This is a genomic window from Candidatus Peribacteria bacterium (assembly GCA_023038255.1).
Classification (GTDB): Bacteria; Patescibacteriota; Gracilibacteria; order Peribacterales; family Peribacteraceae; genus CALREJ01.
The window spans coordinates 288,358-519,043 of sequence record CP082927.1 but is presented as its reverse complement, the minus strand read 5'-3'; the positions used below and the strand labels follow the sequence as shown (position 1 = coordinate 519,043).

Below are 230,686 nucleotides of genomic sequence, written 5' to 3'. Positions count from 1 at the left end.
CTGATGAAGCGCTGTCCGATCTTGCCGCACTTGTTGGCGCAATCAAACGCTGCAAGCTGCTCTGTCGTGAGGTGTGGTGCGCCTTCGACGGTCATATGACCGCAGATGACAACGTTCGCCTCTTCGATCTGTTCTTTTGTGAATCCGAGCGCTCTGAGCAGATTGAAGGACGGATCGTTCAGCTGCTCATCCGTGAATCCGAGTTTCTTCATCAGTTCATCTCCAAGCACAAAGCGGTTGAAGGCGAAGCTGAGTTCGAACACAGCCGGAAGCTGCTTCTCGATTTTTGCGATATCTTCATCGGTGAATCCTTTCTCACGCAGGCTCGCACGGTTGATGTGCGGAGCGCCTTCCAGGCTGAGCGTGCCCATCACGTAGCGCATGATGTCTTTCACCTGTGTCTGATCGTAGCCAAGCGCCACGAGAGCGGGCTCGACAGACTGGTTTGCAATCTTCATGTATCCGCCTCCGGCAAGCTTCTTGAATTTCACAAGCGCAAAGTCCGGCTCGACACCAGTGGTGTCACAGTCCATCAGGAGTCCGATGGTGCCTGTCGGCGCAATAACGGTGGTCTGTGCATTGCGGTAACCATGTTCCTCACCCATTGCGAGTGCGCGGTCCCATACTTCCTTGGCAGGACGCAGGAGATACTCCGGCACTTCATTCTGATCGAGTCCGACCGGTGTCACATGCAGACCTTCGTATTCTTTCTGCGGAGCGTCATACGCGGCACGACGGTGGTTGCGCATGACTTTCAGCATGCTGTCGCGGTTCTTCATGTAGCCCGGGAAAGCACCGAGGCTGCGGGACATTTCTGCAGAGGTGGCGTAGGACTCACCCGTGAGGATAGCGGTGATAGCACCACAGATGGCGCGGCCCTTTACGGAGTCGTACGGAATACCCATGCGCATCAGCATTGCGCCGAGGTTGGCGTAGCCGAGTCCGAGCGTACGGTACTTGTAGCTGAGTTCTGCAATTTCCTTGCTCGGGAACTGCGCCATAAGCACAGAGATTTCGAGGACAATGGTCCAGAGACGGACAGCGTGCTGGAAGTTTTCAACTTCGAATGTCCCATGCTCGTTGTCGTAGAATTTGAGCAGGTTGAGGGATGCGAGATTACAGGCCGTGTTATCGAGGAACATGTATTCGCTGCACGGGTTTGATGCATTGATGCGTCCGTCTGCAGGACAGGTGTGCCAGTCATTGATGGTCGTGTCGTACTGGAGTCCCGGATCCGCACAGGCCCACGCTGCGTAGCCGATCTGATCCCAGAGTGCCGCCGCCTTGAGCGTCTTGCAGGGCTTCGGTTCGCGGTTTTCTGCCTTTGCCTTGCGGAGTTCGGTGCGCCAGTAGAGGTTCCAGTCGCCATCGCGCTCAACGTTTTCGAAGAAGTCATGAGCGACGCGGACGGAGTTATTGGAATTCTGACCCGACACGGTTGTGTATGCCTCGCCGTTGAAGTCGTTGTCGTAGCCGGCCTTTACGAGAGCGGCGACCTTCTTCTCTTCGTTCACCTTCCAGTTGATGAAGTCTTCAATATCCGGATGATCCAGATCAAGACACACCATTTTGGCTGCACGACGTGTCGTGCCTCCGGACTTGATGGCGCCCGCTGCGCGGTCACCGATTTTGAGGAAGCTCATCAATCCTCCGCTTGTTCCACCTCCACTGAGAGGCTCGCCTGCTCCGCGGAGATTACTGAAGTTTGTTCCCGTTCCGGAACCGAATTTGAAGAGACGCGCCTCACGGACCCAGAGGTCCATGATTCCTCCTTCATTCACCATGTCGTCATCCACAGACTGGATGAAACACGCATGCGGCTGCGGGTGGGTGTAGGCATCGGTGCTGCGCTTCACTTCTCCGGTGACCGGATCGCAGTAGTAGTGACCCTGTGCCGGTCCGGTGATGCCGTACGCATAGTGCAGACCCGTGTTGAACCACTGCGGGCTGTTGGGCGCAGACATCTGGCGAACGAGCATGTAGCTGAGTTCATCTTCAAACGCCTGTGCATCCTGTGTCGTTGCAAAGTAGCCATGTGTCTCTCCCCAGAACCTCCAGCAACCAGCGAGACGGCGGACAACCTGCTTCACAGACCGCTCCGGACCTGTCACCACATTCCCCTTTTCATCGCGGATCAGATTGCCATCAGCGTCGCGCTGCGGGACACCGGCCTTACGGAAGTACTTGCTGACCACAATGTCTGTTGCAACCTGGCTCCACGTTGCCGGAATTTCCGCGTTCTCCATTTCAAACACCACGCTGCCATCCGTATTCTTGATACGGCTGGTGCGCTTTTCATACGCAATCTCTTCCAGAGGATCACTGCCCGGCGTCGTGAAGACGCGCTCAATGGAGAGACCCACCTTCGTTCCTTTGGCAGGAGCGGCAGCAGGAACAGATGCCTGCGTCAGGTCATCGGTCTGGGTAGATGCAGACGTTGCAGTGGGGTTCATAAAGCAAGGGAGGAATGACAAGTAAAATACACGATGTAGTGCCTGTAGACGACTGAAACCCCAAGATATTGTAGGTCCCCACATCCGGCAAGAATTAATGAGCAGCGTTGTGGACACCTGTCAAAGCTCGCTCTGTACAGACCCAAACCCGACGAAATCGTCTCCGCAAAATGCATGTTGCAGCATGTCTCGGAATTCCTGAAAAGGGGAAGTTCCGGACCTAGGGGTTGTGTGTCCCGGGCACAAAACATACGAAAGATAGATTTGATGCAAAGGCAACAATGATCCATACTTCACTGTATGACAAAACCCTGTATGATCGCCGTCGTCGTTGCCGGCATGAACGATCCTAGCAACGCCAACGTCCTTGCCGACTCTTTTATCGAGGGAACAAAACAGGTTCCCGGCGTGACGTTTGAAAAAATCAGACTGAAAGATCTGTCGCTCCATCACTTCACGCTCGCAGACTACGAGCCGGACAATGCAACAGAGCCCGATTATCAGCGCATCAAAACCATTCTGAGTGATGCGAGCGGCATTGTGTTTGCCAGTCCCATCTGGAATTTCTCCGTCCCCGCGCATCTCAAAAATCTCATCGACCGCATGGGCGCGTTTGGACTGGATCACGAGACGCATTCCAAAGGACAGTTTAAGGGCAAACCAATCGGACTCATCTTCACTGGTGGCGCTCCGATGATCGCGTGGAAAGCACTCATGTACCTCACCACACTGCACGTCGCGGAAGCAATGAAGTACTACGGCGGCACGGTGATCATGCGACACTTCGAAGCACGCTGTACTCCTGCAAAAGGAAAGTTCGGCCTGGTTGTCGACCAGCGTCCGGCCAGCCTGGCACTGATGAAAAAGTACGGCGGAAAATTTGCGGCGTCCGCACAGTATCATGCGGAAAACGGCAGACTGCCTGTTACCCAGGAGCTCCTGCATAAGTGGTTTGAATTCCTCTACAGAGTGGGAAACCGCATTATGTATCCGATTAGTAAAGTGCAGTAAAAGAGCGCAATTGAGGGATAGGAATGAGGAAATTTTGCTATACTGTATTGCCATGTTTACCGGAATTATTGAAGCAACGGCAGGAGTGCTGAAAAGCACTGACGGAAGCCTCATTCTTGAACGCCCGGCAATGTTTGACGATATCAAACTCGGTGCGAGCATCTGCGTCTCCGGCGTGTGTCTGAGCATTGTGGCATTTGATGATCAGTCGATGCGGTTTGATGTGATTGATGAAACGTTGAGCAAAACAACACTTGGTGATCTCAAAAGTGGTGATGTTGTGAATCTGGAAAGAGCACTCAAAGTCAGCGATCGTTTTGAAGGACATATTGTGCAGGGGCATGTGGAGGGGACGACGGACATTGGACATTGGACATTGGACATTGGGGTCTTGGAAATTGTTCTTCCTGATGCGCTGGTTCCGTTTGTGATTGAGAAGGGTTCGATTGCGATTGATGGTGTGTCGCTGACAGTTGCATCTATGGTCGATGCAGTGTGTACGGTCGCTCTTATTCCGCATACACTTTCCAACACGACACTCGGATCACTCAAGACCGGTGATCGTGTGAATATTGAAACAGATATTCTCGGTCGTTACATTCTTTCCTCCCGTCTATGAAAAAAGATCACACCATTTCCTTTCCGGCTGCCGTCGATTCCAATTGGAAAATCGGCATCGTCGCGTCGTCGTATTATGAGGAAGAAATCAATGGATTGATTGAGGGTGCGAAGAAAACATTTGTTGCTGCAGGACTCAGTGATGCGAACATTATTGTGTATCCGGCTCCCGGTTCTTTTGAAATCCCATTGATCGGCGCAGCGCTTGCAGAAGAGGAAAAGGTCGATGCGCTGATTGGCTTCGGCATTATTGTTGAAGGCGAAACACATCACGCAAGACTCCTCGCAGAAGCAGCAACAAACGGCATAATGGAAACGCAGCTCACGTACCATATTCCGTTTGCGTTCGAAGTGCTCTACGTCAACACTATCGAAGACGCACGCAGGCGCTGTTTCGGCAATGAAAGCAAAGGAATTGAAGCCGCCCTTGCAGTGCTTCACAGTCTTTCTAGTTTGAGCTCAATCAAAGAATCCCGATAACCCATAACCTATCACCTGTAACCAAAAAGATAATGTCCGACTTTGCAACCATCAACACTGCGCTGGACGATCTCCGCAACGGAAAAATGATCATTGTGGTTGATGATGAAGACCGCGAGAATGAAGGTGATCTTGTCATGCCGGCAGAGATGATCAGCGAAGATGCCATGACGTTTATCATCCGCCACACGAGCGGCATTGTCTTTCTCGCAGTGAGCGAGGGGATCGCCCATCATCTCGAGCTGCCGCCGATGGTCGAAGACAACACATCCAAGTTCGGCACACCATTTACGGTCTCGATTGAAGCGGCTGAAGGAGTGACAACAGGCGTATCCGCCAAAGACCGCACTGCGACGATTCTGGCTGCCATTAAAGAAAATGCCCAGCCAGGCGATCTCCGCAGGCCGGGTCATATTTTCCCCCTCCGTGCCAAAAACGGCGGTGTGCTTGTGCGCTCCGGCCACACGGAAGCATCGGTCGATCTCGCCAGGCTCGCCGGATTCAAACCGGCCGCGGTTGGTTGTGAACTGATGAATGACGATGGCACCATGATGCGTCGCGATGCGATTGAGGCGTTTGCAAAAGCACACAATCTTCTCGTCATTACGATTGCAGATTTAATCGCGTATCGCCGTCAGCATGAGGAACTGGTGTTTTTAGAATCCGAAGCAAAGCTGGATACAAAAACCGGACCGTGGCAGCTGAAAGTGTTTAAAGATACAGTGCACGGTGCGGAGCATGTTGCACTTGTGAAAGGCATCATCAACGAACATAAATCCACACTCGTTCGCGTGCATTCAGAATGTCTGACTGGTGATGTGTTCGGATCTGTCCACTGCGATTGCGGCGAGCAGCTCGACGCTGCGATGAAACGCATTCATGACGAAGGCAATGGCGTGATTATTTACATGCGCCAGGAAGGACGTGGTATTGGCCTCGCAAACAAAATCCGCGCGTACGATCTGCAGGAGAAAGAAGGACTGGATACGGTCGACGCCAACATCAAACTCGGTTTCCCGATGGATCTGCGGGAATACGGTATTGGTGCGCAGATTCTCTCAATGCTCGGCGTGCGGTCCATGCGGCTTCTTACGAATAACCCGAAAAAGATTTCCGGACTGGAGGGCTTTGGACTGGAAGTCACAGAGCAACTGCCGATTCAGATTGAGCCATCGTCGGACAGGCAGAAGAAATATCTGCACACGAAAAAAACGCGGATGGGGCATTTGCTGGATATGTAAGTGTCATGCTGAGGACACTCGAAGTATGCACACGTCTATGATCACCCTTCGAGCGACCTCAGGGTGACACTATCCGATCAGACTGATATCCATATCCACCATCGATGCATCTTTGAAGATGGCCGATGTTTTACTTCCTCCCTCTACCAGTATCGACGTGACACCACGAAAATCCCCTTCTGATCCCAATAACTTCTCCCACAATTCTTGCCACACAAACATGCCATTCTGTGATGGTACTTCAAAAATATGCACCCCGTTTTTCCGCAGTGCTTCAACGTTTTTCTGATGCAATGGATCGACAACAATGATTGTTGATGATGCGTGATCATCACTCACTACTTTCGCATCATGAGGAATTCTTCCGTGTGGATCAAGCACAATGCGCCACGGATGATAATCAGAATGATCAGTGAGTCTTGCATCCAGAACAGGACCGTCGTTAATAACTGTCTGCACCCCAACAAGAATCACATCATGTCGTGCTCGCAAAAATTCGTGCGACCATTTGTTCTGCTGCGGTGATGTAATTGCAAGCGGTGATCCATCGTCATTCGCGATTTTTCCATCACCCGTCTTCGCCATTTTCACAGTAATCCACGGACGCTGCTTTGTGCGTACAGAGATAAATCCCCTGTTGAACCACTCGCACTCTGCGTGCAGCACAGGACCTTCGACGGTGATGCCGTTTTTCCGAAGAATCGCAATCCCCTCCCCGCTCACACGTGTATCCGGATCAGACATTCCGTAGACAACATGCTTGATACCGCGTTCGATGATGATGTCCGTGCATGGCGGCGTCTTTCCGTGATGGCAGCACGGCTCCAGATTCACATACAGACTATCATCAGACCTGATGTCATCCGTGAATAATTCCAAAAGAGCTCGTTCCGCATGCGCCTCACCGAACGCACGATGATATCCTTCGGCAATAATTTTTCCGTCACGCACCAAGACACTCCCGACGAGCGCGCCATTGCCAATATCCTTGCGGCCAAGCGCGGCAAGTTCCAGACACCGGTGCATAAACAGGTGATGCATGGCTTCAGTATACAGAAAAAACCCCGATCTTCTGTCGAAAATCGGGGGCGTTGCATCTGGGCTTTTTGGGCACAGACACGGGTTGATCAACGCATCAGCAGATTAAGAGATGTAACCCTGCACCGGGCTCACGACGATACTCTTTCCTCCTGCGTTTGAAATCTTGGCAAGAATCGTCCCCTGCAAGGCAATGGGAACGCAGATGGTGCATGCATTCCACTCGTTATTAGTTGTTTTTGCCATGGTTGGAGCAACGGCTGCCGGAAGTTCCAATTCCATCACATCCTTCGCCGCCGGGAAGTCAAAGGTGATCATGATGTGGCTTTTGGCGCCGACAACTGATCTCAGAGCGATGGACAACGCCGCGAGTGCTTCATTTTCAGCATCTCCGATATCGGGACGCGCCACAATCACTGGCATGCTCTCAAACAAATTCTCACACCCCGGGACAATCTCCAGCCCATTCGCCTTGATGGACGATCCGCTCTCCGTCACCACCAGCACCATGTCGATGATGCCAGCACTCACACATTGTTCTTCGCTGCCGGAGATGGGAACAATGGTGTACCGGCGAATCCGCTCACCGACAATCCGTCTCGCAAACTCAGGCAATTCACATCCGATTTTCACAATCCGGTCTGTGGAAAAGGTGGCACCGGCTTTTTGAGCCAACACCCATTTCGTCGGCCGCTCGCTAGCGCGGGAGAAGTTAAACCTGGCAATTGGCCGCAAGTGTGTAACACCGCTCGCCAAAACCAGATCCTCTCCCGTGAGGCCGGCATCATACTCACCGCTGTGCAAAAAGAGGGGAATCATTCGCCGGTCAAGCTGGTAAAACTCGACCTCATTTACAACCCCGCACAAACCAGTGCGTTCTGGCTGAGGAACAAGGTAGCCAGCCGTCGCGAGATACTTCCTGACTGCATCTGCCAACGATCCAGTGGGTAAAACAAAACGCAGCATTTCCTACATCCTTATTCATGCTTTCAATGATCGATCACATTTTCCCATGAATCCAACGCGGTTCATGGTTTTTACGTCTGCAACAAGCAAACAACCTTCTTAAAAAGGAGGCGCATTCTAAGTCCCGCCTCTTAGTGTGTCAACGAGATGTCACAGTTTATCTAGCCTTATGACCCCAAATACTTCTGCAACGCAGTCTTTTTGATGGGTAAAACGTCTTTCTTTTGCTCTGAAGGCGTTGGATCGGAATCCGGCTTTTCTGCAGTGTCGATCCTTTTCATCCCCACTTTCATTCTATGGTGCCGATGCGTGTTTAAGACCTTTCTATAGCCCCCTTCGCCGTTTTCCAGGAAATTGGCTACGCGGGTGACGGTTGTGGTGCTGGCACCGGTTTTTGCCGCTACCTGGCGGTAACTGAGGCCCTGGCTGAGAAGTTTTGCCACTTCCAGACGTTCCCCCATTGCCTGCAATTCGCTCAATGTCGCAATATCCCGGAAGAGATTCGCGATTTCTTCCTCATTTTTGCAGGAATTCATGGCTGCACAGAGGCTGAGAAACCAGGGTTCTTTGCGCCAGCTGTCTTCAGTGAAACGACGCTTCATACCCCTACTCTAGGCACAGATGCCCTACACAGCAACTGGCTACAGAATATTGGTCTTTTGATGCTCTTTTCACCATTTTAGTACTATTCCACTTATTGCTAAATATGTCTAAATAATGTATAATAACAAGAAATGGTCACAAACATACACACACTCACAGACAAGACCAGATTCTATGCCCGCATCTTCCTGTGGGGAGTGGGTATCGGTATATTTTTGCAGGTTTCACTCCAGTCCACACAGTTCCATGCGCGATTACTGCAGCAACCGATTTTTGTTGCCAGCAGGAACGCCGTGTCCGTGACACCAAAGCCGTCTCTCCGTCAGCAGAGACTCGCACAGAGAATTTTGCGGAGAACATTACGCGCAGCCAAGAGACAAACCGTCCGTTCGACTGTTGTTGCAGATACCTCCCTGCGTCCTGCCGCCCCTCTGGAAGAAGCCTCAAGCAGTTCACAGGCATCTCAAGACATCACGCTGATTATTGAACCTACATCGTCGTCATTGTCTTCTTCGTACTCCTCGTCCTCTTCGTCTTCCTCATCTTCCCCCCGTTCATCCTCATTATCTTCAAAGGCAAGCACATCGTCCGTCTCAACCGACTTCCCGCCTTTCATCCGCGCCGTCTTCCCGGTCTCGCAAACACCGGACTGGGGGAAAATGCGCACACCGAAGGAATGGGATCGGACATACAGCGAAATGAATGCGTCTGATTTTGTCGCAATCCCCGCGTACAATCTGCACACATTGACCATCCCGATGCGGACACTCAGCTCGGATCTGACACCGGACAATATGGCGAAAATTACAGCGAAGTTGTTCTACTCCACCCGCTACTTTGGTTCCTACGATGTCGATAGTCCGGAATTCAGAGCCGTTCACCCGGGACTGGATCTCAAAGTTGCAGAAGGGACGCCTGTTGGTGCCATTGGCGGGGGAAAGGTGGCTGCCATCCGGAACGATGATTCGTCGTTTGGCGTCCATGTCCTCATAGAACACATCATGCCGGACGGGGAGCGCTGGCTGTCGCTATACGGTCACTTGCAGACTGCCACTGTGCACGTCGGCGATACGGTCCTGCCGGGGCAATTGATCGGGCGTTCGGGCTCAACCGGCAATTCGACTGCACCACACCTGCACCTGCAGATTGAGCATCTGAACGATGACGCGGCAACACATCAAATATACTGGCCGTCATCACTGCCGACTGCTGCGGAAGCCGCACGATACGTCATCAGCCCCATGGTCTTCCTGGAAAAGTACAAACGGACCACTGAATAATACTCCTACAAAAAGCCCCGCATCGTGCGGGGCTTTTTTTGAAGATATGTGAAGCGGGTTAGAGCGTGACTTCCTGCTTCTCAATAGCGAATCCTTCCGGAAGCGTGATTTTCTTCGTCTTGCTGTTCCAAGTGAAGAAGATCTTCAGATCCGGGTGTGTCCACATGTTTCCCGTGTGGTACGTGGCACAACTGAGGCCGCGTCCGTGCTTGTCTTTGTCGGGGTTATTGCGGATGTCCTGGAGTGTCACCTTACCCGTGACACACGCGTTCCATGTCGGGTTGTCGGAAAGCGGGAATCCTGCAGCGCTCACGAGGAATGGCAGCGGCTTTGCAGCGGCTGCAACCTTCGTCTTGGCGGTTGCCTGGTAGTCACAGAAGGTGGAATCCTTCAGGCTTTCCAGAATATCGTCTGCAGAATGATTGATCTGCTCGGAGAGAGTGGACGCGACCCATTCCCAGATAGCGAGTTTCGCATCTGTCGGGATAGCACGCTTCATGGTACAGATCAGGTTTTTCTCTTCGATTGTATACGGAAGATCCGATGCACCTCCGAATCCACCCGGTGCGACACCACCAAAGCTACCCGGAGCAGTGATATTGATCTTACCCTTGATGAAGTTGATCACACCCGCGAGGATGTTTGTTCTGCTACCGCGGAAAGCACCGTTACCCGGTTCAACCTCCGGTGTGGAGAGACCGAATGACTGGAATGACTCAACAGACTCACTGCTGCTTTCCCCTTCTGATGCAGAGCTTGAAGAGCTGGAGCTGGAGGATGCGATGACAGGATTGCTGCATCCGCCGGCAATAGCCGCGACCTCACCGGCGCTCAACGCGCGGCCGTAAATACGGACGTCATCCAGTCCGCCATCCAATGACGGCTGTGGCAGATACTGTCCGAAGTAGAGAGTGCTGTTTGCAGAGATATCTCCGACAGCAGCGGTGTTGGAACCAACCAGGACACCATCGACGTAGGTATCAATGGTCAGATCGTTTCCGGAACGGCGGTACACACCTGTCAGGTTGTGCCAGTTACCGTCGAGAACAATGGCCGGCTTTGCGGCATCGTTGTTACCCATGGAACCGTATCCGAAGAAGTTCACCTGGTTCGTGTTGTAGACGTAGAGTCCCCAACCCTTGAATCCGGCGCTGAAGTTTCCGAGGATGGAACGGTTACCCGTTGTGGTGCGGACAAAGGTGCTGACGGTGAATTCCTGTGTTCCGTAGTTGAAGTCGTTGCTGCTCGTAATGTTCACAATGTCATCAGAGCCATCGAAGTCGAGACCGAACGGATTTGGCGTGATAGCGTTTGCACCGGATGCCCAGGCGGTTCCGCCCTGGAGCGTTCCGTCGTGGCCGAGACCGGTCATATCAAATGCTGTTGTGCCTTCGCCTTCGTTCATCGGCCAGTACCCTGCCAAAGCGGTTGTGGTACAAGCGACGATTTCAGGAGTGCTGGACTGTGCACTGCTGCCCTGCCCTTCAGATGATGCAGCTTCAGAGGAAGCTGCCACGGAGGAAGATGACGAGGAAGAAGCTGGTGTCGGTGTTCCGCCCTGGCACTGTCCGGCAGCAAGAGCTGCGATTTCACTCTCGCTCAGGACATCACCGTAGACGCGGACGTCGTCGATCATACCGTCAAAGTAGTGTGCAGAACCGATCTGTCCGGTCTGTCCGATAAACGTATGTGCGGATGTGGTGATGGTTGAGACTGTCCCGTTTGCAATGGAGGTCATGGATGCATCCACTCCATCAACGTACACTTTCACGTTCGCACCGTCCCAGACACCGGTCACATGGTGCCATCCCGGAGTGAGCACACCGGAATCCATGCCTTCGTAGACGCTGCCGTTCTCCGCAAGAATAAATCGGATCTTATTCTGATCCGTCACGCGCAGCAGGTATCCCGGGCTGCTCCAGGTATTTCCGTAAATGGCATGATTCTGGAAGTCGAGAGCGGGGTTAATCCAGGCGGAAATGGAGAAGGAGTCAGCCACGGTGAAGTTGCCGACGTTGCTTCCCATATCGATACTGTCGTTCACACCATCGAAGTCGTAGGACCCTGTATTGATAAACACCGGTGTTGTTGCAGGAGTTGCAGCGGACGTCGCACTCATCACTGCACCATCATTGTTATTGGCAGTTGCATCTTCTGCGACGGTTGCACTGGCAGCTTCGTCGAGCTTCCAGTGTGCAATCAGATCAATATCAGACACATTACAGGCAACAGGGGCCACATAGTCTGCATCATAGGTCATGGTGCAGGTAACAGGTGTTCCGACATTCGATGCTGCATCGGTCGGGGTGATCTGGATGGTATACGTTCCTTCTGCAGGAATACCGCCGTTGTGGTGTGTGCCAGAGTGTACCTGTGTGTATCCAACACCGGCTGGACCGCTGAGAATCTTGTATTCGTAGCTCAACGGCTGAGACACATCGGTGCCAACCTCCTGCCACTCAAAGGCGATGAAGGAAGAGGCGGTAGTGGTGCCACAGGCCTGGATAGCAGGACCGCTATCATAGGTTCCACTTGTCTGATTGCGGTACCCGAGAATCTCGACGACCGGCGGCGTGGTATCCACTGCGGCGTTGCTGACTGTCACCGTCCAAGGTGCCGACCATGCACTGCTGTTTCCTGCAGCGTCAACGGCGCGGACATGCCAGTGGTAGGTTCCATCTCCTGTACCTGCTGTCACAATTTCGGAGTCGGACAGTGCTGCAGATTCATACACCGGGTTCACGAAGGACCCATCAGGATTGGTGCTCGTATCTGTCGTTGCCACTTCGTAGAAATACGTCATCGGCAATGCAGGCGTTGCCACATCGCTCCAGTCGATCTTGTCGAGCTGTGCGGTTGTCAGCGTGCTGCCGTCTGCCGGTGTCAGATGCGTCGGGACCGGAGGACAGGTTTCATTCCAGACAATCACAAACTTATCAGATGTCAGCCCCGTGAAAGCGGGCACTGTCATGCTGACAGGCGCTGCCTCGGCAGCTGCCAAAGAATCTCCTGTGGAATATCCAACCAATTCAAACGGTGTTGCATCGGTACATGGCGCACTGATGGTTTCGTAAGTGCTGTAGTCCGCACCGGATGCGAGTGCAATCGTCTGTGCTTCGTATGCCTCAGGCGTACCGTTTCCGGTTGCACTGATGACATAAGGATCGGAACCCGATCCGATGTTGGATGCGTTGTACACAGCGGTCATATTGAACGATGCATTGTCTGTGTTACCAGCGGTTGCATGAACGCCGTTCATATATTTAGCGATTGTCACTCTGACTGTCGTAACAGGAGCAGGAGTGTTCACGAATGTACAAGTGATATGATCTCCTTTATTCAAAAGAACTGTTGCTGTCTGAGAACCGACATTTCCTGATGTTCCGGCATCCGGAGTACAGGTAATGCTCTGGAGTTGCCAACCTGTAGCCACAGATTCCGTGATTGAGCGGACCGTGCCGCCCACTGTGGCAGCCATCGTGACAGTTGTGCTGTTCGGGAGTGTTCCGTCGGCGTCGTCATCGAGTGCAAATGCACCGATATCGCCTGTAAAGAGGAAGTCATCCGCAGTATCCGGCTGTGCATCTTTGACAATAGTGACGAGTGCCTGATCGCCCACGGCTTCACAGTTGATTGTTGTATTATTTCCCCCTGTTCCGACAGGATCACAATAGTCCATACCATCTCCGCCATCGAAGTGATCATTACCGGACCCACCTGTGATCGAGTCATTTCCTGCACCTGATTGAATACGATCACCAGCTGTGCCGTTCGTCCCATTCCCAAGAACGATAGTATCGTTTCCGTTTCCAGTGGTGACATCGTCGTTTCCGTTTCCAGTGGTCACGGTATTTTCACCCGATCCCGCGTCAATCACATTACTTCCATCTCCTGCAATGATAGTGTCGTCATTGTTTCCAGTCGTAATATCGTCATTGCCATTACCGGTTGTAACAGAGTTCACACCGGCACCTGCGACGATTGTATTACTACCGGCACCTGCGACGATTGTGTCATCGTTGTTTCCAGTCGTAATGCTGTCATTACCGTTGCCGGTTGTGACAGAGTTTGTGCCAGAGCCCGCATTAATCACATTGCTTCCGTCTCCGGCAACAATGGTGTCGTTATCATTTCCAGTAGTGATGGTATCGTTACCGTTTCCTGAGTCGATCATATTCACACCCGCACCTGCCACAATTACATTGCTTCCATCTCCCGCATCAATAGTGTCATTACCGTTTCCAGTTGTAATGTTATCGTTACCGCTTCCGCCAAATACTGTGTTATTCCCTCCGTTGGCAACAACAGTGTTTGTGCCGTCACCTGTATCAATCCAGTCATTACCGTTTCCTGTTGTGACAGAATCGTTCCCCCCCAGCGCACAGATCGTGTCATTTCCCCCGTTTCCTGTGATGGTATCCACACCGCTGGAACCAACAATCACATCATCACCGGCAGTACCGTTGATAATTCCCGAACCCGAAATGGTAGCACTCAGTGCATTACAGGTTGGAACTGTGTAATTCACGACCAGTTCCATGTAGGTCACATTGGCAACATCCGCATTGGCCGAACTTTTTTCGACACCAAAGTTCACTGTCCATGTATTCACCTCCGCTGCAGTCCAGTCATTGTTCGTAAAGGGATTTTCATTCCAGGTTTTCGTGTAGTTTACATAGCTGCTTGTCAGATTGTTCGTACTTCCGACATCGCGATCTCCGGCTGTAAGCCCGTCTTCTGCAAATAATTTCATAGACGCACTGCTTCCTCCTGTTTCCTTTGCAAGAACATTCAAGACGACGGAGCTAACAAGGGCGCCAGTGGGAATGCCTGCAGATGCAAATGTGAAGCTCTGCCTCTCTGTATTTGTCGCCTCACTGATAAAAACAGCATCATTCGTGCCCACAGCAGCAACCTTGCTTCCCGCACTCGCACTCCATTGATCGTAATTTCCGACTGCAGTGGCCAGCAGGGTTGTGCCTACGGCATTTGCCTGTGGCGAAAAAACCGGCAAAGCTGCTACCGCAGATCCGAGTAAAATATTTAGCGAAAGAGCCGCCAGCGAGAATGTTGAGATGCTCCGCTTGGCGTGCTTGATAAATCTTTCCATAAGGAGAAAGGTGGGAAGGATAGCAATACAATTCGGCATGCTACGCAAATAAAACCCTAAAAGCAAATAAAACCGCACTATTTATTGTTTTGAAGCAGTGTCTGTATAGTTTTCTATGCAAAATATGAAGGGAGGGTACAATGATATTTGCCGGAGAAAAATGAGTAAAAGGGCTTTCCTGTACAGAAAAAACATCTCTCTATTTGAGCATTTACGTACAACTTCCCCAGACAGAAGAGGGAAAATGAGAAACATTTTTTATATCTGTCAATAAAAAGCGCCCTGTTACGGGCGCTCTTCTTCGTTCACATTCGACCGTATTAACCGTTTGAGCGTGATACTGCCACTCCGGAGCGGGAAGCAGCAATTTCGTCTGCTTTGTTCTTCGGCACCTTGAAGTAGTGGCTCGGTTCCATCGCGTAGCTCGCGCGGCCCTGGGTCATGGAGCGGAGTTCTGTGGCATATCCGAACATTTCGGAGAGCGGCACTTCGGCAGCAATCACCTTGGCCATTCCGCGATCGGACTGGCTGAGGATCATACCGCGGCGGGAGTTCAGGTCGCCCATCACGTCTCCGAGGTAGTTTTCGCTGCAGGTGACTTCCACCTTCATGATCGGTTCGAGAATGACCGGATCTGCTTTCTTGGCCTGTTCCTGGAATCCGATGGAGGCTGCAAATTTGTACGCCATTTCGGAGGAGTCCACGTCGTGGTAGGAACCGTCGAGTAGTTCAACCTTCACGTCCACAACCGGGTAACCAGCCTGGATACCGCGGGTCATACCTTCCTGGAATCCCTTGTCACACGGAGCAATGAATTCGCGCGGGATGCGGCCTCCGACCACAGAGTTTACGAACTCGTAGCCCTTGCCCGGTTCCTGCGGAATCAGTTTGAAGACAACGTGTCCGTACTGACCGCGACCACCGGTCTGCTTGATGTACTTGCTCTCGCCCTCCACTTCCTTCGTGATGGTTTCGCGGTACGCAACCTGCGGTGTACCGACGTTGGTTTCCACCTTGAATTCGCGACGCATACGGTCGACAAGGATATCGAGGTGGAGTTCTCCCATTCCCGCGATGATTGTCTGGTTCGTTTCGTCGTCGGTGCGGACGCGGAATGTCGGATCCTCTTCTGCAAGCTTCTGCAGCGCGATACCCATTTTTTCCTGATCCTGCTTGGTCTTCGGTTCAATAGCGATGGAGATAACCGGCTCGGCGAAGGTGATGGATTCCAGCTGGATTGGCTTTGCTTCGTCACAGAGTGTGTCTCCTGTGCGTGTCTCCTTCAGTCCGATCACGGCACCGATATCACCGGCGCGGATTTCCTGGATTTCTTCGCGGGAGTTTGCGTGCAGGCGGACGAGGCGGCCGATACGTTCCTTGGCGTTTGAGCGCGGGTTATACACGGCTGTTCCTGTCTTCATGACACCGGAGTAGACGCGGACGAACGTCAGACGACCGACGAACGGGTCTGTGGCGATTTTGAATGCGAGTGCGGAGAACGGTTCATCATCAGAGGGCTTGCGCTCCATCGGCTCTTCCGTATCCGGGTTTGTTCCACGGATGGACGGCACATCGAGCGGAGACGGGAGGTATGCAACCACACCGTTGAGCACGAACTGCACACCGACGTTCTGGAGGCTGCTGCCGCAGAAGACCGGGTAAATCTTTCCGACGACAGTTGCCTGGCGGATACCGCGGAAGAGCTGTTCGTCCGTGAGAGCTCCGTTCTCCAGGAAGTGGTCGATCATATCGTCATTGTTCTCTGCCACCTTTTCCATCAGAAGGGTGCGGTACTCAATCACCTGCTCGTGCATGTCTTCCGGAATAGGAATCTCGATAATGTTCTGTCCGTGCTCTCCTTCGAATTTGAATGCTTTCTTCTGCACGAGGTCGACGATACCGGAGAAATCGCTCTCCGCTCCAATCGGGAGCTGGACTGCAACGGCAGTCTTGCTCAGACGATCGTGGATGGACGCGAGGGACATGTAGAAGTCTCCTCCTGTCTTATCCATTTTGTTCACGAATGCAATACGCGGGACATGATACTTATCCGCCTGGCGCCACACGGTCTCGGACTGCGGTTCCACACCCTGGGAACCATCAAACACCACCACTCCTCCGTCGAGCACGCGCAGGGAACGTTCCACCTCAGCGGTGAAGTCCACGTGACCCGGGGTATCAATCAGGTTGATGGTAATGTCGACTTCCCCCTCTCCCGGAGCCTGCGCCTTCCAGTGACACTGCGTTGCCGCAGCGGTAATGGTAATTCCACGCTCACGCTCCTGTTCCATCCAGTCCATGGTTGCCTCACCTTCGTGCACTTCGCCGATTTTATAGTTGCGGCCCGTGTAGAAGAGAATGCGCTCGGACGTCGTTGTCTTTCCTGCGTCGATGTGCGCGATAATACCGATGTTACGAACGTGCTTGAGGTCCATGGGATTGGGAGTGAGGAATTAGGAGTTAGGAATTAGGAATGAGAGTAATTCCTAAAAGCTAACATCTATAAGCTAAAAGCTCATAAAAGCTGGGGTACTCTACAGAAGTGCCTGCGCTGATGCAATCGTTTTACCGCCTCGTTTGCCCTAGGAAGGCAGCTTTTTCCGGAAGAAGCGGAGGACAGACATCTGGAAACGCCTCCAGCTAGTCACCTGTTCACGGCATACCGGCTTTTTTTTGATGAGATCCACGTCCGTATCTATCAGCACCTGCAGCAGATTCCTCAATGCTTTTTCAATGTCCTCTGGCAGCATGCAGTGATTTCCGTGCTCCTCAAGCATCATATGTGTGAGCATATCTCTGAGCGAATGCTGCCAATTGCGGGCGATGCTGTTATCAATAAAGCGTCCGGCCGTCTGCAGCTGTCTGATGGCATTGTCGACTTCCACTTCTATGATCTGACTGAGCAGATCCGTATCAAAATGAGGAATGTGGCCAGAAACGGCAGTGAGAGGGGTGGTAGGCATTATTTGTGTATTTATGTGTAAAATAAGTGTGGAACCATTATACTTATTTTACATTTCCTGTCAATGGTCAAGAGACACTTTTTTGGCTAGGAGGAGCCGAATTGTGAAGTATTTTTTACAAAATGCAGATAAAATTAGCTTCTCTTGAGATTCAGAGGGAAGTTTCTATACTTCTACATCAGCCGACCTTTCACATAGTCGCCACTCGCCTCCTGCTTCTTCTATGGGTGAAGAAGCAATATTTTCGATGAACTGCGGAAGCAGGAATTCGAGTGGTTTTGGAAATGAAGGGGTCAAATCTTGGTCGGCGACATCAATGAAAAATGTGCTGATGCTTTGAGGCGGTATTTTGCCGCTGCAAAGACTGTCCGAGGTCACCTTGTGAAAGGAGCAGTGAAAGAGGGGCAGCCGTTTACGCTTGGAATCCCAGAGGATGACGCACGCCTCTTTGGATTCACAACGGGAATCACTTTGGAGGATGCAATAAAGCAAATTGCCCCACTGACGAGAGAATTCAAGAAAGTGCTGCTCACAAATATTGAAGGAACTATCGAGGCCCTTGCCCTGTTCGCACCAGCCGCCGCGTAGGAGTATTCAAAGCACAATCGTATTGATTTGATCCATTTTCCAACAACCCTCACTCCCCCATCTTATTATTGATAAGACTGGGGGACATTTTGTAGTAGCAAAATTCGAAATACTAAATCCTAATGAAAAGAGAGCCTCGTGGCCCTCTTTTGGAATTCGTTGTGGATGGCGATTATTTCGCGAGGTGTGCGAAGGCCTTGTTCGCCTGGGCCATTTTCATGACGTCCAGCTTCTTCTTGATGGCGCCTCCCTGCTCTGCAGATGCATCGAGGAGTTCCATAGCGAGCTTCTGTGCCATCGGCATTCCTTTGCGCTCGCGGGCAGCTGTGAGCAACCAGCGGGTGGAGAGGGCGACCTGACGCTTCGGGGTGACTTCCACAGGAACCTGGTACACAGAACCGGCTACGCGCTTCGGACGGACTTCAATGAGCGGTGTTGCGTTCAGAATGGCCTTCGAAAATACCTCCATCGGATCTTCCTTTGTGCGGGTTTTGATGACAGCCAGCGCGTCTGCAAAGATGTGACGAGCGGTCGACTTTTTTCCACGCTTCATGATGCAGTTGATAAACTTCTCAATGGAAGGGTTGGAACCTTGGACGATGTAGGGCTTAACGGGCTTGGCCATGATGGGTTACGGGTGATGAGTTATGGGTTATGGGGATTACTTGGCGGCTGGTGCTCCTGGCTTCGGACGGCGTGCACCGTAGCGGGAACGTCCCTGCTTGCGGTTTCTGACTCCTTCGGTGTCGAGCACACCACGGATGATGTGGTAACGGACTCCCGGAAGATCTTTCACGCGGCCACCGCGGACGAGCACAACGGAGTGTTCCTGGAGGTTGTGGCCTTCTCCCATGATATAGGCCTTCACTTCGTGACCGTTTGTCAGGCGAACGCGGGCGATCTTACGCAAAGCGGAGTTCGGCTTCTTCGGGGTCATGGTTGTGACTTTCAGACAGACACCACGCTTGAAGGGAGCGCCTTTAGGCAGCGGCGAGGGACGCATTTTGAGGGCGTTCCAGGTGTACTGCAGGGCGGGAGCCTTGCTTTTCACGCGCTTATTCTTGCGCGGGTTGCGGATGAGCTGATTGATAGTTGGCATTGAATAGTGAGAAAGGGGGTGGTTTACCCACCGTAGCTCGGGTGAGCGAAGGTGGGGGGATAGTAATGACTTGAATAGACGAAGTAAAGGCTTTTATATCTCATCTGCAGGCTCTTCCAGACCCTGCTCGAGAGCAAAACGCTTGCGGTAGACCTCACCCGTCGGGATCAAACGACCGATAATGACGTTTTCCTTGAGTCCTGCGAGCATATCGATCTTACGGGTGGTGGCAGCGTCCACAAGCACGCGGATGGTTTCCTGGAAGGAAGCACCGGAGAGCCAGGAATCAGTTGCGAGAGCCACGCGGGTGATACCGAGGAGCAGCTGCTCGTAGGTAGCGGCTTTTGCCTTTCCCTTCGTATCGGCAGCCAAACGCTCGTTTTCGTAGTCCACTTCACCCTTGTCGGCCACTTCGCCCGGCAGGAAGTTCGTGTCACCGGCATCGGAACAGCGGATTTTGGAGAACATCTTGCGGACAATGATTTCCAGGTGTTTGTCGTTGATAGTCTGACCCTGGGATGCGTAGATGTGCTGCACTTCCTGCACGACGTAGTTCTGCACAGCGTAGACACCCTTCTTTTCGAGGAGATCCTGGAGGTTAAAGTGTCCAACGTTGAGCGGATCACCCACAGAAACCTTGGAACCGGTCTTCACAATGAGCGATTCACGGCCACCGAACTGGTAGGCCTTTTCCTGGAGTTCGTAGTGCTTCACCTTGATCTCACCGTCGCCGATAGCAGTCACTTCTCCGGCTGCAACAGCGCGGATGACGGACTTGTCGTAGCGGGATTTTGCGAGAATGGTGCGTTCTGCAACCTTTTCACCCTTCTCCACGACCACTTCGAATCCTGCCTGGAGGTGGTAGTTATCCTCACCCGGCACTTCTTCGTGGATGGTGACCGTGGTCTTTCCGCCCTGGTGGCTGACTTTCACGTTTCCGGAAATATCAGCGAGCTGGGCTGCGGAGCGCGGGTTGCGTGCTTCAAACAGTTCTTCCACGCGGGTGAGACCCTGCGTGATGTCGGCTCCTTCGGCGACTCCTCCCATGTGGAAGGTTCTCATGGTGAGCTGCGTTCCCGGTTCTCCGATGGACTGGGCAGCGATGATACCGACCGGTGTTCCGATTTTGACAGTCTTGTTGTTACCGAGATCGCGGCCGTAGCAGCGGACACAGATTCCCTGCTTGGTCTTACACGTCATCACGGAGCGCACGAGTACATCTTCAATCTTATGTTCGTGCAAAAGATCGATGAGATCGGCGTCGATTTCCTGGTTGCGGGTCGCAATCGTCTTGCCGCCGCTAACGATGTCTTCTCCGAGGGTGCGTCCGAAGATGCGGCTCTCGAATTTTTCACCGATGCGCTCGGAATCTGCTGTCGTGATCTTATGGCTGGTGAGACATCCACAATCTTCTTCGCGGATAATGATGTCCTGCACTGCATCGACCAAACGGCGTGTGAGGTAACCGGCTTCCGCAGTCTTGAGAGCGGTGTCGGACTTTCCTTTGCGTCCTCCGTGTGTCGCGATGAAGTATTCAAGAACGGAGAATCCGTGCTTGAGGTTGCTCTGGATCGGGAGTTCGATGGTGCGTCCGGACGGGTTGGCAACGAGTCCTTTCATACCTCCGAGCTGGGTGACCTGTCCCCAGTTACCACGAGCGCCGGAGTCGATCACGTAGGTGATGTCGTTTTCCGGTTCCTTGAGGAAGTCGCGGATCATCGCGCTGGACACTTCGTTCTTTGTCTGGGACCAGATGCGGATAGCGTGGTTGTATTTTTCATCAGCGGTGATGAATCCCTTCGAGTAGAAGTTCGTCATATCGTTGATCTTCACGTTTGCTTCCGCCACAAGCGTTTCTGCTTCAACCGGCACCAAAATGTCGGATGCCGCAATGGACACACCGGACATGGTTGCGAACTTGAAGCCAACGTCCTTAATACGGTCTGCAAACTGTGTCGTCTGCTCTTCGCCGACGAGTTCGAGTGCTTTTGCGATGAGGTTACTCAGATATTTCTTCGTCATCGGCTTGGTCGTGCGGCCCATTCCTTCCGGCATGATTTCATCAAATTTGAGGCGTCCGACGGATGTGTCGATAATCTGGGTCTTTCCATCTTCAGCAGGAACACGGACCTTGATCTTTGCCTGCAGATCGACCACGCCGGAGTCAAATGCGAGGAATGCTTCGTCCTGGGTGGAGAAAATCATCCCTTCGCCCTTCTTGCCATCGTGCACCTGTGTGAGGAAGTAACAACCGAGCACCATGTCCTGCACCGGGTTGATGATCGGCTCACCAGCGGACGGCTTCAGCACGTTTGTGGATGCGGACATCAGTCTGCGTGCTTCCTGCTGCGCATTGTCGGACAGCGGCACGTGAACAGCCATCTGGTCTCCGTCGAAGTCGGCGTTGAAGGCCGTACAGGCGAGCGGATGCAGCTGGATCGCGAGACCTTCGATCAGAGTCGGCTTGAAGGCCTGGATACCAAGGCGGTGCAGTGTCGGCGCGCGGTTGAGGAGGACGTACTTGTCCTTAATGACTTCTTCGAGGATATCCCACACCTCTTTGCCACCGTCCTGAATGAGACGCTCGGCAGCCTTCACGTTGTGTGCGAGTTCGCGGCGGATGATGGTTCCGATCACAAACGGCTTGAAGAGTTTCATCGCCATTTCTTTCGGCAGACCACACTGGTTGAGCTTGAGGTGCGGACCGGCGACGATCACAGAACGTCCGGAGTAGTCCACGCGCTTTCCAAGGAGGTTCTGGCGGAAGCGTCCCTGCTTTCCCTTCAACATATCGGAGAGAGAGCGGAGTTTGCGGCGATCTCCTGCGGTAAACAGTGTCTTGCCTCCGCGAGCGGAGTTGTTCAGCAATGTATCGACCGCTTCCTGCAACATACGCTTTTCGTTGCGGCAGATGACTTCCGGCGCACCAATGCTCATCAGCTTTTTGAGACGGGAGTTACGGTTGATGACGCGGCGGTACAAATCGTTGAGGTCAGATGCAGCGAAGCGTCCTCCGTCGAGCTGCACCATCGGGCGCAGATCAGGAGGGAGCACAGGGAGGCGTGTCGGGATCATCCAGGACGGGTCGATGCCTGCCTGGAGAATGCTGTTCACGAACTTCATGCGCTTCATGACTTTCTTGAGTTTCTGACCCGACGACTTCTCACGCTCGGCCTGAAGATCGGTTGCGAGCTGCTGGAGTTCAATATTAAGGATGACTTCGCGGAGCGATTCGGCACCGGTACCGGCGCGGAACACGTGACCGAACTTCATGTTCATTTCACGGAATTTGAGCTCGGAGAGCACACCTCCGGTGTGGAGGTTTTTCAGATCATCGAGCGCTTCTTTGTGGTTCAGCTTCAGAGATTCGAGACGTTCTGCATACTCTTTATCAAGCGCATCAAGCTGGGCGCGGGTGGCATTGCTTTCTGTGAGCTGCTTCTTTGCCTCTTCATACTCGCGTACGACCTGCTTGCGGCGGTTTTCCATGCTGGCGCTGAGTTCCTTCTCCGCTTCTGTCTTCATATCTTCGTTCACGCTGATCACGACGTATGCTGCGAAATAGACGATCTGTTCGAGGGTCTTGATCGGGAGATCGAGCAGAAGTCCGATGCGGGACGGGCTGGAGCGCAAAAACCAGATGTGCGCGATGGGAACAGCCAGGTTGATGTGGCCCATACGTTCACGGCGAACGATAGAGCGCGTGACTTCGACACCACACTTTTCACAGATAACACCCTTATAACGGATTCCTTTGTACTTTCCACAGAAACACTGGAAGTTCTTGGTCGGACCGAAAATACGCTCACAGAAGAGGCCATCCGGCTCGGCACGCTGTGTGCGGTAGTTCACGGTTTCGGCTTTGGTCACCTCACCGCGGGACCAGGTCAGGATATCATCCGGACTGGCAACGCTGAGGGCGACGGCGTCGAAGGAATCGGTTGCGGACGTAGCAGTTGTCGGCATGTGAGAAAGTGGGAAAAATGGCTTATTTCTGCGGAAAAATTCACGCACGAAACTCCGTTGCCCCCGTTTCTTATTCGTCTCAAATAAGCGGGAAACACCGGAAATGTGGACGCATTATACGAATGCGGGCATTTCAATGCAAGGCTTTTCTCTTTATTTGATTACATCCCCATATTCGTCTTCAAGTCTGCATCAAGTGTATTTCCTGTAAACAAAGGATGCTTCTCTATTGCATCCTTCAAACCCGGAACATCAGTTACCTTTACCATGGGTGTGGACACACTGACATTTTGCTTCAGGAGAGGAATATCTTTTATCAGTTGCTTATATTGCCGTATGGCAACAGTGTTTGGATTGATACTATTTTCATATTCCAGAGCCTTATCCAAAAAAGACACGCTCAAAGGAGAAAGAGGGTCGCTCTGTATTTTCTGGTCCATGTAGTTTTTTAAGACCGCTGTAACATTGTCCTCGCCGGATTTTAAATAGGCATCGTACGCATTTGCGCCCGGGTCAGTGGCAAATGACCACTGTGCGTTTTTATACTCAAACTGGATACCGGGTACATTCATTTCAATTTTTGCCACATCTGCTGCTTCGTCATTTGATGCACCGACAGCGGTCAATGCTCCGATGCGGCTATCTATTTTCTTTTCATGATCCGCCAATCTCTGTTTGATGACTTTGAGTGCAGCAAGACATTTTTCCGGATCTTTCATGATATCCGGCTGCGTGAGATCCATGTCAGTTTTTACAATGCCGAATTTCTGCGCAGCAAGATCCTGCATCGCCTGCCATGCTGACAGATTTACATTCAGGCAGCGAATGCTGAGATCATTGCCCGGACCATCTATCTGTATGCCCGACAATGCATCGCCTACAATTTTTGAGTCTGCATTTTTGTACGTGCGTTTCGTATTGAGCGTCGTGATGTATGTCTGCACTTCTGTCATGGCAGTCACAGAATCTGTCGCGGCTTTCTGCAAGTCATCAATGTATTTCATTTTTACGTCCTCTTTTTTCACAATCTCTTCCTGCACTTTTATCTCCGCTTCCTTCGCGGTGATTTCAGACATCTTTACATTCAGCTTTCCAGTTTCTGTGGTAATTGCATTCTGATCGGGAGGGTTTGCAGCCTTGAGAGCGGCGATATCTGTTTCGAGCTTTGTCTTCTCTGCGGTCAGAGCAGTGAGCTGTCCTTTCAAGCTGCCCGGCGCCGGCACGGGAGGAGGCGTATTGGGAGCGAGAGCCATACCGTAGAGTGCCTTTTCAGCAGTCGCTTTTGCGGTCTTTGCTTTTCCCTTTTCAGTGGCCATGCCGAAGGCTGGATCTTTGATGTTCTTTTTAATGGCATCCTGTTCTGCCTGATTCAGCGTCGTCTGCGGACCGTTGGATGGAGTGGATGGATTCGTCTCTGCACCCTTCACCGGCGTCTTCACAAATCCAAGCAGTCTGAAAATACCGTTGATCTGATTCAGAAATTTTGCAAACGGGCTCAGCGGGGCAACTGCAATGTACTGGCCACTGGCATCTTTCTCGATTGTCACGCCATGGTCACACATCACTTTACCGATCAGTTTGCTGCGCTCGTCTTCGGACAGGGATGAATCATTAATGCTGGTCATGGTAGGGCTTGCATTCGCCGCATCAGTGATTTTTGCAGCTTCTTCCGGTTGCATTGTTCCAAAAAGGGACCCGATACCTTTCGGCGCACCGGTTTTTACATCGGGCGTGAGGAGATCGGCCAGAATAAGTTTTGCATTATTTTCCAGCAGTATTGCCATGTCCGTAATCTGCTTCTGTTTCACCGCATCAGGCTCGTTCGTAAGAGCAGCCTGCAACTGTGTCATGGCGTCTTGAATTTTATCGCACACTTCCCCTGCTTCCGGACCGAGTGTGCGTGCGCTCTGCATCATGTCGGTCAGCGCATCTGCAGGAAGGGTATTGATATTGGATGCGGTTTTGATGGCATCGACGGATGTTACTGCTGCGGTCAGTGCGTCCGGGGCGCCTGCAACTGGGGCTGCAGGAGGCTTTCCGATATTCGCGATCTGTGCCAGCGCAGCATCCATGCTCTGCTTCATGGACCGGATTTTGTTACCCGTCGCTTCCGCTTTCACAATTTTATCTTTCGCGATATTTTTTGCAGCGTTCGGATTATTCGGCGGAACATTCGGCGCAGCCTGCGGCGTGGCAGCCGGCGCATTTTGCGGTGCATTCTGGGGAACATTGGGCAACTGAAAAATTTCGCGGCGCTCGCGCTGTGTCACCTGCCAATGGGAACGACAGACATGCATCATGCTGAGAGAGAAGATTCGATAGAATCGAGCGCGGCCTTGTCTTCCGTTTCACGGTTTTCTTTTTCGAGTGAGGAGACCGCCGTGCGTTTGTACGAGCGCAGACTGTCTATCCACTGATCGCTGTATGCCTGGAACTGTTTGTCGTATTCCAGAAATGCAGTGTCATACCGTGTGGCGCGGGCTGCCTTGTCTTGCTCTAATTCATTCGCATACACCTGCTCCAGCGTCTCCAGTCCTGCAGTAGTCAGCTCTGGTTCAATACCTGCCATAATGGCGTCATAGATCTCCTGGCCGCTGGGGATTTGTGTGTCATCCATAGTTTTTTGTTTTCTCTCTATTATACCAAATTTTGTATTTTTACGCAATTATAAGACATTTTCTAAAAGGTAATTGAGGTGCTTTTGCAGGCGTTTTAGGCCTCACCACGCAGGTCGATCAGCGGAGCGAAGACGAATTTGTCTTCTTTCTCCCACAGCTTTGTGAGAGCCTGCATATCGGCAAATGTCCAGTCGCGGATTTCATCCATGTGATAATGGAAGAGTTCGCGGAACTGATCGGCACGTTTTTCGTCGATCTTGTCATCATCGGTAATAATTCCGAGCACACGAAGCGGGTGCGCTGCACGGATTGTGTCTGCGGCACCACGGAACAGGAGATGCATTCCGTCGCTGATGTACTGGATCTGCTTATCGTGCACGACGGATGTCGCGGTATCGATTTCAAAAATGCGGCTCAGAATGTCGTTCTGTTTTTTGTCGTACGGATCTTCGATCTGCTGTTTTTCCAGATTATAAAACACCGTCGTCTGATTGCCGCGATCAATCACGACAGTATTGAGTCCGCTTACATCCGGTGTCGGTAGTTCGAGCATTTCATTTTTCATCTGCAGGAACGCGCGGGTGGAAAAGTCGGATTCCGCGATCACCACATCGTATCCATCAACCGTTCCACGGGAATACTGAATGCCGTCATTCACGACAGTTATTGTATTTTCCAGCAGCGGCTTTAAGGCGGGTGATATTTTTTCCACTTCTTTCTCAGAAGATTCTTTGGGGGCAACGCTCGCCTCTTCAAGCGGTTTGGCTGATCCGGTTATTTTTGCCGCAACGACGGTGGCCGCAACGGGAGCAGCTGCAGCAGCTACCGGAAGAACCGATCCACCGGCATATATCCCCTGATGCGCGGTATTCTGTGCGAAGAGCAGTTTGGATTTCAGTGCAAAGTTTTTTCCGAACACATTGGCAAATTGTTTTTCCCCTTGTCCTTTCTCAAAATTCTGCAGCAGGTGATCGACCAGTTTTTCCTCAAGAAGCTTATTTCCATTGGCAATTTCTGACACCATTCTTGCCTGCATCACCGTGTGCACTGCAGCCTGATTCTTCTTGTCCGAGACAATCAGGTCGACCCATTTTTCACACATTGTATCGTCGATTCCCAGTTTTTTCATGCGTCCGTTTTCAAATATTTTTTTCAAACGCGGTGCCAGTTGCTCCCGCAGAAGATTTTCTTCATATACTCCCGGCGCGTTCATCACAATCGGTTCAAACATCGTGTCATCCCATGCAATGCTCTTGAAGGCATCCTGAATGGCGTTTTCTGCATCGGTGACAACATCGTTTGGAATGGGCAGCAGATTCGGTGCATCGGGCTTCTGCAATCTGTGAATCAGCTCTGCAGCATCTTTTGCAATATCATTTGCCACCTGATCCACTTCCACATCAGCCTGGTTTTTCAGGATGAGCAATTGCTGGTTTCCGGGAAGCGGCGCCTGCGCCTTCATCATCTGCATTCGCTGATCAGCAGGTATGTTTTTCAATGCAGCAATGCGCGCATCAAGCTCTTCATTGGCCTGAAGAAGCATTTGCATTCTTAGTATCATCTCGTGATTATCGCCGATACCAGCGACTTCAAGTGCAGCTCCAGGCTTATTCAGAACGGTAAACATTTTGAGAAAAAGCGGATGCAAAACAGTATCCGATCCCATCAAATCATCACAGAGTTTTATGATTTTCTGCTTCTCTGCATCCGGCAATGTCAGAACATAGCGCGTGGCGTCCAGCATCACTCTCGTGAAATGCACAAGATCCGCTTCAAAATGCGTGCCGCTCTTCATGATTTTTTCCAGAAGTTCGACCGTACGCGGATCTTTGCGCTTGATGAAAACAGGAAGGACAGCGGTGCATACGGATTCATTCACCATGGCTGCATTCCAGAGGTCATCAGACGAAACCGTCTGTTCAAATACAAGATCACTCTCGCAGAGCATCAGCAGAAGCTGCGCACGCATGAACGGATTCTTTGCCGATTCAAAGCGCCTTTTCAGATCCATCAGCATGTCTTTGTCAGTCGGATTATTCGCCGCAAGCAGCGCATCCCCCATCAGTGATGTGCCGAGTTCTTTTGCTGTAAGCGGATCTGTCTGCACCTTCTTTTCATAGACATCGAGCGCCCAACCGAACGGAATGTTTCCCAGCAGCGACAAACGCTTGATGGTATCGATGTTTCTCCGCACGTCCGCAGGATCATCGAGACGCTCCTTCCAGACGCGCATGATTTCTCCGCTGATGGCTGCGTTCTTCTCGAGAATGACCGACAACAGTTCTTTCTGGAAATCGAGCGCATTTCCGCCATCCATCGGCATTTCCTGCGTTGCCCACTCCTGCAATTCCTGTGCATTCTTCGGGTCTTTCACTAACGCTAGCATTCCCTGCCGCCATTCTTCACGCGGCTTGTTCAGAATATCCAAGACTCCAAGCGCCTTTTCCTGCTCCACAGCAATCGGCCTGCCATCTGCGGTCTGTGTTTCGGCCTCGCGCACCTGACCCGGTGCATAGACTCTGAAATACGCATCTGATCCGTCTTCTGCCAGACATGTATAAATATACTCCCCTTCTTTGCCGTCCACTTTTTCGCGGAGAATGGTTCCGGCTCCGGGTACTGGCGATGAGGATTCTACTGCCTTCCCTCTGCTCATGGTCGGATGCCAGATGATATGCTTGAGATCCGATGCACTGATATCGGTTCTGCCTTTCGGCATTTTTTCATAGATGAATGAAATATGCCCTTTTATAATCCCCTGCTGATTTTTCAGTGTGTCGAGTTTGGTACGGACACCTGCGAGCTCTTGTTCGAGTGTCTGCACAATGGCATCTTTCTTTGCATAAATCACTGCATCCTGCGTCCACCCCTGTCGCTGTGTGATCGCTTTTTGTAGTGCATCATTTTTTACGCGAATTTCCTCTTCCATCGTGACAATCTGCGTCGTGACGTTCTGCAGAATATCCATGGAAAGCATGTCCCGCTTTTCATCCAGTTCACGCTGCACCTTTTCTTCTTCACGCTGCTTGGCCTGAGCAATGTCCTCAGGTGACTGCGGTGAGGCGGAGGGGATATTCGGGCACATACGTTGTATGTTGGTATCTCCCTATAATACCAAATTTACGCCATTTTTTCAATGTAAAACGCCAAAACGACCTGATGGAATGAGGGGGATGTGTCTTAGATTTCCTTCTGTTCGACGTCCTTGGATTCTACAAACAGCTGCTCAAACGAGCCGGATGCCTTTTCAAGTGCGTTTCTCAGCATATCAACCTCTCCTTCACGCATGCAAAGTGAGGAAGACGCGTTCAAAATGCGGTCTTTATCCTCTTTCTCGAGTTTCACGCCCTTGATTCCTGCCAAAGAGGCATGCAGGACGATATACGCATCACAAATGTCACAACGAAGCTGCATCAACACAAAATCATCACCGGTCAAGCGAACGCAGGTGAAATCCACAGGCACCTTCTCGCCGCACTGCGGGCAACGCATCTGCTGCTGGATGCGCTGGATGATCTGATGAAGTGTGTGCGGGTCGAACTCCATATATGTGTGTATTTTAGCATCGAAAGACGGGTTTATCCAATGAATTCAAGCAAAAAGAGTATGAAAATGTGAAATGTAAAGATTAGCAGACATCCCCTTCCGGGCACCTCCAAACTATGCCCGTTCATACTCGTCTTCCCCCATTTCTTCCGTCATACTGTCCCCCTGTATGTCCCCCCTCAGCAAGACACTCATCGGCGCGTTTATCCCGTTTGTGCTGATCGTCTTTTTTGTCATGAGCACGCAGAAGGGCATACCGGACGTTATCCCCTCGCTGGATATTGGCGTGGAACATACGCAGCCCATGACCCTTGAGATGACGGTCACAAAAAATGATCTGCTGCGGATGATCGATATGAAAAACGATACGCTGGAATCGATTGCCATCAGTGTCCCTGCAGGATGGAAACGCGGTGAGGTGCGGAACGTGCCGCTCAAAGCGGTGGTCGCAGACGAGCCAAGCTTCGGCTATGTCCGCTGGACTCTGCCTCCACATGCAGACGTGAGTTTTACAAGCAGGCAACCATTCACGCAGCTCAACATGCATAACCCGTCCGGCGTCCCGCTCAAAATCCGCCTGACACTTGTCGACCTCCTGAAAAACACCGGTGAGCACCAGGTGTATCTTGTGCAGGAAGGCTCGGTAAAAATTCCCTGATTGCAGTATGCACATTCTTCCCATCCACACACCCCTCATCAAAGCCGGTGATGACGTGGCATCGATTCTGAAGCAATCGATGATGATGCAGGATGGCGACATTGTCATCGTGTCTTCCAAGGCGGTTGCCACTGCGGAAGGTGCCGCCATTGATTTATCGACAGTGACACCCACGAGTGATGCGGAGATATGGGCGCAGAAAACCGGCAAGAGTGCCGCGTTTTGTCAGGCAGTGCTACAGGAAACGGTACGCATGCACGGCAAGGTGATTGGTGGGGTGACAGGAGCGATGCTCACAGAAGTGCAGACGGATGCGGTGAGTACAGTACTTGTCCCCAACGCAGGACTTGATGAATCAAATGTCAGTGATGGCTATGCGATCGGGTGGCCGGTTGATCCGGTGCGGTCTGTAAAAAGAATAAGCGATGCACTCGGCATGCCGGTGATCATCAGTGATTCATTTATAATTCCGCGACGATCCGGTGTGTCCGCATTTGCGCTCGTGGCCTGCGGGATAGATCCGGTGCGCAGTGAGATCGGGACCAAAGATCTGTTTGGTCATTCGCTCACCATGACAAAAGAAGCAGTTGCGGATCAACTGTCCGTGATGGGAAATGCGGTGATGGGGAATGCCGCTCAAAGCAATCCTGCCGCGATCATCCGTGATCATCAGATCCCCTCTTCCGATTTCTGCGGATGGGTACCGGGGATGCGGCCGGAAAGAGATTTATTCGGGGAATATTAGACGATTCCCTGAAAAGAAGACGAAGAGTACGAGGAAGACGAGGATGACGAAGAAATCTGCTACACTGGTGTTCCTCGTATTCTTTGCCCTCTTCGTCATCCTCGTCTTCCTCAAAGAAAATGCCCGTTCCCAGTTATCAACTATTATGCACCGGCAACAAGAAAATCGCGCATGACGTCTACGCATTCACGTTCAAACGTCCCGGTGAACTCACATTCCGCGCCGGACAGTTCGTCCTGTTTGATGTCGCCCTGCCGGATGATCCGACAAACATCCAGACGCGCGCATTCTCGATTGCATCGACACCGATGGAAGATGCATTGCTCTTTGTCGCCAAGCTGAAAGAAGGCGGCCGTGCGAGTATGTGGATTGAGTCCAGACTGAAAGAAGGTGACACCGTACGCACACAGGGGCCGTTCGGAAACTTTGTCATCAATAAAGAAAACCCGAAAGACCTGCTCTTCATTGCAACGTCCACCGGCGTCGCCCCCTTCCGCTCACAGATTATGGATGCACTGGAATCCGGATTCACGAAGCAGATTGATCTCGTCTTCGGCGTGCGCCATACGGAAGACTTGTTCTGGAAAGCAGAATTTGAAAAACTGGCACAGCAGTACGAAAACTTTTACCTGCACATTGCCCTGAGTGGAGACAACGACGACTGGGCCGGACACAAAGGACGGGTGCAGTCGTTAGTACAGTTGATCTGCAAAGATTTCTCCCAAAAAAATATCTATGTCTGTGGCAGTCCGGAGATGACAAAGGAAATGAAGCAGCTCGCTCTGGAAGAATGGAAAGTGGAGAAAGCGGATTTGCATGTGGAGGGGTATATTTAAGGATGACGAGGAAGACGAAGAGTACGAAGAAACAAAGTACTAATGAAACTTCTTCGTCTTCTTTGTCATCCTTGTCTTCCTCGTCATCCTTTTTTCTCCGTCATCACCCGCACAAACTCATCAAACAAATAATTCGCATCCTCCGGACCCGGCGTTGCTTCGGGGTGGAATTGGACTGAGAAGAATTTCCCCGAATCGTGGCGGATGCCTTCGACCGTGTCATCATTTGCGTTCTTCCACCAGACACGCCATCCGGACGGAAGCTCATCACTCACAGCAAATCCGTGGTTCTGCGATGTCATAATACAATGACGCGGCTCACTGCCGTCTGACGGAATTTCCACACACGGCTGGTTTGCACCGCGGTGACCGTACGGAAGTTTGTAGGTATCACCGCCGATCGCGAGTGCGAGGAGCTGGTTTCCCAGACAGATACCGAAGGTCGGAATATTTGCGGCAATGGATTTCTTGATGGCGTCGATGGTGGGGATACATGTCTTAGGATCGCCCGGGCCATTGCTGATGAAGAGTCCGTCGATCTGTCCGTCGTAGTTGATCATGTCAAAGTTCCACGGCACGCGGACCACTTTCACACCGCGGTTCAGGAAACTCCGGATAATGTTTCGTTTCATGCCGCAGTCATACGCAAGAATCGTGAGTCCAGTCTTCGGTGCATCGGCCGGCGGATCGTAGGTGATCATTTCCGTGCAGCTGACATCCGCCACGAGGTTTCGGAGATTCGGATCATCAAAGCCTGCGATGTCTGTCTGCGTTGTCGCTTCGTCGTCGGCAACAATCCGTCCGAGCATCACCCCTTTTTCGCGCAGATGTTTTGTAAGAGCGCGTGTATCGATGCCGGTGATTCCCGGAATATTGTGGTGCTCCATCCAGTTCTGCAGTGAACTCACGGCATCGAAGTGGCTGTATGTCTCGCTCACCTGGGTAACAATCAATCCCTTCACATGAATAGCTTCGCTTTCAAAGTTTTTGGAAAATCCCCACTCATTCAGTTCCTCACTCGGCACACCGTAGTTTCCGACGAGCGGGAAGGTGGTCACCAGAATCTGTCCGCGATAACTGGGGTCCGTCATACTTTCCGGATAGCCCATCATGGCTGTATTGAACACCACTTCTCCGTCAGAGTCCGTTTTTGCACCAAAAGAAACGCCTTTCCAGACAGTTCCATCGGAGAGGAGAAGAGAAGCCATAGCTGATGAGGATGAGAAGATGAAAATCTTTTAAATTGACGTTTGCGGCAATATACCATAGTTTTAGGACTTTCCTAGTCTACTTGACAAAATTATGATATTTGTGTAGGATTTAAGTTGCTTTTCGTGGTCCTTTTACAACATTACGGTGTGTAAAGAGGCTTAAAACAGCCATTTTCATACCCTCCACTATCGTCTTCAGCAATCCCCCGTATGGATTGTTGAAAACCGGTAATGGGTTAGTGATAAAAAATTAAGGACACAGGATTGGTTCCTGTAGGCCTTTTAGAATATAGCGTGACAGGAGAGGAAGACATGTTGTCCGCCTCTGAGAAAAACTTTGTTCAAGAAGGATGTTAGTCATGAAGAACTTGTTCCCCACGTTCGTCGCAGTTTTGTTCGCATTCGCTTCGTTGTCGTTGGTTCAGGCACAGGACCCCAAAGGTGGGGTAGTACCGGCGCCACAGCCGACGGTAGAACAGACAGAACTGGTAGCAGCAGAGGCCGCTCTTGCGGAAGCACGAGCTACGCTCACTGCGGTGCAAACTACCAACCAGGAAGCCATCGCGGCCTACAAGTCGCAGGAGAAAACTGTCTTGTCCGCCACAGCGGACCGCGTGAAAGCGCACAAGCCTCACAGCTTATTTGCAGACACGCAAATTCCGAGGACATATACCACTCCAGCGGCAGATGTTCCGGCAAGACTCGCAGATGCCAAGAGGAAGCTCGACGAGGCAACCGCGGCAATGGCTGCTGCTGTTCCGCCGGTAACGCCGACAGACTTGAATCCGACCCCAGCAGCAGCAGCACTGATCGCCGCCTATAACAAGGCGGATGCCAGATGGACCAATGTCCGAGTGGAAGCACAAAAACTCCGAATGCTCGTTGCAAAAGGTCCTACTGACAAGACAGAGAAAGACGAGTATGCGGGATGGCGCTTTAAGATGGAGGCACCGGAAAATTGGACGGTCGAAATGATCGTCGAAGCCATCTACACCCGCGACCTTGAATACGAAGAAAGGATGATCGCGAAGCTCAATGAGCTGAAGCCGGCTTACGATATCGCCGTCCAAGCGATTTCGGAAGCAGAAGCTAACGTGAAGGCTAAGCAGGAAACCCGGGATCGAATCTCTGGGAACGTGAAGATCGAGAAAATCGGTGAAGGCCTCGAGGAACTGAAAGGAGTCAAGAAAGAACTTGGCGGTATCAAAACCGCAATCGACAATCTTGCTCTGAAGTTCGACAGCCTCACGGAGGCGATTGCCGCACGGCAAATCGCTTCTCAGGCCGAGGCTACGGCCATTGCGAATCTCTTGAATAGAGTCGAAGAATTGAGAGTTGCAAACAACCTCAACGCCAAGATCATCCTCGACTTGCAACGCGCGCAGACCTTTGTCACCTACGCCCAACCGGGCCAAGGAGGATACAACGTCGTCTGCAATCGAAACGGTCGGCGCTGCTGGAGCGTCGCCAATTAAGTAAGAGAAAATCACTAACCCACACCAAGAACCCCTGCTAGTAATGGCAGGGGCTCTTTTTTATATTGTTTTCCTTTTATTTTTTCTACTCAGTTTTCACTGCATTCTTTTTCTCTTCTTCATCTGCGAGACGCTTTTCTATTCTGTCCTTTTTTTCTTCCATCGGTTTTTTGTACCTCTCAAGTGATGTTCTGATACTAACGAGAGTCTGTTTGTCTGCGTCATTTGCGTCGCCTGACTCCAGAGCATCGTCGACATTTTTCTGAATTGATTCTAAATTTTTCAGGAATTTGACACATCGATCCCGCACTTCAACAGTCAGTTCCGGATTCGGAAGCAGCTCTGCGTTATCTGCTACCAGAAGATTCTTTTGCAGATCCAGATTTACAACTTTTTCGTGCAATCTGACCTGAGACGGCGTCTCGCCCTTTATTGCTGCTTCCAGTATCTTCTGCAGATCATTTTGCCAGTTCGGATTCTTTCCGGGTGTAATACTTCCATAGATCTCCTGCACCCCTTCTTTTCTGACATGCAGCTCTCCAATTCCTGGCTCCAGATAAATACCCTTCTCTTTTGCTGCGGCAGCAGTTTTCCAGTTTTTTCTTGAAATACGCTGGTCCAGGAAAGCCTGAGGCGCATTGCCACGCACATCGAATGAAACACCCAGCAGTGTTATGTTTTTTGCCGGGTTGTTGCTTCCAGCTTCTGCAGGCATTCCCTTTTGTTTTCCAGGTGCAGAAGCACGCATCGGTGGGATGGCAGGATTCATAACCACCTCATCATTGCTCCTTACACCATTCACTGCGACCGGTGTCTGCTTGTTTGTGTTTGCTGCAGCCGGCGCTTTCTTTGGGGCTGTGACAATTTTCGGAATAAGTGGCTCAGGATTTTTTGTCGGTTGTACTTTCTGCTTTTTGGGAGCGGATTTTTGTGCCTCCGGCTCGGGCGCAAATGTCGGATTGATTGGCTCATGATCCTCCTTCAGTTTTTTGTAGTACGCATATCCCGTTCTGTCCGCAACATCCAGATAGAACTGATGCGCCTGCTCGGGATTGCACTTGAATTCGTGCGTCGCATAGAACTCCACATCCGCCTGCGTGAGTGTGCCGCTTTGGAGCAATGTCCGGATGAATCCGTTTGTATGGGTTGCGCGCTCATTATCTTTCGTAAAGTTCCACTGCATTTTTGTGCGATCCCATGCCATCGGCCTCTCGTTTTTTGACCATTCATTCAGTGCCACAAATTTGCGGAGCCTGTCTTCCAGCTTCGCAATTCTTGCAGTAAAGGGCGCAGTTGACCGTACCGTGCCCGTCTTTTTATCCATTTCAGTAAGACCATTCACGTAATTATTTGCAGCTTCATGCATGCTCCAGGATTCTTCCTTTGTGAAATACGGCGTATCGCTATGCAGGTTCCAGATATAGCTGGGAACATGACTGGTGAGCGTATTAAAAATATGCTGCTGCATGGAATCACTCGGCGCCTTTGGTTCTGATTTCTTTGCTTCGAGCGCAGTGGCACGGCGCTTGGCTTTAAAGGCTTCGAATTCTTTCGTCATTTTCGCGAGCACAGGCAGACGGGCTTTTTCACTGTTGTTGTATTCCGGGCTTTCCTTCATGCGGACCGCTTCATTTTTCTCGATAATTTCTTTTTCATCCTTCAGGCTTTCTGCATAATCCGCTTCCACTGTCCCGTCCGCTTTTCCGGCAAGAACCTGCGGACCATATTCATCCATCCACTTTCTCAGATTTGTAACAGCAAACTTGTATTTTTCGAGCGCTGTCTTTGGCTTTTCAGGGGTGACTTCTTTTTGCGGTGCAGGCTTGGACTTTTCCAGAGTGGAATAGACTGTCTGAAGCTCTGCCAAACGGCTGGCTTCTGACTTAGCAAGCTCTGGATCACTTTCCCAGATTGTCTGATGCTCTTGAATGACCAGCAATTCTTCGAGTACAGCATCTCTGTAATCCCCTGTCGTCCGATCGTATGTGTCTTTAGAGGTTTTGTATTGTTCGTGTACAGCTTCAGTGTGTGCGCGAATTTTTTTCATGCCTTCGGCATACTGTTTCAACCGCGGAAAACTCACACCGGATTTATCGATAATCGCATCAAGACGTGTGTTCCACTCTTTCATTTTTTCAGGAAGAGTCTTTTCGGTCTCCGCATTCTTGCTTTCTGTGGATGTATCTTTTTCTGTTTCCGTCTCTTTTTTCTTTCCAATGTTCTTCAGGCGGTCTTTGTATTTTTGTGTATTACTCTCAAAATCCCCCTGTGAGTCACTCCCCTTTTCACCATACTCGCTCAGCAGCGATTCAATCTCTGCTTTGCGTTCTGTTTCTGTTGCTTTTTCTTTGTTCAGAATAGCGGTAAAGCTGCTTTGCAATGTCTCTATTTTCTTTTTGAGTTCCGTCTTTTCTTCATCCGGTGTGGATGATTTTTCGCTCATTTCTCTGAGTTTCTGCGTCAGGGTATTCACACGCTCTTTCATCTTTTCCATGTCGACACTTTCCGTCTTTTTGGCCTCCGTCTTTTCGCTGCTCTCCGTGTTCTGAGGAACATCGTTTTGCATCTGCTTTGCAAGTAAGCGTTTTTCAGTAGTGCTGTAACCGGCAGAAAAATGTGCGTGCTTCATTTTTATAAATCGAAAGAAAGAGATTCAGCTGCATTAATTTCCTGCTGACGGATTTTTTCTTCCTCTTCTTTTTTCTCATTCCGATTCAGTGTGCGCAACGTCTGCTCAGCATCTGTCATCAGGGTTTCCATCTTCTGAATTGATTCATCGCGAACACTGTCTTCTTCGGCCCATTTCTCACTCAGGGTCTGTACATCATTTTCAAATGCACTGCGCTCTTCTGGAGGCAGAGAATTTGCTGTTTTTTCAATCCGATCATGGTAATCAGACGGGATATTTGCCGGCATGTGGCTGGGAGTGAGATTCATACAGAAATCTCATTATTATACAGCAAAAACACTGAAAAAGCCATGTAATAGGGCAATTGGCTCCTTTTAAGGGTTATTTTGCGTCACCTTTTTCTTTTTTCATGTCATTCAGAGCATCGTTAAGCACGCCGATGATGCCTGTCATATCATCAACGGTGGCCGCATTGTTTTTGGCATCTTTCAGAGTCTGCATTAATGCTTCAACCTCTTTAATATTTGCATATTTTATTGTCGTCAGACGCTCTACTTCTGTTGTCGCCTTTACAAGAAGATCATCGAATTCGTTCTTCAGTTTTTCCATCGCCTTTGCATCGTTCGCTTCTGTTGCTTCTGGCTTTGCTTCCAAAGGTTTCGGAAGATTATTGGTAATCTCATCGATGGCCCCTGCACCATTGGGGGCAGTAGACGGAGCAGCTTCTGGAGCCTGAGGCACTTTTGGGAGATCGTCTGCAATTCTATTGATGGCATCTGCATTAGATTTAGGTGCCGGAGTGGCTGACGGTGTCTGGGTAACTGCCGGAAGACTGTCTGTAATTTCATTGATTTTTTCCACATTTGTCTTAGGTCGTGTACCTGCAGCAGGACTTGCTGCCGGTGCCGGACGCTCAACAGCTGTCTCGGGGAAATCAGGCGGCAGACTCTTCGCTGCATTCTGTTCATCCCATTCATTCATCCGTGCTTCTGCAGACGGTGCATACACATCAAACGTTTTTTTCAGTTGCTCCAGATTCCATTCATTCGTGCGTCTGCCATTATTCAGCAGGCGGTTCTGCGGATCATAATTAAATATACGCAGCTGGATATTGTTCCGGAATCTGTTGGTATACTCCATCCATTCTTTCCCTTTATACGTGTTCATGCGACGCACAAGGACATTTGTTTTTGCAATAATCTCATCTCTCTGTGCAGTAAATTCCTGCTGCGTGGGACCATTTTGTACTGTTTCCGGTGCGCGCTGAACGGGTGGAGGGCTCAATGGTGCCTCGGGCGTTGTAGCAGGTGGACCCTCAAATGGAGCTTGCTGCTGGGGCAACGGATCAAGCTGCGGGAGCGGGGCGGGGCGGGTTGCCGGCGTCGTTCTTGGCTGGATAGTTGGCACCTGATTCGTCGGCGCAGGCGTTGGTGATGTTTGCGTCTGTGTAGCTGCAGGATCGGGAATACCATTGTTCAAGCCAGGAATATAACGCGAGATATCATCCCTGTTTGTGCCATTTGGACTATTGACTCTGATAATTTCAAAATGGTTCCCTTTCTTAAGCGACACGCGATATTGGCCATTCACTTTCTGAATCGTCACACCAATATCCGGATTGGTTAAAATGGCACCGGTATCCAAAGTCTTCAGTTCATCATTAAAAAATGTTGTAGCTTTTTTTGTCGTGTTGTTGCTGATATTCAGTCCAAACGGAAGGCCACTTGTGAAAGTTACATTAAACGAACGCATGGTAGGATCTACAATTTCCTGCTGCTCCATGGACGGCATTGCTGCTGAGCGTGCCGGAGCCGGCCTTGGCATGCTGCGCTGCAACGGAGCGCCCGGGTTCAGGCCCGGAATGGTATTCGAAATATCTTTGTAATCTGTGCCTACTCCTGCTCCCAATTCCCTCACAGAATACTGCGATGCATTGTCCAGAGACATTGTATATGCATCTCCTTCTTTCCGGATTGTCACACCTGCCACTCCTCCTCTGAGTGATGCACCGTCTGCCAAGCCTTCCAGCTGACTTCCGGTGAAAGAATCTGCATTCCCGTCTTTGCTTTGCTTTGTTTTATTGATGATGGAAATGCTTCTCGGAATTCCTTTGGAAAAATCCAATGTGACTTTGCGGGTGTTTCCGACAGGCTCATTTTCCGGTGCACCAGTATCGTACGGAGCGGGCTTCAATGCAGGATTACCGAGTTCGAGTGCATTATTATTGTTACGCGAGTTGGTGGTGACAGTAAAATATTTACTATCCGGATTGGTAAGATCAATCGCCATACTGCTTACTTTTTTCTGATTGGATTCCGTTATTCTGTCACCCATGCGATCAAAACGGATGGCGACACCTTCTGATGCGTACAGTGACTGCACAGTTGCAGCATCATTTGATGCCTCATTCGTACTCAGGACCAATTGGGGCTTGAATGAATACGTCTTCCCGGTCAGCATGTTTTTGACGTTCACCGTAAAGTACGGTGAGTCTTCCACATCAAGTGATTGCGCCTGCATATTGACCTTATCCCCAATAGTAGTGAGCGAGTTCATCTGCTTCAGCTCACGTCTGAGAATACCGATCTGATCGATAGCCTTCTGATATTCACCACGACGGATGAAATCCTGCAACACGGTAAACGATTGTGATTCATCTGCATTCGGATATTCTTTGTCCAAGTTAATAATATCCTTACGAAGTTGCTGATATGCACGGCTGCCCGCCTCCGCACGCAGCTTATTCTGCACATCCGTATCCAGATGAGACGTCGACTGGCGAACCAGATCATCATGCCCCTGACTGCTCACTGTTCCCGGACCGAACATAGCCGGGCGGGATGTTACTTTTGCCGGACGCTTTCTGGAACCCAGTGGCTCACCGTTGGGATTCTGTGAATAATCCATTTCCTTTCCCTTCATAAACTCATTGCGTTCTGCGGTCCGGTCTCTGTAGGTCCCTGTTTTCGAATCGAAACTTTTCACACGCAGCTTCGGATTGAATTTTACTTCGTAGGTTGGAATCTGCCCGTTATCGACGAAGTCATTCTCGCGCAATTTTGCAGCCGCTCTTCCGTATTTGGAATGAGGATTGTCATTGCGACGCTGTGAATTTCTGAGGCCGCGCTGGATTTCTGCATCCCATGGCTCAACCGTATTCTGACCACCGCGCTTGATCCCGCGCGCTTCATCTTCCTGTCTGCCAATCTCTTCTTTCTTCAGAATCTGCGCACGTCTGTCGAGCGTCTTTCTGGATTTATATTCCGCGATTCTGACAGACCAGTCCGCTCCCAGTTTTTCTGCTAGTTCAGCCTGCATCGCCTGCTGCGCTGCTGTAGCCACTGCTCTTGCCTCCAAAACATCCGGAGGTGTGTTCTTGTTAGTGTTATAACCACGGAATGTTTTTGCGAGATCCATCTTCACTTTCTCCCATCTCTGCACCAATTCTTCAAACGTGCTCATCTCCATTCCATCCGGAAGATATGTTACTTTTGTAACGGTATCTGCATATGTATGCACATGAGACGGACGCTGTTCCCACAATTCTTTCAGCTCGAGTGATGCTTCGGCTGCCAGGAAATTATTATCGACAGCAAATTCCATGAAGTCGATTTTTCTCTTTGGGAAAGCTTCGAGAATTTTTCTTTTTTCGCGTTCATCAAGAGTTTTCCAGTATGGATCATTTTTAATCAGGTTCAGAACTTCTGTTCTGCACGCCTTCACAATCTTCGCATCCTCATCCGCACTCTTGAGAAGATTCAAGATCTTCTGCTCGAATTCCGGGGTCTTCAAATCTTTAATTGTTTCCGGTACCTCCCCCATTGCTGCAGAATTGAAGGGCGGTACATCTTGTGCAAGCGCAAGAAGTCTCCGCTCGCCTGTGCGGAATGTTGCAGCCTGTGTGCGGAAACGTGTGTGCATAAGAGTTACGAATTCTGAATGGATTCTTCAATGGACGTTGTACTGACTTTTTCTGCATCTTCCTTTACTGCACGAACCATCGAGAGTGCTTTCTTGCGGATGTTTGTGTAGTAATTTTTCATACCATTCGCGAAGCGTGCGTATTCGATTTCAAACTGTGCAAACACTTTTGTGTACCACTCCTCACGCGCTGCACGCTGCTCCGGTGTTTCGTAACTATACAAAGCATCGAGTTGCGGGAGCATTTTTGTTGTGAGATCGGGTTCAATGCGTTCCATAATCATGTCGTACATCTCTTCCCCTGTGAGTGCCGGCGGGTTTTTTGTTGTGGATGTCATATGTCAGGTTTTCTCATTATTATAGCAAATTTCCCGAAATTGAGCAATATTGCAGGTTCAAATGCCCTATTTTGGGGTTATAAAGCTTATTGACTATTTATAGAGTATATTTTATAATATTAGTTAGATTGATTTTTCACATCAACGTTGGACGCGTGTTTCAATGTGATGTGGATAGCCGAATTAGAATGAAGGACGAGAAGTATGAGCGCACCACAAAACAATGGCGGAGTGCAATGGGGTTGGTTGGATTGGTTCCTGCTGGCAGTAGCAATGATCCTTTTTGGATTTCTAGTGTTGCCCGTCTGGCGAGCGAAATCGGAGTCGGTGGACTTTGGAAAGTTCATCATGACCATGCTGGCTTGCTATGGATTGGTCATCGCTGGCTGGGTTCTCATCCGTAAGGGTGAGTCTCATGCGGGAAATGTGTCAATCGAGGAATTGATCGGCGCGGTCATGATTGCAGCAGGAACATTGTTTTTTGCCTGTGCAATCTGCCCAGGTGCCGTTCACTCAATCCTGAAGGTGACAAGCATTGTGCAGCAACCGGACATTGACCCGCCGGAACTCCTGGTAACACCTGTTATGACTGGCACACCACCAGCGGTCACTGGAAAAGAACTGAATTTTGCACTTCCGGCTCCAGAACCGGACAAAATCATCATTCAGATCGAAGTTCCCGGCGACACTGACAAATTGGTGATACCGGCGAGAAGAGGCAAGGCCTGGTATCACTACAACGCCGATGCAACCAAAGGCCTGAAAGCCCGAGACAGTCTCTATACGGCCTTTTAGGCTGAAGCAGGGGCGAAATGCGTTCAATTTTGATCGATCAACAATCTAACGGACGGAATGCTTATGAAGCATTCCGTCCAATTTTACATATTCATTATTTAGCAGGAGGTGCTTTTGCAGGACCAGGATTTCCGGGTGCCTGGTTTTTTGCTGGATCAGGATTTCCCTGAGGCTGGTTGCCTGGACCCGGGCCAACAGAGGCCTGGTTCCCCGGGTTCGGATTTCCCTGAGGCTGGTTGCCTGGATTTGGATTTCCGGGTGCCTGGTTCTTTGCTGGATTTGGATTTCCCTGAGGCTGGTTGCCTGGATTTGGATTTCCCGGGACCTGGTTCTTTGCTGGATTTGGATTTCCCGGGGCCTGATTACCGGCACCAGGAGTATTGGATGGAGCATTGTTTCCTGCCTGAGGAATTCCCGGTGCCTGGTTTCCAGCGTTTGGAGTTGTTGGTGCAGCACCTCCCGCACGATTCGTCTGATACGGCGTCTTGTAGCGATTTCTCATTTCCTGATCTTTCTGATGTGTCAGCATGTTGTGATACACGTAGTGACCCAGCGTTTCGTTGCCCATCGTTCCTGCAATTCCGCGACCCTGTGCAACAAGGCGCATGTAAATCTGCTGAGCGGTCAGCATTTCCAGATGCAGATCCGGATCCTCATTCATCATGTTGTACGGCTTGTAGTTCACAGTCGTAAACGGACTCGGGAGATACGGAAGTCCTGCACCGGCGGGCATTTTGTTCCAGACATTTTCGACGGCGGCGACGTCTTTGTCTGTTCCGTCGTGACTATCCTTCGCAATTTTGTAGAACACGAGACCCATTGCCTGCGTCAGGTACTTCACATTTTTCGGATCTTTGAAATACGTGCGATAGTCCTTGCTCCAGCCGCGCTTCGCCATTACTTCTGCAAGCTGAAGATCGAGCGGACTGCCGGGCTTGATGTTCATCTCCCACTTATGACCCTCCTGTCCGTTCATCACAAAGGCCTCAGCAAGAAGTGGTAATTCAATTTCATGCATGAGAGCCAACGCGACAGATTCCTTGTCCATATGATCACGATCGTGCGGACTCAATAAGTTCACGTAGATCTCCGCACGATGACGGAGTTCTGATGTTCCTTTCAACGATGCGGGGTCGCCGATTGCAGACTTTCCAAGCTCTGAACCTGCATCGACAGAAGAATTCAAAAAACTGCTCCAGACTGCAATGGGATCATCCTGGCGGAAGCCAAATTTCTGCACAAAGTATGCTCCTGCCAGGCCCAAACCGACTGTTTTTGCCGTATCACTCTTGTACAAAAGATACGCAAGACCTGCACACAGAAGCACAGTCTCGACACCATTCAGATTATTCCACGTATCCATTAGTGTGTTCGCTTCTTTTTTGAGCGACTGCTTGGTGGCCTTGGTCAGAACGCTGAGATTCTGCTCAGTCTTTCCAATGGCAAGACGTTCGAGATACTCAATTTCCTGGATTCCACCGGCAAGTTTTCTGAAGTTTTCTTTACTCAGAACATTCTGCGTCAGCATTCCCTTCAGGCGGCTGGGGGCCATATAGCGCGCAATCTCTTTGGGATTGTCGAGATCGAATGTATGTCCGCCAAACTTTGCAAATTGCTTCGCATCGTTGAGGTCGTTCACCAGTCCGTTATTGGACATGCGTGCAAAGTCAGACTTATTTGTACGGTAATGCTGCGTCAGACTTTTTTCTGCGAGAGTTTTTGATTCATTCGCATTCACGTTTCCTTTTAAATTCTGCCATTTATCAATACCGAGAATCGCACCGAGCGCACCGTTAAATGTATCTTTTTGCTCATTCTTCAGTCTGATAAAACGACGGGATGCATCTTCGTCTTTTACAATCGGCTTCGCATCTCCCTGTAAATTGGTCGGAATGAATGTATCAACATATTCAAAGTACACTTTCTTACGCTCTTCAGGATCAAGACTTAAAAGAAAGTCTGCAGGTTTTACACCGGTGTTAGCCGGATCAACAGGAGTCTGGGGTTCATCGAAAATATTCTCAGTTGCAAATGCGTCGACCCAGAGTTCATGGCTCACCATATTGAACATCTGCTGCTTATCGAGTGCTTTCAATTCAATAAAGCGTCCGAGATCATCACCCAGAGTGGGCACATCGCGGAAAAAGGCCGCAGTCTGCCCAATGAGCGAGAGCATTTCTTCATTATTTGTTTCCTGTTCCCACACAGCTTTAATGCCGCGCAGAAGACCTGCAGGAATTTGGATGATTTCTTTTGCGAGCCATGCAGCAACACTGCCGGTCATCCATGTCACACCTTCCACCATTCTGCCAGGCCTGTCCTGTACCCATGTCAGGAAATCCTGGTGATCAGGATAATCCAGAAGCCGAGCCGCAACAGTGCTATAGGTAGGGCCTTCATTCGGGGTGCCGCCAATAGCATTATACATCAACCGCTTCTCGCGAAGAGGATTGTTGAAGCCTGTCTGGAAGAGTGTGTAGATCATATGTATTAATGGCCGTGGCCGTGATCGTCACCATGATCATCATGACCGCCATGAGCATCGTGTCCGCGTGCTGCACCGTGTCCGCCATTTCCTAATCCCTTAAAGAAACCATAGGCAGCACCAAGAGCGGTACCGACAAACGGAATCGGAACAGCGGCAGTGCCAATAAGAGCGGCAACGGCGATACCCTTCTTGTTTTTCCATGCACTATCCGCTCCGATTCCTGCCGCATTCAGAAGAGGCCGACCGGTCCAGTTCCACATACCTCTGATGTATCTCATAGGATTGCGGCGGTTGTGTCTGTCGATAATTTCCTGAATCGGATGATAAGCATCCTGGACCATGCGATCAAAGTTCTTTTTATTATTTGGAACGTTCATGTATGCATTCGTGTCGTTCATAAACTCACGAATATAACCCATGCGTTCCTGAATGGTCATTGCGGGAAGTTGTGCGACATCGATATTCATTCCCTTGGCACGGAACGCATTGAGTTCTTCGTTCGTCATACCCGTTGCACGATTGAAGCTGCGCTGTGCACGGTCCACAATATGCATGTAGAGCTGGCGCTGGAAACGAACGACTGTTTCTGAAGACGGCAGATAGTGCGGATCATGCGGATCCAGCTCCGTCATTGCCTTTGTTCTGAAGTACACATCAATAAGATGCGGCAAGAGATGATTGCCAAAGTTATGCACTGCATTCGGCGTTGCAATATCAAAGCCAAATCTGTGTACATCATGTTGAAGATTGTGCGCGTAGTCGTGGAAAAAATGTCTCTCACGTAAACCAAGTGATGAGAATGTTCTGAAGGATTTTCCATGATCCCAACGATGCCCCGCATCAGCATCACGTTCGCCATCAGCAAACTGACGTTCTGCATACATCTGCAAATCCGCTTCAGATTCGCGTGTTCTCTGAATACTGTTGAACATGTACTGCGCCGTATCTTTCAATTCCTCGCCACGCAGACCTTCATGTGAAAGTCCGCGCTCAACAACTGCACGACAGGCTTCAGAGCCAGTTAGCGAAGAGCTCGATGTATTCGCTTCTGCAGCAGCTAATTCTGCAGTAATGGTTTCCTGCAATTTTTCATAGTGCGAGAGATCACGCAACACAATGCGATTTGTAGGATTTGCTGCCTCACGTAATGCTGTAGTAAATTGTCGAACCAGTTCAGAAGTATTCATATCCGGTCCTACCTCTGCCATCTGTATAGCAAGTACCGGGGGGACAGCTGTTGAATCAACCAAGTAACGACGCAACGTAGCGTATGTTGGATCCGGAATCTGCGCTTCTCCAATACCACTTGCATTTAATTGAGCAAGCATTTCATTGAGCAATCGCGTTACAGCATTAATTTGCTGCTGTGCCTCTTTATACTCGGCAATTTTCTTTTGTGCTTGTTCAGCGATTTTCTCAAAACGTTCACCGTTATTCTTTTCATCTGTCATTGCACCTCCACCGCCGGGAATAAGGCGAGGAGCTTGCACTCTATACCATAAGGTCGGTGGAATCCCTGATCTATTTGCTTCATCAATTTCATCCGGAGTTAATGGAGGCGTGCGATCTCGCAGGTTTACATTTATGTCGGTAGAACCGGATACTCCGCTAGCATTTGTAATAATCGTATTCATCGCATTTGTTCCTGCAGTAATGGATGCAGAATTGAAACGCGGAATTGTCAAACTACGTAAATCCTTTAAAGATTGAGCTAATCTCATTATATTTTCATTCTGGGATAATCTATTCCGTATTCCAGCGGTGTTAACTGTTTGATTTTCCAGAACCGCTACTGCAGAAGGATCACGCTGGATCATGGAGAGAGCCAAAAGCAATTCACGATTACTCGCAGATCCTGAAACTAAACGATCGATAGGCTCTCTGTTCTGAATAGCTGTTGTAAGACTTACCTCGCGCGTTCCAAATGCATGATTCGGATCGCGGGAATTTTGCTCAAATAATGCATCAACAATATTTTCAAAATCGGCATGTGCAGTAATGCGAGGCAGCCGAGCGCCTGTCCACATATTTACACGACGTGAAAATCTATTGAATCTGTTTGGAAAAATGTTTTCAAATCCGTTGACCATTTCGTCTCTATCCCATCCTGCAATAACAGGGTTGAGGCGAATCATGGGCGCTAAATCAATAATCATTCTCTGTCCTCTTGCAGGCTGATTGTCCAACTGCATTTGGCCCAGTGAAAGTTGCGGATCCACAACTTCACACGTCGAACCAAGAAAAAGTTCTACATCAGCTGGTGTTAACACATAACCCGGAACCGGGATTCCACTGATCACAGTAATACCTGCTTGTGGAAGAGTTCTTCCTTCAAGAGCGCGTGCAATTGTATCGCGATTACCTGTTTTCCAAATAGGGTGTGTGAGATCGATAGAATAATCTACTCCGTTCACATGTGTGAGCCAGCGTCTGTCGCGGTTAGCAGGCAAGATGGATGCAGGGAGATTGCGAACAATATTTCTCAATTCCTCTTCACTGAAGTGTGCATAGATAGTCTGCAGCCATGCTTCTGCATTGGAAACATTCAGACTCGTTGTCGCTGCACGAACAGGTTCATTCGCAGCATCCACTGTTCCAATATTTTGAAGACGCTCTTGATATGCCTCATGCAATTGATCACGAAGATTTGCCCTGTCTGCAATGCCCCCACGAATGTCTGCCATGAAATCTGCAATGCGTTCGGCGACCATTTGCTGATTTTCATTCGCCAATGTATCGACCGGCGGCAGATGCAACAGATGTCCAATCAAAGACCACTGACGGCGTGTGCTTTGTTCCAGTGTGGCCGGATCTTCTCTGTCGAGATTGGGAGAATCTGATGTTTGTGTGTTAGACATAAATCTTAATAGTATACCAAAAAACGCCTTCTTGCGGAAGAGCTTCTTTGGACATCTGTTTTAGTGCCCTTTTCCTTTTTCCCCGGCAGCAGGCGCTTTTGCGTCTTTTGCGTCGGGTTTTGCGTCTTTTCCATTGGCCGCTGCCTTGGTTTCAGCAGGTTTTGCGGGCTCTGGCGCCTTTGCAGGGGCAGCAGGATTTTCCTTGGCGGCCGGCGCCTGGGCTGGTTTTGTCAGATCTTTTACACCACCTGCCATCTTCGACAGCGCAAATCCCCACATGCTACTACTTCCATGGATTCTTTCATGAATCTGCATTTTCGCAGTGGCAGTGTGCGGATCGGACTTCGGCGCTTTATACGGATTGGCAAATGTTGTTGGCTTTGTGGCAGTTTTTTTATCTTCTTTTGGCTTCTGATCTTTTTGAGTCTTTCCTGTACCAGCACCTTCAGAACCTCCTTTTCCATCTTTCTCCACATCGACTTTCTGCTTCTCATCTGCAGACTTTTCTTCCAGCTTATTCTGATCAGTTTTGTCTTCTGTTTTTTCTGACTTATCCGCTCCAGCCTTCTCTTCACTCAGTCTCTGGCTCACAATTCTGCTGGATGCCAGCGATTTTCTCATGTCACTCGTTTTTTTCACAAAACCTGCAACAGCGCCCTTCGCTGTTGCATCAAAACCATCAATATGTTCATACCGTCCCTGTACATACTGTTCGAGGTCCTCACGATCGTCCAGGGAAATGTTGTATGCAAGAAGATTGGATGCTCCCCACGCATCGTCCACTTGTTTTTCCAGTGACTGCTTTTCAATAGATGCAATCCATTCCGGGCCCGTATATTTTTCAATCAATGCATCCCAGTCGTCAGGTTTTTCGGTGGTGCCGAAATCCTCAACTGCTTCTGTCTCTTCGGTATTTTCTTCAATTCCAAAAGATTTTCTATTTTCTTGAATAAGTTCCTCAATAGAACGCATCACCTCTTCCTCCTCTTCAGACACTGCATCACCAACGACTGGGATTCTCTCTTTCAACCTGGTTAAAAACCCCTTGATAAATTCTGCTTTCTTAGATGCGATTTCAGTATTAATCCTCTTCCTGATGGCTGCGGCTTTTTCCGGCGTCATCTTTCCCGAATACAATCCGTCTGCCAACTCATCTCCAGCCTCTCTTCCCAATTTCTCCAAAACACCTAGAGATTTTTCATTTGTCATGATTGAAATTATAACACTTTTTAAGTTATTTTTCAACACAATAATTAAAAAATGACAAGTTTTGCGCTAGGACTTGGCTTACTGATTTCCTTTGGCACTGAAGACAATGTCATGACTCAAATACTTCATGGGAGCTTTCAAGAACTCTTTTTTAAGAAGAGTATTGATTTCATCTTCAGATTCATTTGTCACGACAATGGCAGTGCGGAGTTTTTGAAGCAGACTTTCAGGCGCCTTGAGAATATCAAAATCAGGACTATCAGTCCGACCTTCAATTTCCACACATTCCCCATCATCACATGTCTTTCCAGTCAGGAATTCATCTTTGCTCATATCCGCAAAGAGCGTGACCATGTCGGAATCGGTTCTGTAATGGACATGGACAATACGTGCATTAGGATCTTCATTGAGCATTTCCAACACTTCTTTCGGAAGCGGCACTCCTTGTTCATGATAAAAATCTACGCTTGTATCAGGCAGAACAATGCGAATATTTCCTGCGGGAATTTTAGCAATTGCCTTATAGTTCTTTTCAAAAATCTGAGCCATTTCCTCTTCAGAAAGAACACGTCCGAACATGGCATGCAATGACGCGATCGACAGATGTGAGTTACCCTTCATATTTTCAAAAAGCTCCAGAGTATCAATCAGGCTTTCAATACTATGATCGGCCATTTTTCTATCTGCTGGATTAATATCATCATCACTATGAAAATGCTCAAGTACCTTTTGCTTGAAGGCTTCCTGCATTGTTGCATTAAATGGCTCATTAAGAAGCGTATGCACATCGTCTTTAAAGTGCTTCATGAGATACGGACCGAATTTAGAAGCAGTAATATAATCAATAATAATTTTTCTTGTTTCAAAGTCAGTTCGTTCATGTGTTTCTAATGCTGTCTGCTTTAGACGTTCAGGAGTTGTACGAGCAAAAGAACGTACGGAGCTAAAATCTTCAAATAGCCTCTTATAACCACGCAGTCGAAGTTCATTGCGCCTTTCATTCGTCTGTTTCGCCCCCATATTTTTCAGAACATCCCATGCGGCATCTAACTGAAGACGCATATCAATCATTGTCTCGCTAATAGCCATTCTCATGTCCTCCAAAGTATCCACTTCACGCATAGCCTGGTGATACTGGCTATTAAAAGAACCAGTCAGTGCTTCAATACGCTGTATTGCGAATTCCGTCGCCTCTTTTAAAGAATGTGGGATCTTTGGCTGGTCGGCACCCTTTGCAGGTCCGGTAGGAAGCTCCGTTTCCGATTCAACTGTCTGCATTTCGTTTTCAGGTGCCATAAGAGAAAAGGGAAAGAAAGTATGCGATACTAGTACCATTTTTCAGGGAGTCAATTTTTCTCCCTCTTTTCTATGTATCATTTCTCTTCCAGAAAAATACGGCAAATAAGCCAATCATCAGGACAAAGATAAAGGTAAGACCGTCTTGTAGACTAAAGATAGGCGAATACGTACCCACTGCATTTGTAGCACCTATCTGCGCAAGCAGTGTCTTATAGAGGCTATTCTCTTTTTTCTGCACACTCTTTTCTACCTCTGAATTTATTTGTATTTGTTTCTTATTGATGGCTTTCTTCTTTGATTTTTTCTGAGTACTTTTTTTGTTCTTTATAAAACAAATATTTGCATCCAACGGTGTCGGTGTATCGGTCTGACAAATGCGACTAGTGATGGTATCCCAGGCCACAGCCCTCCCCTTTTTCACAGATTGAAAGACAACAGTATCTGCGGGTGTTCCTGCGGGATACAGCAATCTGACTTCGTCACCGCTATTGCTTAGACTGATTTTCGTGACAGCAAAGGGGAAAAGGAGTCGTCTATGACCGGGTATCACTACATCTGCAGGAATCATCCACTGCTTGCTTCCTTTTCCTTCCGCATCATCCAACTGCCACCCTCCAAGTGAGACAGGTTCAGACGTTCTGTTCTCCAATTCTATCCACTCCACTTCTCCAGCCAGTGGGGATGGATAGACTTCACTAATACGGATGGCGCGCTTTGGAGCTTTGGTATCGGCAATAAAGGTTTTCTGAATAACAGGACTGCGGACAGGGCTACGATCGGAGAACTGCGCTTCTGCATATGCACGAATGGTTTGATTGGATGCCAAAAGAATACTTCCGGAGAGCATGCGGAAAGGAGCATTGTTGATAGATACATAGAGATTGGATGGCTGATTGGCCAGAAGCTGCAGCACAGTTCCCGATGCGATCAATCCTTCTGGCTGATCTGCTTTGAGGGTGAGCCCGCGCGTCTGAAGGGCATTCCAGTGCTCTGCTTCGACTTTCTGGGTATCTGCATAGGCAGTAAGAACCTCGCTCTGCCACAATCCTTCTTGAAGGGTTTTTGCCATAGCTTCGTAGATCTCATACTCCTGGAGCCTTCCGCTTTGAGCATACGGATCCACTGATACGAGTCCGCGTACCAGAAGTTCCTGCTGCAGATTTTTTCCGTCTTTCCAGACATATGCCTGCGTGATGCCATCGGCATCTTTTTGTATTGAATCAAATTCTAGATCAATTTTTTTGTTTATGATCAGGCTTCTTATGAAATATTCATTTTTTATTTTTAAAGAGGATAGATCTGCATTTTCTTTGGAGTTTTGAGGGAATGCCACTCCAAGAAGTCTCACTTTCAAAAGACTCTCCGGGTCATCGGTTGTTTGCACCAACAATGTTTCTTCATCCAGTATCTGCCGCACGAGGACACTTTGTTTCTTCTTTGGACTCATAAACTGCTTTTGTATCGCTTCTTCTTTTGCATTTTTCCAGGTGAGAATCGAGCGGACAACGCTGTCTGTATCGACGAGCTCCAGTGTTTCCTGTTCATTGCCGAGTGTGTATTTGAGTCTGGATAGGTAGATCTTCTTTGTAGAAAGCTTGGAAAGAACGGTTCCAGTCAGATCCAGTTCTTTGCCCTGTGTATTGCGGATAGTCCATCCATTCAGCCATATCGGCCAACCTGCGGTATTCGTGATCTCAATCCATTCATCCCATGTATCGGGGCCATGGGGGTTTGGGAATGCAGCACTGATCTGAAGAGGTGACGATTGAAAAACGCTGGATGCCTGCTGAAAACGATTCTCTGTTCCTGGTGTTGGATAGGGTGTCCAGATCCAGCTGCCACTCCCATCGACTGCATAGGATTCGTCATCCGGTGCATGGTCGAAGAGAACAGTGTGCAGAACCCCTGTTCCGCCCGCAGGGAGAGGCGCTATCAGACGGACCATATCATGATCATTATTCAGCGCGATCTTCGACTGCTTCCGGGGAAGGGCGATGATGGACCTTGGCGGGAGTTCGTATGCAGCCAGGGAGAAGGGTCGGCTGCCTCCGGCGCCATCGTCCAGAAACCAGCCACACAGAGGACGATACTCATCGGTGTCATTCCGGAGCTCCATCCACTCACTTCCCTCCTCGTCTCCACTCGGGTTTGGCAGAAGCTCCGTGATGCTCACTCCGGAGAAGGAAGAGGGGGTACAGAGTGCAGGCACACTCCCCTTGGCCTGCTTTCCGGAAGTGCGGATACTGAATGGCTTCGAGGTCACCGTCCCGGAAACAGATCGTGTTACTGTATTACCACAGTAATCATTAAATACCATATTGATAGTATAATCGCCAATTATCTTCATTGTGTGTGACGAAGGATTACAACTGTCACTCGTAAAGCCGTCTCCAAAATCGAACCTGCAACTGCCGCCGACAAGGGCTCCACTCCCTGCGGTCACCGACAGATTCAGGGTGACTGGTGCCTGGCTGACAGGCTTTCCGGACTGAATCTCAATCTGCGGATCGGGAGGGATGATCAGGTTGTCGGCGCCCGGCGTGGGGACACAAAAGGGAATAATTCCGGACGATGCCTCTCCAGACTCAGGTCCCGCATCCCCCGTCACACGTCCTGCACTCACGCCATCGGGATACGACGGATAGGTGAAGGTATCAATAATAGTGGAACCGGATTCCAGCCGGACTGTCGCACCATTATTCGTCAGACTGAAACCGACGAGGCTTTTGGGGATCAGGATGATCCCACTGCCGGATACAATCATCCCTGATCCAGAGACGCGAATTTTCTGTCCGACTGTTCCGACTCTGATCGTCATACCCGACAAATTCACCGGATCTGATCCTGTGTTTTTGAGCTCCAACCACTCAGAGTCATCCGATCCTATTGGATTAGAAAGTAGTTCATTTATTTTTAGCTTTAAATAGGGCTGAACATGAATAGGTAGACTTAAAAAATTTGATGATATTTCTGCTGAAAATACGCTTGAAAACGATGCTGAAGAAGATGCGATAGATGAGGAGATGACCAACGAGGATGAAGATGACTGACTTGATGAAGAACTGATTATGGGGGTGGTGATGACAGACGCCTGTCCTGGCGTGCCGAATATTGGGACCCCCTCATCAAATCCCCTGCTCTCTGTTGCGCTGCGCCAGTTGGGAGCGACTGATCCTGGTTGATGCAGATGTATCCGTTCCATGCTTGCCTTGGGACCATTTGATGCGGGATTGGCACCTGCAAAAGGATTGCCGACTCCATCATCTGCTTCATCAATCAGCACTCCCTGTGCATCTCTCAGGCGCAGGAGGAGCTTTGTATTGGGCAGACTCATTGTTGTGGATGTCATCGTAGGATCGATCGCGAGACGTGATGCCTCTTTTCCATAGTTAGACAGGACCAGATAGCTGCCTGATGCAATAGTGATCGATGCCGGGAAGCGGGCGATGACAGATTCAATGCCTCCATCTTTGACTGTCGTGAGTGTCCATCCACTGAGTGACCGTGGCGATGAGGCGACACTGCCCACTGGTGTCACGCCCGCAATTTCCACCCATTCATCAGCAGTGCTTCTATCGGAACCCATCCACATGATTTCACTAATCACGACAGAAGCAGGCGCCAAGAGAGACGAGGATGAGGCTGATACAACCGGGGCCTCCCCCATCAGTGCAGAGCCGGTGCCTGTGTATACATCATCTGCAAAGGCCGTATGTGGCCACAAAATTTGAACACAAAATGAGATCAAAATGCTAACGGCAGAACAAACTCTGTGCGGGTACTGCTTGGAGGAGTGCATGTTGCTATCACACCAGTCCGGCGGATAGGAAAGGATGGCATCGATCGATCAGCGCGATAGTGAGTATGAGTATTGCGCCTCCCTTTGCTCAAATCGGCTGTTCTAGGCTTCTCAAGAACAAAACGCATCAGAGCGACATACTGTAGAAATGTTTGCAAGACTTTTTGGCTCTCCATACTGAAAAATTGAATTGCAGAGCTCCTTCCTGAAACATTCGCTATCCGCATGCGGCATCGCTATACTTTTTTCGACTCCGCGATTGATACCGGAACGCTCGCATCCTTCTTATGCATCTAAGCGCCTTCTCCCTCTGGATTCTCTCGATCGTCGCCGTTGCGATGATGTTCATCGTACGACTGATCCTCGTTTCCTCACAGAACCTTCGCCGGAGTGCCCTATTTGTCACTCCTTCCCCCTCTTATGGATTACACAATCGTCTTTCTCGGCCTGCTCGCGGGCCTGTTTCTCGGACTTCTCGCCGGATGGTTCTGGTTCAGTAAAGGAAAAGCCATCTCCCGCGGCCTGCAGGCGGAAATCCAGCAGTATGAAAAGGAACTCACACAGGTGAAGATCCAGTTGAGCGATGCACGCTCCCAGATTAAAGCCGCTGAAGCAGAGGCCAAGGCAACAGCCAAAGAAATTATTTCTGAAGCGCGTTTGAGCGCGAATGAATTCCAGACCAAGCTGGAAAAAGACCAGGCACGTCTGGAGGAAAAAGAAAAAGGACTCGACGGCAAAGTGAAAGAGGTCGAGCGCCAGCGTGAAATGCTTACCAAAGAAGAGGAAGAAATCACCGAACTGAAAGCGGAACTGAAAGATGCCCAGAAGCAGCACCGCGAAGCTCTGGAAAAAGTGGCCAAGCTCAATGAAGCTGAAGCCAAGGAGGAACTGAAGAAAGAGCTCGAAGAGGAATTCTCCGGTTTCTTTGCCCAGCAGATCAAGCTGAAGCGGGAACAGATGGAAGAGGAATCCGAAGAAAAAGCAAAAGATCTCATGGCCCAGGCCATGCAGCGCTATGCCTCGGAAGTCGCAACGGAATCGACTGCAACGGTCGTCCAGCTCCCGAGCGATGACGTGAAGGGAAAGATTATCGGAAAGGAAGGCCGCAACATTAACGCGTTTGAAATGGCGACCGGTGTGGATGTCATTATTGACGATACGCCAGGCGTGATCGTGATTTCCGGCTATGACCTTGCACGCCGCTACGTCGCGAAGCTCTCGATGGAAAAACTGGTGAAGGACGGCCGCATTCAGCCGGCACGCATTGAGGAAATTGTCCTCAAGCAGAAAGAGGAAGTGGGAAAGATGATGCTCGAATTCGGAAAGCGCGCAGTGGAAGAACTCGGTATTGTCGGCTATCCGCAGGACCTCCTGAAAATTATCGGTCGCCTCCGCTTCCGTACATCCTACGGCCAGAATGTGCTCAAGCACTCTGTGGAAATGGCGGGGATCGGACGCATGATGGCGGAGGAAATCGGGGCTGATCCGCAGATTGTGGTCGAAGGCTGTCTGCTCCACGACATCGGAAAGGCGCTCGACCATGAAGTGACGGGCACGCACGTGGAGATTGGTGTGGAAATCTGTAAGCGGTACAAAATCCGTCCGGAGGTCATTCACTGTGTAGCTGCTCATCACGAAGATATCCCGATGGAAAGCCCGGAAGCGTTTGTGGTTGCTGCCGCTGATGCCATCTCCGGCGCACGTCCGGGTGCACGCCGCGAATCCATTGAGGACTACTTCAAGCGTCTCCGCGAGCTCGAGGAAGTGGCCAAGACCTTCGAGGGTGTCTCCCGCGCCTTTGCTCTCTCTGCGGGCCGCGAAATCCGCGTGTTTGTGGATACAACCCGTGTGGATGATCTGAACCAGGAACGTCTGGCGAAGGATATTGCCAAGAAGATCGAAAATGAGCTCACATACCCGGGCGTCATCAAGGTGAATGTCATTCGTGAGCGCAGAATCGAGGAAACGGCGAAATAAGCCAGAATAGATGTCTTTTAAAAAAGAGCGTCCCAGCCGACGCTCTTTTTTGTGTGCATACCTGCATATTGTGTAAAAACGCCTTTTCTGCTACAATTAGAAGATTTATTCCTCTGTTTCGTATGACACACACATCCATCCGCAGGACCGCCACCCTCGTGGCTCTTGTCGCCAGCATTGGTCTTATCGCATTTGCGACAAGGGACATGCTGCGCGCGGAGACGGTTTTCTCCACGACGGCTCAGGCTGAACAGGGTCTGACGCTGAAAGCGGGGAAAGATACGATCTTCTTCTGCATCAATAAAGAAACAATTGCAGAAACATTCCCGCTCATGGACGCAGCTCTTGCTGCAGACAGGGTCATCCGTTTTTCTGTCGAGGAATACACCGGCAAAAACAGTACAGAAAAAGCGAAGACGTATGTATCAGGTGCAACGGATAATGAGCTGAAGGCATTTACCCGCGGAAAGCTGTATCTCGTCCGCACGGATCGTGATCTCTTCTTCCGCTGTAACGAAGGAATCCGCATGATGGTACAGGCAGGAACAATCCCGTCTGTCACAGGATTGCGCCCGGCAGCTCCTGTCAGTAGTGCAGCAGCACGATCTGCAGCCTCCACCGTCACAAACACCAATACAACCGTCGTCCCCACATTCCTCCCGACGAGCAATACACCTACGCGCGATGATGTGCTGCTTGCGATGCCGCTTCAGGTTGTCCTTGCAAGTCCGCTCGGGGATTATAGGAAAGGGTCCATTGTGAACATTGATTTTGATGTCAAAAATACCGGAGACATGACTCTTGATTCCGTGAAATTTTCCCTTGCGATGCCTACGGGATATTCAGTGCCGGTCGAAGGAACATCCGGCAACTGTAGCGGGCAAGGAAACACGGTCAGTTGTCAGAATCTCACGCTTGATGGACGTCAGACACGGCACTTCACTTTCCCGTTTGTCGTACAGTCTTCTGCAAAATGTGATGCTCTGGAAATGATTCGTCTGGTTGCAGGCGGACGTGTGAGGGATGGAGTGGATCTGCAGCAGGTCTATTCCAACTTTGCCGCATGGAGCGTCAGTTGTGACCCGGCGTCTTCTGCGCAGACAAGCTCTGCAGGAAACAGCACAACATCGTCTGCTGCCGCATCTGTGGCACAGACAACATCCTCAGCTCCCGCGTCCTCTTCATCACGCGCATCAACCACTCCCGGCGCACCGATGACTGCAACGCTGACAGGCCCGAATGGGCTTCAGAAAAATATGTCTGCGACCTACACGCTCGTCATAAAAAATACGACGGCGTCGACCACGCTTCAGAATGTGTCTTTCACCTTCAATCTGCCGACAGGCATCATTACAGAAGGTCAGAGCACCCTTCCGAACTGCAGCATTACCGCAAACTCCATGTCGTGTGTCGGCATGAATTTCCAGGCGCAGCATGCCATGACATTGTCACTGCCGGTCAGAACACTGAATACACTTCCCTGTGCGGAGATTCCTCTGACGGCGCGGGTGAACGCATCCGGCTATGTGATCATGTCGAACACGATCAAGGTGCAGGGGTGCAGCGGCGGATCGTCTTCCTCTTCTGTCACAGTGCTCACCAGCATTAATGCGCCGCTTGGCTATCTCCCGAAAAACACACCGCACTCCATGCTCGCAACGATTGCAGCATTCAGTACGCCGTTTACAGATGGCACATTGCGCATCGAATTTCCGACAGGTATTGAGGCCGACACGCCAGGCAATACCATGAATATCGGAACCTGTACGGCAAACAGTAATATTATTGAATGCACCGGTATAAGCCGCGATGCAAACAAGGGCGTTGGTTACACATTCCCCTTCACCGTTACCGATTACACGGCCTGTGGCAGAGGAGATTATGTGATGACGTTCACGTATAAAGACCAGGGAGTCGACAAGCAGATCACGAAAACCCAGGGCATGCAGCTGTGCGTTGCTGCTCCGGTGGACACCTCCCCTCTCGACCGCTTCTCTATCAGTGCAGGGACTGCCGCCTGTTTGTCGAGCGATTGCCGCACCATCTCCATTCCGGTCACTCTCAAAAACACTGCACCGACCGCCGCTACCAATACCATGATTGCGGTCAACCTCGATACATCATGGACGGCGGGATCACTGAATGGTGTCCCGTGTATGATTGTCGACCTTCCGACTGCCCGCATGTTCGACTGTCCCGGCAGCCCGCTTCTGACTATTCCTGCTGAGACTACACAAACATATTCACTCGTGCTCACGACGGACGTACAGTGTCCGGTCAGCTCTCCGCGCACCGCAGTCCTGCTGCAGTCAGCACCGGCGAGCATTTACGAAGTGGACCGCAGCAATAACTCCGTCTTTGCCACCATCCCTGCAGCCTGTACACAGGGACCGGTTGCATCTTCTATCCGTTCGTCATCGTCCTCATCGTCCTCATCAATCCGGTCTTCCTCCTCTTCATCCGCCCAGCCGGTATCGTCCGCATCGTCTTCTCTCACCGTGCAGAATTCCACCGTGCTGCAGTCGGTAAAAATCATCAAAGTAACGCCGACCATTCCGTATGGCGATACCGTCGTTGTCACATTCCAGAAGAACAATGACATCTGTACGCATTTGAATGACATCAATTTCCAGTCTGCTGTGAACCAGAATGCATTCTGCGGCAGGGAAAGTCCGGTCACTCTGTTCCTCTCAAGCATGAACCCGTCCTTTGCTGCAGGAAAGGGCTACGCTCTCTGTCACGGCAATAATGCCAATGATTGCAGCAATATGGTCACGGTGACCGAAGAACAGTCCACAGCCCAGAATGCAGGAGATCTTATTGCCATCAAGCAGAACGTGATGGGCACATCCGGCAATCAATGTATGGATGCAACCTGCAGCAGACTGCTGATGCCGGTTGCCGTCATCAACAAGAGTCCTGCTGATGTGCAGGATGTCCGCATTTCCGCAACCGTTGATGCATCCTGGAGCGCAGCCACACTGATGGGACTGCCGTGCACGCTCAGAAATGTACAGGCACTCGGCGGACGCCGCACGTTTGATTGTCCCCAGGGTCAGTCTGCGGGCCTGACGGTCCGCGGTAATTCCCCGAACGGTCTTGGTGTCGGCCTTGTCCTGACACGCACCACCCCGTGTCCGGTCGCAAACTACCAGGCCAGTGCAACCCTCGAATTCCAGCCGGGAACATCCTTTGCGATTGCCTATCCGAATAATGCCATCTCTGTGCAGAATCCGCCGCCGTGTCAGGCGAGCTCTGCATCATCAAGTTCTTCCTCAAGCGCACCGGCACAGCCTGTTGCGTGGACCACCTGTAATGAATTTGAGAAAATGAAGACCAGCATCCCGGGTCCCTCTGCACTCGCAGGAGATCGTGCCGGCTGGCCGTGGAACTTCTCCGCCTGGGGCGAAAACGGCACCACTCTGTCCTTCATCCCGACAGCAGCACGTGTCGCAACGTACACTCCGGAATTTGACCGTGTTTCCAATAAAAGCGCCTTCGACTGGAAAGAATGGTTCTACCGTTCCTACTACGCAACGCCGGTTGGGCAGATTGCGCATGTGACAAAAAACGGTCAGCCGCATGCGTTCTATATCGCACACAACAATCTGATCGACTACAACTGGAGCCTGTTTGATCTGAATCTTGCCACTATGAAAGTCTGGCCGGTCGCATTCACCTTTGATGGTGCACCCCAGAATCCGCTCCAGACATCCGGAGAATCCGAATGGTCGTCTGATATGGTGACGACAACATGGGATGCACTAAACAAGCGCCTCTACTACTTTGCCGCAAAGAGTAACAGCGCTGTAGGCGTCGGATCGCAGGTCGGATATTTTGATCTGAGTGGTAACACCGTTGTCTATACGCACATTGCAAACGGCCCGGCAGAAACACCGAGCGCATCTGTTATCAGTGCAGATGGATCGACCGCCTATATTCTCTACCGCAAGATCACCATCACACAGCAGCCGTATACATACACCTACGTTCATTCACTCTACAAACTGGATACGGCAACAAAAATGCTGTCGAAAATCGCAACATTCCCGGCAACAGTACCGGGGTATGCAAGCAGCCTGACCTCCGGATCACAGCGTCCGCGCGAGATGCTCTTTGATGAAAGTCACAAGACGCTCTCCTTCTTTACGGGCAACGGTCAGAATGCGATTCTGGAGTATAACCTCGAGACGAACACCCTGAGTGCCGGTGCAAGCATTCCCGCAAGCCTGGGGCTCTTCCAGCCGGCATGGTACACACCGCAGAAGGGAATCTATCTCTTCAATCTGGATAAGGGCGAGATCTGGCGCTACCGCAAATGTTAAGGATTTAATCCCCCAGCACATAGCGATCCTTGCGGACGGCAATCAGGCCGTCCGCTTTGAGTTTCAGGAGAAGTTGCTCAAGCCACAGATGATGTTCATCAGTCCAGTCCGTGCAGATTTCCTGACCGATCAGATCGAAATCAAGACCCTGATGATGCTCGCGCAACGCATCGACAATGCGACCGCGGAAGATGCGGTTCGGAATATAGGTGGCACCCATCATGCGGCCGGGCTCTTTGGATGAGCTTTTGGCTTTCAGCTTTCGGCTTTCAGGAAAGTTCTTTGGCGTTGCTTTCATCAGGTTTTTTTCTGTGAGCGGACAGATGTCCCACTTGGGATTCGATTTTGTCTGCACAAGCGAGCCAAAGTCCATGAGGGCAGCATGCCAATCGGCAGCACCCTTGAGTCCGGCGGGCACTGTCTGCACAGCGTGATCCAGTACCTCTGCGGCAATTTTCAGCAACGCGCGATCATTCATGTCCCATGTTCCTTCATCACTTTCTGGTCCGACAAACGTACGGTGCAGAATGCGGCGGATATTTGTGTCGATGCACGGCGTCGGGATGTTGAATGCGAAGTTGCGGATGGCGGCGGCTGTGTAGGGACCGATTCCTTTGATCGATAACAGCTGATCCATCTCTTTGGGAAATATCCCCTGATGTTCGTCGATGATAATGTTTGCCGCATCGCGAAGACGCAGGGCGCGCGAGTTGTAGCCCATCCCCTTCCACGCCAGGATCACCTCTTTGTTTGAGGCCTGAGCGAGAGCAGCAACAGTGGGGAATTCATCGAGAAAGCGCTTGAAGATAATCATAACGCGCGGCACCTGTGTTTGCTGCAGCATGATTTCGGAGACAAGAACCATGTACGCACGCTGCGTGTCGTCGGCGATTGCGAGATCGCGCCATGGGAGAATGCGCTTATGCCGCATGTACCACGCCCAGATCTCCTCCACAAATCCGGCGATGCGCTCCTCTTTATTCATGCATGCATCCTAGCAAGAGAGCAAAAAATGATCACTGTGCAAAGTCTCTTTTTTGCCGCATATAGTTTCTCTGCACCATTGTGATTAAGATATGAACTGAAAAGCCTCTTCCCCCTTGTTCATGGTAAAGAAGAAGAAAAAGCACGTGCACGTCCGCCCCTCGTTCCTGTGGCTGGCGGCACTCGTCGGCCTGTCTGGAAACGTTGCGATTGATACGGCACTGAAAGCACAGGTTGCACTTCCCTATCCATACCAGCTGAATTTTACGGTGATGGATGATGGCGACAGCGGGTTTTCCACAAACGGCGGCACACCGGTCGCTCACGCCAAATCATACAAGCGGGATTTTACTCATCTTCTGAGTGCGGACACCGACACCAGCGCAACCTGGACATTCACGAACCTGAATGCGGATACCTATAATATCTACGCAACATGGACTCCATTCGGGACAAACAATGCGGCAGCGCTTTATAACGTTTCCACCGAAAGCGACGGTCTGATTGTCTCGCAGCCTGCCCTCACAGCGGATCAGCGGAATGTTCCGAATGATGCAGCGTATGACTCCATGGGCTGGGAAAAAATCGGCACCATCACGATGAATGCGGGGACGCTGCGCATTACCCTTATAGGAGGGAATACTCTTACCATTGCAGACGGACTGGCGCTACAGCCGGTCAGCCAGACAGTAGAATCCAGTGCTTCCAGTGCGGCATCGTCCGGGGGAGCTGTTATTGAGTACTACTGTAACGGCGTCTGGCAAAGCACTCCCTGTGACGGTTCGACAGGAGGAGGTGTGGAAGGACCATGGGATGGACCCATGGACGGACCGGCATCCAGTCTGCCGAGTGGCGGCATTGGAGGAACCGGGGGATTTCCGGTGTATTGCGGAGACAGCCTGCTCCAGACTGGTGAAGCCTGTGATGACGGAAACAAGAAAGCAGGTGACGGATGTTCAGCCTCCTGCACCAGCGAACGATGCGGTGACGGCGTTGTCACTCCGTCTCTGGGAGAAGAGTGTGACGCAACAGCCAGCAACTGTCTGAATTGTAAGTGGCTCTACTGTGGGGACACTATTCTGACAGCGGCACTCGGCGAAGACTGTGATGACGGAAATGTGCGCCGCGGTGACGGGTGCTCCGAAAATTGCCGCCGGGAAGTAGCAACTTCATCCACTGCCTCCTTCTCCCCTCCTGCATCTAGCAGCCGGTCGTCCTCCTCGTCTGCCACTCCGATTCTCCCATCCTCCGCGAGCACCCTTTCGTCCTCCCGCAGCTCTGTTACAGTTCTTCCAAGCTCCTCTGCACGAAGCAGCAGTTCCGCACAGCAGCCAACATCACAGCCATCAAATGGATCCGCTATGCTGACGATTCGCGAGCTTGATATCGGCGCCAATGAAATCGTGCTGCCGGGTCAGAAGGGTATTCTTCTGAAACGTTTTGAAGTCGAAACCCGCAGTGACACCAATGTCCAGCTGGTCCTGATGATTTTCGGGGGCGATATGCTCTGGAACAGTCAGAACAGCAGCGGCGCCCTGAAAATGCAGCACTACTCGCTCTATATGGATACGAATGGAGACGGCACAGCTGAAACGCTCTTCAACGCAAAACAGAAGGCAGACGGTCCGGCCGCTGTCAGCTTCACCAACAATCGTACATTTGTAGGAGGCACGAAAACACTGTTTGAAATGCGCGCGGACATGCTCTCACCTGTCAGCAACATCCAGCTCGGTTATTCCTTCATGAATATCGCGCAGCCGGTCACTGCTCTGAATACTGCAAACGGCCTGGCACTCTCGGGCATGAGTAAAAACGGCGTCTGTCCCGTGTCATCCTGCAGCATGCAGCTGATCACACTCCCCCCGAAAAAGATCAATGTGGCACAGCAGGGAGCGCTGTACATCACCAAATCCGCCACTCCTGTTCCGAGTCATCAGATACTGGGAGGTGCGTTGTCCGACATTCTGTTCCGGGCACAACTGCGCGCCGAGCGTGAAACAATCTCTGTGTCCAAGATGGCATTCTTTATTCCGGGTAATGGTTTCAGTGGCATAGATCACCTGCAGGTCTTTGCATCCGGCTATACAGGGGTTGTCGGCTATGCACAGAAGACAAAATGCCCGTCTGTCAGTAACAGTGCCTTCTGTGTCACCTTCAATCCCGCACTGTCTGTTCTCCCGGGTACTCCCATGGAACTCAGCGTGAAAGCACAGCTGAAGTCTGACGAACAGGGTGCAGTGAGCGGCCAGGAGATTGGTATTTCGCTGGATCCCGGATTTCCCGGCGTTGTGGAAGCCCGCGGCGTCACCTCTCAAAATCTGCTGACCATTTCCAACGGAGACTCGGTAGACCAGGGTGAGTTCTTTATAGGAACACCGACACCAGGCATACATCAGGCTGTGACGAGTACCATCCACACAATCCTTTTGCAGAGATTCAGCAAAGTGGAAAATGCCAGCTGGGAAGTTGATGGCACCGCTATCCCGAGCGGCGTTGCGCCTATCGGGCACTTCCGCTTCTTCGCACCATACAACGGCAATACAAAGAACGGCCTCAACAAAGCAACCATCACGGATCTGATCTTCACCGTCAATCTGGCAAACATCCAGATGAATCCCAACAGCTTCAAGTTGTATAACCGGGCCGATACAACGACCAAAACACCCTGTTCCGTGCTGGATTACACGGAGGGCGCATCCACATTCCACGTCGCCTGCTGGAATATGGCGGATGGAGCGGTGAACACGATTCTTCCGCCATCATCTTCCTCTGTCCTTGTTCTCGAAGGAGAAGTAACCGATACGGATACAGCCTTCTTCGGCAGATCCACGCTGCAGGTCTCGCTTGATTCCTTCACAGATGCCACATTGAAAGGTGTCAGCAGTGAGTCCAGCCACATCCGCTGGTTAGATGGTGATTCCGGTACCTCTCAGGAATTCTTCTGGATCGAGCAGCAGGAATCGGTCATCCGGAGTACTGCCTACAGCAATTAATTTCTTCCCTGCTATGCGTTTTCCCTCTTCTGAATCCCTGTTGACCCGCAACTGCCAATTCCCTACACTACCCCAGCTTTCAAGGACCATTTGAACAATTTGGTACCGGAAAACTGGATCTCTATTTCTCTTTTTCTTCCCCTTACCGTATGGCTGAAGCTAAGAAATTCCTGCGCAACAAAACGCACGTAAACGTGGGAACCATCGGTCACGTTGACCATGGAAAGACCACGCTGACTGCAGCGCTCTCTATGAACTTCTCTCCCGAAGGGGAAAAGAAGGATTACTCGATGATCGACAACGCTCCAGAAGAGCGTGAACGCGGTATCACGATCAACACCGCACACGTCGAATACGAGTCCGCAACGCGCCACTACGCGCACGTTGACTGTCCGGGACACGCCGACTACGTCAAGAACATGATCACCGGTGCCGCTCAGATGGACGGTGCCATCCTCGTGGTCTCCGCAGCAGACGGCCCAATGCCCCAGACTCGTGAACACGTTCTTTTGGCTCGCCAGGTGAACGTTCCGTACATCGTCATCTTCCTCAACAAGTGTGACATGGTGAAGGATCCTGAGCTCATCGAGCTTGTGGAAGAGGAAATCCGCGAATTGCTCACAAAGAACGGCTTCCCGGGAGACAAGACCCCGATCATCCGCGGTTCTGCCCTCAAGGCAGTCGAAGGTGACGCAGAAGCTATCGGAAAGCTCAAGGAACTCCTCGATACGCTCGATTCCTACATCCCGGATCCTCAGCGCGCGCTTGATAAGCCGTTCCTGATGTCCGTGGAAGACGTGTTCTCCATCAAGGGACGCGGAACAGTGGCTACAGGCCGTATCGAACAGGGTGTTGTGAACATCAACGATCCGCTCGAAATCGTGGGCATCCGCGAGACAAAGCAGACCGTCTGTACAGGTGTTGAAATGTTCCACAAGCTCCTGGATTCCGGAATGGCTGGAGATAACGTTGGTCTTCTCCTCCGTGGTATTGAGCGCGAGGACATCGAGCGCGGCCAGGTTCTGGCTAAGCCGGGTTCCATCAAGCCGCACACAGACTTCGAGTCTGAAGTGTATATCCTCACCAAAGAGGAAGGCGGACGCCACACACCGTTCTTCAAGGGTTATAAGCCTCAGTTCTACATCCGCACAACGGACGTGACTGGATCTGTGACACTCGCTGAGAACGTGGAAATGGTCATGCCGGGTGATAACGTCAAATTCACGGTCTCCCTGGGCGCTCCAGTCGCTCTGGAAGAAGGTTCCCGCTTCGCTATCCGCGAAGGAGGACGCACCGTCGGAGCCGGCGTTGTAACCAAGATCGTTAAATAAGCTTGCAAATGGGTTTGAGGGGCGCTATCTTGCGCCCCTCAAAAAACCCTTTTTACCCCCATCCCTGTTCTTTCTCCTCTAGGCTATGACTGCAAAAACCCCCAAGGACCTCGAAAAAAAGGCTTCTCCCAAGAAAGCCTCCAAAGCAGCAGAGCCGGCGGAAAAGCCCTCCAAAAAGAAGGCTGACGGTATTTCTGGTATCCGCATCCGTCTGAGCGCCTTCGACCACCGTGTCCTGGATGAAGCAGCAGCCAAGATTATCGATACTGCAGTGCGCAGCGGTGCCATTGTGCATGGCCCGATTCCACTGCCGACCAACATCCGCAAATTCACCCTCAACAAGTCGACATTCGTCCACAAGAACGCCCGCGACCAGTACGAAATGCGTACACACCGCCGTTTGATCGATTTGACCGAAACAACCTTCAAGACAGTTGAAGCCCTCCAGTCTCTGTCCCTGCCGAGCGGTGTGGATATTGAGATTAAGATGAAGGGGTAAATGAGCTTTTAGCTTCTAGGTTTCGACTTTTAGGATATGGACAAATTTCCTCATGTGAATACTGATGTCCTGATTATTAAAGATGAACAAGTCCTTCTGGGGATGCCCTCAGAAAAATGGCTTCAGGGAAAGGAGAAATTATATGGCCTCCCTGGTGATGATATCCGATTTCAAGAAACGATTGAGGCTGCAGTCATGCGCAATCTTCAAGATCTTTTTGATGCAAAACTAACATCGATGACCATTCTCGGTGTGCATGAAAATTTTGCCTTCGGAAATCATTATATAGGCATTGGGTGCCTCGCAGCTGTGAATGGTGCACTGAATCTGGACAAGCCTTCTGAGGATTGGGAGAAATGGATGTGGGTTTCTTTGGACAGTTTGCCAAAGAATTTGTTTGAGCCGGTGAAGGCGACGATTGAGAAATACCATAAATATAAGCAAAAGGTTTATTAAGTGTACGACCGTCCCCTCTCCCCTTGCGGGAGAGGGTTAGGGAGAAGGAGAATACCCGCTTATGGTAAGAAACACCGAATTCGCAAAACGCCTTCGGCGAAAGCAAACATCTGCAGAGGCTCGGCTCTGGACTCAATTGCGCCGCAAGAAAATAATGGGTTATAAATTTAGACGACAAGTCTCTATAGACCACTTCATCGTTGATTTTATCTGCTTTGAAGCACGGCTTATTATTGAAGTTGATGGAGAAATCCATAAATATCAGCAGAAGTATGACCGATTACGAGAAGAATATTTAGTAGCACAGAAGTTCACTGTTTTGAGATTTACTAATCAGGAAGTTTTTGATGATTTAGAAAGAGTGTTGGATTGTATTCAGCAAGCAACCCTCTCCTCGCTCCTCTCCCGCTCTGGGGGAGAGGAAGTTTTGGTTTAGCTAAAAATAAGATCTTACTTCCACCCCTTCGCCTTCAGCCCCGCCTTCGCCGCCGCCTGCTCCGCCCGTTGCTTGCTATTTCCTTTTCCTTCCGCCACTTTCTCTTCCCCAATGAATACCGCGCAGGTGAAATCTTTGTTGTGGTCCGGGCCAACCGCATCGATGGTTTCGTAGTGCGGGGTGATGCCGAATTTTTCCTGAGCACGTTCCTGGAACACGCTCTTTTCGTCACGGTCTTTGCCGGCTGCCAGAAGTCCTTCGAGTCTGCGGAGAATAAATGTGAAGCAGAATTGCTTCGCAGCCTCAAAGCCCTTATCGAGATAAATGGCTCCAATAAGCGCTTCCAGAGCGTTCGCAAGTGTCGACGTTCTGTCGCGGCCGCCGCTTGCTTCCTCCCCACGACTGAGCATGAGCTGTACGCCGAGCTGGATGTCGCGGGCCACGGCTGCGAGGTGTTCACGCTGCACGAGTGCGGAGCGCCAGTTGGTCAATTCACCTTCGGGCTTCTCGGAGAGGTGGTACAGATACTCAGTTGCAGCAAGTTCCAACACCGCATCTCCCAAAAATTCCAGGCGTTCGTTGTGGCCGCTCCGTTTGCTTTCGCGGACAGAGCTGCGGTGTGTGAGAGCCTGTACCAGAAGTTCACGATTCCGGAAATGGAAATCGATCGTCTTTTCGAGTGCGAGAAAATTGGAGGTGGCGTTGGTGTTTGAGGACGGTTGCATGTGCCGAGTATAGAACTGAAAACGAAAACCTTGAAGTCTAACTATTTCTGGATCATGGCGTTCAGGACTCCGTTCACGAATTTTCCTGATTCGTCCGTTCCGAACTCTTTGGCAATCTCAATCGCTTCGTTAATGATGACGGCAGGTGGTGCATCTTTTGCATACTGCATTTCGTACGCACCCATACAAAGGACGCAACGGGAAACAGGGTCCATGCGTTCCAGTGTCCATCCCGGTGCATGTTCCTGGATCAAGGTACACAGTTCGTCGTAGTGATCGACCACACCTTTCAGAAGTTCTTCTGCAAAAGGCGTATCCATATCCCCCAGCTCCGCTTCATTTAAAAGAAGAGACTGATGCACATCCACCTCCGGGCGGTTTTCACGCTCAAACAGTGCCTGCATGACGGCTATTCGGGAGAGATGACGTCTGCGAGCCATGGTGGGGTGAAGAAAAAAACGGCTGATTCAAGAAGAAATAAGGCTTAGGCCTTGATTCTTGTAATGCTCTTGAGAGCCTTGTCTCCTGCGTTCTTCGGTTCTGCAGGGGTGTTATACGGCGAATTCTGACGCTCACGCAAACGTGCCACCTCCAGAGAGATGTAATGAGAGTGCTGCATGCGGGTTGCGCGCTTGGCTCTCTTTTTCTTGGGTGTAGGACGCTTTGACATGGGGCGGAATCAGTAAGGTTCGCCTAGAGTAGAGATTTGGAAGAGCCCTGTAAAGGGCAATTCTGCTGAATATACGGGCAGATTCCCTTTATCGCCTGTCTCCGGAAATGGCCAGCATAAACCGGACGATATAAAGAAACAGGTTGAAAATGTCGAGATAGAGATTTATGGCCAGCAAAAAGGGGTTTTGGCCATGCCGGGACATCGTCTGGATGCGTTGCAGGTCATAGGCCGTAAAGCCCGCAAACACGAGAATTCCCGCACCTGAGAGAAGCATTTCCAGCTGCGGAGTCCGCAGGCCCGGGAAGAAGATCTGCAGGATGCCGAAAGACAGCAATCCGAGCACTGCAAAGAAGAGAAAACGCCCGAATCCGGACAAATTCACCGCTGTCGTTTTTGCAAAGACGGCAGATGCCATCGCCATGAGGGCAGTGCTGATGCATGCATTCAGAAGGATAGATCCTCCATTCACGTAATTCGCCAGAATACTCATGATATACGGCGTAAACGTGAAACCGGACAGGAACGGAAAAACAGCAAACAGGATATATTTCAAGGGCTGCATGTAGGTCCACATGGATGCTGTCAAAATAATCAGCAATTCCACAATGACACAGGTAATCAGCAGTGGGGATGAGAGGTACTGGAACGTCTGTATGCCGATCAATGTACCCAGAGCGGTCAATCCCATGGCTATAGCAAAGAGAAAATAGACCTGCGCTTCTGCGCCGCTTGAAAAGACGATGGGACGTGAGGAGGATGTGGAGAATTGTTGCATGAGGATAGCTTATAGCTTTTTGCTTTCAGCTTCTAGGAAATGGTGGATTATTTGTGGCTGAAACCTGATTTTAACGGCATATAGAGCATCGTATGATCTAAAAGTACAAATTGCGCCAAAACGCTGTTTCTGCTATAATTAATGGATTTATGCGCATTCTCCGTCCACTCGCTCTCCTCACCGGCTTGGTTGGAATACTGCTTCCGGAAACCGGGTTTCTGGCAGTGGAACCGGTCGCAACATCGGTGAATCTCAGTACTGTGTGTTTCATCACGTCGCTTTACTGTCCGGGTGGCGGTTCACTGGGCGCGGCAATGTATGTAGAAACCACGCTCTTCAACGGTGCGCGTCTGGTTTTTTCTGCAGCAGCCATTCTCCTCTTCACCCAGTACGGCATCCGTCTGATGATGGAAAGTTCGGATGAAAGTACGATTTCAGAAGTGAAGAGTGCCTACACCTATGGTATTGCAGGTGCTGCCATTGTGACGCTTGCGACTCTCATTGTGCAGGCTGTCGGTCAGCCGTTTGGAACATACGGAACAGATAACTCCGGCGTGCTTGTGAGCCCTGCCGTGGTGGGCGACACGCTGCATGTTATTGTCTTCTTTATGCGCGTGATGGTCGGAACAGCATTGACTGCGGTCGTGGTGTATCAGGGTATCCGCCTGATTATTCTGCAGGGTCAGGATTCGGAAATTGAAAAACAGAAGCAGCGTTTCTTCCACACGCTTATTGGCGTCGCCATCATCACGCTTGCGACAACGGTGGTCTCGGACTTCCTGCCTGGTTCAGGCGGATCGTCTGATCTTGCGGTACAGATGATCGGTATTGCCAACTTCCTGATTGTCCTTATTGGCGGACTCTCCGTGCTGACATTCATCGTCGCGGGACTCTTCCTGGTGGTATCGACTGATGAAGGACTGAAAGACAAAGCGAAGAAAACTATTTTCGGAACGGTCATCGGACTGATTATCATGCTCACCAGTTACACCATTGTGAATTTCATTATCCAGCTGAACCCGGGTGGGTTCTCCTTCCTGTCATGATCGCACTCTCTTTCCTCAACCGGCTCCTCTCTCTGATTTTTGTCGAACAGGCGCATGCCCAAGGGCTCGGCGGTGTCGTGACACGCGTCGGCGCGGGCCTGTTGCCGTCTTTCACGGGTGCAGGATGGGGAGGTGGCATTGAAGGTATTGCAGGCGGTGTTGTTGCCGCCATCTGGGGCATTATTCTCCCGACCGGCATTTTCCTTGTTGTCCGCGCCGGCTTCAGTCTTGTCGTGAGCGAAGACGAGGGAAAACTGGCGACTGCAAAGCGCACAATTTCCGCAACGCTGATTGGTATCATGCTTATTTATATCAGCCAGGAACTTGTGAAAGCATTCTACACCGAAGGCATTCTCAACGCTGCAGGTGCGGGACGTCTGAATGCAACTGTGTACGGACTCGTGAACTGGTTCCTTGTCGCCATGGCGGCTCTGGGTGTGCTGATGATTATTGTCAGTGTCATCCGCGCTATCGGCAGCTTTGGAAAAGAAGAGGAGGTGACGAACATGCGTCAGACGATTTTCGGTATCGCGTCCGGCGTCCTGATGATTTCCCTGCTCCCGGCCATCAAACTGACACTCGGTGTTGTCGATCTGCAGCCGCTCGGAGAAATGGGCGGTGGAGGTGATGCAACAGCGATTATCACCAGCGTGACGGTGATTATTTCAAACCTTCTGTCCTTCCTTGCACTCATCGCGGTGGCCATCGTCATTTACGCAGGTGTCCGCATGATTGTGAACTTCGGGAATGATGACGAGTACAAGAGTTCCAAGGATCTCATCATCCGTGCCCTCATCGGTCTGCTCATCATTATTCTGAGCTATACCATCATCAACTTTATCCTGAGCGTGATGGGCGGAGGCAACACCGTTTCCTGAGAGAATTTTGTTGGATACGCGCACGGTCTGCATTACTCTGGGTTCATGTCTATCGACCCCCGCATTTTCCGCGCGTACGACATCCGTGGTCGCGCTCATGAACAGATGACCAAAGAAGGCTGCCGGCTGATCGGCCAGGCTTTCGGCAGCGAAGTCCGCGAGCGCACAGGCAAAGAACACCCCGTCCTCTGTGTCGGCCGCGATGCACGCACGCATGGGCCGGATTTTGAGAGAGCGGTGGTGGAAGGATTGATCGAAAGCGGCTGTCATGTCCTGCTGATTGGCCAGACGCCGAGTCCGGTGAACTATTTCACCATCTGCACACAGGAACTCGACGGCGGCATTCAGGTCACCGCGAGTCACAATCCCGCCCACGACAACGGACTCAAGCTCTGCACCGCTGATGCGGATGCATTCGCCGGAGACGATCTGCAGCGTCTGCACACACGCATTCAGGAAGGACGATTCCTGAAGGGATCAGGAACGTCTCTGGAGATAGATGCCATCACGCCGTACGTCACACACTTGGCTACGCTCTTCAAAGGAGTCGGCGACGGCATGTCGATTGCGGTGGATAGCGGTAACGGTGTTGCCGGGCCTGTCTACTGCGATGTGTTGCGGGCGGTTGGCGCAACCGTCACAGAACTCTACACAGAACCGGACGGCACATTCCCGAATCATCCTGCAGATCCCAGCAAGTGGGAAACACTGCGTGAGTTGCAGGGCACAGTGCAGGATACCGGCGCCCGGCTCGGTTTCGGATTTGATGGTGATGGCGACCGTATGGGGCTGGTGGATGAGCGCGGCATGATCCGCTCGGCGGATGACATTCTGCTTCTCCTCGCACAGGATCACCTCTCGCGTTTCCCGGGTGCACCGGTTGTCTTTACTGTGAGCAACTCCGGCGTGTTGAAAACAGAAATCAGCGCCTGGGGCGGCAAGCCGGTTCTCTGCAAAGTCGGTCACTCGTTTGTGGAAAACGCCATGCGCGAACACAAAGCGAAGCTTGGCGGCGAACAGTCCGGACATTTCTTCTGTGGCGAAGACTACTTTGGATTTGATGATGCTCTCGTGGCATCTCTGCGCGTTCTCAAAATCCTGCAGTCAGGGCACGGCCCCCTATCCTCACTCTTTGCGGCTTTCCCGAAAGTCTACCAGTCCCCCGAACGCAGACCGACGGTTGCAGACGAGCACAAGAGCCATGTTGTGGAGAGAATCACGAAACATTTCCAGGAACGGCACGACGTGGAAACCATGGACGGCGCCCGCATTGAATTCGGCGACGGGGCGTGGGTGGGCATCCGTCAGAGCAATACCTCTCCGCGCATTTCTATTTGTATTGAAGCAAGAACGCCGGAAAAACTTGAAGAGCTCGAAACCATCATTTTGCACTATCTTAAAGACTATCCAGAGATTGAGTGGGACGAGTGACGGGGGGTGACTGGTTATTGATTATTGGGTTTGGGACTTCATTTTCTTTCGGATTTCGTGCTTCGGATTTCGAATGTCTGCTACAATGCAGTACATGTGGCCATTCAAGAAGAAAAAGAAGGCAAAGGACAATCACATCGCAAAGCGCGTTATTGCGGGTTTGATTATCGGTGGTGCGATTGGTTCGATTGTCGGCAAGAAGCTCATGGAGGAACATGAACGAGACGATGAAGAGGGAGAAGGGAAATAGGGGGAAAATTCGAAATACTAAATTCTGGTGAAATGGAATTTTGTTTTGAACTATTTTTTATTTTTGAATTTTATTCGGATTGAGAATGTAGAGTGTACAAACGAGCTCAGAATTTCGAACTCAGTTCCCCAACCAAATCTTTCTCCAGGATACTCTTCACTTTCTCGATTTTCCTCGTTTGTGCCAGCGCCCACATCAGCTTCACCACGGCACATTCGTATGTCATGTCATTCCCGGAAATCACACCGATTTCTTCGAGGAACAATTGCTTGTCGTAGAGATGCATATCTATGCGGCCACGCAGCATCTGTGACGCGATGACGACCGGAATCCCCTGCTTTGTGACTTCCCGGAGCCACGGGAACAATTCTTCGGAAAGCATGCCCTGTCCGTACGAACGGATGATGATGCCGTGTGGTTTGGCAGAGAGCAGCGCATCAAACTGTGCAGCCGGAATACCCGGATGCAGCGTAAGTGAGAGCACGTTTGTATCGAAACCGATCTTGGCATCAAGCGTCCGCTTGCGACGCACCGTACGCCATGGTTCCAGATGCACACTCGTGCCAAAATTGCCGAGCGCCGGGAAATGCGGACTTTCAAATGTCTGGAGAATCGACTGCTCGACTTTTACCGATCGGCAGCCGCGCAGAATCGTGGGACCGAGGACAATACAGACTTCTGCAATATCGAGCTGTGCGGCGCGGATCGCGAAAATCAAATTCAGTCGTCCGTCACTCGCAAGGTCGTCAATCGGCATCAGGGCACCGGTCAGGATGATCGGCTTGCTGAGATTCTGGAATGCAAACGAGAGTGCGGCAGCCGTGTAGCTCATGGTGTTTGTGCCATGGATGACCACGAATCCTTCGAATTCGTCGTAGTGTTTCTTGATCAGATCAGCGATCTCCACCCACTCCGTGCTCGTCACTTCGGATGAGCCGATGTTCGACACCGAGAAAAACTGGAGCGCCACTTCGCGCTGGAGTTCCGGCAGAAACCGGTGGATTTCCGCGAGTGACTCGAGCGTTTCCATACGACCGGTCTTCTGGTTGCGGATCATGCCGATGGAGCCTCCCACGTAGAGGACAGCGATTTTGGCGCGGGGCATGATGCAAGTATAGGGATATTTCAGAGCTGTCGGAAGTTTTTGGTGGACTGGTTTGGTTATGGGTTATTGGTTATGGGTTATGGGAACTGGGATGATGATATACTTGGTTGTATGGAATTGATTGAACCATCAATGGACTATGCAGAAAGCTTTGAGGAAGCAGTTCTGGAATTTAAAGGAGAGCCTATTCACGGCTTTAACATGGGTACTCCGTTTACAACAGTTGCAGATGCCATTGATCGGATGGAGCAGTCTGCCCGGGGCGAGAATCTTCCGGAGGGATGGGTTCCCTCACACTCCTATTGGCTCATCGACGATCAGCGTGTTATCGGCATTGTGAATATCCGGCACTACCTGACGCCGGCACTGGAGAAACGCAATGGACATATTGGCTATTCCATCCGACCATCCGAACAAAAAAAGGGCTACGGAACGGAGCTTCTGCGTCTTGCATTACAGAAAGCAAAAGAGCTGGGTATCCACCGGGCACTTCTCACATGTGATGAAAACAATCTCGGCTCGCGGAGGATTATCGAAAAGAACGGTGGCGAATTGCAGGACATCATTGAGGTTGATGGAGACGCTGTGATGCGGTTCTGGATTGAGAACCCATAAAAAATCCCCACTCCACTCTATGCTCTCAGATGGAAAGCGCGGAGTGGAGTGGGGATAGAGCTCTTAAGCACGCGTGTGCCTAAGGTGCGAGCAGTGACCAAACTGCAGACCCCCTACCACGGTGATGCGTAATGGGCGCACCGTCCCGTGTATGTTTGTGTTGGGTTTGCCCCTTTGAAGCCGGGGAAAGCGTGTGTGTTGGTGTTTGTGGATGATCCCTCACGAAGAGGAATCGACGCGGTGGTCAGCCGCGAGGCAGGGAGGAGGGGCGGGTTATTGGTTATGGGGATGTTTTAACCAGTCTCTTCTCCCTGCGGAGGGTCTTTGTTTTAAAAGGAACGGAACCCTTTATTGTAGCAAAAATTACGCTTTTGGACAAGGGGATATGATCGGGTAGAATCCCCCTATGGACAGCCAGAATACGACCAAAACAGGCAACCCGTTCGGCTCCGCTCAGGGTAAGTTAGTTTTACTGATAGGCCCCAGCGGCGTTGGCAAAAGTGTCATTCTCAAGCGTTTACGGGCAACACACCCAGAACTGCATTTCCCGCGCTCCGCTACAACCCGCCAAAGGCGCGATGGCGAAGGAACGGAGCTCTATCATTTTGTGACAGAAGAGGAGTTTTCGGACATGGAGAAAAACGGCAAATTCCTGGAAACCGCCGTCGTCCACGGCGTCGGTCACTACGGCACAATGGTCGAGGAGATTGTCCCGATGATCCAACAGGGAAAGACAGTCGTTCGCGAAGTGGATGTACAGGGCTTCCAGAGCATCAGCGGCAATCCCCTGTTTGCAGGTGGCAGCGCTCCGTATCATCTCCAGTCAATTTTCATTCTGCCGGAAAACACCGAGCAGCTGGTACGCCGCATTCAGAAACGCGCACCGATTTCTGATGACGAACTCAAACGGCGGATTGCGAGCATGGAGAAAGAACTGGCGTTTGCAGATGGATGCACTCACAAGGTGATTAATATTGACGGGCAGCTGGAAAAGACGATTCAGGAAGTGGAGCGGTTGATTCTCGGTCACAATCATTCCTCATAAAAATCTTTCTTGGGGACGTTCTTCAGCAAGCCCTTCCGCCAAAGACGCTGGTAGAGAGATGGCTGTTCCTTGCGCAGCTGTGTTTGATCTAGGTGGGCAAAATTATCCAAATAGTCATCTAAAGGGTTCTGGTATTTGTTCGGGACAATATCTGATTTTCCCATTTTTTTCAGTTGTTCATACAGAAAAGGATCTTTTTTAGACAATGCAGCCTTCGTCACATTTGCATAGAGCATGTGATAGTACATCACTGGATCGTTGATAATGCGGCGACTTTTTATGGGAGCTTTGGCTTTCACTGGAGAGCGGGGCCTTACAGGAACGCAATCCAGTAATATTCTTCTATACATCGCTAAATACAGCTTCTGATTCTGAGTTGCCAATTGGCCACGCATCACTCCCGGATAATCTCTGTGATAGGTGTCGATTAACTCCTGATCTTCATCACTTAATCTAGGTTCTGCGTCTGTTTCTTCAGTTGAAAGTGTTCTTTCCAATTGCATACGCATATATTAACATTTAAGTCATTTTTGACAATAAACCAGTCCATTTCCCCGTTTTGGGCTTTTTTCTTCCCATTGAATGCTGCAACGACGCCTGCTAGGCTGCTTGAGCTTTTTTGTGCACCCGTAGCTCAGCCTGGATAGAGCATCAGCTTGCGGAGCTGAGGGTCGTAGGTTCAAATCCTGCCGGGTGCACCATTTCGCATTTCGTGGGGCTTTAGCTCAGCTGGCTAGAGCGCTTCCATGGCATGGAAGAGGTCACGAGTTCGAATCTCGTAAGCTCCACCATCACGCAACAAGATAAGTGTGATCCGCGATTTGTCATGCTACTATCTCACCCATGCCGCACACGCTCGACGACGTCCGCACCGCACTCAACGCCTGGAAAGGAATCGAACTCACAAAAACCGCCAATCCGGTGATGGGTCATGGAAATCCGAAAGCCGAGATTATGTTTATTGGAGAGGCGCCGGGACAGAAAGAAGATGAACAGGGCATTCCGTTTGTCGGACAGGCGGGAAAACTGCTGGATGAATTGCTCGGAACCATCGGGCTCAAGCGGGAGGATGTGTATATCACCAACGTCGTGAAATTCCGCCCACCCGAAAACCGCGACCCGACACCGGAAGAAAAAACGGCCTGTCTGCCATTTCTGCAGATGGAAATTGCAATCATCAAGCCAAAACTGATTGTGCCGCTCGGCCGTCATGCGCTCACGCAGTTTTTTACGAAAATGAGCATCAGCGAAGCCCACGGCAAAGCCCACACTATCCGCGAAGCCGAAGGAAAATCTGATGCCATCACCGTATTCCCGATTTACCACCCGGCTGCCGCACTGCATAATCCTGGCCTGCGCCAGGCACTCTTCGATGACTTCAAAGGACTCGGCGAGCATCTTGCTTCTATGAAACAAAATTCTGATTGAATAATCTGCCTCACCCGGCCCATTGGGCCACCCTCTCCCTACCCCAACGACTTGCCCCGGGAGAGGGAATACGGAAAATTTTCTTCTCATGACAACCCTCTTATACAGCATCATCGTCGCGGCACTGCTCTCGGTCACCTCACTGATAGCTATTCTCCTGCGCATCAGTCCTCTGCTCTCCCCCATTCAGGCGTTGCCCGCTTTTTTTCTGAGCATCTTCCTGAGCATTGCGACTATCAGCACGCTCATTCTCTATGTGCTCTGGAAATGGTTCCCGGTACACGCGTGGGATGAAGGAAAAATCCTCGGCATCTCGCTCCGGCAGGGAGTCTTCCTGGCACTCGCAACGGTAATTCTCATTCTCTTTCACCTGCTTGGAATTTTAAACTGGTGGATCGGGGTACTGATTTATGTGGCATTTTTGTTGATCGAGTTAGCACTGCAGCATTGAGGTGAGCTTTCAGCTTCTAGCTTTCGGCTTTCAGGAATAAAAAGAACGCACAGATGAATCACTTCTTCCAACAAGAGAATTTCCCTATACTCAGCCCATGTCCAAAACCGCCATCAACTGGCAAACCTACATTGAGCAGATCACCGCCTGCAAAAACGCAGCCGATCTCGATACCCTCGAACTTGATCTCCTGGGTCGAAAACGCGGCGTCCTGACGGATGCCATGAAAGCCCTTGGTGCATTGAGCATCGAGGAAAAGAAAACGAAGGGACAGGAACTGAATGAGTGGAAAAAGAAAGTCGAAGGGGCAATTGCTGACAAGCGCGCCACCTTCACGAACGAAAAAATGTCCGGACTGGCAGACACCGACAAGATTGATGTCACCCTGCGCCTCCCGAAAAAGCAGCAGGGCCATCTGCACCTCATTCCGGAATTCATCCGCAAAGTGGAAGACGTGTTCGGACGCATGGGATTTGATGTCGCGCGGAATAATGAGCTCGAGTCCGAGAAAGAAAACTTTCATCTCCTGAACTTCGAAAAAGATCACGCCGCTATGGATATGCAGGCGACGTTCTGGATAAAGGGCGAACCCGGCAAACTGATGCGCACGCACACCTCTCCGGTGCAGATTCACTACATGAAGGAACATAAGCCTCCCTTCCGTGCCATCTGCCCGGGACGCGTCTACCGCAAAGACAGCGACGCCACACACTCACCCATGTTCCACCAGTTCGAAGGACTGATGGTCGGGAAAGATATTTCGGTTGCGAACCTGAAAGCAGTCATGACAGAAGCAGTGAAGGAATTGCTCTCTCCGGACATTGAACTCCGCTTCCGCACGAGCTACTTCCCCTTCACAGAGCCTTCGCTGGAACTCGATATCCGCTGGCTTGGGAAAGAAGGCGAGAAAGGGTCCGGCCGTTGGCTGGAAGTAGGAGGCTGCGGCCTCATTCACCCGAACGTCCTGAAAAACGTCGGCATTGATCCAAACGTCTGGAGCGGCTTTGCCTTTGGCTTCGGCATCGAGCGATTGATTATGATTAAGTACGGCGTTGCCGACCTGCGCGGGTTCTACGAAGGAGACGTGCGCTTTTTGGAGCAGTTCTAAGGCATAAAAAAATCCCCCAGACCTATACAACGAGTACAGGCCGGGGGATTGAAATGTTTCGAGAACTCTCCTATCTAGGTTTGAAATTGGAATTTTACGTGATGATCAATGCGGGTCCCTGGAGTGTAACCTCCGGGGAATTGACTGTGACTTCGTGCAGCGTACCGCTGGCATCGAGGTAGTGAACCGAGATGCCGTTTGCGTTCCGGAAACCCTGATCTGCAGGGTCCCAGAATCGGACCTGAACACTGGTACCACCCGTGAGTTGGTAAGCATTCGGCACTGGCGTACCGATGAAACCACCGTTCGTGTCACCCATGAAAATTGGGCTGATGATCTCCGTAGCGTTACCGTCGTGATTCAAGTCGGCCAAGATCTGCATTTCTTCTCCCGCGAAGACGGAATTGAATCCGCTGATCGAAATCAGCTTCACGGGGTTGACGAAGTACAGTTGCACCGCGTCCCATGACACCTCATTCGGCGTCACGTCGATGACCGTCACACCCACCGTACTGTTACCGACCGACGAGGTCGCCTGTACGGTGAAGGTTTCATTCATCTGGTCTGCGTCAGGGACGCCTGTCACGATGACTCTCTGCTCAGTCATCCAATTGGATGGCGTGAACGTGAGTGTCTGAGGACCGACGGTTCCCGCTGTTGTGTCCGAGGACATAACATTCACAGTGACGTTGCCCGAGGGCTGGGCAGACAAACGATAGAAGATCTCGTCCGTATTATTCGGACCTGTCTCATCTACTCGAGTATCACCCGTTTCCCTCGTAATCAACTGCGGCGTGGGGCCGATGACAGTGTCGTTGTCATGCACCATGGCCGTAAAGACCTGGTCCAAAACAACGTCGTACTCATTGGACGAGTTGGCATCGACGATGGAGAAACGAATGTCTCCCGTGTCATCAATGCTGTCCGAATCTTCGAGTCCGTTCACTGTCACTTGTTGCGGAACATTCCAGTTATCAGGCGTAAATGTCCACGATGCCTGCGTAATGGTAATATCCGAGTTTGTCGACGTCGCCATAATGGTTACGTTTCCAAGCGGCTTCTTGGTGAGGACGATTGTCCCGGTATCGGAATTGCCTTCCGTTGGATCAAATGATCCGCCTGAAGGCGTCACCGTAAAGCCAGGAGTGCCACCGCCACCAGAATTTGTGCCATTCCCGCCAACCTTGACGGTAATAGCCGTCTGTCCACCGATCAAGCCCGTCAACTGAATCAAACGACGACCGCGTCGCAGACTCAATTCAGGGAACTTCAACGTGACATCGAGCGACTCTGCGGTGTCCGACTTGGCGGTCAGGTTGATGTCGAAGCTATACTGCCCCGACTTCTTGCTGATAGCGCCAAACGAATACCCTGTGTACGCTGAGGAACCATTTCCATTGGGGTTGATGGCGTCGAGGATATTGCTGCCATGCAAAATACCCATCCCCGCGATCTGAAGCCCGCCGCCCTGCAATTCTTGCTGTAAGCCAGAAAAGAAATACTTGGAGCGAGACGCTGAGAGCGTCAGTCGGGCGACTGTATCAGTTTCGCCTGCCAGCACGATACCGTCTCCGACTGCCATGATGCGGGCGTTGACTCCGTCGAGATTCCCAGTGACCGTTGGCCCCTTACGCATGGTTGCGGAAAGGAGCGCACGATCTTCGAGGAATTCCGCTGCAATCGCAACATGCTTTTGCTTGCGGGCCTTGGGGGCTACGGTGACGAACGATGCGAACAAACCAACGACCAAATTGCGAATAAACATCTGACTTCTCCTGAAAAAAAACGGTTTTACGAACATGTTCTGCCACTCGCTTCTTTCACCGGCTATTCAACAACTGAACACCGAGAAACGAGTTTTTGTTTATCATGAAAGATCATCAACATCAGTCTGAAATTCCTAATTTCAGAACCTATGATTTGAATGATCTGTAGTTCTCGAACGTCCCATAGACTCAACCAACGTGGTTGTATGGAACTAGATAGTTTTATACCTTTTATGCATAAATGTCAAGTTTATTGCATTTTAAGAGCTTATAATGGTGTATAGGCTCTTTCTAAGATGACTGTCCATCCACTCAAAAATGACAGTATTCTGTGAGGATATTTATTGAACAAATTTTATACTCAATATTTACAAAAATGCTAATTCTACATACGCATTTTGGCATTCGGATCAACTCTAGCAAAGGACCCGACCGGACCTGTCTTGACTCTGCGATTCGGCAAGCGTAATCCATGTCCAATGTCACTCGAGTCGGCGTCTTATGCCCGGCAGAACACGCAGGAATCCGCACCAAGGCTCACCACCCTGTATGCACTCCTGTCTGGATTTGCTATGGCATATAGCGGTTTTACTCCAGATCCTTCCCATGCCCAGGAACCAAAAAATACCGTCAATACCGTCAGTCAGTCAGCAAGAGGACGGCATACGTGCCTGGATGCACTCAAACAGGTCATTGATACGCACAAACACCAGCTGGATGATGCAGAGCATGCTGTGCGTGAACAGGCACAGGCTCATATAGAGAAGGCTATCCGCAATGCACTGGATTACCGCAATCCCCTGCCCCCGGAAGTAAAACAATGGATGTCTGTTCCCCGTGAATCCGGAGGGGGCATTGAAGTATTCAAGCGCATGCAGGTGGCGGCGGAAGTCCTCACGGAACTCGAACATGAACTGCCCGGACGGATTGCATCCCCGGACGCACAGACCTCTATGAAGACTCTTCTGGAGCGGCAACTGCATTGCAACATTACCGCGACAACACCCGAACTTGGTCAGAAGCTGCAGGAATACAGAACGGGCACCGATGGCGAATGCAGTGACGGGGCATTTTTGCGTCTCTGCACAGACCTCGATGCCATGCCCATACCATCTGCGGATGGCTTTATCCTGCAGCCACGAAAACCTGGAGAAGACCTGAAGATTCAAGACTCGATCGCAAGTATCCTGCTTCATAACGGCAATGCATTTCATCGCGAGGTCTTTATCATGCCGGACAAGGGTGCGATCCTGACCATGCTGGAAGAACTGAAAGATAAAAACGGTGACCCGCTCATTTTCCTGGAAAACCTGCAGCATTTTGACACCACTCCTACCTTCCGCTCACAGGGAGGCTTTCTTCCTTGGACCATGTCCGAAGGACAGCAAACACCTCCGAGTAAAAATGATGCTCCGTTCTCCACCAGAAAATTCCGCACACTGGTCGGCATACAACCTGCCATTGCCATACTCACACCGGATACAAAAAGGATTTCCCTGGGGTGGCAGTCGTTTTTCATGAATCAGACGCCGCAGAAAGAACTGTACGGAACGTGGAATACCTGCCTGGAAGGAACGATATGGGAAGGTATGGAATGGCCGGATACCACAGATCAAGAAGATACATACGGCTACCAGCTAGTTGCAGCCAGTAAGATTGTGGGTATTGATGCGAACGGTCAGGACATGAAAACCGAGGTGAGTGGATTGAATGTCTGCAAACGGGATTTCTCTCTCACGGTCAGAACTCCGTCTTTGCCCGCATCATTCCGGATCCGGGCATTTACACACATGAAAGAACACCTGTTGACCCTTCCGTAACATCTCCAGACCAGCTCTTAGACTGCGTGCCAGTGCTGGGGATCTTTGATGAAGCGCTCAATTTCCTCTGCTTCTTCGTCAATAATTCTGTCCTGATCCAGTGCGACCTGGAGGAGCGTGGTGACGGTGGAAAGCGGGTGGAAAATAAGACCTGCTTCCAGGGCTTTCTCGTGTGATGCACCAAGTTCGTAGCTGAAGATAGAGACCACATCCGTCACAATCCCCTTTCCTTCCATGCGCAGAGCATCAGCAGTGGATACGGAGCTTCCGCCGGTGGAAATAAGGTCTTCAATCACCACAATATGCTGGTTTTCCTTCAGATCTCCTTCGATTCTCTTCTGTGCGCCATGTTCTTTTGCTTTCGAGCGGACATAGACAAACGGCAGCTCCATTCTGTCTGCGACCAGGGCAGCCCAGCCAATAGCGGCGGTTGCGGTGCCGGCAATGACATCAGCGGGGATATGGAGATTTTTAACACGGGAAACGAGGGCATCCACCACCGCTTTGCGCGCCTCGGGATGACTGTAAATCATGCGGTTGTCGCAATAGATGGGCGATTTGATCCCGCTGGTCCATGTGAACGGCTGATGGACGGACAGGCGGACAGCGCCGATGTTCAGGAGAAATTCTGCAATGCGGATGGAGTGGGTCATGAGTGTATTGTAATGAAGAATGGAGAATTGAGAATGGAGAATTATGGCAGTGTATACATATTGTGTGAGATCGATTTATTGATGGTTATTGCCTATAGTTGCTCCATGCACATCCCCTCCGAACACGACGAACAACTCCGAACCCTCATGCGCGTCTTCCTGGCCGAAAACGCCAACATCAATCTCTCGGCGCTCCGCACCGAAGAAGCCTGCTGGTACGGCAACATTCTGGACTCGGTTGCCTTTCAGGAACTCAACTGCGCGGAGGTGATGAACGAACCAGGCGCGACGTTACTTGATATCGGGACAGGCGGAGGCTTCCCGCTATTGCCTCTCGCCATTCTCTATCCGCAGGCACAATGCACAGGACTCGATTCCATCGGCAAAAAAATTGCGGCCATCACGCGCATTGCAAAAGAAGCCGGCATCAAGAACTTCCTAGGAATTGCAGACCGCGCCGAAGTACTGGGTCAGAAGAAGAAATACCGTGAACAGTATTCGATGGTGACATCACGCGCGGTTGCCCCCTTGAATATTCTTCTGGAGTACTGCAGCCCGTTTGTGAAAACCGGTGGATACGTGGTGGTCTGGAAAAGTCTGCATATTGATGATGAACTGAAAGCGAGCGACGAAGCACAGCGCGCACTGCGTTGTCAGCTGGTCACATCACACACGTATACTTTGCCTGGTGACTTCGGCTCGCGACAGTTACTGGTGTTCCGGAAAACCGGACCGCTTGATAAAAAATATCCGCGGGAAGTGGGCATGGCAAAACGGGAACCGATTGGTGGTCCCGCGAAAGTGTAAGAAAAGATTCCGGAACCCAGAATGAGGAGGTTCGTCATTCGTAATTCAAAAGCGAACTGGTATGATGCACGCCATGATCGCGCTGAAAAATGTGTCGAAGGCGTATGGGAAGAAGGCGGTGCTCACCAATCTCTCGCTGCGGATTGATCCGGGTGCGAGTCTGTGTGTGCTTGGTGACAGTGCCAGTGGCAAAACAACACTGATGCGTTTACTGATCCGCGCAGACGATCCGGATGAAGGAAGTGTGGATGTCGATGGCGTGAACATACGCACTCTTCCGGCCCCCATTCTGCAACTCTACCGCCGCCGCGTCGGTGTGATTTATCAGGAATCTGTACTGCTCAATCATGCGACAGTGGAAGAAAATGTCGGACTGCCGCTGGAACTGCTTGGCGCACCGGAGGCACTGATCAGACGGAATACGAATGACCTTCTGAAGCGGATGAATCTGCTGTCCAAAGCGACACTCTTTCCGCAGGATTTGAGCGTGAGTGAACGCTCTCTTGTCTGCATTGCACGCGCTATCATCACCGCACCGATGGTGATTCTGGCTGACGAACCGCTGCAGAATCTCGACAGTGCACAGAGTAACATTGTGATTGAACTGCTGACCAACATGCGGAAGAAGGGCACCACACTCGCCATTTTTTCACGCGAGGCCGCAGTGGCCCGTGCGTTTGATGCGACCGTCGTGCATCTGAAAAACGGCAATACCACGAAGCAGGCAGAACCGGAAAAAGCCGCTCACAAGAAACCGGCGGATGCTCACCGGCTGCTGGAAGAATCTGATGAAGTGAGTGCCGAGTTTTCGATGGATATTCCGGATGGCGACAGTATCGTGCCGGTGTCTCACAAAAAAACAGGGGGAGGCGGAAAGCGCATCAGAATCACATCCATCGGGTCTAACTCCTGAGAAAAATTCCGTATTGTGCCGGAAAACGTTCAGCGTAGACTCGGCATCAATGACAGAGGAATTCCGCGAAGACGGGGCCTCGGAAGAATCGATCGGACAACCCGACGCAGAATCATCGTCACCAAAAAGGCGCACGATCGGCACTGTCTCCCTTTTCATTGTGGCAGGCATGTCGCTTCTTTTGACACTGCGCAAGTCTCCGCGTACAGAGGAGGCGCAGAGAGTGCCGGGAGGCCGCACCACCCTTGTTGCAGGGGAACAGATAGCGAACAAGAGTGCGTTTACAACAGCGTCCATAGAAATAGAAAATGGTGAAAAAGTACCATTTCGTTTTATAGATGACGGATTTATTCTTCAGGTCGACCGGCGTTTTTTCTATCTGCGATCCATCAGTCTGGGATTTTTTCAAGTTCATAGAGACAATATCCGATTCAATATAGGCGAAGAAGGTATTACGAAAATGGAATACGATACGGATGACACACTGGTGATTGAGGCGGGGGAAAATGTTCTGCGGATTCCTCCCGAAAAAGTCAGTGCCATTATTGGTGCGCTGCACACGTCGGATAGTGCAGATACCTCCTACAGGGTTGATAATGTGACTTTTGATCTGTCACTGGACCCCAAAAATACATTCAAGAATGTGATACCGGCAAAAGGAAGCATGTCCGTGTCTTTCTGGAATATGGACACTCCTCCAAAACAGAAGGATGGAAATTTGACAGCGCAGTCAAAATAATCATAATGAAAACGAATGGCACAGGTACTCAGCTTCAACGGCTTCTGGTTTACCCTCTTTAGAGTGGGGAAGAAGTCGCTGTGTCTGAACTAAGAAAAATAACAGACTCGCACTTCTCTCCCCCGCCGCTCAGCGGAATTTTTTGTATTTCTTTTTCTTTCTTCACTTATGGAACAGCTCACAATACCTGCATCAATCCTCACATCATCTGCGATAACAGAAAATACTGCTGCAATTACTGCCGTGCAGGAATCCGTAAAAGGACCTGTCAGAAAACAGGCATGGGAACTTGTTTGTTCCACTACCTGGAAAGGGCGTGACAGATATCCTCAGCCCGATCGGTCTGCATCAGCACTCCCGGATATTTTTGGCCCTGATACAGATGAGTTAACGGGTCCCGAACCACACGCGGACTACGCAGATGCTTCAGACGATTCTGCCCAGAGCGGCGGCGATTATTGAATAATCTTGACGTGACTGCAAAGGGCGGTACGATGGCCTTACATGCGCAGTAAGGCCATCGTCCTCGGCTCCATTCGTTCCACCATTATTATGGCGGAAGGTGAGCTGCGTGCGTGATGAATCCAATCACACATTGACTCAGCTCCCCTTCCCAGCCGGCGCTTCTTTTTTGTAACAGGATCTTTTACATCATCACTCTGACAATGGCGTTATGCAGAGAGCAGTCTGTATGCCGCCCTTGTTGGCTTACCATTCGTGTCACGGAAGGAGAAATTATGCTGACTGCACAAGACCTTGAGATCAACAACCCATTCCCAACATTCGATCAGACAAAGGATCGATATACCGGTGATGGGTCGGATCAGCGCAACCAGACTGAAGACGAGATAGAAGAAGACATTGGATCGCGACTGGAAGATGCGAATTAGTAACAACAAGTGCAGCCGTCAACGACGGTTGCACACGGCAAGGGGAGTCTCACGACGAGACTCCCCTATTTGTCGTTACGCAGCTCCCTGCGCCGGCATGTATTCAATCGCTTTTTCGCGGCGGATGCCGGGAGTTTCCTGCGCGGGCTTTTCTACCGTCTCCCGTGTCTGTGGTGCTGGCTGATCTTTTGTTTGAGATGCCGCATTTTTCTGCGTCAGCAATGTGATGAAGATTGTTTTGCGGATCATGAATGTCGGCTGCTGCATGCACACACAATGTCCGTGTGCCGGCACATTCGGGAGCATAACAGTCTGCTGCAACATCACTGTCCTCATGAGAGCCTGCGGCTCATCGCTCAGTTCATTGTCGTTGAGAGTGTCAAGGGAGTTCATAGAAATGGGGGTAGATGAAAAAGCCGTCACGGAGACGGAACAGAAAAAAATCCACCATTTCTTATGATGTGTCCCAGAGAAGCGGGAAGCTGCGTCCGCGGAAGCGGAGCTGAATGGGTGTGCGACGTGGCAGAGGCGGAGTTCTCGCCAAAGCACTGCCTATTTTCCCCTCTTTTTTCCTGAGTGCAAGCGAAATCTCGTGTAGATTCACCTACAGTAAATATCTCTTCTTTCCCTCTTTACTCATGAAAATCCCTTCTTCCGCATCGTTGACGGTTCTGCTGGCACTTCTGCTGACGACTGTCACTGTCGCCACCGTGTCCGCTGACGGCGAAAATTCCTCTGCGACATGCGAACAGATTACCGAGATCCTGTCGAAGGGTCGTCCGGGAACACTGTCGTACCAGCGCATGAAAGATCAGTACAACAGACGGTGTCTGGAAATAAAAGCAGGATGCCCGAGCAAGCTGACTCTGGAACATCAGAGCAAGGAATGTGTCCGGGCCGGTATGTATGCAAATCCATATCTCGACCCGAGCAGCTGCAAGCAGATCCGCTGCAGCATGACACCCCCGTCTTCCGCCAGCTCCTCGTCCTCATCCGTTTCTTCATCATCGTCTTTTGCATCGCTGAACGGTCCGTGTCCGGATGGTGACAGGCTGACTGCAGTGGCTGTTGCCTGCAGAAGCAAGAATCAGAAATTCGAGTACTACAATTTCAACGGCTGCAGGCAGGTGCGTTGTATTGAGAATGTGTCGTCCCAGGGAGAGTGCCCATCCATTGTGTCTCTGCGCAACAAGGCCAGTGCCTGCAAAGCAAAAGGGGTGAAATATGAAAGCTACACCGTTGGCGTCTGCCGCATGGTGCGTTGTATGGATGAAGCGCTGGGAGATGATGTGAAAGCATGTCCGGATGACACCGTGATCAATGCACTCGGTACAAAGTGCAAGGCGCGCAATATGACAGCAAGCATTAGCCTGGACGACGATGGTTGCCGCAAAGTGACCTGCAAAGCTCCTGCGTCTTCCGCTTCATCATCCTGCCCGTCCGATGACCAGCTGGATGCAGGCATCCGCATCTGCAAGCGCTCCGGTTTGACCGGCACGACCATGCAGGATGACAACGGATGCAGGCAGGTCGTGTGTCAGAAATAAGAAATGTGATTCAAAAAAGCCGCCCGTTCTTTCTGACGGAGCGGCTTTTTTGATGTGACACAGATCTTATTTTTTCTTCATATAGCATCCGTCGCAGGACAGCTTGCCTGCACCGTGCGTTGCAAGAACGAGCAGCGCACCGAGATTCGCGAGATCGAATTCCCAGCCGCCCTGTCCGGCAAAGCCGGCACCGAACACAAACATTTTCATGTAGATAGCACCGAGCATGATGATAAGAAGTCCGATAGATGCAAGGCGCGTCCATGCACCGACAATGAGCGCCAGTCCACCGAGAGGTTCTGCAATCGCAAGAATACGCATGATGATGAGCATGGAACCCGTTGCCTGCGTGTCAGCAGCCCACATGCCCCACTTCTGGTAGCCGTGGTAGATAAAAATAGCACCGATAATCAGGCGCAGCGCAAAGAATGCCCAGTCCTGTTTGGCGTGAAGTGCAGAAAGCTGCATAAGAAAAAGGGGGGAAGAAATGGAAAAAGACGGAATTATGGTAGCGGCACAAAGACGGAACTCGACTTGCATGGTAGAATGCTTCTATGCAGGACACGCAATCAACACCGGCAAAAGCAACGTTTGGGGCAGGATGCTTCTGGGGAGTGGAAGACACCTTCCGCCAGATTCCGGGCGTCTTGGATGTGATAGTCGGCTACACCGGCGGCAGCGTGCCGAATCCTACCTATGAAGTGGTATGCAATGGCACCACCGGTCATGCGGAAGCGGTGGAAATCACGTACGACCCCGAGGTTGTCACTTATGAAGCACTTCTGAAAGTGTTCTGGGAGAATCACAATCCGACAACGCGCAACCAGCAGGGCCCGGATTTCGGATCGCAGTACCGCTCGGTGATTTTCTATCACACACCCGAACAGAAAGTGGCAGCAGAGCAGGCACTTCTGCAGTTGGAGAAATCCGGCAAATGGAAAAATCCGGTTGTGACAGACATTGTCCCCGCAAAAGAATTTTACAAAGCGGAGGACTATCATCAGCAGTATCTGAAGAAAAATGGACTGAGCTCGTGTCATTACTGAAGCCGCGGTTGCCGATTGATCCGGCGTTGCGTACCATACAACAACTATGATCGCCTCTGTTATTGCATGGCTGGAAACCACAGCCCAGACCGTTCCTCTGTCCCTCTTCGTGCTGCTCGGCGGTCTTGTTGAGGAAATTCTCGCACCTATCCCTTCTCCTCTTGTTGCCACACTGGCGGGATCGATTGCCAATACACAGAATATCGGTGTTCCGGGACTGCTCTGGATCTGCGCACTGGCAACGCTGTCCAAGACTCTCGGTGCATCTATCTTCTACTTCCTCGGCGACAAGATTGAAGATCTGATTATCCCGCGCTTCGGCACATACATCGGCGTCACACATGAGGATCTCGAAAGTTTCGGTGAACGTTTCAAAGGCACCTGGAAAGATATCGGTGTCCTGCTCCTGCTGCGCTCTATTCCGATGATGCCAAGCACCCCGATCTCCGCAGTGTGCGGCGTGCTGAAAATCAGCAAGCGCACGTTTTTTATCGGAACCTACATCGGGTTCTATATCCGTGAGATGACATTCATTGTGCTCGGCTACACAGGACTTGCCGCACTCGATTCCCTGATGTCCGGAATCGATACCGCAGAAACCATCATGAAGATTATTGTTGTCGGTGGCGCCTTCCTCTTCCTTGCATGGCTCTGGTGGAAGCGGCGGACCGGGAACCCTGCGCAGTGGTTAAAGCGGAAATAATCCGGCATCGGAAGCCAGTACCGCATATCGCAGGAGGGAGGGCATAATCAACAAAAAAGATCATCGGTTTTCTGGTAAGAGGAGGCCATGGGAAACGTCTTGAAAAGAGCCGGGTCACTTTTATTTCTTTTCCCACACCTGATATGGAAAAGCAGAACGGAACGCAGCAGAAGAGTGAGATTGATCGCACCGGGAAAGGCCGCGCTGAAGGAGGCCGTGTCTCTTCATCCAGCCAGAAACGGAATGCGCAGGGGCATTTTGCAGGCAACAGGAATAAGCGCGATCGGTAGAACGACGGTGTCATGAAAAAGGGGCGACGAACGCCCCTTTTTGCTGGATACACTGAATGGATGTTCAGGCTTATTTCTTAAAGACGAGCTTGATGCTGACCGGAACCATCGGCTCGAGGAGTTTCTGTCCATAGGCTTCGTTTCCAATGCCGAAATCGAGACGGGGAAGATCGTACGTTGCAGTCAGGTAATCATCCGTGATCTCTGCATCGATCGTGACGCTCTTCGTGGTGCCTTTGATGGTCAGATCACCAGTGACGGCGTACATGTTGTCACCCTTGCTCACAATGTCTGTGGAAACAAAGGTTGCCTTCGGGTACGTCTCCACCGCAAAGAAGTCATCCTTCATAAAGTGACCCTGCAGACCTGCGGCATCCACTTCGACAGTGGCAACATCGATCTCAGCACTGATCTGTGCCTTCTCCAGATTGGACGGCTCATCTGCATCGAGTGTGACCTGCGCCGTATAGTTCGGGAACTTTCCTTCGTGGTTGATGATATTGCTCTTTCCGGTAAACGAAATGACGCTCTGTGCCGCATCAATCTCGCGCAATTCGCCGCTGAATGCAGTTTCTGTTTCTACAACTGTCGCCTTTTCGTCTTCTGTGAGGGAGGACGTCTGACAGGCAGCAAGTGTCACGAGTGACAAAGCAAGAACGGGAATGGACAACTGTCTCATGAGAAATGTGGGGAAACAAAAAAGAGCGTCGATAATACAGAGAAAGTACGTACATTTCCAAACATTGATGCTGTTTTTTTACAGAGGGACTGGCTTGCCATGAGTGAGCCTCTTGCGTAGCAAGGGCGAATCGAATGGTGCTCGCGGCAGGAATCGAACCTACGACCCCCTGGTTCGAAGCCAGGTACTCTATCCATCTGAGCTACGCGAGCAAGCGATTGAATTATAGAGGTTTTACAGAACTTGAATATCCGGTTTTCTCATCCCTGTCGCTTCGGGCAATTCTTGAGTTTCTGGCCACATCCACACCCGCACGGCGTATTGCCACTGCGGCGGACATAATTGTTTCTGATAGGAGGATGCGCGCTGGTATCAGGTACGGATTTGAAGATCGACCCATAGGTCCGTCTGGCACCTTCTGTTCGTTTTGCGAAAACACTCTGAACATCCTGGGGCAGAAAAGCGGGCTGCGGGATCTCGGCTGCTTTTTTGAAAAACACCATGCCATTACTCATCACTGCAACCATTCCTGGTTGAATGCCTACCTGCTCCAAAATCTGCAGTGCGAATTCTGCCTGCAAAACCCGTACACCTGTCGGCATAGGCTTATTCTCCAGAGTGTAACCATCCTCTTCTGATACGTTCTCTGCTGTCATATCAGTCTTTCCGATTCGGACAATTCTTAAACTTTTTGCCGCATCCGCAGGGACAGGGATCGTTCCCCCTTATTTTTTCCTGCGCATTGCGGATGGTCTTTACTGTTTTGAGTGGATTAGCAGGAACAGGAAGTCCCTGAATCTGTGCAAGCAGCGCAAGTGCACGCGCATCTCGCTCATCCGTGGGAAGATCCTCGTTTCCCATGTCTCCAATCTGCTCCAACGCCCCAACGAGACGCTCAGTGGAAGAGAGTGCTTCAGGCGTTAAAGTCGACTCATCAATACTCTCAATTCCGGCAGTAACCTGATCAGCATCTTTTTCTGATATGTCTGATTTATGTGGCAGTAACGGGCTTTTTATCACATGGCCCATAGCTCCACGAAGCAGAGTGCTTACACGTGACAAAAGTGATGACGAAGCAGCAGCAGGAACGTCTTGCCCTTCTGAAGCACCGGAAACAGAATCGAGTGGTCTCATATGACGTAATATTGAACCTATTCATGCTTTTGTCAATTACACTGGCGATAACGTTTAATGGTTGCTAGGATACGCGGGCTCTGATGTTTCCAGGCATCAGATGTACTGACGTCCATATCGTTGGGGAGTTCCACCTTCGCTCTCTGGAGCTACGGCGGACAGGCGCCAAGCCGCCCCTATACACTATTATCTTTAAAACCTTGGGGAGTCGCCAAGTGGTAAGGCACTTGCCTCTGGAGCAAGCATTCGGGGGTTCGAATCCCTCCTCCCCAGCCAACCCCTATTTTTTCTCCTTGGGAGATGCACTTGCTTCCGTTATTTTTTGCAGTACAAAAAAAGTCCATCTGTGCACGCACAGATGGACTCAATCACAGAAACCCTGGAACAAGATCACGCTCATCAGCCTTCCACGTAGCTCAGCCGTTCATAAAATAAATCGAAGAGGCTGTGTTCATGCGGCTGATTACGATCCAGTACAGACGTCGACTTGTTGACACTCACAAGGCTGACATGACTCATGCGAGCCCGACGCTTTAACTCTTCGTTATTGGTATAGACGCCGAGCGCCAGTGTGGGCCCCATCTCCCCAAACGCCTGATCATTCGACACTTCGGTGACCGCTGTGAAAGGAAAGAGGAATTCCTGATTCGCCAGCGGATGGTCATTCTTCTCGCAGTAGATGACGGTCGGCAGCATGTACGTTCGACCTTCAAATTCTACTAACCGGCTCCCGGTACGATGCGGTGCACTCATATCGATGGCACCTTTGGTTTTCAGTTCCTCATCAATGACCTGATTCACCGCCGTCGCCCGCTCCGGCATTGCCATGGCGGACAGAAACGCATCCGGGTGATGCAATGGTCGCGGAATGATCTTTGCCAGCTCTTCTGCAAGAGCCGCCGCGATTTCCTTTCCATGACCCGGAACCATGATCCTGGACACCGCATAGCAGCTGCGTCCGCTATTCGCGGACACATTCTGTGCAAGTGCCGGAATCAATGTTTTCCATTCGCTCAAACGGTCTTCTCCCAGAATGAGTTTAGAGAATCCCGACCCGTGCACATGCACGAGAGGATTTTCCTTCCACTGCTTCACTGTCTCATCCGACCCGAAAACGATCGCCCCTTTGGTGAGCGTGGGAATGAGATTTGCGCCACTGTGTTCGCACGGGTAATACCCAAACACCTCCTTCGGAAATCCTGCTTTGATGAAAGCCTGAATCAACCGATATGGGGTAAAGGGCTCAGCGGACCCAGGTCGAATGAGCACCGGGATACCAAACGCAAGAGCGGGCAGCCAGATGACATGCACTCCCGGAGAGTTTCCAGGCATACAACAGCCGAGCGCGTGAACACGCGGCACCAGGCGAATCGTTGAACCCCATTGCCAGCCAATGCCGGCATCAATGATGCTATGCGGCATGCCGCGCGACAATCCCATCACAATGTCCTCCATGTTGCGCAGCGTGCTGCCAATGCGATCCGTCACCTGCCCCGCAAGAAACTCCGACAACCCGCTCGTGCGGGTGAGCACATCGATGTACTCGTCGAATGTTTGCAGGACGCCGCCGCAATCGAGTGCATCGTTCAGGAAGTGAGTGCAGGCACTCTGACACATGGCCACCCGAGCCTTCATGGGAATGGCTTGCAGCTTTTTGAAGGCTGCCTCAAGCAACTTTCCACTGCGACAATCCTTCTGGATGATGCCATCCACGACCAGTCCCAATTTCCCCAGGACTTCCTTTGATCCCAAATCAACCACGTCTGACTTGTTTGCACTATGGTAGTCAGTACCAAAGCGCAAAGCGGGAATGTTCCACATCGTTCACATCCTTCTCTCATTGGGTAATGCCTCCGTCTTTCAGAAACGGAAGACAAAAAACCTCCTGCCACGCAGCAGGAAGGGTGACTCCTGTTTTGTTCCATACGTTCATGTGAAAGAACGCCAAGAATCCAAATGAATGAACTCTCGTTAAGTATTTTTTACATACAATATGCATAAAAGTCAATGATTCCCGCATGTGACTCGCTTTAAAATACCCCGTTCTCATTCGGCGAATCTGCCGGCAGCTGCATGCCACAATCCCACATCTCGATCACTTTGTTATCCTGAAAGCGCAGCAGATGCATGACCGACATATCCGGCACGCCTTTGCCCATTTTCAAACTCGCATACGTCATCACCGTATCGCCCTCTTCCAGCACTTTCTTCACCACGAATTCTTTCTCCGGAAAGTTTTCATCGTTCTCGAGCATTCCCTGCAAAAGGGACGCAGCATCTCCTTTGTGGTACTGATTGTGATGCCGGAAATCCGGGTGGATGTACCTGTCGTATGCGTCGCGGGTTTTGCCTGTGGTGATGAGCGTGAGGAAATCGAGAGCGGCTTCTTTGTGAGACATATGAACATTCTACGGCCACTCGCGGTATTTGCCACGCAAAAAAAGCAATCAATGTCACACTAAAAAATGGCTAGCCCATCCATTTTGACAGGAAGACTAGCCACAGAGAACCAATGCACATTGCGGAATTTAGTCACCAACGTTCACCGGTGCCAATCCCTCCTGCGGAACCGGAGTACATGTTTCTGACGTATTGCTCTTCACATCACTAACAGTAACGGACTCTCCACGGAAGAAATATTCCCAGCTGCCGTTTGAGTACTTGCGACCATTGTCGGAAACAACGCGTCCAAATACGCCCGGCTGCGTTCCTTCTGCCCAGACGCTCACAGAATCCTCTGTTGTAAGATTTGCGGAAAATTCCATGCCACTCGGACACTTATATTTCTGAATAATATCCTCCTGACCGTCGGCCATAATATGATCCTGGGCATTGATTTCGTCGTGCTCCATGGCCTCCGGCCCTTCACGCATTCCATGCTGATCACCCAAATAAAATGCGACACCCGCGACAAGAATAAATCCAAGAACGACGAGCAATTTCTTCATACACAAAAAAGAGGAAGGATAAATAGAGCCCAAGAATATCAAAACTCTACACCCTCAACAATTCTCTCCATCACACGTTTTCTAGCACTCCGACCCACTTCGCCATCTCTCTGTTTTTGGCTAATGTAAGGGCTATTCATGATCAGTAGCCATGTGCCCGTCTCTTGACAGTGACTAGGAATGAATATCGGGTATTATTTTTGCATGAACACAGAACGATCTATCAACGGCGATGAGATTGACCCGGACGTCCTCAAAGAAGGCATGGTTGAAAAAAATCTGAAGGGCATGCTTGTCGTTATTCAATTGGCCCAGGAATTGTATGGCATCCGTACATACGAAGAACTGATTCCTTTTCTTCGACAAAAAAACGAGTACGGCCATTTTGAGCTGCAGACAAGCAACACTTCGACCTATAACCGGATCATGGGAAAAAGTGCGCCCGAGGATCATTCTGGGAACGCTACGTTGGTAGTCGATAAAGACGTGATTGCAGACACTATCAAGGCACTGCTTGAGATACAGCGCAGCATTGCAGAAGACGCGAGAGAAAAAATGATGGAGGTACTCGAGGGAAAGACGATGCATGGCGATCCGCACACCGCTCCAGAAGATCCTTCAAAAAATCCTCGCATTCTCTCTGCGTAGAGCGCATCATTTGCGTATGCGTTGGAAAAATATTCTCATTGGGTGCAGTGCCGCATGTCTGGGCATAGTCCCCGCTCTGGCTGCAGTATCGCAAGAACCTTCGGCGAACACGAAAACTGCCACAGTGATGATTGCCATCTTCGATAAAAACGGTGATTTTACCGGCTGGGGCACGGGGTTTTATGTGGATGAACGTATTCTTGTAACCAACAAGCACATCATCAATGGCGGCCAGTACTATCGTATTTACGCCACAGGAGACGACGACATCGTGAATCTGGAATGCTTCCGCAATCTCACACGGTCCGATGTAAAACTCAATCTTGATGACGACGTTGCCTACATGCGCGCCTCGCTCACATGCGAGCACGGCAAAATGTACTTTGCCAACGAAGATCCGAAAGCCGGCGACAGCGTGGGCGTGCTGGGATTCCCGAACAAAGGATCACTCAAAGAATCCATGCATCAGTCACAAACAAAAGGAACAGTCACCGGACCCGATGACGTCACGCCGTGGATCCGCACAAGTGCCTTCGTGGACTTCGGTAATTCCGGCGGCCCGGTCGTGAAGGATGACAAGGTCGTCGGGGTTGTGGTCGCAAAAGGCGTCGATGACAATGGTAACTTCGTTTCCGGCCTCTTCATTCCCGTCTCCCAAATTGTCCGCGGTCTGGAATACGCGAATAACTCCACCTTCGGCTACACGCCGCAATCGGAACAAAGCAATCCCGCGTATCAGCAACCGGAACGCTCCGGCCCGATGACCGACGCCGATTGTTCCCTGCTTCTGGGTGAAGGCGGCCGCGCTGCGGATAATGGCGATTGCAAATGCCTTCCGGGATTCCAGAGATCTGCAAACGGATTGATGTGTGTACGGACAGCATCTGCATCGTCTGCATCGAGTTCGCTTGCCCCGCGCAGCTCGGAGAGCGAAGTGGGGTCTTCCTTGTCTTCCTCGTACTCCTCTCGCTCATCAGCATCACGTTCCTTGCGAAGTTCCATTAAGCCTTTAACAGGAATACAGATGCGGACGTGCGAAAGAGTGAGGAGGCAGTTTTTTGGCGAGTCTCTCAAAAGAGTGAATGAACGACTGCAGAAGCGGTTGGGGTTTGGGTGCTGATGTGAACAAATATACTGCATTTGACAGTTCTAGTCCTTTTATTGGTATGATAGACTTATGAGCAAATCTTCTTTAGAAAGAAAAAAGGCTTTAGAGCAATTTATTTTAGATGCAAATGAACTCCATCAAGAAATTAATTCCGATTTCGAAAATCACCGTCCTCCTTCTGCTGGGTTAATCCAATCAACAGTTGATAAGTGGGAGGACTACAAGAAAAAGATTTTACCAGTATTAAATGCCATGTATGACTCAGATTTTCAGCAGTCTGAATTTTTGGCAGCAAAAAACAATTCAGCAGTATATCGCCAAGGTAATGTTCATTTACAAAATATCCTGAAAGATATCGAAGCGAAGCTTCAGTATCTCAGAAAAATTCATGGAGATGAAAAAGGAGGACTGACATTACCCTTATCTGATCCTAAAAACGAAAACGCAAAAGAAGGTAAGTCAACATCATGGTATATTGCTATTTTTGGTGTATTTGCAACAATATTAATTGGATTAGGATTTTGGTATTTTAATCTCAATGGAAACAGGCAAGATTTGGAAGAAAATCCAAATGCAAATATTGAAAATTCTCCTAATTCATTCACTATCGTTGGTAATAACAATACTATAAATAAATTAGATCTTCCCAAACCAAAAATCGAAATACAGCCATTTGAAATTAGGCCCAATCCAGAGCTTGGCTTTGAATCCGTATATATCATTAAAATTATTTCAGATTATACAATTCCTAATTTCTCTTTGAAAATTAAATTACCTCCTACAGTTAATGAAATGTGGCTGAGTAAGGGGTGGATGTACACAATGACAGAAGATTATTCTGCGCAATATATTGATGGATATGCTTCGTTCAACATTCCTAACGCAGGAGGTGATTATTATCTCGTATTTTCAAACAAAAATGAGGTTAATTTATCTAAAGATGACATTGTTTATTAATTAATAAAGTACTCACTTCAAATACCTCTCCACATTCCCCAAATGCTCCTCATACGTCACCGCGCAATGAATCTGCCGGTCGTTATCGTGGATGTAATACAAACACTCCGTATCCGCTGAGTTCAGCACCGCATCAATCGCATCCAATCCGGGGTTCGCAATCGGTGACGGCGGCAGGCCGGCGTTCAGGTAGGTATTGAACGGGGAATCGATTTTCTTGTCTGCGACTTTGACCGGAGCCCAGTAGCCATCACCCACATCACCCCGCGCATACTGCAATGTGGCATCTATCTGCAGCGGCATTTTGATGAGCAAGCGATTCCACAGCACGCCGGCAATAATCGGCATATCGGACTTCCCTCCCGCTTCGCGCTGAATCAGCGATGCGATTTTGATGGCGGTGTCGTACTTGATGTTCGCTTCTTTGAATTTCTCTACATACGGCGCGAAGCTATCATTAAAACGATTGATGAAGCGCTTCGCCACCTGCTCGGGATCTTCATCTGTGGGAATAAGATACGTATCCGGGAAATAGAAACCATCGGTCAGATCGTACGGTTTCTGTATGTTCGTATTCAGAAATGCCTCGCGTGTCGCATCAGACCAGCCAAGTGTTTCCTGGAGCCTGTCCGCAACCTGCTCTTTGCGCAGGCCCTCCGGAATCGTGATCCACTTGAGCGCGGGTTCAGATGTAAGCGCAGACGCAATCGCCCACGAGCCCATGCCATCGGCAATTCTGTACCCACCCGGTGCAATCCCGTCGTACCCGCCATGCAGCGTCATCGCGAGACCAAGAAACGGATGTCCTTTTATATACTCCTGCGCGAGGATCTTTTCTTTGATCTCTTCTGTTGTTGCCACTTTGCTCACTGTGAGGATATTCACTGCTTCTGTGTCGCCACTGCTGCAGCTGCGGAGCATCAACAGGATAATGATGGCTGCAATCCCGAGAATGATTGTACGGCTGGTCTTCATAGAAAGATGGTACTACGAAATGTCTGTTCCTCTAAAAAAGAGGCCCCGAAAACGTGCCGCCGGAACCGTTGTTTCCCTGCTTCCGTCAATCCATAAAGAGCGGGCACGGTCAGATACACCTCTAGAATCTGTCTTATAGTTATCCGCCCGGCATTTGCCATCGGATTTTGTTTCCTCCACCTTCTATCCATGAGAAAAATTCATTCCTTGGGGATGGCCGTTTTGAGTATGGCTGTCATCATCCCGTCTGCATTTGCAGCAACGACCGTTCCGGTCACACAGCCAAGTAACGGCTTCATCCAGGCTCCAAACCCTGAGTGGACTGCGGCACATCAGACGGCAACGTCGAATGTATCCGGTCACAGAGAGTATCACCGCACTGCAGAAGCCACCCTTCTCCAGTGGTACACAGCGCACCTCGCAGAACGTGCGACCGCTGCGTATAACAATGCGCGCCGCATGATGCTCCAGGCCAGAAACATGCTGCACCGCCAGTTTCATTTGAGTATGGTGGATATGAACAATAACTCCTCACAGAGTTCCGTTCGTTCGCTCTCATCCCGCTCCAGCGTGCGTTCGTCCTCTTCGAGCATGCCATCTTCCGTCTGGTCATCCTCATTAAGCTCTTCTGTTGTCTCTTCTTCATCCTCCTCTTTCTCAAAGGGAAGCAGCGTCTCTTCTGCATCGGTCGCAGCGCAAGGCTCTGTCACACTGGGAGCTGCATCAACCTTTGCTGTATTGGCAGGATCGACTGTCACGAACACTGGTCTGACGACCGTTACTGGCGATCTGGGTGTGAGCCCGGGAACAGCAGTCACAGGATTCGGTCCTGGTGTTGTAACCGGAGGAGCAATCCACGAAACCGATATCGCGGCAGCGAATGCAAAAAGTGCGCTCACTGTTGCCTACAATGATCTTGCGGGACGCACACTTGCACCGGTGGACGTATCCGGAAATCTCGGAGGCATGACACTGAGTCCGGGTCTCTACAAATCCGGCTCTTCTGTGGAAATCAGTTCCGGCGACCTGACACTGGATGCGAAAGGCAACAGCAATGCCATCTTTATCTTCCAGGTTGCAACCACACTGGAGGTCTCAACAGGGCGTCAGGTTCTGCTTATTGGCGGAGCAAAGGCATCCAATGTCTACTGGCAGATTGGTACATCGGCCACGATCAATGCGAACGCTGTCTTCAAAGGAAGCATTCTTGCCGATCAATCGATTGCTGCAAAAACGGGTGCAAACATTGAAGGTCGTCTCCTGGCACGCATTGGTGGAGTCACACTTCAGGCAAATACGGTAACAATTCCCGCGAATTAACAGCCTATCGCCGCCATGCACCGCACTCTGGTGCATGGCGGCGCTGACACTGAAGAAGGATCTCTGGCTGCAAGAGTAAGACATACAAAAAAAACAACGATGAAAATACAGAATATATTCTGTACTATGGGAAACATTCCTTCCCCTCTTTTATGATTCATCTGATTGCCATCGGCGGGTACATGCAGACGCATGTGCTCAGTATTGTCCTCGCACTTGTCGCTACCTATTTCATCGGGTCCATGTGGCACGGCCCCATTTTTGGAAAGCAGTGGATGAAACTCAATAACATTCCGGAGCCCAAGAAAGAAGACATCAAATTTTCGATGATGATCCCGGGTCTCTCCGCAAACTTTGTAATGGTCATTCTGCAGTCCGCCGTCCTCGGCCGCACGTTCCAGATAGTGCAGCTCGATAACATCTGGCAGGCTCTGCTGATTGCGACCATCATCTGGCTGCCGTTCTCCGCTCTGCTTCTTGCAAACATTTACGCCTGGAGCGGCAGGTCCTGGAAAGTCTGGCTGCTGGATGCCGGCCATGCGTGGGTCTCCATCCTGGCTGTTGCTGCCATTCTGTACGCAACACTCTGACGCATCTCTCTCTCAAAAAAAGGACGGTCTGCACGATCGTCCTTTTTGTATTCTGATGATTTTGTCGTATCCATTGAGGGAAATACTCAAAGATGACAAAAGAAAACTGTGGCGTGTTATACTCTTTGCATGGTACTCAGAATCTATAGAGAGGAAGAGGATGCCCTTCCCTTGGAGCCCACTCCCACTCCTCCCGTTCCCTCGCAGGCAAGCATCATTAATCTTGCCCGACAAAGAAGTGCGACGCTCCTCCTGACGCAAAAAAATAATCCCCTGCCCGATTTGCTGCGCAGACTTGATGCATTCAAAGTAGATATGGATACGAATGACATCCACACAATGGACCCCGATACACTGGGCAAGTTTCTCTCGGGCTTCCAGGTAGGCCTCAGAGAAGTGACGCTCGAGATACTGCATTGCCCCCTTGCAGAAAACCGTGTCTATGAAAGAGCAAAAGCAACAATGAACGCCGCCCTGAACAAGCTGTCCCTGCTCCCAAAAACAGACACCCCAGATGGCCGACTGCGGCAATTCCATGTCACCAGAACCAAAACACTTCTCCAGGAAGATCTGTCATACATTGTAATCAACCATCCCAATCAACACGCTCTGCATACAGCACGCAGTGCCATCATAAAAGTGCAGGCAAAGACGTCATCCGGCTCACCAGATACGAGCACGGGTTCCGATGCGGAGGACTGGATTTGAGAGGGGTTGACTGGCACCAGTATGTGCTGGAATACTGCGCACAGATGCAATCCATGATTTCCACACAGGTCAAGCACTACCGCGTCCTCCCGGATAGCGGAGCTTTCTGTGTGCGAGACTAGGATCTCACTTGGTACCCAAGCAATACAGACGCTCCCACTCACGCCGGGGGCGTTTTTTGATTCTTCACACCATCGTGAGTGCACAAAGCGGATTGCCGGTCATGGCCGTCAGTCCGCCCTGTTACACGCATTGCCCATTTACAAAGGAGGAAGAGAAGATGGTCGAAATTTACCTGGATCGCAGCGGAACAATTGATGAAGAGGCTCAGGCAGAAGACACGACGACGAAAACTGCACGTATGGCGCTCTTGTCGCAGTGGATGGAAGAAGATCGTCAGAACGGGAATTACTCCCTGCCACGCACCATGCAACGCTGGCGCGATGATGTGGTCAGACGCATGAAGGCACAGAACATCCTTCTGCCAGCACGCATCAAACTGCCACGCTGCCTCATGGCAGCAAACGGACTCACGTCGCAGTCAGTGTGGATCGAAGACAACCAGTCGGTAAAGATCGCTCTACAGGTTCGAGGAAAGGGATGGCAGCGCGGAATTGAATTGGTTCCTGCACCTGCACAATAATTTTTTAGGAGGCAATGCACTGACAGGTCAAAAAAGAAGCTGGAGTCACTCGTCGTGATTCCAGCTCTTTTGCCGGAAGCCCCTCTTGACCTCTGCTATTATCACTCTATAATGACGAGTGCTAATTTATGCAGAGGAACACCCTACTCCTCTTCCCCTCTATGAATTTTCAGAACTACACAACAAAGGCGGCGGAAGCCATGCAAAGCGCATTGCAGATTGCAACGACGCTCGGACAACAGGCACTTTCCCCTCTCCACCTGCTCCTCGCACTCGTCGAGCAGCCGGAAGGCGTCGTGCCGTCGTTGCTGCAAAAGCTGAAACACGATCCTGCGGATACTGCGGAAAAAATCCGCCAGGCAATCGGCGTACTGCCAAAAGTGAGCGGCAGCGGATCGCCATATCTGACGCCGGAACTCAAGCAGGTGCTGGATGAGGCAGAAGCGGAAGAAAAGAAATTGCAGGACGAGTATGTCTCCACGGAACACCTGTTCCTGGCGCTCCTCGGGGATAAAGACGTGAAGCGTATAGTCGATATCAAACCCGCTGATGTTCTGAAAGAAGTGAAAGCACTCCGCGGGAACCAGCGCGTGACCGATCAGAATCCGGAGGGGAAATACCAGGTCCTCGAAAAGTACACGCAGGACTTCACCGCACTCGCCCGTGAAGGAAAGATCGATCCGGTCATCGGACGTGACGAGGAAATCCGGCGGATCATGCAGATCCTCAGCCGCAGGACAAAAAACAATCCGGTACTGGTCGGTGAACCAGGAACCGGAAAGACGGCGATTGTGGAAGGACTCGCGAAAAAAATCATAGACGGCGACGTTCCCGATACCCTCAAGGGCAAGCGTCTGCTGGCTCTCGATCTGGGCGCGATGATTGCAGGCACAAAGTACCGCGGTGAATTTGAAGACCGCCTGAAGGCATTGCTGAAGGAGATCGAAGGATCGGACGGACAGATCATTCTCTTCATTGATGAACTGCATACCATTGTCGGTGCCGGTGCAGCAGAAGGGTCGATGGATGCGGGCAATCTTCTGAAGCCCGCTCTCGCACGCGGCCAGCTCCGGACCATCGGTGCGACGACGCTGCGGGAATACCGCTTGCATGTGGAGAAAGACGCAGCCCTGGAACGCAGGTTCCAGCCGGTGCAGGTCGGTGAGCCGGATGTGAAAGATGCCGTCTCGATCCTGCGCGGGATCAAAGAAAAATACGAAGTGCATCACGGTGTCCGCATCCGCGATGCGGCGGTCGTGGCCGCAGTCACCCTCAGCAGCCGGTACATCAGCGACAGATTTCTGCCGGATAAAGCCATCGACCTGATGGATGAAGCCGCCTCTCAGCTGCGCATTGAGCTCGACAGCAAGCCTGTGGAACTCGACAGACTCGAACGCCAGATGCGTCAGCTGACCGTCGAACGCGAAGCGCTGAAGAAAGAAACCGACGACGCGTCGAAGAAGCGCCTGACAGAACTGGAGAGGGAGGTTGCGGAAATCGGCGAACGTATGACGAAAATGGAACTTCAGTGGAAGAATGAGAAAGCGGTGATTGATGTCATCAAAACATCGCACAAGGAAATCGACCGGCTGAAGGAAGAATCCATCCAGGCAGAACGCAACGGCGATCTGCAGCGCGTGGCGGAAATCCGGTACGGTCTTGTGCCGGATCTGGAAAGCAACGTGCAGACAGCCGAAAAAGAGCTGCAGAAGCTGCAGAAAGAAAGTTCATTTCTGAAGGAAGAAGTAACGGAAGAGGACATTGCAAAAGTCGTTTCCCGCTGGACCGGCATTCCCGTACAGAAAATGCTGAGCGAAGAAACGGTGAAACTTGCGCATCTGGAAGAGGAACTCGGCAAACGTGTGATCGGTCAGGAGGAAGCAATCCGTGCGGTCTCGAACGCAGTCCGCCGTGCGCGTGCGGGCATTCAGGAAGAGACACGTCCGATCGGGTCTTTCATTTTTCTGGGACCGACCGGTGTCGGAAAGACGGAGCTCGCAAAGGCGCTCGCGGAGTTTTTGTTCAACGACGAAAAACTGATGACACGCATAGACATGTCGGAGTACATGGAGAAGCACGCAGTCGCACGACTCATCGGCGCACCTCCGGGCTATGTCGGATACGAAGAAGGAGGTCAGCTGACCGAGGCCGTCCGCCGCCATCCCTACACCGTCATCCTGCTTGATGAAATAGAGAAGGCGCATCCGGATGTCTTCAATGTCCTGCTCCAGATTCTCGATGAAGGCAGACTGACCGACAGCAAGGGGCGGACCGTGGACTTTAAAAATGCGGTGATCATCATGACCAGCAACCTGGGATCGGCGGCAATAGCCGAGCATCAGCATGAGCGCGTTCTGCAGACAAAGGCGATTGATGATCTGATGAAAAAAACATTCCGCCCGGAATTTTTGAACCGTGTGGATGACATCATCATCTTCCAGCCGCTGACCGAAGTGCAGATTGCAGCGATTGTGAACATCCAGATTGGGAAGCTCCAGAATCGGCTCCAGGAGCGGGGAATTGAGGTGTCGCTCACAAAAGAAGCCACCGAATTTCTGGCCGCCCGCGGGTTCGATCCGCTCTACGGCGCACGCCCTCTCAAGCGTGTGTTACAGGAACTGATCCTCGATGAACTGTCCCTGCAGATCATTGAAGGAACAATCAAAGAGGGCGACCGCGTCACCATCGGCATGAAAGACGGCAGCATACATATGACGAAGAAAAAATAATCCTTCAGCTCCGCTCACCATGGCACTTTGACACCAGTTTTTGTGTCAGTTCGAGCGGAGCCGAGAACATAACAAAAACCCCTCTTACGAGGGGCTCTTGGAAGGAGTGGAGAAAGACTTATTTCTTTTTCGTTGTCTTCTTTGCTGTCTTCTTCTTCGTGGCCTTCTTAGCCGTTGTCTTCTTGACAGTCTTCTTAGCAGTCTTCTTCTTCGGAGCTGCCTTCTTCACTGTCTTCTTGGCTGTTGTCTTCTTCTTTTTTGCTACTGCCATGGGAAGTGGTGGGAAAGGAAATAATGTATGGCCCTCATTGTATGGGCAGAAAAAAAATTTGTGAAGCATGTCATAAGGCGCGCAGAAAAAAATGTGATGTGATTGTGTATTGATCAAATATTTTCTGCGGGAAATTTTTCATCATCAAAAAAAATACGGAGCGTGTGCCCCGTATTTTTCAAAGTGCGGCGGAAAAATTATTTCTTGTACCTGATGCTGTAATTCTGCTTCGACGCTCTGCCATCTTTCTGCACCACTCCGATGTAATACGTTCCTGCCGGGAACGTGTACTGCGTGTTGCACTCCGGCGATGCGAAGCCGTAAATATCGACATCTTCCATCGGGTAAATAATGCAGCGGACCTTTTCTTCGTTTGTGAGTTCAATCATCAGACTTGTTTCCTCTTTCAGTCTGAATGTGAAGTAGTCCCCCATGTCTGTTGTATCAAGCTGTGTGGAAGACGGCGCATCAAGGATAAGAGATTTTGCCTCTACGAAGCCATCATTTCCATCACCCGTTACAGACTTTGATGTGACGGCGAAGGCAAGGTTCGGCATGAGCGGCGCAATGTCGAGCTGGTAGGAGCCCGTTGCGAGTGTGGCGCGGACGGTGCATGTTCCTTTGTCCTGGTAACCGAGATAGTACTCAAGTGAGAAGCTGTCTGCAGCAGTGCCGAGCTTGTAGAGACGGCAGGTGATGCTGTCGTCGGTCACATTTCCAGGAACAGTTGCCTGCAGGGAGACGGTCGCCCTCTGGGTGAGTGAGAAGACATACGAGCGGGACAATTTTTCTGTAAAGCGTCCTTCTGACGTGAAAGGATATTCCACTTTCGTGATGCTCGGAGCGGCGGCGCTCGCTGCACTTCTGGTTGAGCGCGTCTGTGCACTGCTGCGCTGTGTTGTGCTCGTGGTCTGCTGTGTCGTCACAGATGATGCTGAACCATTGAGCGGCAATGGTGACGGGGAGATGGCATTGTAAATATATGCCGCGGCTTCGGCACGGGAGAGAGGGAGGTCCGGACCGAATGATGTGGACGAGACTCCTGGCACCGGAACAATCTTCAGACGGAACGCGGCAGCAACATACTGCATGTACCATGCACTGGCGGAAATGTCTGGATAGACAAGAGCGGCAGCTGTCGACTCCGGTGTCGCCTGCTGGCTGAGACCGTGAACTGTGAAGAGCATCTTGAGAGCCTCCACTCTGTTCACCGCCTGCTCGGGTTTGAATTTTCCGTCGCTGTATCCGGAGACATATGTCTTGCTCGCAGCGTCACAGATGACCGGTGCGAACCAGGCTGTCACCGGAACGTCCAGGAAGCACGGTGCGGTGGGAGTGCTGGTTGTCTTTGCTTTGGCTCGGTAGAGCATCGTCAGAAATTCTGCGCGGTTGACAGTGCGGCCCGGCGCAAAAGTGCCATCCGGATTTCCGTTGATCACTTTCATGTCCGCAAGCGCACTGATGGCGACTGCATACGGGTTGCTGGCGGGCACGTCGGGAAAAGACGCTGCCTGCGCAATGAGAGGGAACAATCCCTGGGAAAGAAGAATGGCGGAAGCGCCAAGGGTCCAAGCTGTACGCATAAGGAAAGAGGGGTGGGAAATTGCTTGGATCCCACTGTAAGGTGAACACTTTCGTTATACAACGTTCCTTCCTTTAGATAGGCTGGAAGGTAGGCGCCTTTTGTGATGAAACGCAAACTATCTATCTGAAACTCGACATTCTAAATTCTAGATCCGAAACTCGAGTGATTCGGATCTAGAATTCACATCGCAGGACTCGTCCTCGACATCCTGTAGATCACTCCTGCTTTATCATCCGTGATGTACAGCGTTCCACCCGGCTCAATCATCAGATCCACCGGACGACCCTGGACGACTGATCCTTTCCTGAACCCGGTCAGAAAATCCACTGCGTCGCCCGTGGGATTGCCGTTGGCATCCATCGGAATGCGGACAATTTTGTAGCCGACCGACTCGGTACTGTTCCACGATCCATGTTCAGAGACGAGGAGGTCGTACCACAAATCTTCCGGCCAGCCTTCCTCCGGAACAAACGCAAGGCCGAGCGGTGCGGTGTGTGCGGGCAGTGTCGCTTTGGGTGGAACAGATGTTGTACAGTCGAAGTTTCCGGAAATGGAGGTATCGCGCACACGGTCTCCGTAGCAGTACGGCCAGCCGTAGTGTGACCCTTCGGTGATGACGTTCACTTCTTCCGGCGGCAGCGTGTCGCCGAGGTTGTCACGTCCCATGTCTGTAGCGAACAGATCACCGGTTACATAACTCCAGTCAAAGAACACCGAATTACGCAGTCCCCTGGCTACAATCTTCTGGTCTGTCCCGTCCGGCTTCATCGACAGAATGGTTCCGTGTTTCTCATTCACCTCCACACACGCATCACAAGTGGAGCCAATGGAGACATAGAGCCGGCCATCCGGACCGAACTCGATCGTCCGGGACGTATGCCTGCCCCCTGCCGGCAGGGTGGCGATGGTTTCCACCGGAGCGTCTGAGTAGAGGACCGCTTTTTTAATGGAAGTCTCCTCCGCTATATAAAGGATAGATCCGCTGCCGACTGAACTCGGACCGATGGCCAGACCGTGGGGATTTTTGAGGCCCCGGAAAATATCGTACTGATTGGTCACTGTTCCGCCGCTGCCAATCTCCAGCAGTGTCACCACCCCCGCACTCGGACGACTGACCCAGATTCCTCCAAAGTTATCGCGCACCATGACGCGGGCGCCTGCAAGATTCTTGGCAAAGACTTCTATCTTCATGTCATTTGGCACAGTGAAGCCAAGACCTGTCGCGTCAATTCCTGGAACCGATGGCGTTCCTGTTGCTGCGGATGACGGCAAAACCGTTCCCGTCCCTGAGCCGGGTGTCACCGGACCGGCGGATGTACAGGCTGCCAGGAGAAAGAGAGCAAGGAGGGTGGAAGGAGTGCGCATATGTGTATAAGACTAGCAGATATCAGGAAACTTACAGAAATCCCCCCATCTTCTCTTTCTCCCCTAAACCCTAGACAAGAGCTCTAAAAATCGTTAAGCTTGGTTGTCGCAACGCGCCTCGCCGCGGGGCGTTTTTTGTATATTCCACATTCTGTCGTATGGATTCCATAGTCGTGAAAGGTGCCAAGATGCACAACCTTAAAAATATCGATGTCACCATCCCGCGCAACAAGCTGACGGTGATTACCGGTGTGTCCGGATCCGGCAAGTCGACACTTGCGTTCGATACGATTTTCGCAGAAGGTCAGCGCCGCTACGTGGAGTCCCTCTCCGCGTACGCCCGCCAGTTCATTTCCCAGATGGAAAAGCCGGAGGTTGATTCTATTGAAGGCCTATCCCCTGCCATTTCTATTGATCAAAAAACTGCGCCAAGAAATCCACGCTCTACGGTGGGAACGGTGACAGAAGTCTACGACTACATGCGTCTCCTCTGGGCAAAAATCGGAAAGGTGCACTGTCCGGAATGTAACCGTCTCCTTGAGCGCCAGTCCTCCAGTCAGATTGTAGAAACGATCGCCAATATGACCGAAGGCAAAAAAATCTACCTGCTGGCACCGCTTATAGAAGGAAGAAAGGGGGAGCACCTGAAAATTCTTGATGCCATCCGCCGGGAAGGATTTGTCCGCGTGCGCATCGACGGTCAGGTGATGACGACGGATGAGGAAGTGACACTTGATCCGAAAAAAGCCCACAGTATTGATATCGTGGTCGACCGTTTGGTCGTACGCGATCTTGCCGTGAAAGAGAATGAGGCAAACCCGCACCGCTCCCGTCTGGCAGATTCTGTGGAGCTCTGTTTAAAGAAGAGCGAAGGATCGATCATTGTGCTGGATGCTGATACGAATAACGAAGTCCGTTTCTCCGAGTCTTTTGTCTGTCCGGAGCATCCGGAGAAACAGGTGCCGGACCTCGAGCCGCGCAGCTTCTCGTTCAACTCTCCGCACGGAGCCTGTGACGAGTGTCACGGACTCGGGTCCATTCTGCAGGTCGACGAAGGATCAATTGTGCCGAATGAAAACCTGACACTCGCGGAAGGCGCCATCCATCCGTGGACCACATCCGCCAGCCGCATGGGATTCATGATCCACATACTTGAATCTCTCGCTGCAGCAACCGGGTTCAGCATGTCGACTCCATGGAAATCCCTCAAAGATGAGCACAAGAAAATTATTCTGCACGGATACGAACATCCGCTGATGGTGAAAATGGACGGCCGTTTCGATGCCACCTATAAAACAACGTACGAAGGAGTGATTGGTAACCTGCAGCGCCGCCACAATGAAACAGATTCGAGTTACGTCCGCAGCCAGATTGAGGAATATATGCTGGAGCTGCCCTGTCCGGTCTGTAAAGGCCAGCGCTTGAAGAAAGAGATTCTCGGCGTCACGGTGGGTGACAAGAATATCGTCGCTGCAACGGATATGAGTATTGATGAAGCAGAAACATTCTTCTCCGCTCTCATCCCGGGTGATGCAAAAAATCCGAAGAAGGCAACCGACATGCATCTCAGCCCGTACGAGTTCACGATTGTGAAAAAGGTCCTACAGGAAATTGTGGCACGTCTGACATTTCTCCAGAACGTCGGACTCACCTACCTCACCCTGTCGCGCTCCGCTTCCACACTCTCCGGAGGAGAGGCGCAGCGCATCCGCCTGGCAACGCAGATCGGATCGGCGCTTGAAGGAGTGCTATACGTGCTGGATGAGCCGTCCATCGGACTGCATCAGCGTGATAATGCCCGTCTGATTGATACGATTGTGAAACTGCGCGATCTCGGCAACACGGTGATTGTGGTGGAACATGATGAAGAAACCATGGAAGCCGCAGACTATCTGCTGGAAATCGGACCGGGTGCGGGTAAGTACGGAGGAAGCGTCGTCGCACAGGGCCTGCCGTCTGAGCTCATCAACAATAAAGATTCTATTACGGGTCAGTACCTGAGTGGCAAGCGCTCGATCGAGATTCCGAAAAAGCGCCGCACCGGCAACGGAAAATTCATTGAGGTGAAAGATGCCCATCATCACAACCTCCGCCATGTGGATGTCTCTCTCCCGCTCGGCACATTCATCGGTATTGCAGGAGTCTCCGGCTCCGGAAAATCGAGTCTCATTCACGGCATTCTCGCGCCGGAACTTTTGCACAGACTCAACAAAGCACACACCCGTGCCCAGAACGTCGGCAGTTTCAATGGCATCCAGCATCTCGACAAGGCAATCGTGATCGACCAGTCCGCTATCGGACGCACGCCGCGCAGTAACCCCGCCACCTATACAGGTATCTTTACCGATATCCGCGATCTCTTTGCCGCCACACCGGAAGCAAAACTCCGCGGCTACCAGCCGGGCCGCTTCAGCTTCAACGTGAAGGGCGGACGCTGCGAGGAATGTGAGGGTGACGGTCTGAAGAGAATTGAAATGCACTTCCTGCCGGACGTGTTTGTGACCTGCGAAGTCTGTCACGGCCGCCGCTACAACCGTGAAACACTGGAAGTGACGTACAAAGGAAAGAACATCAGCGAAGCGCTGAACATGAACGTGAAGGAAGCGATCGAATTCTTCTCCTCGATTTCCACGCTGAAGAAAAAACTCCAGACACTCGAAGACGTGGGACTCAGCTACCTGCACCTCGGCCAGAGTGCGACCACCCTCTCCGGAGGTGAAGCGCAGCGCGTGAAGCTCGCAACCGAACTGCTCCGCAGATCCACAGGACAGACATTCTATATTCTCGATGAGCCGACCACGGGTCTGCACTTCGAAGATATCCGCAAACTCCTTGAGGTCCTGCAGAGACTTGTCGATAAGGGTAACACCGTGCTTGTGATTGAGCATAACCTCGATGTGCTGAAGACCGTCGACTACGTGGTGGATCTCGGACCGGACGGCGGATCGGGTGGTGGATTCATTGTTGCAACCGGTACACCGGAAGAAGTCGCAAAAGTCGAGAAGAGCTACACGGGGCAGTATCTGAAGAAAATGCTCGATAAGCAGAAGGCGAAGAAATAATATCGTTCTGTTCCCGCTCCTCTCTTCATGTCCTCCTGTTCGCGCCGTACCACCTTCCACACTGCAGTCTGGGACTCCGCCATACTGCTGCTGATCGGCAGCGTGCTTGTGACTCTGTCCTGGACCATTCCGCAGCTCCAAAAGAGCGACCAACTCTCCGATGTGTATCGATGGTTTCTGATCATAGTCACCACAGTGATGGGGCTTGGCGGAGTGCTGACGGTGTGGGGATCATTCTTTGAACCGGAACTGCTGATTGTCCGGCGCCGGAAGATCCGTCTTCCTTTCCGGAAAAAACTGCGTATTGCCGTGATTGGCGATCTGCACGTCGGCGTCTATAAAGATGCATCATTCGTGGAACGCATTGTCCGCACAGTGAACAGACTGGAGCCCGACATTGTTCTGATTGCAGGAGACTGCATTGATGACGAAGCCGCTGATCTCTCAGATCTCGATCCGCTCAAAAAACTGGAAACGCGCTACGGTGTTTTCGCCATTCCCGGAAACCACGACGCCGGCGCCTACATTTCGATGTTCACCCGTCTGCATTACTACACGATTGATAAAACGGATGACCTTGAAAAGCGTCTGTCCTCCTACGGCATTCATTTTTTACGGAACAAATCCAAAACCATCACAATCGACAACGAGCCACTGGTGATTGCCGGTACAGACGATGTCTGGATGGAGTCATTTGATCTGAAGAAAACATGTGCGGATATCCCGGACTCCGCAGCAACTATCCTGCTCTCCCATAACCCCGACGTGATTCTGAACAAAGACTCACACCGCGCACACCTGATCGTCTCCGGCCACACACACGGCGGCCAGATCCGCCTGCCATTCATCGGCGCACTGACATCCATTCCGGACACTCTCGGCCGTGCGTATGATCGCGGACTGTTTCACATTACAAAAACCTGCACTCTTGCCATAACAGAGGGAACCGGCGTGTCAGGAGTGAGAGCAAGACTCTTCTGTCCGCCGGAGATTTTGTTGCTGGAAACGGAGGGTGGAGAGTGAGCCCTCTCCCCGCCCCTCTCCCGGAACGAGAGAGGGAGTTCTCCTGGTTCCAATAAAACAAAGAGTTCCACCAGGAACATTTTCACGAAGTGAAAATGAAGGTTTCGTTGGGAGGTGTCCGGCCACGGGGGGTGAGGGGGTCAGCGGTCAGTGGCTCTGGCCGGACCGCACTTTTTGATTCTTTTTGCTGCAGGGGCAAAAAGAATGCCCCCGCGGCAGCGGCCCCCGGAGGGGAAGCAAGATACTAAGAAACCCATTCTCACAAAAGATAACCTTCGATAAGCTCCTCTCTATGATCCGCCACTTCACCGCCTCCGCCTTCGTCGTCGACTCACAGAAGCGCATCCTCCTCCTCTGGCACAAGAAAGCCCAAAAGTGGATGCCCCCTGGTGGCCATATTGATGAGAATGAACTGCCGGAAGATGCCGCAAAACGCGAGTGCAAAGAAGAGACCGGACTCGATGTGGAGATTACCGGCGATGCGCAGGACAATCTGTTTGCAACCAACCCCGCAGAAGGACGCATTCTGAAAAAACCCTTCGCCTTTCTGCTCGAAACCATTGAAGCCCGCCCCGCCCATAATGAACCGGCTCATGAACATATGGACTTCGTGTATCTTGCAAGACCGGTTGATGAAGACCAGGTGCTGACACTGGAAGAGAACGAAGGGGAAGAGCTGCGGTGGTTTACAGCTGATGAAGTACAGGCGATCCCTGATGAAAAAATCTACAGCAACGTGCGGGGGTTTATTTTGAACCTTCAGAAAGAGTCGGATTGATCTTGTTTTCTTCATAGGTATCGGGCGACAGATCAGCATGACGAATCTGCTCATCCCTCCACAGCTTCATACTTGCCGGAATCACGTCTCTCATGTCACCCCGGGACACGATCCAGCTGGGATTTAACGTACGCTCCTTTCCATCAATGACCCCGACGCTCACCGCCCGGGGATTGTCCTTGTTCGAATCCATTGCGATATCCCGGAATCTCCGGGGAATAAAAAAGAGCTGATTATTGGCATTATTTTGGGGGGTATTCCAGTGCACCCCCAGGGATTTCGATAGAACAAAATCCGGCTTAATAACAAATGAACCCATGCGATCGAGAATGAGATGAGACAGATGATGATCTCTATACCTCATCTCCTCTGCACTCAGCGCAAATAATTTATTGGCCGCAAACGGATATAGACCATGGATGGTGCCAAAGAGCTGAATATTTTTCCACCGCTCCATCAGATACTGCTGCATTGCACCGGCTCCCATGTCGACAATATGAAAATAACGCATCCTGCCGCCTGTCTCTCCGTGTCTCAGATAGTCATGTATATATTCACGTACAGAATCATTGGGGTTCAACGGCGTCTGCAGCCACGTATTCCATGCGAGAACTTTACCATCAGACTCCAGAATACGACCCGTGAGCTGAAGGGAGCCTTCCTCTTTTTTCTGGAGATCCTCGGCCAATTTCTCATGACTGATTGGACGGTCAAACAGGCCTTTGCGCAATTTTTCCCTGAAGGCATCAATGTTTTTTGCCACACTCTCCGGCGTCTGCTTGTCCCGAATCAGTTCCATAACCTTACGGTCCAGCAGCCGGGAATTATGAATCTCTGCAATAGTAAAAGCATCATCGGGTTGCATTTCCCTGTATGTAGCCTGCCTGACTTTGGAAAAAAATTCCCGCGTTCCGGATGGGTAGCGAATGCGCCATTGTGCATCCAGCAATTGTATTTTTTTCTCCCACTCACTGCGTGCTGTTTCTTCAGAGGATTTGCCGTCGCCCTGAAAGACAGCTGTATCCAGTATGTGATGATACCCGGCCCTGTTTTTCTTGCGCCATTGATTCACCTCTTCCTCAACACTCTCTTCAATCCAGTCCTCCATTTCCACCATATCCCCCTTACCCTGATAGATCCTCAGTACTTTATCAAAAGCCTCAACGCCCAGCCGATTGATAGTGCGCTTGGCCAGTAATGCGGAAAGTTCAATCTGTGCCGCCGCGTTCCCATTCAGTTGTTCATAACACTGAGATTGCTGCAGACTCAGATTATCTGCAAATTGACCGACTAATGCATTCACGGTTGCTGCCGCACCATTCTGCCAGATTTGAGATATTTCCATTTGTTGGAACATCCCCTGTTCCATGGAAATGAGCGGTCTTTGCATAATCAGAAGGAAAGATGCAAGACTGAATTATAGACGCGAGGCATACACACCTAAAAGTCTGTATACCCCTATCATTGTCCTGTATGCAACTATCTCAAAGATTTATGCAGAGATAGTACAAAATAGGACGCAAATGCTTTTGTCAGACATTGTAAACATGCCGTTTTGCTCATAAGGCAGATAAAAAAGCTTTGAATAAGGCCAAAAAGGCGTATAATTCCATATTATGCAGTGGAGCGAATTTTCGTTTTATATTCGGCATTTCACACTAAGTCAGCAAAAGTCCATTCAAAAAGCATTCGATCTTGCACAAAAAGCACATGAAGGCCAGAAAAGAGAGTCCGGGGAGGAATATTTCACGCACCCCGTCGCCGTTGCGCGCCTGCTTATTGATATGGGTGCAGATGCAGACACCATCATTGCCGCCCTCTTGCACGACACCGTCGAGGACACATCCGTCACGATGGCGGATATTGAAGGAAAATTCCCTGCAGCAGTTGCACGCCTGATTGATGGACTGACGAAATTGAATTATGAGGATGTCGCACATCAGGCGTCTCTGAATGAAAAAATCGAAACAATCCGCAAGATCTTTACAGTGATGCAGACGGATATCCGCATTATGACCATCAAGCTGGCGGACCGTCTTCACAACATGCAGACAATCGGTTTCCGCCCCATCGAGAAACAGCGCCGTGTTGCACAGGAAACAATGGATATTTACGTCAAAATCGCCGACCGTCTGTGTATGCGCCGTGTGCGCGATGAGCTGGAATCCATGTCACTGCAGATTTTGAAACCGGACCTCATGCCGCATCTTCTGGAAATCCGGCGCAAAAATGAGGAAACCAGCAAATCCGTTCTGACATCCATCCTCCAGTCTGCTGAACGGAATGTCCGGAAATTGCCGTTCACGATTCTTATTGAGGAAAAATCCTGGGACAACCTCCAGCTGCAGTACAGCCTTGAACAAAAGGGGCGCATCATATCCCCGCTCATTAATCTCGCCTTCGTCTGTAAAGACGTGGAAGACTGTTATACGACACTCGGCATTCTGCACCAGACGTGGCAGCGCGATGAGCTCTCCTTCCAGGATTATATCAACACTCCCATCATCAACGGATACGAAGCAATACACACCACTATCATCATGGAGAACGGAATGCGTATTCAGTGCAAAATCCGTACGACGGACATGCAGGAATACGCCTGGAAAGGCATTACAACGCGCTGTTTTGATGCCAAAGAACGGGGACTGCTCGACTACCTTCCCTGGACCAAACACATTTCTCCGGTCTCCCAGGACACCGCTAACCGCAGCGATATTTTCTGGTTGAGCCTGCAGAACGATATTCTGGGTGAATCGATTCTCGTACACGGTGAAGGAAACAACATTCAGCTTCTGCCCGCACAATCAACCGCGCTGGATGCTGTTTTTTATCTGTATGGTGAAAAAGGAATTTACACAAAAGAAATCTACATCAATGACCAACCGGCTGCATTCCACACAGAGCTTGAGAATTCCTGCACCATTCAGGCAAGTTTTGATGGAGCGATGCAGGTAAAACTTGAGTGGCTCCGCTCAGTCCATACCGGCGTTGCTGCAGCCATGATCCGTGAATCTCTCTCCAAGCAGGACAAGAAAATCAAGCAGGATCTGGGCCAGGCGTTGCTGGAAGAATATCTCAGACACAAGAGGCGCGGGTACATCAGTGAATTTGACCGCAATGTGATCGAGAAAAATTTGAGTGCACAGCGTCAGTTCGGTCTGGACATTCTGTATGAACAGATTGCCGAGGGACGGATGACGGTCGAGGAGGTGGAATCCATCCTCTTTCAGCAAACGGTGGCACAGAAGAAAAGCAGTCTTACAAAAAAGAGGCTGTACACATTTATCTGTGATATTGCGACAACAAGTCTGATGCCGTTCGGCGCCATGATGCAGATGTATGACATCAGGAAAATGAAAGTGCTGAAGGCCACAAAAGAGCGGCGGAAGCTTGAATTTGAAATACGTTTATCGGAAGGGGAAAAAACGAATATGAGTATCGCCATGAATCAACTTGCTCCGGGTAAGTATGAGATCGCACCGACTATTTCGTATTACCGTCGCATCGCATTCACCTGCCTGCTCTTCCTTCTCTGGGGACTCGACCCGGCGGCCACCAAACTGCTCCTCCAGTACACCGGCATTTCGATTGCAGAAATCAGCATTATCTTCTTCGGAACACTGACTATTCTGAGTGGCTGCTTCCTTGCCTGGGTGCGTGCACATCAGATTCTGCCGGAGGCAAAACTGTCACTGCGCAACCCCTCGCTGCTCCTGACAGCCATCCTCTTCTTCCTGACAGCGCTCACCACGTATGCGGCTGTACGGGAAACTATGCCCTCTCACTACACCATTCCGATGACGATCGCCGGTATTATTCTGACAACCATTGTGAACCGGAAGCGCGTCATGCTGCTGGCAATCACATGGGCAATTGTTGTTGCGGGTCTGGCATTGCTCGTTGGAAAAAATCCGGACTGGAGTACGGAAGGCATGATCTATACCGCGCTCTCCATCGCTTCCTTCACCGCTTTCTCCATCATCAGCGAACGCTACAAGCGCAAAGAGAAGGTTTCCCTGCGCGCCGCACAGTATTTCTTCGCACTCTCCGTGCTCGGACTCATCTTCAGCCTGCCGCTTCTGGCATTTTCGTCTTTCAACAATCTCACCCCATCCTCCATCGGGCTCGTTGTCATCTGTACGATTCTTATTTCCGGACTGCCGTACTACATTTACTACTACCTTCTCTCACACAGAGAATTCGATTTCGTGCTCCGGTTCTCCTTCCTGATTATTCCCGGAACCATCCTGAGCGAATCTATTCTGATGGGCATCCCGAATATGTACACACTGATCGCTGGAGTTATTGTCTCCTGCGGAGCATTTTTGCCGACTGCGTATATCAATATGTTTGCAAAAAAGAATGATGCCTGATCTATAGTATCCCACCCCTCTTTGCCTACATTTCCCGGCGTCCGAGATAATGAAGAATGGGCGAGGCATCAAGAGCCTTTCTTAGACGATGTTCACCCTGGTAAAGCACTTCCCAGTGTGGAACAAGGGGGGTGAGTTTTCCATTAATCGGAAATACCACAACCTCATGATCCGGATATCTTCCTGCAAGTTTGCAAAAGCCAAATTTCTCTTTAAAGAAATCTTTACTCGCAGGATTGGAGCCAAGATCTGCCGGCTGTCCTTCCGATTTCGCACTAAAGCCATCAAAAACTGAACAGATTACTCTACGGATTCCTTCTGGGCCCACTTTTTCAATCATATGCTGCTCAATATCATTCAGGAGAATTTCTGCGCCCCCTGCTTTTCTGTATCCGCGCTTCACAAGAATAGTCCCAATCTCCCACATTTTTCCCACCTGTCGTACCAGTGCATCTGTTTCCCATCCTCTCTTATATTGTAATTCACCTTTTTCCAACCCGGGCTTTCCATCAAGCTGCAGTAAGTTAGTCATATACATTTGATACAAGCGACGATCCACTTCTTCGTCTTCATGAGGAGGAAACCGGGCATCAATATATCCAACAATATTTTCACCTTCATTTTTTGCAGGATCAATGAGTCCCACAAGTGCAAAATTTCCAGGCCGCTTTATCGAGCCGTTCAAATTAGCAATGAGTAAATTTTTGGGTGACAAATAACCTGGCATGTTCTGCCGGTAGATAGCTAATTCTTCTTGGGGCGGATCAAATCTATCCAGAATGACTCCGTGTTTAATGACATCACTCAATGGTCGAGGATTTCCTTTTACTGCGTGCTCCAAACAAGATGCAGGGAGCAAACAATCATCATGCAAAGCCTGTATCTGTTCCAAAAGACGCGGGGTTTCTAAGCTGAGAATTCTTGTTTCGAGCCGGCGTGCAATTTCAAGATGCTCAGGAGCAATGCCCATTAATTGAGTGCTTTCCTGACGTACACCTTTCTTTCCATCATCTACCCGCCGTATCACATTAGGAAGGGATGGATCTGTCGGATCTTCTTCAAGAATGCCTTCTTTTCCTTTTATAGCTTTTAAAAGCTCCTCTCTGACTAAATCTTCAAGAGGGTCTTTTTCAAAACCATTTGCCGATCCATTACTGGCGATAGACATCGGAAATATAATGAAATAAAAAAACAAATAAGTCTACTGCATCTTCGTAGACTTTGTTTTAAAGCAGATTAAGTGAAAGTGCCTTTTCGCGGCATTTTTCTAATGCTGTTGCGAAAAGTAATGCCCATGTGGTCCTTTTCTCTGTTTCGAGGACTGTACTCATTGCGGCATTTGCTGCAACGACACGGAGCATTTCCTGTTTTGTATCCTCTACACCTTTCGATACCGTATCAGCAACATTCATTGCCACATCAGGACTGACTTGAGTCACAAAATGCGTGAGATCGCCGTCCAAATTCTCAAGCAACTCGCTCGTATCTTCCGGTACTGAAACAAAGTTAATCATTGCGCGCGCATTTTAATGATAAATGGCTTGCAGTCAAGCAAAATTTAGGTCATTACTGCACCTTAAAACCCACAGTATTTCCGCTATACTCCCTCTATGTTTGACCCCGTTGACCCCCGCCAATCCTTTCCGCAGCTTGAACACGGCATTCTCTCGTACTGGAAAGACGAAGATGTCTTCAAGCGCAGCATTAAAAACCGTAGTACGGCCGACACATTCAGCTTTTACGACGGACCGCCGTTTGCGACCGGTTTGCCGCATTATGGACACCTGCTTGCAGGCACCATCAAAGACGTGATCCCCCGCTACCAGACAATGAAAGGAAAGCGCGTGGAACGCCGTTTTGGGTGGGATTGTCATGGCCTCCCGATCGAGTACGAAATCGAGAAGGAGCATAATATCAAGGGAAAGCAGGATATTGAGGCCATGGGCGTAAAAGCCTTCAATGACCTCTGCCGCGGCATTGTGCAGCGTTATACGAAGGAATGGAGAGCAACTGTCGAGCGCGTCGGGCGGTTTGTGGATATGGATCATGACTATAAGACGATGGACCCGCAGTACATGGAATCCATCTGGTGGGTGTTCAAGTCACTGCACGACAAAGGCCTGATTTATGAGGGATATAAGCCGATGCACGTCTGTCCGCGCTGCGGCACGCCTCTCAGCAACTTTGAGGTCACACAGGGATATAAAGATGTGACCGATCAGTCTGCAACCGTCCGCTTTGAGCTAGCCGATGAGCCAGGAACCTACATTTTAGCTTGGACGACGACGCCGTGGACGCTTCCCGGAAACTTGTTCCTGGCCGTGCATCCCGAGACCGACTACGTCAGGGTTCGCTGTGAGGGCGCTGTGTACATTGTCGCTGCAGCTCTTGTTGGAAAGGTTTTTGAGAAGAAAGAGCATGAGGTCACAGGAGATGCATTCAAAGGAGAGACGCTCATTGGGAAAACGTATAAGCCGCTCTTCCCCTACTTTGTGGATGCCTACAAAGATTCCTTCAAAGTGGTCAGTGGCGATTTTGTCACCACCGAGGACGGAACGGGAATCGTGCACATCGCTCCGGGATTCGGTGAGGATGACTTTACGGTCGGGAAGCAGATTTTCGGAAAGGATTATCAGCCGCTGCAGCACGTCACAATGAACGGCCAGTTTGTCCCTGCTGTCACGGATTTTGCAGGTATGGACGTGAAGCCAAAGGATGATCCCTCGAAAGTCGATCAGAAAGTCATCAAGTGGCTGGAGGCGCAGGGCCTTCTCTTCACATCCGCAAGTTACCGCCACAGCTACCCGCACTGCTGGCGCTGTGACTCCCCGCTTCTGAACTACGCAACCAGCTCCTGGTTTGTGAGCGTCGACAAAGTGAAGCAGGACATGCTCCTTGTGAATCAGGAAACCGAATGGGTGCCGGCACACCTGCGTGACGGCCGTTTCGGTAAATGGCTCGAAAATGCACGCGACTGGGCTATTTCCCGCAACCGCTACTGGGGAACCCCGCTCCCGATCTGGCGGACGGATGACAAGAAAGAATTGGAGGTGATTATGAACAGAGAAGATCTGATGGCGCATAAGCTGATCCGATTCACCAAAGTATCGGTTGTCCGCCACGGCCAGAGCGAGGGAAATCTGATCCCGATCTATCAGGGAACAATGCCCGGTACCAATCTCACAGATCTTGGAAAAGGGCAGGCAGCATCTGCGGCAGCATTCCTGAACAAGAGCTCGATTGTCCCGACTGTCATCTACACCTCCCCTATCGCGCGAGCCCTGCAGACAGCGGAAATACTCGCAAAAGAAACAGGAGCGCAGATTATTGTGGATGACCGTCTCCGCGAGATTGATATGGGTGAGCACGAAGGGAAAACAATCCCGGTTGCAGACCTGGAGATCTCCAAACAGCTCCGTCAGGATAAGAAATCTCTCACCTCTCCGCAGAGCACGTATCATCTTCCCGGCATGGAGCCGTGGGACAGTGTGAAGGCGCGCATTTTCTCATTCTTTGAAGAAACGCTCCCAAAACACAGAAGTGACCACATCGCCATCGTCACACATGGCGACCCGATGTATGTGGTCGATCATTTCTTTACCAAAGAAGATCCCTACAAGATTGTCGCACGCGAACTTGCGTCCCATGCCACTCCACAGACGTACTTCTGGGATCACAGCACACAGAGCCAGATGGATCTGCACAAAGATGTGATTGATGATCTGACCTGGTCAGGGTCTCTCAGTGATGCCAGTGTGAAGCTGACACTGGTGCGTCACGGAGAAACTGACCGTAATAAAGACAAGCGCTTTAATGATGACGACACACCTCTCAACGCTACCGGCGACATGCAGGCGGAGACACTGGCAAAGACGATGGGCAAAGGCACCTTTGATGTTGTCCTGTCCTCCGATCTGCCGCGCGCAGCGAAGACGGCTGCCTTTATCAAAAAAGCTATCGACGCACCGCATGAAGAAGAATGGGCCATGCTCCGTGAACGGAATTTTGGCTCCTGGAAGGGGAAAACTATTGCGGAAGTCATCAAAAACAAGCCACTGATGTATCCAGACATGGATGCCGCTCTCAGTCACCACACACCGGAGAATGGTGAAAGTCTGCAGGAATTACTCTCCCGCGCAGAACAGGCGGCAGCAATGATCCGTGAAAAGTTTGCCGGAAAGCGTGTGCTTCTTGTCGGACATGGCGGATTCATACAGGCGCTGCGCCTGGTGATTGAGAACCGCTCCTATGCAGAAGGTATCAACTTACTGCCTCAGAACACAGAAAAAATCGATTTCCCCCTCCATCCTGTCCTCAGGCGCATCCCGGACGTCCTCGACTGCTGGTTCGAAAGCGGATCGATGCCGTACGCACAGAGCCATTTCCCGTTTGAGCAATCAAGCAGTGAACTGCCGAAAGGCTTCCCTGCAGACTTCATTGCGGAAGGAATCGACCAGACACGCGGCTGGTTCTATACACTCACAGTGCTGAGCGCCTCACTCTTCAAAAAGCCGGCATTCAAACACTGTATTGTGAATGGAACCGTGCTTGCCGAAGACGGACGCAAAATGAGCAAGCGCCTGAAAAACTATCCGGACCCCGTCGAAGTCGTGGAAAAGCATGGTGCCGATGCACTGCGTTTTGCGCTGATGAGCTCTCCGGCTGTGCGCGCAGAGGACCTCCGCTTCTCGGAAAAGGTGGTAGAAGAGACAGTGCGTAACGTGATTCTCCCGCTCTGGAACAGCTACAGCTTCTTCGTCACCTACGCGAACGCAGCAGGCTTCGAGCCCTCCAGTAAGCCAATCGCATCGAATCACCCGCTCGATAAATGGATCCGCGCAGAAGTGCAGGATCTGGTGAACCGCATGACGGAACAGCTGGATCAATATGATCTCTCCGCTACCTGTAACGAGCTCGGCTCGACCATTGATGCACTGACCAACTGGTACATCCGCCTCTCCCGCCGCAGATTCGCCGGCAAAACTGCCGGTGAGCAGGATGTGTACGCAGACGGGAATGATGCAGAACGTCAGGCTGCACTCACCACGCTCCATGAAGTCCTTCTAACCATCAGCCAGGTCCTGGCGCCGTTCTGTCCGTTTATCACCGATGCCATCTACCTCAACCTCAGTCCTGCCAAGCATGGCTCCATTCATCTGACAGATTGGCCGACGATGCAGGCACTGACAAAAGAGGACGATGCCCTTATCCGCAAGAACCGCGTGCTACGTTTGATCGTGCGCCTGGGAAACAAGATCCGCTCGGAAAAGAAGATCAAAGTCCGCCAGCCCCTGAGCAAATCCATCATTGCCATTCCTGTATCGATGCTGAAGGCAGATGATCTTACAAACGAGGATTTGCAGCTTCTGCGGCAGGAACTCAACGTGAAAGACGTCACATTCACGGAGGATGCAGGATCGCTGGGCCAGAGCATTGCCATGGTCGATGCCCGCAAGGCAGGTCCGCGCTTTGGCGGCCGTGTCCAGGAACTTATCAAGGCCGGAAAGGCAGGCGAGTTTACAGTAGAAGAAAACGGCGAAGTGCTGATTCTGGATGAACGCCTGAGTCCGGATGAAGTGAAAATTATCTACAACGGTCGTGAAGGTGCCGATATGGCAGCGGAGGGCGGTGTTGTTGTCAGCATGGAAACCACGCTCACAGATGAACTGATCGCCGAAGGCTACGCCCGCGATGTCATCCGCTCCGTCCAGAAACTTCGTAAAGAGTCAGGTCTGCTGCATACGGATACGATCGGGCTTTCGATTGAAGGCATGGATGGCGTCCTAAGAAGCCACGGTCAGTTTATCGCAGACGAAACCAAGTCCGTACTTGGCGCCTCCACCGGAGACCCGATCACTGTCGCTATTGAAGACACCTCTATTGTTATCCGCTTCCATAAAGTCTGATGGCTGAGTCCCGTGGATTTTCCTGGCCGACAAAAATCATCTTTCAGTGGGTACTGACCATTGGTCTTGTGTGGTTATTGAGCACAAAATTGGAACAGTATTTTTATCTGAATGGAGGCATCCCCGCGTATATCATCATTGGATCTTTGCTCACGCTTATGAACATGATCATGCGCCCGGTCCTCCACATTGTCTTTGCACCGTTTCATCTCGTCTTCGGATTGATTGCCACCATCATCATGAACTGGCTCTTCCTGTTTATCATTCAGAAAATTGCTGAACGAATGGACCCAGCCGTTGTGACATTAACCTTCTTTGGAGGATTTACAGGCTGGCTGGTACTGGCTGTAGTGTTTGGACTGACGAACTGGGGAATGAAGATGGTGTTGAAGGCCTAGCCCTCTCCCCGCCCCTCTCCCGGAACGGGCGAGGGAGTTCTGTTTGTTCTAATAAAAAAGAAGTTCCACCAGAAACATTTTCGCAAAGCGAAAATGAAGTCCCGTCGTTCGTCGGGGTGGAGTCCGGCCACCCGGGGGGTGAAGGGGCAAGCGGAGGGGCGGCTGGCCCGGACCGCACTTTTTGGTTCCTTTTTGTTGCACGGACAAAAAGGAACGCCCCCGCGGCAGCGGCCCCTGGAGGGAATCTGCATAGAAAGAGAAGAGATTATAGTACAGACATGCTTCGAGTGTCCTCCAGCCTTCGCTAAAAGCGACGGCCGGCAAGCAGCATGACACGATTACAGAGACTTCGATACAAAGTCATTCAGAGCCCACGTCATCCCCTTCACCGCCGCATTCACCGGCATTTCATGAAAGGAAGACACAACCCCGAACTGTTCATTATCTTTTTGCCATCCAAAGACCACAAATCCCGGAACTCCGAGTTCACGGAGGAACTGTTCGCACTTGGCCTGAATGACATCATTATCCATAGGAGAAGCCATACGTAAAAAGAGGAAAGAATGTAGACCAAGTATAGCAAGTCTCTGTCATTTTATTGTCAGATATTTCGCTATTTTCAAAAAGTCTGATCATATTTGTAGATCAGACTTTTTGTTTTTCATAAGGGATTATTTCTATTTATTTACCATTTGCTGTCCACCGGTAAAGCTGCGCAGCAAGTACGCCACCCACAAACGGCGCGAGCAGATACACGGGTGCGAAGATACCGAGACCGGCCGCGACTGCAGGGTTAAGGACTCCATAGGAACCGATCGATGCAATGATGGCACCAATCGTGAGCGAGGCACCAATAGTCAGACCGCTTGCACTATCCTGGACTTTTCCATAGACCACGGAGCAAATACCCCAGACCAGAATGAATGTACCGATTATTTCACCAACAGCGGTGAGCGCCATGTTGTCCATACTCTGCTCAAGAGTGAAGGGGAAATGATACATCTGAAGCAGGAGTGCAAGACCGCCTCCCAGCAATTGGCTCAGAATGTAGGAAATGGCTGCAGGAGCCTTGATCTTTCCGACACTGAAAAGGGAGACAGTGACAGCTGGGTTGATGTGCGCACCGCTGATGGCGCCGATGCTATACACCATCGTACCCAGAATGAGACCTGCCAGCACCGCAGTGGGCACGCCGCTACCAGGAATGCCGATCGTGACGCCAACACCTGTGGCAAGTAAAAATGTTCCGAGAAATTCCGCGACGCAGGCGCGGGAAGAAATGGCACTCTTTTTCATAGAAAAAAGGAAGGGAAGAGGGAAGGATGATGACAAGTATAGTCCCCCTTTCTTCCAGACAAACTTGCATTGAACGGCGCTTGTAGTACGATCAGCTACTTTCCTTCCCATCATTTCTATGAACCTGTCCCGTCTCGTTCTTGCCGCAGGCACACTCGGCATGCTCTACGCACCCGCTGCCTCCGCAAAATTTCTGTCCGACTTCGTCCCGTCAACAACCTACGTTACCCCTGAAGCTGTTGAAGACATGACTCTTCCGTCAGGAGTCACTGCAGAGACCAAAATGACCCGCGCATCCTTCACGGCGATGGTGATTGAACATCTCTACAGCGACATTGAAATTGAGAACTGCTACTGGGACATTGCCCCGACGCTGCCTCCGACTTTCACCCTCCTCTACACCGATGTCAGCGTGAATGCATCGTATGCAAAGCAGCTTTGCATCGCTCTGCGTGACGGTATTGCACGCGGGTACAAGGACGGTTCCTACCGCCCGAATAATGAGATCACGTTTGCAGAAGCATCCAAGATTATCGCCCGTGCCTATGGTCTGACTCCGTACGCAGAAGCGACAAACCGCGGTGCCTGGTACGGTCCGTACGCTTTTGCCCTTGCAGAACGCAATACCATCCCGGTTTCTGTCTCAACGTTGCAACACATTGTTACAGCTGATGAAGCGATGGAAATGCTGGAGCGCCTCGACAATGACATCACCACACGCCCGGGTACTCCGTACAAGCAGCTCGACGCACGTGTTGTTCCGTTGAATGTTCTCCTTCAGATGAACAGACCGACCAAGGCTCTGGTCCTCCCTCCCACCAAGACCACGCCAAGCTCTGCAGCATCCAGCTCCTCCATGCCTTCCAGTGTTGGATCAACATCCTCTGACACGACATTGCCCTGGTACAAACTCTTTTAATATTTGATGAGAGAAGAAAAATACCGCGGATACCGCGGTATTTTTTTGTGCACATTTTGTGATCAATTATATGCGCTCTATCAAGCTTTGAAATTCGATTCCATCTTTACCTTTCCTCAGGCGGACAGCTTTCCCGGTCGTCGTGGAAATCTCGTCATACTGGTCGAAGATAAAGTTTCCCACCCCACGGAAAATCAGCTTTCCTTTGTAGACCTCCATATCACTGACGACATGCGTATGAGCGGCAACCACGACGTCCGCTCCGGCATCGATGAATGAGCGGAGATACTGATTTTCCCCTTCGGATGTGAGGGCCCGGTATTCAATACCCTCATGCACAAAGACGATTGTCATCTTGTCCGGGTTCTTATTCTTCAGTTCTGCCACGACCTGTTTGTACTGATACGAAAGATTGAGCAATGGCGTATCCAGTACCGGATTCATCAGACCGCTCAGTCCGATGAACCGATACGGGCCTGCATCCACCATATGGTCATCAACAAGTATTTCACCGTTTGCGGGAATAAGCTGACGGGTCTCTGCGAGACCGGCAACGTACTGATCGAGTGTATGGTTATTCATAATCCCCCAATGTGTCGCATAATCGAGCATGCCCTTCCATAGATTCAGCTGATTGCAGAAATTAAACATCGTGCGATCAGGAGGACAGGTTTCCAGAAGCGGTCCCTCGAGATTCACAACGCGCAGGCCACTGCCGGACCAGAACGTCTGCATCGGCGGTTTCATCTTCGGCGTCCGTTTTGTCCGGGTCATCGTCACATCACCGGCAACAGCAAGATCGTCTCCGGTCAGTGCAGCATTCTGATACCAGACCATGGCGAAGTGACTGGTCGTTTCTTGAACACTTTTATTATTCAATAAGATCGCTGAGTTGGTGTGTGCAACAGTGGATGGATTGTAGAAACCGCGCTCTGCAGCAATGGACCCTAGCACCCACAGACACTGTGCGCAGTCTGTCTGATCAGGATTTTTCAACTGCGCGACCCCCTCCAGATTTTTGGAAAAGAGTGTCTCCGCCGTACGTTCATCCGCTTCATTGGATTTTGTGAGGGACAGATAGTGAGAAAAATCGCTGCTGACCATCAATATTGTATCATTTTTTAGTACAGATTTTATGTTTTCCAATAGGGCTCCGCTGTAACTTTTCCAATTTTTCTGAGAGAGAACGACCGCTGTAACAGGCGTATCAGGAAAATAGTGTGCGATATAGGGAAGGACCGCATGCACACCATGCTCTTTCTTGAAGATCTCCGGAGCAATGGTGGTGAGCTGTGACTCCGATAACGTCCTGACTGTCTGGCGGTCGCTGTAGACTTTCCCAAACTGCGTCTCCTGCAGGCTGTTGACCGTACAGAGCGGCGTCGGACACTGATCGAAGTGATCGGGGGAGAGGAGGAGGATGTGCTTGAAGGATTGGTTCTGGAGCATCCGGACTCCTGCCGCCATGGACCGTGTTGCGGTGAGATGATGTGGGAGGATGACTGCCCTAATGGGATACGCAGCAGACGGAGGATCGATCTCTTTGTCTGCAGCATAGATCCCTTCCATAAAAATCTGCGGATTTTCATACGGGTTATCGTATGTATGGAGCCGCAGTGCATCAGAACAGCCAGACAGCAAAAGCGCCCCTGCTACTGTTGCAGAGACGCTCATGCTATGAATACATTTTTTATTCATTATTTGATATCGGTGATGGGAAGGTACCAGCTGTTCATCTGCGGCCAGCCACTCTTATTCGTATAATTGAAGGCTGCATTCGGGTCTTCGCCGATGTAGAAATTCTTCTGCCAGTCTTCATCGGTCATGCGGTTTCCCCCGTGATCTTTGCGGAATTCGTAGTGGGAATACGTGAAGCCGATAGTGTAGCGCGGGCCGTTTACATCTTTCACCGCGACGATGATGACGCGGGGGACGCCGGTTGCCTGGTAGACAATCTGTAAAGGGTTATCGGAATCCTGACCTGTGTGGATATCGGCAACAATGGCCGCGCGACGGTCTTTTGCAGGAAGAACCGGGCCTTCGACCGGCAGAGGAAGTGATGCTTCCAGACCGGAAACGATGCCGATGCGGAGATCTTCCCAGTCACTCTCCCCTTCAATCTCGTGCTGGACACAAACCTTTCCGGTTTCGTCTTTCACATCAGGATAGGTTTTATCGACAATTGTTTCGTTCAGAGCCGTGTTCCCGAGTTGTTTCTTTGTGTAGCTCTGCACCTTTTCCATCAACTGGACGAATGAGTCGAGATTATTCAGGTTACTGAGTTCAAACTTCATACTGCGCAGCCCTTCCGCGGTGCGCTTGCCAAGGAAGTGGAGACGCTCATAGGCAAGGAGCTGCGGTTCAATGTAGGACTTGGGTGCCGGGGGGACGGGGCGCGTATCGCAATCCCCTCCGCCTCCGCCGAGTTCTGCAAAAGACTGCTTGGCGTAGAGGATGGTTGCATGGCGGAGTTCGGCCCAGAATCCGGCACCGGTCATCAGCGTTTTGATGTCCCACATGGGCGACTGCATGAAGAGCGGGAGAGAGGACTTGTGCTCTTTCTGCCAGGAGAAGAGGCCCTTGATCGTCCAGAGCCAGCCGTTATAGATGTTGCTCTGCCAGAACGGCACATCGAGTTTTTCCTGCGCAGCCGTGAGATCGGCAACAGCTTTGTCGATAGCTTTTGCGTTTGTGGGCTTATAGAAATCGAGCTTTGGAATCTGGGATTTTGCGTAGTCGGAGCCGAGAATCGCCATCACTTCCAGAGAGGACACGTACGGCGGGAGCTTCTGGTCATAGCCCGGTTTGATAGCTTCATCCCCCTGGGAGAGCTGACCGGTCCAGAAACTATCGATAATGAATTTGCCACTGAAGAAGCGCATGCCTTTGGTCAGGTTCACGACGTCATCCGTCTTGTTGACACCAACTGCGCTGTACATGGCGCTCAGGCTCTTGATGAGCGGGCTGCGCGCTTTCATGAGATAATCGAGTGATGCCGCTTCCGGATCTGCAGCATTCTTCGATGCATGGAGTGCGGACAGGTAATCGGCGGGCATGAGGTCGTCGCTGCGGCCGACGAGGAAGTTGATGGTTGCTTCGAGCTTATTGTAGTTATTCAGGTGCTCCGGATGTTCTGCCATCAGCTGTGTGATCGCGAACGCATCAGCCGTGAGCTGCGGGCTCTTCACGAAAAACGGCACCTGGATGTACCAGTTCATACCGCGGAAATACGCGCGGCGGAGAGAAGACGATGTGTAGGAGCCGCGCGGCGTAAAGAAGCTGAAATCGATCTTGAAATCAACATCGGTCTGCTTCTTGTACTCTGCAAATTCATTTTCCAGGATGTACGGAACCCCGGGAGCGGCAGCAGCGTAGACCTGTTTCAGATCTTTGATGACCACTGCTTCGCTGGCACTATCGAGCTTGAGGGTTTTTACGATTGCTGTGGCTTTTTCGAACGTATCGACCGTCGCATCATTCTTTTTGAAATCTGCCTGCACGGTTGCAGGATCCAGCATTTCTCCGTCTTTGAAATACGAATCCTGGTTGAGCGGTTCTGCGGATGCTGAGAAAACAGCATACGGAACGGCATAGTAATTTCTGACCTGCGTCCATGTTTTCTTGTCCGCATCCGTCGTGGCTGCTTTCAGCTTCTCGACAGATGCATTGTAGAATCCGATGCTCAGGTCTTTCATGGCAGGGAAGAAGACTTTGTTTTCCATCTCTTTCAGCAATTCCACAAAGAGATTGTTATAGGCATTGAAGAAGACATCGGAGGTATAAAACACCGCATTCTGTGCGCCGCGTGTTTTGTAATCCCACTCACCATTCACTGTGTTATAGAGTCCGACGAACTCGCGGTACATATCGGCATTGCCGCCTTTGGGCAGGAGCGGTGTGATGGATGTGTCGGTAAGTGTCTTTTCGACGAACTTGTTTTTCTCGAGGAATGCCTTTTCGGCGGCACTCAGCTTGATGCCGTAGGCTTTTTCGAGGTCTGCAAGGTTCGTGGCTTCGCTGTTTTGAAACGGGGCAGCGATGTCTGTATTGATAGCCACAGTTGGCTCAGTGTATGTAACAGATGCGCCGAATGCTCCGGCTTCCGCAACAGGAAGAATGCCGGATGCCTTGGACGAAGCGGATGAGACAGTGCTGCCGCTTCCTGCATCCGGACCAGGTGCAGACGTGCATGCAGAGACAAGAAGAGACAGCAGAGCAACCGAAGCGGTGACGCGTTTCATAGGAAGAAGGTGGGAAGAATCCCCCTGATTCTAGGACGATTGGAAAAGTGATGATACCACTTCGCGATCAAAAATATGATGTGATGCCAAGCACTCATCAACAACATCCTTTTCATCAAAGACAGACGCTACGCGGTACAAGCAGTAAAAACATCAGAGAATCATCGTATGGTTGATATTATGTACAATTTTCTGACATAGTAGCTTGCATTGCAAGGTACTATAGATTACTCTCAACACATGACTCCCGCATTCGACACCGAGAATACGAAAGCCCAGATGCGCAAAGGCACGCTGGAGTTCTGCATTCTCCTCATCATCAACCAATCCCCCGGTATCTACGCCCCGGATATCCTCAAAAAACTCGGCGAGATCGACATGATTGTCGTCGAAGGCACCATTTATCCCCTGCTCAGCCGTCTGAAACGTGACGGCATGCTCGAGTATGAATGGGAAGAATCGAAAAGCGGACCGCCGCGCAAACTCTACACACTGACCAAAGACGGTAAAGCAGGACTCAAAAATCTGATCGCCCACTGGAATTCCCTCTCTTCTTCTCTCTCTTCCCTCCTTCACCAATGAAAAAGACAGTCTCTATCCAGATAAGCGGCATGTTGTTCCACGTCGATGACGACGCCTACATCCGTCTTGATGAATACCTGGAATCCATCCGATCACACTTTGCGACACTCGCAGACCGTGATGAGATTGTCAGTGATATCGAAAGCCGTATTGCGGAGACATTTTCCGAGAAGCTGAAGAAGAGCAAACAGACAGTCACCCTGAAAGATGTGGACGCGCTGATTGCAAAAATGGGAACAGTGGAAGACTTTGAAGCATTTGAAGCGGATGCCGACGAGACGCCGAAGAAAAAGACGACTGACTCCGCACAAAAAAATCCGCCCCGCCGTTTTTACAGAAATCCGGACGATAAAGTGATTGCGGGTGTTGCATCCGGCATAGCAGCGTACTTCGGCATTGATCCGGTGATTGTCCGCGTGATTTTTGTGATATGCGGATTCTTTAACGGACTTGGCGTGATAGCCTACATAGTCCTGTGGATCGCAATGCCGCTTGCAAAAACGCATACAGAGCGGATGGAAATGCAGGGCGAACCAATGACTCTCACGGGTCTCGAAAAAAAAATACGCCGCTCCACCCAAACCTACGCCACAGAAAAGTTCACGTCCGTCTACGCACGCGGCGGACTCCGGCTCTTCATCCGTGAAGGAAAAGAATGGACTGTCTCGGCACGCGGTTCAGCGCAGGGCCTGAAGGCGACGGATGTTCATGTCGTGAACGGCCAGCTGCGGATTGATCCGTTTCAGGGATCATGGACATCATGGATATTCCATGGATTCCAGCGCCTGTCGTTTGATATCACATTGCCGGATCTGCAGGCAGTCGATGTGAATGGCGGCTGCAGTGTCGACATTGATGGATTCAAAGGAAAAGAAATCAGCCTGAAGGCAGTCGGCGCATCGGCACTCCGCGCAAGTCTGCAGGCAACAGTTCTCCGCATACAGGTAGGCGGCGCATCGTCAGCGACGATCACGGGATCGGCAGACACCATTCATGCGACGGTCAGCGGTGCGTCCAGCCTGAATGCGCGCGCGTTCAAAACAGCCAACGCCCACACCGATATTTCCGGTGCAAGCTCGGCAGATCTGCAGGCGACGGACACTGTTGATGGTCAGGCCACGGGCGGAAGCAGTGTATGCATCTACGGGTCGCCGGTAGTCACGGCAAAAGCGTCGGGCACAAGCAGTGTCACTAATAAAGACGGGAAAGCAGAGGAGGCTCCTCAATGGCAGAAAGAAGACATAAAAGTTGATCAAAATATGTATACATATCACTCCCCTATCTCCCGGTTCTTCCGCATGATCTGGAAGAGTATCAAAGTAATCATCCAGACAATCCTTCGTGTGATCGGTGGCATCATCACCACAGTGACGGCAATTGCACTGATGTTCCTGATTATGACCGTCATCCGCATTATTCAGACGGGCTACGTTCCGTACCTGAATATCGGTCCGATTCTGGATCATTCGCCGCTCGCGTATCTCTACCTCGCCGTTGCGTGTGTGATTGTGTTTGTCCCGATTATCTTCCTCTTTCAGATCGGCACATCGCTGATTGAACTCAAGAGACGTTTCACGATCGCAGGGGCTATTTCTCTCTTTGTGATTTGGCTTGTGGTAATTGCCAGTGCCGTCTTTGCAGGCGGCATTCTCTTCCCGGATTGGCGGCATGTCGACAATGGACCTGTGGCCACGCAGACATTCGGTGCAACGGATTTCACCGCGATCCACGCAAAAAACAGCGACGTCCTGCACATCAGACAGGGAACCGGCTTCAGCATTACCGCACGGGGCCCGCACGACGATCTGCAGACTATCCACCTTCTCAAGCAGAAAGAGACTCTGGTGATCGAGCATGTAGATAGCAGGGCTTTCTGCCTGTTCTGCGATCCGCAGCGTGTGGAGTTTGATATCACCGTCCCGCGCCTGACAGCTCTCACGGCCGGCGGTCTGACGCGTGCAACGGTGACAGGATTCACGGGATCCACTTTCACCCTTACAACCGCAGACCTGTCGCATGTATCGATCGAAGGAAAAACAGGCCTCCTGACTTTGGAATCCAATGATCTGTCGCACGTTGATGGATTGAAGCTGGAATCACAGCGCGCCAGCGTGATCCTGCACGACCTCAGCCATGCCGAGATTCTGGTTCACCAGGAGATCAAAGGCGAAACCCATGACATGAGCAAACTCTATTACACCGGTCATGCAGCAGCGGATATCCGCTCCCATGATTTGAGCGGTATCTCTTCCGATTCTTATTATGACGAATACGATCAAGGCGTCGAGGACGACACGGACGACTTCCCGGAGGAATGGGAAAACCGATAAGCCGTCTGACATTCTCTATGCCGTCTGGTTGCTGACAGAGCCCGATCTCATTCCAGGTATACTGGAGTAGATCAGGCCATCTGTCTGCTGAAAAAATTGAACACTATTTGTATACAGTTTAGCCAACTTTTCTCTGTCCGACCGTGAGGATAAACATGATGCCGGATGCGACCACAATCGCGGATGCAATCATCAGTGTGGCGGACGGCGCAAACTGCGATGCGATGTAGCCGGATGCCACCGGCGGCAACGCCTGCGCGAGCGCCTGCACAGAGGCATTGATCCCGAGCACTTCGCCCTGAATGGTATCCGGCGCACTGCGGCTGATGAGACCCATGAAGTTCGCCTGGGTGATACCGTTGAATATTGCAAAGACAGGGACAACAGCAAGCATCACCATCCACGGACCGGGCGCCAGGAAGAGAAGTACCGCAACGCCTGTTCCGATCATTCCGACACGTACGACTGCATGCTCCTTCCATCTCTTGGCGACAAGCGGCGTGAGGAATCCCTGTGTGATGACAATCCAGATTCCGATATAGGCAAACACGTTGCCGATTGCCGCTTCATCGAATCCGAAGCGGTCGATGAGGAACACGCCGAACAGGGATGTGAAGAAGGCGAAACCGGACGTGTAGAAAAAGGCGACAATAAACAGCCAGCGCAGATCCTTCATGCGCACGGCATTGATGATGTCCTGAAATGACTTTCCCCAGCGCAACTTTCCGGGCTTGCGCTGATCGTTCGTTTCCGGGAGGAAGAAGGCAATGAAGAGAATATTGATGAGCGAGAGGAAGGCTGCAAACCAGAACGGCGTCGCTGCGTTGAACCAGATACCGTTTGATGTATCTGCAAGCTGCCCACCGATGTACGGACCGATAATGAATCCGAGACCAAAGGCCGCACCCATCAGACCAAAATTTTTGGAACGGCTTTCCGGGGTGCTGATATCCGCAATGGCAGCCTGTGCGACAGAAATATTTCCTCCGGTAATGCCATCCAAAACACGTGATGCAAATAGCAGAGGAAGGTTGCGCGTATAAATAGCGATGGCAAACAGGATGTATCCGATACACGTCCCTGTCAGAGAAATCATCAGCACCGGTCTGCGTCCGAATTTATCGGAGAGCTGTCCGAGAATAGGCGCTGCCAAAAACTGTGCGATGGGATACGACGCGGTGAGAATACCGAGCAGCAGATAACCCTGTTCCAGCGTCATGGCAGACGAGAGCAAATACTGCGGCGAATCCGGGTTCGCAAGCAGTTGCGGCACAACCGGGAAGAGGATGCCGATTCCGACCAGATCGATGAAAATGGTAAGGAGAACGGCAAAAAGCGGTGTTCGTTTCATAGGGAGGGGAGAAAAGCGGAGCGCCCAGTGTAGCAGAAAAGCCTTTCTGTTTCCTACACAAAGATACTGATCATTCTGCGCTCTGGCGGGGCACTTACTCTGAGACCGTTATAGATCCGACAACACCTTCTATGAGGTCTTCGTCTTCCACGTTGGAGAATGCAACAGCAACGACAGGGTCTTCCTGAATGAGAAATCCGACAGGATTCCCATCTCCGTCCATCTTGAATTTCTGCAGATCTTTACCTGCTACATTCACTGGTTCCAGCGGATGATCAGTCTGCAGTGATGCGAGGAGCAGGCGGCTGTCGGAGCGCATCATCATAATGGTACCCAGAGATCCTTCTCCGCGGCGCAGGCGGACTTTCTGCAGACGCAGTGTCCCGGTTCCGTTTGCAACTTCTGTGTCGGATACCGACTCTGCAACAAAACTCGAGGGGTAGGAAAGAGAGACTCCCATTCCTATATCCTGGTTTTTCTTCCACTCGGTATCGGTAGATTGTCCGCATGCTGTGACAAGCACGGCGAGGCTGATGACGCTCAAACTGTATGCTGAACGGAACATGCTTCGTATTGTTCCATCTATACTCTCCCTTTGCAATCGAAGAATGCGCAATAGCGATTGCGTACACACAGGTTTACACTGTGAACCTCCTCTTCAACCGCTTCCCGCTTTCCCATGAAGATCACGTTCCCCCTGTCTCTCGTCCTCGTTTTTTCTGTCGCTGCTCAGACACAGGCAGCCACACTCCCTGTCAAAATCCTGCATCTCGGTTTCGATGAACTCAGTGGCAACACAGTGATTGATGCGCTCGGCAAAGGAAATGATGCTATGCTTATTCATGAAGCAACGCGTTCGAAAGATGTCCCGCCGACCCTGAGCACAAACCGCACCTCGCTGGAACTTACAGGCAGATCGCATGTCACTGCCCCGAGAATTGATTTGAGCAAGAAGTCTTTTTCCCTCACCGCATGGGTCAAAACGAATGATCTTGCAGAAAACCAGACCCTGCTCTCACAGGGAGACGCCGTCCGTCTCGGTAAAGGAATCGTCCTGCGTCTGACTACCATGGGTGCACTGCAGTTCTCTTTCACCGGTGACCACACCGATACCCCGGACGCTGTTCTGTCACCGGACAAAAAGTGGCATCACACAGCGTTCACGTTTGATAAAGACACCCGTCAGCGCCGCATTTACGTTGATGGCGTCATGCAGGCGAGCGGTACTGCATCGGGCGTGTATCTCGGAAACGGCATCACCGATATCGGCCGTCTGAACACTGCCCCGTTCGGCGCTGAATACTGGAACGGCAACCTGGATGATATTGCTGTCTATGATGGCGTACTGACACCCATGGATGTTGCCGCACTCGCTGTGCGTGACGAGAATGCGTCTGCAGCAACATCGTCCCGCAGACGCGCTTCTTCTCAGTCGTCTGAGAGTTCATCATCGTCCAAAGTCTCTCATCTGATCGGACGTCTGGAGCGCCTGACGCTTCGCCGCGCTCTTGGAAAGCGCATTCCTCTGCCAACCTCAGCGGCATCCTCATCCTCTTCGTCTGCATCCTCTGTCCGCCCGACTCCGGTTGCAGTGTCTTCATCGTCATCATCGAAGAAATCTGTGATGCCGAAACCTGTTGCATCTGCCACATCATCAACGTCCTCCGTCTGGACCACGCCGTCGATGGACACCATGTACCGCGTCACAAGCTTCCAGCTCCGCGTCCGTCTCGATTCCCGCGCTACCTCCAAGGAACTCCTGACACTCATCAAAGGTGATGTCATCCACGTTTACAGCTTCCTGAATAACGGCTGGGCCAAGGTCAGAACTCTGGACGGAACGGAAGGATATGTGCATGCTGGGTTCATTGAGCAAGTTCAGTAATCCGTCTGCCGGCACCGGTTCTCCGATCGACTTTCCTGCGGTCTCCATCCGTCATAAGACGTTTGGAATCGATGTTCCCGCCGTGCAACTCCAACAGGGGGACATTCTGGGTATATTCGGAAAGTCTGGGTCCGGGAAGACGACGTACCTGAAAGCGGTCCGTGAACACTTTCCGTCTGAGCGCGTCCTCTACATGTCCCAGTTTGATTCCCTGCTGGAAGAATCCACCATCCGCCAGAATATTGAGCTCGGACTCGCATGTTCTGCAAAGCCCGCTGCGGACTTTGTGCAGTGGGAACAGACATTCGGCGATCTCCTTGCCGAATTTGAAGTCGACCGTCATCTGACGAAATATCCGCGTATGATGAGCGGCGGCCAGCGCAAACGTGCGGAAATTGTCCGCTCGCTGATGATGGATCCGGATATTCTCCTTCTGGATGAGCCGTTTTCCGGTATCGGTCACCTGTTTGAAAGTGTCTCCACCAAACACCTGCTTGCCCGCGCTGACCGGAAAAAAGGTGTGACAGTGATTGTGAGCCATGACTTTGACCTTCTCTGCCGTTTCAGCCGCAGCATTCTTCTCGTGGATGATAAGGGTGTGATTGAGATTGCACCTGTGAGTGATCCCACCTGGAAGCCGAGAAATCTCCGTGCAGCCTGGACACTCGGGGTTGATAATCTGATCCCCGCAGATTTTCTCTCATCAATGACACAGGCGATCAGTGTGGAACGGGGCAAGATGCTCGCGTTCTGGGGCCGTCAGTCGCAGTGGAAGAAAACGGCGGCAGATGACCTGGAACTCACCATCAACGCTGAGCAGATCACATCCCGCAGAACGTTTATGCGTCATGGAGACGTGTATACACAGATTGAAATGGCTCTGAATGACGCAGAAAAACCTCTTCTTCTGATTGGCAAAGGTGACGCACCGGCATCCGGTGATGTGATTCTGTCGGTAAAAGAGCAGTGGATTATTGAGAATAATGAATAGGATGACACTCTATTGTCGCAATCCGAAAATGACGCGCGTTTAGAATGTAGAATTTTCCGTCTTACGAAAAAGAGCCCTCTCTATTGAGAAGACTCTTGATCTCTTTTTATATACAATAATCACTGCTTTACATGTTCCCAGGCCTCGTCGTAGAGCGAAATACTGTCTCCGACATCCTGTATGAACTGGAGCTTGCTCATGACCTCCGGCGCCGGGAACACCGTCGGGTCGTTGCGCACCGCTTCATCAATCAGCGGTAATGCTTCTTTGTTCGGGTTACCATACTGGATTTCTTCGGTAATAGCCGCACTCTGGTCCGGGCGGAGAATGAAGTTTATCCATTCATAGGCACTGTCTGCGTGCGGAGCATCAGCGGGAATGAGCATGTTATCCAGGAATTTGAGTGCACCGTACGACGGGATTCTGTATTCAATATCCTCGTTTTCGGTGTGCATCTGGAGGCTGTCGCCGCTCCATGCATAGGCGATCCACACATCTTCATTCACCATCAGATCCACCGCGCTGTCGGATGTGAATTTTGCGATGTTCGGAGTCATTCTGCGGATGAGTGCAACCGCTTCGTCAATTTCTGCCTGACTGGTGCTGTTCGGGCTGTAGCCAAGTTCCAGCAGCACGGAACCGAGCACATAGCGCATATCGTCTGTCACAGCGATTTTTCCTTTGTACTTGGGATCAGCCAGTTCTTTCCAGGTGATAGTGGAACCGCTGAAGTACTTCGTGTTCACCGCAAACCCGATCGTGCCGTAGGCATACGGGATGTGGTACTCCATGTTTTCATCGAAGTAGCCGCCGCGGAAGTCTTCACCGATATTTGCGCTGTTCGAGATTTTCGCAGGATCCAGCTTGAGAGCACCGCCTTCGCGACGCAACTGGTCCACAATATAGTCGGCCACCACGATCACGTCGTACACACCAGGGTTTGCTTTCACGCGCGCAAGTGCCTCTTCGTTGCTTTTAATCAGTTCATACGTGACATCTATGCCGGTCTCTTCTTCAAAATCACTGATGGTATCCGGGCCGATGTAGTAGTCCCAGGAGAGGACGGTGAGCTGTTTCTGTCCGGGCTTGAGGGTGAAAACGACAATCACCGCCACGACAGCGACAGCGAGGAAAAGGAAAACCTTTTTCATAAAAATGGAAGGAAGTGGAAAAAAGGGATACCGAAAACGATACGCAATCCCCTGTCATGCGACAAGAGGAAAGATGCGTCAATGCCCCCTCCTCTTGTATAGTGCACCTCGTGCGCAAAGTTGCAGCATCACTTCAGGCCCTGAATGTCAGCTTCTGGATTCTGTCGATCCTGCTTCTTTTGGTTATTCTTGTTGTGCCGTTCTTGCAGATAGACCGGAATTTCAACGTCTCACCCAGTCTTTCGCTGGCGGGCGTGACCGGCACCTGGGACAGCGCCCTGCTGTCGGCCCTCTGGAATTCGGTGATTCTTTCGGTCTTTGCATCGGTGTTTGCTGTCCTGTGCGGCGGGCTGTTGGGAGAGATCATTGAGAAAAAACCGCACTGGCTCTTCCTGCTGATGATCGCTGTCTATGCGGTGAACCCTGTCGCGCGTGCGCTTTCCTACTTCGATCTCTTCCAGCTCTATACCCCAATCTACGACTGGTCGAACTCACTCTTCGGACGGAAATTTTCTACAACCATCCTGCTGCCATCCATTATTCTCGGCATTCACTATCTGCCGGTCTACCTCATGCGCACGCTGTTTGTTCTGAAGAAAAAGGTGACTGCGCATGACCTGCCGCCGTTTCTGGAAACCGTCTTCGATGCCATTCCTGTCTGGGCCAGAGGCTTCCCGATTTCCTTCGCTCTCTTCTTCCTGCTTACGTTCTTTGATTACTGGGTGATCAATGTCATCAGCGGAAACACCGTCCTCTATTGGACGCCGCTTTTTGTGCAGAAAGGATTCGAAGCAAGAGCAGTGAGCCAGGCAGCACTGATGATTGTCATCGGACTCCTGGTGACCGTTGGCGCCTACCTTGCGGCACTGCTCGTCAGCATGGCAATCCGCGCTTTCATTCGTCAACTGCGCCCTCTGTGGTTTGCAACTATGAGAGGATCTTCAAAAGCACTGAAGATGACCGGCCGTCTTCTGGCGGCACTGACCATCATCTTTATCAGTTGGCCTGTGATTGGCATGGTTATTGATCTTGTGCTGCTTCTTCTAAAGGGCGGCAATCTGGAGCCGATTCCGGGTACCGGCCGCGCACTACTTGTCATGCTTGCACTCGGTCTCACGATGGCACTGACATCTGCAACATTGGGATTAATCCTCTCCGCCGTCTTCCAGGAATATCCGCGCCGCTACCGCTGGTGGTTACCGGCACTGTATTTACTCGCGCTGATGCCGGAGGCGGCCTATGTCCTCTTCAGTCTGTTTGTTACCGGCGCAGGCATTTTTCGCGGCAATCCACTCTGGCTCTTTGTGCTGATGGCATCTTTCAGCGTCCCGATCGCCTTCTTTTTATGGGAAAGCCTGTGGGGCGACAGCGAGAAGCAGAAACTCTGGATGCTTGGAAGTGCACTGAACAGGCAACCGGAACTCGCATTCAAAACCGCCTTCCGCGAATGGCAGCGACCATGGGGCATCGTGTTTGTCATCGTCTTCTGGCTGACCATCGATAACGTCTTCATTACCGACTTTTCCGCAGGTCCAACGTGGAAGCCATTGTCTGCAGTCATCTTCAACGCAACAAAGCGCGGATTTTCGGATGCGGAATTTGTGACGAGTCTGATCGGCACCGTGTGCGTACTTGCGGTGATTGGAACAACGCTGATGCTCTGTCACAGGAAGAAATCAATTGAGCCGGACCAACAATAGAACATTCCGACATTACTTCTTGATATATTTAAAATAACAAGGAGCACAGTAATACTTATTTGCAGGTATTCGCACATGGCAAATCTTGCAATCATGTCCTCCATACTCAAGGAAATCTTTATGACGTTTTTCCTGTCTTTTGGCATACTCTCGGGAGCGATCAGTGCGCACTGATGTGCCATATCTTCCTCCGGTAAAAAGCAAAGTGCACACCTTACCGATGCCATCAATAATGCTTTTAATAAAACCCATATAAAAATTCTGATGCTGTTTCATGAGAATCACAAGAGAATGTTATAAGAAAAACTCATCACAAAATGCATAGATGTGATCTAGCCAAAGAGTATGATGTACCTCATGACTAAACACCTTCCCATCTTTCTTGGCTTTCTCCTACTGACAGCATGTGCACCATCAGACGAAGCAAAAATCAAACAGGCGATTGCCGAAGCGAATTATTGTGAGACGGCTGCAGATTGTGTCGATGTCGGAGCCAAGTGTCCGTTTGATTGCTACATTTTTGTGCATAAGAACGAAGCGGAGCGCATCAAAGCAATGGTGGATGGATATCAGTCCACCTGTGCATATTCGTGTATGGCAATGACAGGCGTCGAATGTATTGCGAAGAAGTGCCAGGTGACGACGGATATGCCGGCTGCTGCAGAGGAAGCAGCACCTTTAGACAATCGCGACGGAAATGTCGGCGCTGCGTGTACATCCGACAGTGAATGCCAGACGCCGATGGATTATCTTGTGCGTTCCAGCTGTCCGTTTACATCGCAATGTATTGATAATGCATGTGCTGTGGTCTGCCCCATGCTGGAAGATGATCAAACGCCACAACTCAGCGAGCACCGCCCCGCGCGCTGCAGTGTCGATAGCGACTGTGATTGCGGTGCCTATGCTGCGACAGATGCGACAGCGTGCACATGCGTGAGTAACGAATGTGTCGCAGTGGTTGCTCGGTAATAGAAAAAAGACCGCAGCCCTGAGACTGGCGGTCTTTTTTGTACAAAAATTGTATGCAAATATTTTTAGATCTTCTTGCCCTGAAGTCTGTAGAGCAACTCTGGATTGCGGAAGTACGCACCGATAGTCATCACCACCATAGCAACAACGAGCGGAGCGTATTCTGCAAACATAAATCCATGGGTGATGTTCGTTGCGAGCGCACCACCGAAGTATCCAACCATCAGCACAAAGCCAACTGTGGATGTGCGGGGGATGATGTACAGCGTCACAAGAATCAGTTTTGCAATACCAAGCTGGTACGCAATGTCGATGACGCCCAGGCGCGTTGCAAAGTCGATCATCGCAGGGTCCGTGAGGGGGACGAATTCCATAATGGCGCTGAAGATCGTGAGCGCAGCCACGAGAGAGACACAGATCCAACCGACGATTGTTCCAATACGGGTTTTCATAAAAGAGGGGAAGGAAAAAGAATGCGGGCATAGTATCAGAGAACATCAGAAAAAGGAGTCGATGAAAATGACACTTTGCCCTGTCATAACAAAGCAAAAAACATGTCTAAGAAGAGAAGAAGCATCTATTGTTGCGTACAGTTCCTTCAGAATCCCCTCCCTCTCATGAGATTTTTCTCTCTTCTTAAAAAGACCTCCATTGCCTGGAAGCAGGACAAAGTACCGCAGCTGGCCGCATCGACGGCGTACTACACGGCATTTTCCCTCGCGCCGCTTCTGCTGATTATTGTCGGAGTAGCAGGATTGTTCTTTGATTCCGAGACGGTGCAGACCCGGATGATGCTCGAAATTCAGACGATCCTCGGGGAAGAGGCAACCAATAGCATTTCGTCATTACTGGACTCGGCACAACAAAGCGACCAGTCTCTCCTCGGGACCATTATCGGCATTGTCACACTCCTTGCGGGCGCAACAGGACTGATGCTGATATTGCAGGATGCTGTGAACTTTATTTGGAAAGTGGAAACCAAGAAAACATCCAACAGCTTTCTGGTGCTGGTTGTAAAAAGAATCTTTTCACTGGGACTCATTCTGACCATCGGGTTTCTGCTCCTCGTCTCCCTGATTGTCTCGACGCTCTCCACGGCATTCATGGGGTATCTCTCCGCTTCCTTTCCCGTTCTCGGCGTCCTTCTCCCGCCGCTGAACTTTCTTCTCTCTTTCCTCCTCATCTTTTTTCTTTTTGCCATTCTCTTCAAATACCTGCCGGACGTGCAGCTTGCCTGGACAGACGTGCTCCTGAGTGCAGCATTGACGGCATTTCTCTTTGTGATCGGAAAGACTCTTCTGGGATTCTACCTGGGACAAAAAGATGTGGCCTCTGCATACGGCGTAGCGGGGTCGTTCATTGTCCTGCTGCTCTGGATTTATTATTCGGCGCAGATTCTCTTCTTCGGCATTGAATTCACCAGAGTCTATGCAGAGGAACACCACCGCGTTCTGGTCCCAAGAAATTATGCGGAATTTATAGAGACCCCGGATCATCCGACACCGACACTGCTGCCGCGACGCACTAAAAAACACCGCATCCGTTCCGTCATGCAGAAAATAGCAAAACACGTCCGCCGTTCCTGATTCTCATCCTTTTCCCTCTGTTTGTATGACTATCAAGACACTGATTACCGACGCGATCCAGGCACTGCCTGTCGCAAAGAGCGCTGAAAAGGCACTGAAGAATATCCGCATTCTCGTGATTGCCCTGGTTGTGCTGATTGTCGTCCAGGTGATTACATCGATTATCACGAGCACGTATTACATGACAATGCTGATGCGGGGATAAGAAGTGATTTCTGCCCTGTGGATTTTTCGGTAGACTGCCAACTATCTTTCTCCACCTTCCATGAAAATCCTCACGAACATCCTCCGCGTTCTTCTGATTCTCCTGCTCCTGATGCCCATTCTTGGTACGCTCGGTGTCTTTCCAGCTCCCACTGCAGACCTCTACACACCAAACGGCTGGGTCTTCATGAGTGCACTGATGGCAAGTACCTACATGATGCCACTGCTCGGCATTCTCTGCGCAGTCGTGATTGTGCTCCTCGTCATGAACCGCACCGCTCTTGCGGCAGCACTTCTTGCACCGATGTCTCTGAACGTCATTCTGTTCCACGCATTTGTAGACACCGGACTCATCAGCCCGTCTGCATCACTGGGTATTCCGCTCTTCCTGCTGAATGCCTACTTCCTGTGGATCAACCGCAAGACCTACAAGATGGTCTGGGACGCACAATAAACGTTATGACTGAGCACAAACGTCCACAGGTCGTTCATGTGCACGATCTCATGCAGGAAGCAACGTACACGCTCACCGAACCCGACGGGGAAAATTTTGATCCACGCTTCAAGCCCGAACTCACCCCGAAAGAGATGCTCGCTCTCGGGGTGTTTGGCGGCAAGTACATGACAGACTGTCGTGATGAATTTCCCGAAGACTGGTACACACACGCAAAACTCTGTCCGGAAAAACATGATGCGACGCTGAACTTTTTTGGCGTGAATGCGAGTCAGCCGCTCTCTGTCTGGCAAAAAAACGGATGGATTCACCCGATGGACCCGCGCGGATGGTTCCAGTGGTACTGCCGGTATTACAGGGGTCGCCGACTCCCCGAAGAAGATGAACGGCAAATCAAGCGCTGGATCGCCATCAAACGGCACATCACGCAGATCAAAAATAACTGTGCCAAAGGTGATCTTTCGTGTAGAAGACGCCAGAGACAGGCAGTGCTGCATTGGGCGTACGACAGCAGAAAGATATAATTGACAGAAAACAATGGATGGGGCGTAGAATACAGAAGTCGATTGTGCCTGATCCTTTCACACTGGAGGTATGTATGACCGGTATCGTCTTGTTGGTCGCGATAGTGATGTTCATCTTCTTTGGATATCTAATCTGTGCCTGTGTGTCTGTGTTGAGCAAGCTGGACAGGGTACCCAGAGCAACGCGCGGCATTACAAAGAGAATGGAATTACAGCTTGCGATTGCGGTTGCATGTGAAATTGAAGCTCTCTACAGAGCAGGCCTACAATTCACAGTCCGTCTCGGGACAATGATGATATGGCTGATGTACGTCACTTTTTTCGTGCATCTTCGCTAAGCACTCCATCACCCGTAGATGATCGACTCCCGGCAGCACACGTTGTGTCTGCCGGTTTTTCAGTGATGTCGCACCGTGATGAAATAGCGCTGATACTCCAGCACATACGAATAGCCTGATTGTTCGAGAATCGCCCCCGCCCTCTTCCACACATTCGGGTGACTCTGCGGACCATTCGCACGGATGACGCCACTTGGCTTCAATCGTGAGAGTGCTTCTTTCATGATGTGCGCCAGTAACTCGGCCTCCTGCGCATCAGTCGGGAATGATTCTGTGTGATCGGCAACATGTTCCTGCTTGATGGCATCCGTGAGTGCAATGCACAGACTCTCCGGAAAGATGATAAGGTCGAAGAGCCCTAGCTCCGGCCATTCTTGCGTGCAGTCGAACAGTTCTTTTTGGATCGGCGTATCGACAGTGAGAATGTCGGGGTTGGAATCCGCGATGATGATACTTCCAGATGGAATGCCAAGTTCGATCAGCAATCGCTCAAGATGCGCAGGACACGCACCCACACTCAGGAGTCGCTTCCCGTTTTGTAATTCGTTGATGTCTTCTTCGGTGATCAGTCCGGTTTCGATGTGATGACTCGGGCGGTAGAGCCACGAATATTTTTCGCTCTTCATGCGCGTGGCATCCGCGGCATCGAGCTGATCCGCAAAGAGACTCGTTTCGCGCAAACGGATTCGATCAAGAAATGATGGCAATCCTTCGGAGGTCATGCGCCGAGTGTACAGGAAATACTTGAATACAAAATGTATTCATCACAAGAAAATCAGATGCGCCCGACAATGAATGACCCGGGCTTTCCTTACGATTTTACAACGGCAGAATGCGAAAACGCCTATACTCACTCCATGGAAGCAGAACAATGGTACGCGGCACTTATTAAACCATCGTGGGCTCCGCCCGCTTTTTTGTTCGGTCCGGTCTGGACTGTGCTCTATATAGGGATCGCTCTCTCGTTCGGGCGCGTCTTTCTGCTCGCTATCCGCAAGCAGATTCCCCGGACGGTCGCCATTCCGTTCATCCTCAACCTTGCTGCCAATGCTGCCTTCAGCCCGCTGCAGTTTACGCTGCGGAGTAATGTGCTGGCTGCGTTCGATATCACACTTGTTCTCGGAACCTTGATTTGGGCCATGATCGCCATCTATCCGCACTCACGTCTTCTGACATGGGCACAAGTCCCCTATCTCCTGTGGGTGACATTTGCGACCGTGCTCCAGTTTACCATCACCGCCCTCAATCCCCTCTGATCCCATGTTTTTCAAACTGTTCGCCATTGCCCTTCCGGTGTTTCTGGCCATCGATATGCTGTGGCTCGGGGTCATCGCCCGGAATTTTTATAAACAGCAGATAGGCTCCCTCCTGAAAGACGATGTGAACTGGATGGCTGCGCTCATCTTTTATGTCATTTTTCTCTGCGGTCTGATTGTGTTTGTCATCCAACCCGCGATGGATAAAAAATCGTGGATGGATGCACTGAAATTTGGCGCACTGTTTGGACTCGTCACCTATGCCACATACGACCTGACCAATCTGGCCGTTGCCAAAAACTGGCCGCTTCCGGTTACGATTGTTGATCTTATTTGGGGCACAGTGCTCTCTGCATCAGTCGCAACACTCACGTACATCATCGCCCAGAAAATCGGATGATGGATCTGGCTGTCGTCTTCGGCAGCGTGCTCCTTGTGTACATGACCGTCTGGTTTTTGATTGCCTGTGTCCTGAAACGAAACGACGTCGCGGATGTTGCGTGGGGGCCGGGATTCATCCTTGTATCGTGGATTGGGTATGCGCTCTCTGCAGGGTCTGCGCGGTCATTGCTCGTGTCCGTTCTTGTGAGCATCTGGGGCATCCGTCTGGCGTGGCATATTTCCAGACGCGCACTCCGGAAACCCGAAGACAGCCGCTACGCCGCCTGGAGGCAGGCATGGACACATGTGTACATCCGCAGTTACGTGCAGATTTTTCTGCTGCAGGGCGTGTTACTGTTCGTCATCGCCCTTCCTCTTCTTGGGATTCATGCCGGTGCACCGGTGGATCTTGGCGTGCTCGATGCGATTGCGGTAGGAGTATGGGTCATCGGATTTCTGTGTGAATCTGTTGCAGACAGACAGCTGCGGACATTTGTGGCAGATCCCGCGCATAAAGGCCAGATCCTCCAGACAGGACTCTGGGCGTATTCCCGGCACCCGAATTATTTCGGGGAAGTGGTCCAGTGGTGGGGTATTTTTCTGCTTGCTGCAGGGCTCCCGTCTGTTTTTATCAGCCTGATCGGGCCCATCACCATCACGTTCCTGATTCTCTTTGTATCCGGTGTGCCCATGCTCGAACAGAAATATGCAGGACGTCCGGATTTTGAAGATTACAAAAAAAGAGTCAGTATGTTCGTGCCCCTTCCTCCGAAGCGCGCACGGTAATCTGTAACCTTTCTCTGAACACTCCGTAATAGATGGTGTAGGTCCCTACCAGTCCTTTCTTTCCCTTCCCATGGAATCTTCCGAATTGTCCGCTATTGGTGAATGCCAGGCGGGAAATCTATCCGCCTTCGACCAGCTCTATACGCTGCATGTCGATGCCGTCTACCGGTTTTTGCACCGGCGCACTCTCGTGAAAGAGATTGCCGAAGACCTCACCAGCGTGACCTTCATGAAGGCCATGGAATCCATCCGCTCTTTCAAGTCCGACCGTGGCGAACTCCGCGCGTGGCTCTACCGTATTGCACGCAATACCCTCATTGACCACTACCGCAAAAACCGCCCGTCTGTCGACATTGAATCCGTCTGGGATCTCCCGTCTGATGACATCACGGAAATGCGTACCGAAAAAAATATGGACGCGACCGCGCTGCATGAGGCAATGCAGACCCTCTCGAAAGACCAGCGCACCATTGTGCTGCTACGGATGTGGGAAGGACTCTCCTATAAAGAGATTGCCGACCTCACCGGAAAAACGGAGAACAATGCGAAAGTTATTTTCTCCCGCGCTGTCTCCCAGCTTCGCTCCAATTACGGCGGATCTGCAACCATCGCACTCCTTGCTTTATTCCCCCTCTCTCTATGAAGACTTCTATCAAACAATTCCTGGCCGATCTCTACGCGATCGACCCCACGCTCAAAGCGCACGAACCTGAGCTTATTCCCCTGCTCGAAAAACTCATTGCAGAAGATCCGTCCTCCGCACCGGATGATGCCTTCGTGCAGAAACTCCGGATGCAGCTCCGTGAACACGCAGCAGGTCTGGAAGAGGAACCTGCGGGTTCCTTCTTCGAGCGCTTCAAATACGCATTCGGCGGACTCGCGACAGTCGCCGTCATTCTCCCGGTCGCGTTCATCCTCACCAATCAGCAGCCCACAAATCCGGGCTCACCGCTTTTCACGAATAGTGTGGAATCCACCGGCAAGAATGCCTTCGGAAAGCTGAGTGACATGATCACCACGAATTCCATGGTCGGTACAGACATGCGCAGTGCCCGCCCGCAGAGTGGTGGCGGTGGACCTGGCATTGGAGGCGGTGGTGAAGGTGCTGTTACCAATGCTGTCGCACCGTATGGCGATATGGATATGCGGATCATGCCGTGGAACCCTGTGACGTATACCTACGTCTACAGCGGATCACTCACGGATCTGCAGCCGAATGTCTCTGTCTACAAGCGCAACTTCAAGCGTCTCTCTGTCCCGATGTCGACCATTGCTGCCAGTCTGAACCTGGGCGGCGTGAATATGGGATCGTTCAGTAACATGGATGTCGAGAGCGTATCGTTTGCCCAGCAGTCCCAGTACGGCTACCGGATGTACGTGAACATGATGGACTCCAGCGTCAGCATCGACGCGAACTACGAAAAGTGGCCGCAGTCCAACTGTCAGACCGAAGCGTGCTGGAAACAGCAGCAGGTGAAGATCGGTGATGTCCTGAGTGACGAAGAAGCCATCAGCATTGCACAGGACTTCGCGAAGGATCACGGCATCGACCTCTCTGAATACGGCACCCCCGAACTCGATAGCCAGTGGCGCCGCGAGTATGACCGTGCGACCGACAAGTCCCTGGTCTACATCCCGGATTCACAGCGCGTCATCTTCCCGCAGCTGATTGACGGCAAGCCCGTCTACGACCAGTCCGGCATCAAGTCCGGTCTGAGCATCTCTGTGAACGTAAAAGAGAAGCGCGTGATGAACGTCTACGGAATCGCTGACCACAGCTACCTGAAGTCCGAGTACGCAGGTGTCACAGATGAAGCTGCCATCCAGACATTCCTGAGCTCTGTTGATAACTACAACTACTATATCGACCCTGCAGCGAGTGTCCGGGAAGGAAGTGCAGACGCAAACACGAAGAAGGTGACCGTCATCCTCGGACAGCCGACCGTCTCCTACGCTCTCTACTACCGCTACACCCAGAACCGCAACGAGGAAATCCTGATTCCGTCCCTCGTCTTCCCGGTCGAACGTGTGGAAGGTGATACCACGGAGAACATGTATTACCGCCAGCAGGTGGTCGTGCCACTCTCCCAGGAAATGCTTGAGGAAATGAGCAAGCGGCCAGAGGTGATGCCGATGATGAAGGGTGGGGTGATGGAGGATGTGGCGCAGCCGGAGGTTTCGAATCCGTAATTAGTATTCAAAGAAAGACTACGCCGCCTCTGCTCTTGGAAGGGAGTGGGGGCGGGATTAGTCTATTAAATCTCTCTTGGAGAGAGCTGATATTTTTTTCTTCGACTTGAAAATGCAGCTGTACCACCTTCAAGTATTTTACAGACATTTTCAATAATTCCATCTGTAAATGCTTCGCCATCGAGATTCGGATTAGCACAATTTTCAAGAGAACCAGTTTGATAATTTATTCTTGGTTTATTGCCTCCTTCATAATTTGAAATACATATCTGTTCTGCATCTGTATTAACAACTAAATTAGGATTATGTGTAGCAATAATAATCTGCCTATTTAATTTTCTCTCTTTAAAATATTCAATTAAATCTACATATACAGACAAATTATCTAAATTATCTTCTGGCTGATCTACTAAGAGAGGCCGGGTATCAGATTTATCAATATGCAAATAGAGAATTAGTAATACAATTCCCTTTTGTCCTGGTGATAACAAAGTCAATTCTGTTCCATCAAATTTCAATGAAGAAATTACTTTGTAGCGATTAACATCAAGAATCCAGTTCGCGAAATGTTCCAAGCTATGATTCTGTCTTAACTGATCCTCGATACTAAGATCCACCTCTTTACCTCCTTCTGAAACTGTTAAAAACTTTTTAATTAAATCATAAATGCCCTGTTTAACAGATAATTCAACAAAATTAGGAGAAGAAATTTTTAACCAAAATTCATTCAATGCCTCCTTTAAATTTTCCGGACTCCTGAAACGTCCTTTTTTTGTTCTATCAATTAAATCAAGCCCATCTTGCCAATGCTTATCTACTTCATAAATAATTTTAGCTTCAAAATGAAGACTTCTATCAGCATCCGAAGAGCTAATATCTAACGAATGCTGCAATGGTAGATACAATTTTTCAATCTCTTTTTTTTCTTCTATTAATAGTTGGAAAAATGAGGAAAATATTATAACTCTCTTGGCGCTTAATTCGTCGTACTCTTTTTGCTTTGTGGTCTTTGTCAATTCAATTTCAGCTTTTAAAAGTAAAATCTCTTTATCAATTTTCTCAATTTCCTTCATTTGGAATTGATATTTCAACTTAGCAGTTTCATGCGCTTTTGTTTTATTAACAATCTCTTCAATTGTATTTTTCACAATATCTAAGTTTGGAGAAATAATTTCTTCCAGTCCTAAAATCTTTTTTACAGCAGCCTCTTCGCCTGACTTTAGGGTTTGAATTTGTAGTGCTAAATCACCTTTTTTCTTTGCAAGTGCCTGATTCAATTTTTGATCATCGAGAATAAAGCTAATTATATTTTCTTTTTCAATACCAATATAATCAAGGAGGGCATTAATATCAGTGATTTGTTTATCAATATTCTCTTTAAGAATTGAGAGCCTTGTTTCTATTTCAGGAATACGAATTTCAGAGTCTTTAATTTCAATAATTTTAGCTTCAATTATATCTTTCAGAGTATTTAATTTTACTAATGTATCTTGGTCTTTCTTATCTTCTATTGAAAGTTTTGGCAGAGTTTCCTTAAGTTGCCTTAACTCAGCTTCTTTATTTAAAATTGTTTTTTGCTTTTGTGGCACTTCGTTAATTGAAGCTTTTAATTCGTAGACTTTCTTATTAATCGAACGTATTTCTTGAATTCTTTCTTCTTTTTGTATTTCAAATCTTATTAATAATTTAGATAAAAGAGATTCAAAATCAGATGCTCCTTGTTTTTCTGTTTCATCTAGCGCTTGGAAAATTACATCTTCAATTTGCCTCAATAAATCTCCATCTGAATCAGGTGAACAAATCTTCTCAACAAATTGTTGTGGTAGAAATTGTAGTAATTCTTCTTGGGGCATGTCACCTCCTACAATTGCCTTTGTAATATTCCCTCCTTTCCACTGTAATTCAATACTCGTTCCTTCAATCGAATCTATATGCCTTTTTGCCTTATCGAGGAAGGCATTACTACTCGTATCTTTAACTCCACCAGCCAATGCAATCATTTCCAATAAAGCCGACTTACCAGAACCTCTGCCACCTATGATTGCAATTAAATCAGAATTAATATCAATCTTAAAATCTTCCTGAAACCATCCGTTAGAATTTTTTACTATAATGTTATTAATTATTTGATGATCACTTTTAACATTAGGTGATTCTGCTCCGATAAACACTCTATCTGGTTCATTGAGTACTTGTTTTAAACCCGCAAAAGTTGGATCTGCTTTTATCCAAGTGTATCTTTGTTCTGCGGGTTCAAATAGCGTTTCGTTTTTATGAGCATCGGATCCCCAAATACAAGGTTTAATTGTTTTGAATTCTTTTGCAAATTCTTCTTTTGAACTATGTTTAAGACCAAGCCCCCATTGTATTGTCGAAGCATTAGATGACAACAAAAAATGAGATTTTTGGATCATTTTCTTGCGAGTATTATGATCCTGTCCGTTCCATGAAATTTTACTTAAATCTTCGTCACAAGGAATAGTTAATATATATTTTCCAGAAAATACTTTATTGTTTTTTAATTCATCGACTATTTCCCCATCGTTAACTACAGCATTCATCATTCCTATATGTAAATTAGACCTATCTCTAAAAGGCTCATGTTCATCTCTTAATTTTCTTCCTAATTCTTCTAAATTAATTTTTTTTAATTTTCTTTTTTCATCCCCTCCAGACGGATCACTCTCACTAACAAAATTTAGATTGTGTAGAAAGTTTTCTTCAATGTTCTCTACACTCACACTATCTGAGAAAATAACATGGAAATTTAATCGTTGACCGTTAATTGGAAATAATCGAAATTCTATATTGGGAAACAATTTTATTTCCCTAATTTTTTGAATTAATAGTTGATCATCGCCGAAGATTCTTTCCATCTCCGAATCGCTTTGCGTATAACTTTTTATTTTTTTAAAACCTTCAATATAAAAATAATCAGTAACTCCTATTACCGCAATATTTTTTTGAATTGCAGAAAGAAAAAGGTTTTTTACATATCCATCCCAATCTTCTCCAAATCCATTCTCTAAAATGGATGCTGGGGTGTGGACATGTAAATCCCACTTGCGCCATTCAGAACCACGAGGAAAGTTCATAGATGCCATCTTAGGCTCTATATTCTACTTACAACAAGGTCTCTTGAGCTCCAAAACACTCCCGTCGACGATATTGCCCTAATCAAACCTATCCCCTACCCTCACCCCATGCCTCTCCTCCTCGCCTTCATCGGCCTCATCGCCCCGCGCTTCACCATCTTCATCCTGTGGCTCGCTTCCACGTGGTTCACCGGAGTCTTCGACACACGTTTGTGGCCCATCCTCGGATTCCTCTTCCTGCCGTTCACCCTCCTCTGGTACAGCGTCGTGGTGAACTGGTTTGGCGGACAGTGGGAATGGGTGCAGGTACTGGGATTGGTTTTGGCGCTGGTGATGGATTTGTCATCGAGTAAAAAGAGCACTGAAAGAAAGCGTTAATTTCTTCCTACCCGATACAGTATCTGAACAGTGTCTCCACTTTTGAGATGCATTTGATTCACTGCATAGGTTCCATCTCCCATTTCCAGTCCATTGACCAGAATAATAATTCCAAAAGAGAGGGATGCGAATTTTGTATGTAAAAATGATTGAAGGGGTTCTATGGAATCTAAAAATAATTGTGTTCGGGAAACCACAAAATGCAGGTCTAATTGTTTTGCCGAAAAATGATTCATCAAAAAATCTTGTACATCATATGTATTTCTTTCTACTTTTATGGAATCCACAACCAAGAGTGCATACGTATCATCACTAGCTTTTACATAGTGTATGGAGAATTTTTTTTGCTGTATTGCTACGTGCTCCATAGATACAACATGTATTTTTTCTCCCCACAAATACTCGCTTAATTGCAACATAGGGCAATAGTACTCTGTCTTTCTTGTTTGTATGCATTATCATGCCCCCATGCTTCATCCCTCCGTGCAAAACTTTGCCCGCTGGCAAGGCGCCCTGCTTTCCCGCGATCCTCATCAGGTTGCTGATCTGTACGCAGACAATGCAACTCTTATTCCCACGATGTTCAAAAAAATGGCCACGGACCACAGTGCCATTGTGGAGTATTTCACATTTTTCACCTCACTCCATCCGGAAGCAACCATGCTTCAGGAAGAAGTGATTCCGACATCTGACGACTGCTATCTCCACTGCGGCGTGTATCGCTTCAAGCTTACGGTGGATGGGTCGGAACAGGAGGTTGATGCGCGGTTTACGATGATGTGGCAGAAAGTGGATAACGAGTGGAACATTCTGCATCATCACTCGTCCAGAAATCCTGCCAGTTAATCCTGTTGTACCGGTCGTTTCATCTGCATGAGGATAGCCTAAGGAAATAACGGCTTTTTTGCTGATCAGTTTATGGAGGGTGTGGTATATTTACATTCCGATCTCTGGAACCTCCGGCACTCCAAAAAGACCCGACTTCGCTCTTTGAGCTACGCCGGGCAAGCCCATATCCGTACAATTTTTGTACTCAGAAATATTCTCTGATCCTAGATTTAATCTCAACATTAACCTTATCGTGTCCCCCTTCGCTCTTTGGAGCTACGGAGGACAAAGGATCTTCGGCCTCAAACTTCGCTTTGCTCGTTTTCAGCTCGAATTCACCTTTGGGGATGACAGGCTTCGACAGCGTGATTCTGGATATGCGTCGCTCCGATCCGGGATGGCAACGGTTCCCGATACCCACTTGTTGCAAAAACAACTGCAGCCAAATCTGCAACAGCTCGCCTTGAGAAGGGCCTGCGTTTCGCTCAGTCTCTGACTAGCGTTCGCTCCTTCGCATTCGCAGCCTAAGTTTCCCCTTTGTGGAAACGCGCTTTACCTTCCATCCTCACTAAAAGGATAAGGCGTTATCAGTGAGGTGGGATCAGTGTCTGACAGTGCACTGCTCCGACATCCCTCTGTCATCCTCACACTCCATCCTTGTTTCTTCCTAAGGAACTGTGAGTAACGGAAGATTCATGATCGTACGGGCACCATGTTCACACGTTGGACCCGAGTTCAATTCTCGGCATCTCCACCACACTTCGCTCTCTCTGGAGAGCTTCGCGTGGCGAGCCACGAACTCAAGAGAGTGAGTGGATCGCCTAGCCCGCAGAGTTCCGCAAGAGCGGGACGGCGTGGGCTGGTTTATTCAATATGAAACTTTTTTTAATAGATAATCCGAAGTGTGCCCCGCGGAGCTTTAGCGGCGTGGGGCAATTAAAAAATAATTCCATAATTATACACTTCGCTCTCTCTGGAGAGCTTCGCGTGGCGAGCCACGAACTCAAGAGAGTGAGTGGATCGCCTAGCCCGCAGAGTTCCGCAAGAGCGGGACGGCGTGGGCTGGTTTGTTCAATGTGAAACTTTTTTAATAGATAATCCGAAGTGTGCCCCGCGGAGCTCCGAGAGCGGCGTGGGGCAACCTATTTTGTGTTGTTCTTTTTGGTTATAGAACAAAGATTTTCTCTTTTCTATGCCATTTTTTTGCATATCCACTTTTTATTCTTTTATTTTCCATCAATGTGCTCTTAACAAAAGACCATACTATCTACATGTATTTTGTTTACATTCTTCATCTGAAAAATAATCAGCATTACATTGGCTGTACAAATGATCTCGTGAAAAGAACAGAAAAACATAGGCATCATGCAGTTCCAACAACAAGCAGGCTTCGCCCAGATGAATTAATCTTTTTTGCTGCTTTTAAAAATAAGGAGAAAGCATATGCATTTGAAAAATATTTAAAGAGTTCGTCAGGCTTTGCCTTTAGAAACAAAAGATTGATTTAAGTATAATTTAGACTTTGACACTTATACGATCTCTTTCTTCGCTTTCTTCTTCTCCAGAATCCACTTCTGCGTGGAACTCAGTGGCTTATCCGTCCGGTGCATACACCCCATCCAGCAACACGGACGGCGATCCCCTTCTTTGAGCTGCTCAGGAATCCGTTCGATGTGTTCTTTGCGTGTCTCCGCTTTCTTCACATATTCCACCCAGCAAATCCATTCGTTGCGCGCGAGTGGCGTGAGACTTTCCCACTGAGTGAGCGCCTCTTTGTCGGCCAGCAGTGCCTTCTTCAAATCTGCAGGCATGGGATGGGCGGTGCCGCCGGAAATCTCTTGTGCTGGCATGAGCGCATTGTATGCGATAAAACATCCGAAATCATCTTTTCGGCAAACATTTATATTGAACAAAAAATGTACTCAATATTTGACTCCGCTCAGAGTGACAATTCCCTTAGAGCGGCAGTGTGAAGCTCACTTTCGTCCCGCTTCCTTCAATACTCTCAATCCAGATTTTTCCGCCAGCGCGCGTGATGATGCCGCGGGCGATATAGAGACCGAGTCCGTTGCCGTCCGGTTTATGGAGGGGTGCATTCGATGCGCGGCGGTATTTTTCGAACATTCTTTCCATGTCCGCTTTCGGAATACCACAACCATGATCTTCCACAGAGATGACCACCTGCTTGCGGGACGGCGTGACACGGATAGTGATGCCCGATCCATCCGGAGAGTACTCAAGTGCATTCTGCAGAAGCTGACGGAGCACGAGTCCGATGAGAGTATGATCAAGCGGAAGCGTGATGTCATGACTCATCAAAACCTCGATGGTCTGATTCCGTTTATCTGCACTCGACTTCCATTCACCGATGGCATTGTCGAGAAGGGTGCGCAGTGAGGTGGGAGCCGGTACGTAATCCATGGTATTGAGATCCACTTTCTCCGCCTGCTGCAACGTATCAATAATACTGTTGAGACGACCGAGACCTTCATCCATACAGACAACGTGATCCTCCACCAGTTTTTTGAGCTCGGGACTGTTCGTATCATCACGCAGTGTTTCCAGTGACCACTTCATGATGGTGAGCGGTTCCCCGATCTGGTGGAACGTGAGCTTCAGGAGGCCTGAGCGTTCGGCATTCACTTTGTTGAGCACGCTGATCTGTCTGCGTTCCCAGAGCATGATAATGCCGCCGGATATAACGATGGCGATGAGAATCACAAAGAGCAGGGCAATAGGCGTGAAGGCGCTTTGCGAGAGCATGAAATAGCGGTCCGCCTGAATATCGATCCCGAGAATACCGGCGACACTTCCGTCTGCGCGGCGGATAGGAGCATAGCCGGACATCAGTGATCCCCACTGATCATACGTCACCTCCTGGTCACTCGACGGTTTTTCGAAGGCGGGGCCCTGGAGGGCGGGAATATCGGCAATATCATAGAGATCGCCGGGCTGTGATGCCTCTTCATCCGGATCGACAACATTGTTTCCGTTGAGGTCGAGCTCCGCGGGAGTACTGAGTGAATCCGCATCCGCAATAAACTCAAGCATGAGCGGATCATCCGTGCGGCGCATGATGTAGGCGAAGCGCACATCGGAGAGAGTCCGCATGGATTTGAGACGGTTGACGGTGCGGATGAAAAAAGCATTCGTGCGGTCTGCGGGCGTGCGGATCTCATCTAGACTGTCGCCGCTGATAAAGAGTGCAGCGGATGCGGCAATATGTTCCAGACGCTGATGCAGCTGCTCCTGCATGATGTCGCGGGCGCGCGTGTAGAACACGACACCCATGGATGTGATACTGAGCGCAATCAGCAGTGAGAGCGTGATAATCGGCCAGCGTTTCCAGAATATCTGCATACTCAGGCGAGGGGGAGGCTGATGGTAAAGAGCGTGCCCTTCCCCGGCGCACTCTCGACCTGAATACGTCCTTTTGCATTTTCGATAATATTTTTTGCAATAAAGAGTCCGAGTCCGTTTCCAACGGGCTTATAGAGCATCGCTTTTGATCCGCGGGCGAACTGCTCAAAAATATGCGGCAGATCTTTGGGGTCGATTCCGTATCCCTGGTCCTCCACTTCAATCACCACGCGGCGGCGGACAACGGTTGCACGGATTGTGATTTTTTTCTTTTCCGGAGAATAGTACGACGCATTTTCAATGAGCTCCTGGAGCACACCGCTGAACACTTTCGGATCGATACTGATGCTGGCTGCCGGAGAAATGTTCCGGACAATAGTCTGCTTGCGGCGCTTGACCAGAGAGAGGGTGCTCTCCGGAATCATGTTGATGATTTTTTCCACACTCACGCGGACGGCGCGGTAATCGGCCTGTTTGTTCTGCATGTGTGATGCTGTGCGCAGAGACGTGATGATGTGATCCATGCGGGAAATACCTTCTTCCAGCTGACTGATGACATCATCATTTTTCTTTTTGCTCTGGTCACGGAGAATTTCGACCCACCAGCGGAATGTTGCGAGCGGTACGCCGAGCTGGTGTGTTGCGAGATCCATGAGTGCACCGCGATCGGCTTCGAGCTGCTGCAGCGATTCGAGTCTGCGCTGACGCACAACGGCAACCACATAGACAGACATCAGCACTCCTGCAAATGCCACAAGGAGCAGAGCGACCGGAGAGAAGATCCGCTGTGAAATGCTGATGAAATCACTGGCATCCATATCGAGTCCCAGCACGCCGGCAACATGTCCGTTCGCATCGACAATCGGGGCGTATCCCGAAATGAATGTGCCCCACTGATCGGCTGTGAATTCCTCATCCACTCGGGGCTCCGTGAGATTCTGCAGTGCCGGTACATCACGGATGTCGTAGGGATCACCGGGATGACCAGGCTCTTCATCCGGATCGACAATACCGTTTCTGTTCGTATCAAGCTGTTGAGGCGTTTTCAATCCGTCGGCATCCGCCACGAAATCCATGACGAGAGGATCATTCGTCGGACGCATGATGTAGACGAACCGGATGTTCGGGATATTCTTGCGCAGCACATCCAGTTCTGTCACGAGTGTGCGGTACTGGGGCTTCGTGGTATCTGCATGTGTTCGCAGTGCTTTGATGAGTGCGGGATCAATATGAAGGGTTGCCAGGATGGCTGTTGTACGAAGACGCTCCTTCAGCTCCTCTTCCATAATGAAACGGCCGTGCAGAAAGAAGAATATGCCAAGCATTGCCACACAGCCAATGACGACCATCGGGAGGACGGCGTACCGGAGGCTGCCGGAAAGGCTGGAGGGAGTGGTAAAACGCACAGTGAGCAATGTGAATGTTTCCTGTAATTATAGCAAAAAAACCGGAAAAATGCGAGAGATAGAAGACCCTTCTTGTAGATAGGCAAAAGCCTGTACAATTCCGGCACTATGAAGCATCTCACCACCGACGAACTCCGCCAGGCCTACCTCGACTTTTTCGCATCCAAAGGCCATGCAGTGATTCCCGGAGCCCCCCTTGTCCCTGAAAACGACCCGACTGTCCTCTTTACGACAGCCGGTATGCACCCGCTTGTGCCCTATCTGATGGGCGAACAGCACCCGATGGGAACGCGTTTAACCGATGTGCAGCGTTGTATTCGCACAGGAGACATTGATGAAGTCGGTGACAGTTCGCATCTGACACTCTTTGAAATGATGGGAAACTGGTCCCTGGGGGACTATTTCAAGGAAGGAGCGATTACCATGAGCTTCGAATTTCTGATCAATGTGCTCGAAATCCCGATTGAAAAATTCGCAGTCACCTGTTTCAAAGGAGACGCAGATGCTCCGCGCGACGAAGAATCTGCCGGCATCTGGGAGAAGCTCGGTGTCCCGCGTGAGCGCATCGGGTTCCTGCCGAAAGCAAAAAACTGGTGGGGACCTGCCGGTGTCACCGGACCCTGCGGACCGGATACAGAAATGTTTTACTGGGTCGGAAAAAGTGAACTGCCTCCGCCAGGAAGCAATCCTGCAACAGACGATCCGAACTGGATGGAAATCTGGAACGACGTCTTCATGCAGTACAACAAAAAAGAGGATGGAACATTTGAACCGCTGGCACAGCAGAATGTGGATACGGGAATGGGACTTGAACGTGTTGCTGCAGTGTTGCAGGGCGTGAGTAATGTGTATGAGACGGATCGCATGAAGCCGATCGTGAAAAAAGTTATGGGTTATGGGTTATCGGTTATGGGATCGGATGAGACAAAGCATGTGCGCATCATCACCGACCACATTAAAGCTGCGACGTTCATGATCGCTGACGGTGTGAAGCCGGGAAATGTGGATCAATCCTATGTTCTCCGCCGCATCATCCGTCGGGCAATCCGGTCAGCACGCACGCTGGGTATTGAACACGCAGGACAGTTCACGCCGACCATCGCCGAAGAGGTGATCAACCAGTACGGTCACATCTACGGACACCTGAAGGCGAAAGAAAAAGAGATCCGCGATACCCTCAGTCACGAAGAGCAGCAGTTCGGAAAAACGCTGCAGGAAGGGCTGAAACGGTTCTCGCATGTGGTCGCATCTCTGGAAGGAACGGAGATTGACGGCATCACAGCCTTTCATCTGTACGACACCTACGGCTTCCCGTTTGAAGTCACCAAAGAAATGGCAGCGGAGCAGGGACTCACGGTGGATGAAGCAGGATTCACATCATCGTTTGAAGCACATCAGGCACTCTCGCGTGCTGGAGCCGAACAGAAATTCAAAGGCGGACTTGCGGACAATTCTGCAGAGACGACGAAGCTCCACACGGCAACACACCTTCTGAACGCCGCACTGCACCGCGTACTCGGCAATCACATCGGACAGAAAGGAAGTAATATTACCGCCGAGCGCCTGCGTTTCGATTTCAACTACGACGGCAAGATGACGCCGGAGCAGATCAGTGAGGTCGAACAGCTCGTCAATGATGCCATCAAGGCAGACCTTCCGGTTGGCTATCACCTCACGACGGTGGATGGCGCTAAGGCAGAAGGTGCTATCGGGGTGTTTGATGACCGGTACGGATCGGAAGTGAAGGTCTATGTGATGGGCAAGCAGGACAGCAAAACTGCCGGCACCGGAAAAATCGGTGACGGCGATGTCTTCTCCAAAGAAATCTGTGGCGGCCCGCATGTCAGTCACACCGGAGTCATCGGGACCTTCAAGATCCAGAAAGAGGAAAGCTCCTCCGCAGGCGTCCGGCGTATTAAGGCTGTTGTCAGTGGCGGGCCGGCGGATATTGAGGTGGCGGGAGAGGCGTAATTCCGGCTCTCTACAGCCACATATTACAAAGAGAATGCTTGATATCTTTTGATATCGTTTTAGAGTAACCACATGCAGATAGCAGTGTTTTCTCGGGATGATGCAGACAATCACGACAGCGTGGAAAAAATCACGGCCGATTTGCGCGTTATACATCCTGAGATCGGCAATCGGCTTCTCTCAACATCCACTCTTCTGGGAAACAAACTGCGTATTGTCTTCTACATACTGCAAGCGGGAGAAACAGAGGTGACGCACGACTCCGTTGAACTCGCCAATCTGACCCTGCCGCTTGGTGAAGACATTGATGTCGGAATGTATATTATGGAACCTGTGTGGACTGAAATAGCTCTACGGACGCGTTCGAGACTGAGAAGATACCTTTGATAATACTTGACATAATTTTAATATAATTTATAATAATCATATGACAAAAATCATGTTTACAGGCGACAGAAGCGAGAATCAGGCGATTATCGATGATATTACGGAAAACGTGACAGGGCAGCGACCACATGTCCGTGAAAATCTGATCATCTCACATGCTATTGAAGGAAACAGGATACGTATACAAGGAAAGCTCGCAGCTCTCCTAGAAAGAGATGGCAAATATGAAAAGAAAAATGAAGAGAAAGATGACTACCATTTTTTCAGCCTCTCACTGCCGCTCGATAGCGAGGTTGATGTGGATGCGGATATTATCCGTCCACTGGTACAGGGTATTGGTGAATATGATACAGATGGACGCTAGAGGAATCAGGAGCTGTGCGAAGGCCATGTGACGCGGTACACTCTGTCCGTGCGCACTCTTTTTTCATTCATCGCTCTCTTCTTCCTTGCGCTCGCTCCCGTCAGCCATGCGGAGCAGACCGATGTGTGGGATTTCCGGAGAGATCAGCATCTTCCTGCCAGTGCGGTGGGACTGACGATGGCGGAGAAGCAGCCGGAAGGGATTCATGTGCAAACCAGTCAGAATGGATTCCTCATTTGGAATACGCCGTTTGTCCATCCAGTTGATGTGCTGACACTGCGGCTCCGCTCAAAAAAACCTGTCACTATCGGACTGCTCTGGCATCCGACGGAAAACCTGGATGAACAGGTACAGCGCGATATAGATATTCCTGCATCCGAGACAACACATATCATGAGCCTGTCTCTGCACGACTGGAAAAGCTGGAACTGGAAAACTGCAAAAATCGGCATCGGATTGCCGATGGGCACAGACATTGTGCTGGAGGAAATGATCTGGAGGCAGTATTCGTTCACAGAAAAAATGGCAAACGCCTGGGCAAGCTTCTGGACGTTTGATGAGTTCCGGGCATATTCCATTAACTTTCTGTGGGGCCCGCTGCTCGGATTCGATCCCGTCGCTCTTGAGGAACTCTACGATCACCTTCCGCCAACGGCATGGTCTGTCACCCGCATATTCTATGCACTGCTTGGCATCTGTGCACTGATCGGCGTGGTCTTTTCGCTGTTCGACCGGAAAAACGGAAGATACATTCTGCTCTGGTCGGTGTTTGGCACGCTGGGCATTTGCTGGCTGCTGTTTGATATGCGCATGGGAGCGGAGCTGATGTCCTACGCCGTGACGGACTACAAGACATTCGTGCAGCCGCCGGATGAAGACAAAATGTTCCGCACACACGGGAATTTTTACACACTCGCAGAGCGCATGATGCCCCTCATTGCACGCTACGACCGGTATGTTGTGTACACCCGCGAGCAGATGCCGTTTTATTCAAACCTCCGCTATCTCACCTACCCGAGCATTGCCCTGCGGCCGGATCAGGATACGAGCGGTGTCAAACTGTGGGTGATGATTGACCGCGGGGATATTCGTGTCGAGAACAATCGCCTTGTGGATGGCAACGGCACCATCCTGAGCGGGACGGGAACAGTCATTGCGAACTACGATACCGGCAGCTTCCTCTTTACAACCCAATGACCATCATCGCTTTCCTTGTCGGCATTCTCTTTCCGTCTCTCAACGGTGTCCTCCTTGTACGACTGCTGGAAGGACGGACGATGGTGCTTGCAAAAGTGGAGCGACTGGCACTCGGCTGTGTCACAGGCCTGACGCTCATGATGTTTCTGGTTTTTGTGATCCACGTCTCAACAGGCCTGGCTCTCGCCCTCCCCCTCTTTCTTTCTGTACACATTTTGTGTTCTATTATTTTGTCTTTCTTCTGCTGGAAAAATGGTTTTTTACCTTCACTAAATACCGGCATATCTTTCCCGCACGAGACACTCAAAGATCTGGTCACAGGATGCTTCATTGTCCTCGGCATGTGGATTGCGGCCAAAGTGCTTCTGACCTCAACTGTCTTCCTGCTGCTTGCGCCCACGTATCTGGATGACTCGCTGGATGCATGGAACATGCGTGGAAAATTATTCTACACCGACCGTGCACTGACACTCGTGCTGCCCGGAGAAAATCCGGAGACATCGCCACTCGGTGTCAGTTCCTATCCGCCCACGGTGCCGCTTGTGAAAACCTGGGTGGCAACGCTCAATGGAGAATGGAACAACGGACTGATTAATAGTATTCAGATTGTCTGGTACATCGCTGCATTGATACTGGTCTTCTACGGTATCCGCCGGCATGCGGGACTGTTCTGGGCACTGACGGGAACCTATCTGCTTGGCAGTATACCGCTGTACCTTATGCACGGAACAAATGCCTATGCCGATACATTCCTGTCGGTCCATGTGTTTGCTGCTGTCAGCATGCTGTTCCACGCTCTGAAAGCAGTGTCGATGGATACCCGTCAGTCCTTCCTGCGTCTGGGCGCTGTCCTGACTGCACTGCTTCCTTTTACCAAAAACGAGGGCATGCTCGTGTATCTGCCGCCATTGCTGCTGTTGCTTGCGGGCACGCTTTTCCTGCTTGAGAAGAAAAAAATCTTCTCACGCCGCGACACGGTACAGACGCTTCTGTGGTACGGTATCGCACTTCTGTGTATTGCAGGTCCATGGCTGCTCTTCAAATGGTCCAATGGTCTCACGTTCGGAAACGGAAAACCTTTCACCAGCCTGGGAATCGGGTGGCAGGAAAATGTGCTGCTTTCCATCAGCATCAATACATTCTTTGAAGGAAACTGGATTTTCCTCTTCCCGCTGCTTTTGGGACTACTCATCTGGCAGTGGAAAAAAGCATTCGGCCCCCTCGCCCTTCTGAGCAGTTATTTCCTGATTATTTATATCGGCCAGGGCCTGCTCTACCTCTTTACCAGCCTTTCTACGGAAGCCCTGCGCCAGACCGGATATGCCCGCGGCCTCATCCACCTGACGCCTGTCGTCATTCTGCTGACGATTCTTTTGTTGCAGCAGGCGTTCCCGCGCCTCTCGAATGCCCTTGCCGAAAAACGTGAAATGGCGACTGACTAGCTTGGTGTTCGGAGAGTGCACGCTATCCTGTTTGTGACTTTTCCCTGTCTCTTTGTATGCAGTACGCCGCGTTCCTCGGAAACCACCCCTCGCTCAGCCAGGCTGAACTCAGTGCCAGCATCCCGGGCTTCAAACCACTGCGCACCATCGGGCAGACCATGCTCATTTTTGAGACCCCCGAAGAGCTCGGTATGAAACAGCTAAACCGCTGGGGCGGCATTTTCCTGCTCGCCAAAGAAATCGGCACAGCAGAAACGACACTGAAAGATGTTCCCGCATTGCTCGCGGAACAGACGAAGAACGTGAAAGGAAAAATCACCTTCAGCCTCCGCGCATACGGCGTTCAGAAATCCACCGTTCATGATTTGTATCGCGATTGCAAAAGTCTGCTGAAGAAACAGGATCGTGCTGTGCGCTACATCGGCACGGAGAACAAGCCCGCAGTCTCTGCCCTCCTGAAAGACAGCGGCGTGGTCGATGGAAAACACGGATGTGAAATCGTGCTGCTTGGCGCGGAGAAAACACTCTGGATAGGACGGACCGTTGCCGTGCAGGACCCGGATGAATATACCAAGCGTGACATGGAGAAGCCGGTGCGCGATACGCGCGTCGGACTGCTGCCTCCGAAACTTGCCCAGATGCTCCTGAACTATGGCGAATGGCTGGTCAGAACGACCAATCCCAAAGCCAAAAAAACACTCTCTGTCTTCGATCCGTTCTGTGGCACCGGCGTCCTTGCAATGGAATCACTGCTGCGCGGCTGGCCGGTCTTTGCATCGGATATGTCGCTCAAAGCAGTGAACGGCTGTGAGAAAAATATCGAGTGGATGCGGAAGGAATATAAGATCCTGAAAAAAGATACCGCAGTGACTGTCTGGAAGCAGGATGCAACGAAAGATTTTGCACTCGATGAGACACCGAACATGATTGTCACCGAAACCACACTCGGCCCCGGACTCACAGAGAGACCGACAGCAAAAGATGCGGCAAAAATCCGCACAGAATGTGAGGCGATTGAAATCGGCTTTCTGGAAAACGCCGCGAAGAATCTGCCGGGAGTGCCGGTTGTCGCCACCTTCCCTGTCTGGTTTTTGAAAACCGGACCGCTCTACCTGGAAAAAACATGGAAGAAACTTGCGGATATCGGCTTTGAGCCGGTGCTGCCTCCGGGTATGGCAACGGATAATCCGGAGCGCTTGTCCCTCCTGTACCGCCGTCCGGATCAGGTTGTCGGCCGTGAAGTTGTGTTCCTCAAACCCATCAAGAATTAAGAATGGAGGATTGAGAATGGAGAATTTTTTTCTTTTGTTCCTGTGATCACTTCATCATTCGTTCTGCGGCAAAAGCTATTCCGGGTGATTATTGTCCTCTTCTGCATCTGGCATATGTTTGCCGTCGGCATCACCTCTATTCCGCGCAGCGCCACAGACAAATTTTCAAAAGATGTGAGCCACCTCCTGCAGCCGCTTGTCACGCCGTATCTGCAACTCACCAGCCAGTGGCAGTTATGGGATCTGTTTGCCCCGGACCCACTGCGCCGTGTGACGCTCTACAGAATTGAAGAGCAGAAAGACGGTGAATGGACCGAGCGTATCACCATCAAGCCGGGAACCTATTCGTTTCTCCGCCATGCCGTCTACTTCAAATATTTTATCAACATCCTGAACAATACGAACGAATACGCACAGAAAGCGCAGATCAGATTCCTGGACATACAGTGCAGGCAACAAGGCATTGAAAGCGGCACTCCAGTCCGCCTGGTTCTGTTTGCAACCGTGATTCCGTATCTGCAAAAACCCATCACCATGGACGAATGGGCAACATGGATGCCGGCGTTTGAGCGCACGGTGGAAGCAGGCACTCTCTGTCCTTTCCCCGCAGAGTCATGATGTCTTTTTTCCGCTCTCTGGAGGCATTTTTCTTTGCTCCGCACACCGCGCGTGGTTTCGGGCTGATGCGTATGGGGTGGGCGGGAGTGGTGCTGCTTTTTCTGCTTCTGCAGTGGAGTGATGTCAGCATGTTTTACAGCAACGATGGATTGCTCCCCATGGATCTGGCGCCGACTGTTCTTCGTGCAACGAACCGGTACAGCATCCTCTTCTGGGCGACATCGCCGGAAGCAGTCTTCGGTTTCTATCTCTTCCTTCTCGTATCACTCACACTGATGCTCCTGGGTATTTTCCCGCGACTCACCACTATTCTGAGCGTCCTGCTCCTCTTCTCCTTCCATGAACGCAATCCGATGATTCTCGGTGGTGGCGACACACTGCTCCGCACCATCGGTTTCATCCTGATGATCGCCCCAAACATACAACTCTTCTCTATCCTCCCCCGGTCTCCGATCACCGATCACCGATCACCCGTCATGCCCGCATGGCCCTACCGTCTGCTCCTCTGGCAGATGATTGTCCTGTACGGCACATCGTTCTGGTACAAACTCCTCGGCACTCTCTGGATGAACGGCACTGCTGTGGATACTGCGCTCCATCACCCGGTCTTCGCACGCTGGCCACAGGAATTCATGACTCTTCTGACACCCGTGACACCGCTTATCGACTGGACCAGTCTGCTCTGGGAGGCACTCTGGATTCTGCTGCTCGTCCCCCGTTTTATCGTCGATCTTCTTCCGCCCCAACTCCCCCGCCTCCCGCTTAAGCGCATTCTGATGCTGGGTGGCATCCTGTTTCACGGGAGTATTTTCCTGCTGATGGATGCAGGATCCTTCTCCTTGGCTATTTTTGCTGCGTATTGCGGATTACTGGATGATACAGATATCCAATGGCTCCGCCGTCTGTGGCACACCCTTTTCATCCGCACCTGATGACCCACTCACTGCGTTTCTTTCTGCAGGAAAAATATCTTGTTCCCCTGACGTTTCTTCTCATTGGCATCGCAGGAGCTCTGTCTTTTACCGACTATGGCGTCTCTGCTGATGAGCCCGCCATAAAAGCATACGGAGAACAGGTATTTGATTATCTGTCGGGCGGTGCGGTTCCGGAAGCTTATGACTGGCAGTTTTATGGACCTATCTGGCCGCTTTTCCTCATCAGTGTCACCAGAATGCTGCATGTGCAATTCATACAAACATTCTGGGAAATCCGGCATTTCCTGAGTTTTGCACTCTTTTTCACGGGGCTGATTTTTTTCTACAAGCTTGGAAAAATTTTCTTCAAAGACTGGCGGTACGCATTGCTCGGCATCGTCTTTCTGGTTCTGTCTCCGCGCGTCTTTGCGCATGCATTTTATAATCCCAAAGACAGTCCCGCGATGGTCTTTTTCATTCTCAGCACCTGGTCACTGGTCACATTCCTGAGAACGCGCACTATCCCCATGCTGCTGGTGCACAGCCTCTTCTGCGCCATCCTTGTGTCTATGCGCATGGTGGGATTGCTCATCCCTCTGCTCACACTGATGTTTGTACTCGGTACGAAACGCCACCGTACATCCCTCGCCGTCAGTGCGGGTTTTCTTCTGACATTCTGTCTCTGTCTCTATGCCATCTGGCCGTATTTGTGGACAGACCCTGTCAATCACTTCCTGCACGCTCTGCTCAACAGCGGCACGCGCAGCGGGGGCGGATTTTATTTCGGGCAGATGGTGGGAGGACCGATGCTCAGCGCCGCGCTGTGGCACTATCTGCCGGTCTGGATGGCGATTACCATTCCTCCGCTTTACACTGTTCTCTTCCTGATCGGTTTTTGCGTTCTTGGGATGCAATTGGTGCACAGTCTGCGCACACAACCGAAAGAGTTTTTAGTGCAGCGGCAAACGGACATCATTCTGTTCTTGTGGTTCCTCTTTCCCATAGTCCTGCTGTACGCATCAGGTGCGGGTATTTTTGATGAATGGAGACATATGCTCTTCCTGTATCCCGCCTTCCTGCTGATTGCACTCTTTGGTCTGCACTTCCTTCTTACTGCCGTCAGCCATCCCCTCTTCCGGAAATCTGTCCTGGCCGTTACTGCCTGCAGCGTGCTTTGGACCGGCCTCTGGATGGTCCGGTTTCATCCTCTGGAATTCGGCTACTTCTCGATTCCCGCATCCTGGGTGAAGGGAAATTTTGAAATGGATTACTGGGGACTCAGTTATCGGGAGGGCTGGAAGTGGCTGCTTGCCAATCATCCAAGTCCCGCTCTCTACGTTTTCTCCCGCACCAGTGCCGGCGAGAAGGCAGTCGAAACCCTCTCTGCAGACGAGCTGAAGCGGATCTATTTTGTCCCCGTGCAGGAAGCGGAATATGTCCTCGATAATTTCCGTGAGGATCAGTACAAAATCATTCCTCCGGACAGTCATTTGGCTCATATGATCAACGCAGATGGCGTTCCGCTGCTTGGCATCTATCATGGCCCAAACATGGTAAAAGTGCCTGCAAATCTCTAGCCAAGGACAAAAAGCTGGGTATAATAACCCGGCTCCTCCACGAGGAGCGCGCTCATTTGCCACAGACGTTCCCTGATAGCTCAATGGTAGAGCATCTCGCTGTTAACGAGAGGGTTCTTGGTTCGAATCCAAGTCAGGGAGCCAATTGAATTTGTCACCATCAGAGTCAGTACCAGACTTCGGTCTGCCTTTTTTGGCAATAGAGGCTTTTGCCACAGCATCAAAAGGTTTTTTCCACTCTATCTCCATTTTACTGTCTGTAATTTTCAGGTGCGAGATCATGGATAAAACAAGGTTCCGTTTTGGTGCGAGATCAAGGATTGGCGAATTGAATACAGATTTTGCATCTGCGAGTACTTGGAGAGCTTGCCATGCTCGCTCATATTTTTCTTCTTCAAATTCCTCCAACTTAGATAATTTATCCTTGATGCTCTCCTGTTCACCTCTATTTTCATCCAACATATGCTCCTGATCTTCCTGCTCAACCTCGTTCATGAGCTTGCCCAGACCTTCACGCTTAATCTTTACTCTTTCTTTATCTAATTTGCTAAGGTCTGCCTTCAAAATATCTTTTTGTCTCTCTAAAACCTCGTTATTTCTTTGCCAGAGGGTATATAGCTGTCGCTTTAAAACATTAAATAACTTCTCACTGAGATATAGACGTGAAATCTGCTGATCAAGATAATGCTCAATAGACTCAGCAGGAAGGCTCTTTGTGGCTTTACCATCTTTGAAGATATGAGCACATGAATGTGAGGAATATTTTTTACAACATCGGTAATAGCGATGCATATCAACCTTTGTTTTTTCATTGATAGGTGTGCCACATTTAGGACAAGGTTCTTGCTGGGATGAAGAGAAACGATGTTTGCAGCCAGAGCATGTATAGCGTGTTTTTTGTTCAAACATCATTTTTGTTGGTTTTTTGCTGCCGTTAACTTCTGACATACATTTTCCGCACAAAAGTATTTCATTAAGAATCCCCTCAATGGCAGTCGGTCTAATTAGTTTCTGATGTTTATATCCACGATTTTGAAGCATGAGCTGTACACGATCAAATTCATCCTCAGTAACCATCGGAAGATGTTTACCTTGGTGCCATTTTACCTCGCTTGTTTCTTTGTTAGTTACCTTCACATAACCAGCATAATAACGATTGCAGAGCATGTAACGATAAGCACTCTCAACAGGCACTTCACGTTTGCCGCTACGTAAGATTGTAATGCCCATAGCATCTCCCTCTTCTTTTAGATCGGAAACAGAGTAATTACCCGTAAGCATCTTGTCCCATATCTGACGTACCAATTCCCATGTTATTGGGTCTTGTTCTACCCATTTCCTACCCTTCTCCGTTCCTGCATTCAGGTAACCCATAGAAGCTTTATGGGTCGTTTCACCCTTCATTTTCTGGTTATACATTCCAGATTGTGTATTTAATGCCCTTTGATCATTTTCAAATTTAGAAACAGATAAAAAGAGTGCCAGTGTAAATTTATCTGTGGGCGTTGCATTAAATACTTTGTCTTTGGTCTGTATCCGCTTTAGATGTTTATCTTCTAAGGCTTGTACTAATGCACCCGTATCAATGGCGTTTCTAGAAAGGCGAGATAGTTCCGTACAGAGAAGTACATCGTATTTCCCTTTGCCAATCTTATGCATAAGTTCATTAAATTTTGGCCTACCTACGAGCTTTGCAGAAGCATCTTCGGCAACTATATCTTCTTCATCATAGATGAGACGATCTGGCGGAGCATTAACGCCATTATATTTTTCTATGAACTCCTGAATTTCTCTCTTTTGCCTCGGAATAGAATGAATTTGTTTTTCATCCTTATCTTTTGTGGACTTGCGAATGTAGATGGCTGTACGGAGAGACATGGGTTATTCATTGTATCGTTAGATTCCTAAGAGAGGAATGACCGCAGGTATTGGTTTACATTACGCCCTGCCTCTTCAAGTTGCACTCCCATTAGATGCACGCCGTAATCTTCTTCTAATACATCTGCAAGATCTTTCATAAAATCCTGATCACTCTCATATGCAAAGACACGCACAACATCTTGGACAGTGAGAGTGTCCTTAGGGGGATGTTGGGCTGTTGGGGCGCTATGTCTCTTTGCATAAGAAGACATGAGAAGCCACCTGTTCGGTGAACTTCTATGCTAGTTGGCAATTGTCCTTATAGCAAGTTTTTGGCTTGTACTACACTATTTTCCACTATCTTCTACTTCAAGGGACATACTCGCTTTGAGGCTTTGCAGCTTGCGTACTCCTCGCATCGCTACTTCATAAGAGTTAGTGGGATGCGTCGTATCGTCGGCAGACGAATTGGAGCTATTTGATGAATACTGATGTCGCTCTAGACGCTCTAACACCCACTTGGCATGGTCAACGCCTGTCTTTTTGTCATCCATCGCATCTGCAATGCGCATTTTTGCTTTGAGTACTAGACTTCCTTTCCACATCTCCACTAGTTCCGTAAATCCGATGCTACTCCCTTTATAATCCATCATAGTGTTATCACGCAGATGATTTTTGAGTGCCGTGAGTGAGCATCCTGCATGAAGTGCTGCCTGTGCCTGTGTAGCACCAACACGAAATGCTACTTCAAGATTTGTAAATATTGCCGCATCTTCAAGGATGCTCTTTTTCGCTTGCCGTTTCTGAGCCACTTTCTCCTGTTGGGCTTTTGGAAGATTCAGCGACTTCTTGGCTTCATGCTTTGCTGATGGCTGTGTGGCTGTTGTTTGAGAAAGTGACTTTTTCGGGGGGTTAGACACAAGCTGATTTTATGCCTGTTGAATACAATTGTCATTCCCAAGGCAAAAGAGGATAATACTCATGCACTCAGTATTTCTATCGGCCACGCGAAGTTAAATTTTACTGTCCTAGCGGACAAGCCTCAAAAGGGGCGCTGCCTCTGCGCAGCTTACCGCTAGGGCTTCGCCCGACGGAAATGCTGAGTGCCGCAAGCAGCGTCCCTCATGGGATGTGTGCATATATTTCTTCCCACACATCTCTATGAAAAGGCTGATCGCACTCTCAGCAGTTCTTCCACTTATTATCGCTGCTACTGCAACAGCAGCCAGCACCGATCAAAGCGCTAAGGTTCAGCGCGTAGTAGATGGCGATACCATCCAAGTGAAAATCGGCACCAAGACAGAGAAGATACGCATTATCGGCATTGATACACCAGAGACAGTAGACCCACGCACAACCGTGCAGTGCTTTGGCAAAGAAGCCAGTAACAAAATGAAGCGCCTGCTTGCGCGCAAAGCAGTAACGCTTGTAATGAATCCAGCAGAGGACAGGGATAAGTACCAACGACTGCTGCGTTACGTGGAACTCAAAGGCAAAGATATTGGCGCGCAGCTTATCAGCGAGGGGTATGCGTTTAGCTACAAGCAATATCCTCACCCACGTCTTGAAGAATATAATTTGCTAGAAAAGGGCGCGATGGAGCATCAGCGCGGCCTGTGGGCTTCCTGTGAGGGCAAGAAGGCACCTGTGAAGCAGCAGAGTAGTTCCAGCAGCGCACAGGCATCATCCAAGGCCACCTGCACGATTAAAGGCAATGTCTCTACTAGCAAAGAGAAGATTTACCACCTCTCCACTTGTCGTGACTACAACCGCACGGTGATAGATACCAGCAAAGGTGAACAGTGGTTCTGCACTGAGCAAGAGGCAGTGAAGGCTGGATGGAGAAAGGCTGGGAATTGTTAGACAGTTAAAAGGGGAGATCTTCTACCTTTATATCACTGTCATAATGAAAAGCTGCCACCACTTCGGCAGGCTGCTCTTGTGCGGCAATCTCAGTAGAACCCCCTGCGTCTACTGTAGGAGGCAACAGAAAGTTTTTGATGTCTTCAAACTCAGTAGGTATTTGCTCTACCGATACAGAGGATGCCCATGTATACGCGTCCTCAACTTTATGCTTACTCCTAAAGTTACTTGCTGGGAATTTACTCTTTAAAAATATTTCTAAATTACCTTCAATTTGCAAGCCATGACCAGATGTTAAGGCATATGCTAAGTTTCCATGCGAGTCCACAGCCTGCTCTCCGTCATCATCCTCATCCCACATTGCAAAAAAGTCCTCAATACCCAACAACCTACAGACACCTACAAAGTAGAGAACACCTGTTTTTCCTCCACAGGAAATTACTGAAATGCCTTCTTTATCTAAATCAATCCCCCATCTTTCACATAGAGTGTGCACCAAGATTTTATCCGAATCCCCCTCTACCAGTACTGTTTTGCGTGCAAAGAACAACTCGTTTCTCTCAGTATTGAAATGCGTATAAATTTTAAAACGATCTGCCCTGAGAGAATCGGCAGTAATTGCAGAATTCTTTTCAAGTTTGTAAGTTCCATCCTCTTTTTTACGCAGCAATTCAACTTCATTTGCTCTGCTAGCATCTACAAAATTGGGATTATGAGTTGTATAAAATATCTGAGTTCCTTCTCCTTCTTCTGGATAAGAAAGAGCTAAAAAACACTTGAACAATTGACGTTGAGCCTGTGGATACAAATAAATCTCAGGTTCTTCAATTGCGAACACAACTTTATTTTTCATGATCTTCGCATATGTCCTAAACAATGAGAGAAGAACCAAATTCTGTACACCCGAGCCTAATTCACTAACATTAAAACTACCCATATCCTCCTTACCGATTATTTGGATTGTCTTGTAATAAAAGAGAGGATCATAAATTTCTAAATCCAAAGAGAATCCATGTGCGAGTCCTTTTGCATAATCCTTACATATTTCGGTAAAAACTGCTTTGAACTTTTTGTAATCCAATTTGTCATCAAAATCAGATTCCAAAATGCTTCTCGGATGTTCCATGGCACTTCTAAATTGCTCTTCCAAGGAAATATCCTGACTAGAATTCTTCTTTCTAAAATTTTCATCAATCTTCCTCAAAATTTTCCCCAATAAAGTCCACTGACTGACTGTCATTTGTCTTTCTAGGCTTCGGTCTGAGGGAATGTACACAAAGCAAACTTGATCTCTCGCAGCGCCAGAACCCCAATATTCATTTCCACTTTCATCTAAAACCAAAAACTTAGTAGCCCCAAAGGATATGTTTTCATCCTTCGTGTGAGTGAGTTTAAAAGAAGCAGGGCTACATGATTCTGTAGCATTTGTACTACAGCTTTTTAATTTGCACCTGTTAAGAGGCTCCTTAAACCATACCTGAATCGTAATCGTAGCATTGGAATCTCTACCGTAGAAATCGTCTTTGGTAAACGCACGCTCGGTGGGATATGTCTCACCAAGCAATGTTTCAAGCGCTCTCAATACGTTAGTTTTGCCAGTGCTATTTGCGCCAATCAAGGCACAAAGACCCTGAGGGTCAATTGTTATCTCTTTGATAGAGCGAAAATTCTTTATGTAGATTCTTTCAATCATAAATAACTATGTATGGGGTGCCATTCATAGTATTAGTTCAGATTACTCTTAGAAAGCCCATATTATGCCTGAATTCTAATTTTCAGCTTTTTCTAACTGCCATGCAGATTCGTCCGACAATAGGTGCTGTTCTACATCACGCAGAAAAAGAAGGGCGTCTCCTACAGCAAAAAAATCAAACAGAGGAGTCCCGTCTAATTTTTTATCAATCTCTTTATCTCTCCACTTAGCCAAACGGTTGATGTTCTTTGTTATTAAAAAGCGCCCATTGTGGGCACATGCATTTCTAATGTGCCTGAAAAAATCCATTATCTCTGAGTTGGAATCTTTGGCTCTTGATAAGGCAATTTCATAACAATCACCTAAAAGAATTTGAGCAGATAGCTGATAGAGCTTCTTGCCAATCAGATCCATTTTATCTTTATCAAGAATTGGCAATTCATGTAAATAAGTAGTTATTTGTTCACCCTGTGACGTTTGTAAGGTAATTGCTCCACTTAGTTTATGCTGCACAGACTGCTGGACAGCTGGAATCATATGCAGTGCATATAGAAAATGGATGATATTGGCCGCAAATAAGCCATCTGTTGTATATTTTGATGAATAAGGTACTTCCATAGCATGGTTATTGTACGACTTGGGAAGTCACATCTCCTAATACTGAGTCCTGCATAAGCTGAGCCTCTTCACTCCATGGCCTGAACTTACCCACATAGATGATCTTCAACTCTATGTCTTCACAGGCATTGAGCAGGGTGCGAGCATCCCATTTACGGGGGAGCCAATTCATCCTTTCAACAAAATCTACAAACACGAATCTGGGCAGAGTGAACGTGCTATAGTCACAAACATGAAAGAGATATTGTCTCTCATAGCGACGGTGTTGGCGATTATGGGAAATGTTCCATATTTATACGATGTCATCACGAAGAAAATTCAGCCCCACCCCTATACGTGGCTTGTATGGTCGATCGTCTCTGCTGTCACTTTTTCCGGACAGGTCGTGAAAGGAGGAGGTGTCGGAGCTATCCCGACAGGAGTGGCTGAAATATTCACTATCATTATCTTCCTGTTCTCTCTGCAAAATGGATGTAGGAATATCGCTAGAAGGGATACATACTTTTTGATTGCAGCCTTAGCAGGACTGATTCCATGGGCGCTGACAAACGATCCGACTATTTCGGTAATCGTCGTGGTATCGATCGATGTGATCGCTTTTATTCCGACACTCATCAAAGCATCGCACAATCCTCATACGGAAGCACCGACGTTATTTACGATGAATGTCCTGCGGCATATCCTGACGCTTTTTTCATTGGAAGCATACAACGTAGCGACCATGCTCCACTCACTGGCAATGATTGTTATGAATGCAGCGATGACCATCTTCATTTATACACCTCAGAGGATCAGAAAAAGTCATTACCCGTAAAAAAATAAGCGTATAGTACGATCATGTCCTCTATCATATTTGTAGAAGTCGACCGTGAAGACCGTCCACTCGTTGAGCGGGCATTTCCGACCGCTATTATTCAGGAGGGAATCCTGAACGAGCAGGAGCTGATCAGCGCCTGTACAGATGCTGAAGCAGTGTCCTGTTTTATCAATACGCATTTCACAAAAGAAGTCATTCAGGCTCTCCCCACACTCAGGCTCATAGTGACGCGCTCCGTCGGCTATGACCATATTGATACCGATGCATGCAAAGAGCGTGGCATCATGGTCTGCAATGTTCCCGACTACGGTTCGCATGTCATCGCAGAACACGTCTTTGCACTTCTACTGAGCACACTTCGCCATGTGTCTGAAGGAGACCGGAAGGTGGAAGGGGGCACATTCGATTACCACGGATTGCGCGGCATGGCATTGCGCGGAAAGACCATCGGCATTGCCGGCACGGGAAAAATCGGCAGAAAAGTTGCAGAAATCGCGCACGGGTTTGGCATGGATATCCTTGCTGTGGATCAGTGCAGAACCGTGGAACTAGTGGAGCAGTTGGGAGTTCGCTACGTGTCGTTGCCGGAGCTTCTGTCACAAAGTGATATCATCACCCTGCACGTTCCCGATACGAAAGAAACGCATCATATGATTGATGTTTCCGCATTTTCGCAGATGCAACAGGGCGTTGTCCTCGTGAACACTGCACGCGGATCGTTGATTGATTCCGGCGCGCTCCTCGACGCACTCAGGAACGGAAAAGTGGCACACGCGCTCCTGGACGTACTGGAACATGAGCAGAATTTTTCCGAGAACAAGGAGCTCATCGCCCATCCGAACGTGGTCACCACCCCGCATATAGCGTTCTATGCGGATGATTCCATGCGCAATATGTATATCGATGCCTTCAAAAGTATTGAAGAGTGGCAGGATGGCAAAGATCTTGAGCATCTTATTCACCCGCTCACTGTTGTATGCGATGTGCCGGGAGTGTCCGCACACTGATATGAATCACTTTGGCAATCGCACGCATACTGTATTGTGATAGTATTATCTTCACATGGGCACCACACTTTTTGCATCAACGGGCGTATCCATCCTGTCTACGGTGATTATTGTGCTGGAATGTTTGTCGCTCCTTGTGCTCTGTATCGGACTTCTTTCGTATCGTCATATTATTGTCAGTCACAGAGCATTTTTTTCATCTCTTCAAAACGGCGGGAAGCAGGCGGGACGAGAATCATTTGGCATACTGTTCTGGCTCTACGTTCTCTCCACACTCTTCCTCGTTGTGCTGACGAGCGTGATCTATGTGAGGTTACTCACTCTCTCCTGAACTATGGATCAGCAATCCACCCCCGACGGCCTGTCGTTTCTGTCGAGACTTGATCGCTATTGGATCAGGCGCCCTGTTGCAAAACCCGTCATCACCAGCAATGAAAGTTTGCGTCTCATTTCTGCCGAACACTGGATCAAGTACGTTTTCCCCTGTTTTCTGTACATCGTTCTGATGGGTGGAGGGGCGCTTCTTTTGTATGTTTCAACGGTGAGTGCACCCGCTGCGTTCGGCATGTCAGCCACACTCTTTCTTCTTGGCCTCATCATTCTTTTTGTAACCCAGCATTGGTTTTTCTGGTTTCTGCTGGCTGAATCACAGGCATATATTATCGTGACAAACAAACGGGTCATCTCCATCCGTGAAAGCCTGTTATGGCGTGAGGAGATGCTGGAAATCAGTTTTGAAAAAATGAAGACAGTGGAATCGCACAAACAGAATTTCCTGCAATATGTCCTGAACTACGGCACGCTCCAGTTTGAATCTGCGACTGCGATCACGCGCGTACCGCATCCAGGAACAATGGCCAGGCAAATTGAGCAGGCAATGGGCATGATATGAGGTATACTGTGCATATGGAACGAATGCTGTCAGACGCCGACATGAACACGCTGCTGGAGTCAGAAATCTACGGACATCTTGCCTGCAGTGACAACGGGAAACCGTACATCATTCCTCTTGCATACGTTTTTCATGAGAATGTGCTGTATGGACAGACAACGGAGGGGAAGAAAACCGATATTCTCCGACGGAATCCGCTTGTTTGCTTTCAGGTGCAGCAGCAAAAGGAAAAGGAGTGGAGAAGTGTAATATGCTGGGGACATTTTGAGGAATTCTCCTTTGAAACACTGGATGAAGTGGAAGCATCCATGATTGTCGAACTCCTGACAAACCGATTGGGCGCTATGCAGGAAAACGTCGGCATTGCAGTGCCTCACTATTCCTTCACAGAGAAAGCAACCCCCCTGCCTGTGAACAACAGGCAATCCACGCTATTCCGTATCGTGGTCACCGAGAGGACAGGAAAGCTGTACGAAGCGGACAGGTAGGTCATGCCTTTTCCGCTCTACCCGTCATGTGCACCGGCTTCATGCGGTAGGTAATGCTTTCTTCAATGTTCCTTTGCCCGCTTTGCACCACTGCCGGCATGACAGGCGGTTCTACTCCATTCCAGAGAGCATCTCCATGGAGCTCTGCGAGTCGTAAGCGTATTTGCTTTGCTTCGCCTGGATCGGTTACCTCTTCATATTCTCCAAAACAGAGCACACTCTCCCATTCGCGCTCACTGACAATGCGCTCCACCTGAATACAGATGGAAGGATGCTTCCTCATAATGTCGATTTTGCGTCCTGTGAGCGAGAAGGCATAGAAGGTGCCGCTGTCATAGACATAGGTAATAGGAAGAACATAGGGCTGACCATTGTCGACACAGCCAAGGTGTCCGTAATGGTTCCGCTCCAGAATATCTTCACATTGAGAGGGGGTCAGATCGATTTGCATATGGAGACAGTATACATGTGCTTGTTCGAAGCCAAAATCACTCTTGTATCGCAAGGAACCGCGTCATCACAAAACCCTCTCTGTCATATGCATCTTTGATGCGCGACCAACCATTTGGTTGGCTCCAGAGAATCTCGACAACTGCGCCGTAGTACAACGTTCGCAGCTGATCGGACTCGATGCGGGAATCAAGACGCACATTCAACTGCGGAGAGGCAACCGTTGCACGCACTGCCTGCTGCGGACTAATGGAGGATGCAACAGACGATGAAGAAGAGGGATTGGAGGTGCTGGACGATGGTGCCGGCATTCCACCGAAGGCTGGCAGGGAAATAGCTCCGCGTCTCTGGATTTCCTTGGCGAGCGCAATAAGTTTGGCCGCTTCTGCACGATTAATATGCGCATCCGGGCGGAACGTGTTGAGTAGTGCTCCATTCGTATCCCTGTCCCCTTCAATCAATCCGAAAAAGGCGGCAGCTGCAATGGCATGCGAATGAGGATGTGTAGCCGGAACATCCTGGAAAGTGGATGGCGTTTGTCCGATAGTGATCCCCATGGTTTCCATAATGAGCTGCACCACTTCTCCGCGGGTGATGGATGTTTGTACGTTTACATCGACCCCGATCACACTCAACCCTAGTTCCTCGGCAATGCCGACATACGGGGAGGACCAATCTCCCTGAGCCGATTTGTTGCGTGGCGGTGCCGTTTTGATGGCTGATTTCCTGGCTGCTTCCAGAGTCATTTTCAGAATTTCCGCGTAGGTAATTGGCTTCCCGACACCGAATTCTCCGGTAAGCTTTCCGCTTTTGTCCTTGTATCCACGAGCGATATTACTTTCGATGACGCTTGCAACATAGGGCGAGTACCACATGTCGGACAGAACGTCTCTGTAGACAAGCAGCACATCATCCGTATTGAGGACCATACGGTTCTGGCTTGTGGAAATGGCATATGTTCCGATGGGATCGGTCACATCTTCTGTCGGCTGAGTCTGCGGCGTGGTTGATGTTTTCTTCTCCGTTCCATCATTCATCACCAATGCACGACGGTAGCGTTCGTTGATGATTGCGACCGCGCGGGTCGTATTTGTTCCATGGCCACGCATCCCACCTGTTGTGACCGTTTCTGTAGTCGTACTGGAAGATGACGAAGATTGCGTAAACTGCCAGTTCACGTTATGGCCACCATCAACGGATGTGCCGTTATATGCCAGAATAGTCAGACCATCTATCGCACTGGAATAACTCGGGGAGACGTACTGAACACTCTGTGTGGCAGCCTCATCAAGATCAATGTACCACGTAGTACCCGCTGTAAGCGGGGAGAGCGTGAGAAGATTGCCCGCTTGCCCGAGCAGGGTAAGAGAACTGGACACACGCTGAAGGGAGCCGGATGAAAAACTGATCGTTCGGGCGCTTGCCGTGGAAATCTCCATAATACCGAAGGTATTGGAACCGCGAATGGTCTGGGCACTGCTGCCATCAAAATACACAGTGGCATACGTCGCATCAAAAGCATCACTGCCGGCATAGTTATTGAGATTACCCGAGATGCGGGTGGTTTCAGACCCGCCTGAAAACTTGCCGGAGAATATGGTCAGTGCGTCTGTATCCAGATTAGCAATGAGCGTCGTGGTTGCCGTTCCACTGTCGCCATTGGCGTAGAAGCCGTTGTATAGATTTTCAATTTCAGCTGCAGAAAGAGCGCGATTATACAAGCGCACGTCGTCGAGCGATCCGTTGAAATGCCGGGTTGCGAGCTGCGTATCCGTACCAATCAACACAGGACCGTTATTTGCGGAACCAAGACTGATCGAACGGGTCGCGTCGAGTACGCCATCCAGATAGTACAACGCCGTCGAGCCGGACAGCGTGATTGCAAGGTGATGCCACGTACCGCGCGACACGGTCGTCACGCTGGTCGCGGCAGCCGTGCCGTTGTAAAAACCGAACTTTCCGGCATCCGAACCGCTGTTGATGAGATACATGCGGTAACTCGCCGAATCGGCGGACTGTGTTTTATCAATGAGTGAATCATCGTCGGTGCCGATCGCACTGCCCCACTTGACCCACGCGCTCAGTGTCGCCGCTCCCGAGAGATCCAGTGATGTATCATCCGGCACCGTCACATGATCGTTAAATCCATTGAACTGCATGGCATTGGGATTCTGAAAAGCAAGAGATGCCTTGTCGCTGCCACTCCAAATAGCACCCGTACCGCTTCGCACGCCGGTATTGTCATAACCGGATAGATCAAGGATCGCGCCAGAGTTCGTGCCCTCGTCGAATTTCCAGTAACCGACAAGCCCGTTTTCGGTTGCGTCTTCGATCTGCAATTCGTTGAAGGACGTATCGAAGGAGAGCTGTGCATCCTCTGCATTGGTAAGGATGACCATTCCGGAACGCGGAAGGAAGGAGCCGTCCAGACCTTTATCCAGAGAGCCCGCGCGGATCGGATAATTTTCCGTCGCATGAACATCGAGAGATCCTGCCTGAAGAGTCAACTGTCCGCTTGCGGTCAGCGCCTCGCGCAATGTCCAGTCACCAGCACTCTGGTTGAATATAATCTGATTAAACCGCTGACCACCGGACTGGACCGTGAAATCGCCACTACCGAGAAGGTGCACGATTCCTTTGCGCGCATTAAAAATACCGCCGTTATTTATCCAATCGCCGAATACCTGCAGTGCGTAATCTGAAGACGATACGTCCAGGCTACCTCCGTTGAGCGTGAGATCACCATACACAGCAATAAGCTGATTGAGTGTCACAGTTCCACGGGCAGTCGACGGCTGGTTACCGGCGGCGAGCGCGGCGACTTCGCCGGGCATGAGACTGCGATTGTAAATGCGGACTTCATCGATATAGCCGTTCCAGCCCGAAGACGCATTCTGATGATTACCTACCCGGATGGTGGACGTAATAGGACCGGTCTGGCCGGTAAACACACCTGCCAGTCTGCCGTTAATATAAAAACGCATGGTGGAAGACCCCTGGTCGCGACCGCAGGCAACGTGTGTCCACGTATCGACAGCAATGGCGTTCGTGATAGTGATAGTGGTTGGCGAGGCGTTGTTGTCGTCGCGCATTGTGCACGTGAGGCTCGTCCCGCTGTGACCGATGTTCACAATACCCAGCGTTGCCGCAGTGCGGTCAAATACCAGTTTATTGCCTGTCACTGCGTTGGTGCGTACCCATGCGGCGAACATGAATCCTTTGTTGGCGGCAATCACAAGGTTGCTCGGCGTGTCGACGTAATCGTTCGATCCATCGAGCGCGACGCTGCCGGAATTGTAAAAATTCGTGGGCGCGGCGGCAGTACTGAATGCAGCACCGTTAATGAGTCTGCCGGAAGCGGAATAACCCGATGAATCTGTGGCGCGCGTACCAGACGTTTCGTCAAATTTCAGGTAGGTAACCAATCCATCGTTGATTGTGAGGTTATTGTAGGAATTTCCGAATGGGAGGCCCGTCGTGGCACCGGTGCCAATGACCATCACTGTCCCTTTATCGGCCGACAAACTTACATTCAATGCATCGGTCGTGTTTTTCACCGCAAGCGTACCGTAGTTCGTGAGAACCGCGTCTTCCGTGATGCTCAGCGACTGAGCGTTCATGAAGAGCATTGCACCTGTGTTGATCGTCAGATTCGCGGTACTCACAGCACCTGTCAGCGTCAGCTTGTTTGCGGTAAAAGGAATCGTGATGTGCGTGTAGGGATCCGGCACGACATTCGTACTCCAGTTCGTCCCATTTTCGAAACCCGCATGCGTCGAGCCATCCCATGTGGCAGACGTATGTCTCCCTTGTGCAAGGTCCGTCAGCTCACCAGTGGAAAGCGCCCGTTTGTAGACGCGCACATCGTCGATATTACCCGGAAAGAACTGGGAGAAGGTGGTATTGCGCAATGCTCCGATGGCCGCCGAATCGAATGTGGTCGTACTGATTGCAGTAGTGTCGGAGTCGACCTGGGTACCATCAATGTACAACACGTGACTGTTACTGCCATTGCTGGTGAGAGCAACATGATGCCATGTTCCATCATTGACCGCTGCCGTAGAACACAAAATCGCCTGACCGGTTGAGTTATCATTCATATACACTTTGATCGAATCATCGGTCGTGCAGACACTGTCTCCGTCAGCAGGCATCTGGATATGAAACGTCTGCGTGGATGAGCCAGAATTTCCCTCACCAAACAGAGTGCGGTATGCATTCGTAGAGTTCGCTGTCTTGAACCAGAGGGAGTACGTGAACGCAGCATTACCAGTGGTACGCGGACTGGATGCCGAAACGTAATCATCCGTGCCGTCAAAACTCAGACTGCGCGCGTTGGCGAACGCTGTAGTCGGCACATCCGAGCTGATTGTCGGACTATTCGTATGCGTGCCCGTTTTGCCGTCACCGGAGGAGTCCGCAGCCGTTGTACCCGACGTCTCATTCAGCTTCCAATATGCAGCGAGCGTGTCGGCCGTGGCCTGAGCGGCAAACGTATGCAGTGGCACGACAAGAACAACTGCAAGCACCATGCAAGCAAAGATATATTTTGTGTATGCATTCCGACTCATGAAAGCAGGGGAAATTATGTCGGAGTTCAGTGTAAAGAAGAGATAGCATTCAATGAATACTATTTGATCATAATTACGATAAACGTCGTGATACATTCAGGCCGCCTGCCACTGTATCCGACAGCAGAGTTCACTCTTCGGACTGCGCACCCACTGAACAATAAAGACATGGAAGCGCTACCGTAAATATCCATAAGCAATAGGGCGCGCGGCTTTTTCCCCCTATGATCAGATCCATGCACACCTCTCCTTTGTCATGGTCACGCCTCTCGCGTGCAACAAAATACCTGACAGTCGCAGCCTTTGTCGTCCCTGTCATTGCCATTGCAGGAACCATAGCAGTCAGCATCACCACCGTGGATAACTCAGGGGTCGTAGCGCTCCATACATCCATAGACATAGGAGGTGACGGCTTCCCTGTCATCAGTCATTATGATAACACGAGTGCCAACCTTAAAGTGACCAAGTGTGGCAATGCTGCCTGTTCCTCAGGGAATACCAGCACTGCTGTAGATACTGCAGGGAGTGTGGGTCACTATACTTCTCTGGAAGTAGACAGTAATGGCTTCCCGGTTATCAGCTACTACGACAGCTCAAATACAAACCTCAAGGTGGCGAAATGCGCTAATGCCGGATGTACGTCTGCAACAACGCTCACAACAGTTGATGCAACCGGCAGTATGGGTGAATACACTTCACTCGCCTTGGGCACAGACGGCTTCCCCGTTATCAGCTACTACGACACAACGAATACAGCGCTGAAAGTTGCCAAGTGCTTTAACTCCGGCTGCACTGTAGCTACAACCCTGACCATTGTTGATAATGCTGCATCTCTCGGCACTTATAGCTCCATCGCCATCGGCAATGACGGCTTCCCGGTTATCAGCTACTACGACCTCACTAATACAGCCCTTAAGGTGGCGAAATGCGCCAATTCCGGTTGCACAACCGGAACCACGGTAACCACCCTCGACTCCGTCGGTACCGTCGGAAGAAGTAGCTCCATCGCCGTGGACGGAAATGGGCTGCCTGTTATCAGTTACTACGACGACTCAAATGCGGACTTTAAAGTTGCTAAATGCGGTAACGTCAGTTGTACAACCGCCACAATAACAGCCGTAGATAGCACGGGAGTTACCGGCGACTACACCAGCATTGCAATCGGAGCCGACGGCTTCCCTGTTATCAGTTACTACGATGGCACCAACACGGCCTTGAGAGTCGCCAAATGTTCCAACTCCGGCTGCACAGCTTCCACCACACTCAGTACCGTAGACAACGGCGGCTTCGATGGAATGTATTCCACTATTGCCATTGGCGTGGGTAGTGACAACTTCCCGGTCATCGCATACGCGAATCAAACTGCCTACCACTTGAAAGTGGCAAAGTGCTACGACTTTGCCTGTGCGGGCGACACAGAAACAGAATCCCCCACTCTCACTGCTCCTGCAACGTCCACATCAATCACGCCACCTTCCATGGCGATCAGCTACTCCCTTCCGGAATCTCCGCTCTCCAACAGCATTACGTTGAATTTCAATGATGGGGGCAGCAACAACATCACGCTCACCATGGATGATGATCAGACTGTCAGCTTCACGCTGAATCTTTTGGACATCATCGCGTCGCCGGAGGTAGCCTCCAGCACGTCAAATGTCATTCCGGACGGCACCTACACCGTGACTCTTTCGTATGTGGATGCGCTCGGCAATGCTGCTGCAACGGATACCAGTACAAGCGTGGTGATTGCAACACCAGTGGTCGCGTCATCGTCGTCATCTTCCTCGTCTGAGAGCCCGTCAATCGGGGGCGGTCGGCCCGCTACCCCGGAAATGATTAAGGAAGCCAGCAAGCGCTTTCTTGCCCGCATTACCGCCGCGCCTTCGTCCGCAGCAAGTACCCAGGAAATCCATGGAGCCGCTCCTGCGTTTTCGGATGTCAGCACCACTGCATGGTTTTTTTCTGCAGTCGACGCACTGCGTGGTCAGGGCATTATCTCCGGATACAAAGATGCACAGGGAAACAGCACCGGTCTATTCGGACCGGCAGACAATGTCACACACGGTGAATTTGCAAAAATGATCATCGGACTCACCAAACGTGTTCCTTCCAGTATGCAGGCAGACAAGCACTGGGCCGAGCCATACGTACGCGAAGCCCGCAGACTGGAATGGACTGTGTACATGAATGAGGCACTTAACCTGGAAGCCAAAGCAACGCGCGGAGAAATTATTCACACCATTCTCCAATCCTACAACGTTGCACGAAAAGATATTGTGCAGATACCCTTCAGCGATCTGGAAATGACGCACCCCTATGCACAGGATATTCTGACTGCCACCGCGCTGGGCATTGTATCCGGTGATGACGGCCAAAAGACCTTCCGCCCCAATGAACCCGTCAACCGCGCAGAGACAGCAAAGATTCTCGTCAAAGTATCTTCTCTGTTTTAAAGGGTGATGTCCCGCGTGTGATTGCGTACAAAATCCCGTGGTACACTGGGTTCCATGAAGCAACCAGACCCCACCAAAAAACCCCGCGTCTTCACCATGAGCTTCGCGCGCATCTACCCGATGTACATAGCGAAGGCGGAGAAAAAAGGACGCACGAAAAAAGAAGTCGACGCGTGCATCTGCTGGCTGATGGGCTACACACAGAAAGAACTCGACAGCCAACTGAAGAAAGAAAAAGACTTGGAAACATTTATTGCAGAAGCTCCGGATCTGAATCCTCTACGATCTCTCATCAAAGGTGTTGTGTGCGGCGTGCGGGTGGAAGATATTGAAGATCCGACCATGCAGACCATGCGCTATATGGATAAGCTGATTGATGAACTGGCAAAAGGCAGGCCGATGGAGAAGATTTTGCGGAAGGAATAATGCAGAAGCCACTATCCGCTATTGCCTTTTTGCACGAACGCCCAGGAGCACCCGCCTCCCGCGTACAGCTGCCGCAACAGCGATACCAATAGAAAGACACAACGCGACTAGGCCCATTGCAATAACGGGCGGTCTGTCATCAGTTTCACTCAAGAGCAGCCAGATCGCTCCTCCCACCGTACACACAGACATCAGCATCCCGCAATACTGAATGACCTGCAGAGCTCTCACAGAATGCTGGGTGAAAAATGCATTGCGCCCGGCACATCCGAGCAGTCTGAATACCTGAAAGAGTGCGGTGAAAAAAGGAATCGACGCAATGTACACGTATGCCAGGAATGGATCCTGGAAGTATACCTCAAAGAATGTGGCATCCACATTTCTGCCTTCAAAGTGCGGCATCACAAGCAGGAAAGCCAGCGTGCCAATGCCGATGAGAATCACCGCTGTCCGGAGGAATAGTGCAGAAGAGCGCTTCATAAATAGATAGAGAAATAAAAAAGGAAATTATTTTTTATCCGCTTTATATTCCAGAATATCGCCGGGCTGACATTCGAGTGCCTTGCAAATAGATTCGAGTGTGGACCAGCGGATTGCTTTGGCTTTTCCGTTTTTCAGAATCGAAATATTGGCCATGGTGATCCCGACTTTTTCCGAGAGTTCGGTCACGCTCATTTTGCGCTTGGCCAGCAGGACGTCGAGGTTGATGAGGATGGGCATGGGGGGGGTGGGGCTAGGGCTAGGGCTAGAGCTAGGGTTCGGGTTCGGGTTCGGATTATGTATAGCGAGCTTGTCGAATTAGACGGTTAAATCAATTTCGGTTTTCATATCGATGGCACTCTGCACAAGCTTCTGAAGCACTGCGGCAAAGGTTGCGATGACAAGCGGTGCAGATGCAAACGTAGCCCACATGAGAATAAGACCAGGTGCATCATCCAGTTCGGCAACGGCAAACATCAACGGCATCGTGATCCAGTACAGCACGCTCATACTGATGGCGCAGTATTTTATGTTTCTCAGCGCACCAATGGATCGATCAGAAAAAGCATTATTCGTATCAATGAACTGAAGAAGTCTGAACGCCTGATACAGCGCGATCAAAAATGGAATCAGTGAGAGGTCAAAACTGATGAGCCCCGGGTAGAGCAGCGCTGCAGGAATATTGGGCCACTCTGCCGGCAGTCCATTCCAGATATTCGGGAATGCAAAGTAACATCCGACACTGACAACCAGTGCAATGAAGATGAGAACGGACTTCAGAAAGAGTGTGGAAACGCGTTTGATGGGAAGAGATTTCATAAAGACGTGAGAAATGAATGTAGGCACATCAAAGCATAGAATTTATCGAAATACAATAAAAAAGTATTGATTTTCGATTAATATGAGACAGAAGAGCTGCTGAAAAACGCGTCGGATGTACCTGCACGGAATAACTCTTCTCCTTCTATTGCGCCGCCTAAAGCGCGGCCTCTATTATTTCTCTTTGCACACAACTTTCTGACAATGCAATAACAGATGCGTACGCTCTGCTCTCTGAATTTGGTAGAATTTCATATGTTTATGGATGTTTTACAAAAGAAGCGGCGGATTTTTACAATGTTCACGGTCTCCGCTGCGCTTCTTGTTGCTGTCAGTGTCCATGCCGCCGCTCCATCAGCAGGCGGAAATACCACAGTCGTCAACCCGTCGGGCGAAGGAGCGGTCAGTGTGAATGAAGATGCAGTACAACCAGAATCCGCAAATATCCGCCTCATCGTTTCCACACTCACCGATACTGATGGCGGAACACCCAGCAAAATCCGGATTCTTTCCGTGAGTGGCGGCACACTGTGGGATAGCGGTGGCAATGCCATCACCCTCGGCACTACAGGGACAAAGCTCACCCTGAGCACGGGCAGACTGGACCTGCGCTTCCGACCGGATGCGGGGCGGGATACGAATGCAAGTTTTCAATATGTAGTGGTAGACGTGCAGGACGAGACCATTAACTCCAGTGCATCTACAGCAACTATCAGCATCAACCCCGTGAATGACTCCCCTGTTCTCCAGACACTCAGTGGCCCTACCGGTATCGGACTGGCGGCCACCTACTACATAGAGGAATGGGATTTGACGGGGCCGACGTACCAGCGCATCGACTCCAGAGTGAATTTCTCAAACAACTTCGCCGTGCCCGGATTTAATGATGAAAACTTCAGCGTACGCTGGAGCGGTCAGATCGAAGCTCCTATTACGGGCAACGTGACATTCAGCACCCAGAGTGACGACGGTGTGCGTCTGTGGGTGGATGACACATTGATTATTGATAACTGGACCCTGCACGGCACCACAACCGATACCGCATCCCCCGTAAGCCTGGTTGCAGGTGAAAAATATAATATCCGCATGGAGTTCTACGAACGCGGAGGCGGTGATGTCGCCATTCTTCAATGGGCCTACAGTGGCCAGAGCACGCAGGTTATCCCCCAGGCGCGCCTCTTTCCGGCCACCACTCGTCCAACACTCAACTATGTCAACGGCGCCGCATCTGCAATTGTCGACGATGCCATCACTGTGGCAGATGTGGACTCCACTATGATTGCCAGCGGTGCAGTGGTTATTACCTCAAACTACACCGTGGCAGAGGATTCACTCCTTTTTACAGACCAGAACGGCATCACAGGAACGTATAGCGCAGGATCACTCCAACTAAACGGATCAGCGACCCTCGCACACTACCAGACCGCCCTGCGTTCCGTCCGGTATGCCAATAGCGACGCCACTCCCACCACATCCACACGCACCGTTACCTTTACGGTGACCGATGCGAGCAACGGACAGAGTAACTCCACCTATCGCAACATCACCTTTACGGCGACAAACAATGCACCAGTGATTACCACCGGAAGCAGTACGGGCGTGACTATGGATCAGAATTCTACGCCACAGGCATTCGCACTCACGCTGAGTGCAACCGATGCGGAGTATCAGAGCCTCACCTGGAGTATTTCAAGTGCTGCTTCTCATGGAACAGCTACAGCAAGCGGGGCCGGAGATAGTATGGACATCAGCTATGTGCCGGATGCTGATTACAACGGATCAGACAGCTTTATCGTGCAGGTATCCGATGGCAGCGCCACCGATACGATTACCGTGAACGTGACCATCACCGAACGTAATCCGCCGGTTATCACTGCCGTAGGCACGGGCTCCATCACCACCAGCAGTGCAGTGATTACATGGACAACAGATGAAAATGCATCCACGAAAGTGTCATACGGTCTCACTCCTTCTTATGGCACAGACACTGCCGTGGCCGACACGTCCCCGCGCGTCACGTCACACTCCATGTCTCTATCCGGTCTGCTCCGCTGCACACTCTATTATTATGCCGTCACCTCCACAGACGCCGCATCCAATACCGCAACATCAGGAGGTCACACCTTTACGACAGCTGGCTGCACGGGTGATGCAACAGTGCGCACCAGTACCGGTACAAACATTATCTGGAACGCCAACGGCTCAACCGGGAGCATTGTCCTGACAGGAAGCTCTGTTTCTCTGAGCGTTCCCGCAGGGTACATCGCCACCAACGGCACCTGTCCCACTGGTGCGCAATTCCAGCTCAAGGGACTTGATCCGGTTCCCGTCAAAGCAGAACTCGGTGCGCCGTCCGGCCGCAACACTATTGTGTCCGCACATGACCTGTCGGCGTATTGTCCCGACTCCACCAGAGTAACATCGTTCGACGAACCGCTGTCAGTCACGTTTGCCTATCATGAAAATGATGTGGCCGGCCTCGTGGAATCGTCACTCGGTGTCTACCGCTTCGGGTCAGGAGCCACTGCATGGGACGAACTGACATGTACGCACAATACGACCACAAATGTCCTCTCCTGTACGACAACCGACTTTTCATCATTTGGTATTTTCGGCATCCCTGTCGCTGCTGCGACAACCGATACTGCAACTGTCTCGGGGGGAGGTAATGGTGGATGCAGAGGAAGCAATTGTCGATCGATCACCAAAACCCCCGTCTCCGCGAGTGTCGCTGGAACATCTTCAGCACCTGTCCCAACATGTTCCGCAGAAAAAATTCCCGGAAAAAATAATAAACTATTTCTGTCGATCCAGTCACAGCCTGTCCTGTTTCAGGATGTTCCTGTACGCGAATGGTTTGCCTGTCCGGTCCACACGGTCATCAGCGAAGGTATTTTTTCAGGGTACAAAAACAAAAACGGTGAGCTGACCGGATTATATGGCCCCGCCGATATGATCACGCTCGGGCAGCTGGCAAAAGTCGCAACACAGCTGGCGGCATTTCCTGTCGGTGCAGAGGGATCGGGCGATGCATGGGCCGCTCCGTATGTGGAAGCGGCATCTGCCATGAAACTCTCGGCCTTCACTCACACTGTGCAGGCTGCATCTCCCGCTACACGCGGCATTGTCCTGCAGACGCTGCTCGAGGTTTTGAAAATCCCCCTCACAGAAGATGAAGCTCTCTACGCGGATGTCCCAACCGGGTCCCTGTACGCACCGGTCGTGGCAACTGCAACCAGACTTGGCATTGTGAGCGGTGATGACGGACAGAATACGTTCCGACCAAATGCGCCCATCAACCGCGCGGAAGTTGCAAAAATGATAACACTGGCTTTGCAGATTGCCCGATGAGCATGTAAACAGAGCTACACTTCTGTCTGTCACAGTCCGCAATTGCAGATCACTGACCACAAGGAATAGAGTTGCAGTAGATGCGTTTTCCACGTCTGCACTTCGGCGCAATTATTGCCATGGGAAGCACGATGCTGTGCATGTCTATGGTGCCGGTGTTTGCAGATGGATTGGTACCACCGACCCTCACGGCCTCCGTGAGCAACGCAACAGTGACGCTCTCCTGGAATGTTCCGGGTGGAACGAATCATTTTGTGCTCCGCCGCAGTACCTCTGCAGCACCATCCAACATGTCCGAAGGAACGATGATTCTCACGACTGCAGATAATACAACGACCTCATACGAAGATGTTCTTCTCGAAAGCGGTACATATTACTACAGTATTTTCGGGAGAAGCAGCGGCGGCGGTTTAACATCCGGCGCGGGAAGCGCAGACCCTCTGACTGTGACTGTTGTTGCAGCATCTTCTGAAGCACCGGTATCACACTCCGGAGGCGGAAAGCGTGGAAAACCGGGAAGCGGTGGCGGGCAAGCCCCCACGCTGGCAGAACTGCGTGTCCTGCGTGAACAGGCCACAACGCACGCAGCAGCACCCGAAAGCGACATGCAAACCCGTGTCTGCGACCGCGTGATGAGCTGGTTCAGCACTGACGAAAAAATGCTCGGCCGCGTGAATGAACGGCTCATGAAAAGATTCGGATTTGTGTGCGAGAAGTAAAAAATGCACGCTTAGAACTTCTGTAGTGAATCAGTGACTGAAAACACTCCAACTACGTCATATTTGTTCCACTGATCCGTGCTCAGACGTTCGATTGGTGTGATGAGTCCATTTGCAGTAAAGCGGTCACCTGTATCCAGTGGAGGATTTTCCTGAGACAGAAGCGTCATATCCAATACATAGTGCTCGCCTACATCGGTGCGCATGCCAATAGCGCATTCAAGAGTGATGGGGCCGCTGGTGTCTTTATGGGGAAGACAGACAACCTCGCCACTGAGCGTGCCCCGATACGGCTCCACCGCTTCGCCGTTTCCCTGCTTCTCATTGTAGATATAACTATTGAATGCAAAAAATCCGCCGACAAGCAGTCCAAGCACCCCAAGGATAATAAGCGGCAGTCTGATCATCTTGTAATTTCCCACAAAATATCCCAGCCAATAGAGCGCACAAGCATTGATAACTATGGGCAAAAGCACCAGTACGTACAAAAGGAGTCCGCTGACATTCCCAAATTCCATACTTGCAAGGACCATACTAAGCGGAAAACCGAGAAGAATGGCAATAAAGCTCTCACCAAAAAGTCCCTGTGTTGCAATAAGGATGCTGCACAGAAGTGCGTATAATCCTGCAAAAATAATTCCTGTGGATGTGCGTGCTGTCATGGCAAAACCATACCACCCGTCGCATCATCAGCAAACAAAATCCCTTACTTATCCTGCATATCCAGCTTCACCGCCGCCTCTGGAGTCGAGACGGGTTTGCCGATCACAAGAAGCTTGATGACTGCATACGCAAGAAGCCAGTACACGAGCATCGCTAAAATTGTAGTCCATTCCACCACACTTCCTTCCACACGGGAGATGCGGAAGACATTCAGAAACGGTGCAGCAAAGGGTGCGGTAACGGTGTAGATGAAACTCGTGAATCCTGCCTGTGCATTTGCTGCCAAAAGTTTCAAAAGAAAACGAAATGCGAGCAATGCCTCAAGAATCCCCACAATGTACCAGACGGCCTGTGTGCCACGGTAGAGAGGTCTCGTTCGTGATGAGTGTGTGGGTTCCATACAAAAGAAGATACAGTGCTTTCGGCGTAGTGAATACAAAAATCTCAAGGAAATTGATGAGCATTCCTCTTTCTTAGATTTTTTTGCGCTGCCGGAAATGCAGATAGATGATGACGCTCAGCAGTGCACCGAAGAAACACCAGACGGACACAAAGTTCTCCTGAAAAAAATTGAATGCGACCACGGCAGACAAAAATGCAACGATCCCAAATACCTTCACCATCTTGTGACTCGAGAAAAGACAGCTGAAGCACGTTGCCGCGGTATAGGGAGACAACACAAAGGTGCGGAAGAAATGCGGGGCAACATACGCAATACAGTCATTCACCACCACGGCCTGCACATGTTCCTGCGTGAGGTAATACAGAAAATATGCACTCACAATGCCGCCGATTCCTATAAAAAAAGACAGAACAATACGCCGCCAGCGCTGCGGCTCCAGCATAAACACGCTGAACGGAAGCAGGGTCGGCCAGATGACATGAGAAAAAAGCAGGAAGATGACGGTCATCACAGAAAGCAGCACCTGATTCTCAAATGAGAGCCAGATGACCCCTTCCGCCAACTGCTGGATACCAAACAGAAGCGGGATTGCGGCAAACGGAATATCGGATGTTTTCCTGACGCTCGCAAGCGTGACGCCGCCGATCATACTCAAACCGACTCCTGCGGTGAAACTAGCGGTTGCGGAAAAACACATAGATGCAGACGGTAGCAGAGGAAAGAACACAAAGATACGGCGATATCTCTGCATGAGCACTCCAGAGCATCATCCACCTGTACACTCACAATCGTGTCGAGCCGAATTCTTTGTACTGCTTTCTGGCATTCTCTACAGTCGCATCAATGCATCCTCTGAAAAGAATAGGTGTCGGCGTTTTGTGCGCATGTGCGATCGGGACAACTCTGACCTCTGCGGCATCACTGTCCGATATTACACAGAGTACGGATAAAGCGGCTATCGAATACCTGAAAGAAAAAAATATCATTACAGGATACGCAGACGGAACATTCAGGCCGGAGGGCACTGTCAACCGCGCCGAGCTTTTGAAAATACTGATAGGCAGTCTGGATATCAGTCCCTCTGTGCAGGAATATCACGATTGTTTTCCGGATGTGAAAAAGCAATGGTTTGCGCCGTTTGTGTGTTACGCAAAAGACAAGAAGCTGATCAGCGGCTATGCAGACGGCACATTCAAGCCGGACCATCCTGTCAATACTGTTGAAGCTATCAAAATGATTGTGAATATGTACGGATACGAGCTCATGCAGACATCATCAGTTGCACCCTACAATGATGTGGACCCATCGGCCTGGTATGCGCCCTATGTGCATCTTGCAAAAAGCGCGGGCATTCTGGAGGCACAAGGGCAACTCGGCGTTTCCACCGCTATCAGCAGAGGAAAAGTGAGTGGCATGGTGTATCGATCGATGAAAAACCGTGAATCGAGTCCTGCACATTTTGCTGCGGACGTTCTGAAAAAAATCATACCATCCAAGCGACGAGGCGGAGGGGGTAACGGCCAGGCTCAGGCACCGAGCAGTCAGAGTACAAGCAGTCAAACCATCCTCTCATCACCAACCATCACATTTGGCGCCATCAGTAAAAATTACGGCGATGCGGCATTCGCACTGTCCCCCACTTCCAATAGCGCAGGTGCTTTTTCGTATGTGAGTAGCAATACCGGTGTTGCAACTGTTGCAGGAAACACGGTCACTCTTGTGGCAGCAGGAAGCACGACTATTACAGCAATACAGGCTGCAGATGGAAACTACACATCAGGAGTGCAAACAGCAACACTCACAGTCAATACCATTGCACCAACGATTGGCACTTTTAGCAATGCTGTAAAACAGATGGGGGATATTCCTTTCACAATCACAGCACCTACGTCCAATAGCGCAGGTGCATTTACTTTTAGCAGTGGCAATACAGGGGTTGCCACTATTGTAGGAAGTACTGTTACACTTGTTTCAAACGGCACTTCGACTATTACTGCAACACAAGCTGCAAATGGAAATTATACGAGCGGCATACAAACGATGACACTGACAGTGGGGCCAGGGGAATGCACGACCGACCCCTGCTTAAATGCAGGAGTATGCACAAATGGACCGGGTGGAACCTATTCTTGCAGCTGCGTCGACATATACAGCGGAGATATTTGCGAGCTGAATGACGCGGGCTGCAATTATGATCATGGCGCTATTCAAGGGTGTGTGAATCATGGTGTGTGTGTGCCAGACGCATTTGGCGGTTATTGCCAGTGTCCGGCAGATTTCTGCGGCACCTATTGTGAGCAGCCCGACGTGGATGCAGACCCGACAGATGGATATTGCGCATCATGAGAGTCTGACAAACAAACAGTACGCGAGCGCATACCGTCATCATTGTTGCCTGTAAGAGTTGAAGATATTTATAATCTCCTGACAGAATCTGTTACCGAAAAGATTCCCTCAATAGCATAAACCCGCCAGTAATCAGAACTCAGCATTTCAATAGGAGTGATGAGCCCGTTTGCACTGATACGTTCCCCTGTTTCGAGTGGTGGATGTTCCTGCGACATGGTTGCAAGATCGAGCGCATAGTATTCCCCGGCATCGGTTTTCAGTCCGTACGCGCATTCCATGGTCTGCGGCCCGCTTGTGTCTACATGCGGCAAACAGACCACTTCCCCGCTTAATGTGCCGCGGTAGGACGTGATGTCCTTTCCATCACCCTGCTTTTCGTTGTAGATATAGGCATTGAATGCATAGAAACCGGCAACAAGGAAAACAGCAACGGCGATGATGATCAGGAGGGTTTTCTTCATACCTATTTTTACGGGAAAGAGTCTAAAAGGTTACACGACTGCTTCAGTATTTCCCCTCCGCCGCTTCTGTCAGCGCGGCAATATTCACCTTCTTCATAGGCATAAATGCCTGCATGACGCGGTCGATCTTCTCCTGATTGCCACCACCCAGTATGTCCATCATCGCGGCGGGAGAGATTTGCCAGGAGAGTCCGTACGCATCCTTCAGCCATCCGCATTGTTCGGCTTCTGGCACAGCAGACAGTTTGTCCCAGTAATAATCAATCTCCTCCTGATCTTTGCAATTCACCAAGAGCGACACCGCTTCGTTAAAGCCAAACTTGTGCATGTGTCCGCTGTCCATCGCCGTAAACCACTGACCTTCCAGCATGAACTCCGCAAACATAATCTTGGCGGCAGGCTCCGGGGATGCGCCTTCCGGATACGGGGCGGTGAGTCCGCGCTTGGAATTTTTAAAGACTGACACATAGAAATCGATCGCCTCATCTGCCTTGCCCGTCATATCTCCTGTAAACATCAGGGACGGAATAATGAACGGACGTGGTTCGCCTTCGGGTTTGGTAAGTATTAACTGCCAGTTCACGCCGTACTTATCCTGAATCCATCCGTAGTGATCGCTGAACGGATACGTATCCAGTGGCATCAATGCTGTTCCGCCATCAGAGAGCTTCTCCCAAAGTACATCGAGATTTTTGCGGGCATCCGGATCTTTCGACGGATCGAAGTTCAGCATGAACGATATACATGGATTGATCGTAAATGCCGGGCCGGCACTGATGCCCATAAAGGAATAGCCGCAGAGATCGAACGAGACGATGTCACAATCACCCGAGGGAGTATTTGTGATTTTTGACTGATGCGTGATTTTGGAATCGTTGCCAAACGCAGAGACGTAAAACTGTGCCGCTTCCACAGCCTGTGTATCGAACCAGAGGTGGGGGATGATTTTTTGCATGGGGGAAGTATAACCAAGAGGAAAAATGATGACGAGAAAAAAGTGAGATCTTTATGCATTTGGCGTCATCTATTCACATTCATACCATCCGATGTACCATATTCTTATGAACCTCTCACAATTCACCTGGAACGTCGTCCCGTTTCTCTCTGTACTGGTCGTCATCGGCCAGATCATCTCCGCCGTTATTCTTGCTGCCGTTGTGATTGAATTTTTTACAAAGAAAACGAACCGCATCAGCACATGGACGTCACAGAATGGACTCATTCTTATACTGATCGTCACGCTCGTGTCCATTGCAGGCAGTCTCTATTTCTCGGAAATCAGCGGCTGGAATCCCTGTAAATACTGCTGGATCCAGCGCATCTTCATGTATCCGCAGGCCATCCTTCTAATGATCGCCCTCTGGAAGCGCGACCGGAATGTGGCACGCTACATCCTGGCCCTTTCTCTTATAGGCGCCGGCTATGCGGCCTGGCACTACTACATCCAGATGTACGACATCATCGCTGCCCCCACCAACCCTGCCACTCCTTGTGATGCATCGGGTGAATCCTGTGTGAAGACACCCTTTGTGATGTTCGGGTACATCACGGTTCCGGGCATGGCACTCACGGCATTTTTGATGAATGCACTCGGAGCGGGGATGGTGCTGAAGACAAAAAAGTAAATGCAGTGACTCCTTTTCTCAGTCGTATGCCTCGCAACACTCTCAATACCTGCACCGTGTTTCACATTGGCGGCATGACCTGTGCCAGCTGTGAACTCCTACTCGAACGAAAAATCGGCAAAATGGAAGGTGTGCAATCTGTTGATGTGGATTACAGGAAAGGCATTGCGAGGATCACTCCAAAGAAAGGCGCACATCTGGATACGAAACATCTGACCGCAGTGATTGATGATGCCGGATACAGTGTTGTGGAGAATGGCGCCACCCTCTCACCGGATACACGAAAGTGGATCGAGATCGGCGCATCGCTGATTGTTATTTTTGCGCTCTACACACTCCTGCAGACATTCGACCTAATGTCGCTGGCCCCGTCGACCTCCGGCATCCTTTCGGTGGGCGGTATTTTTGTCATCGGCCTCGTGGCCGGCACCAGCAGCTGTCTGGCGGTCACGGGCGGATTACTGCTTGCTCTTGCGGCAAAGCATAATGCGGTTCACAGAGCCGAAACCGCTGCGCAGAAATTCAAACCACTGCTGCAGTTCAATCTCGGGCGATTGGTGTCGTACTTTGTTCTCGGCGGGCTCGTCGGCGTGATCGGGCAATCGATCACGCTCAGCACACAGATGACCGGCTATATGAATATCGTTGTCGCATTGGTGATGCTGTATCTGGCACTGAGTATCCTCGGTATTGTCGGAAAAGGCAGCTTCCCCATCCGTCCCCCGAAAAAATTTTCGCGCTGGATTGCAGGACTGTCTGAAAGCGACCATGCGGCGGCGCCTTTCATCCTTGGTGCACTCACATTTTTCCTGCCCTGCGGATTTACGCAGTCGCTGCAGCTGGCAGCACTTGCATCCGGCACGTTTGCAACGGGTGCCGTCATCATGTTTGTCTTTGCACTGGGCACGCTTCCCGCACTCCTCGGCATCAGCGCTCTTTCCTCCAATGCCAAAGGCACATCCCTGAATTTCTTTCTGCGGTTTTCCGGCACACTCGTGCTCGTGCTCGCGCTGTTCAATCTGAATAGCGGTCTGGCGCTTACAGGATTCAATGTGACAGGTGGCCCCACGCTGCAGGATCAGCAGAATGCAGGACTGCCGACCATGGTGGGTTCGGTGCAGGAAGTAGCAATGACCGTGACGCCATACGGCACCTACGAACCGAATGTCATAACACTCAAAGCAGGTATTCCGGTTCGCTGGAAAGTGGACGGAACCAATGCAGCCGGGTGCACGGGTATTCTGACCATCCCCTCTCTCAATATCTCACAGCCGCTGCGCACGGGGGAAAACATTATCACCTTCACGGCGCCCGCCCAACGGGGGCCTCTCGCCTTTATGTGTTCTATGGGCATGGTTCGGGGAACGTTCAATGTCATCTGAAGAATTCTGTTGACGCGGTACAAAACAGGAATAGAGTATGGGTACCCCCTACCCCTACCCCCTATTGTCATGAAAGACGATGCAAAAAAGAAAACACTCGCTGCCATCAAGAGGCTGGAGGGCTTAACGGTAAAATTGCGCAAAGACGTCGAAGACGATGTCTATTGTGTCGATGTTCTGGAAATTGCTCTGGCTATGCAGGGCCACATCAAACATATCCAGTCAGCGGTTCTCGAAAGCCATCTTCAAACCTGTGCGGTCAAAAAAATGTCTTCTGATGCTGACAAAGACAAATTTATCGATGAAATTATTAAAGTTGTCGGCCTCTCCAAACGTTAATTCTCTTCCGCTCTCACTTCTATGAAAACCTCTGTCTCTATCCCCGGTATCCATTGCGAAGGCTGTGCCATGCTTATTAAAGACGTCAGCAAGGATGATGCATCCATTCAGGATGTCGCTGTCGACCTGATGACCAAGACTGTCGTCATTGATCATGATGACGAGTTTGATCTGGATACATGGACCAAAGAAATTGAAAGCCTGAATCCTGTGTACAAAGTTCTTCCTGTAGCATGACTACCCAAAAATGCGATCTCACCATTACCGGCATGCACTGCGCCAGCTGCGCCGCGCTCATTACCCGCAAACTGAAGAAGACACCGGGCGTGGAAGATGCCAGCGTGAATTATGGTGCGGAAAAAGCACGCATCACCTACGACCCTGCAAAAGTATCCGAGCATGACCTGATGCATGTTGTGCACAAAACAGGCTACGGCGCAGAGCCCCAGCATCACGGACATCATGGTGTAGAGCTGGATCGCACACGCAGAGAGAAAGAAACGGCAGAGTACCGGACAAAATTTTTCATCGGCCTCATCCTCAGCATGCCGATGCTGGTCTTTATGATGATCGCGTTTTTCCCGGCGTCCCCTCTTTTCGAAACATTCATGCCTTACATGGGAATCGCCTCACTCATACTTGCAACGCCGGTACAGTTTTGGCTTGGCTCCGGTTTCTTCAAAGGATTTATATCGAGCCTGCGCATGGGAACCTTCAGCATGGACAGCCTGATTGCGATTGGAACGTACACCGCGTATCTCTACAGTTTGTATAATTTATTTGTTCATGTTTTTGCGCAAGGAACAATCATTGGCACTGTTCATGACCTGTATTTTGAGGTCGCCGCATTCCTGATTACCTTCGTCCTCCTCGGGAAATGGATGGAAGCGCGGGCCAAAGGCAAAACATCCGAAGCGATTCAGAAACTGATGAATCTGCAGGCAAAAACCGCACGTGTCATCCGTGATGGCCAAACGATGGATATTCCTATGGCAGAAGTGATTGCCGGCGATATTGTGATTGTCCGTCCCGGTGAAAAAATTCCTGTGGACGGCATTGTGCTGAAAGGACTTACATCGGTGGATGAATCGATGCTGACCGGCGAAAGTATTCCGGTCGAGAAAAAAGAAGGTGACAGAGTGTTTGGTGCCACCATAAACGGCAACGGCACTCTTGAATTCCGCGCGGAGAAAGTCGGCAGCGAGACCGCACTCGCGCAGATTATCCGCTTTGTGGAGGAGGCACAGGGATCCAAAGCACCCATTCAGGATTTTGCGGACAAAGTATCCTCGTGGTTTGTGCCGGTGGTGATTGTCATCGCCATCATCACGCTCATCGGCTGGATGGTTGCCGGTATGACGCTCTCATTTTCGATCCTCTCCGCCGTCTCGGTCCTTGTGATCGCCTGCCCCTGCGCCCTCGGCCTCGCCACCCCGACTGCCATTATGGTCGCAACAGGCAAAGGTGCGGAGAATGGTATTCTCATCCGCGGAGGAGAACCGCTGGAAGCGGTGAACAACATCAGTGCGATTGTGTTTGATAAGACGGGAACATTAACCAAAGGCAAACCTGAGGTCACCGATATCGTCGCATTCGTTGGTAACGCAGATGATCTTCTCGCCATCGCCGCATCACTCGAACAGGGTTCCGAACATCCGCTGGCAGAAAGCATTGTCCAGCATGCTACAGCCAAAAGTGTCACACTGAGCGAAGTTGAAGCATTCCAGGCAATCCCCGGCCACGGCGTCGAAGGATCGATCGGCGGAGAAAAATATCTGCTGGGCAACCGCGCGCTGATGCAGAAAGAAGGCATTGATATGAAAGAGCAGGAGGCTGCGATGCAACAGCTGGAAGAAGCGGGAAAGACCGCGATGATTCTTGCAACCACACAGAAAGTGATCGGCATCATTGCCGTTGCCGATACCGTAAAAGACACATCAAAGGAAGCAGTGCAGCAATTAAAAATGATGGACATCGAGGTGTATATGATGACCGGCGATAACAGGCGGACTGCCGAAGCCATTGCGAAGCATGTCGGCATTGATCACGTGCTTGCCGACGTTCTTCCTGCAGATAAAGCGAATGAAATCAAAAAGCTGCAAGCGATCGGCAAGAAAGTCGTGATGGTCGGTGACGGCATCAACGACAGTCCCGCACTTGCACAGGCAGAACTGGGCATCGCAATGGGAAGCGGCACGGATATCGCAATGGAAACAGGCGGCATAGTGCTCGTAAAAAATGATCTGCGCGATGTGGTCACTGCCATCAAACTCAGCCGCGCAACTGTCACGAAGATCCGTCAGAACATGTTCTTCGCGCTCTTCTATAACATTGTCGGCATTCCCATTGCCGCGCGTCTGTTTATGGGATTTGGCATTGTACTGCGACCGGAACTGGCGGGTCTGGCGATGGCGTTCAGCTCGGTGTCGGTCGTCTCAAACTCACTCCTCCTGAAAGGATTCCATCCGAACAAGAGAAATATTCTGTCCGATGCGGCACCCCTCATTATGACAATCGGCTTTGCGGCGCTCTTCTTCTTTTTCGCCCGCGTCAGCTCCTGATCCTGCGTTTTATTTTTTCTTATTTCTTTCTCTCTCCCTCCTATGATGGACACGATGTACACCACCGGCCCGGATATTGGTCTTATACTTCTGTGGATTCTTCACTCTGTCGGCATGCTTGCGGCAACCATCGGCGTGCTGCTGCTCATTATCTGGGCAGCCAAAACACTGACTGCTGCGCAGATGAAGCAATGGGGACTGTGGCTCTTCCTTGGAGGTGTTGCCGTCTGTCTGATCACTCTCCTGACTCTGCCAATGCAGCGCATCGAGCGTAATGGCATGATGACCGAAACGCGCTACGGTAACGGCGGCATGAATGGCATGCACATGATGATGGACATGGACGACGATGACATGATGGATCATGACGCCATGAGCATGTCGATGGACGATATGTCTCAGATGCTTGCCGGCAAAACCGGTGATGCATTTGATGCGGCGTTTATAGAGGGAATGATCCCCCACCATCAGGGCGCCATCGATATGGCTATTGCCGCCAAGTCTGCTGCCAAGCATGACGAAATCAAAACGATGGCCGACGCTATCATCACAGCACAGCAGCAGGAGATTGATAGGATGAAGCAGTGGCAGAAGGACTGGGGCTATACGGAATAATCGGCACAGAGATGCCAAAAAGCGGGATGGCACGTCATCCCGCTTTTTTTTGCGGCATGCGCTATTATTGCTGCAATGCAGCACACACATGGAAGTATCACCGGAACAGATGCAGGACGTGTCGGATGGTGTGTGTCGTCTGTTATTCCCCTTTCCCCTTCCCTGACCCGTCTCTACGGCGTTCGCTACGGGGAAACGCGGGAACAGAATGTATTGATGGCGCGGGAGATAGACGCAGAGGGAACCATCCTGTGGGAACGCGAACTCCTGCGGGCAGAGCATGCGCCGGACTGGGGGCAGTTGTCTGATGCATGCGTGATACGACACGACAGCCAATGGGTACTGTGTTGCTGGAATCAGGAAGGAGAGAATCGCAGCGGGATTCATATCTATACCTCTTCGGATGGTCTGCAGTGGCAAGCATCCCGTTTCAATCCGGCTATTACGGGTATTAATGACAGCATTGGTGCCTTCGTGTCTCATGCAGATGAATTCCTCTGCTATCAGCAACAGTGGACACTGCATCAATCACCTGGGCAGGCGGGTTTCCGGAGTTTTTTCAGAACGCCACCCCATGTCGAAAAATGTCTGATACAACGGCGTATGGGTATCCTCTATGGAAAAGAAAATGGCCGCATGACGATGTTTGAAAATCTGGTCGGGCCGGTTGCTCTTCCTCTACCGGGCTTTGAAGATGTGCAGCTGTATAAGCTCCTGCCCTTTCTCTGTGGAAGCGGCTACCGCGCCATTCTCTGGTATGGACGTGCTGATGATTTCCGTTGCTGGGATTCCCTGCAATGTCGCCTCATCCAAAGTGCAGATGCAGTGCAATGGCAGGACGCAGGATCACTGCCGCCTGGCCGCTGGTGCAGCGCTCCGCTGATTCGTCCCGATGGGGATTCCTGGTGGTGGAAAGAGCGCGACGGACTGTGCGTACATTTTACCGCGCAGGAGACAAGGCACCTGCTGGCATTGCTGTAAATGCAGCCTCTTCACGCATGCGACAGACGTGCTCGGCGTGCTGCCAGTCTGCTTCAGTATCGATATTCACATGGTCCGGCACGGAGAAAAAGAGAGGCCGGCAATCATCGCCATAGAGTGTGTGCTTTTCCATCAGCACATCGCGATGCACACCATAGATAAGTCCGTCACGCACGTATGCCGGTGTCACATCCTGCCGGCGATACACCTGTGCCCCCTCGGCCAAAAACGGTTGGAGCGTCCCACCTTCCATGCGCAGGACATAATGCGGACACAGACAAAGCGGCACCGGCTGAACACTCACAACGGAATCGCATTCGCATGTACGAAGCACCTCCAGAGCGGAAAGAAAATGTGAAGGCTCACGAAACGGACAAGTGGGATTCAGCAGAAACACAAGTGACGGACTCCAGCCGCTTTGTTCCACCGAGTGCACGACGTGTTCCAGAACACCCTGAATGGGCACATCATGCCCGGACAATTCTGCAGGACGAAGAAATGGCACCTCTGCACCGGCCGCTTCGCCGATGGAGGCATATTCAGGAGAATCGGTGGAAAGAATGATGCGATCGAAGATACCGGACGCGAGTGCCGATTGGACGCTGTGCTGCAAAAGCGGCTTTCCTCCAAGCAGCCGTATATTTTTATGCGGCACCCCTTGGGACCCGCTACGCGCAGGAATAATGCCGAGGATCGGACCGGACGTGTTACGCATACCGGGCCGAGGAGGAATGGATAGTCTGGAGAAAATCTTCCATAATCTGCACTGATGCAGCGGACGGCATTGCCTCCGGATCGGGTTCTGCGGGTGTGCAGAAAAATCCTGTATGCAATGACCCATACAGATCCTCCGCCATAATCCGCCATCCTGCACGCGCAAGATACGTGCGCATTGTGGCTGTGGTGAGATAATACGGATGATCGATTTTCACCGCTTCCATCAGATCATTGTCTTTCTGTGCACAGGCACGATAGAGATCAACAATATCCACAAAAAATAATCCGCCATCCGCTATGCAGGAACGAATCATCCGCAGAGCCGATGCAATATCGGTCAGATGATCCACGGTCCGGCAAAGCGTGATGAGTGGGAATGACTGATCGGTTTGTGGAAGATCTTCTATGCGACCCTGCATACCATGTGCGCCGCGCGCTTCTGCTTTTTTCAATTCATCAGGCGAAGGATCGAGGACCGTTGTCTCTGTATTCCATTCTCTGAGAAGCGCACCGGCAACCGCACCAATGGACCCGCCGATATCCAGCGCCCGTTGTCCGGCAAACACAGTTGCAAACGGACGCAGGCGCTCCATGAGTGCCAGTGCATAGATCTCCGCCTCCGGCTGAATGGTCTCTGCAGTGTAGGGTTGATTGTAATACGCGGTGAGAAGAGGGCGATACATATGGGCATAGAATTCCGTATATCCGGTAGATGTCATGACAGGATTCAGAAACACGAGCCCGCAGGTGTTGCACATGCATGCAGGAGCAGAAAATCCGTACCGGTCATAATGCGAGATGACCTTCAAATCTTTCCCGTTGCACAAATTGCAGCAGGTCACTGCCATCTTTGGGATAGAGGCATAATCGTACCCCACAGCCGCTATGCGGGCATATCGTTCGCCCTTATCCGAAGCCGCAAGAACAGACGTCATACTCAGGAGAATACCGGTTCTTCAGACCAATTCCATATGTATTTCTCCCCCACCCTGCTTGCAAAACGGCCGCGGTAATAATCGCGGTTCAGCATTTCCTCATGGGTGATGGGTGGCTGTTTTTCCCCCAGCATCATGCGCCAGTCTTCTTCCGAGCAGCCGGCTTGCGCCAGCCGTCGTTGTTCATCCTGCGGGAGTGCGGTATATGCGCAAAGATCCGCCAGCAACGCAGGAGTGATGGATACGGGTCCGTCTTTCGTATCCGGAGCGCCCAGCACGGTAAAGTGACGTTCAATCACATCAGCGCCCAGTGCAAGCGCGGCTTTGGCTGCAATAAGACGGTCGCGTTCCACATGGGTGTGATCCGACCAGCCGACCTCACCGGCAAAGGAGCGCAGCCATTCCATCCGCCGGAGGTTGCATGCGTGCAAAGGATTCGGGTAGCGCGTTACACAATGCAGCAGCGTCAGCTTTTTTTTCTGTCTGCGTACAATCTCTGCAGTGCGACGGATTTCCTCTTCGTATGCGCCCCCAGTGGAAATAATCAGGTGATCAAAATGCGCACAAAGTTCTTCAATCATCTGATGGCTTCCACAGTCACAACTCGCGACTTTCACCACGCGCTCGGGCCAGGGAAGAGCCGCCAGCATCGGAATGCGCGAGCGCGAAAAAACAGTGGTGATGGGGGTTATGCCGGCATTGTTGCATGCATCGATAAACCAGCGGTGATCGTCCTCACTCAGTTCCAGAGAATGCAACCGTTCATATTCCGGTGCATACGGACGCCTGATGGTTTTCATGACACCATTCTCTTCTATCAGTCCTTCCTCAAAACGTCCGCGGGGCACGAGGTCTTCCGTAAAAATCGTCTGAATTTTTGCGTATCGTGCTCCTGCAAGCGCCGCCTCGCGGATCATTCTCTGCAGTGTCTCACGCGATCCCTGATGATTCTGGCAGCACTCTGCAATGATAAAAGACATAGGACGCAATATAGAGCTATCGTTCTTTGTGCGTCAAACGTCGGCTTTTTCTATGCTGCATCTCTTGAAGAAGCGACACAGCATGCGGACAAAGGGTGTGGACGATGTGTTATAAAAAGGAGCCGCTTCCGCAGCTCCTTCCTTGTACCGTCTTCTCACCGATTACTGAGCGTCGACTTCGTCGTGCATCATTCTGCCAAAGGCAGGACGTGCCGGAAGTTCGATCCCCTTTTCTTTTGCGATATCTTCAATCGTTTTACCTGCCTCGATAGCAGACTTCAGTTCGTCCTGGGTCATACCGAGTTTCTCTGCAAGGTCGCCACCCATTGGACCGTGGCCACCGCGCATCTTCATTTTGTGCATTCCGCCGCCAAAAGGCATCGCATCTTTGAATGCCGGATTTGCCTCCATAGCAGTCTCCACGGATGTGCGCTGTGCTTCATCCGCAGCTTTGACTGCAGCAGCACGCGCGTTGTCATCGGTGATTGCCAGCGCTGCGGTCAGTGCATCTTTGTGGGCTTGGGTTGCAGTTTTCTGGATGGCGATCATGGCATCGATGTTTGCAAGAAATGCAGTGTCATGATCAATGCGTTTCTGGATACCTTCCTGTGTTGAATCGGGCTTCATGTTGTGCCTAAAGAAAGCATGACTGTCGTCTGCGGATTCAGTTTTTGCTGGTGCGCCGGAATCCTGTGCGCCTGCAAACTGCGCGACGAGAGGAAACGCAAGCGTGAGTGCGGAAATGCCGGACACTGCACCGAGGGCAAATGATTTTTTCATAAGAGAATAATGATGAAAAAAATAAGAAACGACTGGTTAACCAATGACATCAGTCTACGCATTGAATGTCGCATTTCTGTGATATGTGTGTGATTTTTAGTGCGACAGATTGCAGAGTGGCTTACGTCTTTTTCTGGGCGGCACTGACAAGTCCGGGGTTTTTCTCCGCAGCTTTGATCACGTTCTTCAATGTGTCGAGATTCAGATCGTCAATCTTTTTGAAACGGATGCAACTCTTTCCGACGCTCACATTTCCGAGATCTTTTGCATTCAGTTCCGCGATATATTTTCCATTCTCCAAAGCGCACACGTACAGACTCATATACTGTTTCTGATTCGCCAATGAAAGAACGGGCCATTTGACCATTTCTTTTTTGGCATTCAGATAGGGAAACGATCCGTACCCGAGCATGTTATAGGCAAAGTGTGCTTTCAGTGCTGGCGCTGTTTTCTGAATGAATGCATGCAGATATTCCATAGGCTCACGGCGCTCAGGCGGAAGGGCATCCATATACTCTTTGATAGTTGTTGCCTTGGTTGGTTTGAACATGTTCATAGTATGGGCAGTATACCAGAAATGGGGTATAACACACCGTAGAGGCAGAAACAGCGATAAACCGTTTCTTAACTATCCTGTCTGTCCAGCTTCACCGCAGCTTCCGGCGTCGTGACCGGCTTGCCAATAACGAGGAGCTTGATGATGCCCCATGCCACCAGCCAATACACGACGATCGCCAGCAGCGTTGTCCACTCAAGAACACTTCCTTCCACGCGGGAAATACGGAACACATTCAGAAACGGTGCAGCAAAAGGCGCAGTGACGTTATAGATGAACTGCGTGAATCCCGCCTGCGGATTGGCCGCAAACAGTTTCAGCAGAAAACGGAATGCCAGCAGTATTTCAAGAAGGCCGAGAATGTACCAGACAGCCTGCGTGCCGCGGTAAAGCGGTTTTGTACGTGGAGAATTTGTTGCGTCCATACGGGTGATCGTACAGGTCTTTCCGGAAATACCATACGAAAATGCAGAGAAACTAATGATTTATTTCTCCAGCCCTCTTCCTCTCGGCAATGTCCGACCCACAACCGCATCGGGTATGGATTGAACATGAAATGAGTGTGTAAAAAAAATTTAAAGTTCTCATCACAAAGTTGCAATGCGCCCGCAATCCAGATTATCCTGCCTATATGCCTTCCACAAAAATCTTCCGCAGTATTGGTGTTATTGTCCTCGGTATTGTTATTGGTGCAGTCTTATCCGTCGCCACCGACGCGATTCTGGAATCGACAGGCGTCTTCCCGAGTTTTGCAGAGCAGCAGGCAAACGGTTCACCGACGTGGTTACTGCTCTGGGCCACTCTCTACAGAACTATCTACACATTCATTGGATGTTACATCGCCGCACGCTTGGCGCCGGGCAATCCGATGCGTCATGCGATGATTCTTGGTGTACTTGGTTTCATTGCAAACATTGCAGGCGGGATTGCCATGTGGCACCTGGGTCAGCACTGGTATCCGATCGCGCTGGCGATTCTGTCTTTGGGAGCGGGATGGGTTGGCGGAATGCTGAGCAAGAAAAAATTGCGGTAGGAAGAGATGAACTCTCGCTACCGCGGGGGTGTCATACGAACGTTATCAATGTTGCAATGTTCGTCACAACGTTCAGTACGACCATCAGCGTTGTGGCACACGCCACAAGGCAACGACGCATGCGTATGAGAAAGTGTTTCATGCGCTCTCCTTTCTAGACGGAATACGTCAAGAAAACTATACCACATCTTTCCGTATCAGCAATCGATGCCACATTACCGCCCTGTCACACTATCGGGCTGCACGGACGGATCGGGCGTGAATAAACCCAGCTCTTCCATTTTTGCCGCACCGTTTCGGACAATATCCGCATAAGTGGGACCAAAGCTGAGGACAGCAAGGCAGGTATCAGGGGCAGTTTTGTAGTACTGAAAACAGCGCTCCGCCTGTGCTTGTCCTATGCGCCAGTTTTCAAAACGGGGCATCATGCGGGGCCACGATCCAAGGTGAAGATACAGAATACACACGACGAACACCGCAAGCAGCCATTTGCTTTTCGAAAGAGCAAGAAGGTAGACAGTACCAATCCAGGGTATGCAGGTGAAAATAACGTACCGCGCCTGCAAGCCATACATATCCCCAAAGCTCGCTCGTCCGAATGCAATCAGCAACGCACACGTCACTCCAAAAATAACGACACCAATCCATGGGGATGCCTGTTTCACTGACCTGCGCACTCTCCACAGGGAGAGGAGCAGTACGCAGCACAGTATTCCTCCGAAGATGCCGGTGCGGAACCAATCTTCAGAGAGCGATGATCCGAGAAGAATCATCGTGAATGTGAAAAATTTCCATGGGACAAACTGCTCCAGGTCCTGGTGATACTGCAGACGTGTCGTCAGGAAAATGAGCACGCACAGGAGCCCGGTTGCAATCCAGACTGTGAGCGGCAGATATTTCCATCTCTTTGGCGTATGTGTGAGGAGAACCGGAAGGGCTGCAGGCCAGATGGCAAAGCCGAATGTCAGACCGAACGATGCGAACACTGCAAGTCCTGCTGCCCCCATCAGTGCCATCCACGAATGCGGTTTCACAAACAGGATGAAAAGAACAGCCACTGCAAGTGTTACAATCAGCGTGAAACTGACATATGGCTGCACCCAGGAAATCCAGGGCACCGGAGAAAAGAGAATGACAATGGCAGTAAACAACAGAAGCATTCTCTGCCAGACAGGCAGTGCTGTGTGCGTCCGCTCAGCAAGACGCTGTATGAAGAAAGCGGTACACAGAATGCTGAGATGCGTGAGAATTGTATAAAAAATCAGGCTTGCTTTCGTCGGAGGCAGAAGTGCGGGATGCAGCATCCCGAAGAATGAAAACATCAGATTGAAAGACAAAACGATATGCTCATTGATACCGGTAAAAAGCACTGATGCAGTCGGATATCCCTTTTTCACAATGCTTTCGGTGAGCGGGAGAAAATCAAAAAAATGATCACTCGGAACAAACACCGTAAAGTGATACGTCGTCCATGCGGCAACTGCGGGAGGCACTGCACACAGACACCACAATGCTATCCGTATCCACGGCACAGACTGAATCGTCATATGCGCACTGTAGCATAGTCATAACAGATACCAATCGGCCGGATACAAAAAACGCCCCAGCCGAAGCCAGGGCGTTGATGTTCGACAATTAGGCGGCAACAACGTTGATTGCTCTCTTGCCCTTAGGACTGTCCTCAACATCGAAACTCACAGGAGTTCCTTCGGACATAGACTCGAACTGTCCGTTTGTAGCGGACATGTGGTAGAAAAGGTCTTCTCCACCGCCTTCTACAGCAATGAATCCGAAGCCTTTGTCGTCCATTTTCTTTTTAATGGTTCCATTTGCCATAAAAATGAGATGAAAAAGTGATAAAAAACAGAAGAAAAACTCTTCTTGCAGGAACTATAGAGCATGTTTTCTCATAATGCAAATGATTTGCATTTGTAATTCATATGCATTAATCTGCCGGTACAGTTTTGCGTCTCCTTCCCGCGTCTGCATATGTTTCTCACGACTGTATACACCCTTATAAGCGTCATTGTCGTCGGTTTACTGGCGCTGATTGGCATCGTCCTCTTTCTCTTTGAAGAAAAGGTGATCCGGAAAGTCCTCCTTTCTTTTGTCAGTCTGTCGACTGGCGCACTGCTCGGTGACGTTTTCATCCACATTTTGCCGGACCTGGCAGAAAACACAGAGACATTCTCCCGCAGCCTGCTTGTTGTGCTCGGTGGCATTCTCTTTTCGTTCATTCTTGAAAAATTCATTCACTGGCGCCACTGTCATGTGTTGCCGTCCGGCGAACATCATCATCACCCGATGGGTATTATGAATATGGCAGGCGAGACACTGCATAATTTCATTGATGGCCTCGTGATTGCAGCGGGATATCTTGCAAGCCCCGCTATCGGTCTCTCCACCACACTGGCCGTTATTCTCCATGAGATCCCGCATGAAGTCGGAAATATGGCGGTGCTGCTGCATGCAGGATTCGGACGCAAGAAAGCGCTCTTCTTCAATTTCCTTTCCGGTGTCGCCTGTCTGCTCGGTGCGATTCTGGTTCTTGTCTTCGCACAATCATCCGCAGGCCTCGCCGATATGATGTTGCCGTTTGCTGCAGGTAATCTTCTGTATATTGCAGGATCCGATCTGATTCCTGAACTCCATAAAGAAACACGGCTGCCTCATGGCATCGTGCAGTTCCTCTGTATTCTTGCGGGAATGGCACTGATGTATGCAATGGTTCTGTTTGAATAATCCCCCTCTTTCGTATGACCGTGACTGATTCTTCCATCATCGATGCCCTGAAGAAGAAAGGACATAGAATTACCATTGCCCGAAAGGCGGTGATTGCTCTCGTGACGAACAGCAAAAATCCCCTGTCCGCGCTGGAGGTGCATGCACTGCTCAGAAAAGAACAGATGGATGTCAGCAATGTGACAGTATACCGCGAACTCGCGTTCCTGGAGGACGAAGGATTCCTGCACGGAGTAAGCCTGAAAGACGGCGTGAAACGTTACTGTCGCTCGTCGGAAGGACATCACCATCATCTGGTATGCACGGGCTGCAACACAGTCGAAGATGTGCACATGGAACCGGATCTGCAGGTGATCGAGAAAAAAATCCGGCAGGAGAAGTTATTTAATGTGCAAAGTCACTCGCTCGAATTTTACGGACTGTGTCCGAAGTGCGCATAACACCGGACATCTGCATCAGTTTCTGCGCGACAGGATTGCGCGGTTTCCACGTTTCATCCATGTCGGCTCTTCCAGAGAAACGACGACAGGTTTGGGTTTGGCAGTGGGATGCTGCGCATAATACGGCGCACGCGTACCAGTGAATGCACGCAGAGAATCTTTGGCCATGGGACTGTCGTGTGCAGCGACAAGCATCTCGCGCCAGAGAGGAACGGCGGCATTGAGTCCGTCTGCATTCGCCGTCAGTGGTGATCCATCGACATTGCCCATCCAGACACCGACAATAAACTGCGGCGTGTAGCCGATGCTCCAGACATCGCGCGGCAGCATTTTTTTGCAGGCGGTTTTGCTTCTCTCCAGACAGACGTTGCTTGTCCCTGTTTTCACAGCTTCGTCGATACCCGGCACATTCGTCACCGTCCGCCAGAATCCTTCGGGACGGCTGCTGGCTTCACTGAGCATGGCAGTGATGGCATCTGCAACGGAGGAGGGGATCACTTCCGAACCGCTGCGGCTTTCTGGTAGGTAGGAATTGCCGGATGCATCTTTTACTGCGCGGACACCGGTGAGCGGACGGTACACACCGCTATTGGCAAAAGTGGAGTATGCCTGCACCATTTCCAGAAGCGGCACTTCTGCAGCGCCGATGGCGAGCGGCCAGTTATAATCGAATGCCTGACCGTCTTTGGTCAGTTCTGTGCGCGTCGAAAGCGGCGTCGCAGCACCGATACGTGCAGCAAAATTCAGAATGCGATCTTCACCGACTGCGGAAAATGCGCGGATAGCAGGAATATTTCTGGAGTGATTGAGTGCCTGGATGAGCGGGATTTTTCCTTCAAAATCACCCGCGTAATTTCTCGGGCTCTGTCCACCAATGGTGAGCGGCGTGTCGGCAACAATTGTTGTCGGTCCCCATCCTGCATGCTGCATAGTCGCAGCATAGACAATGGGTTTGAAGCTGGAACCGGGCTGACGCGGGACAGTCACCATGTCGATTTTTGATCCGCTCGCACTTCCGAAGAAATCGACATTCCCGACATATGCAAGAATTTCCTGCGTATGTGTGTCCGCGACAATCATCGCAATGTTGTGCGCATTATATTTTTCTGCGATACGTTTTGCATGGGCAGCAGCAAGTGTTTCGGCCTTTTTCTGAAGTGCAGAATCGATAGTTGTCGTCACGGAGAGTTCATCATGCAGCGCGCCTGCCGGCAGTTTTTTCCGGAGCGTCTCCAACATGCTCAGGACATAATGCGGTGCCTGCATGGTGCGGACGTTGGGTTGGAAACGCAGCGTCAGCAGTTCACGGTCAGCATCGTTCTTCAATGCAGTATTGATGTACCCCTGCTCCTCCATATTCGCGAGCACCTGATGTGCACGACCCCCGAGGATCATAGGGCCGCTGCGGCCGGGAAGCAGCGCCGATGTTCCGGTTAATCCGATCATCATTCCGCTCCCTGATGCGGATAACTGCGTATACCTGTGTGATCCGTATGGACTGTAATACGTCGGCCGCTGTGTGAGGGATGCAAGCACCGCAGCCTCCGCGACCGTTACTTCACGTACATCTTTTCCAAAAAAATGCCTGCTCGCCTGCTGCACGCCGGCTGTCACTCCGCCAAAACTGATCCAGTTTAAGTAGTGCGTGAGAATCTCGTCTTTGCTGAGCACTGTTTCGAGTTCGCATGCAAGCGTCAGCTCTTTTATTTTCCGGACAAATTTCTTTTCAGGTGTGAGAAGTGCTGTGCGTACAAGCTGCTGGGTGATGGTCGATGCACCCTGTGATTTGTAATCTGTGGTATTTGCCAGAACGGCACGACCGATCGCGCGCCAGTCGATGCACCCTCTGCTCCAGAAACGCTCGTCCTCTATGGCAATGAAAGCATCTTTGACCACATCCGGAATCTCATTGCTTTGCAGCCAGACGCGATCTTCTTTCTCATAGGCAAAATACATATCGCCCCCATCGCGGTCTTTCACGGCAATACTGCCGGGCGCTTTCCATAGACGTGCATCATGCACATCGGGAAGCGTCATCATGAAAGCGGCAAACACCGCACATCCGAAAAAAAGAAGAATGCATGCAATCAGGATCCACTTCCTGGCAAACAGCCATCGCAGTTCTTCGGTAAATGTGCGTGATTGTCCGACATCAAAAACAGGGTGACGCAGGCGATTGATAGAGAGACTTATCTGATCTACGAGAAAAATCCCCACTGGACGCACTGATTCATAGAACGTTCCATAGAGCGAAAAGAATCCATCCGCTGACATCAGATGGCGGAGAAGGTCCATAACATTTGCAGATATCTCCGCAATTTTTTGTTCCAGACTGTGCCATTGTTTGCGGTACGTCAGGTGCATCACACGTATGACGCAGAATGCCGGCCACTCATGACGAGAAAGCACTATCGCAGTTGTACGAAGCGTGTTCTGAAAGAATACGGGGAACATAAAAAAGAGCGTGCAGAGCACGCTCTTTCAGGATCATCCTATAGATGTTTTATTTGATAGCGCTGAAATTTGCAGACGCTTTATCCTCTCTGTCTGCCTTCAGACGGAAGACGATTTCTGCCATTTCTCCGCGTGTCAGGATCTGATCAAAACGCTTGATGCTCGTCGGGATAGCGTGGAGATCGGACAAACGCTTGACGTACGGGCGGTACCAGAATTCTCCGGCCTCTTCGTTTTCAATCTGCAGAGAGAACACATTGGAGATGATTTTTGCCGCTTCAGCAAAATTAATGGAAGCTGCAGGCTTGTATGTGCCATCCGGGTAACCGTCAATAAGGTGCTTGATTTTTCCGTAACAGACTTCCGTGGCATACCACGCGTCTCTCGCCACATCGGAGAAGAAGACGGTCTGTGCAGTCTCCGTCAGACTGTCATTCACACAGCTACTCATGTTGTTCGTATCGAGAATGAGCGGGTTAATCACAAACTTCAGAAATTCCGCGCGGTTGATGCGGGATGACGGCTTAAATGTTCCGTCCAGATATCCCTTGAGGACATTCTGGGTGCGGAGATATTCAATACCTTCAAAATACGTACTGCTTTCCGGAACATCCGTAAACGGCTTCTGGGAAAATGCCGCGTCCTCTGCAAAGGCCGTGGCGCCCAAAAGCATGGAGCCGATGATGCCCAGGCTGAGTGATTGTCTTACAAACATAATAGAAGGTGGGGAAAAGAGAAGTAAATCACACATAAGACAGAATAGCGACGCCATTCTTACAAATGCCGGATGCATTTGGCCGTCCTCAGCAAAAAAGGCTGCTTGCCATCCTGAATGAATCCATGCAGATGGTTACAGCCTTTTGAGTGCGGATGCCCGCTCTTTTCATCATAGACGTCTCGCGGGTGCGGTTACGTCCGGCGGTCATGGGAGTGAATCTGTGTACTCATGGGAATGGAGGAGGAAAGAAGTAAAAGTGATGGTTAACCAAGTAACCTGAGTATACGAATCACTTGTAAGAAAATTGTGAAACATGCGTCGAAAAAACGCGAAGATCGTGTACAATGTGTCTATATTCTTTTTTCTTTTCTTTCATGACTACCCGCCTCCTGCCTCTTGTTCTCAGCGCTTTTGTCCTCCTGTCCGCATGCAGCGATGCTGACCGTGCAGCAGTTGAAGAGTATCTCAGTGAAGGAGAAGACATTGGAACGGAATTAAGCGATGCCGGTACGCAATTCAGCACACTCATGAATGTCCAGGCCAATATCGGTTCATGGACAGAGGCCGAGAAAGCAGAGTTGCAGGCTGTTGCAACCAGAATGAAAGACCTTGCGGAGCGCGCAGAAGATATGAATGTGCCATCTATCCTGAGCGATGCACATCCGCATCTTGTGTCCTCCATTGAGGAAATGAATCTTGCTGTGCAGGGCATTGTTGATATCGCAAACGATCCGTCAAAGATTACCGAAAAAGCTGCAGAGATTCTTGATGAGCACGGTACGAAAGCGGAACAGTACGGCAACGACTATGTGACAAAAATGCAGAGCACCATCGCGGAAAAATATCCGGATATGCTTGAATAAAGGTCTGAAAAAGAGATCCGGGAACGTTACTGTTCCCGGTTTTTTTTAATATCCGGTTTTCCGGTAAGACATATGCTGCAGGCGGGTCATAGTTCTGTTATGCGCTTTTTATTTCTTTCCACATTCTTCCCTATGAAAAAATCTATTGTTGCGGGCGCAGCGTTTCTCTCCCTGCTATCCGCTTTGCCCGTCATGGCAAAAAATGATAATGGCCTTCACCTCGGCGCGAGAGCTGATGCAAACATTGAGCTCTTTGGAAAGACCAACGCCGATCCTGCCTGTATGCAGGCTGCAGTAAGACAGCGCGGCACAGCATTTGTCGATGCGTTCAATGCATACAATCAATCGATTGTGAGCGCGTTGAAAATCAAAACAGACGCTGAAGTGTCTGCATGGGCAAAAGTAAGTGTCTCTGAGCGCGCCATTGCGATTGCTGCCGCAGAGAAAACATTTACCAGTTCCTATAACACTGCATCGAAAAAACTGCTTCAGGCAAAAAATGATGCACGCCAGGTCTACAGCAAAGCGGCTCTCTCGTGCATGAAGAAATGGTCTTCCTCCCGTTCCAGCACGTCATCCGTCTCCAGTGGACAGAGCTCCACCACATCGAGCGCTTCCTCCGCATCCACCGTTGCCTGTTCGGATCTCTCAGGCAAGTTGACGGGTGCGTTCACACTCACCTCCCCCATTAATGACGAAGGGCGCAAGCTCTCTCTGACCGGAACCGGATCTGTGAATGGCGGTTCTGTGCAAATGAATGGCGTCATCAATGGACTCGGATTTGTAGCAGTCGGACGCGCAGCGGGCGATATCACCATCACACAATCCACGCAGGGAACACTGGTGCTTCATCTCGAGGGTCCGGTACAAAGCGGATTCTCCACTCTCCCGAAGTCCTTCCGGTACACGGTTAAAAGCGCCACAGGCGTCTTTGCGAACGTTGATACAACCGGCGAAGCGGAACTGCAGCTGAAAGGCGATCTGAATGGATCGTTCCGCCTGGAATTCAAAGGCAAGTGTGACAGATAAAGAATCATGAGAAAGTAAAAAACACCCCGTTACTTCTACGGGGTGTTTTTATAAGAGAGTGAATGGAGTAGTATCAACACACTTGCTTCCACTCTTCTCATGAAAAAAGCATCCACACTGTCCCTCATAGTACTCACTGCTTTGCTTGGCGCCTGCACCACTGTCGATACACGGACAGAGGACCAGCATGATTCCATGAGCATGCATGACATGACCGCATCGCTGGAAGGAAAAACCGGGGACGACTTCGACAAAGCATTTATTGATGCAATGATCGAACATCACGAAGGTGCAGTCGATATGGCGGAGCTGGCACTCGACCATGCAAAGCATGAGGCCATTCACACGCTTGCAGAGGCTATTATTGATACACAGCAGAAAGAGATTGCGCTCATGCAACAGTGGAAAGACGCATGGGGCTACTGATTTTTTCCTGCAACGTACGTATATGCGATATTTCAGCCGATCATCGGTGATACTGACCGGAGCCGTCTGTCTTTTCCTGAGTGCATCCATCGCTTTTGCACAGGAGAGCGAACCGCGGGAGGAATTTTCAAAAGCGGAGGTCATTGCCATCATGAGTGAAGAGACAAACGATGATTTTGGAATGAAGCAGACTGTGCAGCATTTGCGCCTGAAAATTCTCAGCGGACCGGAGGCAGGGAAAGAAATTCCGGCGGAGAACGGCATTGTGAATAACCGTGCAGATATGCGGCTGGATGTCGGGCGCGTTATTGTGCTCAGTAAAACATTCAGCGCGGACGGCAGCGAATTGTATCTCATCAAAGAATCCTATCGTCTCCCGGCACTTATCTGGCTCACTCTTGCGTTTGTGGGTGTGACGATTCTGCTCGGACGCAAAACCGGACTGACCTCGATTGTCGGACTTGCGGCAAGCATTCTCATTCTCGTGCTCTACATTCTCCCGCGCATTGTTGCCGGTGATGATCCGCTTCTCACATGCCTGATTGGTGCTGCAGCAATTGCGTGTTCGTCTCTGTATCTTGCGCATGGATTCAACAAACGCTCATCCGTTGCACTGCTCAGTACTGTTGTGACACTCGTCATTGCGGTCCTTGTGTCGATTCTGTATGTCTATGCAGCTGCGCTCTTCGGTCTGGGATCGGAAGAGGCGGTGTTTTTGCAGACGGGCCCGCTGCAATCTGTTGATCTCCGCGGACTGCTGCTCGGCGGCATGATTATCGGCTGTCTCGGTGTGCTTGATGATATTACAACCGCACAGTGTGCGGCGGTTGATGAAATCAGCAAAGCGAATCCCTCACTTTCAATCCATGATCTCCGGAAAGCAGGATTCTCTGTGGGACGAGAACATATTGCATCACTCATCAATACTCTCGCTCTCGCCTACGCCGGAGCATCGCTGCCGCTGTTGCTTCTCTTCAAAACGCAGGCGACCTATCCGCTCTGGGTCACGCTCAACGGAGAATTTCTTGCGGAGGAAATTGTACGCACGCTGGTCGGAAGTATGACACTCGTCGTTGCTGTGCCGGTCGCCACGTATTTTGCTTCACAGATGCTGCGGGCAAAGCCGGGATCACGCCCGGTGAAGAGCACAGCAATGGGGCATCATCATTGAGATCATTCAGTGAAACTTTTTTCCGTCTTTCATCATCTCGAGAATCAGTGCCATTCTCTTTTCACGCGTTTCCGGTTTCTTTGCAGTCTGTAACCGATAGGTGATGGCATACCGGTTTGCTTTGTTGAGCGTCTCGAAAAATGCTTTCGCTTTTTTATTCTTGTTCAGTGCCGACAAAAAATCTTCGGGGATCACTGATGCCGATGCCGCATCGTACGCACGGTCCCAGCGGCCGTCTTTCTTCGCAAGATCAATTTGCAATTGACCGGACGGTTGCATGCGTCCTTCTTTAATAAGTCGCTTTACATGTTCAATATTGCGCTTCGACCACGGGCTGCGTTTGCGGCGCGGCGTGAACGCCTGCACCCACGACTCTGCATCATACGTATTCTTCTGACCGTCAATCCATCCGTAACACAGCGCACTGTCGAGCGCTTCGTCGTAGGTGAATGTCTGCTTGCCGGAATCTTTTTTAAACAGCTGCAGATTCACACCCACTTCATCCGTATAATTCTTACTGAGCCACTTTTCCCAGTCTTTCTGGGATTTGCAGGTGAGAACCGGCTTTGGCGGAGCTTTGGGCATAGCCTCAGTATAAGACATCCATACCCAAAGATCCTATCGCCAATCTCTGATAGGCTAAAACCCATATGTCACGCCCCATAACCCATAACCGATCACCCATAACCCACGATGTTATCGTTATAGGCGGCGGCCCTGCCGGCATGATCGCAGCCGGAAGAGCTGCTGAGCTCGGGGCAAAAGTGATCCTGCTCGAAAAAAATCCGGGAACCGGAAAAAAACTCCTCATCACCGGTGGCGGGCGGTGCAATATTCTGAATGCAGAATTTGATACCCATAGACTCGTTGATAAATACGGCAAGAAAGGAAAATCCCTGTTCTCCGTGTTTTCACAATTCGACGCGCAGGCCACGCGCGATTTTTTTGAGCAGCGCGGATTGAAAATTAAAGTCGAAGCGGAACAGCGTGCATTTCCGGTTTCCGAGAAAGCAGCGGATGTGCGACTGGTGCTCCTCAAATATATGCAGGAAGGTAATGTGGAGATCCGGACGGATGCAGAAGTGAAAGGAATCGAAGGCGCGAACGGAAAAATTACGGGCATTGTTCTTGCGGATGGAAAAATTTCTGCGCGCCACTACATTCTTGCAACGGGCGGGCTCTCACATCCTGAAACCGGATCAACCGGTGACGGATTTTCGTGGCTGAGCAATCTTGGACATACGGTGATTACACCGGATCCTGCATTGGTCCCAGTCACCCTGAAAGATACGTGGGTGAAAAAAGTGATGGGCATCTCTCTCAAAAATGTGCAGCTGACGATTCTGCAGAATGGTCAAAAGAAAGCGGCAGCAAAAGGAAAAATGCTCTTCACACATACCGGCCTCAGTGGACCGCTGGTCCTCAATATGAGTAAGCAGATCGGGGCATTGCTTAAAGAAGGGGAGGTCCTGCTCTCGCTCGATTTGTTCCCGGCGCTTGATCCCGGTGCGCTCGACAGAAAAGTGCTGGACGTGTTTGAGCAGGGGAAAAACAAACTGATCCGCAATAACATCGGCGATATTGTACAACCGAGACTGGGGGATATTCTCCTGAAGCTCGCGCATATCAATACCGACACGCCCCTCTATCAACTCACCAAAGAAGACCGCACCGCGTTCGTCACTATTCTCAAAAATGTTCCACTGCATGTATCCGGGTTACTCGGGACCGATAAAGCGGTCGTGACGGGTGGCGGTGTCCTTCTGAAAGAAGTGGAATTCAAAACCATGCGTTCAAAACTGTACGACAATTTATTCCTTGCAGGAGATATTCTGGATTTCGACAGACCATCCGGCGGATTCAGTTTGCAGATCTGCTGGACGACCGGCTACGTCGCGGGGTCGCATGCGGCAATTCCTCTTTCTTGATCAGCATCAGTTCACGTTCGAGGAAGAGCGTGAGAATGGAACGGAGCACAATGATGGCACCGAGTTTCCCAAGGTCATCCCAGCTCGGGTTTACCAGTGATTCAATAATATCTTTCCCGATGAGAAATTCGAGACCGAGGGTCAGATACTGCCCGAGTTCAATGCGGATACCGGAAACTGTTCTGTCTTTTTTGATGATCTGCACCGCAAACATCCAGACACCCATCAGCGCGCCATACATAATAATCATAATGCCGATGTAGCCCACAGCTTCTCCGAGCAAGCGGCTGATTGTGCTCAGTGTGCCGACCTGAATGAGTTCTTCCAGAAAGGTAAACATGTGTGTATGGGTGTAATCTGATTAGTATAGCAGATTTTGCACCCTAAAACCACACACAAAAAGGGCGACCGGAGGCCGCCCTTCAGGATTTCTCAGTATTTATGCCCGCTTCAGCATACGTGCGAGCAGAAGCAGGATAACCGCACCGACAACGGCCATTACAATATTGCCGAGCGTGCCGTAGGCAGTCACGTTCAGGACGCGGAAGATAAATCCTCCGAGGAGCGCTCCGACAATACCGACCACAATGTTGCCGACAATACCGAATCCGCCGCCGCGTACAATCACGCCAGCGAGCCAACCGGCAATCAGACCAACGAGAAGAAACCACAAGATATCCATACAAAAGAGGGGAAGGATGTGAACAGATACTATGACGTATAGACGGGCATCGTCTTACAAAAAACAAGAATAGGGACAATCGTGTACTATGCATCCATGCATATTCTCCTTCTGCTTTTGGTCGTGGCTCTTCTTTCGTGGAGCAACATTGATTTACGGACGCAGATTATTGTGGAAACCGTCATCCTCATATTCTGTATTCCCGACCTCATTCTTGGTTTCCGGAAAAGTCCGCCTTTTATCCCGAGCTTCAAACGCGACATCCGCCTGATGATGCGCTTTGCAGCCATCAAGAAAAATGATGTCGTGATTGATCCCGGCTGCGGCGACGGACGGCTGGTGTTTGAGGCGGCGAGGCAGGGTGCAACAGCAACCGGCTATGAATTTGCGGTTCCGGCCTACCTGTATGCAAAAATCCGCTCCTTCTTTCATCCCCGCAGCTCCATCCGTTTCGGGGATTTCTGGAAACAGGATTATTCACAAGCCGATGTCGTTTTCTGTTACCTGCTGCCGGATACCATGAAACAGTTCTACACAAAAATCTGGCCGCAGCTGAAACCCGGCTGCCGCGTGGTTTCCAATTCGTTTTCCATGAAGACACTGAAGCCCGACAAAAGTGAACAGGGGATTCATCTCTACATCAAATGAGTGCCGCCCTTCTGCCACCACCTTCTCTCCGCACATCACCATCGGGTGATAGATACGACGCAATTGTGATCGGCAGTGGTCCGAATGGTCTGGCTGCGGCAATCACACTGGCACAGGCAGGAAAGAGTGTGCTTGTGATGGAAGCGAATGATCTGCCCGGTGGTGGCGCGCGCTCCATGGAACTCACACTGCCCGGTTTCATGCACGATGTGTGTTCCGCAATCCATCCGCTCGGTATTGCCTCGCCGTTTTTCCGGTCACTGCCGCTTGAACAATTCGGTCTGAGCTGGATTCACGCCCCGCATCCGCTGGCTCATCCGTTTGATGATGGGACCGCTTTGGTCGCTGAGCGTGACTTGGATGCGATGTGTGAAAGTCTCCATGAAGATGGCGATCAGTACCGGACGCTGATGCTCCCCTACCTCCCCTATCTGAACACAATTTTTGAACAGACTTTAGGTCCATTAAAAGCGCCAAAGACTCCCCTGCTCCTTGTTCGTCTCGGATGGATTCTCCTCCAGTCAGCCCGTCGCCTGCGACGGCGGTTCCGCTCTAAAGAAGCACGTGCACTCATTGGCGGACTGGCAGCGCATTCTGTCCTGCCATTTGAAAAACGTTTCAGCGCAGGCATTGCGATCATGCTTGGACTGACGCTGCATGACAAAGGATGGCCGCTGCCGAGAGGAGGTTCGCAGCAGATCACGTGGGCTCTCATCCGGTATCTGCAGTCACTCGGCGGTGAGGTTGTCACAGGCACACGCGTGACATCACTGGACGATCTTCCGGAATCCGATGTTGTCCTTTTCGATACGTCGCCCCGGTCACTCATACAGATTGCCGGCGATGCATTGCCCCGGGGATTCACAAAAAAAGTAGAGACACTGCGTTACGGTCCATCTGTCTTTAAAATAGACTGGGCACTCGATGGGCCGATTCCGTGGACAGCGGAAGGATGCAGATCATCATCAACCGTACACATCGGCGGGACATTCGGGGAAATTGCACAGAGTGAGCGCGATGCATGGAACGGACGCGTATCGGATTACCCCTTTCTGATCCTGACGCAACCGAGTCTCTTTGATGACACACGCGCGCCGCACGGCAAACACACCGCGTGGGCGTACTGTCATGTGCCGCATGGATCGGAAGAAGATATGACCGATGCGATGGAAGAACAGATCGAGCGGTTTGCGCCGGGATTCCGAAAAATAATCCTGAAGCGGTCGGTCATGCGTCCAAAAGATGTAGAAGCACACAATGCGAATAATATCGGTGGAGATATCACGGGTGGCGTCATGGATCTGCGCCAGCTCTTCACGCGTCCTGTTTCGATTCGTCATCCGTACAGCACGCCGCATCCGCGTCTCTTTCTGTGCTCCGCATCAACCCCGCCGGGGCCGGGCGTGCATGGCATGTGCGGGTACTGGGCAGCGAAAGCTGCACTAGCATCTTTCTAAAAAAGACCTCTCTTGCGAGAGGTCTTTCTGAACGCAGACGATTTAGTGCTTGCAGGTACACGGCATGTTGCCGCAACCCGGACACACAGTGCCGCAGGCCTTGCTCTTACACGGGCAGAGCTTCTTCGATGTCTTGTGGAAGACTGCGAGTGCCGCCACTGCAGCAAGAATGGCAATGGATGCATCGTTTCCACCAAAGACCCACGCACCATTCACCATGTGCGTATTCCAGACGCCGATGAACGCCGCGACGGTCAGGGCAAGAAGCAGAAGGGATGCGATTGCGCGGACAGCCTTACAGGCGCCGCATTCACAACAAGGTCCACACATAAAGAAGGAGGGTAGGAAGAATAAACGGACATATCATACTCCCGATTTGCACGTACAAATCAGTTCGATTGGACGAACGTACAAAATTTGTATGCAATGTTAGTCTTTTTTGTAAGTATGGAACGCGCACTGGGTCTTATAGGTATGCGACTCTCCTACTCTGATCACCGGCATTCACATTTTGGTTCTGACCTCGGTCCGGAGCTGCCGCTTCTCGGACTGGCAGGTGCTGTTCTCTTTATCACGACGCTCGCTGTATACCTGTACGCAGCTACAGCCTGACATTGTTCTTCAAATACCCGATGGAGTATCGGGTATTTTTAGTACGCTGTGATCTTTTTTAGGCTGAGAGCGTCTGACGCTGCACTGTCCGCTCCGCAAAGAGAGGCTTTGTTCCTTCGAGGAACAGGAAGCCGACTGCGGCCGCCGTGATGAGAATCACAAAATCCCGTGCGTCCAGCGCTGCAAGTGAGAATATCTCTCTGAGCGGTGTGAAGAGAAGAAGTGCCTGGAGAATGAGAGGTAGCAGTGCTGCGAGATTGAGCCAGCGGTTTTTAAACATGCCGATCGCCCAGACCGGGAGCAGGCTGCGGCTGTGGAATGCGAGAAGAATTTCAAAGATGATGGAGAACGTGAACGCCATCGTGCGCGCGTGGTTGAGCGTGTCACCCGTGGAGAGCAGCCACAGGAACAGGACAAAGGTGATGCCACAGGAAATAAGTGCTGCAATAAACAAGTGTGCCCAGACACCGGTGAAGATCTGTTCTTTCTGCGGACGCGGGGGGCGCTGCATAATATCGGGTTCCGCTTTTTCCATACCGAGTGCAAGGGCGGGCAGACCATCGGTCATCAGGTTGATCCAGAGAATATGGATGGGCAGTAACGGCAACGGAAGCCCAAGAAGCACCGTGATCGTGAAGAGGAGAATCTGTCCGACGTTTGCACGGACGAGGTACAGAATGAATTTGCGGATGTTATCGTAAATGCGGCGGCCCTCGCGGATAGCCGCGACAATAGTTGCGTAGTTATCGTCAGTGAGCACAAGGCTCGCAGCCTCGCGCGCAACCTGCGTCCCGTCTTTGCCCATCGCAATGCCAACGTCTGCGGCTTTGAGTGCGGGCGCATCATTCACGCCGTCGCCTGTCATCGCAACAATGTGTCCGTGTGACTGCAGCGCTTTCAGGATAGAAATTTTATGAGTGGGTGAGACGCGCGCGTAGACAGAGACTGTTTTGACAGTTTCTCTGAGCTGCACTTCAGACAGCGTATCGAGCATCGCACCATCCATCACATCCCCTTCTATCCCGACCTGATGCGCGATCGCGAGGGCGGTATCAGCGTGGTCACCGGTAATCATCACAGTACGGATACCGGCGGTGCGCGCTTCGAGCATGGCGGGCTTGACGGCATCGCGGGGAGGATCTTCCATGCCCATCAGTCCGACAAAGCGGATCTCGCTGTTTTCAATGACAGCCATTGCAAGGACCCGGAGTCCGCGCAGCGCCATCGCATGACTTTCATCTTCAATCATTTTTTCATCGGGCTCTGTGCAGAGGGCGAGAATTTTTTCAGGCGCGCCTTTCAGGAACGACCGCTCTCCATGACGTGTCTGCATGTACTTGCTCTCGGAACTGAACGGGATTTCCTCTTCATCAAAATGCAGACGCGATACACCTTTATCTTCTGCATACCGCAGCAATCCGATCTCAGTCGGATCACCCAGATTCGGTAACTGTGCGCGGTTACACGATGCCGCAATCTGGATCAGCAATTCTTCATCATCGCCGTCATCATCTCCCACCCATGTCTCACGCACCTTCATTCTGTTTTCGGTGATGGTTCCGGTTTTATCACTGCAGATCACGCTGATGCTGCCAAGCGTTTCAAGCGAGTCGAGCTGCATCACCAGAGCATGCAGTCCGGCCATGCGGCGCACACCCATCGCCAGACACGCCGTCACGACAGCAGGCAATCCTTCCGGCACCGCAGAAACTGCAAGGCTGATAGCAAGCAACACAATCTCGATAGTCGGCACGCCGCGCGACCACTGGACGAATGCGAGACCGGCACACAGGAACAGGACAACGATACCGATCATACCGCTCAGTTTTTTCATACGCCTTTCCAGCGGCGTGGGCGGCGCTTCTGCAGCTGCCACAAGCGATGCAATGGTGCCGATTTCTGTCTGGAGTCCGGTCGCGGTCACCATGTAGATCCCTGCTCCACGCGTCACGAGCGTTCCTGCAAACACCATATTTTTCCGCTCGCCGATGGAGAGTGTTCCTGCAATGGGCTCCGTTATTTTTGCGACGGCGATACTCTCTCCCGTCAGACTCGATTCATTCACTTCCAGATGCGAGACCTCCAGCACACGGCCGTCTGCAGAAATGCGGTCCCCTGTTTCCAGAATAACAATGTCACCCGGCACAAGCTCGCGCGAGGGAATAAAAAACTCTTTCCCATTGCGGCGCACTCGTGCCTGTGGCGATGTGAGTTCCCGAAGACCCTGCAATGCCTGTCCCGACCGGAACTCCTGGATAAATCCGAGCCCCGCATTCAGGACGAGAATCAGAAGAATCGCGATAATATCGATGGAACTTTCAATGGATGCATCCCCGCTTGCCACGCGCATTCCGATCATCAGCACCAGGGCGCCGATGAGGATGTAAATCAGGATATCTTTGAACTGATGCAAAAAGAGCACAAACAGTGATTTTTTCTTTTCCGGCAGCTCATTCCAGCCATATTCTGCCCGGACTCCCTGGACGGCAGAATCAGCCAAACCCTCATTGGATGCTTTAAAGCGTTCAAGAACGTCATTTATGGAAAGTGCGGTGATCATGGGCCCAGTATAACACGGCTTGCGGCGGCCCTGCGTCTCTGTTTCACTAGTCGTATGCAGAATACCTGGTCTATCACCGCGTTTTACAAGTTCCTGCACATCGCAGATGTGGAGGCCGTGCGCCAGTCACTCTTTGATGCCGGCACAGATCATCAGCTCTGTGGCCTGCTGCTGGTCGCGCATGAAGGGATTAATGGAACAGTCGCGGGAACAAAAGAATCGATCGACGCATTCAAGACACTGATTACAGAACGTTTCGGTTCCGTGATTTTTAAAGACAGCACGACAGCGGAGAAACCGTTCAAGAGATGGAAGGTCACGATCCGCGAAGAGATTGTCGCCATCGGAAACCCGGACATGCATCCGGACAGCGACATGAATCATCACCTCTCACCGGAGGAATGGAACAGAGTGATGGATGAGGAGGATGTGGTGGTGATTGATGCGAGAAATACCTACGAAACCGCAATTGGCATGTTCAAAGGCGCTATTGATCCGCAGACAGAAACCTTCCAGGAATTCCCGGACTTCGTGAAACACTCCGGCATTCCAAAGGACAAGAAAGTTCTGATGTACTGCACCGGCGGCATCCGCTGCGAAAAAGCGATTCTGGCTATGCAGGAAGAAGGCTATAAGAATGTGTATCAGCTGCAGGGAGGGATTCTGAATTACCTGGAACAGTGCCCGTCCGAAAAATTTGAAGGCGAATGCTTTGTGTTTGATCACCGTGTGGCGGTGGATCAGGATCTCAAACCAAGCCAGCGCTACACCCTCTGCGTCCACTGCGGCAATCCGGGCGACCTGCGCGGAGCGTGTCATGTGTGCAGCAAGGATTCTGTGATCTGCCAGGGGTGTCAGCAGTCAGGAAAGATGATTGCGTGCAGCAAGGATTGCGCACATCGGAAGGTGAAAGTACTGAGTTTGTGAGACCACTCCTTCTCCCCGCCCCTCTCCCGGAACGGGCGAGGGAGTTCTGTTTGTTCTAATAAAAAAGAAGTTCCACCAGGTCCATTTTCCCGCAGGGAAAATGAGGTTTCGTCGGGGTGGAGTCCGGCCACCCGGGGGGTGAAGGGGCAAGTGGAGGGGCGGCTGGCCCGGACCGCACTTTTTGATTCTTTTTGCTGCACGGGCAAAAAGAATGCCCCCGCGGCAGCGGCCCCCGGAGGGAATCTACATAGAAAGAGAAGAGATTATAGTACAGACATGCTTCGAGTGTCCTCAGCATGACACACTTCGACGAGCTCAGTGTGACACTAATTACCCGCGCTTACGCTCATTCTCCGTCAAAAGCTTCTTGCGAAGACGAATGTTGGTGGGCGTTATTTCTACCAATTCATCATCGGCAATATATTCAAGCGCCTGTTCCAAACTCATCGGCTTCACGGGCACGAGGGTAATGGCTTCGTCGGCACCGGACGAACGCATGTTACTGAGTTTCTTGCCCTTGGTAACGTTGACCGCCATATCCTGCTCTTTTGCACTCTCACCAATAATCATTCCTTCGTACATCTTGGTTTGAGGTCCAATAAAGAGCACACCGCGCTCCTGTATTTTCCAGAGATCGAAACCGGTTGCCTCTCCTGCAAGCATGGAGATGATGGAACCACGCGTGCGGCCGGGCAGATCACCCTTGTATTCAGCATACTCAATGAAGGAGTGGTTCAGAATTCCTTCACCGCGTGTTTCTACAACAAATTCGCCACGGAACCCGAGCAATCCGCGCGTCGGTACTTTGAATTCCATACGAGTGTGACCTTCTTCTGTGCGCATATCGACCAACTCTCCTTTGCGGGCATTGAGCAGGTTGATGATGGTTCCCTGATACGCTTCCGGCACATCGATAATTGCCTGTTCGATCGGCTCTTCCTTCTTGCCTCCCTCTCCCGTCCGCATAATCACTTGCGGGCGACTGACCTGTACTTCAAATCCTTCGCGACGCATGGATTCAAGGAGCACGGACAAGTGCAGCTCTCCACGTCCTGATACCTGATAACTATCGCTGTTCGGGACCTCCTCTACCTTCAGTCCCACGTTTGTTTCCTTTTCTTTGTCCAAACGAGCCTTGATATGGCGGGTAGTCACAAGCTTTCCTTCTTTGCCGGCAAAGGGAGAGTCATTGACCATGAAGGTCATGGTGACAGTGGGCGGGTCGATTTTGAGCGTTGGCAATGCCGGTGTGTCTTCAGCAGTTGCGATTGTTTCTCCTACGTAGATGTCGGGGATACCTGCAATAATAACAATATCTCCGGCGCGTGCTTCCTGTACTTCTGCACGCTTGAGTCCGAGGTAAATGAAGATCTTCGCAATTTTTCCTGTGCGCACTTCTCCCTCGAGATTGCGGATGAAGACTTTGTCTCCCACTTTCGCAATTCCTTCATACACGCGTCCAATAGCCAGGCGTCCGACGTAGTTGTCGTAACCAAGACTGGAGGGCTGCATACGGAAAGGAGCCTCGATATTCTGATCTGCAGGCTTTACATGTTCCATGATGAGATCGTAGAGCGGGTTTAAGTTCGTAGATTCATCTTCCAGATTCTTCTTCGCAATTCCTTCGCGGGCAATGGTGAAAATATAAGGGAAATCAAGCTGTTCATCGGTAGCACCCAATGTCACAAAGAGATCAAACACCATGTCGATCACTTTCATGGCTCTTGCAGCAGGTTTATCAATTTTATTGATAACCACAATTGGACGGAGCCCTAATTCAAGCGACTTTTTAAGAACAAATTTTGTCTGCGGCATAGGTCCTTCCTGTGCATCTACCAAGAGTAAAACACAATCGACAGTCCGGAGGATACGCTCCACTTCGGATCCGAAGTCGGCATGTCCCGGGGTATCGACGATATTGATTTTACAATCCTTGTACTGGATAGACGTATTCTTGGCGTAAATGGTGATACCGCGCTCACGTTCCTGATCATTGGAGTCCATGATCAGCTCTCCCACTGTCTCGTGTGCCTCAAAGGCTCCACCCTGCTTCAGAAGGGCATCAACGAGGGTAGTCTTTCCATGGTCAACGTGTGCGATAATGGCGATATTGCGGATATCCATAGTGGTTTAAAGAAAAGCGCTCGCGAAAGCCGGAGGCGCGAGCACACTGTATAGAGGCTTTAACGTGAAAAAGCAACTGGAAACAGTGCTTTCAGGTGCGAATTCGGGCTTTTTAGGATGCTGTGACTGTCGTCTCATGGGAAAGGAGCCATTTCTTCATCTTTGCCCCATACGCATAGCTCCCGATTCCCCCGCTTTTAGGCAGAACCCGGTGACACGGAATCACGATACAGACGGGATTCTTCCCAAGAGCAGTCCCCACCGCCCGCACCGCCTTCGGATGTCCGATCTTTTTGGCAATATCGCTGTAGGTGAGAGTCTTTCCAAAGGGGATTTTTGCCGTCTCCTTCCAGACTTTTTTCTGGAAGTCAGTTCCCTCCCGATCCAGAGGGACATCAAACATCCTCCGGTGTCCTGCAAAGTACTCTTTTATTTGATTTATAATTTCATTGAGCAGTTTCTGCTGCGGTTTTTGCTGATCTCCTTTTTTGTTCATTAATGACACTTTTACGAGCCCTTTTTCCGATGCTGTCACCTTTAATGAACCGACCGGAGTGGACACTATTGCCTGTGTAAGGGTGGAGGGCATAGAGGAAAGGATGGCGAATGATGCGGGGGATAGCAAGAATTTCCTGATGTTTACAATATTTGACACGTTCCTAAAAAATAGTAGGTTACTGCAACTAACATTTTTGATGACTGTAACCAGCGATGTTAGCTCGTTATTGGTCATTCACTTCAAAGGAGAATGTAGACAATGGAAACCACGACCCTACCTGCCCATGGAGAAGGCTGGCTGCATGTTGAACACTGGAACGAGGATCTGCTGACAGAATTGCTGCGGCAGCACCGTGTGCTGCATCATGCACAGCAACTGAATGTGATTGCCGAGACGGTTCCGTCTCCGTGGAACGGCACGGCAACATTCAACTTGCTGCAATCGATTCGTCGGTTTAACAAGGCGACTTTCAAGGCGACTGACGTGCCTGTCTGCCAAGACCTGTATGCGGATTTCGCCAGTTACGCGGCTTCAACCACACCCCGTCCGGCTCTGGTGAAGTTCTATGCGAATGCCTACGCGATCGCGTCACTGGGCGCCATCGGCTGGAAGGAACCGCTGACGGGAAAAACGTTGTATGCGGAGGCGTATAGCTCTCGTTCTGGAGCCCATAGCAAGCACGGGGCCGACGCGCTTATCGCTGCGAGAGAAATCGAGGAGGGAGACCAGGATGGCTTGTTTGCCTTCCTGTTCACACACCAAATGCGACTGTTCCTCGCCGGCAAAGAACAGAACAATGGCTTCCTCATGTACGGCAACGCCTGCACCCGCGCCACTGATCACCTGACACACTGTAAAAAGAACGGCAATGCAGACGCCATTGCATCGGCCAAGCATGAACTGTCTATCCTGGGCCCGGCGCATTTCAAGGCGCTATTCCCCGGCCGCAAACTGACCGATTGCCACGTGAACCCTGCGCTGTTGTAGCAATTTCCATCAAAGCGTCACATCCTCCATCCGAATGACCTTCTGCCAAGGCACCTTCACGGGTGCCTTGCTTTTTCGTATCACAAATCACAGTTATACTACTGCCATGCGTCCATCTTCTCTCGTCGGGTCTTCCCTGCTCTCCAGCGGCCTCCTCGCACTCCTCTTCGGCATCATGATTCTTATCCAGCCGGATCTGATTGCATACATAGTCGCCACGTTCTTCATAGTGATTGGCCTTTCCCTCATAGGAACATGGTGGAAACTCAGGCCATAACACAGTGTCCTCTTGAAGAACGCTGTCTTGTCTGTGGCGGCACATTAATAGAACGCAGACTGAAAAAGCACTGCAGTGTCTGCGGGGTGTTGTGCGAGACCTGTTGCGACAACGGACAACAGTGATCAACGCTTGAGCCACTTCTCAAACTGCGCCCAGGTTTTTGTATTGAGCACGTCTTTTTTCTCAATCCACCCTCTGCGCGCCTGGATGAGACCGAAACGATAATCCAGCCCTCCAGGCCGGTGGGCATCGCTATCAATACAGAGCGTTACCCCTGCTTCTTTCGCACGCCGTACATGCTGATCATGCAGATCCATTCTGTCCGGTGATGCATTGATCTCCAGGGCAATCCCCTTCTCTGCCGCTTTTTTCATCACGGCATCCATGTCGTACCGGATGGGATCACGCTTGAGGAGGAGGCGGGATGTCGGGTGGGCAAAGAGCCGGACATAGGGATTCTCCAGAGCTCTAAGGATGCGCTTGGTCATGTCTTCCTCACTCATTGCAAAATTCCCGTGGACTGCTGCCACGACCCAATCGAGTTTCTTCAGAACGCTGTCGGACAGATAGAGCGATCCGTCTTTTTCGATATCGACTTCCACGCCTGCCAGAATGTGAATCCCCGGCACGGCCTTCCGCGCTTCCTCAATTTTTTTCAGATACGCATCAATATTGTCCTCTTTGATTCCATACACCATGCCCATTGCAGATCCGTGGTCCGTGATGGCGATGTAGTCGTGTCCCAGTTTTTTTGCCGCCTCCGCCATGTCGATCATCGACGCTGCGCCATCACTGAACGTACTGTGCATGTGGAGATCCCCACGCAAATCTTTTTCAGTAATAAGCGACGGCAGTTTCCCTTTTTGCGCGAGCTCCACTTCCCCTCTGTCCTCGCGCAATTCCGGCTCCACGTACGTAAGACCGATTGCCCTGTACACATCTTCCTCGGTTTTAGACGCCATCAGCTTTCCTTTTTTCTCTGCAGTTCCTTCGTACACGCCCCATTCGGAAATCGTGAGCCCCTTGCGGATACCAATCTGTCGGATATGCACATTGTGCTCTTTGCTGCCGGTAAAATAATGCAGCGCTGCCCCAAACACTTCCTCCGGCACCACACGCAAATCCATCTGCAGTCCGCTCTCCAGCCGCACGCTCGATTTGGTCTCGCCCTTGGCAAGAATTTCCGCCACGCCCTCACCGGTACAAAACACCTCCATAATCTCCTGCACCTTTTTGCCGCAGACCAGAAAATCAATATCCCCGATCGTCTCCTTGCGCCGCCGCATACTTCCCGCAATCTCCACCTTCGTACACAGCTTGGACGCCATCAGCCGCTCCTTCATCTGCTCCGCAATCGCCATGGCAACAGGCAGCGCTGTCCGTCCGCCGTTTTTGGCCTTGGCCGCAATGCCGCTCAGAATATTCTGCACGGATTTCTCGCCCCAGCTTTTCAGCCCAATCAGTTTGCCGGATGTTGCGAGTGTCTCCAGTTCCGGAATACTTGTGACCTTGAACTCCTCCCACACAAATTTCGTCTTCTTCGGACCCATGCCGGGAATCTCCATAATATCGAAGAGCCCCTTCGGTACTTTCTTCTGCAGCTCGATGAGGTATTCGAGTTTGCCGGTACTGAGCAATTCTTCAATCTTGTCCGCCAGATCTTTCCCGATGCCCGGAATTTCCAGAAGCGCATCACGTCCGCCATTGGCAAGCACGGTCTTCAGCTCCTCCGACATAGACGCAATGGTCTGCGCCGCACGATCGTACGCCCGCACCCGAAACGGATTTTCCCCCTGCAGATTCAGCACGGCGCCAATGCGCTCGAAGACAGCAGCGATGTCGGCGTTGGTCATGAGGATATTCTGCCTCACCCCGCTCTTCAGAGCCACCCTCCCCCCTGCCGCCCACTTGCCTCTCGTTACCTGTTACCGGTTATCAGTTACCGGGAAATACATAAAAGAAATTCCACCAGGTCCATTTTCCTGCAGGGAAAATGAGGGCCCGTCGTCCATGGCGAGGTGTCCGGCCACCCTTCGACTGTCGCAACAGGAGAAGGACACTGAGCGCCCGTATATACCTAATGCACCCAAGGGCTGGGAGCCCTAACCTAAGAGGTTCTTATGTACGATCCATTTATTCTTGGCTTTTGGGCTGGTCTGATTTTGGGTATGCCTCTTGGTGGTCTAGTCGTTGGAACGCTGGCAATCGGAGCATATGAGAATCTCCAGAAGAAGTTTTATTCGGCAACTGTAGTGGGACGGAATCGGTCTCAGACCCTTTAGGAATGCCGATTGGTTGCCTGTTGCCAGAAAAGTCCCCCCGTATCAACTGTCCTTGGAATTCAATCTCACGACGTATTTTCCCAAGCCTGTAAGCCCCACACACAGTGGTAACCCAAGCCACTCCGACGATACCGAGTATCCACTTAAGAAATGTGCCATGGGCAGATATGCACTGCAATGCAATGCTAGCTGTCTTTTCTAGCTCTGGGGTGATAACTATCTCGCCGCTCATACCTCATCGGAAGGTAGTGTCACATCTAGTATGCCATTCTGTGCTTCATA

208 protein-coding genes, 5 tRNA genes, 1 other RNA gene and 1 pseudogene (2 of these 215 running past the window's edge) are annotated in these 230,686 nt (G+C 50.6%); 116 read left to right on the top strand and 99 right to left on the bottom strand.

Features of this window, described 5'->3' with window-relative positions; genetic code table 11:
- On the bottom strand, positions 1 to 2,453 hold the 5' portion of the coding sequence (locus K8942_02410) for a vitamin B12-dependent ribonucleotide reductase (protein ID UPA23043.1). Its footprint begins 928 nt before the window's first position; 2,453 of the gene's 3,381 nt are visible here — the first part of the coding sequence; it begins with the start codon at positions 2,451 to 2,453; its stop codon lies beyond the left edge, outside the window.
- A gap of 300 nt (positions 2,454 to 2,753) precedes the next feature.
- Here K8942_02410 and K8942_02405 point away from each other — a divergent pair, with 300 nt between their 5' ends.
- The 4 genes from K8942_02405 to K8942_02390 are packed head-to-tail and all read left to right on the top strand — an operon-like array spanning position 2,754 to position 5,803.
- Positions 2,754 to 3,464 (top strand): NAD(P)H-dependent oxidoreductase, encoded by a 711-nt coding sequence (locus K8942_02405; protein ID UPA23042.1) that lies wholly within the window; start codon positions 2,754 to 2,756, stop codon positions 3,462 to 3,464.
- 52 nt (positions 3,465 to 3,516) lie between these two features.
- A complete protein-coding gene (locus K8942_02400; GenBank protein ID UPA23041.1) occupies positions 3,517 to 4,083 on the top strand; it encodes a riboflavin synthase in 567 nt (188 codons plus the stop codon).
- Entirely contained in the window at positions 4,080 to 4,562 is a 483-nt protein-coding gene (ribH, locus tag K8942_02395) for a 6,7-dimethyl-8-ribityllumazine synthase (GenBank protein UPA23040.1), read from the top strand. The genes K8942_02400 and ribH overlap by 4 nt, the downstream gene beginning before the upstream one ends.
- A 32-nt stretch (positions 4,563 to 4,594) precedes the next feature.
- Positions 4,595 to 5,803: a bifunctional 3,4-dihydroxy-2-butanone-4-phosphate synthase/GTP cyclohydrolase II gene (locus tag K8942_02390; GenBank protein UPA23039.1), complete on the top strand. Its 1,209-nt coding sequence runs from the start codon at positions 4,595 to 4,597 to the stop codon at positions 5,801 to 5,803.
- Positions 5,804 to 5,872: 69 nt separating this feature from the next.
- Here the strand turns inward: K8942_02390 and ribD are convergent, their stop codons facing one another.
- The 3 genes from ribD to K8942_02375 all read right to left on the bottom strand — a co-directional run bounded on the left by ribD (position 5,873) and on the right by K8942_02375 (position 8,409).
- Positions 5,873 to 6,844 (bottom strand): bifunctional diaminohydroxyphosphoribosylaminopyrimidine deaminase/5-amino-6-(5-phosphoribosylamino)uracil reductase RibD, encoded by a 972-nt coding sequence (gene ribD, locus K8942_02385; protein UPA23038.1) that lies wholly within the window; start codon positions 6,842 to 6,844, stop codon positions 5,873 to 5,875.
- A gap of 102 nt (positions 6,845 to 6,946) precedes the next feature.
- The gene (hisG, locus tag K8942_02380; GenBank protein UPA23037.1) at positions 6,947 to 7,807 is read right to left on the bottom strand and encodes an ATP phosphoribosyltransferase; all 861 of its coding nucleotides are present in this window, start codon (positions 7,805 to 7,807) and stop codon (positions 6,947 to 6,949) included.
- A gap of 167 nt (positions 7,808 to 7,974) precedes the next feature.
- Positions 7,975 to 8,409 (bottom strand): trp operon repressor, encoded by a 435-nt coding sequence (locus K8942_02375; GenBank protein ID UPA23036.1) that lies wholly within the window; start codon positions 8,407 to 8,409, stop codon positions 7,975 to 7,977.
- Positions 8,410 to 8,541: 132 nt separating this feature from the next.
- Between K8942_02375 and K8942_02370 the strand changes: the two genes are divergently transcribed.
- Positions 8,542 to 9,690 (top strand): M23 family metallopeptidase, encoded by a 1,149-nt coding sequence (locus K8942_02370; GenBank protein ID UPA23035.1) that lies wholly within the window; start codon positions 8,542 to 8,544, stop codon positions 9,688 to 9,690.
- A gap of 58 nt (positions 9,691 to 9,748) precedes the next feature.
- Here the strand turns inward: K8942_02370 and K8942_02365 are convergent, their stop codons facing one another.
- The 3 genes from K8942_02365 to K8942_02355 all read right to left on the bottom strand — a co-directional run bounded on the left by K8942_02365 (position 9,749) and on the right by K8942_02355 (position 17,763).
- Positions 9,749 to 14,800, bottom strand: a complete 5,052-nt coding sequence (locus K8942_02365) for a hypothetical protein (GenBank protein ID UPA23034.1) — start codon at positions 14,798 to 14,800, stop codon at positions 9,749 to 9,751.
- Positions 14,801 to 15,120: 320 nt separating this feature from the next.
- A complete protein-coding gene (fusA, locus tag K8942_02360; GenBank protein UPA23033.1) occupies positions 15,121 to 17,235 on the bottom strand; it encodes an elongation factor G in 2,115 nt (704 codons plus the stop codon).
- Between the two features lie 147 nt (positions 17,236 to 17,382).
- On the bottom strand, positions 17,383 to 17,763 hold the full coding sequence (locus K8942_02355; GenBank protein ID UPA23032.1) for a hypothetical protein: 381 nt from the start codon (positions 17,761 to 17,763) through the stop codon (positions 17,383 to 17,385).
- Between the two features lie 381 nt (positions 17,764 to 18,144).
- On the opposite strand from K8942_02355, the gene K8942_02350 reads away from it, so the two are divergent.
- Positions 18,145 to 18,351, top strand: coding sequence for a hypothetical protein (locus K8942_02350; GenBank protein ID UPA23031.1), 207 nt, complete (start codon positions 18,145 to 18,147; stop codon positions 18,349 to 18,351).
- A gap of 172 nt (positions 18,352 to 18,523) precedes the next feature.
- On the opposite strand, the gene rpsG is transcribed toward K8942_02350, so the two are convergent.
- The 7 genes from rpsG to K8942_02315 form a co-directional block, all read right to left on the bottom strand.
- Positions 18,524 to 18,976, bottom strand: a complete 453-nt coding sequence (gene rpsG / locus K8942_02345) for a 30S ribosomal protein S7 (protein UPA23030.1) — start codon at positions 18,974 to 18,976, stop codon at positions 18,524 to 18,526.
- A gap of 36 nt (positions 18,977 to 19,012) precedes the next feature.
- Complete coding sequence (gene rpsL, locus K8942_02340) at positions 19,013 to 19,450, bottom strand: 30S ribosomal protein S12 (protein UPA23029.1); 438 nt, start codon at positions 19,448 to 19,450, stop codon at positions 19,013 to 19,015.
- 93 nt (positions 19,451 to 19,543) lie between these two features.
- Positions 19,544 to 23,416 (bottom strand): DNA-directed RNA polymerase subunit beta', encoded by a 3,873-nt coding sequence (gene rpoC, locus K8942_02335; GenBank protein ID UPA23028.1) that lies wholly within the window; start codon positions 23,414 to 23,416, stop codon positions 19,544 to 19,546.
- Positions 23,417 to 23,577: 161 nt separating this feature from the next.
- Entirely contained in the window at positions 23,578 to 25,716 is a 2,139-nt protein-coding gene (locus K8942_02330) for a hypothetical protein (GenBank protein UPA23027.1), read from the bottom strand.
- Entirely contained in the window at positions 25,713 to 26,033 is a 321-nt protein-coding gene (locus tag K8942_02325) for a hypothetical protein (GenBank protein ID UPA23026.1), read from the bottom strand. The genes K8942_02330 and K8942_02325 overlap by 4 nt, the downstream gene beginning before the upstream one ends.
- 95 nt (positions 26,034 to 26,128) lie before the next feature.
- Positions 26,129 to 29,119, bottom strand: coding sequence for a hypothetical protein (locus K8942_02320; GenBank protein UPA23025.1), 2,991 nt, complete (start codon positions 29,117 to 29,119; stop codon positions 26,129 to 26,131).
- A 95-nt stretch (positions 29,120 to 29,214) separates the two neighbouring features.
- On the bottom strand, positions 29,215 to 29,580 hold the full coding sequence (locus tag K8942_02315) for a hypothetical protein (protein UPA23024.1): 366 nt from the start codon (positions 29,578 to 29,580) through the stop codon (positions 29,215 to 29,217).
- Between the two features lie 169 nt (positions 29,581 to 29,749).
- Here K8942_02315 and K8942_02310 point away from each other — a divergent pair, with 169 nt between their 5' ends.
- The 3 genes from K8942_02310 (at position 29,750) to K8942_02300 (ending at position 31,819) form a co-directional block, all read left to right on the top strand.
- Positions 29,750 to 30,238, top strand: a complete 489-nt coding sequence (locus tag K8942_02310; protein UPA23023.1) for a hypothetical protein — start codon at positions 29,750 to 29,752, stop codon at positions 30,236 to 30,238.
- Between the two features lie 7 nt (positions 30,239 to 30,245).
- Positions 30,246 to 30,983 (top strand): coenzyme F420-0:L-glutamate ligase, encoded by a 738-nt coding sequence (locus K8942_02305; protein UPA23022.1) that lies wholly within the window; start codon positions 30,246 to 30,248, stop codon positions 30,981 to 30,983.
- Positions 30,984 to 31,102: 119 nt separating this feature from the next.
- The gene (locus K8942_02300) at positions 31,103 to 31,819 is read left to right on the top strand and encodes an FAD-dependent oxidoreductase (protein UPA23021.1); all 717 of its coding nucleotides are present in this window, start codon (positions 31,103 to 31,105) and stop codon (positions 31,817 to 31,819) included.
- A gap of 83 nt (positions 31,820 to 31,902) precedes the next feature.
- On the opposite strand, the gene carA is transcribed toward K8942_02300, so the two are convergent.
- Positions 31,903 to 33,027 (bottom strand): glutamine-hydrolyzing carbamoyl-phosphate synthase small subunit, encoded by a 1,125-nt coding sequence (gene carA / locus K8942_02295; protein UPA23020.1) that lies wholly within the window; start codon positions 33,025 to 33,027, stop codon positions 31,903 to 31,905.
- A 362-nt stretch (positions 33,028 to 33,389) separates the two neighbouring features.
- Here carA and K8942_02290 point away from each other — a divergent pair, with 362 nt between their 5' ends.
- Positions 33,390 to 34,505 carry a hypothetical protein gene (locus K8942_02290; protein ID UPA23019.1) on the top strand — a complete coding sequence of 372 codons (1,116 nt, stop codon included), beginning with the start codon at positions 33,390 to 33,392 and terminating at the stop codon, positions 34,503 to 34,505.
- Positions 34,506 to 34,590: 85 nt separating this feature from the next.
- Here K8942_02290 and K8942_02285 read toward each other — a convergent pair whose 3' ends face one another.
- The 4 genes from K8942_02285 to K8942_02270 all read right to left on the bottom strand — a co-directional run bounded on the left by K8942_02285 (position 34,591) and on the right by K8942_02270 (position 41,393).
- Positions 34,591 to 37,134, bottom strand: a complete 2,544-nt coding sequence (locus K8942_02285; protein UPA23018.1) for a hypothetical protein — start codon at positions 37,132 to 37,134, stop codon at positions 34,591 to 34,593.
- A 2-nt stretch (positions 37,135 to 37,136) separates the two neighbouring features.
- Entirely contained in the window at positions 37,137 to 37,442 is a 306-nt protein-coding gene (locus tag K8942_02280; GenBank protein UPA23017.1) for a hypothetical protein, read from the bottom strand.
- 73 nt (positions 37,443 to 37,515) lie between these two features.
- Positions 37,516 to 41,055, bottom strand: coding sequence for a hypothetical protein (locus K8942_02275; GenBank protein ID UPA23016.1), 3,540 nt, complete (start codon positions 41,053 to 41,055; stop codon positions 37,516 to 37,518).
- A gap of 5 nt (positions 41,056 to 41,060) precedes the next feature.
- Positions 41,061 to 41,393: a hypothetical protein gene (locus K8942_02270; GenBank protein ID UPA23015.1), complete on the bottom strand. Its 333-nt coding sequence runs from the start codon at positions 41,391 to 41,393 to the stop codon at positions 41,061 to 41,063.
- Positions 41,394 to 41,597: 204 nt separating this feature from the next.
- Between K8942_02270 and K8942_02265 the strand changes: the two genes are divergently transcribed.
- Positions 41,598 to 42,188 (top strand): hypothetical protein, encoded by a 591-nt coding sequence (locus K8942_02265; GenBank protein ID UPA23014.1) that lies wholly within the window; start codon positions 41,598 to 41,600, stop codon positions 42,186 to 42,188.
- Positions 42,189 to 42,282: 94 nt separating this feature from the next.
- Here the strand turns inward: K8942_02265 and K8942_02260 are convergent, their stop codons facing one another.
- From K8942_02260 to K8942_02240, 5 genes are all read right to left on the bottom strand, one after another.
- Positions 42,283 to 44,673 carry a hypothetical protein gene (locus K8942_02260; protein ID UPA23013.1) on the bottom strand — a complete coding sequence of 797 codons (2,391 nt, stop codon included), beginning with the start codon at positions 44,671 to 44,673 and terminating at the stop codon, positions 42,283 to 42,285.
- Between the two features lie 5 nt (positions 44,674 to 44,678).
- On the bottom strand, positions 44,679 to 47,534 hold the full coding sequence (locus tag K8942_02255; protein UPA23012.1) for a hypothetical protein: 2,856 nt from the start codon (positions 47,532 to 47,534) through the stop codon (positions 44,679 to 44,681).
- Positions 47,535 to 47,594: 60 nt separating this feature from the next.
- The gene (locus K8942_02250; GenBank protein UPA23011.1) at positions 47,595 to 48,656 is read right to left on the bottom strand and encodes a hypothetical protein; all 1,062 of its coding nucleotides are present in this window, start codon (positions 48,654 to 48,656) and stop codon (positions 47,595 to 47,597) included.
- Positions 48,657 to 48,821: 165 nt separating this feature from the next.
- Entirely contained in the window at positions 48,822 to 50,039 is a 1,218-nt protein-coding gene (locus K8942_02245) for a hypothetical protein (GenBank protein ID UPA23010.1), read from the bottom strand.
- 70 nt (positions 50,040 to 50,109) lie between these two features.
- Entirely contained in the window at positions 50,110 to 53,766 is a 3,657-nt protein-coding gene (locus tag K8942_02240; protein ID UPA23009.1) for a lamin tail domain-containing protein, read from the bottom strand.
- A gap of 495 nt (positions 53,767 to 54,261) precedes the next feature.
- Between K8942_02240 and rny the strand changes: the two genes are divergently transcribed.
- A complete protein-coding gene (gene rny / locus K8942_02235; GenBank protein ID UPA23008.1) occupies positions 54,262 to 55,818 on the top strand; it encodes a ribonuclease Y in 1,557 nt (518 codons plus the stop codon).
- Between the two features lie 1,071 nt (positions 55,819 to 56,889).
- On the opposite strand, the gene K8942_02230 is transcribed toward rny, so the two are convergent.
- Both K8942_02230 and K8942_02225 read right to left on the bottom strand, forming a co-directional pair.
- Positions 56,890 to 57,051: a hypothetical protein gene (locus K8942_02230; protein ID UPA23140.1), complete on the bottom strand. Its 162-nt coding sequence runs from the start codon at positions 57,049 to 57,051 to the stop codon at positions 56,890 to 56,892.
- Between the two features lie 3,096 nt (positions 57,052 to 60,147).
- Positions 60,148 to 61,128, bottom strand: coding sequence for a hypothetical protein (locus K8942_02225; GenBank protein ID UPA23007.1), 981 nt, complete (start codon positions 61,126 to 61,128; stop codon positions 60,148 to 60,150).
- A gap of 121 nt (positions 61,129 to 61,249) precedes the next feature.
- Between K8942_02225 and K8942_02220 the strand changes: the two genes are divergently transcribed.
- From K8942_02220 to K8942_02200, 5 genes are all read left to right on the top strand, one after another.
- Positions 61,250 to 64,120, top strand: a complete 2,871-nt coding sequence (locus K8942_02220; GenBank protein UPA23006.1) for a hypothetical protein — start codon at positions 61,250 to 61,252, stop codon at positions 64,118 to 64,120.
- A gap of 149 nt (positions 64,121 to 64,269) precedes the next feature.
- The gene (tuf, locus tag K8942_02215) at positions 64,270 to 65,451 is read left to right on the top strand and encodes an elongation factor Tu (protein ID UPA23005.1); all 1,182 of its coding nucleotides are present in this window, start codon (positions 64,270 to 64,272) and stop codon (positions 65,449 to 65,451) included.
- Between the two features lie 85 nt (positions 65,452 to 65,536).
- Positions 65,537 to 65,950, top strand: coding sequence for a 30S ribosomal protein S10 (rpsJ, locus tag K8942_02210; GenBank protein ID UPA23004.1), 414 nt, complete (start codon positions 65,537 to 65,539; stop codon positions 65,948 to 65,950).
- Positions 65,951 to 65,986: 36 nt separating this feature from the next.
- Entirely contained in the window at positions 65,987 to 66,406 is a 420-nt protein-coding gene (locus K8942_02205; protein ID UPA23003.1) for an NUDIX domain-containing protein, read from the top strand.
- 61 nt (positions 66,407 to 66,467) lie between these two features.
- Positions 66,468 to 66,842, top strand: a complete 375-nt coding sequence (locus K8942_02200) for a DUF559 domain-containing protein (protein ID UPA23002.1) — start codon at positions 66,468 to 66,470, stop codon at positions 66,840 to 66,842.
- Positions 66,843 to 66,856: 14 nt separating this feature from the next.
- Here the strand turns inward: K8942_02200 and rnc are convergent, their stop codons facing one another.
- The 4 genes from rnc to K8942_02180 form a co-directional block, all read right to left on the bottom strand.
- Positions 66,857 to 67,567 carry a ribonuclease III gene (gene rnc / locus K8942_02195; GenBank protein ID UPA23001.1) on the bottom strand — a complete coding sequence of 237 codons (711 nt, stop codon included), beginning with the start codon at positions 67,565 to 67,567 and terminating at the stop codon, positions 66,857 to 66,859.
- A 41-nt stretch (positions 67,568 to 67,608) separates the two neighbouring features.
- Entirely contained in the window at positions 67,609 to 68,007 is a 399-nt protein-coding gene (gene nusB, locus K8942_02190; protein ID UPA23000.1) for a transcription antitermination factor NusB, read from the bottom strand.
- Between the two features lie 44 nt (positions 68,008 to 68,051).
- Positions 68,052 to 68,237, bottom strand: coding sequence for a hypothetical protein (locus K8942_02185; GenBank protein ID UPA22999.1), 186 nt, complete (start codon positions 68,235 to 68,237; stop codon positions 68,052 to 68,054).
- A gap of 88 nt (positions 68,238 to 68,325) precedes the next feature.
- Positions 68,326 to 69,015 carry a Bax inhibitor-1 family protein gene (locus K8942_02180; protein UPA22998.1) on the bottom strand — a complete coding sequence of 230 codons (690 nt, stop codon included), beginning with the start codon at positions 69,013 to 69,015 and terminating at the stop codon, positions 68,326 to 68,328.
- A 149-nt stretch (positions 69,016 to 69,164) separates the two neighbouring features.
- Here K8942_02180 and K8942_02175 point away from each other — a divergent pair, with 149 nt between their 5' ends.
- The 4 genes from K8942_02175 (at position 69,165) to K8942_02160 (ending at position 72,620) form a co-directional block, all read left to right on the top strand.
- On the top strand, positions 69,165 to 70,061 hold the full coding sequence (locus K8942_02175) for a pilin (GenBank protein ID UPA22997.1): 897 nt from the start codon (positions 69,165 to 69,167) through the stop codon (positions 70,059 to 70,061).
- Positions 70,058 to 70,939 carry a hypothetical protein gene (locus K8942_02170; GenBank protein UPA22996.1) on the top strand — a complete coding sequence of 294 codons (882 nt, stop codon included), beginning with the start codon at positions 70,058 to 70,060 and terminating at the stop codon, positions 70,937 to 70,939. Before K8942_02175 ends, K8942_02170 begins: the two co-directional genes overlap by 4 nt.
- 45 nt (positions 70,940 to 70,984) lie before the next feature.
- Positions 70,985 to 72,370 carry a phosphomannomutase/phosphoglucomutase gene (locus tag K8942_02165; protein ID UPA22995.1) on the top strand — a complete coding sequence of 462 codons (1,386 nt, stop codon included), beginning with the start codon at positions 70,985 to 70,987 and terminating at the stop codon, positions 72,368 to 72,370.
- A 94-nt stretch (positions 72,371 to 72,464) separates the two neighbouring features.
- On the top strand, positions 72,465 to 72,620 hold the full coding sequence (locus tag K8942_02160) for a hypothetical protein (protein ID UPA22994.1): 156 nt from the start codon (positions 72,465 to 72,467) through the stop codon (positions 72,618 to 72,620).
- A gap of 106 nt (positions 72,621 to 72,726) precedes the next feature.
- On the opposite strand, the gene K8942_02155 is transcribed toward K8942_02160, so the two are convergent.
- Positions 72,727 to 73,725 carry an asparaginase gene (locus tag K8942_02155; protein ID UPA22993.1) on the bottom strand — a complete coding sequence of 333 codons (999 nt, stop codon included), beginning with the start codon at positions 73,723 to 73,725 and terminating at the stop codon, positions 72,727 to 72,729.
- 111 nt (positions 73,726 to 73,836) lie between these two features.
- Between K8942_02155 and K8942_02150 the strand changes: the two genes are divergently transcribed.
- Together K8942_02150 and K8942_02145 are read left to right on the top strand one after the other, a co-directional pair.
- Positions 73,837 to 74,340 (top strand): GNAT family N-acetyltransferase, encoded by a 504-nt coding sequence (locus K8942_02150; GenBank protein ID UPA22992.1) that lies wholly within the window; start codon positions 73,837 to 73,839, stop codon positions 74,338 to 74,340.
- A gap of 406 nt (positions 74,341 to 74,746) precedes the next feature.
- Complete coding sequence (locus K8942_02145; protein UPA22991.1) at positions 74,747 to 75,385, top strand: hypothetical protein; 639 nt, start codon at positions 74,747 to 74,749, stop codon at positions 75,383 to 75,385.
- On the opposite strand, the gene K8942_02140 is transcribed toward K8942_02145, so the two are convergent.
- On the bottom strand, positions 75,373 to 75,894 hold the full coding sequence (locus K8942_02140) for a hypothetical protein (GenBank protein UPA22990.1): 522 nt from the start codon (positions 75,892 to 75,894) through the stop codon (positions 75,373 to 75,375). The two genes, K8942_02145 and K8942_02140, sit on opposite strands and share 13 nt — an antisense overlap.
- A 114-nt stretch (positions 75,895 to 76,008) precedes the next feature.
- Here K8942_02140 and K8942_02135 point away from each other — a divergent pair.
- The 5 genes from K8942_02135 to pheS all read left to right on the top strand — a co-directional run bounded on the left by K8942_02135 (position 76,009) and on the right by pheS (position 78,372).
- Positions 76,009 to 76,086: transfer RNA gene (locus K8942_02135), tRNA-Arg, on the top strand.
- A gap of 13 nt (positions 76,087 to 76,099) precedes the next feature.
- Positions 76,100 to 76,176: transfer RNA gene (locus K8942_02130), tRNA-Ala, on the top strand.
- A gap of 52 nt (positions 76,177 to 76,228) precedes the next feature.
- Complete coding sequence (locus K8942_02125; GenBank protein UPA22989.1) at positions 76,229 to 76,813, top strand: uracil-DNA glycosylase; 585 nt, start codon at positions 76,229 to 76,231, stop codon at positions 76,811 to 76,813.
- 88 nt (positions 76,814 to 76,901) lie between these two features.
- Positions 76,902 to 77,264 (top strand): hypothetical protein, encoded by a 363-nt coding sequence (locus K8942_02120; protein UPA22988.1) that lies wholly within the window; start codon positions 76,902 to 76,904, stop codon positions 77,262 to 77,264.
- 97 nt (positions 77,265 to 77,361) lie between these two features.
- Complete coding sequence (gene pheS, locus K8942_02115) at positions 77,362 to 78,372, top strand: phenylalanine--tRNA ligase subunit alpha (GenBank protein UPA22987.1); 1,011 nt, start codon at positions 77,362 to 77,364, stop codon at positions 78,370 to 78,372.
- A gap of 94 nt (positions 78,373 to 78,466) precedes the next feature.
- Here the strand turns inward: pheS and K8942_02110 are convergent, their stop codons facing one another.
- Positions 78,467 to 80,137 (bottom strand): hypothetical protein, encoded by a 1,671-nt coding sequence (locus K8942_02110; protein UPA22986.1) that lies wholly within the window; start codon positions 80,135 to 80,137, stop codon positions 78,467 to 78,469.
- Positions 80,138 to 80,617: 480 nt separating this feature from the next.
- Between K8942_02110 and K8942_02105 the strand changes: the two genes are divergently transcribed.
- Complete coding sequence (locus K8942_02105; GenBank protein UPA22985.1) at positions 80,618 to 81,958, top strand: hypothetical protein; 1,341 nt, start codon at positions 80,618 to 80,620, stop codon at positions 81,956 to 81,958.
- Positions 81,959 to 81,975: 17 nt separating this feature from the next.
- On the opposite strand, the gene pyrE is transcribed toward K8942_02105, so the two are convergent.
- Complete coding sequence (pyrE, locus tag K8942_02100; GenBank protein UPA22984.1) at positions 81,976 to 82,611, bottom strand: orotate phosphoribosyltransferase; 636 nt, start codon at positions 82,609 to 82,611, stop codon at positions 81,976 to 81,978.
- A 105-nt stretch (positions 82,612 to 82,716) separates the two neighbouring features.
- Between pyrE and rsmG the strand changes: the two genes are divergently transcribed.
- From rsmG to K8942_02075, 5 genes are all read left to right on the top strand, one after another.
- The gene (gene rsmG / locus K8942_02095; GenBank protein UPA22983.1) at positions 82,717 to 83,418 is read left to right on the top strand and encodes a 16S rRNA (guanine(527)-N(7))-methyltransferase RsmG; all 702 of its coding nucleotides are present in this window, start codon (positions 82,717 to 82,719) and stop codon (positions 83,416 to 83,418) included.
- A 73-nt stretch (positions 83,419 to 83,491) separates the two neighbouring features.
- A complete protein-coding gene (locus tag K8942_02090; GenBank protein ID UPA22982.1) occupies positions 83,492 to 84,331 on the top strand; it encodes an ATP-binding cassette domain-containing protein in 840 nt (279 codons plus the stop codon).
- A 49-nt stretch (positions 84,332 to 84,380) separates the two neighbouring features.
- On the top strand, positions 84,381 to 85,070 hold the full coding sequence (locus K8942_02085; protein UPA22981.1) for a hypothetical protein: 690 nt from the start codon (positions 84,381 to 84,383) through the stop codon (positions 85,068 to 85,070).
- 168 nt (positions 85,071 to 85,238) lie between these two features.
- Entirely contained in the window at positions 85,239 to 85,532 is a 294-nt protein-coding gene (locus tag K8942_02080; protein ID UPA22980.1) for a hypothetical protein, read from the top strand.
- A gap of 275 nt (positions 85,533 to 85,807) precedes the next feature.
- A complete protein-coding gene (locus K8942_02075; GenBank protein ID UPA22979.1) occupies positions 85,808 to 85,960 on the top strand; it encodes a hypothetical protein in 153 nt (50 codons plus the stop codon).
- Between the two features lie 75 nt (positions 85,961 to 86,035).
- Here the strand turns inward: K8942_02075 and K8942_02070 are convergent, their stop codons facing one another.
- Complete coding sequence (locus K8942_02070) at positions 86,036 to 86,353, bottom strand: hypothetical protein (protein ID UPA22978.1); 318 nt, start codon at positions 86,351 to 86,353, stop codon at positions 86,036 to 86,038.
- Between the two features lie 245 nt (positions 86,354 to 86,598).
- On the opposite strand from K8942_02070, the gene K8942_02065 reads away from it, so the two are divergent.
- Positions 86,599 to 87,507 carry a hypothetical protein gene (locus K8942_02065; protein UPA22977.1) on the top strand — a complete coding sequence of 303 codons (909 nt, stop codon included), beginning with the start codon at positions 86,599 to 86,601 and terminating at the stop codon, positions 87,505 to 87,507.
- Positions 87,508 to 87,573: 66 nt separating this feature from the next.
- Here K8942_02065 and K8942_02060 read toward each other — a convergent pair whose 3' ends face one another.
- On the bottom strand, positions 87,574 to 87,975 hold the full coding sequence (locus K8942_02060) for a DoxX family protein (protein ID UPA22976.1): 402 nt from the start codon (positions 87,973 to 87,975) through the stop codon (positions 87,574 to 87,576).
- Positions 87,976 to 88,061: 86 nt separating this feature from the next.
- Between K8942_02060 and msrA the strand changes: the two genes are divergently transcribed.
- The 3 genes from msrA to K8942_02045 all read left to right on the top strand — a co-directional run bounded on the left by msrA (position 88,062) and on the right by K8942_02045 (position 89,546).
- Positions 88,062 to 88,553, top strand: coding sequence for a peptide-methionine (S)-S-oxide reductase MsrA (gene msrA, locus K8942_02055; GenBank protein ID UPA22975.1), 492 nt, complete (start codon positions 88,062 to 88,064; stop codon positions 88,551 to 88,553).
- A gap of 46 nt (positions 88,554 to 88,599) precedes the next feature.
- Positions 88,600 to 89,256 (top strand): VTT domain-containing protein, encoded by a 657-nt coding sequence (locus tag K8942_02050; protein UPA22974.1) that lies wholly within the window; start codon positions 88,600 to 88,602, stop codon positions 89,254 to 89,256.
- Between the two features lie 143 nt (positions 89,257 to 89,399).
- The gene (locus tag K8942_02045) at positions 89,400 to 89,546 is read left to right on the top strand and encodes a hypothetical protein (protein ID UPA22973.1); all 147 of its coding nucleotides are present in this window, start codon (positions 89,400 to 89,402) and stop codon (positions 89,544 to 89,546) included.
- 70 nt (positions 89,547 to 89,616) lie between these two features.
- On the opposite strand, the gene K8942_02040 is transcribed toward K8942_02045, so the two are convergent.
- From K8942_02040 to K8942_02025, 4 genes are all read right to left on the bottom strand, one after another.
- Positions 89,617 to 90,225, bottom strand: coding sequence for a YceI family protein (locus K8942_02040; protein UPA22972.1), 609 nt, complete (start codon positions 90,223 to 90,225; stop codon positions 89,617 to 89,619).
- Positions 90,226 to 90,360: 135 nt separating this feature from the next.
- Positions 90,361 to 90,437, bottom strand: a tRNA-Arg gene (locus K8942_02035).
- Between the two features lie 48 nt (positions 90,438 to 90,485).
- A complete protein-coding gene (locus tag K8942_02030; GenBank protein UPA22971.1) occupies positions 90,486 to 90,881 on the bottom strand; it encodes a hypothetical protein in 396 nt (131 codons plus the stop codon).
- A 1-nt stretch (position 90,882) separates the two neighbouring features.
- Positions 90,883 to 91,359: a hypothetical protein gene (locus tag K8942_02025; protein UPA22970.1), complete on the bottom strand. Its 477-nt coding sequence runs from the start codon at positions 91,357 to 91,359 to the stop codon at positions 90,883 to 90,885.
- Between the two features lie 201 nt (positions 91,360 to 91,560).
- Between K8942_02025 and K8942_02020 the strand changes: the two genes are divergently transcribed.
- Positions 91,561 to 91,635: transfer RNA gene (locus K8942_02020), tRNA-Gln, on the top strand.
- 123 nt (positions 91,636 to 91,758) lie between these two features.
- Here K8942_02020 and K8942_02015 read toward each other — a convergent pair.
- From K8942_02015 to K8942_02005, 3 genes are all read right to left on the bottom strand, one after another.
- Complete coding sequence (locus K8942_02015) at positions 91,759 to 93,180, bottom strand: aldehyde dehydrogenase family protein (protein UPA22969.1); 1,422 nt, start codon at positions 93,178 to 93,180, stop codon at positions 91,759 to 91,761.
- Between the two features lie 209 nt (positions 93,181 to 93,389).
- Complete coding sequence (locus K8942_02010) at positions 93,390 to 93,758, bottom strand: ester cyclase (protein ID UPA22968.1); 369 nt, start codon at positions 93,756 to 93,758, stop codon at positions 93,390 to 93,392.
- Positions 93,759 to 93,887: 129 nt separating this feature from the next.
- The gene (locus K8942_02005; GenBank protein ID UPA22967.1) at positions 93,888 to 94,307 is read right to left on the bottom strand and encodes a hypothetical protein; all 420 of its coding nucleotides are present in this window, start codon (positions 94,305 to 94,307) and stop codon (positions 93,888 to 93,890) included.
- A 204-nt stretch (positions 94,308 to 94,511) separates the two neighbouring features.
- On the opposite strand from K8942_02005, the gene K8942_02000 reads away from it, so the two are divergent.
- The 3 genes from K8942_02000 to K8942_01990 are packed head-to-tail and all read left to right on the top strand — an operon-like array spanning position 94,512 to position 97,020.
- Positions 94,512 to 94,955 carry a hypothetical protein gene (locus K8942_02000; GenBank protein ID UPA22966.1) on the top strand — a complete coding sequence of 148 codons (444 nt, stop codon included), beginning with the start codon at positions 94,512 to 94,514 and terminating at the stop codon, positions 94,953 to 94,955.
- Positions 94,894 to 96,075 carry a serine protease gene (locus K8942_01995; protein UPA22965.1) on the top strand — a complete coding sequence of 394 codons (1,182 nt, stop codon included), beginning with the start codon at positions 94,894 to 94,896 and terminating at the stop codon, positions 96,073 to 96,075. The genes K8942_02000 and K8942_01995 overlap by 62 nt, the downstream gene beginning before the upstream one ends.
- Positions 96,076 to 96,132: 57 nt before the next feature.
- Positions 96,133 to 97,020 (top strand): hypothetical protein, encoded by an 888-nt coding sequence (locus K8942_01990; protein UPA22964.1) that lies wholly within the window; start codon positions 96,133 to 96,135, stop codon positions 97,018 to 97,020.
- A gap of 12 nt (positions 97,021 to 97,032) precedes the next feature.
- On the opposite strand, the gene mltG is transcribed toward K8942_01990, so the two are convergent.
- Positions 97,033 to 97,995 carry an endolytic transglycosylase MltG gene (gene mltG, locus K8942_01985; GenBank protein UPA22963.1) on the bottom strand — a complete coding sequence of 321 codons (963 nt, stop codon included), beginning with the start codon at positions 97,993 to 97,995 and terminating at the stop codon, positions 97,033 to 97,035.
- A gap of 228 nt (positions 97,996 to 98,223) precedes the next feature.
- Here mltG and K8942_01980 point away from each other — a divergent pair, with 228 nt between their 5' ends.
- The 5 genes from K8942_01980 to clpB all read left to right on the top strand — a co-directional run bounded on the left by K8942_01980 (position 98,224) and on the right by clpB (position 103,985).
- Positions 98,224 to 99,315 (top strand): DUF3494 domain-containing protein, encoded by a 1,092-nt coding sequence (locus K8942_01980; GenBank protein UPA22962.1) that lies wholly within the window; start codon positions 98,224 to 98,226, stop codon positions 99,313 to 99,315.
- Positions 99,316 to 99,467: 152 nt separating this feature from the next.
- Positions 99,468 to 99,905, top strand: coding sequence for a DUF1761 domain-containing protein (locus K8942_01975; protein ID UPA22961.1), 438 nt, complete (start codon positions 99,468 to 99,470; stop codon positions 99,903 to 99,905).
- Positions 99,906 to 100,034: 129 nt separating this feature from the next.
- Positions 100,035 to 100,613 carry a hypothetical protein gene (locus K8942_01970; GenBank protein UPA22960.1) on the top strand — a complete coding sequence of 193 codons (579 nt, stop codon included), beginning with the start codon at positions 100,035 to 100,037 and terminating at the stop codon, positions 100,611 to 100,613.
- 178 nt (positions 100,614 to 100,791) lie between these two features.
- On the top strand, positions 100,792 to 101,256 hold the full coding sequence (locus K8942_01965) for a hypothetical protein (protein ID UPA22959.1): 465 nt from the start codon (positions 100,792 to 100,794) through the stop codon (positions 101,254 to 101,256).
- Positions 101,257 to 101,417: 161 nt separating this feature from the next.
- Positions 101,418 to 103,985 (top strand): ATP-dependent chaperone ClpB, encoded by a 2,568-nt coding sequence (gene clpB, locus K8942_01960; protein UPA22958.1) that lies wholly within the window; start codon positions 101,418 to 101,420, stop codon positions 103,983 to 103,985.
- Between the two features lie 118 nt (positions 103,986 to 104,103).
- Here clpB and K8942_01955 read toward each other — a convergent pair whose 3' ends face one another.
- The 3 genes from K8942_01955 to K8942_01945 all read right to left on the bottom strand — a co-directional run bounded on the left by K8942_01955 (position 104,104) and on the right by K8942_01945 (position 107,206).
- Positions 104,104 to 104,256: a hypothetical protein gene (locus K8942_01955; protein ID UPA22957.1), complete on the bottom strand. Its 153-nt coding sequence runs from the start codon at positions 104,254 to 104,256 to the stop codon at positions 104,104 to 104,106.
- A 197-nt stretch (positions 104,257 to 104,453) separates the two neighbouring features.
- On the bottom strand, positions 104,454 to 105,839 hold the full coding sequence (locus K8942_01950; protein ID UPA22956.1) for an S-layer homology domain-containing protein: 1,386 nt from the start codon (positions 105,837 to 105,839) through the stop codon (positions 104,454 to 104,456).
- Between the two features lie 182 nt (positions 105,840 to 106,021).
- A complete protein-coding gene (locus K8942_01945) occupies positions 106,022 to 107,206 on the bottom strand; it encodes a PQQ-dependent sugar dehydrogenase (protein UPA22955.1) in 1,185 nt (394 codons plus the stop codon).
- A gap of 158 nt (positions 107,207 to 107,364) precedes the next feature.
- Here K8942_01945 and uvrA point away from each other — a divergent pair, with 158 nt between their 5' ends.
- The 3 genes from uvrA (at position 107,365) to K8942_01930 (ending at position 112,069) form a co-directional block, all read left to right on the top strand.
- On the top strand, positions 107,365 to 110,268 hold the full coding sequence (uvrA, locus tag K8942_01940) for an excinuclease ABC subunit UvrA (protein ID UPA22954.1): 2,904 nt from the start codon (positions 107,365 to 107,367) through the stop codon (positions 110,266 to 110,268).
- A 27-nt stretch (positions 110,269 to 110,295) separates the two neighbouring features.
- Positions 110,296 to 111,291: a metallophosphoesterase gene (locus K8942_01935; GenBank protein ID UPA22953.1), complete on the top strand. Its 996-nt coding sequence runs from the start codon at positions 110,296 to 110,298 to the stop codon at positions 111,289 to 111,291.
- Positions 111,292 to 111,583: 292 nt separating this feature from the next.
- Entirely contained in the window at positions 111,584 to 112,069 is a 486-nt protein-coding gene (locus K8942_01930) for an NUDIX domain-containing protein (GenBank protein ID UPA22952.1), read from the top strand.
- Here K8942_01930 and K8942_01925 read toward each other — a convergent pair.
- Positions 112,038 to 113,459 carry a hypothetical protein gene (locus K8942_01925; protein ID UPA22951.1) on the bottom strand — a complete coding sequence of 474 codons (1,422 nt, stop codon included), beginning with the start codon at positions 113,457 to 113,459 and terminating at the stop codon, positions 112,038 to 112,040. The two genes, K8942_01930 and K8942_01925, sit on opposite strands and share 32 nt — an antisense overlap.
- Before the next feature lie 226 nt (positions 113,460 to 113,685).
- On the opposite strand from K8942_01925, the gene K8942_01920 reads away from it, so the two are divergent.
- On the top strand, positions 113,686 to 116,442 hold the full coding sequence (locus K8942_01920) for an HD domain-containing protein (GenBank protein UPA22950.1): 2,757 nt from the start codon (positions 113,686 to 113,688) through the stop codon (positions 116,440 to 116,442).
- Between the two features lie 25 nt (positions 116,443 to 116,467).
- Here K8942_01920 and K8942_01915 read toward each other — a convergent pair whose 3' ends face one another.
- Positions 116,468 to 117,610 (bottom strand): GNAT family N-acetyltransferase, encoded by a 1,143-nt coding sequence (locus K8942_01915; protein ID UPA22949.1) that lies wholly within the window; start codon positions 117,608 to 117,610, stop codon positions 116,468 to 116,470.
- A gap of 58 nt (positions 117,611 to 117,668) precedes the next feature.
- On the bottom strand, positions 117,669 to 117,956 hold the full coding sequence (locus K8942_01910) for a hypothetical protein (GenBank protein UPA22948.1): 288 nt from the start codon (positions 117,954 to 117,956) through the stop codon (positions 117,669 to 117,671).
- A gap of 96 nt (positions 117,957 to 118,052) precedes the next feature.
- On the opposite strand from K8942_01910, the gene K8942_01905 reads away from it, so the two are divergent.
- Positions 118,053 to 122,348, top strand: a complete 4,296-nt coding sequence (locus K8942_01905; GenBank protein UPA22947.1) for a class I tRNA ligase family protein — start codon at positions 118,053 to 118,055, stop codon at positions 122,346 to 122,348.
- A complete protein-coding gene (locus K8942_01900) occupies positions 122,348 to 122,746 on the top strand; it encodes a phage holin family protein (GenBank protein ID UPA22946.1) in 399 nt (132 codons plus the stop codon). Before K8942_01905 ends, K8942_01900 begins: the two co-directional genes overlap by 1 nt.
- Positions 122,747 to 123,084: 338 nt before the next feature.
- Here K8942_01900 and K8942_01895 read toward each other — a convergent pair whose 3' ends face one another.
- Positions 123,085 to 123,291, bottom strand: a complete 207-nt coding sequence (locus K8942_01895; GenBank protein UPA22945.1) for a hypothetical protein — start codon at positions 123,289 to 123,291, stop codon at positions 123,085 to 123,087.
- A 136-nt stretch (positions 123,292 to 123,427) separates the two neighbouring features.
- On the bottom strand, positions 123,428 to 124,042 hold the full coding sequence (locus tag K8942_01890; protein ID UPA22944.1) for an aquaporin: 615 nt from the start codon (positions 124,040 to 124,042) through the stop codon (positions 123,428 to 123,430).
- Positions 124,043 to 124,160: 118 nt separating this feature from the next.
- On the opposite strand from K8942_01890, the gene K8942_01885 reads away from it, so the two are divergent.
- Positions 124,161 to 124,961, top strand: a complete 801-nt coding sequence (locus K8942_01885; protein ID UPA22943.1) for an S-layer homology domain-containing protein — start codon at positions 124,161 to 124,163, stop codon at positions 124,959 to 124,961.
- 66 nt (positions 124,962 to 125,027) lie between these two features.
- On the opposite strand, the gene amrB is transcribed toward K8942_01885, so the two are convergent.
- Both amrB and K8942_01875 read right to left on the bottom strand, forming a co-directional pair.
- Positions 125,028 to 126,635 (bottom strand): AmmeMemoRadiSam system protein B, encoded by a 1,608-nt coding sequence (gene amrB, locus K8942_01880; GenBank protein UPA22942.1) that lies wholly within the window; start codon positions 126,633 to 126,635, stop codon positions 125,028 to 125,030.
- A gap of 23 nt (positions 126,636 to 126,658) precedes the next feature.
- On the bottom strand, positions 126,659 to 129,202 hold the full coding sequence (locus K8942_01875; GenBank protein ID UPA22941.1) for a DUF3160 domain-containing protein: 2,544 nt from the start codon (positions 129,200 to 129,202) through the stop codon (positions 126,659 to 126,661).
- A gap of 240 nt (positions 129,203 to 129,442) precedes the next feature.
- Here K8942_01875 and K8942_01870 point away from each other — a divergent pair, with 240 nt between their 5' ends.
- Complete coding sequence (locus tag K8942_01870) at positions 129,443 to 129,784, top strand: PadR family transcriptional regulator (GenBank protein UPA22940.1); 342 nt, start codon at positions 129,443 to 129,445, stop codon at positions 129,782 to 129,784.
- Positions 129,781 to 132,114, top strand: coding sequence for a DUF2807 domain-containing protein (locus K8942_01865; GenBank protein UPA22939.1), 2,334 nt, complete (start codon positions 129,781 to 129,783; stop codon positions 132,112 to 132,114). Before K8942_01870 ends, K8942_01865 begins: the two co-directional genes overlap by 4 nt.
- Positions 132,115 to 132,232: 118 nt before the next feature.
- Here K8942_01865 and K8942_01860 read toward each other — a convergent pair whose 3' ends face one another.
- Positions 132,233 to 133,465, bottom strand: coding sequence for an MFS transporter (locus K8942_01860; GenBank protein UPA22938.1), 1,233 nt, complete (start codon positions 133,463 to 133,465; stop codon positions 132,233 to 132,235).
- A gap of 94 nt (positions 133,466 to 133,559) precedes the next feature.
- Positions 133,560 to 134,030 carry a hypothetical protein gene (locus K8942_01855; GenBank protein UPA22937.1) on the bottom strand — a complete coding sequence of 157 codons (471 nt, stop codon included), beginning with the start codon at positions 134,028 to 134,030 and terminating at the stop codon, positions 133,560 to 133,562.
- 114 nt (positions 134,031 to 134,144) lie between these two features.
- Between K8942_01855 and K8942_01850 the strand changes: the two genes are divergently transcribed.
- Together K8942_01850 and K8942_01845 are read left to right on the top strand one after the other, a co-directional pair.
- The gene (locus K8942_01850; GenBank protein UPA22936.1) at positions 134,145 to 135,350 is read left to right on the top strand and encodes an SH3 domain-containing protein; all 1,206 of its coding nucleotides are present in this window, start codon (positions 134,145 to 134,147) and stop codon (positions 135,348 to 135,350) included.
- Positions 135,322 to 136,341 (top strand): ATP-binding cassette domain-containing protein, encoded by a 1,020-nt coding sequence (locus tag K8942_01845; GenBank protein UPA22935.1) that lies wholly within the window; start codon positions 135,322 to 135,324, stop codon positions 136,339 to 136,341. Before K8942_01850 ends, K8942_01845 begins: the two co-directional genes overlap by 29 nt.
- A gap of 119 nt (positions 136,342 to 136,460) precedes the next feature.
- Here K8942_01845 and K8942_01840 read toward each other — a convergent pair whose 3' ends face one another.
- Positions 136,461 to 137,492, bottom strand: coding sequence for a spermidine/putrescine ABC transporter substrate-binding protein (locus K8942_01840; GenBank protein UPA22934.1), 1,032 nt, complete (start codon positions 137,490 to 137,492; stop codon positions 136,461 to 136,463).
- 110 nt (positions 137,493 to 137,602) lie between these two features.
- Here K8942_01840 and K8942_01835 point away from each other — a divergent pair, with 110 nt between their 5' ends.
- Complete coding sequence (locus tag K8942_01835; protein UPA22933.1) at positions 137,603 to 139,192, top strand: hypothetical protein; 1,590 nt, start codon at positions 137,603 to 137,605, stop codon at positions 139,190 to 139,192.
- A gap of 12 nt (positions 139,193 to 139,204) precedes the next feature.
- Here K8942_01835 and K8942_01830 read toward each other — a convergent pair whose 3' ends face one another.
- On the bottom strand, positions 139,205 to 139,468 hold the full coding sequence (locus K8942_01830; GenBank protein ID UPA22932.1) for a hypothetical protein: 264 nt from the start codon (positions 139,466 to 139,468) through the stop codon (positions 139,205 to 139,207).
- Positions 139,469 to 139,549: 81 nt separating this feature from the next.
- On the opposite strand from K8942_01830, the gene K8942_01825 reads away from it, so the two are divergent.
- Positions 139,550 to 140,161: a hypothetical protein gene (locus K8942_01825; protein ID UPA22931.1), complete on the top strand. Its 612-nt coding sequence runs from the start codon at positions 139,550 to 139,552 to the stop codon at positions 140,159 to 140,161.
- A gap of 65 nt (positions 140,162 to 140,226) precedes the next feature.
- On the opposite strand, the gene K8942_01820 is transcribed toward K8942_01825, so the two are convergent.
- The gene (locus K8942_01820) at positions 140,227 to 140,613 is read right to left on the bottom strand and encodes a hypothetical protein (GenBank protein UPA22930.1); all 387 of its coding nucleotides are present in this window, start codon (positions 140,611 to 140,613) and stop codon (positions 140,227 to 140,229) included.
- A gap of 165 nt (positions 140,614 to 140,778) precedes the next feature.
- Here K8942_01820 and K8942_01815 point away from each other — a divergent pair, with 165 nt between their 5' ends.
- Genes K8942_01815 through K8942_01795 form a run of 5 tightly spaced genes read left to right on the top strand, consistent with a single transcriptional unit; the run spans position 140,779 to position 143,267 of the window.
- Entirely contained in the window at positions 140,779 to 141,747 is a 969-nt protein-coding gene (locus K8942_01815; protein UPA22929.1) for a YihY/virulence factor BrkB family protein, read from the top strand.
- Positions 141,748 to 141,772: 25 nt separating this feature from the next.
- Complete coding sequence (locus K8942_01810; protein UPA22928.1) at positions 141,773 to 141,952, top strand: hypothetical protein; 180 nt, start codon at positions 141,773 to 141,775, stop codon at positions 141,950 to 141,952.
- A 60-nt stretch (positions 141,953 to 142,012) separates the two neighbouring features.
- Complete coding sequence (locus K8942_01805; protein UPA22927.1) at positions 142,013 to 142,405, top strand: hypothetical protein; 393 nt, start codon at positions 142,013 to 142,015, stop codon at positions 142,403 to 142,405.
- A 5-nt stretch (positions 142,406 to 142,410) separates the two neighbouring features.
- Positions 142,411 to 142,929 (top strand): hypothetical protein, encoded by a 519-nt coding sequence (locus K8942_01800; GenBank protein UPA22926.1) that lies wholly within the window; start codon positions 142,411 to 142,413, stop codon positions 142,927 to 142,929.
- Between the two features lie 44 nt (positions 142,930 to 142,973).
- Positions 142,974 to 143,267 carry a hypothetical protein gene (locus K8942_01795; GenBank protein UPA22925.1) on the top strand — a complete coding sequence of 98 codons (294 nt, stop codon included), beginning with the start codon at positions 142,974 to 142,976 and terminating at the stop codon, positions 143,265 to 143,267.
- Between the two features lie 59 nt (positions 143,268 to 143,326).
- Here K8942_01795 and K8942_01790 read toward each other — a convergent pair whose 3' ends face one another.
- Complete coding sequence (locus K8942_01790; protein UPA22924.1) at positions 143,327 to 143,989, bottom strand: hypothetical protein; 663 nt, start codon at positions 143,987 to 143,989, stop codon at positions 143,327 to 143,329.
- 135 nt (positions 143,990 to 144,124) lie between these two features.
- Here K8942_01790 and K8942_01785 point away from each other — a divergent pair, with 135 nt between their 5' ends.
- The 5 genes from K8942_01785 to K8942_01765 all read left to right on the top strand — a co-directional run bounded on the left by K8942_01785 (position 144,125) and on the right by K8942_01765 (position 147,880).
- The gene (locus K8942_01785) at positions 144,125 to 144,523 is read left to right on the top strand and encodes a tryptophan-rich sensory protein (GenBank protein ID UPA22923.1); all 399 of its coding nucleotides are present in this window, start codon (positions 144,125 to 144,127) and stop codon (positions 144,521 to 144,523) included.
- A gap of 4 nt (positions 144,524 to 144,527) precedes the next feature.
- Positions 144,528 to 144,923 (top strand): DUF2177 family protein, encoded by a 396-nt coding sequence (locus tag K8942_01780; GenBank protein ID UPA22922.1) that lies wholly within the window; start codon positions 144,528 to 144,530, stop codon positions 144,921 to 144,923.
- Positions 144,920 to 145,690, top strand: a complete 771-nt coding sequence (locus tag K8942_01775; protein ID UPA22921.1) for a DUF1295 domain-containing protein — start codon at positions 144,920 to 144,922, stop codon at positions 145,688 to 145,690. Before K8942_01780 ends, K8942_01775 begins: the two co-directional genes overlap by 4 nt.
- A 70-nt stretch (positions 145,691 to 145,760) precedes the next feature.
- A complete protein-coding gene (locus tag K8942_01770; GenBank protein ID UPA22920.1) occupies positions 145,761 to 146,333 on the top strand; it encodes a sigma-70 family RNA polymerase sigma factor in 573 nt (190 codons plus the stop codon).
- The gene (locus tag K8942_01765) at positions 146,330 to 147,880 is read left to right on the top strand and encodes a hypothetical protein (GenBank protein UPA22919.1); all 1,551 of its coding nucleotides are present in this window, start codon (positions 146,330 to 146,332) and stop codon (positions 147,878 to 147,880) included. The genes K8942_01770 and K8942_01765 overlap by 4 nt, the downstream gene beginning before the upstream one ends.
- 65 nt (positions 147,881 to 147,945) lie before the next feature.
- Here the strand turns inward: K8942_01765 and K8942_01760 are convergent, their stop codons facing one another.
- Positions 147,946 to 150,975 carry a hypothetical protein gene (locus K8942_01760; GenBank protein ID UPA22918.1) on the bottom strand — a complete coding sequence of 1,010 codons (3,030 nt, stop codon included), beginning with the start codon at positions 150,973 to 150,975 and terminating at the stop codon, positions 147,946 to 147,948.
- A 108-nt stretch (positions 150,976 to 151,083) separates the two neighbouring features.
- Between K8942_01760 and K8942_01755 the strand changes: the two genes are divergently transcribed.
- The gene (locus tag K8942_01755; protein ID UPA22917.1) at positions 151,084 to 151,353 is read left to right on the top strand and encodes a hypothetical protein; all 270 of its coding nucleotides are present in this window, start codon (positions 151,084 to 151,086) and stop codon (positions 151,351 to 151,353) included.
- Here K8942_01755 and K8942_01750 read toward each other — a convergent pair.
- A complete protein-coding gene (locus K8942_01750; GenBank protein UPA22916.1) occupies positions 151,350 to 151,772 on the bottom strand; it encodes a hypothetical protein in 423 nt (140 codons plus the stop codon). The two genes, K8942_01755 and K8942_01750, sit on opposite strands and share 4 nt — an antisense overlap.
- A 49-nt stretch (positions 151,773 to 151,821) precedes the next feature.
- Here K8942_01750 and K8942_01745 point away from each other — a divergent pair, with 49 nt between their 5' ends.
- The 3 genes from K8942_01745 (at position 151,822) to K8942_01735 (ending at position 153,689) form a co-directional block, all read left to right on the top strand.
- The gene (locus tag K8942_01745; protein UPA22915.1) at positions 151,822 to 152,199 is read left to right on the top strand and encodes a DUF4440 domain-containing protein; all 378 of its coding nucleotides are present in this window, start codon (positions 151,822 to 151,824) and stop codon (positions 152,197 to 152,199) included.
- A 325-nt stretch (positions 152,200 to 152,524) separates the two neighbouring features.
- Positions 152,525 to 152,938: a transfer-messenger RNA gene (gene ssrA / locus K8942_01740) on the top strand.
- A 514-nt stretch (positions 152,939 to 153,452) separates the two neighbouring features.
- The gene (locus K8942_01735) at positions 153,453 to 153,689 is read left to right on the top strand and encodes a GIY-YIG nuclease family protein (GenBank protein UPA22914.1); all 237 of its coding nucleotides are present in this window, start codon (positions 153,453 to 153,455) and stop codon (positions 153,687 to 153,689) included.
- Positions 153,690 to 153,710: 21 nt separating this feature from the next.
- Here K8942_01735 and K8942_01730 read toward each other — a convergent pair whose 3' ends face one another.
- The 3 genes from K8942_01730 to K8942_01720 form a co-directional block, all read right to left on the bottom strand.
- Positions 153,711 to 154,031 carry a YdeI/OmpD-associated family protein gene (locus K8942_01730; protein ID UPA22913.1) on the bottom strand — a complete coding sequence of 107 codons (321 nt, stop codon included), beginning with the start codon at positions 154,029 to 154,031 and terminating at the stop codon, positions 153,711 to 153,713.
- Between the two features lie 106 nt (positions 154,032 to 154,137).
- Positions 154,138 to 155,541: a HAMP domain-containing histidine kinase gene (locus K8942_01725; protein UPA22912.1), complete on the bottom strand. Its 1,404-nt coding sequence runs from the start codon at positions 155,539 to 155,541 to the stop codon at positions 154,138 to 154,140.
- Between the two features lie 2 nt (positions 155,542 to 155,543).
- Positions 155,544 to 156,947, bottom strand: coding sequence for a hypothetical protein (locus K8942_01720; GenBank protein ID UPA22911.1), 1,404 nt, complete (start codon positions 156,945 to 156,947; stop codon positions 155,544 to 155,546).
- 108 nt (positions 156,948 to 157,055) lie between these two features.
- On the opposite strand from K8942_01720, the gene K8942_01715 reads away from it, so the two are divergent.
- The 10 genes from K8942_01715 (at position 157,056) to K8942_01670 (ending at position 166,832) form a co-directional block, all read left to right on the top strand.
- Positions 157,056 to 158,918: an alanine--tRNA ligase gene (locus K8942_01715; protein ID UPA22910.1), complete on the top strand. Its 1,863-nt coding sequence runs from the start codon at positions 157,056 to 157,058 to the stop codon at positions 158,916 to 158,918.
- 72 nt (positions 158,919 to 158,990) lie between these two features.
- Positions 158,991 to 159,305: a hypothetical protein gene (locus tag K8942_01710; GenBank protein UPA22909.1), complete on the top strand. Its 315-nt coding sequence runs from the start codon at positions 158,991 to 158,993 to the stop codon at positions 159,303 to 159,305.
- 40 nt (positions 159,306 to 159,345) lie between these two features.
- The gene (locus K8942_01705; GenBank protein ID UPA22908.1) at positions 159,346 to 159,669 is read left to right on the top strand and encodes a hypothetical protein; all 324 of its coding nucleotides are present in this window, start codon (positions 159,346 to 159,348) and stop codon (positions 159,667 to 159,669) included.
- A 48-nt stretch (positions 159,670 to 159,717) separates the two neighbouring features.
- Positions 159,718 to 160,866 carry a hypothetical protein gene (locus K8942_01700; GenBank protein ID UPA22907.1) on the top strand — a complete coding sequence of 383 codons (1,149 nt, stop codon included), beginning with the start codon at positions 159,718 to 159,720 and terminating at the stop codon, positions 160,864 to 160,866.
- Positions 160,863 to 162,308, top strand: a complete 1,446-nt coding sequence (locus tag K8942_01695; GenBank protein UPA22906.1) for a hypothetical protein — start codon at positions 160,863 to 160,865, stop codon at positions 162,306 to 162,308. The genes K8942_01700 and K8942_01695 overlap by 4 nt, the downstream gene beginning before the upstream one ends.
- Before the next feature lie 56 nt (positions 162,309 to 162,364).
- On the top strand, positions 162,365 to 163,579 hold the full coding sequence (locus tag K8942_01690) for a hypothetical protein (protein ID UPA22905.1): 1,215 nt from the start codon (positions 162,365 to 162,367) through the stop codon (positions 163,577 to 163,579).
- Between the two features lie 42 nt (positions 163,580 to 163,621).
- Positions 163,622 to 164,197, top strand: coding sequence for a hypothetical protein (locus tag K8942_01685; GenBank protein ID UPA22904.1), 576 nt, complete (start codon positions 163,622 to 163,624; stop codon positions 164,195 to 164,197).
- On the top strand, positions 164,194 to 165,129 hold the full coding sequence (locus tag K8942_01680) for a hypothetical protein (GenBank protein ID UPA22903.1): 936 nt from the start codon (positions 164,194 to 164,196) through the stop codon (positions 165,127 to 165,129). Before K8942_01685 ends, K8942_01680 begins: the two co-directional genes overlap by 4 nt.
- Entirely contained in the window at positions 165,102 to 166,688 is a 1,587-nt protein-coding gene (locus K8942_01675) for a hypothetical protein (GenBank protein UPA22902.1), read from the top strand. The genes K8942_01680 and K8942_01675 overlap by 28 nt, the downstream gene beginning before the upstream one ends.
- 69 nt (positions 166,689 to 166,757) lie before the next feature.
- A tRNA-Asn gene (locus tag K8942_01670) sits at positions 166,758 to 166,832 on the top strand.
- Here K8942_01670 and K8942_01665 read toward each other — a convergent pair.
- The 3 genes and pseudogenes from K8942_01665 to K8942_01655 all read right to left on the bottom strand — a co-directional run bounded on the left by K8942_01665 (position 166,791) and on the right by K8942_01655 (position 169,468).
- On the bottom strand, positions 166,791 to 168,107 hold the full coding sequence (locus tag K8942_01665) for a recombinase family protein (protein ID UPA23139.1): 1,317 nt from the start codon (positions 168,105 to 168,107) through the stop codon (positions 166,791 to 166,793). The two genes, K8942_01670 and K8942_01665, sit on opposite strands and share 42 nt — an antisense overlap.
- Positions 168,081 to 168,566: pseudogene (locus K8942_01660) on the bottom strand (recombinase family protein). The gene K8942_01665 and the pseudogene K8942_01660 overlap by 27 nt, the downstream one beginning before the upstream one ends.
- 329 nt (positions 168,567 to 168,895) lie before the next feature.
- Positions 168,896 to 169,468 (bottom strand): hypothetical protein, encoded by a 573-nt coding sequence (locus tag K8942_01655; protein UPA22901.1) that lies wholly within the window; start codon positions 169,466 to 169,468, stop codon positions 168,896 to 168,898.
- 241 nt (positions 169,469 to 169,709) lie between these two features.
- Here K8942_01655 and K8942_01650 point away from each other — a divergent pair, with 241 nt between their 5' ends.
- Entirely contained in the window at positions 169,710 to 170,411 is a 702-nt protein-coding gene (locus K8942_01650; protein UPA22900.1) for a thermonuclease family protein, read from the top strand.
- A 4-nt stretch (positions 170,412 to 170,415) separates the two neighbouring features.
- Here K8942_01650 and K8942_01645 read toward each other — a convergent pair whose 3' ends face one another.
- Positions 170,416 to 172,104 (bottom strand): AAA family ATPase, encoded by a 1,689-nt coding sequence (locus K8942_01645; protein ID UPA22899.1) that lies wholly within the window; start codon positions 172,102 to 172,104, stop codon positions 170,416 to 170,418.
- A gap of 75 nt (positions 172,105 to 172,179) precedes the next feature.
- Positions 172,180 to 172,722 carry a hypothetical protein gene (locus tag K8942_01640; GenBank protein ID UPA22898.1) on the bottom strand — a complete coding sequence of 181 codons (543 nt, stop codon included), beginning with the start codon at positions 172,720 to 172,722 and terminating at the stop codon, positions 172,180 to 172,182.
- 232 nt (positions 172,723 to 172,954) lie between these two features.
- Between K8942_01640 and K8942_01635 the strand changes: the two genes are divergently transcribed.
- From K8942_01635 to K8942_01615, 5 genes are read left to right on the top strand one after another with little or no spacing between them, the layout of a single operon-like run.
- Positions 172,955 to 173,536 (top strand): hypothetical protein, encoded by a 582-nt coding sequence (locus K8942_01635; protein UPA22897.1) that lies wholly within the window; start codon positions 172,955 to 172,957, stop codon positions 173,534 to 173,536.
- Between the two features lie 23 nt (positions 173,537 to 173,559).
- Positions 173,560 to 174,546 (top strand): hypothetical protein, encoded by a 987-nt coding sequence (locus K8942_01630; GenBank protein ID UPA22896.1) that lies wholly within the window; start codon positions 173,560 to 173,562, stop codon positions 174,544 to 174,546.
- Positions 174,547 to 174,601: 55 nt separating this feature from the next.
- Complete coding sequence (locus K8942_01625; protein ID UPA22895.1) at positions 174,602 to 174,877, top strand: hypothetical protein; 276 nt, start codon at positions 174,602 to 174,604, stop codon at positions 174,875 to 174,877.
- A 3-nt stretch (positions 174,878 to 174,880) separates the two neighbouring features.
- Positions 174,881 to 175,438: a hypothetical protein gene (locus tag K8942_01620; protein UPA22894.1), complete on the top strand. Its 558-nt coding sequence runs from the start codon at positions 174,881 to 174,883 to the stop codon at positions 175,436 to 175,438.
- Positions 175,439 to 175,452: 14 nt separating this feature from the next.
- The gene (locus K8942_01615) at positions 175,453 to 175,926 is read left to right on the top strand and encodes a pyridoxamine 5'-phosphate oxidase family protein (protein UPA22893.1); all 474 of its coding nucleotides are present in this window, start codon (positions 175,453 to 175,455) and stop codon (positions 175,924 to 175,926) included.
- Position 175,927: 1 nt separating this feature from the next.
- Here the strand turns inward: K8942_01615 and K8942_01610 are convergent, their stop codons facing one another.
- Positions 175,928 to 176,377: a pyridoxamine 5'-phosphate oxidase family protein gene (locus K8942_01610; protein UPA22892.1), complete on the bottom strand. Its 450-nt coding sequence runs from the start codon at positions 176,375 to 176,377 to the stop codon at positions 175,928 to 175,930.
- 37 nt (positions 176,378 to 176,414) lie between these two features.
- Entirely contained in the window at positions 176,415 to 180,908 is a 4,494-nt protein-coding gene (locus K8942_01605) for an S-layer homology domain-containing protein (GenBank protein ID UPA22891.1), read from the bottom strand.
- Between the two features lie 275 nt (positions 180,909 to 181,183).
- Between K8942_01605 and K8942_01600 the strand changes: the two genes are divergently transcribed.
- Positions 181,184 to 183,400, top strand: coding sequence for an S-layer homology domain-containing protein (locus K8942_01600; GenBank protein ID UPA22890.1), 2,217 nt, complete (start codon positions 181,184 to 181,186; stop codon positions 183,398 to 183,400).
- Between the two features lie 54 nt (positions 183,401 to 183,454).
- On the top strand, positions 183,455 to 183,826 hold the full coding sequence (locus K8942_01595; protein ID UPA22889.1) for a DUF2200 domain-containing protein: 372 nt from the start codon (positions 183,455 to 183,457) through the stop codon (positions 183,824 to 183,826).
- An 18-nt stretch (positions 183,827 to 183,844) separates the two neighbouring features.
- Here K8942_01595 and K8942_01590 read toward each other — a convergent pair whose 3' ends face one another.
- The 3 genes from K8942_01590 to K8942_01580 all read right to left on the bottom strand — a co-directional run bounded on the left by K8942_01590 (position 183,845) and on the right by K8942_01580 (position 185,110).
- Positions 183,845 to 184,306, bottom strand: coding sequence for a DUF2975 domain-containing protein (locus tag K8942_01590; protein ID UPA22888.1), 462 nt, complete (start codon positions 184,304 to 184,306; stop codon positions 183,845 to 183,847).
- Positions 184,307 to 184,333: 27 nt separating this feature from the next.
- A complete protein-coding gene (locus K8942_01585; GenBank protein ID UPA22887.1) occupies positions 184,334 to 184,546 on the bottom strand; it encodes a helix-turn-helix transcriptional regulator in 213 nt (70 codons plus the stop codon).
- Positions 184,547 to 184,624: 78 nt separating this feature from the next.
- On the bottom strand, positions 184,625 to 185,110 hold the full coding sequence (locus tag K8942_01580; GenBank protein ID UPA23138.1) for a DUF2975 domain-containing protein: 486 nt from the start codon (positions 185,108 to 185,110) through the stop codon (positions 184,625 to 184,627).
- 276 nt (positions 185,111 to 185,386) lie between these two features.
- On the opposite strand from K8942_01580, the gene K8942_01575 reads away from it, so the two are divergent.
- Together K8942_01575 and K8942_01570 are read left to right on the top strand one after the other, a co-directional pair.
- Positions 185,387 to 188,476, top strand: a complete 3,090-nt coding sequence (locus K8942_01575) for an S-layer homology domain-containing protein (protein ID UPA22886.1) — start codon at positions 185,387 to 185,389, stop codon at positions 188,474 to 188,476.
- An 80-nt stretch (positions 188,477 to 188,556) separates the two neighbouring features.
- Positions 188,557 to 189,195: an immunoglobulin domain-containing protein gene (locus K8942_01570; protein UPA22885.1), complete on the top strand. Its 639-nt coding sequence runs from the start codon at positions 188,557 to 188,559 to the stop codon at positions 189,193 to 189,195.
- Positions 189,196 to 189,206: 11 nt separating this feature from the next.
- On the opposite strand, the gene K8942_01565 is transcribed toward K8942_01570, so the two are convergent.
- The 3 genes from K8942_01565 to K8942_01555 form a co-directional block, all read right to left on the bottom strand.
- A complete protein-coding gene (locus tag K8942_01565) occupies positions 189,207 to 189,857 on the bottom strand; it encodes a hypothetical protein (protein UPA22884.1) in 651 nt (216 codons plus the stop codon).
- A gap of 44 nt (positions 189,858 to 189,901) precedes the next feature.
- Positions 189,902 to 190,258, bottom strand: a complete 357-nt coding sequence (locus K8942_01560) for a YggT family protein (protein UPA22883.1) — start codon at positions 190,256 to 190,258, stop codon at positions 189,902 to 189,904.
- Between the two features lie 73 nt (positions 190,259 to 190,331).
- Positions 190,332 to 190,958, bottom strand: a complete 627-nt coding sequence (locus K8942_01555; protein ID UPA22882.1) for a hypothetical protein — start codon at positions 190,956 to 190,958, stop codon at positions 190,332 to 190,334.
- A gap of 146 nt (positions 190,959 to 191,104) precedes the next feature.
- On the opposite strand from K8942_01555, the gene K8942_01550 reads away from it, so the two are divergent.
- Positions 191,105 to 192,607, top strand: a complete 1,503-nt coding sequence (locus K8942_01550; protein UPA22881.1) for an S-layer homology domain-containing protein — start codon at positions 191,105 to 191,107, stop codon at positions 192,605 to 192,607.
- Positions 192,608 to 192,675: 68 nt separating this feature from the next.
- Here the strand turns inward: K8942_01550 and K8942_01545 are convergent, their stop codons facing one another.
- Positions 192,676 to 193,071, bottom strand: coding sequence for a hypothetical protein (locus tag K8942_01545; protein UPA22880.1), 396 nt, complete (start codon positions 193,069 to 193,071; stop codon positions 192,676 to 192,678).
- A 43-nt stretch (positions 193,072 to 193,114) separates the two neighbouring features.
- Positions 193,115 to 194,026 carry a VOC family protein gene (locus tag K8942_01540; GenBank protein UPA22879.1) on the bottom strand — a complete coding sequence of 304 codons (912 nt, stop codon included), beginning with the start codon at positions 194,024 to 194,026 and terminating at the stop codon, positions 193,115 to 193,117.
- A gap of 106 nt (positions 194,027 to 194,132) precedes the next feature.
- On the opposite strand from K8942_01540, the gene K8942_01535 reads away from it, so the two are divergent.
- From K8942_01535 to K8942_01505, 7 genes are all read left to right on the top strand, one after another.
- Positions 194,133 to 194,696 carry a disulfide bond formation protein B gene (locus tag K8942_01535; protein UPA22878.1) on the top strand — a complete coding sequence of 188 codons (564 nt, stop codon included), beginning with the start codon at positions 194,133 to 194,135 and terminating at the stop codon, positions 194,694 to 194,696.
- A 26-nt stretch (positions 194,697 to 194,722) separates the two neighbouring features.
- Positions 194,723 to 196,078, top strand: coding sequence for a sulfite exporter TauE/SafE family protein (locus K8942_01530; GenBank protein UPA22877.1), 1,356 nt, complete (start codon positions 194,723 to 194,725; stop codon positions 196,076 to 196,078).
- A gap of 69 nt (positions 196,079 to 196,147) precedes the next feature.
- The gene (locus tag K8942_01525; protein ID UPA22876.1) at positions 196,148 to 196,417 is read left to right on the top strand and encodes a metal-sensing transcriptional repressor; all 270 of its coding nucleotides are present in this window, start codon (positions 196,148 to 196,150) and stop codon (positions 196,415 to 196,417) included.
- A 21-nt stretch (positions 196,418 to 196,438) separates the two neighbouring features.
- Entirely contained in the window at positions 196,439 to 196,654 is a 216-nt protein-coding gene (locus K8942_01520; GenBank protein ID UPA22875.1) for a heavy-metal-associated domain-containing protein, read from the top strand.
- A complete protein-coding gene (locus tag K8942_01515; protein ID UPA22874.1) occupies positions 196,651 to 198,978 on the top strand; it encodes a heavy metal translocating P-type ATPase in 2,328 nt (775 codons plus the stop codon). The genes K8942_01520 and K8942_01515 overlap by 4 nt, the downstream gene beginning before the upstream one ends.
- Positions 198,979 to 199,032: 54 nt before the next feature.
- Complete coding sequence (locus tag K8942_01510) at positions 199,033 to 199,593, top strand: DUF305 domain-containing protein (protein UPA22873.1); 561 nt, start codon at positions 199,033 to 199,035, stop codon at positions 199,591 to 199,593.
- 75 nt (positions 199,594 to 199,668) lie between these two features.
- A complete protein-coding gene (locus K8942_01505) occupies positions 199,669 to 200,574 on the top strand; it encodes a hypothetical protein (GenBank protein ID UPA22872.1) in 906 nt (301 codons plus the stop codon).
- Here the strand turns inward: K8942_01505 and K8942_01500 are convergent.
- The 6 genes from K8942_01500 to K8942_01475 form a co-directional block, all read right to left on the bottom strand.
- On the bottom strand, positions 200,534 to 201,289 hold the full coding sequence (locus K8942_01500) for an acylneuraminate cytidylyltransferase family protein (GenBank protein UPA22871.1): 756 nt from the start codon (positions 201,287 to 201,289) through the stop codon (positions 200,534 to 200,536). The two genes, K8942_01505 and K8942_01500, sit on opposite strands and share 41 nt — an antisense overlap.
- Entirely contained in the window at positions 201,282 to 202,226 is a 945-nt protein-coding gene (locus tag K8942_01495; GenBank protein UPA22870.1) for a class I SAM-dependent methyltransferase, read from the bottom strand. The genes K8942_01500 and K8942_01495 overlap by 8 nt, the downstream gene beginning before the upstream one ends.
- A 2-nt stretch (positions 202,227 to 202,228) precedes the next feature.
- Positions 202,229 to 203,206, bottom strand: coding sequence for an N-acetylneuraminate synthase family protein (locus K8942_01490; protein UPA22869.1), 978 nt, complete (start codon positions 203,204 to 203,206; stop codon positions 202,229 to 202,231).
- A gap of 162 nt (positions 203,207 to 203,368) precedes the next feature.
- Positions 203,369 to 203,986 carry a hypothetical protein gene (locus K8942_01485; GenBank protein ID UPA22868.1) on the bottom strand — a complete coding sequence of 206 codons (618 nt, stop codon included), beginning with the start codon at positions 203,984 to 203,986 and terminating at the stop codon, positions 203,369 to 203,371.
- A gap of 121 nt (positions 203,987 to 204,107) precedes the next feature.
- The gene (locus K8942_01480; GenBank protein ID UPA22867.1) at positions 204,108 to 204,536 is read right to left on the bottom strand and encodes a DUF1801 domain-containing protein; all 429 of its coding nucleotides are present in this window, start codon (positions 204,534 to 204,536) and stop codon (positions 204,108 to 204,110) included.
- A 74-nt stretch (positions 204,537 to 204,610) separates the two neighbouring features.
- Positions 204,611 to 204,967, bottom strand: a complete 357-nt coding sequence (locus K8942_01475) for a DMP19 family protein (protein UPA22866.1) — start codon at positions 204,965 to 204,967, stop codon at positions 204,611 to 204,613.
- Between the two features lie 206 nt (positions 204,968 to 205,173).
- On the opposite strand from K8942_01475, the gene K8942_01470 reads away from it, so the two are divergent.
- Positions 205,174 to 205,575: a hypothetical protein gene (locus K8942_01470; GenBank protein UPA22865.1), complete on the top strand. Its 402-nt coding sequence runs from the start codon at positions 205,174 to 205,176 to the stop codon at positions 205,573 to 205,575.
- Between the two features lie 215 nt (positions 205,576 to 205,790).
- Here K8942_01470 and K8942_01465 read toward each other — a convergent pair whose 3' ends face one another.
- The gene (locus K8942_01465) at positions 205,791 to 207,122 is read right to left on the bottom strand and encodes a hypothetical protein (GenBank protein UPA22864.1); all 1,332 of its coding nucleotides are present in this window, start codon (positions 207,120 to 207,122) and stop codon (positions 205,791 to 205,793) included.
- An 88-nt stretch (positions 207,123 to 207,210) separates the two neighbouring features.
- Entirely contained in the window at positions 207,211 to 207,411 is a 201-nt protein-coding gene (locus tag K8942_01460) for a cold shock domain-containing protein (protein ID UPA22863.1), read from the bottom strand.
- Positions 207,412 to 207,564: 153 nt separating this feature from the next.
- On the opposite strand from K8942_01460, the gene K8942_01455 reads away from it, so the two are divergent.
- Both K8942_01455 and K8942_01450 read left to right on the top strand, forming a co-directional pair.
- On the top strand, positions 207,565 to 208,317 hold the full coding sequence (locus K8942_01455; protein UPA22862.1) for a ZIP family metal transporter: 753 nt from the start codon (positions 207,565 to 207,567) through the stop codon (positions 208,315 to 208,317).
- A gap of 14 nt (positions 208,318 to 208,331) precedes the next feature.
- Complete coding sequence (locus K8942_01450) at positions 208,332 to 208,757, top strand: transcriptional repressor (GenBank protein UPA22861.1); 426 nt, start codon at positions 208,332 to 208,334, stop codon at positions 208,755 to 208,757.
- 15 nt (positions 208,758 to 208,772) lie between these two features.
- Here K8942_01450 and K8942_01445 read toward each other — a convergent pair whose 3' ends face one another.
- Together K8942_01445 and K8942_01440 are read right to left on the bottom strand one after the other, a co-directional pair.
- The gene (locus K8942_01445; GenBank protein UPA22860.1) at positions 208,773 to 211,211 is read right to left on the bottom strand and encodes a penicillin-binding protein; all 2,439 of its coding nucleotides are present in this window, start codon (positions 211,209 to 211,211) and stop codon (positions 208,773 to 208,775) included.
- Positions 211,212 to 211,260: 49 nt separating this feature from the next.
- On the bottom strand, positions 211,261 to 211,926 hold the full coding sequence (locus K8942_01440; GenBank protein UPA22859.1) for an S-layer homology domain-containing protein: 666 nt from the start codon (positions 211,924 to 211,926) through the stop codon (positions 211,261 to 211,263).
- A 377-nt stretch (positions 211,927 to 212,303) separates the two neighbouring features.
- Between K8942_01440 and K8942_01435 the strand changes: the two genes are divergently transcribed.
- From K8942_01435 to K8942_01420, 4 genes are all read left to right on the top strand, one after another.
- Entirely contained in the window at positions 212,304 to 212,792 is a 489-nt protein-coding gene (locus K8942_01435; GenBank protein UPA22858.1) for a hypothetical protein, read from the top strand.
- A 132-nt stretch (positions 212,793 to 212,924) separates the two neighbouring features.
- Positions 212,925 to 213,821: a hypothetical protein gene (locus K8942_01430; GenBank protein UPA22857.1), complete on the top strand. Its 897-nt coding sequence runs from the start codon at positions 212,925 to 212,927 to the stop codon at positions 213,819 to 213,821.
- Between the two features lie 99 nt (positions 213,822 to 213,920).
- Complete coding sequence (locus K8942_01425; GenBank protein ID UPA22856.1) at positions 213,921 to 214,247, top strand: DUF305 domain-containing protein; 327 nt, start codon at positions 213,921 to 213,923, stop codon at positions 214,245 to 214,247.
- Positions 214,248 to 214,269: 22 nt separating this feature from the next.
- Positions 214,270 to 215,418 carry a YibE/F family protein gene (locus K8942_01420; GenBank protein ID UPA22855.1) on the top strand — a complete coding sequence of 383 codons (1,149 nt, stop codon included), beginning with the start codon at positions 214,270 to 214,272 and terminating at the stop codon, positions 215,416 to 215,418.
- Positions 215,419 to 215,424: 6 nt separating this feature from the next.
- Here the strand turns inward: K8942_01420 and K8942_01415 are convergent, their stop codons facing one another.
- Positions 215,425 to 216,003 carry a YdeI/OmpD-associated family protein gene (locus tag K8942_01415; protein UPA22854.1) on the bottom strand — a complete coding sequence of 193 codons (579 nt, stop codon included), beginning with the start codon at positions 216,001 to 216,003 and terminating at the stop codon, positions 215,425 to 215,427.
- Between the two features lie 65 nt (positions 216,004 to 216,068).
- Between K8942_01415 and K8942_01410 the strand changes: the two genes are divergently transcribed.
- Positions 216,069 to 217,346, top strand: coding sequence for an NAD(P)/FAD-dependent oxidoreductase (locus tag K8942_01410; GenBank protein UPA22853.1), 1,278 nt, complete (start codon positions 216,069 to 216,071; stop codon positions 217,344 to 217,346).
- Here K8942_01410 and K8942_01405 read toward each other — a convergent pair.
- Positions 217,279 to 217,686, bottom strand: coding sequence for a DUF1622 domain-containing protein (locus K8942_01405; GenBank protein ID UPA22852.1), 408 nt, complete (start codon positions 217,684 to 217,686; stop codon positions 217,279 to 217,281). The two genes, K8942_01410 and K8942_01405, sit on opposite strands and share 68 nt — an antisense overlap.
- Before the next feature lie 99 nt (positions 217,687 to 217,785).
- Positions 217,786 to 218,028 carry a GlsB/YeaQ/YmgE family stress response membrane protein gene (locus K8942_01400; protein UPA22851.1) on the bottom strand — a complete coding sequence of 81 codons (243 nt, stop codon included), beginning with the start codon at positions 218,026 to 218,028 and terminating at the stop codon, positions 217,786 to 217,788.
- A 96-nt stretch (positions 218,029 to 218,124) separates the two neighbouring features.
- On the opposite strand from K8942_01400, the gene K8942_01395 reads away from it, so the two are divergent.
- Positions 218,125 to 218,676 carry a class I SAM-dependent methyltransferase gene (locus tag K8942_01395; GenBank protein ID UPA22850.1) on the top strand — a complete coding sequence of 184 codons (552 nt, stop codon included), beginning with the start codon at positions 218,125 to 218,127 and terminating at the stop codon, positions 218,674 to 218,676.
- Complete coding sequence (locus K8942_01390) at positions 218,673 to 220,133, top strand: NAD(P)/FAD-dependent oxidoreductase (GenBank protein UPA22849.1); 1,461 nt, start codon at positions 218,673 to 218,675, stop codon at positions 220,131 to 220,133. Before K8942_01395 ends, K8942_01390 begins: the two co-directional genes overlap by 4 nt.
- A gap of 42 nt (positions 220,134 to 220,175) precedes the next feature.
- Here the strand turns inward: K8942_01390 and K8942_01385 are convergent, their stop codons facing one another.
- Positions 220,176 to 220,463: a hypothetical protein gene (locus K8942_01385; protein UPA22848.1), complete on the bottom strand. Its 288-nt coding sequence runs from the start codon at positions 220,461 to 220,463 to the stop codon at positions 220,176 to 220,178.
- A 117-nt stretch (positions 220,464 to 220,580) separates the two neighbouring features.
- Between K8942_01385 and K8942_01380 the strand changes: the two genes are divergently transcribed.
- Positions 220,581 to 220,745, top strand: coding sequence for a hypothetical protein (locus K8942_01380; protein ID UPA22847.1), 165 nt, complete (start codon positions 220,581 to 220,583; stop codon positions 220,743 to 220,745).
- 58 nt (positions 220,746 to 220,803) lie between these two features.
- Here the strand turns inward: K8942_01380 and K8942_01375 are convergent, their stop codons facing one another.
- Positions 220,804 to 223,305, bottom strand: coding sequence for a cation-translocating P-type ATPase (locus K8942_01375; protein UPA22846.1), 2,502 nt, complete (start codon positions 223,303 to 223,305; stop codon positions 220,804 to 220,806).
- Between the two features lie 54 nt (positions 223,306 to 223,359).
- On the opposite strand from K8942_01375, the gene K8942_01370 reads away from it, so the two are divergent.
- The gene (locus K8942_01370) at positions 223,360 to 224,232 is read left to right on the top strand and encodes a hypothetical protein (protein ID UPA22845.1); all 873 of its coding nucleotides are present in this window, start codon (positions 223,360 to 223,362) and stop codon (positions 224,230 to 224,232) included.
- Between the two features lie 330 nt (positions 224,233 to 224,562).
- Here K8942_01370 and typA read toward each other — a convergent pair whose 3' ends face one another.
- The gene (gene typA / locus K8942_01365; protein UPA22844.1) at positions 224,563 to 226,356 is read right to left on the bottom strand and encodes a translational GTPase TypA; all 1,794 of its coding nucleotides are present in this window, start codon (positions 226,354 to 226,356) and stop codon (positions 224,563 to 224,565) included.
- Positions 226,357 to 226,468: 112 nt separating this feature from the next.
- Complete coding sequence (locus tag K8942_01360) at positions 226,469 to 226,945, bottom strand: methylated-DNA--[protein]-cysteine S-methyltransferase (GenBank protein ID UPA22843.1); 477 nt, start codon at positions 226,943 to 226,945, stop codon at positions 226,469 to 226,471.
- Positions 226,946 to 227,113: 168 nt separating this feature from the next.
- Here K8942_01360 and K8942_01355 point away from each other — a divergent pair, with 168 nt between their 5' ends.
- Complete coding sequence (locus K8942_01355; protein UPA22842.1) at positions 227,114 to 227,842, top strand: hypothetical protein; 729 nt, start codon at positions 227,114 to 227,116, stop codon at positions 227,840 to 227,842.
- 106 nt (positions 227,843 to 227,948) lie between these two features.
- Positions 227,949 to 228,119 (top strand): DUF3096 domain-containing protein, encoded by a 171-nt coding sequence (locus K8942_01350; GenBank protein UPA22841.1) that lies wholly within the window; start codon positions 227,949 to 227,951, stop codon positions 228,117 to 228,119.
- Positions 228,120 to 228,244: 125 nt separating this feature from the next.
- On the opposite strand, the gene polX is transcribed toward K8942_01350, so the two are convergent.
- On the bottom strand, positions 228,245 to 229,975 hold the full coding sequence (gene polX / locus K8942_01345; GenBank protein UPA22840.1) for a DNA polymerase/3'-5' exonuclease PolX: 1,731 nt from the start codon (positions 229,973 to 229,975) through the stop codon (positions 228,245 to 228,247).
- 657 nt (positions 229,976 to 230,632) lie between these two features.
- A protein-coding gene (locus K8942_01340) for a hypothetical protein (protein UPA22839.1) crosses the window boundary here: on the bottom strand, positions 230,633 to 230,686 show its 3' portion. Its footprint extends 213 nt past the window's final position; the window shows 54 of its 267 coding nt (coding positions 214-267); the start codon falls outside the window, past its right edge; it ends in the stop codon at positions 230,633 to 230,635.

Bases quoted from the DNA above. Each gene is read 5' to 3' on its own strand.
- pyrE (UPA22984.1), bottom strand. From the start codon at position 82,611: ATGACCCACTCCATCCGCATTGCAGAATTTCTCCTGAACATCGGCGCT.
- K8942_02120 (UPA22988.1), top strand. From the start codon at position 76,902: ATGACAACCCTCTTATACAGCATCATCGTCGCGGCACTGCTCTCGGTC.
- K8942_01390 (UPA22849.1), top strand. From the start codon at position 218,673: ATGAGTGCCGCCCTTCTGCCACCACCTTCTCTCCGCACATCACCATCG.
- K8942_01385 (UPA22848.1), bottom strand. From the start codon at position 220,463: ATGTGTGGACCTTGTTGTGAATGCGGCGCCTGTAAGGCTGTCCGCGCA.
- ribH (UPA23040.1), top strand. From the start codon at position 4,080: ATGAAAAAAGATCACACCATTTCCTTTCCGGCTGCCGTCGATTCCAAT.
- K8942_01440 (UPA22859.1), bottom strand. From the start codon at position 211,926: ATGTTTGTAAGACAATCACTCAGCCTGGGCATCATCGGCTCCATGCTT.
- K8942_02025 (UPA22970.1), bottom strand. From the start codon at position 91,359: ATGAGACCACTCGATTCTGTTTCCGGTGCTTCAGAAGGGCAAGACGTT.
- K8942_01610 (UPA22892.1), bottom strand. From the start codon at position 176,377: ATGCAAATCGATCTGACCCCCTCTCAATGTGAAGATATTCTGGAGCGG.
- K8942_01455 (UPA22862.1), top strand. From the start codon at position 207,565: ATGTTTCTCACGACTGTATACACCCTTATAAGCGTCATTGTCGTCGGT.
- K8942_02370 (UPA23035.1), top strand. From the start codon at position 8,542: ATGGTCACAAACATACACACACTCACAGACAAGACCAGATTCTATGCC.
- K8942_01860 (UPA22938.1), bottom strand. From the start codon at position 133,465: ATGAAACGAACACCGCTTTTTGCCGTTCTCCTTACCATTTTCATCGAT.
- K8942_02040 (UPA22972.1), bottom strand. From the start codon at position 90,225: ATGAGACAGTTGTCCATTCCCGTTCTTGCTTTGTCACTCGTGACACTT.
- K8942_01755 (UPA22917.1), top strand. From the start codon at position 151,084: ATGCCTCTCCTCCTCGCCTTCATCGGCCTCATCGCCCCGCGCTTCACC.
- K8942_01750 (UPA22916.1), bottom strand. From the start codon at position 151,772: ATGTTGCAATTAAGCGAGTATTTGTGGGGAGAAAAAATACATGTTGTA.
- K8942_01505 (UPA22872.1), top strand. From the start codon at position 199,669: ATGCAGCACACACATGGAAGTATCACCGGAACAGATGCAGGACGTGTC.
- K8942_01680 (UPA22903.1), top strand. From the start codon at position 164,194: ATGATGTCTTTTTTCCGCTCTCTGGAGGCATTTTTCTTTGCTCCGCAC.
- K8942_02070 (UPA22978.1), bottom strand. From the start codon at position 86,353: ATGAACTCCCTTGACACTCTCAACGACAATGAACTGAGCGATGAGCCG.
- K8942_02175 (UPA22997.1), top strand. From the start codon at position 69,165: ATGCGCATTCTCCGTCCACTCGCTCTCCTCACCGGCTTGGTTGGAATA.
- polX (UPA22840.1), bottom strand. From the start codon at position 229,975: ATGACCAACGCCGACATCGCTGCTGTCTTCGAGCGCATTGGCGCCGTG.
- K8942_01785 (UPA22923.1), top strand. From the start codon at position 144,125: ATGGAAGCAGAACAATGGTACGCGGCACTTATTAAACCATCGTGGGCT.
- K8942_02225 (UPA23007.1), bottom strand. From the start codon at position 61,128: ATGAATAAAGAGGAGCGCATCGCCGGATTTGTGGAGGAGATCTGGGCG.
- K8942_01635 (UPA22897.1), top strand. From the start codon at position 172,955: ATGAAAGAGATATTGTCTCTCATAGCGACGGTGTTGGCGATTATGGGA.
- tuf (UPA23005.1), top strand. From the start codon at position 64,270: ATGGCTGAAGCTAAGAAATTCCTGCGCAACAAAACGCACGTAAACGTG.
- K8942_02245 (UPA23010.1), bottom strand. From the start codon at position 50,039: ATGGCACCTGAAAACGAAATGCAGACAGTTGAATCGGAAACGGAGCTT.
- K8942_01585 (UPA22887.1), bottom strand. From the start codon at position 184,546: ATGCCCATCCTCATCAACCTCGACGTCCTGCTGGCCAAGCGCAAAATG.
- K8942_02185 (UPA22999.1), bottom strand. From the start codon at position 68,237: ATGTCAAAGCGTCCTACACCCAAGAAAAAGAGAGCCAAGCGCGCAACC.
- K8942_01810 (UPA22928.1), top strand. From the start codon at position 141,773: ATGACTATCAAGACACTGATTACCGACGCGATCCAGGCACTGCCTGTC.
- K8942_01490 (UPA22869.1), bottom strand. From the start codon at position 203,206: ATGTCTTTTATCATTGCAGAGTGCTGCCAGAATCATCAGGGATCGCGT.
- K8942_01770 (UPA22920.1), top strand. From the start codon at position 145,761: ATGGAATCTTCCGAATTGTCCGCTATTGGTGAATGCCAGGCGGGAAAT.
- K8942_02280 (UPA23017.1), bottom strand. From the start codon at position 37,442: ATGAATCTCACTCCCAGCCACATGCCGGCAAATATCCCGTCTGATTAC.
- K8942_01510 (UPA22873.1), top strand. From the start codon at position 199,033: ATGTACACCACCGGCCCGGATATTGGTCTTATACTTCTGTGGATTCTT.
- rpsL (UPA23029.1), bottom strand. From the start codon at position 19,450: ATGCCAACTATCAATCAGCTCATCCGCAACCCGCGCAAGAATAAGCGC.
- K8942_01955 (UPA22957.1), bottom strand. From the start codon at position 104,256: ATGGCAGTAGCAAAAAAGAAGAAGACAACAGCCAAGAAGACAGTGAAG.
- K8942_01565 (UPA22884.1), bottom strand. From the start codon at position 189,857: ATGACAGCACGCACATCCACAGGAATTATTTTTGCAGGATTATACGCA.
- K8942_02165 (UPA22995.1), top strand. From the start codon at position 70,985: ATGTCTATCGACCCCCGCATTTTCCGCGCGTACGACATCCGTGGTCGC.
- K8942_01540 (UPA22879.1), bottom strand. From the start codon at position 194,026: ATGCAAAAAATCATCCCCCACCTCTGGTTCGATACACAGGCTGTGGAA.
- K8942_01480 (UPA22867.1), bottom strand. From the start codon at position 204,536: ATGTTCAAACCAACCAAGGCAACAACTATCAAAGAGTATATGGATGCC.
- K8942_01395 (UPA22850.1), top strand. From the start codon at position 218,125: ATGCATATTCTCCTTCTGCTTTTGGTCGTGGCTCTTCTTTCGTGGAGC.
- K8942_01650 (UPA22900.1), top strand. From the start codon at position 169,710: ATGAAAAGGCTGATCGCACTCTCAGCAGTTCTTCCACTTATTATCGCT.
- K8942_01470 (UPA22865.1), top strand. From the start codon at position 205,174: ATGCCTTCCACAAAAATCTTCCGCAGTATTGGTGTTATTGTCCTCGGT.
- K8942_02405 (UPA23042.1), top strand. From the start codon at position 2,754: ATGACAAAACCCTGTATGATCGCCGTCGTCGTTGCCGGCATGAACGAT.
- K8942_01410 (UPA22853.1), top strand. From the start codon at position 216,069: ATGTCACGCCCCATAACCCATAACCGATCACCCATAACCCACGATGTT.
- K8942_01815 (UPA22929.1), top strand. From the start codon at position 140,779: ATGAGATTTTTCTCTCTTCTTAAAAAGACCTCCATTGCCTGGAAGCAG.
- K8942_02160 (UPA22994.1), top strand. From the start codon at position 72,465: ATGTGGCCATTCAAGAAGAAAAAGAAGGCAAAGGACAATCACATCGCA.
- K8942_01800 (UPA22926.1), top strand. From the start codon at position 142,411: ATGACTGAGCACAAACGTCCACAGGTCGTTCATGTGCACGATCTCATG.
- K8942_02000 (UPA22966.1), top strand. From the start codon at position 94,512: ATGAACACAGAACGATCTATCAACGGCGATGAGATTGACCCGGACGTC.
- K8942_02325 (UPA23026.1), bottom strand. From the start codon at position 26,033: ATGGATGACACACAAATCCCCAGCGGCCAGGAGATCTATGACGCCATT.
- K8942_01530 (UPA22877.1), top strand. From the start codon at position 194,723: ATGCCTCGCAACACTCTCAATACCTGCACCGTGTTTCACATTGGCGGC.
- K8942_02050 (UPA22974.1), top strand. From the start codon at position 88,600: ATGATCGCCTCTGTTATTGCATGGCTGGAAACCACAGCCCAGACCGTT.
- K8942_02290 (UPA23019.1), top strand. From the start codon at position 33,390: ATGAAGAACTTGTTCCCCACGTTCGTCGCAGTTTTGTTCGCATTCGCT.
- msrA (UPA22975.1), top strand. From the start codon at position 88,062: ATGCAGGACACGCAATCAACACCGGCAAAAGCAACGTTTGGGGCAGGA.
- K8942_01575 (UPA22886.1), top strand. From the start codon at position 185,387: ATGGATGTTTTACAAAAGAAGCGGCGGATTTTTACAATGTTCACGGTC.
- K8942_02260 (UPA23013.1), bottom strand. From the start codon at position 44,673: ATGATCTACACACTCTTCCAGACAGGCTTCAACAATCCTCTTCGCGAG.
- K8942_01555 (UPA22882.1), bottom strand. From the start codon at position 190,958: ATGTGTTTTTCCGCAACCGCTAGTTTCACCGCAGGAGTCGGTTTGAGT.
- K8942_01545 (UPA22880.1), bottom strand. From the start codon at position 193,071: ATGAAGAAAACCCTCCTGATCATCATCGCCGTTGCTGTTTTCCTTGTT.
- K8942_01665 (UPA23139.1), bottom strand. From the start codon at position 168,107: ATGTATAACCAGAAAATGAAGGGTGAAACGACCCATAAAGCTTCTATG.
- K8942_02005 (UPA22967.1), bottom strand. From the start codon at position 94,307: ATGAAGAAATTGCTCGTCGTTCTTGGATTTATTCTTGTCGCGGGTGTC.
- K8942_01355 (UPA22842.1), top strand. From the start codon at position 227,114: ATGGAAACCACGACCCTACCTGCCCATGGAGAAGGCTGGCTGCATGTT.
- K8942_01495 (UPA22870.1), bottom strand. From the start codon at position 202,226: ATGACGTCTGTTCTTGCGGCTTCGGATAAGGGCGAACGATATGCCCGC.
- carA (UPA23020.1), bottom strand. From the start codon at position 33,027: ATGGCTTCTCTTCTCCTCTCCGATGGAACTGTCTGGAAAGGCGTTTCT.
- K8942_02250 (UPA23011.1), bottom strand. From the start codon at position 48,656: ATGACGCCGGAAAAAGCCGCAGCCATCAGGAAGAGGATTAATACTGAA.
- K8942_02275 (UPA23016.1), bottom strand. From the start codon at position 41,055: ATGCACACACGTTTCCGCACACAGGCTGCAACATTCCGCACAGGCGAG.
- rny (UPA23008.1), top strand. From the start codon at position 54,262: ATGGATTACACAATCGTCTTTCTCGGCCTGCTCGCGGGCCTGTTTCTC.
- K8942_01915 (UPA22949.1), bottom strand. From the start codon at position 117,610: ATGTCTATCGCCAGTAATGGATCGGCAAATGGTTTTGAAAAAGACCCT.
- clpB (UPA22958.1), top strand. From the start codon at position 101,418: ATGAATTTTCAGAACTACACAACAAAGGCGGCGGAAGCCATGCAAAGC.
- K8942_02030 (UPA22971.1), bottom strand. From the start codon at position 90,881: ATGACAGCAGAGAACGTATCAGAAGAGGATGGTTACACTCTGGAGAAT.
- K8942_01535 (UPA22878.1), top strand. From the start codon at position 194,133: ATGAACCTCTCACAATTCACCTGGAACGTCGTCCCGTTTCTCTCTGTA.
- K8942_02170 (UPA22996.1), top strand. From the start codon at position 70,058: ATGATCGCACTCTCTTTCCTCAACCGGCTCCTCTCTCTGATTTTTGTC.
- K8942_01600 (UPA22890.1), top strand. From the start codon at position 181,184: ATGCACACCTCTCCTTTGTCATGGTCACGCCTCTCGCGTGCAACAAAA.
- K8942_02365 (UPA23034.1), bottom strand. From the start codon at position 14,800: ATGGAAAGATTTATCAAGCACGCCAAGCGGAGCATCTCAACATTCTCG.
- K8942_02105 (UPA22985.1), top strand. From the start codon at position 80,618: ATGTCACTCGAGTCGGCGTCTTATGCCCGGCAGAACACGCAGGAATCC.
- K8942_01920 (UPA22950.1), top strand. From the start codon at position 113,686: ATGCAGTGGAGCGAATTTTCGTTTTATATTCGGCATTTCACACTAAGT.
- K8942_01840 (UPA22934.1), bottom strand. From the start codon at position 137,492: ATGAAAAAGGTTTTCCTTTTCCTCGCTGTCGCTGTCGTGGCGGTGATT.
- K8942_01420 (UPA22855.1), top strand. From the start codon at position 214,270: ATGCGATATTTCAGCCGATCATCGGTGATACTGACCGGAGCCGTCTGT.
- K8942_01980 (UPA22962.1), top strand. From the start codon at position 98,224: ATGGCTGTCATCATCCCGTCTGCATTTGCAGCAACGACCGTTCCGGTC.
- K8942_01935 (UPA22953.1), top strand. From the start codon at position 110,296: ATGTCCTCCTGTTCGCGCCGTACCACCTTCCACACTGCAGTCTGGGAC.
- K8942_01950 (UPA22956.1), bottom strand. From the start codon at position 105,839: ATGCGTACAGCTTGGACCCTTGGCGCTTCCGCCATTCTTCTTTCCCAG.
- K8942_02145 (UPA22991.1), top strand. From the start codon at position 74,747: ATGGACAGCCAGAATACGACCAAAACAGGCAACCCGTTCGGCTCCGCT.
- ribD (UPA23038.1), bottom strand. From the start codon at position 6,844: ATGCATCACCTGTTTATGCACCGGTGTCTGGAACTTGCCGCGCTTGGC.
- K8942_01375 (UPA22846.1), bottom strand. From the start codon at position 223,305: ATGATCACCGCACTTTCCATAAATGACGTTCTTGAACGCTTTAAAGCA.
- K8942_02150 (UPA22992.1), top strand. From the start codon at position 73,837: ATGGAATTGATTGAACCATCAATGGACTATGCAGAAAGCTTTGAGGAA.
- K8942_01930 (UPA22952.1), top strand. From the start codon at position 111,584: ATGATCCGCCACTTCACCGCCTCCGCCTTCGTCGTCGACTCACAGAAG.
- K8942_01900 (UPA22946.1), top strand. From the start codon at position 122,348: ATGGCTGAGTCCCGTGGATTTTCCTGGCCGACAAAAATCATCTTTCAG.
- K8942_02285 (UPA23018.1), bottom strand. From the start codon at position 37,134: ATGAAGCACGCACATTTTTCTGCCGGTTACAGCACTACTGAAAAACGC.
- rpsG (UPA23030.1), bottom strand. From the start codon at position 18,976: ATGGCCAAGCCCGTTAAGCCCTACATCGTCCAAGGTTCCAACCCTTCC.
- fusA (UPA23033.1), bottom strand. From the start codon at position 17,235: ATGGACCTCAAGCACGTTCGTAACATCGGTATTATCGCGCACATCGAC.
- K8942_01485 (UPA22868.1), bottom strand. From the start codon at position 203,986: ATGAAAAAATCATTTGCCCTCGGTGCAGTGTCCGGCATTTCCGCACTC.
- K8942_01780 (UPA22922.1), top strand. From the start codon at position 144,528: ATGTTTTTCAAACTGTTCGCCATTGCCCTTCCGGTGTTTCTGGCCATC.
- K8942_02045 (UPA22973.1), top strand. From the start codon at position 89,400: ATGGAAAAGCAGAACGGAACGCAGCAGAAGAGTGAGATTGATCGCACC.
- K8942_01590 (UPA22888.1), bottom strand. From the start codon at position 184,306: ATGAAGCGCTCTTCTGCACTATTCCTCCGGACAGCGGTGATTCTCATC.
- K8942_01895 (UPA22945.1), bottom strand. From the start codon at position 123,291: ATGGCTTCTCCTATGGATAATGATGTCATTCAGGCCAAGTGCGAACAG.
- K8942_01430 (UPA22857.1), top strand. From the start codon at position 212,925: ATGAAAAAATCTATTGTTGCGGGCGCAGCGTTTCTCTCCCTGCTATCC.
- K8942_01570 (UPA22885.1), top strand. From the start codon at position 188,557: ATGCGTTTTCCACGTCTGCACTTCGGCGCAATTATTGCCATGGGAAGC.
- K8942_01850 (UPA22936.1), top strand. From the start codon at position 134,145: ATGAAGATCACGTTCCCCCTGTCTCTCGTCCTCGTTTTTTCTGTCGCT.
- K8942_02180 (UPA22998.1), bottom strand. From the start codon at position 69,015: ATGCAACAATTCTCCACATCCTCCTCACGTCCCATCGTCTTTTCAAGC.
- K8942_01445 (UPA22860.1), bottom strand. From the start codon at position 211,211: ATGTTCCCCGTATTCTTTCAGAACACGCTTCGTACAACTGCGATAGTG.
- K8942_02320 (UPA23025.1), bottom strand. From the start codon at position 29,119: ATGTGCCCGAATATCCCCTCCGCCTCACCGCAGTCACCTGAGGACATT.
- K8942_01890 (UPA22944.1), bottom strand. From the start codon at position 124,042: ATGAAAAAGAGTGCCATTTCTTCCCGCGCCTGCGTCGCGGAATTTCTC.
- K8942_01970 (UPA22960.1), top strand. From the start codon at position 100,035: ATGGTACTCAGAATCTATAGAGAGGAAGAGGATGCCCTTCCCTTGGAG.
- K8942_01945 (UPA22955.1), bottom strand. From the start codon at position 107,206: ATGCGCACTCCTTCCACCCTCCTTGCTCTCTTTCTCCTGGCAGCCTGT.
- K8942_01745 (UPA22915.1), top strand. From the start codon at position 151,822: ATGCTTCATCCCTCCGTGCAAAACTTTGCCCGCTGGCAAGGCGCCCTG.
- K8942_01855 (UPA22937.1), bottom strand. From the start codon at position 134,030: ATGTTCCGTTCAGCATACAGTTTGAGCGTCATCAGCCTCGCCGTGCTT.
- K8942_01885 (UPA22943.1), top strand. From the start codon at position 124,161: ATGAACCTGTCCCGTCTCGTTCTTGCCGCAGGCACACTCGGCATGCTC.
- K8942_01710 (UPA22909.1), top strand. From the start codon at position 158,991: ATGCAGATAGCAGTGTTTTCTCGGGATGATGCAGACAATCACGACAGC.
- K8942_01825 (UPA22931.1), top strand. From the start codon at position 139,550: ATGACTAAACACCTTCCCATCTTTCTTGGCTTTCTCCTACTGACAGCA.
- K8942_01595 (UPA22889.1), top strand. From the start codon at position 183,455: ATGAAGCAACCAGACCCCACCAAAAAACCCCGCGTCTTCACCATGAGC.
- K8942_01405 (UPA22852.1), bottom strand. From the start codon at position 217,686: ATGTTTACCTTTCTGGAAGAACTCATTCAGGTCGGCACACTGAGCACA.
- amrB (UPA22942.1), bottom strand. From the start codon at position 126,635: ATGAGCGTCTCTGCAACAGTAGCAGGGGCGCTTTTGCTGTCTGGCTGT.
- K8942_02015 (UPA22969.1), bottom strand. From the start codon at position 93,180: ATGTGGAACATTCCCGCTTTGCGCTTTGGTACTGACTACCATAGTGCA.
- K8942_02400 (UPA23041.1), top strand. From the start codon at position 3,517: ATGTTTACCGGAATTATTGAAGCAACGGCAGGAGTGCTGAAAAGCACT.
- K8942_01975 (UPA22961.1), top strand. From the start codon at position 99,468: ATGATTCATCTGATTGCCATCGGCGGGTACATGCAGACGCATGTGCTC.
- K8942_01830 (UPA22932.1), bottom strand. From the start codon at position 139,468: ATGAAACAGCATCAGAATTTTTATATGGGTTTTATTAAAAGCATTATT.
- K8942_02110 (UPA22986.1), bottom strand. From the start codon at position 80,137: ATGTTTATTCGCAATTTGGTCGTTGGTTTGTTCGCATCGTTCGTCACC.
- K8942_02140 (UPA22990.1), bottom strand. From the start codon at position 75,894: ATGCGTATGCAATTGGAAAGAACACTTTCAACTGAAGAAACAGACGCA.
- typA (UPA22844.1), bottom strand. From the start codon at position 226,356: ATGGATATCCGCAATATCGCCATTATCGCACACGTTGACCATGGAAAG.
- rpsJ (UPA23004.1), top strand. From the start codon at position 65,537: ATGACTGCAAAAACCCCCAAGGACCTCGAAAAAAAGGCTTCTCCCAAG.
- K8942_02080 (UPA22980.1), top strand. From the start codon at position 85,239: ATGGAACAGCTCACAATACCTGCATCAATCCTCACATCATCTGCGATA.
- K8942_01525 (UPA22876.1), top strand. From the start codon at position 196,148: ATGAAAGACGATGCAAAAAAGAAAACACTCGCTGCCATCAAGAGGCTG.
- K8942_01645 (UPA22899.1), bottom strand. From the start codon at position 172,104: ATGATTGAAAGAATCTACATAAAGAATTTTCGCTCTATCAAAGAGATA.
- K8942_02310 (UPA23023.1), top strand. From the start codon at position 29,750: ATGTCCCCCCTCAGCAAGACACTCATCGGCGCGTTTATCCCGTTTGTG.
- rsmG (UPA22983.1), top strand. From the start codon at position 82,717: ATGCACATCCCCTCCGAACACGACGAACAACTCCGAACCCTCATGCGC.
- K8942_01350 (UPA22841.1), top strand. From the start codon at position 227,949: ATGCGTCCATCTTCTCTCGTCGGGTCTTCCCTGCTCTCCAGCGGCCTC.
- K8942_02125 (UPA22989.1), top strand. From the start codon at position 76,229: ATGCCGCACACGCTCGACGACGTCCGCACCGCACTCAACGCCTGGAAA.
- K8942_02315 (UPA23024.1), bottom strand. From the start codon at position 29,580: ATGGAGTTCGACCCGCACACACTTCATCAGATCATCCAGCGCATCCAG.
- K8942_01560 (UPA22883.1), bottom strand. From the start codon at position 190,258: ATGGAACCCACACACTCATCACGAACGAGACCTCTCTACCGTGGCACA.
- K8942_01450 (UPA22861.1), top strand. From the start codon at position 208,332: ATGACCGTGACTGATTCTTCCATCATCGATGCCCTGAAGAAGAAAGGA.
- K8942_01605 (UPA22891.1), bottom strand. From the start codon at position 180,908: ATGGTGCTTGCAGTTGTTCTTGTCGTGCCACTGCATACGTTTGCCGCT.
- K8942_01640 (UPA22898.1), bottom strand. From the start codon at position 172,722: ATGGAAGTACCTTATTCATCAAAATATACAACAGATGGCTTATTTGCG.
- K8942_02270 (UPA23015.1), bottom strand. From the start codon at position 41,393: ATGACATCCACAACAAAAAACCCGCCGGCACTCACAGGGGAAGAGATG.
- K8942_01775 (UPA22921.1), top strand. From the start codon at position 144,920: ATGATGGATCTGGCTGTCGTCTTCGGCAGCGTGCTCCTTGTGTACATG.
- hisG (UPA23037.1), bottom strand. From the start codon at position 7,807: ATGCTGCGTTTTGTTTTACCCACTGGATCGTTGGCAGATGCAGTCAGG.
- K8942_02375 (UPA23036.1), bottom strand. From the start codon at position 8,409: ATGAAGCGTCGTTTCACTGAAGACAGCTGGCGCAAAGAACCCTGGTTT.
- K8942_01460 (UPA22863.1), bottom strand. From the start codon at position 207,411: ATGGCAAATGGAACCATTAAAAAGAAAATGGACGACAAAGGCTTCGGA.
- K8942_01760 (UPA22918.1), bottom strand. From the start codon at position 150,975: ATGAACTTTCCTCGTGGTTCTGAATGGCGCAAGTGGGATTTACATGTC.
- K8942_01380 (UPA22847.1), top strand. From the start codon at position 220,581: ATGGAACGCGCACTGGGTCTTATAGGTATGCGACTCTCCTACTCTGAT.
- K8942_01360 (UPA22843.1), bottom strand. From the start codon at position 226,945: ATGCCCTCCACCCTTACACAGGCAATAGTGTCCACTCCGGTCGGTTCA.
- K8942_02085 (UPA22981.1), top strand. From the start codon at position 84,381: ATGACAGAGGAATTCCGCGAAGACGGGGCCTCGGAAGAATCGATCGGA.
- rnc (UPA23001.1), bottom strand. From the start codon at position 67,567: ATGCAACCGTCCTCAAACACCAACGCCACCTCCAATTTTCTCGCACTC.
- K8942_01990 (UPA22964.1), top strand. From the start codon at position 96,133: ATGAGCAAATCTTCTTTAGAAAGAAAAAAGGCTTTAGAGCAATTTATT.
- K8942_02010 (UPA22968.1), bottom strand. From the start codon at position 93,758: ATGTCTCACAAAGAAGCCGCTCTCGATTTCCTCACGCTCATCACCACA.
- K8942_02075 (UPA22979.1), top strand. From the start codon at position 85,808: ATGCTGACTGCACAAGACCTTGAGATCAACAACCCATTCCCAACATTC.
- rpoC (UPA23028.1), bottom strand. From the start codon at position 23,416: ATGCCGACAACTGCTACGTCCGCAACCGATTCCTTCGACGCCGTCGCC.
- K8942_02300 (UPA23021.1), top strand. From the start codon at position 31,103: ATGCCCGTTCCCAGTTATCAACTATTATGCACCGGCAACAAGAAAATC.
- K8942_02255 (UPA23012.1), bottom strand. From the start codon at position 47,534: ATGTCTAACACACAAACATCAGATTCTCCCAATCTCGACAGAGAAGAT.
- K8942_01805 (UPA22927.1), top strand. From the start codon at position 142,013: ATGAAAATCCTCACGAACATCCTCCGCGTTCTTCTGATTCTCCTGCTC.
- K8942_02090 (UPA22982.1), top strand. From the start codon at position 83,492: ATGATCGCGCTGAAAAATGTGTCGAAGGCGTATGGGAAGAAGGCGGTG.
- K8942_01625 (UPA22895.1), top strand. From the start codon at position 174,602: ATGGGCACCACACTTTTTGCATCAACGGGCGTATCCATCCTGTCTACG.
- K8942_02330 (UPA23027.1), bottom strand. From the start codon at position 25,716: ATGATGCATGTCTGTCGTTCCCATTGGCAGGTGACACAGCGCGAGCGC.
- mltG (UPA22963.1), bottom strand. From the start codon at position 97,995: ATGAAGACCAGCCGTACAATCATTCTCGGGATTGCAGCCATCATTATC.
- K8942_02205 (UPA23003.1), top strand. From the start codon at position 65,987: ATGGACAAATTTCCTCATGTGAATACTGATGTCCTGATTATTAAAGAT.
- uvrA (UPA22954.1), top strand. From the start codon at position 107,365: ATGGATTCCATAGTCGTGAAAGGTGCCAAGATGCACAACCTTAAAAAT.
- K8942_01515 (UPA22874.1), top strand. From the start codon at position 196,651: ATGACTACCCAAAAATGCGATCTCACCATTACCGGCATGCACTGCGCC.
- K8942_01465 (UPA22864.1), bottom strand. From the start codon at position 207,122: ATGACGATTCAGTCTGTGCCGTGGATACGGATAGCATTGTGGTGTCTG.
- K8942_02355 (UPA23032.1), bottom strand. From the start codon at position 17,763: ATGCCTACCACCCCTCTCACTGCCGTTTCTGGCCACATTCCTCATTTT.
- K8942_01705 (UPA22908.1), top strand. From the start codon at position 159,346: ATGACAAAAATCATGTTTACAGGCGACAGAAGCGAGAATCAGGCGATT.
- K8942_01845 (UPA22935.1), top strand. From the start codon at position 135,322: ATGCTGGGTTCATTGAGCAAGTTCAGTAATCCGTCTGCCGGCACCGGT.
- K8942_01615 (UPA22893.1), top strand. From the start codon at position 175,453: ATGGAACGAATGCTGTCAGACGCCGACATGAACACGCTGCTGGAGTCA.
- K8942_01735 (UPA22914.1), top strand. From the start codon at position 153,453: ATGTATTTTGTTTACATTCTTCATCTGAAAAATAATCAGCATTACATT.
- K8942_01870 (UPA22940.1), top strand. From the start codon at position 129,443: ATGACTCCCGCATTCGACACCGAGAATACGAAAGCCCAGATGCGCAAA.
- K8942_01550 (UPA22881.1), top strand. From the start codon at position 191,105: ATGCATCCTCTGAAAAGAATAGGTGTCGGCGTTTTGTGCGCATGTGCG.
- K8942_01765 (UPA22919.1), top strand. From the start codon at position 146,330: ATGAAGACTTCTATCAAACAATTCCTGGCCGATCTCTACGCGATCGAC.
- K8942_01905 (UPA22947.1), top strand. From the start codon at position 118,053: ATGTTTGACCCCGTTGACCCCCGCCAATCCTTTCCGCAGCTTGAACAC.
- K8942_01370 (UPA22845.1), top strand. From the start codon at position 223,360: ATGCAGAATACCTGGTCTATCACCGCGTTTTACAAGTTCCTGCACATC.
- K8942_01995 (UPA22965.1), top strand. From the start codon at position 94,894: ATGGCGATCCGCACACCGCTCCAGAAGATCCTTCAAAAAATCCTCGCA.
- K8942_01520 (UPA22875.1), top strand. From the start codon at position 196,439: ATGAAAACCTCTGTCTCTATCCCCGGTATCCATTGCGAAGGCTGTGCC.
- K8942_01630 (UPA22896.1), top strand. From the start codon at position 173,560: ATGTCCTCTATCATATTTGTAGAAGTCGACCGTGAAGACCGTCCACTC.
- K8942_01790 (UPA22924.1), bottom strand. From the start codon at position 143,989: ATGACCTCCGAAGGATTGCCATCATTTCTTGATCGAATCCGTTTGCGC.
- K8942_01910 (UPA22948.1), bottom strand. From the start codon at position 117,956: ATGATTAACTTTGTTTCAGTACCGGAAGATACGAGCGAGTTGCTTGAG.
- K8942_02200 (UPA23002.1), top strand. From the start codon at position 66,468: ATGGTAAGAAACACCGAATTCGCAAAACGCCTTCGGCGAAAGCAAACA.
- nusB (UPA23000.1), bottom strand. From the start codon at position 68,007: ATGGCTCGCAGACGTCATCTCTCCCGAATAGCCGTCATGCAGGCACTG.
- K8942_01820 (UPA22930.1), bottom strand. From the start codon at position 140,613: ATGAAAACCCGTATTGGAACAATCGTCGGTTGGATCTGTGTCTCTCTC.
- K8942_01725 (UPA22912.1), bottom strand. From the start codon at position 155,541: ATGCAGATATTCTGGAAACGCTGGCCGATTATCACGCTCTCACTGCTG.
- K8942_01865 (UPA22939.1), top strand. From the start codon at position 129,781: ATGAAAAAGACAGTCTCTATCCAGATAAGCGGCATGTTGTTCCACGTC.
- pheS (UPA22987.1), top strand. From the start codon at position 77,362: ATGTCCAAAACCGCCATCAACTGGCAAACCTACATTGAGCAGATCACC.
- K8942_01875 (UPA22941.1), bottom strand. From the start codon at position 129,202: ATGAAACGCGTCACCGCTTCGGTTGCTCTGCTGTCTCTTCTTGTCTCT.
- K8942_01730 (UPA22913.1), bottom strand. From the start codon at position 154,031: ATGCCAGCACAAGAGATTTCCGGCGGCACCGCCCATCCCATGCCTGCA.
- K8942_01475 (UPA22866.1), bottom strand. From the start codon at position 204,967: ATGGACGCAACAAATTCTCCACGTACAAAACCGCTTTACCGCGGCACG.
- K8942_01695 (UPA22906.1), top strand. From the start codon at position 160,863: ATGACCATCATCGCTTTCCTTGTCGGCATTCTCTTTCCGTCTCTCAAC.
- K8942_02220 (UPA23006.1), top strand. From the start codon at position 61,250: ATGGTAAAGAAGAAGAAAAAGCACGTGCACGTCCGCCCCTCGTTCCTG.
- K8942_02265 (UPA23014.1), top strand. From the start codon at position 41,598: ATGAGCGCACCACAAAACAATGGCGGAGTGCAATGGGGTTGGTTGGAT.
- K8942_01500 (UPA22871.1), bottom strand. From the start codon at position 201,289: ATGCGTAACACGTCCGGTCCGATCCTCGGCATTATTCCTGCGCGTAGC.
- K8942_01925 (UPA22951.1), bottom strand. From the start codon at position 113,459: ATGCAAAGACCGCTCATTTCCATGGAACAGGGGATGTTCCAACAAATG.
- K8942_01435 (UPA22858.1), top strand. From the start codon at position 212,304: ATGACTACCCGCCTCCTGCCTCTTGTTCTCAGCGCTTTTGTCCTCCTG.
- K8942_01690 (UPA22905.1), top strand. From the start codon at position 162,365: ATGCAGTACGCCGCGTTCCTCGGAAACCACCCCTCGCTCAGCCAGGCT.
- K8942_01620 (UPA22894.1), top strand. From the start codon at position 174,881: ATGGATCAGCAATCCACCCCCGACGGCCTGTCGTTTCTGTCGAGACTT.
- K8942_01400 (UPA22851.1), bottom strand. From the start codon at position 218,028: ATGGATATCTTGTGGTTTCTTCTCGTTGGTCTGATTGCCGGTTGGCTC.
- K8942_01425 (UPA22856.1), top strand. From the start codon at position 213,921: ATGAAAAAAGCATCCACACTGTCCCTCATAGTACTCACTGCTTTGCTT.
- K8942_01415 (UPA22854.1), bottom strand. From the start codon at position 216,003: ATGCCCAAAGCTCCGCCAAAGCCGGTTCTCACCTGCAAATCCCAGAAA.
- K8942_02305 (UPA23022.1), top strand. From the start codon at position 30,246: ATGCACATTCTTCCCATCCACACACCCCTCATCAAAGCCGGTGATGAC.
- K8942_02155 (UPA22993.1), bottom strand. From the start codon at position 73,725: ATGCCCCGCGCCAAAATCGCTGTCCTCTACGTGGGAGGCTCCATCGGC.
- K8942_02060 (UPA22976.1), bottom strand. From the start codon at position 87,975: ATGCAGCTTTCTGCACTTCACGCCAAACAGGACTGGGCATTCTTTGCG.
- K8942_01715 (UPA22910.1), top strand. From the start codon at position 157,056: ATGAAGCATCTCACCACCGACGAACTCCGCCAGGCCTACCTCGACTTT.
- K8942_02065 (UPA22977.1), top strand. From the start codon at position 86,599: ATGAAAATCCCTTCTTCCGCATCGTTGACGGTTCTGCTGGCACTTCTG.
- K8942_02390 (UPA23039.1), top strand. From the start codon at position 4,595: ATGTCCGACTTTGCAACCATCAACACTGCGCTGGACGATCTCCGCAAC.